The 173,290-nt window shown below is 62.3% G+C and carries 153 protein-coding genes and 2 pseudogenes (1 of these 155 cut by a window edge); 82 read left to right on the plus strand and 73 right to left on the minus strand.

All coding sequences use genetic code 11. The annotated features are described in order from the left end of the window. Nucleotides 1–393 carry the 5' portion of a hypothetical protein gene (locus C9I57_RS13920; protein WP_181321842.1) on the minus strand. Its footprint begins 81 nt before the window's first position, so 393 of the gene's 474 nt are visible here — the first part of the coding sequence; it begins with the start codon at nt 391–393; its stop codon lies off the left edge, out of view. A 487-nt stretch (nt 394–880) separates the two neighbouring features. Here C9I57_RS13920 and C9I57_RS13925 point away from each other — a divergent pair, with 487 nt between their 5' ends. Beyond that, nucleotides 881–2,128: a LysR family transcriptional regulator gene (locus C9I57_RS13925; protein ID WP_107151259.1), complete on the plus strand. Its 1,248-nt coding sequence runs from the start codon at nt 881–883 to the stop codon at nt 2,126–2,128. A 50-nt stretch (nt 2,129–2,178) separates the two neighbouring features. On the opposite strand, the gene C9I57_RS13930 is transcribed toward C9I57_RS13925, so the two are convergent. From C9I57_RS13930 to C9I57_RS13955, 6 genes are all read right to left on the minus strand, one after another. Beyond that, a complete protein-coding gene (locus tag C9I57_RS13930) occupies nt 2,179–3,090 on the minus strand; it encodes an NAD(P)-dependent oxidoreductase (protein WP_107151260.1) in 912 nt (303 codons plus the stop codon). Then, nucleotides 3,087–3,800 carry a substrate-binding domain-containing protein gene (locus C9I57_RS13935; RefSeq protein WP_107151261.1) on the minus strand — a complete coding sequence of 238 codons (714 nt, stop codon included), beginning with the start codon at nt 3,798–3,800 and terminating at the stop codon, nt 3,087–3,089. The genes C9I57_RS13930 and C9I57_RS13935 overlap by 4 nt, the downstream gene beginning before the upstream one ends. A 20-nt stretch (nt 3,801–3,820) precedes the next feature. Beyond that, nucleotides 3,821–4,504, minus strand: a complete 684-nt coding sequence (gene ligK / locus C9I57_RS13940) for a 4-carboxy-4-hydroxy-2-oxoadipate aldolase/oxaloacetate decarboxylase (RefSeq protein WP_107151262.1) — start codon at nt 4,502–4,504, stop codon at nt 3,821–3,823. Nucleotides 4,505–4,506: 2 nt separating this feature from the next. Then, complete coding sequence (locus C9I57_RS13945) at nt 4,507–5,532, minus strand: amidohydrolase family protein (RefSeq protein WP_107151263.1); 1,026 nt, start codon at nt 5,530–5,532, stop codon at nt 4,507–4,509. A 112-nt stretch (nt 5,533–5,644) separates the two neighbouring features. Next, nucleotides 5,645–6,994: an MFS transporter gene (locus C9I57_RS13950; protein WP_107151264.1), complete on the minus strand. Its 1,350-nt coding sequence runs from the start codon at nt 6,992–6,994 to the stop codon at nt 5,645–5,647. A gap of 131 nt (nt 6,995–7,125) precedes the next feature. After that, nucleotides 7,126–8,421, minus strand: coding sequence for a gallate dioxygenase (locus C9I57_RS13955; protein WP_107151265.1), 1,296 nt, complete (start codon nt 8,419–8,421; stop codon nt 7,126–7,128). Nucleotides 8,422–8,828: 407 nt separating this feature from the next. Here C9I57_RS13955 and C9I57_RS13960 point away from each other — a divergent pair, with 407 nt between their 5' ends. The 4 genes from C9I57_RS13960 (at nt 8,829) to otnC (ending at nt 10,840) form a co-directional block, all read left to right on the plus strand. Continuing rightward, nucleotides 8,829–9,071: an antitoxin gene (locus tag C9I57_RS13960; RefSeq protein WP_107151402.1), complete on the plus strand. Its 243-nt coding sequence runs from the start codon at nt 8,829–8,831 to the stop codon at nt 9,069–9,071. After that, a complete protein-coding gene (locus C9I57_RS13965) occupies nt 9,068–9,469 on the plus strand; it encodes a type II toxin-antitoxin system VapC family toxin (RefSeq protein ID WP_107151266.1) in 402 nt (133 codons plus the stop codon). The genes C9I57_RS13960 and C9I57_RS13965 overlap by 4 nt, the downstream gene beginning before the upstream one ends. A gap of 27 nt (nt 9,470–9,496) precedes the next feature. Next, nucleotides 9,497–10,027 (plus strand): GNAT family N-acetyltransferase, encoded by a 531-nt coding sequence (locus C9I57_RS13970; protein ID WP_107151267.1) that lies wholly within the window; start codon nt 9,497–9,499, stop codon nt 10,025–10,027. Between the two features lie 123 nt (nt 10,028–10,150). Further along, nucleotides 10,151–10,840 carry a 3-oxo-tetronate 4-phosphate decarboxylase gene (otnC, locus tag C9I57_RS13975; RefSeq protein WP_181321830.1) on the plus strand — a complete coding sequence of 230 codons (690 nt, stop codon included), beginning with the start codon at nt 10,151–10,153 and terminating at the stop codon, nt 10,838–10,840. Between the two features lie 32 nt (nt 10,841–10,872). Here the strand turns inward: otnC and otnK are convergent, their stop codons facing one another. Then, the gene (gene otnK / locus C9I57_RS13980; RefSeq protein WP_107151268.1) at nt 10,873–12,153 is read right to left on the minus strand and encodes a 3-oxo-tetronate kinase; all 1,281 of its coding nucleotides are present in this window, start codon (nt 12,151–12,153) and stop codon (nt 10,873–10,875) included. Between the two features lie 172 nt (nt 12,154–12,325). Between otnK and C9I57_RS13985 the strand changes: the two genes are divergently transcribed. Beyond that, nucleotides 12,326–13,060, plus strand: coding sequence for an ABC transporter substrate-binding protein (locus C9I57_RS13985; RefSeq protein ID WP_107151269.1), 735 nt, complete (start codon nt 12,326–12,328; stop codon nt 13,058–13,060). Nucleotides 13,061–13,182: 122 nt separating this feature from the next. Here C9I57_RS13985 and C9I57_RS13990 read toward each other — a convergent pair whose 3' ends face one another. The 5 genes from C9I57_RS13990 to C9I57_RS14010 all read right to left on the minus strand — a co-directional run bounded on the left by C9I57_RS13990 (nt 13,183) and on the right by C9I57_RS14010 (nt 17,066). Next, nucleotides 13,183–14,076 carry a carbohydrate ABC transporter permease gene (locus C9I57_RS13990; protein WP_107151270.1) on the minus strand — a complete coding sequence of 298 codons (894 nt, stop codon included), beginning with the start codon at nt 14,074–14,076 and terminating at the stop codon, nt 13,183–13,185. Then, complete coding sequence (locus C9I57_RS13995) at nt 14,046–14,915, minus strand: carbohydrate ABC transporter permease (protein ID WP_107151271.1); 870 nt, start codon at nt 14,913–14,915, stop codon at nt 14,046–14,048. Before C9I57_RS13995 ends, C9I57_RS13990 begins: the two co-directional genes overlap by 31 nt. A 31-nt stretch (nt 14,916–14,946) precedes the next feature. Continuing rightward, nucleotides 14,947–16,185, minus strand: a complete 1,239-nt coding sequence (locus tag C9I57_RS14000; protein WP_107151272.1) for an ABC transporter substrate-binding protein — start codon at nt 16,183–16,185, stop codon at nt 14,947–14,949. A 189-nt stretch (nt 16,186–16,374) separates the two neighbouring features. Then, on the minus strand, nt 16,375–16,785 hold the full coding sequence (locus tag C9I57_RS14005; protein WP_107151273.1) for an ester cyclase: 411 nt from the start codon (nt 16,783–16,785) through the stop codon (nt 16,375–16,377). An 86-nt stretch (nt 16,786–16,871) separates the two neighbouring features. Continuing rightward, complete coding sequence (locus tag C9I57_RS14010; RefSeq protein WP_107151274.1) at nt 16,872–17,066, minus strand: hypothetical protein; 195 nt, start codon at nt 17,064–17,066, stop codon at nt 16,872–16,874. A gap of 358 nt (nt 17,067–17,424) precedes the next feature. Between C9I57_RS14010 and C9I57_RS14015 the strand changes: the two genes are divergently transcribed. The 4 genes from C9I57_RS14015 to C9I57_RS14030 all read left to right on the plus strand — a co-directional run bounded on the left by C9I57_RS14015 (nt 17,425) and on the right by C9I57_RS14030 (nt 22,575). Further along, nucleotides 17,425–18,186, plus strand: a complete 762-nt coding sequence (locus C9I57_RS14015; RefSeq protein WP_258187636.1) for an MFS transporter — start codon at nt 17,425–17,427, stop codon at nt 18,184–18,186. A gap of 251 nt (nt 18,187–18,437) precedes the next feature. After that, a complete protein-coding gene (locus C9I57_RS14020; RefSeq protein WP_219909871.1) occupies nt 18,438–18,659 on the plus strand; it encodes a CopG family transcriptional regulator in 222 nt (73 codons plus the stop codon). A gap of 14 nt (nt 18,660–18,673) precedes the next feature. Then, complete coding sequence (locus C9I57_RS14025; protein ID WP_107151405.1) at nt 18,674–21,328, plus strand: TrlF family AAA-like ATPase; 2,655 nt, start codon at nt 18,674–18,676, stop codon at nt 21,326–21,328. An 8-nt stretch (nt 21,329–21,336) separates the two neighbouring features. Next, entirely contained in the window at nt 21,337–22,575 is a 1,239-nt protein-coding gene (locus tag C9I57_RS14030; protein ID WP_107151275.1) for an RNA-binding domain-containing protein, read from the plus strand. 57 nt (nt 22,576–22,632) lie between these two features. Here the strand turns inward: C9I57_RS14030 and C9I57_RS14035 are convergent, their stop codons facing one another. Both C9I57_RS14035 and ribA read right to left on the minus strand, forming a co-directional pair. Further along, on the minus strand, nt 22,633–22,926 hold the full coding sequence (locus C9I57_RS14035) for a transposase (protein WP_146166219.1): 294 nt from the start codon (nt 22,924–22,926) through the stop codon (nt 22,633–22,635). Nucleotides 22,927–23,535: 609 nt separating this feature from the next. Further along, nucleotides 23,536–24,183 (minus strand): GTP cyclohydrolase II, encoded by a 648-nt coding sequence (gene ribA / locus C9I57_RS14040; RefSeq protein ID WP_107151277.1) that lies wholly within the window; start codon nt 24,181–24,183, stop codon nt 23,536–23,538. A gap of 305 nt (nt 24,184–24,488) precedes the next feature. On the opposite strand from ribA, the gene C9I57_RS14045 reads away from it, so the two are divergent. Beyond that, complete coding sequence (locus tag C9I57_RS14045) at nt 24,489–24,953, plus strand: CBS domain-containing protein (protein ID WP_107151278.1); 465 nt, start codon at nt 24,489–24,491, stop codon at nt 24,951–24,953. Nucleotides 24,954–25,422: 469 nt separating this feature from the next. Further along, nucleotides 25,423–26,127, plus strand: coding sequence for a helix-turn-helix transcriptional regulator (locus C9I57_RS14050; RefSeq protein WP_107151279.1), 705 nt, complete (start codon nt 25,423–25,425; stop codon nt 26,125–26,127). On the opposite strand, the gene C9I57_RS32760 is transcribed toward C9I57_RS14050, so the two are convergent. Next, a complete protein-coding gene (locus tag C9I57_RS32760) occupies nt 26,090–26,425 on the minus strand; it encodes a helix-turn-helix domain-containing protein (RefSeq protein WP_181321831.1) in 336 nt (111 codons plus the stop codon). The genes C9I57_RS14050 and C9I57_RS32760 overlap by 38 nt on opposite strands. Nucleotides 26,426–26,572: 147 nt before the next feature. On the opposite strand from C9I57_RS32760, the gene C9I57_RS14060 reads away from it, so the two are divergent. Continuing rightward, the gene (locus C9I57_RS14060; protein WP_107151280.1) at nt 26,573–27,163 is read left to right on the plus strand and encodes an acyl-homoserine-lactone synthase; all 591 of its coding nucleotides are present in this window, start codon (nt 26,573–26,575) and stop codon (nt 27,161–27,163) included. A 21-nt stretch (nt 27,164–27,184) separates the two neighbouring features. On the opposite strand, the gene C9I57_RS14065 is transcribed toward C9I57_RS14060, so the two are convergent. Then, on the minus strand, nt 27,185–27,835 hold the full coding sequence (locus C9I57_RS14065) for a DNA-3-methyladenine glycosylase (protein WP_440130206.1): 651 nt from the start codon (nt 27,833–27,835) through the stop codon (nt 27,185–27,187). Nucleotides 27,836–27,962: 127 nt separating this feature from the next. Here C9I57_RS14065 and C9I57_RS14070 point away from each other — a divergent pair, with 127 nt between their 5' ends. Then, a complete protein-coding gene (locus C9I57_RS14070; protein ID WP_107151282.1) occupies nt 27,963–29,051 on the plus strand; it encodes a calcium:proton antiporter in 1,089 nt (362 codons plus the stop codon). Between the two features lie 231 nt (nt 29,052–29,282). Next, nucleotides 29,283–30,137: a helix-turn-helix domain-containing protein gene (locus C9I57_RS14075; RefSeq protein ID WP_107151283.1), complete on the plus strand. Its 855-nt coding sequence runs from the start codon at nt 29,283–29,285 to the stop codon at nt 30,135–30,137. A 4-nt stretch (nt 30,138–30,141) separates the two neighbouring features. Here the strand turns inward: C9I57_RS14075 and C9I57_RS14080 are convergent, their stop codons facing one another. The 5 genes and pseudogenes from C9I57_RS14080 to C9I57_RS14100 all read right to left on the minus strand — a co-directional run bounded on the left by C9I57_RS14080 (nt 30,142) and on the right by C9I57_RS14100 (nt 35,270). Continuing rightward, complete coding sequence (locus C9I57_RS14080; RefSeq protein WP_107151284.1) at nt 30,142–31,014, minus strand: LysR family transcriptional regulator; 873 nt, start codon at nt 31,012–31,014, stop codon at nt 30,142–30,144. A 255-nt stretch (nt 31,015–31,269) separates the two neighbouring features. Further along, nucleotides 31,270–32,421 (minus strand): hypothetical protein, encoded by a 1,152-nt coding sequence (locus tag C9I57_RS14085; RefSeq protein ID WP_181321832.1) that lies wholly within the window; start codon nt 32,419–32,421, stop codon nt 31,270–31,272. A 648-nt stretch (nt 32,422–33,069) separates the two neighbouring features. Continuing rightward, nucleotides 33,070–33,837 (minus strand): AraC family transcriptional regulator, encoded by a 768-nt coding sequence (locus C9I57_RS14090; protein WP_107151406.1) that lies wholly within the window; start codon nt 33,835–33,837, stop codon nt 33,070–33,072. 156 nt (nt 33,838–33,993) lie between these two features. Continuing rightward, nucleotides 33,994–34,251, minus strand: a pseudogene (locus C9I57_RS14095) (FAD-dependent oxidoreductase); the annotation flags it as partial. Between the two features lie 5 nt (nt 34,252–34,256). Then, entirely contained in the window at nt 34,257–35,270 is a 1,014-nt protein-coding gene (locus C9I57_RS14100; protein WP_107151286.1) for a proline racemase family protein, read from the minus strand. Between the two features lie 271 nt (nt 35,271–35,541). On the opposite strand from C9I57_RS14100, the gene C9I57_RS14105 reads away from it, so the two are divergent. Then, nucleotides 35,542–36,447, plus strand: a complete 906-nt coding sequence (locus C9I57_RS14105) for a dihydrodipicolinate synthase family protein (RefSeq protein ID WP_107151407.1) — start codon at nt 35,542–35,544, stop codon at nt 36,445–36,447. 30 nt (nt 36,448–36,477) lie between these two features. Here C9I57_RS14105 and C9I57_RS14110 read toward each other — a convergent pair whose 3' ends face one another. Together C9I57_RS14110 and C9I57_RS33235 are read right to left on the minus strand one after the other, a co-directional pair. Continuing rightward, complete coding sequence (locus tag C9I57_RS14110; protein WP_107151408.1) at nt 36,478–37,686, minus strand: DUF1972 domain-containing protein; 1,209 nt, start codon at nt 37,684–37,686, stop codon at nt 36,478–36,480. Nucleotides 37,687–38,409: 723 nt separating this feature from the next. Further along, a complete protein-coding gene (locus tag C9I57_RS33235; RefSeq protein WP_258187650.1) occupies nt 38,410–38,754 on the minus strand; it encodes a hypothetical protein in 345 nt (114 codons plus the stop codon). Nucleotides 38,755–38,862: 108 nt separating this feature from the next. On the opposite strand from C9I57_RS33235, the gene C9I57_RS14115 reads away from it, so the two are divergent. After that, nucleotides 38,863–39,645, plus strand: a complete 783-nt coding sequence (locus tag C9I57_RS14115; RefSeq protein ID WP_308836355.1) for a carboxylate--amine ligase — start codon at nt 38,863–38,865, stop codon at nt 39,643–39,645. A gap of 10 nt (nt 39,646–39,655) precedes the next feature. Here C9I57_RS14115 and C9I57_RS14120 read toward each other — a convergent pair whose 3' ends face one another. From C9I57_RS14120 to C9I57_RS14140, 5 genes are all read right to left on the minus strand, one after another. Beyond that, nucleotides 39,656–41,020 carry an O-antigen ligase family protein gene (locus C9I57_RS14120; RefSeq protein WP_107151287.1) on the minus strand — a complete coding sequence of 455 codons (1,365 nt, stop codon included), beginning with the start codon at nt 41,018–41,020 and terminating at the stop codon, nt 39,656–39,658. Between the two features lie 33 nt (nt 41,021–41,053). Continuing rightward, on the minus strand, nt 41,054–43,303 hold the full coding sequence (locus tag C9I57_RS14125) for a hypothetical protein (RefSeq protein ID WP_146166220.1): 2,250 nt from the start codon (nt 43,301–43,303) through the stop codon (nt 41,054–41,056). Then, nucleotides 43,300–44,814 (minus strand): flippase, encoded by a 1,515-nt coding sequence (locus C9I57_RS14130; protein ID WP_107151289.1) that lies wholly within the window; start codon nt 44,812–44,814, stop codon nt 43,300–43,302. The genes C9I57_RS14125 and C9I57_RS14130 overlap by 4 nt, the downstream gene beginning before the upstream one ends. 46 nt (nt 44,815–44,860) lie before the next feature. Further along, nucleotides 44,861–45,781: a glycosyltransferase family 2 protein gene (locus C9I57_RS14135; protein WP_107151290.1), complete on the minus strand. Its 921-nt coding sequence runs from the start codon at nt 45,779–45,781 to the stop codon at nt 44,861–44,863. 63 nt (nt 45,782–45,844) lie between these two features. Continuing rightward, nucleotides 45,845–47,083, minus strand: coding sequence for a glycosyltransferase family 4 protein (locus tag C9I57_RS14140; RefSeq protein WP_219909873.1), 1,239 nt, complete (start codon nt 47,081–47,083; stop codon nt 45,845–45,847). Nucleotides 47,084–47,661: 578 nt separating this feature from the next. Between C9I57_RS14140 and C9I57_RS14145 the strand changes: the two genes are divergently transcribed. Both C9I57_RS14145 and C9I57_RS32445 read left to right on the plus strand, forming a co-directional pair. Beyond that, entirely contained in the window at nt 47,662–49,905 is a 2,244-nt protein-coding gene (locus tag C9I57_RS14145) for a polysaccharide biosynthesis tyrosine autokinase (protein WP_107151292.1), read from the plus strand. A 219-nt stretch (nt 49,906–50,124) separates the two neighbouring features. Further along, nucleotides 50,125–50,442, plus strand: a complete 318-nt coding sequence (locus C9I57_RS32445; RefSeq protein ID WP_146166221.1) for a hypothetical protein — start codon at nt 50,125–50,127, stop codon at nt 50,440–50,442. Between the two features lie 88 nt (nt 50,443–50,530). Here C9I57_RS32445 and C9I57_RS14155 read toward each other — a convergent pair whose 3' ends face one another. Together C9I57_RS14155 and C9I57_RS14160 are read right to left on the minus strand one after the other, a co-directional pair. Further along, on the minus strand, nt 50,531–51,412 hold the full coding sequence (locus tag C9I57_RS14155; RefSeq protein WP_107151294.1) for a polysaccharide deacetylase family protein: 882 nt from the start codon (nt 51,410–51,412) through the stop codon (nt 50,531–50,533). Between the two features lie 93 nt (nt 51,413–51,505). Next, nucleotides 51,506–52,780: an FAD-dependent oxidoreductase gene (locus tag C9I57_RS14160; RefSeq protein WP_107151295.1), complete on the minus strand. Its 1,275-nt coding sequence runs from the start codon at nt 52,778–52,780 to the stop codon at nt 51,506–51,508. Between the two features lie 209 nt (nt 52,781–52,989). On the opposite strand from C9I57_RS14160, the gene C9I57_RS14165 reads away from it, so the two are divergent. Next, the gene (locus C9I57_RS14165) at nt 52,990–54,453 is read left to right on the plus strand and encodes an MFS transporter (RefSeq protein ID WP_107151296.1); all 1,464 of its coding nucleotides are present in this window, start codon (nt 52,990–52,992) and stop codon (nt 54,451–54,453) included. Nucleotides 54,454–54,525: 72 nt separating this feature from the next. Here the strand turns inward: C9I57_RS14165 and C9I57_RS14170 are convergent, their stop codons facing one another. From C9I57_RS14170 to C9I57_RS14180, 3 genes are all read right to left on the minus strand, one after another. Continuing rightward, the gene (locus C9I57_RS14170; protein WP_107151297.1) at nt 54,526–54,798 is read right to left on the minus strand and encodes a hypothetical protein; all 273 of its coding nucleotides are present in this window, start codon (nt 54,796–54,798) and stop codon (nt 54,526–54,528) included. 110 nt (nt 54,799–54,908) lie between these two features. Continuing rightward, complete coding sequence (locus tag C9I57_RS14175; RefSeq protein ID WP_107151410.1) at nt 54,909–55,337, minus strand: DoxX family protein; 429 nt, start codon at nt 55,335–55,337, stop codon at nt 54,909–54,911. A 239-nt stretch (nt 55,338–55,576) separates the two neighbouring features. Further along, complete coding sequence (locus tag C9I57_RS14180) at nt 55,577–57,025, minus strand: sigma-54 dependent transcriptional regulator (protein WP_107151298.1); 1,449 nt, start codon at nt 57,023–57,025, stop codon at nt 55,577–55,579. 1,313 nt (nt 57,026–58,338) lie between these two features. Here C9I57_RS14180 and C9I57_RS33240 point away from each other — a divergent pair. From C9I57_RS33240 to C9I57_RS14210, 7 genes and pseudogenes are all read left to right on the plus strand, one after another. Next, nucleotides 58,339–58,899 (plus strand): annotated as a pseudogene (locus C9I57_RS33240) (glycosyltransferase family 2 protein); the annotation flags it as partial. Nucleotides 58,900–58,902: 3 nt separating this feature from the next. Beyond that, a complete protein-coding gene (locus C9I57_RS33245; protein ID WP_258187651.1) occupies nt 58,903–59,376 on the plus strand; it encodes a hypothetical protein in 474 nt (157 codons plus the stop codon). Between the two features lie 135 nt (nt 59,377–59,511). After that, nucleotides 59,512–61,095, plus strand: coding sequence for a hypothetical protein (locus tag C9I57_RS14190; RefSeq protein ID WP_107151300.1), 1,584 nt, complete (start codon nt 59,512–59,514; stop codon nt 61,093–61,095). Between the two features lie 138 nt (nt 61,096–61,233). Further along, nucleotides 61,234–62,022, plus strand: a complete 789-nt coding sequence (locus C9I57_RS14195; RefSeq protein ID WP_107151301.1) for a methyltransferase domain-containing protein — start codon at nt 61,234–61,236, stop codon at nt 62,020–62,022. Between the two features lie 35 nt (nt 62,023–62,057). Further along, nucleotides 62,058–62,357: an SMR family transporter gene (locus C9I57_RS14200; protein ID WP_258187640.1), complete on the plus strand. Its 300-nt coding sequence runs from the start codon at nt 62,058–62,060 to the stop codon at nt 62,355–62,357. Between the two features lie 36 nt (nt 62,358–62,393). Continuing rightward, a complete protein-coding gene (locus C9I57_RS14205) occupies nt 62,394–63,611 on the plus strand; it encodes a glycosyltransferase family 87 protein (protein WP_107151303.1) in 1,218 nt (405 codons plus the stop codon). A gap of 282 nt (nt 63,612–63,893) precedes the next feature. After that, complete coding sequence (locus C9I57_RS14210) at nt 63,894–65,114, plus strand: hypothetical protein (RefSeq protein WP_146166222.1); 1,221 nt, start codon at nt 63,894–63,896, stop codon at nt 65,112–65,114. Nucleotide 65,115: 1 nt separating this feature from the next. On the opposite strand, the gene C9I57_RS14215 is transcribed toward C9I57_RS14210, so the two are convergent. From C9I57_RS14215 to C9I57_RS14225, 3 genes are read right to left on the minus strand one after another with little or no spacing between them, the layout of a single operon-like run. After that, nucleotides 65,116–66,177 carry a glycosyltransferase family 2 protein gene (locus tag C9I57_RS14215; RefSeq protein ID WP_107151411.1) on the minus strand — a complete coding sequence of 354 codons (1,062 nt, stop codon included), beginning with the start codon at nt 66,175–66,177 and terminating at the stop codon, nt 65,116–65,118. An 18-nt stretch (nt 66,178–66,195) separates the two neighbouring features. Further along, on the minus strand, nt 66,196–67,437 hold the full coding sequence (locus C9I57_RS14220; RefSeq protein ID WP_107151305.1) for a glycosyltransferase family 87 protein: 1,242 nt from the start codon (nt 67,435–67,437) through the stop codon (nt 66,196–66,198). Further along, nucleotides 67,434–68,678: a glycosyltransferase family 87 protein gene (locus C9I57_RS14225; RefSeq protein WP_107151306.1), complete on the minus strand. Its 1,245-nt coding sequence runs from the start codon at nt 68,676–68,678 to the stop codon at nt 67,434–67,436. The genes C9I57_RS14220 and C9I57_RS14225 overlap by 4 nt, the downstream gene beginning before the upstream one ends. A gap of 1,025 nt (nt 68,679–69,703) precedes the next feature. Here C9I57_RS14225 and C9I57_RS33615 point away from each other — a divergent pair. From C9I57_RS33615 to C9I57_RS14305, 16 genes are all read left to right on the plus strand, one after another. After that, nucleotides 69,704–69,799, plus strand: a complete 96-nt coding sequence (locus C9I57_RS33615; protein WP_308836357.1) for a hypothetical protein — start codon at nt 69,704–69,706, stop codon at nt 69,797–69,799. 94 nt (nt 69,800–69,893) lie between these two features. Then, nucleotides 69,894–70,112, plus strand: a complete 219-nt coding sequence (locus tag C9I57_RS14235) for a Flp family type IVb pilin (RefSeq protein ID WP_107151308.1) — start codon at nt 69,894–69,896, stop codon at nt 70,110–70,112. A gap of 110 nt (nt 70,113–70,222) precedes the next feature. After that, nucleotides 70,223–70,408, plus strand: coding sequence for a Flp family type IVb pilin (locus C9I57_RS14240; protein ID WP_107151309.1), 186 nt, complete (start codon nt 70,223–70,225; stop codon nt 70,406–70,408). 28 nt (nt 70,409–70,436) lie between these two features. Further along, nucleotides 70,437–70,985 carry an A24 family peptidase gene (locus tag C9I57_RS14245; protein ID WP_107151310.1) on the plus strand — a complete coding sequence of 183 codons (549 nt, stop codon included), beginning with the start codon at nt 70,437–70,439 and terminating at the stop codon, nt 70,983–70,985. Between the two features lie 100 nt (nt 70,986–71,085). After that, nucleotides 71,086–72,540 (plus strand): ATP-binding protein, encoded by a 1,455-nt coding sequence (locus C9I57_RS14250; protein ID WP_181321835.1) that lies wholly within the window; start codon nt 71,086–71,088, stop codon nt 72,538–72,540. Between the two features lie 33 nt (nt 72,541–72,573). Next, entirely contained in the window at nt 72,574–73,398 is an 825-nt protein-coding gene (cpaB, locus tag C9I57_RS14255; protein ID WP_107151311.1) for a Flp pilus assembly protein CpaB, read from the plus strand. Nucleotides 73,399–73,510: 112 nt separating this feature from the next. Further along, nucleotides 73,511–75,496 carry a type II and III secretion system protein family protein gene (locus C9I57_RS14260; RefSeq protein WP_107151312.1) on the plus strand — a complete coding sequence of 662 codons (1,986 nt, stop codon included), beginning with the start codon at nt 73,511–73,513 and terminating at the stop codon, nt 75,494–75,496. Between the two features lie 18 nt (nt 75,497–75,514). Next, complete coding sequence (locus C9I57_RS14265) at nt 75,515–75,823, plus strand: hypothetical protein (RefSeq protein ID WP_107151313.1); 309 nt, start codon at nt 75,515–75,517, stop codon at nt 75,821–75,823. A 32-nt stretch (nt 75,824–75,855) separates the two neighbouring features. Next, nucleotides 75,856–77,151 carry a TadE/TadG family type IV pilus assembly protein gene (locus C9I57_RS14270; protein WP_181321836.1) on the plus strand — a complete coding sequence of 432 codons (1,296 nt, stop codon included), beginning with the start codon at nt 75,856–75,858 and terminating at the stop codon, nt 77,149–77,151. An 11-nt stretch (nt 77,152–77,162) separates the two neighbouring features. Then, entirely contained in the window at nt 77,163–77,729 is a 567-nt protein-coding gene (locus C9I57_RS14275) for a TadE/TadG family type IV pilus assembly protein (RefSeq protein WP_107151314.1), read from the plus strand. Beyond that, nucleotides 77,726–78,190 carry a TadE/TadG family type IV pilus assembly protein gene (locus C9I57_RS14280; RefSeq protein WP_107151315.1) on the plus strand — a complete coding sequence of 155 codons (465 nt, stop codon included), beginning with the start codon at nt 77,726–77,728 and terminating at the stop codon, nt 78,188–78,190. Before C9I57_RS14275 ends, C9I57_RS14280 begins: the two co-directional genes overlap by 4 nt. A gap of 24 nt (nt 78,191–78,214) precedes the next feature. Continuing rightward, the gene (locus C9I57_RS14285) at nt 78,215–79,423 is read left to right on the plus strand and encodes an AAA family ATPase (protein ID WP_107151316.1); all 1,209 of its coding nucleotides are present in this window, start codon (nt 78,215–78,217) and stop codon (nt 79,421–79,423) included. A gap of 30 nt (nt 79,424–79,453) precedes the next feature. Further along, nucleotides 79,454–80,821 carry a CpaF family protein gene (locus C9I57_RS14290; protein ID WP_107151317.1) on the plus strand — a complete coding sequence of 456 codons (1,368 nt, stop codon included), beginning with the start codon at nt 79,454–79,456 and terminating at the stop codon, nt 80,819–80,821. 77 nt (nt 80,822–80,898) lie between these two features. Beyond that, a complete protein-coding gene (locus tag C9I57_RS14295; RefSeq protein ID WP_107151318.1) occupies nt 80,899–81,876 on the plus strand; it encodes a type II secretion system F family protein in 978 nt (325 codons plus the stop codon). A gap of 19 nt (nt 81,877–81,895) precedes the next feature. Then, nucleotides 81,896–82,867: a type II secretion system F family protein gene (locus tag C9I57_RS14300; protein WP_107151319.1), complete on the plus strand. Its 972-nt coding sequence runs from the start codon at nt 81,896–81,898 to the stop codon at nt 82,865–82,867. A gap of 156 nt (nt 82,868–83,023) precedes the next feature. Further along, complete coding sequence (locus C9I57_RS14305; RefSeq protein ID WP_107151413.1) at nt 83,024–83,302, plus strand: hypothetical protein; 279 nt, start codon at nt 83,024–83,026, stop codon at nt 83,300–83,302. A gap of 12 nt (nt 83,303–83,314) precedes the next feature. Here the strand turns inward: C9I57_RS14305 and C9I57_RS14310 are convergent, their stop codons facing one another. Continuing rightward, on the minus strand, nt 83,315–84,394 hold the full coding sequence (locus C9I57_RS14310; protein WP_107151320.1) for a hypothetical protein: 1,080 nt from the start codon (nt 84,392–84,394) through the stop codon (nt 83,315–83,317). A 219-nt stretch (nt 84,395–84,613) separates the two neighbouring features. Between C9I57_RS14310 and C9I57_RS14315 the strand changes: the two genes are divergently transcribed. Together C9I57_RS14315 and C9I57_RS14320 are read left to right on the plus strand one after the other, a co-directional pair. Beyond that, nucleotides 84,614–85,570, plus strand: a complete 957-nt coding sequence (locus C9I57_RS14315; RefSeq protein WP_107151321.1) for an ATP adenylyltransferase family protein — start codon at nt 84,614–84,616, stop codon at nt 85,568–85,570. Between the two features lie 34 nt (nt 85,571–85,604). Further along, nucleotides 85,605–87,137, plus strand: coding sequence for a C40 family peptidase (locus tag C9I57_RS14320; protein ID WP_107151414.1), 1,533 nt, complete (start codon nt 85,605–85,607; stop codon nt 87,135–87,137). A gap of 22 nt (nt 87,138–87,159) precedes the next feature. On the opposite strand, the gene C9I57_RS14325 is transcribed toward C9I57_RS14320, so the two are convergent. Next, nucleotides 87,160–88,494, minus strand: a complete 1,335-nt coding sequence (locus tag C9I57_RS14325; RefSeq protein WP_258187641.1) for an MFS transporter — start codon at nt 88,492–88,494, stop codon at nt 87,160–87,162. A 155-nt stretch (nt 88,495–88,649) separates the two neighbouring features. On the opposite strand from C9I57_RS14325, the gene C9I57_RS14330 reads away from it, so the two are divergent. Genes C9I57_RS14330 through C9I57_RS14365 form a run of 8 tightly spaced genes read left to right on the plus strand, consistent with a single transcriptional unit; the run spans nt 88,650 to nt 95,749 of the window. Then, nucleotides 88,650–89,447, plus strand: coding sequence for a GntR family transcriptional regulator (locus C9I57_RS14330; RefSeq protein ID WP_107151322.1), 798 nt, complete (start codon nt 88,650–88,652; stop codon nt 89,445–89,447). Nucleotides 89,448–89,504: 57 nt separating this feature from the next. Beyond that, nucleotides 89,505–91,184: a malonate decarboxylase subunit alpha gene (gene mdcA, locus C9I57_RS14335; RefSeq protein WP_107151323.1), complete on the plus strand. Its 1,680-nt coding sequence runs from the start codon at nt 89,505–89,507 to the stop codon at nt 91,182–91,184. Between the two features lie 3 nt (nt 91,185–91,187). After that, nucleotides 91,188–92,099, plus strand: coding sequence for a triphosphoribosyl-dephospho-CoA synthase (locus tag C9I57_RS14340; RefSeq protein WP_440130207.1), 912 nt, complete (start codon nt 91,188–91,190; stop codon nt 92,097–92,099). After that, nucleotides 92,087–92,419, plus strand: coding sequence for a malonate decarboxylase subunit delta (locus tag C9I57_RS14345; protein WP_107151324.1), 333 nt, complete (start codon nt 92,087–92,089; stop codon nt 92,417–92,419). Before C9I57_RS14340 ends, C9I57_RS14345 begins: the two co-directional genes overlap by 13 nt. After that, nucleotides 92,416–93,321: a biotin-independent malonate decarboxylase subunit beta gene (locus tag C9I57_RS14350; protein ID WP_107151325.1), complete on the plus strand. Its 906-nt coding sequence runs from the start codon at nt 92,416–92,418 to the stop codon at nt 93,319–93,321. The genes C9I57_RS14345 and C9I57_RS14350 overlap by 4 nt, the downstream gene beginning before the upstream one ends. 12 nt (nt 93,322–93,333) lie before the next feature. Next, on the plus strand, nt 93,334–94,161 hold the full coding sequence (mdcE, locus tag C9I57_RS14355; RefSeq protein WP_107151326.1) for a biotin-independent malonate decarboxylase subunit gamma: 828 nt from the start codon (nt 93,334–93,336) through the stop codon (nt 94,159–94,161). After that, nucleotides 94,146–94,817, plus strand: a complete 672-nt coding sequence (locus C9I57_RS14360) for a malonate decarboxylase holo-ACP synthase (protein WP_107151327.1) — start codon at nt 94,146–94,148, stop codon at nt 94,815–94,817. The genes mdcE and C9I57_RS14360 overlap by 16 nt, the downstream gene beginning before the upstream one ends. Then, nucleotides 94,817–95,749, plus strand: a complete 933-nt coding sequence (locus C9I57_RS14365; protein WP_107151328.1) for an ACP S-malonyltransferase — start codon at nt 94,817–94,819, stop codon at nt 95,747–95,749. The genes C9I57_RS14360 and C9I57_RS14365 overlap by 1 nt, the downstream gene beginning before the upstream one ends. Before the next feature lie 70 nt (nt 95,750–95,819). Here C9I57_RS14365 and C9I57_RS14370 read toward each other — a convergent pair whose 3' ends face one another. From C9I57_RS14370 to C9I57_RS14380, 3 genes are all read right to left on the minus strand, one after another. Beyond that, complete coding sequence (locus C9I57_RS14370) at nt 95,820–96,572, minus strand: fumarylacetoacetate hydrolase family protein (protein WP_107151329.1); 753 nt, start codon at nt 96,570–96,572, stop codon at nt 95,820–95,822. A gap of 196 nt (nt 96,573–96,768) precedes the next feature. Then, a complete protein-coding gene (locus C9I57_RS14375) occupies nt 96,769–97,947 on the minus strand; it encodes a porin (protein ID WP_107151330.1) in 1,179 nt (392 codons plus the stop codon). Nucleotides 97,948–98,221: 274 nt separating this feature from the next. Continuing rightward, the gene (locus C9I57_RS14380; RefSeq protein WP_107151331.1) at nt 98,222–98,662 is read right to left on the minus strand and encodes a hypothetical protein; all 441 of its coding nucleotides are present in this window, start codon (nt 98,660–98,662) and stop codon (nt 98,222–98,224) included. A 339-nt stretch (nt 98,663–99,001) separates the two neighbouring features. Here C9I57_RS14380 and ltaE point away from each other — a divergent pair, with 339 nt between their 5' ends. Beyond that, nucleotides 99,002–100,036 (plus strand): low-specificity L-threonine aldolase, encoded by a 1,035-nt coding sequence (gene ltaE / locus C9I57_RS14385; RefSeq protein ID WP_107151417.1) that lies wholly within the window; start codon nt 99,002–99,004, stop codon nt 100,034–100,036. 46 nt (nt 100,037–100,082) lie between these two features. Here ltaE and C9I57_RS14390 read toward each other — a convergent pair whose 3' ends face one another. Then, nucleotides 100,083–101,162 (minus strand): AI-2E family transporter, encoded by a 1,080-nt coding sequence (locus C9I57_RS14390; RefSeq protein ID WP_107151332.1) that lies wholly within the window; start codon nt 101,160–101,162, stop codon nt 100,083–100,085. A gap of 167 nt (nt 101,163–101,329) precedes the next feature. Here C9I57_RS14390 and C9I57_RS14395 point away from each other — a divergent pair, with 167 nt between their 5' ends. From C9I57_RS14395 to C9I57_RS14410, 4 genes are all read left to right on the plus strand, one after another. Beyond that, entirely contained in the window at nt 101,330–103,015 is a 1,686-nt protein-coding gene (locus C9I57_RS14395; RefSeq protein ID WP_107151333.1) for a S10 family peptidase, read from the plus strand. A 250-nt stretch (nt 103,016–103,265) separates the two neighbouring features. Continuing rightward, the gene (locus C9I57_RS14400; RefSeq protein ID WP_258187642.1) at nt 103,266–105,038 is read left to right on the plus strand and encodes a S53 family peptidase; all 1,773 of its coding nucleotides are present in this window, start codon (nt 103,266–103,268) and stop codon (nt 105,036–105,038) included. A 208-nt stretch (nt 105,039–105,246) separates the two neighbouring features. Beyond that, nucleotides 105,247–106,641: an MFS transporter gene (locus C9I57_RS14405; RefSeq protein ID WP_107151335.1), complete on the plus strand. Its 1,395-nt coding sequence runs from the start codon at nt 105,247–105,249 to the stop codon at nt 106,639–106,641. 311 nt (nt 106,642–106,952) lie between these two features. Next, complete coding sequence (locus C9I57_RS14410; RefSeq protein WP_018439342.1) at nt 106,953–107,165, plus strand: DUF1059 domain-containing protein; 213 nt, start codon at nt 106,953–106,955, stop codon at nt 107,163–107,165. Nucleotides 107,166–107,178: 13 nt separating this feature from the next. On the opposite strand, the gene C9I57_RS14415 is transcribed toward C9I57_RS14410, so the two are convergent. Continuing rightward, complete coding sequence (locus C9I57_RS14415; protein WP_107151336.1) at nt 107,179–108,096, minus strand: LysR substrate-binding domain-containing protein; 918 nt, start codon at nt 108,094–108,096, stop codon at nt 107,179–107,181. Between the two features lie 116 nt (nt 108,097–108,212). Here C9I57_RS14415 and C9I57_RS14420 point away from each other — a divergent pair, with 116 nt between their 5' ends. Next, nucleotides 108,213–109,484, plus strand: a complete 1,272-nt coding sequence (locus tag C9I57_RS14420) for an MFS transporter (protein WP_107151337.1) — start codon at nt 108,213–108,215, stop codon at nt 109,482–109,484. A gap of 57 nt (nt 109,485–109,541) precedes the next feature. Here C9I57_RS14420 and C9I57_RS14425 read toward each other — a convergent pair whose 3' ends face one another. From C9I57_RS14425 to C9I57_RS14435, 3 genes are all read right to left on the minus strand, one after another. Continuing rightward, nucleotides 109,542–111,779, minus strand: a complete 2,238-nt coding sequence (locus tag C9I57_RS14425; protein ID WP_107151338.1) for a hypothetical protein — start codon at nt 111,777–111,779, stop codon at nt 109,542–109,544. Between the two features lie 258 nt (nt 111,780–112,037). Next, the gene (locus C9I57_RS14430) at nt 112,038–112,616 is read right to left on the minus strand and encodes an NnrU family protein (protein ID WP_107151418.1); all 579 of its coding nucleotides are present in this window, start codon (nt 112,614–112,616) and stop codon (nt 112,038–112,040) included. Between the two features lie 165 nt (nt 112,617–112,781). After that, a complete protein-coding gene (locus C9I57_RS14435; protein ID WP_107151339.1) occupies nt 112,782–114,239 on the minus strand; it encodes a M20/M25/M40 family metallo-hydrolase in 1,458 nt (485 codons plus the stop codon). A gap of 127 nt (nt 114,240–114,366) precedes the next feature. Between C9I57_RS14435 and C9I57_RS14440 the strand changes: the two genes are divergently transcribed. Beyond that, on the plus strand, nt 114,367–114,666 hold the full coding sequence (locus C9I57_RS14440) for a superinfection immunity protein (protein ID WP_107151340.1): 300 nt from the start codon (nt 114,367–114,369) through the stop codon (nt 114,664–114,666). A gap of 91 nt (nt 114,667–114,757) precedes the next feature. On the opposite strand, the gene C9I57_RS14445 is transcribed toward C9I57_RS14440, so the two are convergent. Next, nucleotides 114,758–115,030, minus strand: a complete 273-nt coding sequence (locus C9I57_RS14445; protein ID WP_107151341.1) for a YodC family protein — start codon at nt 115,028–115,030, stop codon at nt 114,758–114,760. Between the two features lie 604 nt (nt 115,031–115,634). Next, nucleotides 115,635–117,287, minus strand: a complete 1,653-nt coding sequence (locus C9I57_RS14450) for an ATP-binding domain-containing protein (protein WP_107151342.1) — start codon at nt 117,285–117,287, stop codon at nt 115,635–115,637. Between the two features lie 125 nt (nt 117,288–117,412). Between C9I57_RS14450 and C9I57_RS14455 the strand changes: the two genes are divergently transcribed. Beyond that, nucleotides 117,413–118,039 (plus strand): glutathione S-transferase family protein, encoded by a 627-nt coding sequence (locus C9I57_RS14455; protein ID WP_107151343.1) that lies wholly within the window; start codon nt 117,413–117,415, stop codon nt 118,037–118,039. A gap of 15 nt (nt 118,040–118,054) precedes the next feature. Here C9I57_RS14455 and C9I57_RS14460 read toward each other — a convergent pair whose 3' ends face one another. Next, the gene (locus C9I57_RS14460; RefSeq protein ID WP_107151344.1) at nt 118,055–119,656 is read right to left on the minus strand and encodes a PAS domain-containing hybrid sensor histidine kinase/response regulator; all 1,602 of its coding nucleotides are present in this window, start codon (nt 119,654–119,656) and stop codon (nt 118,055–118,057) included. Nucleotides 119,657–120,040: 384 nt separating this feature from the next. Next, nucleotides 120,041–120,481 (minus strand): response regulator, encoded by a 441-nt coding sequence (locus C9I57_RS14470; protein WP_258187643.1) that lies wholly within the window; start codon nt 120,479–120,481, stop codon nt 120,041–120,043. A 351-nt stretch (nt 120,482–120,832) separates the two neighbouring features. Between C9I57_RS14470 and C9I57_RS14475 the strand changes: the two genes are divergently transcribed. Continuing rightward, nucleotides 120,833–121,324, plus strand: coding sequence for a hypothetical protein (locus tag C9I57_RS14475; RefSeq protein ID WP_107151347.1), 492 nt, complete (start codon nt 120,833–120,835; stop codon nt 121,322–121,324). 96 nt (nt 121,325–121,420) lie between these two features. On the opposite strand, the gene C9I57_RS14480 is transcribed toward C9I57_RS14475, so the two are convergent. The 3 genes from C9I57_RS14480 to C9I57_RS14490 all read right to left on the minus strand — a co-directional run bounded on the left by C9I57_RS14480 (nt 121,421) and on the right by C9I57_RS14490 (nt 123,304). Next, the gene (locus C9I57_RS14480) at nt 121,421–121,831 is read right to left on the minus strand and encodes an Hsp20/alpha crystallin family protein (protein WP_107151348.1); all 411 of its coding nucleotides are present in this window, start codon (nt 121,829–121,831) and stop codon (nt 121,421–121,423) included. 16 nt (nt 121,832–121,847) lie between these two features. Further along, complete coding sequence (locus tag C9I57_RS14485; RefSeq protein ID WP_026229416.1) at nt 121,848–122,288, minus strand: Hsp20/alpha crystallin family protein; 441 nt, start codon at nt 122,286–122,288, stop codon at nt 121,848–121,850. 182 nt (nt 122,289–122,470) lie between these two features. Continuing rightward, nucleotides 122,471–123,304, minus strand: a complete 834-nt coding sequence (locus C9I57_RS14490; protein ID WP_107151349.1) for an IclR family transcriptional regulator domain-containing protein — start codon at nt 123,302–123,304, stop codon at nt 122,471–122,473. A 233-nt stretch (nt 123,305–123,537) separates the two neighbouring features. On the opposite strand from C9I57_RS14490, the gene C9I57_RS14495 reads away from it, so the two are divergent. Genes C9I57_RS14495 through pcaD form a run of 4 tightly spaced genes read left to right on the plus strand, consistent with a single transcriptional unit; the run spans nt 123,538 to nt 126,913 of the window. After that, entirely contained in the window at nt 123,538–124,221 is a 684-nt protein-coding gene (locus C9I57_RS14495) for a 3-oxoacid CoA-transferase subunit A (RefSeq protein ID WP_107151419.1), read from the plus strand. 10 nt (nt 124,222–124,231) lie between these two features. After that, a complete protein-coding gene (locus C9I57_RS14500; protein WP_107151350.1) occupies nt 124,232–124,888 on the plus strand; it encodes a 3-oxoacid CoA-transferase subunit B in 657 nt (218 codons plus the stop codon). 16 nt (nt 124,889–124,904) lie between these two features. Next, nucleotides 124,905–126,107 (plus strand): 3-oxoadipyl-CoA thiolase, encoded by a 1,203-nt coding sequence (pcaF, locus tag C9I57_RS14505; protein ID WP_107151351.1) that lies wholly within the window; start codon nt 124,905–124,907, stop codon nt 126,105–126,107. Between the two features lie 47 nt (nt 126,108–126,154). Then, entirely contained in the window at nt 126,155–126,913 is a 759-nt protein-coding gene (gene pcaD / locus C9I57_RS14510; RefSeq protein ID WP_107151352.1) for a 3-oxoadipate enol-lactonase, read from the plus strand. A gap of 72 nt (nt 126,914–126,985) precedes the next feature. On the opposite strand, the gene C9I57_RS14515 is transcribed toward pcaD, so the two are convergent. Further along, nucleotides 126,986–128,149 carry a winged helix-turn-helix domain-containing protein gene (locus C9I57_RS14515; RefSeq protein ID WP_107151420.1) on the minus strand — a complete coding sequence of 388 codons (1,164 nt, stop codon included), beginning with the start codon at nt 128,147–128,149 and terminating at the stop codon, nt 126,986–126,988. A 292-nt stretch (nt 128,150–128,441) separates the two neighbouring features. Here C9I57_RS14515 and C9I57_RS14520 point away from each other — a divergent pair, with 292 nt between their 5' ends. After that, nucleotides 128,442–129,182, plus strand: a complete 741-nt coding sequence (locus tag C9I57_RS14520) for an acetoacetate decarboxylase (RefSeq protein WP_107151353.1) — start codon at nt 128,442–128,444, stop codon at nt 129,180–129,182. Nucleotides 129,183–129,233: 51 nt separating this feature from the next. After that, the gene (locus tag C9I57_RS14525; protein WP_107151354.1) at nt 129,234–130,586 is read left to right on the plus strand and encodes a DUF3734 domain-containing protein; all 1,353 of its coding nucleotides are present in this window, start codon (nt 129,234–129,236) and stop codon (nt 130,584–130,586) included. A gap of 378 nt (nt 130,587–130,964) precedes the next feature. Here the strand turns inward: C9I57_RS14525 and C9I57_RS14530 are convergent, their stop codons facing one another. Continuing rightward, the gene (locus C9I57_RS14530; RefSeq protein WP_146166223.1) at nt 130,965–131,672 is read right to left on the minus strand and encodes a hypothetical protein; all 708 of its coding nucleotides are present in this window, start codon (nt 131,670–131,672) and stop codon (nt 130,965–130,967) included. A 375-nt stretch (nt 131,673–132,047) separates the two neighbouring features. Here C9I57_RS14530 and C9I57_RS14535 point away from each other — a divergent pair, with 375 nt between their 5' ends. After that, nucleotides 132,048–132,797 (plus strand): CHAP domain-containing protein, encoded by a 750-nt coding sequence (locus C9I57_RS14535; protein WP_181321838.1) that lies wholly within the window; start codon nt 132,048–132,050, stop codon nt 132,795–132,797. A 647-nt stretch (nt 132,798–133,444) separates the two neighbouring features. Here C9I57_RS14535 and C9I57_RS14545 read toward each other — a convergent pair. From C9I57_RS14545 to catA, 6 genes are all read right to left on the minus strand, one after another. Then, a complete protein-coding gene (locus tag C9I57_RS14545) occupies nt 133,445–134,659 on the minus strand; it encodes an MFS transporter (protein ID WP_258187644.1) in 1,215 nt (404 codons plus the stop codon). A 166-nt stretch (nt 134,660–134,825) separates the two neighbouring features. Then, complete coding sequence (locus tag C9I57_RS14550) at nt 134,826–135,620, minus strand: 1,6-dihydroxycyclohexa-2,4-diene-1-carboxylate dehydrogenase (RefSeq protein ID WP_107151359.1); 795 nt, start codon at nt 135,618–135,620, stop codon at nt 134,826–134,828. Next, nucleotides 135,617–136,636 carry a benzoate 1,2-dioxygenase electron transfer component BenC gene (benC, locus tag C9I57_RS14555; protein WP_107151360.1) on the minus strand — a complete coding sequence of 340 codons (1,020 nt, stop codon included), beginning with the start codon at nt 136,634–136,636 and terminating at the stop codon, nt 135,617–135,619. Before benC ends, C9I57_RS14550 begins: the two co-directional genes overlap by 4 nt. A 30-nt stretch (nt 136,637–136,666) precedes the next feature. Beyond that, the gene (gene benB / locus C9I57_RS14560; protein ID WP_107151361.1) at nt 136,667–137,158 is read right to left on the minus strand and encodes a benzoate 1,2-dioxygenase small subunit; all 492 of its coding nucleotides are present in this window, start codon (nt 137,156–137,158) and stop codon (nt 136,667–136,669) included. Then, nucleotides 137,155–138,525, minus strand: a complete 1,371-nt coding sequence (benA, locus tag C9I57_RS14565; protein WP_107151362.1) for a benzoate 1,2-dioxygenase large subunit — start codon at nt 138,523–138,525, stop codon at nt 137,155–137,157. The genes benB and benA overlap by 4 nt, the downstream gene beginning before the upstream one ends. Nucleotides 138,526–138,617: 92 nt before the next feature. Further along, nucleotides 138,618–139,538 carry a catechol 1,2-dioxygenase gene (gene catA / locus C9I57_RS14570; RefSeq protein WP_107151363.1) on the minus strand — a complete coding sequence of 307 codons (921 nt, stop codon included), beginning with the start codon at nt 139,536–139,538 and terminating at the stop codon, nt 138,618–138,620. Nucleotides 139,539–139,728: 190 nt separating this feature from the next. On the opposite strand from catA, the gene C9I57_RS14575 reads away from it, so the two are divergent. The 9 genes from C9I57_RS14575 (at nt 139,729) to C9I57_RS14615 (ending at nt 148,204) form a co-directional block, all read left to right on the plus strand. Then, complete coding sequence (locus C9I57_RS14575) at nt 139,729–140,649, plus strand: LysR family transcriptional regulator (RefSeq protein WP_107151421.1); 921 nt, start codon at nt 139,729–139,731, stop codon at nt 140,647–140,649. A 133-nt stretch (nt 140,650–140,782) separates the two neighbouring features. Beyond that, complete coding sequence (locus tag C9I57_RS14580) at nt 140,783–141,937, plus strand: muconate/chloromuconate family cycloisomerase (protein ID WP_107151364.1); 1,155 nt, start codon at nt 140,783–140,785, stop codon at nt 141,935–141,937. Nucleotides 141,938–141,979: 42 nt separating this feature from the next. Continuing rightward, nucleotides 141,980–142,258, plus strand: coding sequence for a muconolactone Delta-isomerase (gene catC, locus C9I57_RS14585; protein ID WP_018439301.1), 279 nt, complete (start codon nt 141,980–141,982; stop codon nt 142,256–142,258). A 561-nt stretch (nt 142,259–142,819) separates the two neighbouring features. Beyond that, the gene (gene flhD / locus C9I57_RS14590) at nt 142,820–143,140 is read left to right on the plus strand and encodes a flagellar transcriptional regulator FlhD (RefSeq protein WP_107151365.1); all 321 of its coding nucleotides are present in this window, start codon (nt 142,820–142,822) and stop codon (nt 143,138–143,140) included. 10 nt (nt 143,141–143,150) lie between these two features. Further along, on the plus strand, nt 143,151–143,726 hold the full coding sequence (flhC, locus tag C9I57_RS14595) for a flagellar transcriptional regulator FlhC (RefSeq protein WP_107151366.1): 576 nt from the start codon (nt 143,151–143,153) through the stop codon (nt 143,724–143,726). Nucleotides 143,727–144,058: 332 nt separating this feature from the next. After that, on the plus strand, nt 144,059–145,054 hold the full coding sequence (locus C9I57_RS14600; RefSeq protein ID WP_107151367.1) for a sugar ABC transporter substrate-binding protein: 996 nt from the start codon (nt 144,059–144,061) through the stop codon (nt 145,052–145,054). 136 nt (nt 145,055–145,190) lie between these two features. After that, nucleotides 145,191–146,126, plus strand: coding sequence for an ABC transporter permease (locus C9I57_RS14605; RefSeq protein WP_440130209.1), 936 nt, complete (start codon nt 145,191–145,193; stop codon nt 146,124–146,126). Nucleotides 146,127–146,151: 25 nt separating this feature from the next. Beyond that, complete coding sequence (locus C9I57_RS14610) at nt 146,152–146,946, plus strand: ATP-binding cassette domain-containing protein (RefSeq protein ID WP_107151369.1); 795 nt, start codon at nt 146,152–146,154, stop codon at nt 146,944–146,946. 46 nt (nt 146,947–146,992) lie between these two features. Continuing rightward, complete coding sequence (locus tag C9I57_RS14615; RefSeq protein WP_107151422.1) at nt 146,993–148,204, plus strand: ROK family transcriptional regulator; 1,212 nt, start codon at nt 146,993–146,995, stop codon at nt 148,202–148,204. Between the two features lie 105 nt (nt 148,205–148,309). On the opposite strand, the gene C9I57_RS14620 is transcribed toward C9I57_RS14615, so the two are convergent. From C9I57_RS14620 to C9I57_RS14635, 4 genes are read right to left on the minus strand one after another with little or no spacing between them, the layout of a single operon-like run. Continuing rightward, entirely contained in the window at nt 148,310–149,842 is a 1,533-nt protein-coding gene (locus C9I57_RS14620; protein WP_107151370.1) for an efflux transporter outer membrane subunit, read from the minus strand. A 14-nt stretch (nt 149,843–149,856) separates the two neighbouring features. Continuing rightward, on the minus strand, nt 149,857–153,060 hold the full coding sequence (locus tag C9I57_RS14625; RefSeq protein ID WP_107151371.1) for an efflux RND transporter permease subunit: 3,204 nt from the start codon (nt 153,058–153,060) through the stop codon (nt 149,857–149,859). A gap of 33 nt (nt 153,061–153,093) precedes the next feature. Continuing rightward, on the minus strand, nt 153,094–154,305 hold the full coding sequence (locus C9I57_RS14630; protein ID WP_107151372.1) for an efflux RND transporter periplasmic adaptor subunit: 1,212 nt from the start codon (nt 154,303–154,305) through the stop codon (nt 153,094–153,096). Between the two features lie 60 nt (nt 154,306–154,365). Continuing rightward, complete coding sequence (locus C9I57_RS14635) at nt 154,366–155,211, minus strand: alpha/beta hydrolase (protein ID WP_258187646.1); 846 nt, start codon at nt 155,209–155,211, stop codon at nt 154,366–154,368. Between the two features lie 175 nt (nt 155,212–155,386). Between C9I57_RS14635 and C9I57_RS14640 the strand changes: the two genes are divergently transcribed. Further along, nucleotides 155,387–156,391, plus strand: a complete 1,005-nt coding sequence (locus C9I57_RS14640; protein WP_107151423.1) for a LysR family transcriptional regulator — start codon at nt 155,387–155,389, stop codon at nt 156,389–156,391. A 128-nt stretch (nt 156,392–156,519) separates the two neighbouring features. After that, nucleotides 156,520–156,816, plus strand: a complete 297-nt coding sequence (locus C9I57_RS14645; RefSeq protein ID WP_107151374.1) for a DUF4148 domain-containing protein — start codon at nt 156,520–156,522, stop codon at nt 156,814–156,816. 113 nt (nt 156,817–156,929) lie between these two features. Here the strand turns inward: C9I57_RS14645 and C9I57_RS14650 are convergent, their stop codons facing one another. The 5 genes from C9I57_RS14650 to C9I57_RS14670 form a co-directional block, all read right to left on the minus strand. Then, entirely contained in the window at nt 156,930–157,991 is a 1,062-nt protein-coding gene (locus tag C9I57_RS14650) for a purine-nucleoside phosphorylase (RefSeq protein ID WP_107151375.1), read from the minus strand. Between the two features lie 182 nt (nt 157,992–158,173). Then, a complete protein-coding gene (locus C9I57_RS14655; protein WP_107151424.1) occupies nt 158,174–160,771 on the minus strand; it encodes a mechanosensitive ion channel domain-containing protein in 2,598 nt (865 codons plus the stop codon). 111 nt (nt 160,772–160,882) lie between these two features. After that, nucleotides 160,883–165,745 carry an NAD-glutamate dehydrogenase gene (locus tag C9I57_RS14660; protein ID WP_107151425.1) on the minus strand — a complete coding sequence of 1,621 codons (4,863 nt, stop codon included), beginning with the start codon at nt 165,743–165,745 and terminating at the stop codon, nt 160,883–160,885. Nucleotides 165,746–165,875: 130 nt separating this feature from the next. Continuing rightward, on the minus strand, nt 165,876–166,655 hold the full coding sequence (locus C9I57_RS14665; RefSeq protein ID WP_107151376.1) for an alpha/beta fold hydrolase: 780 nt from the start codon (nt 166,653–166,655) through the stop codon (nt 165,876–165,878). Then, nucleotides 166,652–167,692, minus strand: a complete 1,041-nt coding sequence (locus C9I57_RS14670) for a M14 family zinc carboxypeptidase (RefSeq protein WP_107151377.1) — start codon at nt 167,690–167,692, stop codon at nt 166,652–166,654. Before C9I57_RS14670 ends, C9I57_RS14665 begins: the two co-directional genes overlap by 4 nt. Nucleotides 167,693–167,954: 262 nt before the next feature. Between C9I57_RS14670 and C9I57_RS14675 the strand changes: the two genes are divergently transcribed. Beyond that, a complete protein-coding gene (locus tag C9I57_RS14675; RefSeq protein ID WP_107151378.1) occupies nt 167,955–169,478 on the plus strand; it encodes a tetratricopeptide repeat protein in 1,524 nt (507 codons plus the stop codon). 369 nt (nt 169,479–169,847) lie between these two features. Next, the gene (locus C9I57_RS14680; RefSeq protein WP_146166224.1) at nt 169,848–171,302 is read left to right on the plus strand and encodes a hypothetical protein; all 1,455 of its coding nucleotides are present in this window, start codon (nt 169,848–169,850) and stop codon (nt 171,300–171,302) included. Between the two features lie 451 nt (nt 171,303–171,753). Here the strand turns inward: C9I57_RS14680 and C9I57_RS14685 are convergent, their stop codons facing one another. Both C9I57_RS14685 and C9I57_RS14690 read right to left on the minus strand, forming a co-directional pair. Then, nucleotides 171,754–172,035: a hypothetical protein gene (locus tag C9I57_RS14685; RefSeq protein WP_107151380.1), complete on the minus strand. Its 282-nt coding sequence runs from the start codon at nt 172,033–172,035 to the stop codon at nt 171,754–171,756. Nucleotides 172,036–172,043: 8 nt separating this feature from the next. After that, the coding region (locus tag C9I57_RS14690; protein ID WP_219909874.1) for a hypothetical protein at nt 172,044–173,290 on the minus strand (1,247 nt) is incomplete at its 5' end.

Below are 173,290 nucleotides of genomic sequence, written 5' to 3' on the forward strand. Positions count from 1 at the left end.
GACGTTCGGATCGAAATAGTTCGGGTGGTTGCTGGATGCAATACTGATCAGCGTATGCATGACGATCCAAGCGAAGATCGCGTAGAACAACGCGACAAACGTCGCTTCATACCCGCGCCGGCGGAAGTACGGCCAAATGACGGCAAAGAGCACGCCCCACGCGAGCGCGAAGACGAAGTGAATTGCGGTACCCAGCAGATAAGCCCAGACGCCGAGCGCCTCTTGTACGTCCTTGCCGAACACGAGTCCCGTCGCATTGCGTGGAATGCCGCCGAGCGGCATCAGATGCTGCACCCCCACCCAGACGAGCGCCTCGTAGACCCAAATCAAAATTGCCCCGGTCAGTCCGCCGGCCAGCCCTGCACGAACCGTCTGCCGCATACTCGATTGCATCGGCGCGCCGGAGCGCCTCTCATTGCCCACGTTGCTCGCGCCATAGTTGCCACCCATCGTCGTTCTCCTCTCATGTTTGATTTCCAGTCGCCGGTCGCACAAGCCTGCGGTCCTGGCGCATCGAAACAATAGAAAAGAGAGGTGATCGGAGGACAGCGAGGGTAAACGTGAGCGGATCGGCGATGCCTTGCACAGCGGGCTACCAAATGGCGAGTGCGCACGATCCGTCGATCGCGCAAAGACCTGTCGCGCAAAGCTCCGCGCGAGGCGCGCGATCGGCGAAAAGACATCGGCTGCCTCTCTATCCACGACTGCCCGATAAACGAAACAGATAGGCCGAAAATCAAGTCGCAAGCATACGCGTCCGGTCGATCTGCAGCCTCCATGTGGCTATACTCCCCTCACGTAGGCGGATGGTTGAAACACTGCGCGCACGCGACAGGCCGCCCGGTACAGCACCGACGATCGCACCGACTCCCCGTCACCGATGAACGAAAACGATGCTTTGAACCTCTCCCACCTGCACGCGGTGCATGTGATTGCTGAAACCGGCAGTGTCAGCCGGGCGGCGGTTGCGCTGTTTCGCGCGCAATCGGCCGTCACGAGGGCCGTACAGGAAACGGAAGCGGCGCTCGGCGAGCGCTTGTTCGACCGCAAGCCTACCGGCATGTTGCCGACAGGCGTATGCCGAGCCGTGCTTCAGCGCAGTGCGCGCGTGTTCGGGGAATTGGAGGAAGTCGCGCGATGGACGCGCGCACGCCGGGGGAGCCGGCATACGGCGGCCGAGGGAACCTTGCCGGCGTATTTGCTCAACACTCGGCGGCTGCAGCTATTCGTTACACTCGCTCGGCACAAGCACATGCCTAGCGCGGCACGCGCCCTCGGCATCACGCAACCGGCCGTCAGCAGCGCCATCAAGATTCTCGAAAGCGGCGCGGGCATGCCTCTCTTTCATCGCAATCCGCGCGGGCTGCTGTTGACGAGCGAGGGCGAGACGTTCCTGTTGCACGTGCGTCGCGCATTGAACGAGTTGCGTCACCTTTCGGATGACGTCGCCGCTTTGCGTGGTCACATTCAAGGCAGCGTAACCGTGGGCGCATTGCCGCTCGGGCGTACGGTCATCCTGCCTGAGGCCATTGCCCGCGTCATCGAACGATATCCGGGCGTGCGCGTGGTGACGGACGAAAGCGCTTACGAGTCACTCGTGGGCGGCCTTCGAGCGGGCGACGTCGACTTTATTCTTGGCGCGCTGAGGCCATACGATGCCGAAAGCGGGCTCCAGAACGAAAAACTGATGACGGAGGAGCTCGTCGTCTTGGCGCGTCGCGACCACCCGCTGGCGGCACAGCGCGAGCTGACGGTCAAACAATTGGCCGACGTGCAATGGATCTTGCCGCGCAGGCAGTCGCCCGCGCGCGGCCTGTTCGAATCGATCTTCAAGCGCGCCAAGATCAGGCCGCCGACCCCAACAGTCGAAACGGCCGACCTGGCCGTAATTCGCGGCCTGCTGCTTCGCACCGATATGCTCGCCGTGACCTCGGCACAACAGTTGCACTATGAGCGGCAATCCGGCGAGATCGTGGCGCTCGATGCGCCGAGCCGTCAGACGAGCCGCGACATCGGGCTGACGCTTCGCGCGGGCGGCGCTCCGTCCCCGGCGGCTCGTGCGCTCATCGACGCGATACGGCTGTCGATCGGGGATGTCGCGCGCACGACGCGCGTAGTGCGTCGCTAGCGCCCCGTCCCGCATAGCGCATCGAACGCCGCTGTCATTTGCCGACTGGCTTATTCGTCGTCGTCGTCCCGGTCAGGCAAAAGCCGGTCGATCACGTCCCGCCAAACAAAAGGCAACAATGCCGGATAGTGCATGTGGCGCGCGTCCATATCATCGACGAACCTATCCTGAAGCTGCGCGCACGCCTCGCTCATCCAGGGCTTGATGCCTGTGTCGCTGAGCGTTTTGCCGACTTCGCGCATTTCCTCCGCGCGCCGCCGGCCGTGCTCTGCGACGCGGCTGATCAGATACCCGGGCAAATCCGGCGTCTCGCGCATCTTGTCGAAGGTCTCGCGTAGCGAAGCGAGCACGATCTCCTCGGCGCCATAGGCTCGCGCAGCGCTCAAGCACTCGACCGTCAGCGCTTCGATGCCCTTGATCATCACGCTGCGGCACATTTTGGCGGCCGATGCCACGCCGACCTTATCCGACACCACGCGAGCGTTGAGACCAAGCGCCGACAACTGCGCGGCGACCTCTGCGGCGCGCCGGCCACCGAGCAGCATCGGCACCGACAAGCCGTACGGAGGAACAGGCGCCATCACGGCCGATTCAATGTAATCGCCGCCGGCACCCTCGATCAGCCGTTGCGCGCGCCGCTTCATCGCGGGCGAGACAGAGTTGATGTCGACATAGACTTGGCCGGCCGTCATGCATATGGCGACCGCCTGTGCAACTTGCTCGTCCGAGGCGGCCGTGACGGCCGAGATGATCAGTCGCGCGCCCGAGATTGCATCGGCCACTGTCATGGCAGGCCGCACGCCGAGGTGTTCGGCTTTCGCCCGCATGGCCGGCGCGGCGGCCGGATCGTCGAGCAAGCGGTCGAACATCGCGACCGCGGCGCCCTTCAAGCTGAGCGCGGCGCCGAGAATACTGCCGGCTTCCCCAAAACCGATGAACGCAATCCGCTCGATCGAACTCATGAATTGATGGGCTCCATACCGTGATGCCGGATCACCGGCGCGGCCGCGGGCGATGCCAAAAAAGCGAGCAGTCCTTTCGCGTCTACTTTTCGCGTCGATGCCGAGCACACCGCAGCCGAAAAAATCGTCATATGCTGCGCGCCCGAAGGAAGCGGCCCGACGACAGTGATGCCGGGCAGACGAATCAGTTCGCTCAGTTGTTGAAAGCCCACTTCGACTTCCCCGCGCGCGATGAGCGTGCCCACGGGTACGCCGGGCGGCGCCTGCACGAGACGGGCAGACATCGCTTGGGCGACGCCGAGCCGTTCGAACAAGGCAAGGACATGCCTACCGCTCGGCCCCGTCGAATAGCCGACGCGGGGCGCAGCCAGCAGCGTCTCGCGAAGTGCCGCCGTGGTCCCGATCTCGGGGCACGGCTGCCCCGCACGCACCGCCATCGCGATTCCTGAACGCGCCACGTCGATGCGCCCGTCCGGTTCGATGCGCCCATTGGCCGATAGACGATCGATCGCATCGGCCGCGAGTACGACGACGTCGAATGGCTCGCCATCGTTCGCACGTCGCGCCGCATCCACGCCCCCGACCGATTCGATCCGCACGCGCAGGCCTGAACGCCGCTCGTATTCGCTCGCTAGTTCGGCCAGCAACTGACTCGTCGCCATCGACGAAATGCCGCTGATCGGCGCCGTTGCGATTGCATCAATACTCATATGCCCTGCCGCCTTCGTTTTCAATCGACGTAGCGCAGGCCGGCCTGGCGCAACGGCTCCCGCATGCCGTACATGTCGAGGCCGAGCACGCCGGAGGCGAGCTTCGCGCGTTTCGCCGCCTCATTGGCTTCGCGGGCAGCGGCCTTTTCCAAAATCTGTCCTGCCATGCGCGAGGGCACTACTGCCACGCCGTCGTCGTCCGCAACGACGACGTCGCCTGGATTGACGAGCGCCCCCGCGCAGATGACCGGAACGTTGACCGAACCGAGCGTCGCCTTGATCGTCCCTTTCGCCGAGATTGCTTTGCTCCAGACGGGGAATTTCATTTCTTCGAGCACGCGAACGTCCCGCACACCCGCGTCGATGACGAGCGCTCTTGCACCCCGTGCTTGAAAGCTGGTCGCCAGCAGATCGCCAAAATAGCCATCCGTGCACTCGGCCGTGACTGCCGCAACAACGACATCGCCCGGCTGAATCTGCTCCGCGGCGACGTGCATCATCCAATTATCGCCAGGCTGCAACAGCACGGTGACGGCCGTCCCGCACGCGTGTGCGTGCCGATAAGTCGGCCGCATATAGGGTTTGAGCAGCCCGGTGCGCCCCATGGCTTCGTGCACCGTCGCCGATCCGAACGCGCCCAGTTGCTCGGCGATATTTTTGTCAGCCCGCGCGATATTGCGGTAGACCACGCCCAATTCGTACATCATCAACGTTCTCTCCGATTAAGGGCTGCGTCGAGGCGCGGATAGACGCGTCGCGCGTTGCCCTCGTAAATCTTGTGGCGATCCTGCGCATCGATGTGCGCCGCCTCGATATAGCGTTTCGTATCGTCGAAATAGTGCCCCGTCCGCGGATCGATCCCCCGCACCGCGCCGATCATCTCGCTCGCAAACAGGATGTTGTCGACCGGAATGACGCGCGTGAGTAAATCAATTCCGGGCTGGTGATAGACGCACGTGTCGAAAAAGACGTTGCGTAGGAGGTGTTCCTCGAGCAGCGGCTTTTTCAGTTCCTGCGCGAGCCCGCGGAACCGTCCCCAGTGATAAGGCACCGCGCCGCCGCCGTGCGGTATGACAAAGCGCAACGTCGGAAAATCGCGGAACAAATCCGAGGTCAGGCACTGCATGAATGCCGTGGTATCCGCGTTCAAATAGTGTGCGCCCGTCGTATGGAAGCACGCGTTACAGCTCGTGCTGACATGGATCATCGCCGGTACGTCGTACTCGACCATCTTCTCGTAGATCGGATACCAGTAGTGGTCCGACAACGGCGGGCTCGTCCAATGTCCACCGGATGGGTCGGGATTCAAGTTCACGGCCACGCTGCCGTACTGCTCGACGCACTTGACGAGCTCGGGGATGCAGGTGGCGATGTCCACGCCCGGGCTTTGCGGCAGCATGGCCGCGGGCACGAATTGCTCGGGGAACAGCTGGCTCACGCGATAACAGAGCTCGTTGCAGATCGCCGCCCAAGTGCTCGAAATTTGAAAATCCCCAATGTGATGCGCCATGAAACTGGCCCGAGGGCTGAAGACCGTCAGATCGATGCCGCGCTCTCGCATTAGCCGCAGTTGATTGGATTCGATCGATTCGCGCAGCGCATCGTCGTCGATCTTCAGGTCGGACACCTTGGGCGCCTCGGACGGGTCCGCGATGCCCGCGATCTGCCGGTTGCGCCATGCCTCCAACGCTTTCGGCGCGGTCGTGTAGTGGCCATGGATATCGATGATCATTGCTTCCCCTAACAGAAAATCATTTGCCGTTCGTCACTCCGCGGCGCGCGGCTCATACATACCGCACGGAATGAATCGAAAGGCATGAACCTAGGCATCCTGCCGGGCTCGCTCAATGCGCGGCATTGGGCTCGACCGTCGCCGCATCTTCGCTCGAACGTTGCGCCATCAGGATCGCGGTGGCGGCGAGGACCGCAGGCACAGCCAGCATCGAGAGGATGCCGACGAACTCCCATCCGAGCCCGAGCAGCGCCCCGCCGATCGCGGATCCGAAAATGCTGCCGAAGCGCCCCATCCCAAGCATCCAGCTCACACCCGTCGCCCGCGCCGCCGTGGGATAGCGGCCCGGCGCGTAGGCGTTGAGGCCGGTCTGCGCGCCACTCATGCAAAAGCCTGCGGCGAACACAAGGAGCGCCAGGGACGACGAAAGCGCGCCGATCCACGCCAAGCCGAGGACACAGACGCCTCCGCCCAAATACGCCGCGCTGATGACGGGCGCTGGTCGCACCTTGTCCATCAGCCAACCCACGGCGATTGCGCCGATCGTGCCGCCGATCTGGAACATCGCCGTCACATTCGCCGCCGTCGTAACCGAGAGCCCCGCGTCCTTGATGAGCGTCGGCAGCCAACCGGTCAGCAGATAGATGACGAGCAGACCCATGAAATACGTTACCCACAGCGCGATGGTCGTAAAGCCATAGCCGTGCGAAAAAAGAACGCCGATCGGCTTGCGCGTAGGCAACGGAGGTTCCGTCGAGACAAACACGTCATCGACCGAAAAGCGCGCGCCGCACACCTTGCCCAAAAGCGCGCCGATGCGCTCGCGCGATGCACCGCGCACCGCCAGTAGACGCGCCGACTCCGGCAGGAGCCACCACTGCAGCGGAATCAGCGCCAGCGGAAGCGCACCGCCGAACAGCAATACCGAGCGCCAGCCATGCAAGGGAATCAGCCAGCCCGCGACGAATCCGATCAGTGCCGAGCCCAGGTTGAAGCCGGTAAACATCAGCGTGATCATGAGCGAACGCTTACGCTGCGGGGCGTACTCCGACAACAGCGTCGTCGTATTCGGCATCGCCGCGCCGAGACCGATACCGGTCAGCAAGCGCAACGCGGCCATTGCCGCCGGGGAGTGCACCTGCGCCGTCGCGATCGTGAACACGCCGAATAAGAACACCGATGCGATCAGTACATTCTTGCGGCCGAAGCGATCGGCGCTCGGCCCCGCAACGAGCGAACCGATCACCAGTCCAATGGGTGCCGCGCTCATCACCAAACCGAACTCGGGCCGCGAAATAGCCCATTCGCGGATGATCGACGGCGCGATGAAACCCATAATGGCGACGTCCATGCCGTCGGCAATCACTACGAGGCAACAGAGCACCACGAGCAGCCATTGGTACGGCGATATGGGCCGCTCGTCGATAAAGGATTTGATGTCGATTGCTTTCCCACTGGTCATCGTCTGTCTCCTGTCTCTCTCGTGGTATGTCGGCGCACCGGTTGGCCCTTATCGTTTTTCAAGGGCGAACTCTTCCCCGCCGCGTCGAAACGCGGCCGAAAGCCGGTGCGGTGAAATGCCTCTCGGCGCTGCTAATGCGAGTCGCTTCGATCCCAATCGAGATCGCCGGTGGCCTTGCCCGCCACTGAGTACAGAGCGCCCGGCGCATTGCGTGTCTGTTGGAACGCTTCCAACGTCTCCCCGCGCATAGCCGCGTAGATATGAAGGTTCGAAACGCCGGTTACGGCGCCGAGTTTTTCGAGCACGAAGAAAATGGCACCGTAGTGCAGCAGCCCACGCCAATCGCGTCGGCGAATCAAGTCGCGCTCTCGCTGAGTCAATCCAGCGGCTTCGAAGCTGGCCTCCGGATCGCGCAGGAACGCTTCCCGATGACTGGGCTCCACCATTCGATGCAAGTAGCTGTTGATCCGAAATGCGTTGACCGCCACATCGATGGAGAACGGATAGGTGCCATCGAGCTTGTCGATGCCTTCCAGTTGCTGCGCGATGCGGTCGCGATGACGCCCGACGGCAGCCGGCCAGGCCTCGTCTTCCGCCCCTTCGTAAATCGCGGTGGCGATACCCGTCATCGACGGCAAGTAATAGCTGCGGTGTTTGCAGACGACGCTGGCCGGCAACGCACCGCGCATCGTGAGCCACATGACGACTTCGGCCCCTTCGAAGCCGCCGAGCGTCGCGTATTCGGCGATCGTCATCTCAGCGAGCTGCTCCGGGTCACGTTCGAAGAGGTCGAGAAAGCGATGGTCCCACTCGCTGTTGTTGAAGCCGGCGCGCTCGCCGTGCACCTGGTGCGACAAGCCGCCCGTCGCGACGATGGCGACGCGTAGATCTTCGGGATAGCTTTCGATTGCGCGTCGCAGCGCCTGCCCGAGCTTATGGAAACGCCGCGCCGTCGGAATCGGAAGCTGCAGGACACCCATCTGCAGCGGGATCAGTTTTGTCGGCCACGCGTGTTCGTGCGGACACAGCATCGACAGCGGCGAAAAGCAACCATGATCCAGCGCCTTGTTCTGGAAGAACGACATGTCGAATTCGTCCGCCATCAGTGACCTGCCGATGTGCGCCGCCAGCGCAGGATGGCCTTCGATCGGCGGCAGCTCGCGCGCCCCGCCGCCTTCGTCGGCCACCTTCCACTGCGCCCCGACGCCTAGCGCGAAGGCCGAATAATGATCGAAGAAGAACGAGGTCACGTGATCGTTGTAGATCAGCAGCAAGACGTCCGGCTGTTTCTCGGCGAGCCACGCGGCTACGGGTGCGAAGCTCGCAAAAATCGGCGCCCAGACGGGATCGTCGTGCTTGTTCTTGTCCAACGCAAATCCGATCGTGGGCGTATGCGACGCCGCGATGCCTCCGACAATTCGTGCCATTTCAGTGATCCTTGGTTACCCGCCCATGTCGGCGAGTCATGGGTCCCGAGATTACACGCGCCGCCGGCCTGTTTGAACGTACGGGTTAACTAGATTCGATCGGGCCGAGCCGTTGCGGAGCCTGCTTTTCGTCACTGAGGCAAGACTCCCAATCGCCCGACGATCCGCGCCGCAAGGGCATTGGGAGCATTCTTCGGCACGCGCATCGTCCTCGCCGGGCGGCGACTCGGCCCGATAAGCTTTTTCGATAGCGACGAAATAAAGTCGCAAAGTCCTCTGTGCGTTTAGGTAGAGGCTACCCACTTTTTGTCGAGGCGGATTTCATCGCTTAGGACAGGCACTATGCGAGCGCTGGGCATTTCCATTAGAATAGATACATTATGTAGATACTCGAAATGGAGGGTCAGATGCACATCGCCAAAATCTTCCGACACGGCGGATCACAGGCCGTGCGTCTGCCCAAGGACTTCCGGTTCGAGACGACGGAGGTGCGGATCCGTCGGCACGGGGCCGCAGTGATCTTGGAACCTGTGCCGCAGGGCTGGGAGTGGCTGATGCCGCTCATTGGCCCTGTCGACGCCGACTTCGAGGCCGCAGCCATTACGCAGCCCGCCGATCAGGACCGGCCGGGGTTGGACTTCTTCAAATGAAGTACCTGCTGGACACCAACGCCGTGATTGCGACGCTCAAGGGCGAGCCGTCCGTGCTCGCGCGGCTGCGCACACACCTGCCGTCGGACTTCGGACTACCGTCGATCGTCGCGCATGAGTTGTTTTACGGCGCCTACAAAAGTCAGCGTGCCGCCGCGAACCTCGCGCGCATTGAGGCGTTGCAGTTTGAGGTGGTTGAGTTCGACGCCGAGGATGCGCAACACGCCGGTGAAATCCGCGCGCAATTGGCCGCCGCCGGTACGCCGATCGGCCCCTATGATGTGCTGATCGCGGGACAAGCGCGTGCGCGCCAATTGGTGCTTGTCACGCACAACTTGCGAGAGTTCTCGCGAGTAGCAGGCTTGACGGTCGAAGATTGGCACGCCGACCTACCATGACGGGTTCGATCCTGCAAGGAAAACGTAATGAGCGAATACTCCATCGTGCGCTGCACTTTCGATCGGCATGCCGATGTGATCCTCGAGATCTTCAACGATGCCATCCTGAATTCAACCGCGCTCTACGAGTACAAGCCTCGGACCATGCAGACCATGGTCAGCTGGTTCGGCGCCAAAGAAGCCGGCGACTTTCCGGTGATTGGGGTTGAGGACAGTGATGGAACACTGTTGGCCTTCGGCAGTTACGGCCCCTTTCGGCCATTCCCGGCCAACAAGTACACGGTGGAACATTCCGTCTACGTGCACAAGGACCATCGTGGTCGAGGATTGGGGCGCGTGGTGATGGAAGAAATTATCGCCGCGGCTCGACGCAAGGACTTGCACGCGTTGATGGGCGGAATCGATTCGACGAATGCCGGAAGCATCGCGCTGCATGAACGACTTGGCTTCAAGCACGTAGGCACCCTACCCCAGATCGGCTTCAAGTTCGGCCGCTGGCTCGACATGGCGCTCTATCAGCTGCTGTTGGATACGCCCGCTCATCCAATCGACGGCTAGACGAACAACCCGGCGGCGTTTGTCACATCCGCGCGTTGGATGGCACTCCGAGCGACGATGTATGTCATTGCAAAGTGGTGCAATTCATCGATCGGCACCGGGCTACCGACGGCGAAGGGCCGAATGCGCGATGCGCGCGATCTTGGCTACGAATTCTCTGCTGGAGGAACTGTGGGAGTTACTGAATCCAAAATCCGCGAGGAGATCTGCACGGTAGGCGCAAGTCTTTACTCCCGCCGATACACAGTGGGGAGCGCCGGCAACATCAGCGCGCGCCTTGACGATGGCGGGCTGATCACACCAACCGACGCATGCCTTGGCCGACTCGATCCGAACGATATCGCCAAAGTGGGCTGCGACGGGCAGCACGTATCAGGCGGGCGTCCGTCCAAAACGCTCGCGCTTCACCGCAGGATCTACGAGAATTCACCGGAAACGCGCGGGGTCGTACACACGCACTCGACGAATCTTGTCGCGCTCACATTGTCTGGCGTCTGGAGCATCGACGACATCATCCCGCCGATCACGCCGTACTACGTGATGAAGGTCGGCCACGTGCCGCTCATCAAATATCATCGGCCAGGTGCACCGGAAGTTGCAGATCAGATCGCCGTACTCGCGCCGAAAGTGCGCGCGGTATTGCTCGAGCGACTGGGTCCGGTGGTTTGGGAAAAGACCGTCTCGGCAGCATCATTCGCTTTGGAAGAGCTCGAGGAAACGGCGTTGCTGTGGATGTCGCTCGCGCGCTCTGCCACACCGCTGTCAACGGACGCCATCGACGAGCTGCGCAATACATTTGGCGCTCGTTGGTAACGCGGCATAGCGCCGCTTCGGCGGCCATTGCATCAAGGTGCTGTCGACAGCGCCTTCTCGAAGAAGTCGGCAGTGCCGAAATTGCCGGACTTCAGCGCGAGCGCTAGCGGCTCACTGCCGCTGCTTGTCGTCCAGGGCACACCGGGGTCGATGGGCGCGCCGATGCGCAAGGCGGAAACGCCGAGCGCCTTGACGACCGCACCCGAGGTCTCTCCACCGGCAACCACCAGCTTGCGCACGCCATGTTGTCGAACGAGCTCGCTCGCGAGCGAGGCCAATGCGCGTTCCATCAGCGCGCCGGCACGATCCGCACCGAGCTTCTGCTGTGCGGCTCTTACTACGTCGGGCGCCGCGCTTCCGTAGATGAGCACAGGCCCGCCGGAAAGCCGCTCGGTACACCAGGCAATAGCGTCTTCGATCTGCCCGTCGCCCTCGGCAAGCTGCAGCGCGTCGAGCCGAAATGCCGGGCGTGAACGCTTCCAGTGTTCCACCTGGGCGTTCGTCGCCACTGAGCAGCTTCCCGAGAGAATCACGCTCGCCCCCATGACGTTCGGAAGATCCGACGCCGCCGATACGGCCGCCGTCAATTTGCCGGCTCGTCGGAAATTCTCCGGCAGGCCCATGGCGATGCCCGATCCTCCCGTCACGAGTCGATGGCCCGACAACGCGGCGCCAATGCTAATCAGATCGCGATCGGCTACCGCATCGACGATGGCATATCGCACGCCTTCGCTGCGCAGCGAATCGAACGCCGCGGCGATCGCATCAGGGCCACGAGAAACGGCATCGAGCTTGACCGCCCCCACTTTGCGCCTCGTTTGCGATTGCAATACACGCACCAAGTTGGAATCCCTCATCGGGGTGAGCGGATGGTCCCGCATGCCGGAATCGCTGAGCAACACATCGCCGACGAAGAGGTGGCTTCTGTAAATCGTCCTGCCATTCTCCGGAAACGCCGGACAGGCAACTGCGAGGTCGACGCCGAGTGCATCGGCCAGCGCATCGGCGACCGGACCGATATTGCCCTTTGGCGTCGAATCGAAGGTGGAGCAATACTTGAAGAAGAACTGCTCGCAGCCGGTTTTTTTGAGCCAGTCCAGCGCCGCGAGCGACTCGCGTACAGCTTCCTCCGGCTCGACCGTTCGCGTTTTCAATGCGATGACGATCGCGTCCGCATCGGGTACCTCGGCCTGCGCGGGGACACCGATCGTCTGCACCGTGCGCATGCCGCCGCGCACCAGCGTGCTGGCCAGGTCCGTGCCGCCCGTGAAATCATCGGCAATACAGCCGAGTAGTGGTCTGCTCAATGCCATACTCCCAATGGAATCACACCGCGCCGTCGACAACGCCAAACAGGCAACTGGCGTTATCAGCGTAGCATGAATGCGAGAACACTTGCTGCATACGCTCGATGCGCTTTCGCGAATCAGAGAGCTCCTTGAACCTTAGGACTGCTAGCCGACCGCAGTCGAACCATCAATGCCTATGAAAATCGATCAATCAGTCATCTCCGCCTTCACGCCGACGGGCAAACTGCGCGCCTCGATCAACCTCGGCAATCCGATTCTTGCAAACAAGAATGCTGAGACCGGCGAGCCGTTTGGCATTTCGATCGACCTTGCACGCGAGTTCGCGAGACGGCTGGGCGTCGAGCTGGAATTGGTCGTGTTCGACGCGGCGGGCAAATCGGTGCAAGCCGTGAGCGAGGAGCGCGCCGATTTCGGATTCTTCGCGGTCGATCCGCTGCGCGCTGAAAAGATTGCGTTCACGGCACCCTACGTGTTGATCGAAGGCTTCTATCTCGTCCGTGACAGTTCCCCCATCAAAAGCAATCAGGATGTCGATCAACCGGACATCAGCGTCGCCGTCGGCAAGGGAAGCGCTTATGACCTCTTCCTGACGCGCGAACTGAAGGCGGCCCAAATCGTTCGGGCGCCTACGTCGCCAGCGGTCGTACAAACGTTCCTGGAGCAAGGCTTGGACGTGGCCGCGGGCGTCAAGCAGCAGCTCGAAGCCGATGCACGGGAGACCGGCGGGCTTCGTCTACTCGACGAGCGGTTCATGGTCATTCGACAAGCGATGGGTACACCCAAGAGCCGCGGGGAGGCGGCGGCGGGCGTGCTCTCTCAGTTCGTCGAGGAAATGAAAACATCGGGCTTCGTCGCCGACGCATTGCGACGGCATGGGATCGTCGGCGCCACCGTAGCCAGCTTCACCTAAATTTTTGCCTTCGAGCGATCCGGATGCGGACACCCGCCGGCGCATCGCTCACGCGCCTCGTGCCAGTCAAAAGCGTGTTGCGTCACAGTTGCGGCTGAAGTCCGGTGGCAGGCTCGCGTGCGTCATTTGAGCCCGCCCGCGAAGCCGCGCAGCAGATAGCGCTGCACGTACCCGGCCACCGCCAGCGTTGGCAGCGACGCGATCAAGCCCGCGCTCATCAGGTCGCCCCAGTCGATGCCGTTCTCGGTCACGTAACCCGCGATCGCGAGCGGCAGCGTGAAGCGACTCGGCGTCGAGACGAACAAAAGCGCCAAGAGGAACTCGTTCCACGCGGCGATGAACACGAAGACGGCGGTCGCGATCAACCCCGGCCCGCAGAGCGGCAGCACGATCTGAACCAGGCGCCGGGCCAGCCCCGCGCCGTCGATGCATGCGGCTTCCTCGTATTCGAGGGGCACCTCGCGCACGAACGCGAGCAGCATCCAGATCGCCATCGGCAACGCGTAGATCTGGTACCCGAGCATCAGGCCGACCAACGAATCGAGCAGATGCAGACGCTTCGCGAGCGTGAACAGCGGCACAGCGATCGTAATCGGAGGCATCAACTTCAACGCAAGCACGAACATGAGAAAGAGCATGTCCAGACGCGCGGGGAAACGCAACCGCACGAGCGCGTAGGCGGCCGGAAACGCGAGCGACAGCGCGAGCAGCGTCGTGCCGGCGCCAACCAGCAGCGAGTTGAACACCTGCGCGCCGATGCCGCTGCCCCACACCGAGGCAAAATGTTCGAATGTCGGCGCGGCTGGCCACATTCGCAGCGGATGATCGAGACGCTCCAGCGTCGGCATGAACGCGGCGCCTGCCATCCAAACGCACGGCAGCAACAGCAACGCCAGCGCCGCACTGCGGAGCAACCAGGTCGTCGCCCGACCGAGCACGGCACGGCCGGCCCGCGCGCGATGCCGGGCCGCCACGCCGTTGCGCGTCAGTTGCGCCGCTTTCGGACTGTTTGCCATACGTATCCGGAGACCAGCGCCGCGCACGCCGCAAGCATCAGCACTGACGCGGCGCTCGCCGGCCCGACGTTGAAGAAGCGGAATCCGGTGTCATAGATGTAGGTCGACAGCGTCTGCGTCGCGTTGCCGGGGCCGCCGCCCGTCAACGCATAGACCTTGTCGAAAAGCTTGAACGTATCGATCGAGCGCAGCAGCAGCGCGAGCCCGATCTGCGGCGCGGCGAGTGGCAGCGTGATATCGCGCAGGCACTGCCATTCGCTTGCGCCATCCGTCCGCGCGGCTTCGTGAAGCTCCTCCGGAATCGACTGCAAACCGGCGAGTACGATCAGGAATGCCATCGGCGTCCATTGCCAGATGTCGACGAGCATCAGCGACCACAGTGCCAGATGAGGGTCCGACAGCCATCGCACACCGCTCACGCCAGCTATCGCGAGGAGTGCGTTAAGGAATCCGCTGGAGTTGAGCCAATTGCGCCAGATCGCCGAGCATACGAGCGTCGACAGCATCATCGGCAGGATGGCGAGCGGCAGCGCGAGCTTACGCCCCGGGAAAGCGCGCACGAACAGTAGCGCGAGGCAGGAGCCGAGCGCAACCTCGGCGAGCGACGCCACGATGCTGAAGCGCAGCGTGTTGCCGAAGCCAATCGTGAACGCATCGTCGGCGAGCACGGCGCGGTAGTTCGAAAGGCCGACGAAGACGCGCCGGCCCGCCGCGTAGTCGACGCGGCAGAATGAGTCGATCAGGACCTGCGCGACCGGATAGAGCGCGAGCACGGCGAGCAGGACGATCGATGGCCCAAGCAGTGCGACGAACGGCAGGCCGCGACCGAAGGCCTTCATCCGTGCTGTCTCGTCGAGCGTGCGGCGGCGGTCACTTGCCCGCCGCGGCCACCGCTTGCGTAATCTTTTGCTGCGCCTGCCGCAGTGCGTCGTCCGGTGCGGCTTGGCCGGTCAGCGCGAGCTGCAATTGATCGCCAAGGATGCTCTCGATCTGCTGCCAGTCCTTCACGCGCGGCCGCGCACGGCCCGCTTCGAGCGCCTTCAACTGATCGGGATACCAGCGATACTGGCGCACGAGCGCGGCATCCTCGTACACACTCTTGCGAGTCGGCGGAATGCCGATCGCGGCCAGGCGCGTCTGCGTCTCGCGCGTGCTCAGGTACGCGAGGAAATCCTGTGCGAGCTTTGCGTGCGGCGCGTCCTTCGGAATCGCCATTTGCCAGATGCCGAGCATCGGCGCGGGGCCGGCCGTCTGCCCCGGTGGCGCTTGCAGCGCGATCTGACCGGCCACGCGCGATTGCTTCGGATCGTCGAGCGCGGGAATCCACGCCGGCCACACTTCGATTGCTTGCGCGGCGGCGCCGCGCTGTAATGCGTCCCGAACCTCGGCCGCGCCGTAGACGTCGACATCCTGCGGCGCGGACGCCTTCAGCGCGAGGAACGTCTTGAGCGCCGCCTGCGCTTCGCGCGAATCGATCGTCACGTTGCCCGAGCGGTCGAGCACGTCGCCACCGTACGCCCAGAGAATCGGCAAAAAGCCCGTCACGATTGGATTGCCCTTCGTGCCGCGGAAGACCACGCCCGACACGCTCTTATCCGCACCACCTACGGTTCTCGCGATCTTGACCACATCGTCCCAGTTACGCGGCGGCTGCAGGTTGTATTTGGCCAGCAGGTCCTTCCGGTACGCGAACATCTCGACGTTGCCGACGATCGGCAGCGCGAACAGTTCGCCCGATGCGTTGCGTCCGAGCGCGACCGTGGACGGGATCAGATCCGCGTCCGCGAGCGACGCCGGGAGCGGTTTCAGCCAGCCGTTGCCGATGAATTCGGGCGACCAGATGTCGTCCATCATCACGAGATCGTATGCGCCAGTGCCCTCGCGCATCGACAGCTTGAGCTTCTGGTAGAGATTCGCGTTCGGCAGCTTCAGCACCTCGATCTCGGTGCTCGGATGCAGCTTCGTGAAGCCGGCGACGGCTTCGGCAAGGCCCTTGCCGTAGATGTCGTCGCGCCCTGCGATGACGAGATCCGCGGCAAAGGCATGCGATGCGGCGATAGAAACAGCAACGGCGGCGGACAGCGCGCGCAGGCGGTTAAGCAGAGTCATGGTCTCTCTCACGATAGGCGCGACGTTGCATACGTGTGCAACGCGGATTGTAGCCTTGGCGGCCAAAAACGACCGTCATTGTTAACGCCGATCGTTAAGGATTTATGGCACGCGGCGGTGCGGCAGGCGGCGCTGCCTGCCCGGTGAGAATTGAACGGCGAGCAGCGCGAACCGATGGCTTCCGGGCGCTCAGGAACGACCGGGTGACTCGGATTGCAATTGCGCTTCGATCGCACCCTTGTCGATGACCGACCATACGTTGACGATTTTGTCGCCACGAAACGCGTAGAACACGTTTTCCGTGAAGGCGATCCGCTTGCCGCCGATGTTCAATCCGAGGAAGGTGTGCCTAGGTGTGCAATCGAACCGCAGACGGCTGGCGACGACAGGTGGCTCGATCACCAGCAGTTCGATGTCGAAATGCAAGTCGGGTATATCGCGGACATCCTGTTCCAGCATTTTGCAGTAGCCCGAGAGGCCGATCGGTCGACCGTTGTGACTGACGTCGGCGTCGACGAACAGGCCGAGTGAGGCCCAATCCCGCTTGTTCAGGCAATCGACGTAGTTCCGGTAGATGGTGCGCAAGTCCAGCCGGCTCACGGCGGCCCCCTATCGCTTCTTCCGAAAACGAATCTTACTAGGTTCTGCTTGGGCCCCGACTTGGCGACCTGCCGGAATTTCAGCGTTCAATCGAACTGCACTTCCGCTACGAATGGGAACATGATCGGCGTATAGGTCACATTGAAATAGCCATGCCGCGCGCAAACCTCGACTTGTGCAAGGCGTTCAGCGCTAGCCCCACGGTTGATGTTTGCGTATTCGGACACGCGCGCTTGGCCCTTGAACAATCGCTGTAGCAGCGAAATCGTCGCATTCGACATGGAGAATACCTCGCAGCAGGGGTGGGTATTTCACTCTAGCGTCCAGAACTGGCCCGACCAAACAAGCATTTCTGGAATGCTTAGATGTCAGTCAGCTTGTATTTCTGCTGCAACGCGCTGACCGCGTCTGGCGACGGTTTCCCGGGTGCCGAATTGGCCACGACGGCGGGCAAAGCGATGACGCATCCACCTTGGTCGCTGCCGCTTTGTGAATGGAGTTCATTGGTCCGTCAACCCAGCGCCGGCTAACCAAATCTGAACCATTACGCTAAATTCGACGCCAAGTAGAGCGCACGATGCGCCGAGACGATGCTGGACCGATCGATGCTGACGAGCTCACCGCTCGATGGAAATACCCGTGACGCCATCGCAATACCGTTCGGCGGCGGCCAACCGCCCTCTGCTCTCGCTGATGATTTGCGTCTTCACCGTGTTTCTGGTCACGGGTGCGGCGCTGCCCGCTTTGCCGCTGCACATCCATCACAATCTCGGCTTCGGAACATTCACTGTCGGCTTGGTCTCCGGCGCCCAATTCGCTTCGTCGCTCGTCTCCCGACTGTGGTCAGGCGCGATTGCAGACCGGCGGGGACCAAAGTTCGCCGTCTCCACAGGCCTTGGATGGGCCGCGCTGGCCGGACTTCTGTACCTGTTGTCCCTGATGTTCTCCGGCAACCCGTCGCTGTCTGTCGTGATTCTGTTTGTGGGTCGCGCGCTGCTCGGTGGCGCCGAGAGTTTCATCATGACTGGCTCGCAAAGCTGGTGCCTCGCACTCGCCGGTCCGGGCAAGGTCGGGAAAATGATCGCGTGGATCGGAACATCGATGTTCGTGGCACTGGCCACTGGCGCACCGCTCGGCAGTTTTCTGTTCGACAAATTTGGCTTTGCTTCGATCGGGCTCGGTGAACCAAGGGTTGGTATGGTGTCTCGATGCGAGGCATCTTGTTTTTTCATCTCGCCGCCGTGCTCGATGTTGTACTGCTCCAATAGCAAAAGCCATCGAGCGCGTTCGTTTGAACCGATACGCGCCGAGCCCGCAAAAATCAATTGCCTCCACCGCCTCGCCTCGCGAAATCGAAGCGCTGTTTTGAAGTCTCCCCAAGATAACGACGCCTGTTTTTGAACGCAAACGAAACCATCTGACGCAGCACTTCAATTTTTTAACTACGACGACAAGAGCCGGCTCCAACAGGGCTCGATGCTCAATCTGCGCGTTATCGGTTGTGACCAGCCTCGGCATCGGGACTTTTGCCCGCCGCGTCAACGCATCGCATCCACAGTTTTGCTCCGGTCCCGCCCCGGCCGGATGCACCCGTATCCTCCTGCGACTCCAGCGCCCGGTCCAGCACATTTGCAGTAAAATTATGCGACCTGATGCAAGTTGCAGCAATCAAAATGACCCGTCCAGTCGACCCGGAAGTCAAACGCGTGACCGTCACGCTGTCCAAACACCAACTCGATGCTCTGCAGGCGATTGCGCAGCAGGAGGATGTTAGCGTTGCATGGCTCGTGCGCAAGGCCGTGGATAAACTTCTGCGTCAGGGTCAGGCAGCCCCCTTGACCAACTACCGCTCGGAAGGCAAGGCGCGCCCATGAAAAACGAGGTTCTCATGCCTGCCCAGTACACGATGGCGCAATTCTGGCGCTGCGCCCTGCAGGTCAATCCGTCGGGCTACCAGGCACGATATCGCGGCGGCGACCACGGGCTGAGCGAAGCTGACTACAACCAGCAGTTGCTTGACCAGTGTTTCGCCCGGGGGATAAGGGTTGTCGGTCTCGCCGACCATGGCAACGTGGATGCTCTCGATGGTCTGCGAAACTTTCTCGAGCCGCACGGCATCGTCGTCTTTCCCGGGTTCGAGATCGCCTCGAGCGAGAAGATCCACATGGTGTGCCTGTTCCCGGAGGGTACCACCCGGGATCAGCTTAACCGCTATCTTGGCAAGCTCGATCTCACCCAGGTGCAGGACACCGTGGCACCATCGCGCAAGACCTGCCTAGATCTTGCCCAAACTATTTTTGATCTCGGCGGGTTCTGGTATGCCGCACATATGACAGGGAGTAACGGCCTGCTGCGGCTTAATCAGGACGGCGGAGGCCTGTCGCATGTTTGGAAAGACGAAATGCTGGTCAAGGCCGGACAAATACCGGGGCCGACCTCTGACCTGCCTGCCAACTACCGCGACATCATCCTGAACCGGAACCCGGATTATCGCCGCGTACATCCCATCGCCGTTCTTAACGCGAAGGATGTCGCCAAACCGGAAGATCTCGCCGCCCCGGGCGCGACCTGCTGGATCAAGATGACGCGACCGGGCTTCGAAGGCTTCGTGACAGCATTCAAGGACCCCGAGTCACGCATCCGGCTTGGTCAGTTGCCCGAAGCCCACTACTCGCGAATTGAGCAGATCAGTTTTCATGGGGGATACCTCGACGGCATCGCAATAGCCCTATCTGCGCACCTGAATACCGTGATCGGCGGTCGCGGAACCGGCAAGTCCACGCTGATCGAATGTCTGCGGTACGCGCTCGATCTGCCACCGCGTGCCGCCACGGCACGCCGGCAGCATGAGGACATTGTCAAGGCCAATCTCGGCGCAGGTGGTCGCATCGAACTGTCGATATGCTCTCACGCACAGAACGGTCGCGGATATCTCATCTCCCGCCGCTATGGAGAACCGCCCGCCGTCAAGGATGACGATGGGCAGGTGTCGACCCTGCAGCCGCATGACCTACTGCCCCGCATCGAGATCTACGGCCAGAATGAGATTTTCGAGCTCGCACGCGACCCTGCCAGCCAGACGGCGATTCTCAACCGCTTTATGCCCGGCGGCACTGCATTGACGGGCGAGCTTCACGCGGTCGGCAGGCGACTGGCAGAGAACCGGGAAAAACTGCTGGCAGCCGCTCGGCAGAAGGATGATCTGCAGGCTCAGGTCGCACGTCTGCCCAAACTCACGGAGCAGGTTCAGCAATTCCAGTCACTCGGACTCGAAGTCAAGCTCGCGCTGGTGCCAAAACTTGAGCGCGAGCGGCAGCTTTCCCTGCGGGCAAGTGAAGAAATGGATCGCGTCGCAGAAGGTCTATCCGTTCTCGAAGGTAACCTTCCGGACACTGCCTTCCTTAGCGAAAAGGCTCTGGAAGGAATGCCGCATGCGGACATACTCGGCCGGATTCGCCATGTACTTGATACCGTGCGCACGCAGATCGCACAACAACTGGTGAATTTGCGCACACTGCATGGTGAAAGCAGCGCAGCCGTCAGGGCGCAGCAGACGGAACTCAATGCGCGGCTCGCCGAAGAGTCGGCGACCCTCGAAAAGGTTTTCGCCAGCCTGCCCGCCTTTGCTGGCAAACCAGGTCGCGATGTCGGGCGTGCCTATCAGGAACTGCTACGCGAAATTGAAACCATCCGCCCGGGTGAAACCCGCATGGCGACAATCGACAGACTGCTGGCAGAACTCGAAGCCCAGCGACGTAACCTGCTGGACGAATTCGCCCAAGTGCGCGACAGACGTAGCGACGAACTACGCACGGCCGTCAAGAAGCTCAATCGCAAGCTTGATGGCAAACTACGGCTGAATCTCAAGATTGGTGGTCAGCGGCGGGCGCTGAAAGAACTGCTGCTGCAGCTACCTGGCCTCGGTGAAAAGAAGCTCGCGTGGATCGACCAATCCGGTGATGAGCTGACCATCCCTGCCCTCGTAAAGGCCATCCGGGAAGGGGAATCCGCGCTCAAGACGTTGACCTACGACTGGGGCATGCAGAACTCAGTCGTCGAGGCCCTCGTGCGACTCGATCGTGGCCGCATACTGGAACTCGAAGAGATCGACCTACAGGACCGAATCCTGATCGAACTGAATGTCGCCCATCAGGGCGAAATATTCAAGCCGCTGGATCAGCTATCCACGGGACAGCAATGCACGGCAATCCTGCACCTGCTGCTGCTCGAAAACGATGATCCGCTCGTCATGGACCAGCCCGAGGACAACCTGGACAATGCATTCATCGCCGAGCGAATCGTGACTCAGTTGAGGGAAGCCAAGACTGAGCGCCAGTTCCTCTTTGCCACCCACAATGCGAACATCCCCGTCTTCGGCGACGCAGAGTGGATCGGGATATTTTCGGCATCCGAGGCGCAGGCACAGATGCCCCCTGATGCACAGGGTTCCATTGACGTTCAGCAGATCCGCGAGCGCGTGGCCGACATTCTGGAAGGCGGTCGCGAGGCATTCTCCCAGCGCAAAGAGAAATACGGATTTTAGGAACGACCATGCTCAAGACGGAATTGCTGGAGATTGTCGCCAACGGAGAGAATTCCGGCGTCGAATTTAAGCGCGACGACCTGCGCCCCGAAGCGCTTGCCCGTGAAATTGTCGCGATGGCAAATCTGCGCGGCGGCATGATCCTGCTGGGTGTAGATGATGACGGAACGATCTCCGGCATCCAGCGCGAGGACCTCGAAACGTGGGTCATGAATGCGGTGTTTGCACACGTGCATCCGATGCTGCTGCCCTTCTATGAAGTGGTGACCATGGACGACGGTCTTCGTGTCGGTGTCGTGTCCTTCACGATGGGCGCAAGCAAACCCTACGTGCTTCGCCACAATAACCGGGAAGATATCTACATTCGCGTCGGCAGCACGTCCCGGCTCGCGGATCGTGAGACCCAAGCCCGCCTCTTTGCAACGGGCGGCCTCTTTCACAGCGAAACCTTGCCGGTATCCGGCGCCGCACTCGACGCACTCGATCGTGCGCGGCTCGAAGATTACCTCCTGACTTTTGCCGGTGACCGTGAGTTACCGCAGACCGATGACGCGTGGCTGCAGCGCCTGGTAGGGCTCGGTTTCATGACCGACGTCGAGGGCCGGACACCGGTCTGCAGCATCGCCGGACTGGTGCTGTTCGGACGGTCACCGCGCCGTTTTCTGCGCCAGGCTGGCATCCGCTGGATGGTGTTCAATGGCATCGACAAGGGCTACCAGGCACTCGACGATACGCTGCTGGATGGTGCACTCGTCGGGCGGTTTGCACGCCGCGAAGGTGGCGGACTCGGCGAAGTCGTCGAAAACGGTCTGATAGAAGATCTGCTGGACCGTATGCAGGGTCAACCTCTCGTCAGTACCGAAGGCGAAGACCTTGGAGACGGGCTGCGGCGCGAGCGCATCTGGCACTACCCACCTGATGCGCTTCGCGAGGCGATTGTCAATGCACTCGCGCATCGCGACTGGACTCGCAATCTCGAAGTAGAGATCGTTGCCTACACCGATCGCCTGGAAGTACTCAGCCCGGGCGCCTTACAAAATTCGATGACCGTGGAGAAGATGCTTGCCGGACAACGCTCGCCAAGGAACACCACAATCGTCGGCGTACTGCGCGACTACGGCTACGTGGACGCGAGAGGTATGGGCGTGCGCAACAAGATCGTCCCGCTGGTGCGGGCCGCAGCCGGCATCGAACCCGCCTTCGAAGCAACGGAAGACCATGTGCGGGTGGTCTTGCCGCGTGCCTGAACATCCCGCGCCGCTTTTATCGGTGCGACGATCGCCGCACGCTCATCGGCTCGGGGTTCATGCGCACACCGGCGCCACCTCGTTGATCGCGACGACCGACACGAATGCCGATGGCAACGCCTCGACGCTTACCGCCGCAGCAGCGGCATTCACGGGTTCGCGCAAATGAATCCAATTATGCAGTTGGTTCCCCTTCACGCCAACCTTCAACGCGAGTCCGGCAATTGACTCGCCCGGCTGCGGGCATGCTTCAATCGGCTTGCGCTTACCCTCGGCGTCAAACTTCCGCCTGCCCGCCGCAGTCGCACCGGTAACCCGCAGCGGAAGGAAATCAACTTCGTTCTGTGTCATCAGTTGCGTCCGCAAGTCGTAGTTGCGGACGCAAGCCTGCGCTCGTTCAGCTTCCGATTCTAGCTGCGCTTACTATCCACCGACGAACGGCCTCGGGCATGTTTTCGTTATTTCGCGCAGACAGTTCGAATCGCAAGCGACGCCGCATGCCGCATGAACGGCTTCGTTACGGTTGTCTCAGCCAGCAACGTCGCCAGGAGTTCCGGCCCAAGGGTGACCAGGGCGTTAACATCGATCGGATTCTCATCGCCTGACATTGCGCCTCCTGCCAGGCACTTAACACAGTAAGAGAACTAGTTTCCGGGGCACGGTCTCGTAAGATGAGACATGGCGTAGGTTTTTTCAAACCCACAAAAAAACCTACGCCAGCATAGCTGACCCAGAAATAGCAAGGCGGCCGAATTTCATCAACGGAGCACTCCGAGCCGATCGGCACTCTTTTAGAATCAAGAGGTTACGAGCATCCACCCGAATCTGCCTCTCATTTATTCATTATTTCGCGCGTCCGGAGAAAATCTGCGCTAGCACTGGAGCCCCGCGGGATCAAATCCCTTCTAGATCAAGCATTTGAGGCAGGCCCGACAGTCAGTCACAAACCCCAACCACAACCTATTCGTTCTCTTCGAAGTAGTGCCCGAACTTCACCTGCTTCGTACGAATATAGCGCTCGTTCTCGTCGCGCACGGGAATCGCTAGAGCCACGCGTTCGCAAACGGGGATTCCATGCTTCGCGAGCGTGTCGAATTTCTTCGGGTTGTTACTAATCAGTTTGACGGACGTGACCTTTAGTATTCGCAGAATCGCCGCGGCGGAATCATACTCGCGCGCATCGTCCGGCAGGCCGAGCTCGAGGTTCGCTTCGACGGTATCGAGCCCTTGCTCCTGCAACGCATAGGCTCGAATCTTGTTCGAAAGGCCGATGCCGCGCCCTTCGTGTCCGCGCAGATAGAGCAGCACGCCGCGCCCCTCTGCCGCGATGTAGCGCAGCGCGAGATCGAGCTGTTCCCCACAATCGCAGCGGTAGGATCCCAGCACATCGCCGGTCAGGCATTCCGAATGCAGTCGGGTCAGCACCGAATCCTGGTGGCTCACATCGCCCATGACGAGCGCAAGGTGCTCGGCATCGCCGGAGTTCACGCGAAACGCGTACGACTTGAAGGTGCCGTACCGGGTAGGAAGGGTCGCCGTAGCGACGAGCGTGACGCATTCTTCTGCGCGGTCGCCGTCCGTCGACGACGATGGGGAAAACGTGGGCATGACTCTCGCAAGTTGAAAGGTCGATCTCCGCGCGCCAAGTACCGGCGCTAGTCGGGAGTGTACCCGTATTCCTTGGCGCCTGCCCCGAGCGGAGGTCCACCGAGAATAGCCCTCCCCACCAGGAGCCGCCGCAAAAGGGCTCCTCGCGGCGGGCGCCTTCGTTTTAAGCGTCTGTTGGCGCCGGTTGCGCGACTCCACCTCGCGGCTCGACCACCTATACTGCAACGAACGGATCGGCGCCGCGCCCCTTCGCTCGCGCCGCAGGCTTTCCGGGCCGTCGTCAGATGACAAAAAGGAGACGAAACATGCCGAGCGTTGCACAAATCCTCACGACGAAGTCTGAACCGCGGATGCACCATGGCCATCCCGTCGTCACCATCGACGCGGACGATTCAGTGTTCGAAGCCGTCAAGCTGATGGCCGAGCATCAAATCGGCGCGCTCATCGTCACCGAAGGCCCCGACAACAAGATCGCCGGCATCATTACCGAGCGCGATTACGCCCGCAAGATCGTGCTCATGGAACGCTCGTCCAAAACGACGCCCGTGCGGGACATCATGACCGCCCATGTTCGCTACGTGCGGCCGACCGATACGGTCGAAGAATGCATGGCTCTGATGACAGCCCATCGGATGCGCCACTTGCCCGTCATCGACGAGGACCGGCTCGTCGGCATGGTATCGATCGGCGATCTCGTGAAGACAATCATCTCCGAGCAGCAATTCACGATTCAGCAACTCGAGCATTACATCATGGGGGCGCATACCTGACCTCGTTAGGGGCGGCCGACGCTCCCAAAGCCGCTCCTCTCGGGGTACGCCCTCAGCCCTGAAGGGAATCCCCCTTCAGGGACTTCTTGCATTGCACCCCGCAGCGGTCGGTCGGTGACCTCGAATGGTATCGGTTCGACTTATAAAAATCCGGATGACTTATTTTTTATCCGATAAAACAATTATCGTAGCGCGAATCTGTAATCGATTCCGCGGGTCGCAATTTCGAATGCCTACTCGAATTAGGCAGTTTTGATATGCAATTGACAGCCCTCGACTACAGACGACATCAAACATAGATGGCATCATTGGAACGCGTAGCCGAGGCATCGTTCGCGCCCATTTCCGAACGATAAAAGTCCAACAACATACCTTGCGGAAAACAACCATGAAAAAAATATCGTCCGGGTCCTCCCGCGCGGGCAATCCCGACTTGCGAGGACTTATGCCGCGTAATTTCATCGAACCGATGTCGGCACTTTGGCGTGCAGCCGACGAGAGGTCCTGGTTTCGCGCGCTATGCCTGACGGCGCGCCGATGCGGCTTCGACCATACGCTATTCGCCGTCATCCCTCGTCCGGGCATGCGCTATGCGGACGTCTACCTGCACAGCAACCACGCTTCCTCCTGGCGAGAGACCTATGAGGAGCGAGCGTTCATGCGTATCGACCCGACCGTGATGCATTGCCTGAGGCAAACGGCACCGCTCATTTGGTCCTCGACGGCTTTTGCCGAAATCCAGCAAAAGGAAATGTACGAAGAAGCGCGCCGGCACGGCCTCGCGACCGGCGTTTCTCTGCCGATCCATGGGCCGAAACAGGAAGTCGGCATGCTTTCTTTCGCGTGCGGCGATCAATCGCGCCGCGAGCTCGAGGCCAACGTGCGGCGCCATTTGCCTTTTTTGACTCTGCTTCGGGACGTGGCTTTCGACACCGGCCAGCGCTTCCTCTCCCGCCACGCCGAAACGTTGATACCGAAACTGACGCCGCGCGAGTACGAGTGCCTGAAGTGGACGGCACAAGGCAAATCGACTTGGGAGATCGCGAAGATCTTCGGTTGCTCCGAAGCCACCGTGAACTTCCATATGGCCAATATCCGCACCAAGTTCGGCGTCAGCTCGAGAAGCGCCGCGGCCGTCAAAGCGACCCGAATGGGTTTAATAGATCCCTGCTGAACGATGCCGGCCGATGAGCCGGCGGGCGCTTTCCCGAGACGATGGATATATCGTCATCAGTGATTCGGTGCGAGAAATACAGCTTGAGCAGCAGCATCACGGGCTTCGGAATGTTGGCCCCGAGCTCGAAACGGCTACCGCGAGATTGCGTGACGCCGAAACGCGCCCAGAACACTTTTTGGCTTTCTCTTATCTTCCGTCGATAAGCCTGAACGAATGCATTGTCGATATTTCCTTCGCGCGGCTCGGGGAGGTCGTTAGTGGAAGTTTGGATAGAGCGGGCATCGATGATTGACATTTGTTTTCACCTCGTTCCGTACTCGGTACGCGAATCATCCCAAGTATCGCCGGCCATTTGAACCTATCTTGCTTGCCAGTTTCGCATCGCAAGCAGGCTGCATATGGTTTATGCGCATCGGCTAGCCCAACCACGATGGAGGACGAGATGAAAGCGAAAATCGCGATCGGCAATCAAAAAGATTTCGATGTCGACGTACTGGCCTGCATGTACCGCTTGCGAGCCCGCGTTTTCGGCGAGCGAATGGGATGGGAGGTAGCCATCCTCTCTGGCATGGAAATCGATGGTTACGACGCGCTCTCGCCGTACTACATGCTGGTCCACGATGAGCGCGACGCGCTGTGCGGGTGCTGGCGCCTCATGCCTACCACTGGGCCTTACATGCTGCGCGATACATTTGCCGATCTGCTGCATGGCCGGCAGGCACCTCGATCGCCGCATGTCTGGGAGCTGAGCCGGTTTGCGATCGAATCACCGGAAAAACGCGGTTTCGGCTTCGCGGCGCTCGCATTGGAGGCGATGCGCGAAGTCGTCAGGTTCGCGGACCGGATGGGGATCACAAGCTATGTGACGGTCACGACGACCGCCATCGAACGCATGCTCAGAAAAGCGGGCATCGAGACGCACCGCTTCGGTCCCCCGATGCGGGTCGGCGTCGAACATGCGGTGGCTCTCACGATCGTGCTCGGGGCGCAAACGCGCCGCGCCCTGTTCGAATCGGTGGCCGTCGCCGCGTGAGCGTTGAATCGGCACGTGCGCTCATTCCGCGACGAGAGCAGTCAGCAATCGCTTAGGACCACTGACGAACGGACTGCCGGGCTCATAAAAGCGCAGTAGCGCATGCATTTCCCGCGAGAGCCCGATTCGCTTCGTCGCGGCGACCGGTTGTCGCTCCGCAGCACAGGGCCCGTCCGAACGATCGTTCACGCGACCGATCCATAGGCCGGCGCCGCAGCATAGATCGGCACCGTCCCACTGTGGGCCGATATCGAGCGCCGCGCAAAGACGGCCCGGCCCGCGGGCAAGGTCGAAGACGCGGGCGCCGGGACGCCGCGCCTGCATCAAGGCGAGGCCGTCGAGCGGCTCGACGGCGCGAAACAGGACGGCTGCGCCGACGCCCTCTTCTTCGCTCGACATATTGATCGTGTACGAGACCCCGTACACTAACCGCACGTATGCATGCCCACGTGCCCGAAAGAGCGGCTCATTGTAGGGGCGCAGCCCGCGGAAGGCATAGCTCGTGGAATCGCCGACGGGATACGCTTCGGTTTCGACGATTCTGCCGCTCATGCGTCCGCTAGGCGAATCGTGCACGAGACACTTGCCGATCATGAAGCGAGCGAGGTCGACGGTGTCCACGGGCAGTTCGTCGCGCACGAGCGGAACGATAGGGTAAGGTTCGGCATTCATGTTCATCGCGAAGAATGTTTGCCTCGATGCACGGGCGTCTGGCATCTTACGTCACGCGTGAAAGCCTTTCGCTCGCCGCCGCCCCGGCGAGCGGCGCCCCGGACCCGCCGAAAGAAGGACAAGAACGATGCAAGAACCGCCTCACCCGCTGCCCCGTTGGACGCTCGCCACGCCGATCGTCGCCTGGCTCGTGCTTGCCGCGTCGCCGTATGCGGGCGAGCATGGCCTATTCCTCGTCTTGGTCGCGCTAGCGCTCGCCGCGGCCGTCTTTGCGTCCGTGCACCACGCCGAGGTCGTTGCCCACCGCGTCGGGGAGCCGCTCGGGACGCTCGTGCTGGCGGTCGCCGTGACCATCATCGAGGTCGCGCTGATCGTCTCGGTGATGCTGTCCGCCGGCCCAGAAAAGTCGGGGCTTGCACGCGATACGGTCTTCGCGGCGGTCATGATCGTCTGCAACGGCATCGTCGGGCTATGTCTGCTGCTGGGTGGCCTACGCCACGGCGAGCAGGATTTCCGCGTGCGCGGCGCGAACGCCGCGCTTTCCGTGCTCGCGGCGCTCTCGGTGCTGACGCTCGTCATGCCCAACTATCTGAGCGCCGTGCCGGGCCCCGTCCTGTCACCATCGCAACTGGCCTTCGCCGGCGTATCGTCGCTCGTGCTTTACGGCGTCTTCGTGTTCATCCAGACCGTGAGGCATCGCGATTACTTTCTCGCCGGCGACGCCAACGGCGACGAGTCGGCGCATGCGGCGCCCCCTGGCCTCACCACGACGCTCGTCAGCAGCATCGCCCTACCAGTTTGCCTCATCGCCGTCGTCCTGCTGGCCAAGAAGCTTTCGCCCGCCGTCGAGCGCATGGTCGTCGGCGCCGGCGCGCCGGAGGCGGTCGTCGGCATCGTCATCGCGGCGCTGGTTCTCTTGCCCGAAGGCATGGCCGCCGCACGCGCGGCCCACGCCAATCGGCTGCAAACGGCCCTCAACCTGGCACTCGGCTCGGCGCTCGCCAGCATCGGGCTCACGATCCCGACCGTCGCCGCGGTATTCGTCTCGGCGGGCCGCCCGCTCACGCTCGGCATCGGCGGCATGGAAACCGTTCTGCTCGCGCTCACGCTGCTCGTCAGCACGCTCACGCTCGCGACGGGCCGCACGACCATTCTGCAAGGGGCCGTGCATCTGTCGGTGTTCGCCGCTTACCTCTTTCTCTCGGTGACGCACTGACGCGAGAGAGCAACGCGCGGCGTCCGAGTGGCGTTGATCCGTTGCAGCGATCACCGTCGTCGATAGTTGCAAACTTAACGGGTAGATACACAATTGAAAAACGGCGCGGCTGGGTTGCGCGGTTAAAATACGCCGCGCTCCTTCGTATGTTTCGCCGGCCGCTCCGCCCTCCCGCGGCGCGGCGGGGGTTATTCCATAATCGCTCTCGGACGACGAAACGTCCCCAGCAGCATGACAAACGATGCAACCTCAATGGACTCACTGGCCGTCGCCGAACGCGTCCGCGCGCTGATGACAAAGCGCGGCATCGCCAAGCGACAACAGACGACCGAGCTGTGCCGGATCCTGGAGCTGAGCTTCTCCCAGGGGCACCGCAAACTGCGCGGCAGCAGCCCGTGGACGCTCGCGCAGATCCGCAAGGTCGCCGAAGCGTTCAACGAGCCGGCGGCGCAACTCGTCGGGATGGCGCAGGACGAACCCGGCGTCGCCGAAGCAAGCGCGCGCGAGGCGTTGCTGTGCATCGGTCCCGTGGAATGGCCCTGCATCGCTTGGATCGGCAATCCGGTCAACGCCCACCGGTATGCGGAGTACGTTGCCTATCCGCGCGGCGACCAGTGGCGGGTCGTGCGTGCCGAAGGCGCGCTTGCGGCCGATGCGTGCGAAGTCGTCAAGATCGAAATCCACCCGCAGCGCGCACAGGATCGCCGGCCCGTGGTCGCCGTGGTGGACCGCGATCGCACCGCCGCCGAAGCGCTGCGCGCGTATTTGGAGCAAAGCGGCTTCAGCCCGGTCGTGCACGAAAGTCTTTCGGCTTTCGAAGACGCGCTGCGCACGCAAACGTTTGATGCCGTGGTCACGGATTGGCTGTTCGGCGACGAAACGGCGGCAGCGGCGATCGAAGCCGTCCGCCGCTCGCGTCAATCGGCCGCCCCTGTCTTTCTGCTGACGGGCGAGTTGCTCACAGGCAAGGCGAGCGAATCGGAAATCAGCGATGTCATTCGCCGGCTCGATGTCTCCTGTTACGAGAAGCCCGCCCGGCTGGCCATTCTCGTTGCGGATTTGTCAAAGCGCCTCGGTTTCGCCTGAGCGATCAACCCAGGGGCTGTGCCTGGGCGACGATCCAGCTCATGAACGATTGCATCGCGGCCGTTACGCGCTTGGACTTGAGCCACGTGAGCCAGTAGCTGCCCGTATCGACCTCGATGTCGAACGCGCAGACAAGGCGCCCCGAGCGCAGCTCGCGCTCGAACATCCGCACCGGCGCGAGCGCCACACCGGCCCCTTGCATGGCCGCTTCCACCATCAGGCGGGACGAGTCGAAGACGGGCCCCCGGATCGCTCGCGGCTCGACGCCGGCCGCTTCGAACCAACGAACCCATTCGTCGGCGCGATAAGAGCGCAGTAACGTCTCATCGGCAAGGTCGCGAGGCGTGGACAGCCGCGCCGCGACGTCGGGTGCGCACAGCACGCCGAGCGGCGCCTCGATGAGGCGCTCGGCCTGCATGCCGGGCCATTTGCCGTCGCCGAAACGGATCGCGCAATCGAACCCTTCGGCGGCGACGTCGACGAGGTTGTTATGGGTCAGCAGCCGCAACTCGACGAACGGATGGTCGGCCCGGAATCGATTGAGCCGCGGCATCAGCCATCCGACGGCGAACGTACCGACGACGCCGACAGTCAGCACTTCATGGAAGTGACCGCCCTCGAATTGTCTCAGTACCGCGTCGATGCGGTCGAACGCGTCGGTCAGCACGGGCAGCAGTGCCAGGCCCTCGTCGGTCATGCCGAGCCCGCGCGGCAGCCGCTTGAAGAGCACGGCGCCGAGGCGCTCCTCGAGCACGCGCACCTGCTGACTGACCGCGGCCTGAGTGACGCTGAGCTCGCGTGCCGCACGTGTGAAGCTAAGGTGCCTCGCCGAGGCTTCGAACGCGCGCAGTGCGTTCAAAGGCAGATTACGACCCATCGCTCACGATCCGTACTATTTTTATAAACGAGCCATTATCTTCGATTGCCGGGAAGCGGAGAACGGGGACACGAGGCGGAAAGGATGGAGCATCACTCGCCACGGCGATCGACAAGGCGAGCGCGAGCAGACAGATCTGTTCTTCAGGACTGCTAATAAAACGAAGATCGCCGCTCGCCGCGCGACGGCGGGCGGGTGAGCCGGCAATGCGCTGCAAGCTCGCACCGCCGGCACCGGCACGATAAAGGCCTCCGACTATTGCGTCAGCATCGGCACATCCGGCTGATTCGACGCCGGGGTCGCGGGTCGTGTCTGCGTGGGCGCGATCGGACCGGCTGTCGTGGGCGCTGCCGACGATCGGTCCAGTATGGGCGGCATCTGCGCGGTCGTCGCAGGCGCGGCAGGCCTTGTCTGCGTGGACTGAACCGGCCCGCCCGCCGCCGGCGCGGGCGATCGCCCAGGCTCGACCAACATCGGCACGGCCGGCTGCGAGGCTTCAGGCCGTCCCGCCGCATTCGATTCGATCATGGCGCGATTCACGAGCGCGCGCGCTTCGCCGCTGCTCGCATCGATCGACAACGCGTTCCCTGCGTTGTGCCACGCGCACGTCCATCGTTGCTCGACGAGGCACGTGCGTGCGGCAACCAGTGCCGCATCGCGCGCTTGTTCACGCGAAACCAAATCGCGCTGCAACATGAACGCATCGCTGTTGTCGGGCTGCGCGGCCTGCGCAGCGGCAATCGCGCGACGCGCGGCCGAAAGGTTGTTCTTCGCGAGATTCTGCTGAGCGACGGCGATGGAGTGGGCAACTGATGCCTGGCGCCGTTCGCTGTGCGCTTCGTCCTTCGCCGACGGCGAGGCGGCCGACGGCGCGCGCGCCGCGGCCAGTGTCTGGCGGCTTTGCCGCGGCGCCGCATTCTTCGACTGTCCCGCCGACTGAGCCGGCGGCGCCACGACGACTGGCGCAACGTCCGCCGACGAGTGCGAGGACCGCTGCTCGGAGGACGGACCTGGTTGCGTCACGGAAAAGCCCGTTAGATCCGATGCGCTCGGCTCGATCGAAGCGACCGACGGAGCGGGCGCGGCAGGCTTCGCGGGCGCCTGTGCCGCGACCTGGGGCGAAGAGGGAGCGGGGGTAGCGGGAGTAGCAGGCGTAGCGGCGGCGACGGCCGGGCCCGCCTGGGCACGGCGAGCTTCCGCATCGCGACGGTCCGCCGCTTCCGCGGGGGCCCCGCTCTTGCCCGCTTGCACGCTGCCTTCCGACATCCGTTGAGTGGTCTGCTGCGTTTGCGTCGACGCATTGTCATGACGATGGAGCAACACAGCGCCACCATAGAGAACGACGAATGCGAGAAGCGTAAGCGCGGTGCCGCTCTTCAATCCCCAGTGCCGGCCACCTCCGGACATGGGCGGATGCATGTCACGGTAAGACGAATCAAAATCGGCCGCGAAAAGCGGTCTCGGGCGCGAAGCCCAGAGTGCCTCGCCGAGTGGCAAATCGGCGCCTGCGTTCTTCGAAGACTCCTCGCGCGAAGCGGGCTGCTCGCCACCGAGCGCCAGCCGCGCATGCGTGCCGCAATGTGGGCAAAAAGAAACGGGTTCGTCGATCCGGCCGCCGCAATGTGCGCACGTTGCCGGAAATCGCGGGCCCTCACGAGGTTCGTTGCGCATCGTCGTCCCCTTACCACGCAACCGACGGCGGTCCTACGCCCCGTCTCAGCGAGGCGGGCGTCGGCGCCAATGCAGCGCGTCGCTCAGACCGCACGGTAAATTTTGCAAATGTGGACATTCCTACCGATACTCGAAATTGGATCACGCGGCCCAATATCGGCCACCGGTCGAGACGCGTCAAGGCGGCTTGCAAAGTAGCATCAGCGCCGATCCGCCAGAAGCTAGAAAACCGCTGTCAGTCGATCGCCGCCCATTTCGCGCGAAGGTTGCCCGTGGCCAAGCGCCGCTATTCGTGAGATGAGACGGTGCGCGCGCCGTTCCCGCTCGATACATTGCGTTACTCGCGCTTACGCGCGGTCACATTGCGACGTTCCTCGCCCCCGCTCAACGAGGCCGACCGAGCAGCAACGTCCGGTATTCGCTGGGCGTGATGCCGACTGTCGCCTTGAACTGCCGCGTGAACGCGCTGTGATCGGTATAGCCGCAGAGCGCGGCCACGTCGGTCACTTTATCGCTCGAGACGAGCAGCGCCGTCGCCGCGTCGAGGCGAGTCTTGAGCAGTACCTGGCGCGGCGTCAGATGAAAGACCTTGTGAAAGTATCGCTCCAGTTGCGCCACCGACATGCCGGCCTTCTGCGCCAACTGCGCCATGTTCAACGGCTCTCTGTAGTTCTCCTGAATATGTTGAACGATCGCCGCCAGGCGCGAATAGGCGGGATGCGTCTTCTCGCTGGCCTTCAGGTCGCGCGAAATGCCGGCCACGCCGACGATCCCGCCCGCGGCACTGCGCAGCGGCACCTTCGTCGTGAGGCACCAGCCGGGCTGGCGTCCCGGATACAGGTGTAGTTCGAGCTGATCCAGTATCGCGGCGCCGCCATCGATGATGGCCTTGTCCTGCGCCATATAGACGCTGCCGAAGCGGCTTGGAAAGACCTCCTCCGTCGTCTTGCCGATGAGCGCGCCCTTTTCCTTGCAGCCGCAGCGCGAAGCGAGCGTGCGATTGACGAGCGCGTAGCGTGTTTGCTCGTCCTTGACGAAGAACACGACGTCCGGCAGCGCGTCGAAGACAGGCTCGAGCTGTTCGAAGAGCGGCAACATGTCAGAGAGGGTCGTGCCCGCGGGCACATCGGGCACATCGGGCAAGGAAAGCATCGGCAGCATCGTCCGGGTCGCGCGAGCTCGCGCGTCGCACGCGAAAATCGAAATGTGCCTCGATTATAGGGGCGCGGCGACCTGCGTCAGCCAGCGGACACGGCTGCGCTAAAGCGGGCCGGCAGATACGGTGTGACGTCGATGGGTGAATCGGTCGAGAAGAGTTGCGCCGCAGCGGTGAAACGCATCGTCGCGCCGCAGTCGCGGAGCGAGTTCCAGCCAAAGATCGTGCGAATGGCGCGCGAGCGCGAACTCGGCCGGCGTGTCGTTCATGACGACGATGTGGCCCATCCCCGCCGCGGTCGCGCCGCAGCCGATGCCGCCGGCCTCGAACAGCTCCACCTTCATGCCCCGCGCGGCGAGCTCGGCGGCACCGACGATGCCCGCCCCTACGACGAGTGCGTCAGCCTTCATTCGGTTCAGGCAACGGGAATCCCCGATGCGAATGGATCGTCGTGCTCGAAGCAGAGTTTGCCCTCGGCCATGATGTGTGCGCGGCCTGTGATGGTAGGCACGATGGCTCGGGTATCGCCCGATCCGGCGTCGATCGCGCGGACCGCATGGGACCGATCGTCCGTCTCGCTCGGGCCCGCATCGTCGAGCAAGACATAGCGCCCTTCGAAGACGCTGCCGATGATGCTCTCTTGCCGCCAGGTCTCGCCCTGGGCGAGCTTCCCGTCCGCCGCAAGGCACGCGAGCTTCGCGCTCGTGCCCGTGCCGCACGGCGAACGGTCGTAGGCGTTGCCGGGGCACAGCACGAAATTTCGACTGTCGATACCGGCGCGCGGGCTTTGCGCGAATAGCTCGATGTGATCGATGAGCGCACCGCCCGCTCCCGTCACGCCTTGAGCCTCGAGCGCATCACGGATCGCATGCGTGAACATTGTCAGTTCGCCGATGTGGGCGAGCTCGAGCGTGCGCCCGTGCTCCGACACGAGGAAGAACCAGTTGCCGCCCCATGCGACATCGCCCGTGACCGCGCCGTACGCGGGCACGTCCACGGTAAGCGCGCGACGATAGCGATACGCAGCCACATTGCGTACGGATACGCTGCCGTCTTCGTTCAGCGTCGCTTCGACGATGCCGACGGGCGTCTCGATCCGGTGGCGCCCCGGCTCGATGCGACGCATATAGGCGAGCGATGCGACGAGCCCGATCGTTCCGTGGCCGCACATGCCGAGATAGCCGACATTGTTGAAAAAGATGACGCCCGCGGAGCAGCTCGAATCATGCGGCTCGCAAAGCAGTGCGCCGACGATCACCTCCGAGCCCCTCGGCTCGGTGACGACGCCGGCGCGCCAGTCGTCGTAATGCTCGCGCAGCCGCTCGCGTCGTTCGGAAAGCGGGCCGCGGCCGAGGTCCGGGCCGCCGGCCACCACGAGGCGAGTGGGTTCGCCGCCGGTATGGGAGTCGATAATATGGATGGTCTTCATCGTAAAACTAGCCTCGGTTTGAAACCCCGGCCCCAAGGCCGGTGAGCCGGGACCCCGGCCTGAACGTTTGCTGCGCCCATGGTAGGAATGCGCGAGGCTTGCCGTCTTGGCGTCGATGCGCGCCGCCGATGACGATTTCGGCACATCGATGCGACTTCCCGGTTATGCCGAAATCGTCATCGCCGATGCGCGTAGGCCGCAAGACGCCGCAGTGCCTCGGGCATACACTGCCGCACATCCCGTCTATCGGATTCGCTCAAGGAGAGGAGCAATGGCCACTGCATGGAAGGGTGTACTGCCCGCGGTCACCACGGAGTTTCACGAGGATTTCAGCATAGATCGTGTCTGGACGCAGAAGAACATCGAGGCGCAGATCGAGGCGGGCGTCGACGGCATCATCGTCTGCGGCTCGCTCGGCGAAGCCTCGACACTCTCGCTCGACGAAAAGCTCGAGGTACTCGACATCGCCGTCGAAGCCGCGCGCGGCCGCGTCCCCGTACTGTTGACGATCGCGGAGAACAGCACGCTCGACGGCTGCCGTCAGGCCGAACGCGGCGCCGCGCATGGCGCGGCCGGCTACATGGTGCTGCCGGGACTTCGCTATTTATCGGATCGCCGCGAGACGCTCAATCATTTCCGCATGGTCGCGAAGGCGAGCTCGCTGCCGCTCATGATTTACAACAATCCCCTCGCCTACGGCGTCGACATGACGCCCGAGATGTTCGCCGAGATCGCCGACGAGCCAAAGATCGTCGCGATCAAGGAATCGTGCGGCGACGTGCGGCGCGTGACCGATCTGATCAACGCGGTAGGCGAACGCTATTCGATTCTCTGCGGCGTCGACAATCTGGCCATGGAGGCGATGCTGATGGGCGCGCATGGCTGGGTTGCCGGGCTCGTCTGCGCGTTTCCGCGGGAGACGGTGGCGATCTATCGCCTACTTCAGCAAGGCCGCGTCGCGGAGGCACTGAAAATTTATCGATGGTTTGCGCCGTTGCTCGCACTCGATGTGTCGCACAAGCTCGTGCAGAACATCAAGCTCGCCGAAGCCATCGTCGGCCTGGGCACCGAACACGTGCGCCCGCCACGGCTGCCGCTCGCGGGCGACGAGCGCAACGCAGTCGAATCGTTGATTCGCAAGGCGATCGAAACGCGGCCTGCCTTGCCGGCTGTTTGACGGACGGCGAACATCGAGCACGATAGGCTGTCATGACCGAGAGATAATGCGAGTCGACTTGCCGCTCAACGGCTTCTGAGGTGTCGCGGGCTGAGCCTGCGCCACCGGTTCTCTCGCCTTTTCCAGCTCGCAGTACCGCTCCAGCAGCGTCTCATACTGGCCGAGGATTTCGCTCCATTGAAAGGCGGTCTCAAACCGCTCGATGCTGCTTGCACGCATCTTCGCCACGACATCGTCGTCGCCTAGGACCGCATCGATATGGTCCTCGCACTGCGACTGCGACGAAAAATAGCGGCTGGCTGCACCGGCCACCCATCGGTTGAACACATTGTCGTGCGCGATCACGGGACTACCCGCGCCGAGCGCTTCGACCAGCGACGGATTCGTTCCTCCCACTTTGTGTCCGTGCAGGTAAAAGCGCGCATGGTATCTCAGCGCTCGCACGATCGCGGCGTCGTAAATTGCACCCGGAAAGACGACCTCGTCGCTCGCCGACTCCACGACGCGCCGATGATATCCGCGCTTTTCGGGCTGGAAGTTTCCCAGCACGATGAGCTTCGCGCGACGCTTGGTCCGCGAATAGGCACGCACGATTTCGAGTAAGGAATTTTCGGGCTCAGGCCGCCCGACGACGATGCCGTATTGATTCGGAACCAGGTGAAAGCCGGCCAATGGCCCCTCGTCGGCGCCCGTGATCTCGTCCGCGCCGTAGGCGATAGTCGATATCTTTGTGCGCGAGACGCGCGTAGCCAGGTGCTCGGCAATGGCCGGATGATCGGCAATCAAATGCTCGCCAACCCAGCAACCGATCCGCTCGTTGGCCCATAACCATGCGCGCTCATGCATCCGCCACTTGTCGCGCCGCCATTCGAGGCCGTCCATATTGATAATGTTCGGCACGCCCGCGAGCCTCATCCACGCGCAGAAGATCGCCGTGTTGTAACCGAGTGTCAAGGCGACCCCTGGCTTAATCTTGACGACATCGCGGACGCAGGCCCAATCGAACTCCAAAGTGCCGGGAGCACCGTCGCGTTTCACCGGCAGTGTGATGCGATCGATTCCATGCCACGTATCGTCGATGCGCTGTCGGACACTTTTGTCGCCCTGGCAATATACGACGACCTTCCAGGCCCGCTGCGTAAGGTATAACGCCAATCGCTCCGCGAACGTCTCGAAACCGCCATGCCGAGCGGGAATACCGCGAGTACCAAGAATCGCGAGAAACTTGTTCTTATTCACCGTCACCACCTTTCTTCATTAGAAATTATGATACAAAGAGGTATAATTAGGACCCCTAAGTACGGTGCAGCGGCCGATCTAGCAAATGAAATCGACAATCAAACCGGAAGTCGTTGCGATGCGATTTCCTTTCGGCACATAGAACTGGAGTTTTTCTAGAAGAGCCCCGGCTTCTGAGCAATAGCCCCCGCGGTTCGCGACGTGACGCTGAACCGGCTTGCTGCCGCCTGTACGGCGACATAACGCATAATATGGTTTACTCGTCACGCACCATGTTCGCTAGAGAACATTTCTCGCTTACGCTCGTCTGATTATTCGGTAAGTATTTTTAAGAATTAAATCAGCTTACCAATTGTCACCGCACTTCTCTGTACCAATGCGATAGACGGTCATCTCGCCCGCCGACAGCAACACATCCAGCACACTCTTTAGCTTGACGAATATGCCGTTACCGGCATAAACAACGTCCTTGTGTTTTTAGATCGAATCGATTAGCCAGCACCACCGAGAAAGTCGAAGTCGCAACGCTTCGATCATTACATACACCCGGCTTTCACCGCGGGAGCCGATTTGCGGCAAAACCTGAGCAATGCATGCGACGCATGCGTTCGATCGGTCACACCGGCGTTCAGAAGTTCCGCGTTGCGGAAGCATTGTGGGGCGACGTACAGATGGTCCGTATGCCGAAGCCTAGACTCGCCTGTTGAAAATGGTGCGGTGCATTCAGTTCAATGACAATGATCCGCTGTTCGGATTGCCGATAGGCAGAACCAAACTCTGGGTACTCAACTTATGGCGAGCACGTACGATTCCCGCGCAACCGCGGCCGCGATCGTGGTCGGTGGCGAGCTCAACGGGCTTGGTGTCGTGAGGTCCATCGCTCGGCAACGGATTCCGGTCATAGCGGTCGATACTCAGCGCAACCGAGCCGCGCTTTGGTCTCAGCATGCTCGCCGCCGCTTGATCAGGAGTTTCACTGGGCCGGAGTTCGTCGAAGACATGGTTCGGCTCGGCCAAGAATTCTCGACCCCGCCCGTTCTCTTGTTGACGGCGGAAGAAGCGGTTCATTCCGTTTCCGAAAATCGCGACGTGCTTTCGAAGTGGTTTCGCTTCCGCCTTCCCGAAGATGAAAGCGTCAAACTTCTAAGCAGTAAAGCGAAGTTTCACGAGTTCGCCTTGCAGCACCGCTTTCCGGTGCCGCGCACCGCCACGCTCGAGAGTGAGTCGGACATCGAGCTGCTCGAGCAGTTGACCTTTCCGTGCGTACTCAAGCCCGACGACAAACGCAGCGTGCTGAATGGCGACAAGGATCGTGCCGTGCGCGTGAACTCCCTTGCCGACGCTCGCCAGCGCGCTCGCCAAATGCTTCGCACGCCCGGCGGAATCATCGCTCAAGAGTGGGTCGAAGGGCCGGACAGCAATATCTACTTCACGCTCTTTTACCGCGGCTTGGGTGGATATGTCGCCGGCATTTTCACAGGGCAAAAGATCGCCTGCTATCCGCGCGATGTCGGCAGCACCGCGGTCTGTATCGCCGCCCCGCATTTGCGTGACACGCTCGAACCCCTGACGTTGGCCTTTGCCGAGCGTGCCGGCTTTGACGGAATGGGCAGCATGGAATTCAAGTGGGACGACAACCGCAAGGCGTTCTTCATGATCGAACCCACGGTCGGTCGGACCGATTGGCAGGAAGAGATCGCCACGCTATGCGGAGTCAATCTGCCCGCGGCGGCATATCTTCATGAATTGGGGCTCCCCGTCCGGCACGAGCAGAGGCCTACCGCTGCCGCGTGGCGCGCGACGTTCGTCGATAGGCCGCCCCCCGGCTTCCTGAAGGCGGGAACGAAGCTTGTCGACGGTTACTTTCGATGGGACGACCCGCTCCCCGCGCTGAAATTCTATTGTCTGGACCATCCGCTGCGACGCATCCTTCGCCGCTGGAACAGAAGCCGGTCTTGAATCCCGCGAGCTAACGCTGAAGGAAGCCCCGCGGCTCGGCAGGGCCGCGCATTACCGTGCCCGAGCGGCGCGGCGAAATACCGCTCATGGGCAAGACAGCTCCCATGATCAGGAATAGATAGGGGAAGGTGTCCTGATAGAGCGAGAGAATCCCCATATAAAGACTGAACGCGCCGATACCGATCGCGGCAGACCAGTACAACGCCGCCGCGCGAATGTCTGTACGGCGCGCACGGGCGAGCTGGGCACATCGCCATATGACGCTCGCGATAGAGCCGATAAAGCTCAGCAGGGCAATGATGCCCGACTCCACCGCAACGGTCAGGTACCAGTTGTCGACGGTCGGCGGACTGCTATCGTCTCCGTCGTATATCCCCACATAAGGTCCGGCCATTCGCGGCCCCACCCCAAGGATCGGGTGCTCGACGACGGCACGTCCTCCTTTCTCGAGCTGGATCAGGCGCCCGGCGGAGCTCGATCGCTCATCCTGACTCTTGCCCGCAATCAGTTGCTGCGCGGCAGGAACCGCTACCGCCAATGCGATGCAAACCAACCCGAGATTGGCGATGCCGATTGCATGTTTGGCGTATCGGCGGTCTTTCATCAACCCGATGCCGTATCGGGTCCAATAAAGCAGCACGATCCCGATGGACAAAATCTCCGCGGCGCGTGACTTCGTCAGGAAGATGTTGGCCACTATCAGCGCGGATATGCCAAGATAGAGCATCCTGGCCGGCGCTGCTTTCGCCATGCTCACGCGAAAAATCGCGAGCGGCAGCATCATGACAAGGAACGATGCAAACGCGAGCGGGTGAATGAACGTCGATTGGACACGGTAGGTGCCGCGAATCTTGTCGCTGAGCGCAAACTGGAGATACGCGTCGTTCGATACCTCCAGCCCCGGAAACGCCGACACGATCAGGTTGCGTTGAAGCACAGCCTCCACTACGCCGATCAGACATAAGACGACGGCCGAAGCAACGAGGACCATTGCGAGTTTTTCGAGTCCGCGCTTCTCCCTCGCAACAAAGATCCCAATATAGAGAAACGCCGACATGGACAAAACGTCGGATAGGGCGGTATTGAGCGATGTCGCGACGTCTTCGCTATCGAGAGAGCTTGCGAACCGGAAGATTGCGTAGATCGCGACGCACAGGATCGTGACTCGTGCCCTGCAGGCGGAATTCAAGAGGTGGGGTATCGATCGCCGATTGACCGCTGCTTCGACGACCAGCACCAGCAGCAGAGCGATCAACATTACACGCTGGGAATTGATCAGCACGCCGCCAATGCGCGCGCCCAGATACGACGGGAATATCGCATAAGCGAAGACGAACGCCAACACGAATGCCTCGATCGGTCGAACTTTAAGCATGGCGTTCCTCCGCTAACGTCGCCGCGAGCGGCGTCAGTCGAAAACCAATTCGTACCATGGCGTCAGCTCCTGCCCGTCGGCCTGTAGGTGAACCGTCAACACACCGTCGCGCAACTGAGCGTCGCGCAATGGCAGAGCCGCAAGGCGCCGGCCTCGCCCGTCGAGCGGGTAAGCTGTGACGTGCGAAAACGCGTGGCGCAACGTGATCGTGCATTCGACGCGCTCCATCCAGACCGGCGCGTACGCCGCGAGTGCGCCGAAGCCGGCCGTGCGCGGCGTGCTCGGCAAGCGCAGGCGGCGCGGCGAGCCGTCCGATTTCACCAAATCCTTCGCCCGTTGCACGATGCCCTGGCTCACGGCAGCGAGGCGTTCCGGCTCGGGCGGCGACGTGCCGGGCTTCGAGCCCAACGTATAGCCGGGTAGCACCCAGAGCATGCGCCGGGATCGCTCGATAGGCTCACCATCTCTTGCCATCGCGATGAACGTAACGACCCCCCTCGCTCGGTCCGACAACTTCAGTTGGAATGAACCGAAGGCATGTTCGACACCCGGCGCGACCCTGCCCACCACGCCGATCGCGGATCGAGCATCGAGGACCATACGTTGCCGGCCGTCGCCGAAGCTCACCTGCGCGCCGACCGTTTGCGGACGTTCGTCGTTCGCCCGTACCGAATATGATTCGTCAGTCGAGAGCGACACTCCCAAGCGCAGGGAGAGGCCGGTGCGTGTTGCCCCCTGGCGCAATGCATCGATGAATCGGGCACTGTCGTCCGTCACGCCGTCCCTGCTTGCAGTGAGCCGTGCGCCGGAGGAAAGCGCGACATCGACGGCAGCCGCCGCCGGCGCGATTTGGAATGTGCGATACAACCACGCCATGGGGCCGACGGTGGGCAATTTCGTGAAGTCGGTGTCGAGTACGAACTCACGCGGCGTTGTTGCGTCGAAGTCGGCACGCGTGCTCGAATAATCGTAAAAGACGATCGCACTCCAGTCTTGCAAGGAAGCAATCGTGGCCATCAGCGGAATGATTTCAGCCGCTTGCCGGTTCGGCCAAGGTTGGTTGTACTCGCTGACGATGTACGGCTTGCCGGACTCTCGATAGAGCGCCACGTTCCTGAACGACTCCAATCCATCGTCGAACGCGGAGACATCGTGGATATACCACGTGCCCCAATCGAAAAACTTGCCGGTAAAGCCGTAGTGGTCGACATAGACGTGGGAATCCATCAAGTCCATGTTGCCGTTCGAAATCAGATTTTGGTATCCGCCGTAGGCCATCTGAGTTCCGACGACGAGAACGCCGGGAAGCTCCGACTTGATGGTCTCGCGCATGCCGTCGAGGTAAGACTGGTCGAGTTCCGTCAAGAACGCCACGAATCGATTCTTGAGCGCGGACGGCTCCGGCCCGTCGCGCTCGGGCAAATGTCTCGTCGGGTTCGCCGCTTCTCCCGCCCTGCTTTGAAACGCCAGCCATTTCCCGACAAGCTCGTCGCGGTAGTAGCCTTTGACGTCGTCTCCGAGCCTCCCTATCGACCATTCGTAGACGAGCGAACTCTCATTGCTGATTTCGACGATCGCCACGGCGTTACGGGAAACCGGAGCGAGTGCCCTTAGCAGACGCCGGGCGTACTCCTTTTGCAGCCCGATCATCCGCTCGTCGAATAGATGGACAGGCTTCGAGTCTTCCGGCATGAAGTCGTCGCCGGGAAACGCGAACGGAACCTTATCGATCGCGGGCCTGAACGTGTAAGCCACGTGCAGGTTCAAGTCCACGTATATTCCACCTTGCGCCAGTTTCGCGATAAACCGCCTGAGTCTTCGCAGCGATTCCGGATTGAAGCTGGGAAACGGGCCGTCGAGCAGAATGCTCTCAGCAGTCGTCAGCCTCGAGCTTGGCACCGTGTCGAAGCTGTGCAATCTGACCAGGTTGATGCCGAGACGGTGAAAGCGAGCAATGAGCCTGTCAGCTTGATCGTCGGAGGGGAACACCGAATCGAATGCCAGCGTCACGCCGAAAAGCCGCACCGGCTTCGGTTCCGCGCCCCGCTCGCCTGCCCTGCACAAGCGTGCGCCGCAAGCGATCAGCCGATCGCTGTCGCGAAGCGGGCCGCGAGCAAGATCGCTGAAATCGACGATACCTGCCAGATGATCCTGGTCGATCGAAATCTTGTAAAAATCGGCCGAGAACACGCCACGCGGACCGCAAGCCAGGCAACAAACTAGCGCAAACCAGCAGAGCCTAAGCGCGTGCGCCGTGCCGCGGATGAACGCTTTCCGTGTCACGGTGCCATCCCCCGGCTCGTCAACACAGCAATGACCCGCCGTGCCGAGTGTCGTAACAACAGCCGTTCAGCTTCGATCAGCACATAGCGATAGAACACATTGGCGGATATCAGCAAGATGCCGGCCCCATACGCGCATAACCAGATCGGCCCTCGCACGAAGATCGCCGCGCCGAGAACACCGAGTTGCACGAAGGCGAGCATCGATACGCTAAAGACGACGCGCGGGGGAACGGAGGCGACCTTGGACGACATCCCTAGCAAGAGCACGAGATCGAGGAGCATGCGAAAAGCCCACACCGCCGCGGCGCCGTCGATGCCCGCGTGCCTCAGCATCCAGAACAGGCACGCGATATAGACCGGCAACTCCAGCAGATGCAGCTTTGCCGTAATGTCCGACCGGCCATTGGCCTGGATCAGATTCGACGGAACTTTCGCGAGGTTGTTGGCGAGCAAGCCGACAGCCAGCAGCTGCAGCACCAGCGAACTCTTCTGTTCGAACACGGGCCCGACCCATAGACGCAACAGAATATGTGCGCCCAACAAGCACACCAAGACGATCGGGAACACGGACGCGCTAATCAGTTTCGTACCCAGGCTCAACATCTCTCCAGCCGTCGTCCGAGTTTTGTCGCCCGCGACGCGATGAGCCATCATGGGAAACAGCACGCCGAGGATCCCTTCCGACACGATATTCAGTCGATAGACCAGCTCGTAAGGCGTCGTATAGAACGCTACGACTGCTGTTCCGAGCATCGATCCGATAAAGAACCGGTCCATGTAATCCATCACCGGCGACAAGACGTTGGAGAGCGTCGTCCAGCCACCGTAGGACAACATGTCCCGCTGAAACGACATCTTGGGCGCGGGCATGCCGTCCGGCTTGGGCAGCACCCGGCGCAGTGCAAGGTAGTACGCGATGGTCGTCACCAGCCGGCCAACGACGAGAACGGTCACCATCGCGTCGAGACGGTTGGACACGGGCAAGATGCAGACGGGCCCCGCGAACGTCCACACTCCCTGGATCACCCGGATGCCGTTCGTGATGTCGAATCGCTGCAGCGCCTCGAGCACGCCGCGCAAGCCGCTGGTGAGTACGACCAACGGGATGGAAACGCCGAGAAGGACGAACGCGTTTCGCGTCTCGATCAAGAACTGCGGCGGCACCCGCAACAATCGAATCAATTCTCCGGCGGCCAGCGCGACGATTGCCGATCCGATGATGCTCAGGCAGCCCATCAGTATCAGCGCGCCGCGCACGAGATGCGGGATTTCGCCGGCGCGCCGCTCGCCCAAGCGACGCGATACCTGCCACGTGAGCGAACGTCCGAGCCCGAAATCGAACAGGCTGAAATACCCGATGACCGTCCATGCGATCGTCAGTAATCCGAACCGGTCGGTGCCTATGCCTCGGATCAGGATCGGAATGCACACGCCAGCCATGAGGAACGGCAGCACGGGTCCGCTGACGTTCAGCGCGATGTTCCTTGATACTGAGGAGGCACGAGACATGTCGAATGGATCCGTTCGGTTTTCTTACCTGCTCGAGCTGCGGTGATCAAAATTTGTTGATCAAAATCCCCACGCGAGCAAAAAAGTTGTCAACCGGCGATTGCATTCGTATATGGTTCGACGATGCAAGAATGACTCGCTTGAGCAGGCTGCGCTTGGCCGCGAGCGTCATCTCGGCGAAACGCCGCTCCGTTTCCGGCAAGTCTTCGCCGTAGATCTTTAAAAAGAGATCGTTCTGCTCGGACGGGAAGTGCCCGTAGAGACCGTGCAGCGTGCGCTTGTAACGCCACCGGATACGTTCGCTCCAGCGTACTCGCGCGCCGACCTGATTGTGGTCGTGCTGGCGATACTTGATTCCGGCGCGCTCGTCATAGAGGATACGGCCGAAGGCCGAGATGGCAAGGTAACACCACCAGTCGTGCATCAAGATGTTGTGCGCGACGCCGCCGCGCAAGACCAATTCTCGGGCGCGAGCGTTCATGACCATCGTGCAGCCGGCCAAAACGTTCTGAAACAAGGCGTTTCTGAAGCTGATGTCGCGAAGCGGCCGGGTCACCGCGAGGTGCCTGAGCCGCTCGTCGACCAATTCCAGCCTCGAGCAATAGAGAAGCGGAAGATCCGGATCGGGGGCGCTGCGCAGTGCTTCGACTGCATTGGCCAGCTTGCGCGGATACCATACATCGTCCTGGTCGGCAAACGCATAGTAGTCGAGGCTGTCGTCGGCCGCTTCGAGAACTGTCATAAAACTGCCTGTCACTCCCTTGTTCTCACCGGCGGTGCAACGAACGTTAGGGTGTGCGGCGGCGAACTCGCGCAACAGTGCGAGCGTCGAGTCCGACGATCCATCGTCTCGTATCAGGAGCTCAACGTCCACGTCTTCCTGCGACACGATGCTGTCCAGTTGCTCGGCAAGGTACTTTTCGCCGTTATAGGTCGAAAGGATGACGGCTATTCGACTTTTGGTCATGACATCCTCATTTCCTTTTCGGACACAACGCGATACGAATCGCGGTCGAACATCGGTTCCGCGTCAGCACAAAAGCGAGTCGTAGATCGAACGAATTCGACGGTAGTGAACCTCGGCGGAGAACTGCTGCTCGACTTTGCTTCGTGCGGCTTTCCCCATGCCGTTGCTCGCGCGCTGGCTCCAAATCGTCTTGACGTAGGCGCAAAGCTCGTCGACGTTTCCTCGCTCGAACACGAATCCGTCTTCGCCATGCTCGATCAGCTCGGGGATGCCGCCGATGCGGGCACCAATAGCGGGGCGAGCCGCGGCGAAACTCTCGAGAATCGACACCGGGCAATTCTCGTAGGCTTCCGACGGCAGGATCGAAGCGACGGCGCCGCCGACGAGGTCGTATAGTTCCTTCCCCCTCTTGAAGCCGACGAATTCAATGTTCGAGCTATCGGCCGCCAATGCGCGTGCGTGCTGAAGGAATTCCCCTTCACCGGCGACGACGAGCGGCACTTCCGGCATCCTCGCGAACGCCTCGATCAGCGTGGGGATCCCCTTCGAGCGCTCGATGCGGCCGAAATAGATGAAGTAGCGGCCCTGCTCCCGACGTGGCTCGAACCGCTTGACATCGACGAAATTCGGAACCACGACGATCTTGAGCGGGTCGATGCCGCTCTCCTTCATCTTCCCCGCGAAGAACCGACTGACCGCGACGAAGCGATCTATGCCGGCAACGCTTCCGAGCCAGCGGGAAACGTACGATTCCGACATCGATACGGCGCTCCTCAACAGTGACCCACGATTGCATCGGTAGATCAGTGCGCGCCAATATTCTTTGCCATGGCAAGCCTCGCAAGGGTTCCCGTCTCGATTGCAGGTATAGACGGGGCAAATCAGCTTGTAGTCGTGAACGGTCTGGACCGTCGGAATCCGGGCATCTCTCAGCACGCCGAGAATCGACGAGGTCAGCTTTCCGTAATAGATATGCAGGTGCGCGATATCGAATCTTTGCCCGGCAACCAATTCGGCGAGGTTTTTCTTTGCCGCCGTCGAGTAATGATATCGAACGACGTCGATCACCGAGGGCGATTCGAAATTGGCGCCAACGGGGAAAAACCGCGCCCAATCCGAAGGCAAGTCATGTTCGCTCCTCGCGCAGAACGGCACGACAAGGTTCCCCTTCTCGGCGAGCAGATCCCCGAGCGTCAGGAAGTACCTGTCCGACCCACCCCTTACAAAGTAATTCTGCGAGACATTCAGGACGTTGAGTCCGCTGTTCATCAGTGAGCCCTCGACCCGTCGTAGCGTTGTCATGGTTCACTGCGATCGCCCGGTGACGTCGATTGCCAGGGAGCGCAGAGATTTCAATCCGTCGTTCGCATGCCGGGGCCAAGCCTCGACGTCCCCGGCGCCGTCGCCGCGCACGTTTGTGCGCAATTCATTTGTAAAACCTATTATTAATATTGCGTCTGACTTCCAATCGCCGGCGAATTGTATGTTGCGTCGCTCGAGACAAAAGTTCGCTTCCACACCTACATCGAACAGTTGAGCGCGCGTTCGACTGAATGCAATGGCTCAATTTCGCGGTGAAATCCGAAGAAAATCGGCACCGTTCCGACGACGCCTTGCACGAAGGCCGCGCCATGGCCCGATCACACGGCGGGCGTTTCTTAGCACACACACGGGATGCCTAGGAGTCGCTATATATAGCGCCTCGGTGCGTTCAATTACGGGCGTTTTTTAGCGCACCGCCGCTGCAAGGGCTTAACGAATCAACAGACAATTTGACAGATCGACGCGCTCATCGCAGCCACCGCGAAGCTTGCGGCCGCAACCATCCGCGGGGCTCGAGGTAAGCCGATCGACTCTTTGACGATACCCGAGGCACAGCCATGGTTTCGATGATAAACAAGCCTGATCAGACCGACCTCATTCTGCAAGACCGAGAGTTGGCGGAATTACGCCTTGCCTATCTCTGGTACAACCTCTGCGACCACTGGAAGTCTTTTCTCTCAATCGTATTTGCCGTATTGGCCATCGTCGGGCTTTACGCGATCTTGACTACCCCCGTCTATCACGCAACGGTTTTGCTCCAGGTGGACAAGAAGCACGGCACCGTTCTGGGCGCGCTCGCCGATGTGACGAATCCTGCGGTCGATACGAACGGCGCGATCGACGGCGAACTCGACGTGATCACCTCGCGAAAGATCGTCGACGAAGCGATCCGAGAGACGCATCTCGATACTCGGGTCTCTGTCGTCAACTACGTGCCCTTGTTGGGACGGCTTTATGCACGGTGGCACCGCCCTCCGCGCGACACGCTGGCGCAGCCGGTGCTCGGCCTGTCCGATTTCGCATGGGGCGGAGAGCGGCTCGCCATCCAGCAATTCGACGTTCCGGAAGAGCTGTATGGAAAGGGTTTTTATCTGACGGTCGGTCAAGCCGATCACTGGGTCTTGCGAGATCAAAAAGAGCGCGTAGTTGCGGACGGGAAGACGGGAGAGCTCAAGCACTTCCCGATCGCGACAGACTATGGAATGAAAGAGATTGAAATTCTGGTGACAGGCTATCTCGCCCGGCCCGGCACGGTCTTTCGAATTGTGAAGCAATCGCCGAACGACGCTTACGCGGCAGTGCTGAAAAGCATGAAGGTAGGCGAGACGAACAAAGGCTCTTCGATGATTCGCGTCACGTTTTCGAACGCCGATCCGTCGGTTGCGGCCGCGTTCCTCAATGATGTCGCCAACGGCTATGTCGCCTTGGACATTAAGCATCTCGCGAGACAGGCCACGGCCAGTCTCAAGTATTTGCAGGACAAGCTCCCGTCGCTCAAGCAAGCCCTCTATGCCTCCGAAGAGCGTCTGAACGAGTTCAGGATTCGCTCGAGGTCGGTTGATTTCCAACAGCAAACCGAATCGCTTCTTACCCGCGAAGTGGATCTCAAGCGGCAACGCACGACTGTCGAAATGAACCTTCAAGCCAATAGCAAGATATTCCAGCCCGATCACCCCGTCATCGTCGCGCTGGAGAATCAACTGCGGGGGATCGACAAGGAACTGCAATCAATCGACGTCCAAGTGAAGGAACTCCCGCCTACTCAACAAGCCTATGTTCGCCTCTCGCGGGACGTGTCCGTCAATACGCAGCTCTATACTTCGCTTCTCGCGAACGCGCAGCAACTCGAAGTCGCCGCGGCCGGAACGACAGGTAACGTCGTCGTGCTCGATCCGGCTTCGGTCCCGACCAAAATTGCCTCGCCCAACCTGCCGCTGCTCGCGATTGCCGGACTCGTAGCCGGCCTGTTCATCGCGTTCGTCGCCGTTCAGTTTATGGCGACACAGCGCAATGTATTGAAAGATGTAGACCAACTCGAAAGCGTCTCGCACGTGCCGCTATTCGGCGTCATACCTTACAGCAAAGCACAGCAGAGAATCATTCGAGCGCACGATGCCGCACCGGCGATGTTGAGCCAAAGTCTCGGAAACGACCCGAGCGTCGAGGCGCTCCGCTCCTTGCGAAGCACGCTCAAGTTCACGGCGGAGGGCAAGCAACACAGCGTCGTCCTATTCACCAGCCCGACGCCCGGTGCAGGCAAAACTTTTATTTCCACTAATTTCGCGTATCTGCTTGCGCTGAGCGGACGAAGAGTCCTTGTCATCGACGCGGACATGCGCCGTCCGAGCCTGAAGAAATATATGCCTTCGAGCGACGTCGACGGCCTTGCGGAAGTCCTCGTCGGCGCGCTGCCCCTTGAAAGCGCCATCCAGCGAGGCACGCTCGAGAACCTCGATTACTTGGCCGCCGCCAGACGTCTGCCGATGAACCCCGCGGAGCTGCTTGACCGCCCCGAGTTCGAACTGCTCGTGCACAAACTCAAGGCGCAATACGACCATATCGTCATCGATTCACCGCCCGTGCTGCCGGTAACCGACTCGCTCTTGATTGCGGCCCATTCCGATCTCGTGTTTCTCATTTCGCGAACCGATGTGACGACCGAACGGCAGCTTCGCGAAGCCGTCGGGCGGTTCAATACCGTGGGCATACCGGTGACAGGACATGTCTTCAATGGCTTCAAGGTGGCGAGATACGGCTACGGATATGAACATGCCTATCAGCAGTACAGCAAGTTCGCCTGACTTGCACACCGCATGACGCCGAGGTCGACGATGCACGGACTGAAGAGCGCCGCCCGTCGCCTTTTGCTGGCGACATCCATCGTGTACGGAGCGCTGGTCTCCCCAGCGCATTCGCAGCTATTCGACAGGAGCCCGTCAGGAACGGTCCGGGATCCCGAAACGGCCAACGATTTCCAGAGAAAGCTCTGGCGCGAGCATCGCGCGGACGAAGACGAGTATATGAAGCTACTGCAAGCCGTCGATCCGTATCGGTTCGATGCGGACCGCGCGGCGCCCACCTATGCACCCGCTAGCCCGGCCATGGCGGCCTCCGACGCCGAGAACCCGCCCCTCGCCCTTCCGCGCCCGCCAATCAGCGAGGAGCTGGATGCGCTGGACGCCCGCGGGAGGGCGGCCCAGGCGACCGCCGAGCCGCCGTCGTCGCGAGCCGGAGAGCCCGGCACTCTGTTCAATCAGCCGTTCGGCAACAAGAGCGATTGCCGGTCCTATTTTGCCCTCATCGGCGTGGCGAACGCGCCGACGGTGTGCGCTCAATGAGGCGCCCGCTCCCCCGGCTACCGATTCAGGTATGAACCCGTAGAACACTTGACGGCGCAGTGAACGTTCGCCGTCACGCCGCATATCCTCAAAACTGCGGGAAGCGCCCTCCCCACCCGCCGTGCCGCAAATAGCGAAACGAGAGCGGGATGCCGGTCAATTGCGCGGCGAACCATCTCACCGACGCGTGATCGTCGATGATGATCGTGCGCAGCCGAAACGGGTCGGTCGAACCGTCGTTCCAGCCGACGTCGCATGTTCGAGCGCTCTTGTAGCCTGCCGCTTTCACCAACTCGACTTCGCGCTTCCCATAGTTGCCGTTCGGATAGGCAAAGTGTAAGCATGCGTTCCCGACCAGTTGCTCGATCTCGCGCTTGCAAGCGACGATCTCGTTCTCGCACTCGGCATCGTTGCAACGCGTCAGCACAGGATGGAATTGCGTGTGCGCCTGAAAGTCCACATACGGACGCATCGCTTCGATTTGCTCGGCGGTGAGGCCCGTCGCACGATCGTCGCCGTCCTGGCGATAACCGTATGCCTCGAGTTCGGCAAGGCGCTCCGTGTTCGTCATATGCTTGAGGCGCTCGATGCCCGCTTCCTTCGCTCCCGGATGCAACCACCAGTGCGTGCGCGCGCGACCGACCACTCCGCTGCAGAGAAAGATCGTTGGGCGCACACGATGCTTGATGAACACCGGCAGCAGATCCGCGTTGCCGATGTGGCCGTCGTCCAGCGTGATCACGGCGCGTGGACGCCCCTGCCCCGGCGTGCGCGCCTCTTCGAGCGGTACGAAATCGCACATTTCGCGCAGATAGCCGAGATGCGCGTCCAGCGTTGCCGGGTCAGGATCGTGATAAAGGAGGATCGCCACGCGGTCCCGCCAAAGCAACGCGCGAGCCGCCCTCGCGACGCCTGTCAGAACGAACAGCATCGCGACGAACTCTTTGAATGCCGCCCCGCCCGAGGCCATGTTCCCTCCCCCGACAGACGCCCGAAAAGGCAAACGTGCCGTCACGACTGTTTCCTCCTGCTCGATTCGAACGACGTCAACGATGGGGGGTTGCTACAAGGTCCCGCTTTGCTCGTTCGTTGCCTCCGCAAGAGGCGCCTCGACGGCAAAAGGCGGGGCCTCGACGCTACCGACGGAGCGCCGCGCGTTGAGGATATGCCGCGCCACGCGCGGGGCCGCATGCTTTGCCCCGAAGACAAAGCGCATCACTGGACCAAAACGATGCGCCGTAGCGGGGCCGATCACGTAGAGTCCCGGCACGCTGGTCTCGAAGTTGTTCGAGAGTCTAGGCAAGCCATCATCGAGAGTGATCGAGGCGACGAGTTCCTTCGAGATGAAACCGTGCCGCCGGAGATCGGTCTTGAAGCCCGTCGCTACGATCAGGTGTTGTGCCGTGATACGTGACTCGCCGTTCGCGGTCATCACGCGCATGACGACCTGATCGTTCTCGATCGCGGCATGGCGGATCTCGGCGCCAAACGACAGCTTGACCTTGTCGACGACGCGATCGCGGAGCCACCAGGCGCCCGCCGGACCGAACGATTTGTCCATGATCCGCTTGCGGCGTGCTTCGTTCAGGAACGAAAAAAGCAGTGGAAACTCCGAGAGAGCATGGCAGACCCATCCGCGGCCGAGGCCTGCATCGGGGCTCGTCAGCTTCGCTATCAGACTGCGCTGAGTGTCGGGCTTGCTCAGCCAGCGGACGGAGGGATCGCGGACCAATACATGAACGCGCGCCGCCCCCTGCTCGTTGAAGAGCGCAGCGAGACCAAGCGCCGATTGGCCTCCGCCGACGATCGCGATATCCATGCCTCGCGCCCAAGCCAAGCTACCGTATTCGGCCGAATGAGACACGTAACGCATCGGCAGGCCCCGCAGCAGCGGCGGCGTCTGCGCAAAGCCTTTGAGTCCCTGCGCAATCACGACCCTTCGTGCCGCAAGCGACTTGCCGTCGCTCATCGTCAAATGGAAGATGCCGTTCTCGCGTTGCAAATCCACGACATTGACTGTGCGAACGTCCGCAACCAGGTTCGACTGGAACCATAGTCCATAATCGACGAACGTTTCGAGCGGCAATTCCATCCCCACGGGCTGATACGCCATGCCTTTCAGGCGGTAGTAATCGCCGACTGTATAGCCCGAATGCGGAGCGGCGATGCTGGATGCAAACGCCTCGGATTTCAATAGCATTCCCGGCGGCATGAACTTGCGCCACGCCTCCATGGGTTCCCCGAGGATTTGGAAAGGTACGCCCGATGCTTTCAGAAACGTTGCGAGCGACAAGCCATAAGGGCCGGCGCCAATGATCGCGGTGTCGGTCTGGGACATTGGTTTTCTCCGTTCGAGGACGACGCGCAGCCACAACGAAGTCTAGGGAGAGGCCCCCTCGTCATCGGTACGCAGCCGCACAATGCCGACGAGGACGAACTTCGGCTTGGACTAGTCGGGATTCGACGAGCCGCGGCGACGCTGACGATCCATCGACGTTTCACTCGATGATGAACCATCCCGTACGCCGCCTCACTAACATAGGTCTCATGAATACGCTCACACCTCCTCAAGCAACCGCGCGGTTCACGCCCGCGATCGCGCGCATCCTCGCCACGGTCAGCATTGCATTCGTCGTCACGCAACTGGATGTGACGATCGTCAACATCGCCTTGCCGAGCATCGGCAACCAGTTGCGTGCGCCGGTGGCAAGCCTTCAATGGATCGTCGACGCCTATACGCTCGCATTCGCCGTGCTGATGCTTTCGGCCGGCGTGCTCGGCGATCGCTACGGCGCAAGGCGACTCTTCTCGGCGGGCCTTGCGTTGTTCGCATTGGCGTCGCTCGCATGCGGTCTCGCCCCGAACGCGCCGGCGCTCGTCGCTGCTCGCGCCGTACAAGGCGCGGCCGCGGCCGCGATGCTGCCGAACTCGCTCGCGCTGCTGAACCGGTCATGCGGCCACCACCCTCACTTGCGCGCTCGCGCAGTCGGACTATGGACCGCGTCGGGCGCGGTCTCGATTGCCGCGGGGCCTGTCCTCGGCGGGCTCTTGATCGCCGCGTTCGGCTGGCGCAGCATTTTCCTCGTCAACCTGCCGATCTGCGCGCTCGGTCTGCTGGCCACGTTTGCCTGGGTGCCGCACGAGCGCGAAGAAACGTTGCGCCGTCGAACGAGTGGGACTATCGGGATCGACTTTCCGGGTCAATGCGTCGCGATCGTCGCATTGACCGCTTTCACGGGCGCCGTGATCGAGTCACGGCCTCTAGGCGCGGGAAGTCCGTGGATCGTGGGTGCGTTGGCCGCCGCGATGCTCGCCTGCATCGCATTCATCGTCATCGAAATGCGTAGCAAAGCGCCGATGGTGCCGCTATCGCTGCTGCACGACGCAACGTTCTGCGCGGCCGTCATATTCGGCGTTTGCGTGAACCTGGCCTACTACGGGACCGTGTTCGTCTTGAGCCTCTACCTGCAGCGTGTGCATGGCGAGACGCCCCTCACGGCAGGCCTCGCATTCCTTCCGCTGACGGGAGGCTTCCTGGTCTCGAACGTCGTGAGCGGCTGGGTGGTCGCGCGCCGCGGGCCGCGCTTCCCTATGATGTTGGGCGCCGCGATCGGCGCGCTGGGCTACGGCTTGTTGCATACAGCGCAAGCCGACACTTCGTACGCGGCGCTCGTCGTGCCGTTTCTGTTGATTCCGGCTGGCATGGGGCTCGCCGTACCCGCGATGACGACGGCCATCCTCGCTTCGGTGGAACCGCATCGCGCCGGCACGGCTTCGGCCGTCCTCAATACCGCGCGTCAGGCGGGCGGCGCCGTGGGCGTTGCCGCGTTCGGCGCCCTCGCGAGCGGCACCGGCACGCAAGCGGTGGTGACCGGGCTACAGGCCTCGGCCGCGATGTCCGCCGCGTTGCTCATTGCAGGCATGTTGGCGAGCATTCTCGTCCACCCGGAAGGGTACGCACGGCAGGCGCTTGCAGGCGCGGCGGCGCGCGCCAGCCGCAACAAAGCGTGAGCGTTACATGAAAAAAAGCGGGCGGCGTTCGAGAAAACGCACACCGCCTGCACGCGAGGAAAGCGTCGGCCGTCAAAGCGTGGCGTTTTGTATCGTGCCCGTGTCGAGCGCGCGCTCGATGAGCCCTTCTTCGCACGCCTTGCGGATTGCATTGGCGATGAGCTTGTCGGGCGGTTCCATGTCCGCCTTCAGTGCGCCAATCAATCCGCTCGAATCGAATACGACGAGCGTCTCAGCCGAATCGTCGCGGCTGATGATGACGCGATGCGCCAACTCGCCTTCGCCGAGCGTCGCGCAAAACCGCATCGGACGGCCGTTAATGGTCTGCTCGAAATTCTCGATCATCGCTGCGCCCTCCGTGATGAAGCCGAAGCGTTCGTAGCGCTAGGAGAAGCAAGCTTCGTGCGCGGACGATGATTCATACCGACGAATGTTCGATTTCTCGGGCGCGGTTTCTATAGCAGACGCCGCTTCGGCGTACGCGCCGCGTCGATGCTGAGCGCGCCGGCGCCCGTCACGAAGAGCAGAAGGAAACCGCCTGCTATGCCGATGTTTTTCCAGAAATGAATCACCATGTCGCGCTGAACGGCCGCGTCGACGACGTTCCAGAAATCATGCCCGAGCACGGCCGTGACGACGGTATAGGCTGCCAGGATGATGCCCAGCGGACGGATCAAGAAGCCGACGACGAGGAAAATGCCGCCGATCAACTCGATTGCGGTCGCGATCGGCGCGCCGATCTCGGGGAACGGCACGCCTTTTGAATGCAGATACCCCACGAAACCGGAATAAGCCAGCAGCTTCATGACACCGCTCCAGAGAAAGAGCACAGAAAGCGCAAGGCGTGCAAAGAAGATGATGCCGGAATCGATGGGACGCGCCATGAATGCTTTCCTCCTTTTTTCGTCGATCATGACAGGCAGTGACGATCGCCGCGAGCCGGCGCGTCGATGCTCAGGATATGCGCTGCGCCGGGGATTTCCAAGCGCGGCGCGCATCCTCGTCCCTCAATCGAACGAACGACTCTGGAAGAAAGGCGAACCGCTCGAGCGCAAACGCAGCGAAAATCGAGCTGGCTCGGAGGCGGTTCGCGCCGATATTATTCTTTCGGCTCGGCTCGCGCCTATGCGACCTGCTGCGGCCTCGACTCGCCCGGATCGTCCGAGTCGTGATGGTCGCTTCCGCCCACCACGCCGAGCTGACGCATCATCGGCGCCTCCGAGCGCAGCCCGATCGCATTGAGCAGTCGGTACAACGTCGCCCGCGAAACGCCCAGCTCCGCCGCCGCGCTCGAAAGACTGTACGCGTGACGCGCGAGCGCCTCGCGTACCGCCGCGCGCTCCGCTTCGCAACGAACTTCGGCGAGCGTGCGCCCCGGCTTCGGCCCGGCATCGGGCAGACCGAGATCGTCGGCCGTGATGAAGCGTCCTTCCGCCATCACAACGGCACGCCTTACGCAATTGATGAGCTCGCGCACATTGCCGGGCCACGCGTAGTTGAACATCGCGGTAATCGCATCGCTCGAAAAGCCGCGAATCTTGCGCCGGCCGTCGCGCTTATGCAGCGTGAGCGCATGGTAGGCGAGCAGCTTGATATCGTGGCCGCGCTGGCGCAACGGCGGCTCGTCGAGGCGCAGCACGCACAGCCGATGATAGAGGTCGGCGCGGAAGCGCCCCGCCTCGATGGCCTGCTGCAAATCGACGTGCGTCGCCGAGATGATGCGCGCGTCGACCTTGGTCGAGGCGTTGCCGCCGAGGCGCTCGATCGTCCCCTCCTGCAAAAAGCGCAACAGGACGGCCTGGCACTCGTGCGGCATATCGCCGATCTCGTCGAGAAAGAGTGTTCCCCCGGCGGCGGCCTCGATGCGCCCGATCTTTCTTTGCAAGGCGCCGGTAAACGCGCCCCGCTCGTGACCGAACAGTTCCGACTGGAGCAACGATGGCGGAATCGCCGCGCAATTGATCGCGACGAAGGGCTGGGACGCGCGCGGCGAGCGATCGTGAATCGCGCGCGCGGTCAATTCCTTGCCTGTGCCCGATTCGCCGGCGATGAAGACGGGCGCATTGTTACGGGCGCATTTCTCCACCCCGCGATAGAGCCGCTGCATCGGTTCGCTGTTGCCGATCATCGTGCAGCACCCCGGCATCGGCGGACCCGAGTCGACGCTGTCACGCAGGACCGAGAGGCCATGCGCATGGCCGAGCACGATCGCGAGCCGCTGATCGTCGCACGGCATCGTGACGAAATCGAAACAATAGTCGAGGATGAAGCGCCGAATCGCGGGCTGCTCGGCTTGTCCATGACGAACTTGTGCAACCCATGTTGCGTCCGTATGGGACACACTCGCTTCCAACTCGGCCAACTGCTGCTCCGTGCAGTCCAGCGGCATCGCGACGACGCCGACGCGAATGACGCCGCGTTCGAGCATGCGGTCGACCTGTTGAGGTGTTCTAGCGTGAACGACATGCCAGCCGGCCGAGACGAGTCCGTCCTCGCCGACGACATCGGGCTTCAGCGAAAGAAAAAGAACGGTCCGCTCGGCGCGCAGCGGATTCGACGCTTTGTTGTTCATGTTGCCCCCGTATCGATGCGTAACCGTTGTTCCTCAGACGTATTAAAACGGCATGCATCGGTCCAAACTTTGATTTCGATCAATGGCGGTATAAGACACTGCACTATTACTTACCCGCATCGATCGAAACCCAATCCGAGGCCGGCCGTCTCGAGCGGCTCAAGCCCCATTTTTCATCCCGCCTCGCATAGGTCAGGATGTCCCGGTTCACGACAATTGAACTGCCGGCATCGATGCGATGCCGGACCAGAACGACGGTCGTGCCTGCTTCTTACCTCGGAATGATTTTTATTTGCGCGCTTTCGTCCCGCACACCGCCCGGTGGAGGTGTTGGGACGATCGCACATTGAAGCCCCTTGCATTGCAACATAGACGACAATGTGACGAAATGCCATAGAAAAATAAACGCATTAGGCCAAATCCTGATACGGGCGCAGTTTGAAACGGTGGGGGTGCGGTGGTCAACATACTTATTTGCGTCCCCCGTCACAAAGTTGCAAACTTCGCAAGGTAGAGCTGGCTTGGCCCAGCGAGTGGCCGGCGGCTGGCTGCGACGCCTATGCAAAGGCACACATTAAGAGGCAACAAACATTGCATAAAGGGCAATGTCTTACCGTCCCGACCGCTGGGAGATAAGGTGTCACCCGTAAGGCGTTTCCCGATGTTTGACAGGGCAATCAATGCGCGCATGGCGTTATTTCATTAAAGCTATAACGTCATCGAAATCGGACTGGCGTGACGGAATCCCGGTAATAGCTTTGGGGAAAAATGCAGAGTTCTCCGCAGCTGCAAAACGCCAACGTATCAACATTGAAACGTCTAATCTTAGGTAGACGCCAGAACCTCCCGGTTTCTGATTCAATTCCGCGACATCGCCGGCAGCGAAACTGTCGCTTGCTGCTGGGGCGGATGCGCCGCCCCTACTAAAAAGGGGTGCTCGACGACCGTCCGACCGCCGCTCGGTTTTGTCGCAAACTTGCGACAACTTGGGCGGCCGGAGGCTCGGGGCCCGCCTTGTCGCCACGCCCCTCCCTTGAAACCGAGGGCTTCCACAGCGATTGGCATAGGGTTTGCAAAGCTTGCCCGGCGGAAGTCGGCGACCGTTACACATACAACAGCCATTAGAAGAGCCCATCGAGGCCAAGATGAAATGGCGGACTGCATGACCTACGGGGAGGGTCCTTCGCGTTCGCTGCCGCTCGCATGAAGCGACGGCAGCGAACCGCTGAGGGCGCTAAAACAACTATCGGCCGACCGATTGCGCTCGTGAACAGCTCAGCCTGTCGAAAAGGAAAACGGATCCGGGGTGAAATATGGAGATCAGTGCGGCGATCGCCACGCAGCGCGCAACGGACCATGCGTTACAGCGGCAAATCGATCAGCTCAAACGCTTGCACGAACAACCCATTCGGGACGAGGTCACGCTGAACCTCGTGATTCCATGCTTCAACGAAGAAGCTGTATTGCCGGAAACTACTCGGCGGCTTCTTGCGCTGCTCGACGGTCTCATCCTTCAGGGGAAGGTGGGGGAATCGAGCAGCATCACTTATGTTGACGACGGGTCGCAGGACCGCACGTGGGAATTGATCGAAGCGCTCCATACGGCCGAACCGCGCGTGCACGGCGTCAAACTCTCTCGCAATCACGGGCATCAGAACGCATTGCTCGCCGGATTGCTTAACGTCGAAGGCGACGTTCTCATTAGCCTTGACGCTGACTTGCAAGATGATCTTGCGGCTATCCCCCGGATGATCGAGGAATACCGTAAAGGCGCCGAAATTGTATTCGGCGTGCGGCGGCGGCGCGACACAGATAGCTTCTTCAAGCGATTCAGCGCGCGCAGTTATTATCGGCTCCTGCGCCGCTTTGGCGTCAACGTGCTGCAAGATCATGCTGACTTCCGGCTGATGAGCCGGCGCGCGATAGAGGAATTGCGAGGCTTTCGGGAAGTCAACTTGTTCCTGCGGGGAATCGTGCCGCTCCTGGGATTCCGCGCAGCGACCGTCGAGTACGACCGCGGCGCGCGCTTCGCGGGAGAAAGCAAATATCCGCTCACCAAGATGTTCATGCTGGCGTTCGACGGAATTTCATCGTTTTCGACGAAGCCGCTTCAGTGGAGCGCCTATGTGGGCGGCGTGCTCGCACTCGCTTCGCTCGGGTGCGGCTCCTGGGCGTTGTCCATTCGCCTCTTTACGGACAGGAGCCTGCCCGGGTGGGCATCGACCGTGATTCCCATGTACTTCCTCGGCGGCCTTCAGTTGCTGTTTCTCGGCGTGATCGGCGGGTACATCGCGAAGATCTACACAGAAACGAAGCAGCGTCCCCGGTTCATCGTCGAGAGGACGCTGTAGCGCCGGTTGGACACACGAGCCGCGCGGACGTCGGGTGAATGTCTAGTGCCACATGCCATCGCCGTCGGATTACCGCCTGACCGTAAAAGACTGCACTAGGGCAATCGCTGCCGCCGGAGGCCCGGGAGGAACCTGATGCAAAGTATCAATGCAAGTCAGCCACGAACAACAGCGACGGCGCTTACATTCAGCGGGTTCCGCACGCTTTTCTTCGCAGTGACGATTTCGGGTGGTCTCATCTTCTGGCTCGCCCCGCACCCGCCAATGTCCGACCTCGCGCAACATGCCGGACAGGTCGCGCTGCTGCACGACTTGCTCCTAGACCAGTCGCCGTGGACCCACCTGCTTCGGATCAATCTGTTCACGCCGTACGTGCTCGCGTACGGACTGTCCACCGCCCTATCGTTTTTGACATCGGTCGAGACCGCGCTAAAGCTCGTGCTGACGCTGGCCTTCTATGGGTTCGTCGCGAGCTACGTCATGCTGAGAAAACGTCTTGTCGCCGACGAACGTTTGGACTGGCTATGCATTCCAGGATTTTTTGGCTTCGCATACGAGTATGGGTTCTTTTCCTACCTGGTTGCTACACCGATCGCCATGCTTTTTCTCCGGGCCGCGCTCGATTACGCCGAAGGGCCTTCGCTCAGGCGCGGCATCACCGTACTCCTCGTGGATATCGCGGTCTTCTTCTCGCACGGACTACTGTTCCTATTCGTCAGCGCCATTGGAGGCGCGTTTTTGCTGGCCCGCTACCGCAACGATTGGCGGAAGATGGCGCGTGTCGGTTGGCCGTACGCGCCTCCTCTCGCGTTGTGCGTCGCATACACGTTCTTGCATCGAAGTGTCGACCTGGCGCCGATGTATCCGTTCAGAGTGATATGGAGCTTTCAATCATCATGGATGATGGAGCTGCTGGTTCGGCTTGGTTGCGCCACCGTCTATCCGTGGGCGATCATTCCGGACAATTGGACGGTCCCGGTCACACTGCTGATGTTCGCGGCCCCTTTTTTCATGGGTTCGCGGTGGTGCCGAAATGGCATGGCATATATGCCGCTCGCGGTTCTTGGAATCCTGTGGTTCTCCGTGCCAATTTTCGCGATGAACACCGCCTATCTCTTTCATCGGTTCGCGCTCTTTATTTTCCCTTTCTATGCCTTGAACTTCCGCTCCGCCACGGATGGCGACGCAATGCGGGAAGGCTTTGACCGTCGCGCGCTGCTGACACAACTGGCGGTTGCCGCTGTCTGCATCGCCTTTTTGGGCATGCAGGGCGTGCGCGCGTTGCGCTTCGCTAAGGAAAGCGCCGATTTCGAGGCGATTGCGGCAGAAGTCGCTCCCGGTCAACGCGTCTTGAACATCGTGTTCAGCAAGGACAGTCCGGCGGCAGAGAACCCGGTCGTCTACGAGAACTTTGCACTCTGGTACCAGGCGGATCGCCGTGGGCTAGTTGATTTCAACGCAGCGTGGTTCCCGCCGCAAGTCGTTCGCTACCGGCTCGATCGACTTCCGGCCGTCGGGCCTGCCCAAGTTGCGCCAAAACCGCTATCCGAGACTTTCGACTGGCACCGGCACGAGGCTTGGTTGTATCGCTACTTCTTCGTGCGGCATACCTCTCCAATACCAGACAGGTTCTTCGCCAATCAGGACTGTCGTGTCGTTCTGGTGAGGACGGTTGGAAATTGGTCGGTATATGAGAAGCAATCGTGTCACCGTCAATGAGCCATGCCATACACCCAGCGGTGGTGCAAATTGCGCACAGATGTCCGTAAAAACTGAACGGCTGCTAGTCGACGCGCCTGAACACACCGTTGCGTCCGCGAGGGCAGCTTCAAGTAAAGATCCAGCGGGAGGGGTGCAATGCTATCCAAGCTGACTGAGAAGAACATCGCCCGAGAATACGACGAGGTTTTCTATCGCTATCAGCGCGAGGGATCGGTTCTCTCCGCGCGCAACGTGCTGCCGAAAGTGAATGGCGAGTTGAAGCCAGCGAGCGTCCTGGATGTCGGCTGTGGCGCAGGCGCGTGGCTTAGCGTGCATCGTGAAATTGGGGTGAAGGAGATCGTCGGCATCGATGGCAATTACGTCGACCGATCGATCCTGATGTTCCCTGAGAAATGCTTTTTCCCGCTGGACATCTCAAAGCCCTTCGATCTTGGTCGGACTTTCGATCTCGTTCAGTGCCTGGAAGTGGCCGAACACATTCCGAAGCATTGCAGTGACGTTCTCATCGATAATCTCGTCCGGCATGGGAGCTGCATTTTGTTCTCCGCAGCGGCAAAGGGCCAGGGCGGCGAGAATCATGTCAACGAGCAACAGTACGGCTACTGGCGCGATTCGTTTGCAAAACGCGGTTACTCGCTGTTCGATTTCGTTCGTCCATTAATCGCTCACGATGAGCACATTGAGGTCTGGTACAAGTATAACGTCCTGTTTTTTGCACGCGCCGACGAACTCGCACGCCTCTCGACATTGGTCACTTCAGCGTTCGTCGATCCCGATGCTCGGGTCAGGGACGTCTCGCCGCCCGCCTATCGGCTGCGAAAGGTCCTACTGCGGTGGCTGCCGGTCAGTCTGAAGACGGAGATTGCTGTCATCAAAAGCCGGCTCGCGGTGCGCAAACTCAGGGCCAAAGAGGTAGCGTTGTGAGGACTTCTATCTATGTCCCTCTATTGTTAGGGGTAATGTTTGCGGCGATCGGGCAAGTCGCCCTCAAAGTGGGAGCCGACGGCAAACAGGCGCTTCTCGAGTTTTTCAATGTCTGGGTAATCTGCGGGTTGGTTTCCTATGGCATCGGGACGCTGTTCTGGATCTTCTCGCTGAGCCGGGCAGGGCTTACCGTCGTCTATCCGTTTACCGCGTTGACGTTTGTGCTTGTCTATCTCGCGGGGATTGTGCTGTTCGGCGAGCGCGTCGGGTACATGCAGTGGCTGGGAATCGCGCTCATTTTAGGTGGGCTGTATGTTGTTTCCGCCGTTCAGTAAGGTTTGCGCGCACCGTCCCTTTACGAGACAACAACCATGGGTTTGCAAAAAACGGGGGCGGCCGTAGTAGCCGCCTCGAGAAAAGAGATCGGCACTAACCGGATCACGCTCTATGCGATCACATCCTTGACTATTCAATGGGTTGTCATTGCTGTCTGGGGTGGACGTTACTACCTCTTTAATCAAACAGACGCGCCAATGCTGGGATGGGATTTCGTCGTTTTTTGGTCTGCCGCGCGCGTTGCACTCGAGCATGGTGCCGCGCTGGTTTTTTCCCCGGAGTTAATGGCCGCGATGGAAACCAGCATTCCGGGCGTCAAGGGTCTGGCCGCGTGGCCGTATCCGCCCACGTTCTTGCTGGCCATCCTCCCGGCCGGCTTGCTCTCCTTCACCGGAGCCTTCGCGGTTTTTTCCGCCGCTGGGCTCACCGTCTATGCTCTAGCGTTGAAGGGGGCGGCCCAAGGGCTCGACCGGCTGCATTTCCTGTTTGCGGCCGGATTTACTGGCGTCGGTGTTGCTCTCGCGGCCGGTCAAAACACCCTATTTACGGCGGCCGCGGCAGCCGGCGCGCTCGGCTTTCTTGCATCCAGTCCGATACTCGCAGGAGCGTGCGTTGCCACGCTCGCGATCAAACCGCAACTTGCTGTCCTTTTCCCGCTCATGCTTGCATCCGGCCGACAATGGAAGGCGCTCGCCGCGTCGGCGATATGGGCACTCGCGTTCGCTGCGACCGCGACGGCGGCGTTCGGTACCGAGGCGTGGACCGCTTTTGCCGCTTATCTGCCCACATTCAATCAAATATTCGTCGAGCACGGCGATTCTCACTGGATGGCAATGCCTACAGTTTTTGCGGCTGCACGCCAATCTCGATTATCGGTTGCATCGGCGTATGTCGCTCAAGCGCTCATCGCGGTTCCCGCAGTCATTTCGACCGCCTATCTTTGGCTGCGTGAAGCAAGGTTCGAGCTGCGCGCATCGGCGCTCATCGTATGCACGCTGCTGGTCCAGCCCTATCTGATGTACTACGACCTCGCTTGGCTCGCGCTTTCCATCACCTTCTTGATGCGCGACATGAAAGTAGCGGAGCTGAAACGCATCGAGTGGGTGGTCCTCGTCGCAGCTTGGCTCTTGCCGATACAGGCATTCCTTTCAGTCGTGTTCGACTTTCCGTGCCAGCTGGCGCCGATCGTGATGATCGCCCTGCTGGCTGTCGTCGTGCGCCGGCAGTTCGCCATTCGGCAACGACCGTGCTAATCGAGCCAAGCATCGCGAGGAACTCAATTGAATACGACGTTTTCAGCAAAAGGCCTAAATGCCGCATCGCGGTATGTCATACCGTTTCCGGCGCTCTCGCTTTGCATCGGTTACGCCGTCGTTCTTTTCGCGCGGCGTGCGTTCAATGACGGCGACACGTATTGGCACATTGCCACCGGCCTTTGGATCCTTGCACATCATTCGATCCCTCACGTGGATCCTTTCTCGTACGCGCTTGCCGGCGCGCCATGGACAGCTCACGAATGGCTATCCGAGGTCCTCATGGCACTTGCGTACCGAGCCGGCGCATGGGACGGAGTGCTCGTTCTGTTCGCCACCGCAGCAGCGGCGACCTGCGGCTCGCTGGCGCGCTATCTGGGGCGCTGGATGGATCAGCCGGAAGCAGCGATCGTCTTCTTGCTCGGCATCGCGTGCGCCGGCGGCAGCTTGCTTGCGCGCCCGCATCTACTGGCGTTGACGGCGCTAACACTTTGGACTATCGGTCTCATGAACGCGAAAGACCAGGGCTCTTCGCCCGCCCTTTGGCTACTGCCCCTCATGAGCATATGGGCAAATCTGCACGGAAGCTTCGTATTCGGCTTCGCGCTGGCGTTGCCCATCGCCCTCGAAGCCGTGGTCGAGTCAGAGCCGTCTCGACGGTTGGTGACCGCACGGCGTTGGGCGCTATTCCTCGCGGCCGCTATCGCAGCTTCTCTTGTGACACCTCACGGCTGGCACGGCCTGCTGTTCCCGTTTCTCTTGATGCGCATGTCGATCAATTCGAATATCGCCGAGTGGGCACCGACGAGCTTTCATACGTTCCAACCTCTGGAAGGTGCGCTAGTTGCACTGCTTTACGTCGCTTTCACGCGCAGCGTACGCGTGCCGGTCGGCAGACTCGCTATTCTGATCGGCCTGCTTTGCCTTTCGCTCTCGCATGCGAGACACCAGATGGTCGCGGGCGTGGTCGGGGCGATCGTCTTGGCGAAGCCCCTTGGCCACGCGTTTGGCCAGGCCGATGGTGCGGCCGAAGAGATCGCGATTCCTATCGGCAAGCGTTGGATGACTGTCGTCATCGCTTGCTTAGCAGTGCTAACCATCGTGCGGTTCACTGATCCGCTCGAGCGCTCAGACGATCCGGTATCGCCGATTACGGCTATCGGACACGTCCCGCAAGCGGTTCTGGATATGCATGTGCTCAACAGTTATGAGTTTGGCGGCTATCTGATATTCAGACACATAAAGCCGTTCATCGACGGCCGCGCTGACCTCTATGGGGACGCGTTCATCACGGAATACATCGCGGGAGTTGCGCAGAGCCGCGCCACACTGCAGCACATCATCGACAAATATGACATTCGCTGGGCCCTTCTCGCTGCCGGCACCCCTACTGTCGACACTATTTCATCGCTTCCTCATTGGCGGCGCCTTTACGCCGACGATGTCGCCGCCGTCTTGATACGCGACGAGCCGACGCACCAAGTCGATCGTGGAACACCCTGATTCAACGGTCCGCGGCACGGACACCCGTGACTGAGCGCCTGCGCGCCGCGTCGTACCGCGATGCATTGCGCGCGCGCAACTCTGTGCGCGCCGTGGGCAATGCGCTCACCTTGCTCGTCGTCTGATAACGACGACGTACGAGATAGATAGGGCGTTCCTTCGTCTCGTGATAAATGCGCCCGATATATTCTCCGATGACGCCAATTCCGACGAGCTCGATCCCGCCCATGAAAAGCAAAATCGAGATGATTGAGGCATAACCGGGCACCGGATTGCCGAATAGCAACGTACGCCCGACAATGGCGCCGCCGTAACAAAACGCGAGTGTCGCGATCGCAAGCCCGATGTATGTCCAGCTTCGCAATGGTACCGTGCTGAAGCTCGTGATTCCTTCGAGCGCGAAGTTCCAGAGGCGCCACCCAGAGAACTTCGATCGACCTGCGCTGCGCGGCTCCCGCTCGTACTCGACGATGACCGTCCGATAGCCGACCCACGCGAACAACCCCTTCATGAAGCGATGCCGCTCGGGCAAGCTCCGTATTGCGCTGACGACCGTGCGATCCATCAAGCGAAAGTCTCCGACGTTCTCCGGCAGCTTAACGTCCGAGAGCGCGTTATGGATGCGGTAATAGAGCGCGGCTGTCTTGCGCTTCAAGAACGAATCGCAGGCGCGGTTGGTCCGTTTTGCCGCGACCACCTCTGCCCCGTCGAGCCAGTGCTCGATCATTACAGGGATCAAGCTCGGGGGATCCTGCAGATCGGCGTCGATCGGAATGACGGCGTCGCCGGACGCTTCATCGAGGCCGGCCGTCAGCGCCGCTTCTTTGCCGAAGTTGCGCGTGAGATCGATGACGCGCACGCGCGCATCGCGAGCGCTCGCCTGCACTAGCTTATCCAGGGTTCCGTCACTGCTGCCGTCGTTGACGCAGACGATTTCGAATCGGATCGATTCGATCGCCTCGAGCACCGGAACGATCGTCCGTAAAAACGTCTCCACCGCATCGATTTCGTTGTAGAACGGTACGACCATCGAAACCAAAGGCTTGCCGATCGACTGAGCCATCATGTCCCCCGTGAAGTTCTAGTTTAATGATCGCCGCTCGAGTGCGATTCGCTTCAGCAACAGCGCGAGAGTCGCGGCTGAAATCAGCGGCAGAAACTGAAAGTGAATTCGCATGACCACGAGAATGCCGGCCAACGGCATCAACCATAGGAGACCCAGCCATTCGCGCTCTCCTCTCCTCCAACCGTTGGTCATCGCGTGCTTGACGTACCAGGCCACGATCAGGCCATACCAGGCGAGGTCGTAGTCAAAGAGATAAGGGCTCACCATGAGGCTCGCGCATGCAAGCGTAGCGGCGCGCAGCGGATACGGCGCCTCACGATGCCAGGCCAGCCAGACCGCCACGACGGCGAAGATCGCCGACACTTCCTGAGCGGCGAAGGCAACGGCAGTCGGTCCATGAGCTAGCTTTACCAGCGAAAAGGCGCTCGGCACCCGCGCCAGCGACGCCCGCCCGTCTTCGACGAATCCGGCCGCCATTCCCATGTTGTGCAGGAAAGCCGCGAGGGTCTCCGTTCCGAACGCAGCAAGCGAGAGCGCGAGCATTGTCAGCGCCGTCACGGAAAGCGACGCTAAAGCTCTCCACGAACGGGAGCAGAGCAACGCAAGCGGAAACAGCACGGCGAGCTGCGGCTTCACACAGAGGATCCCGAAAGCGATGCCGGCGACGATTGGGCGCCGAGGCAGCACAGCAAGTCCGAATGCGGCAAGTGATGCGGTAAAAAGCCCATTCTGGCCCGACGCCAGGGCGAGGGCTGCGCCGGGGAAGGCCAGCGAGACACATATCGCTCCGCGCCGAGGAACGATCGAATGGATCGCCTTGACGAACAATAGATAGGTGCCGACTAGGAATGTCACGGCCGCTATCTTCCAAGGCAACAGAGCGAACGGATAGACGATCAACAGAAACGTTGGCGGATAGAGCCACGGCAGAATGCCGACCGAATGCGCAATCGCTCCGCTTTCGATCTTTTCGAGTACCGTGAGGTTATACGCATCTACAGCGTGACCATGCAGCGCGAGGGACGATGAGCTCCAGAACGGCAGGAAATCGATGGCAAGCGGGCTGACGTACTCATGCGGATGCCAGACCGCCTTGTAAAAGTAGATGGCCAGCCATGCCGCGTAGCAAATCAGGACTGTAATCGAGTAGAGCCGCAAGCGCTCAGTATTGAGCCAGTGCTTCTCGGCATCTTCATGCTCCACGGTCTGCGCCGCTCGCGATGCGGGCGTTGCGCCTTCGAGTGACGTCGAGCTCATGTATATTCTCCGGGTGCTGAACGAGCACGTCGCAATAAGATGAGCACCATCAGCAGCAAAACGATGGCACCGATTTGCGGCAGCTGCGCCAAGCGATTGAAGTGCTCGTAGAGAGGCAAAAGCCAAGCGAGCGCCAAAACTGCTTGCTCGCCGAAAAGCCACTTGCCGTTCAATCCGAACGCCGCGATGCACGCAAGTGCGATCCCGAGCCAGGCAAGCTCGTAATGCCACACGTACGGGCTGACGATCAAAGCCGATACTGCGAGAATCGCGGCACGGAGTCGAGTGTCGTCGGTGCTTCTCCAAACGGCGCACGCCGCGCAGATGGATAGCACCGCCACCGCCGCATGCAGCGTGTACGCAGGAAGCATTGCGATGCCCGCACCGCGCAGCGCCGCATACGTCGTGGGCGATGCGGCCCAGAAATGCTGCCCCCCGTGGTCGATGAGCGAACTGCGCAGCAGGTTCGCATTCAAGACGAACTGATCGAACGCCTGGAAGCCGCAGAATAAGACCCCTGTCGCGGTGACAGCGAGCGCTGTCGCCGCAGCAACCACGAGCGTCTTCCACGCCCGAGCCGCGACCAGAACGAATGGAAATACGAGCGCCATCTGCGGCTTGACTGCCAGCAAGCCGATGCAGACACCAGCGCGCGCCGGGTTCGTTGCGACCCAGCGCGTCGCGAATGCGGCGAGCGCCGCCGTCAATAGAGAGTTCTGACCAACGATAACGGCGATAAATGCCGACGGCAATGCAGCGACCGGTAGCACCGCGCGCCAAAAACCACCGACACTCTTCTCCAATCGCGAAACCGAAAGCGTTGCGGTCACGAAGAGATACATGCCCAATGCCGCGAACAACAAATAGGCCACGCCGAATGGCAGCAACGAAAGAGGCATCAGCAAGAGTAGGAACGCCGGCGGATAGGCCCAGGGCAACGCATAGCTCTCCGCGAAGCCGCCGAACAGCGCCAACTGCGCTGCAATGAAAGTTCGGTGGTCGTAGACCTGCAGCGGCGAACCCTGTAGCGACAGATGCGATGCCGCCCAAAAAATCGCGAAATCGGCGCCCGGACGGCCCGTGCTCTCGAGCGAGAAGCCGTGCGCGACCCACGCCCAAGTTCCGAGGAAGGCTGCATAGATGCTAAGGAGTGACCAGCTGGAGAACAGCAGGCGCGACGTCGTTAGCCATCTGAGCGGCAGGCTTGCGCCGCCGCTCTCCCCCCGACTCAAGACACACATGTTTGCTGCCTTCCCTGCCGGTCTTTGTACGGTCCGCCCGGCTATGTCGTTCGTCAATTCTTCTTATTCGCGCAACGCCTGCACATAAAGTGAGTCGCTCAATCAATACGGCTCATTGTTGGCCTAAAACAATTGCGCTTTCAATCAGTTTCGACGCTCGAATGACGGGCGATATGCTCGGATAAGTGCGTCATCGAACACAGTCCGGACTCCGAACGCAAGCACCAAATTGGACGCGTCTCAGATCTGAAACGATCAGTGCCGCACGTGATTCGGTAGTCACCCGCGGGTTATTGCGCAGCGCCTGTCCTCCGAGGCGTACGCCGGTTATTGCGTCGGCACTCAAATCCAAACTATCGAGCCCGCACGTGATAACTCCAGGGGATGCAAATTCGATCGCGCACGCCCCCTTCGTCGCAACTTTGCGACAACGTTTGCCACGAAAGACGGTCCGCACGCTCGAGCATCTCGGCTTAGCCATTGAATTGCCAAGGTTTCGCGGCCATTGGCATGTGGCTTGCGATTCAGTGCCGCACGGAAGCTGGCGACGGTAACGATCGTCCCGCCACTCGGACGGGCCCCGAAGAGGGCTCCAGGCGAGGTAGCGGACAACGTTGCCCGATTGGGGGGCCTCGCGTCGCTGCCGCCGCAAGCGGTGGCAGCGTAACGCGGGGAATACGAACACCGCTGGCTGACCGATTGGCGCCGGTCTCGACCGGACGTCCTTGGGGGTATGCAAGATGAGCCGGGGGGCTTAGGCATGTTCAACAATGCTTCGAGACGACATTTCGCCAGCCATATGATGCGGCGATCGCCGTGCCCACGGTCGACCATCGATCTTCGCGATCGAGCCTTAACTGCGCAAGCCTCCATTGTTTTGCAGTCGAAGTTCCATCCCGAAGCCATCTCGGCCAGGGTCATTTAGTTCGCTCTACTTAGGAGATCTCAACATGCAAAGCATCATTGCTCAAGCCAAGCGCTTCATGCGCGAAGAAGAGGGTGCGACGATGGTCGAGTACGGCCTCATGGTCGCCCTCATCGCCATCGTTTGTATCGCCGCGGTCACCAGCATTGGCAATCATTTGAATCTGATTTTCAGCGACATCGCGGGCAGCCTTTAACATTGCCCTGGCCGGGCGAACGGTTTCGACCGGTTCGCCCGCGTTCGCTTCCCAACGTTCAGCAACTTCAAGTGCGTTTAAAAAGGAGTCCATCGTGATCGAAGACATCTTTCAGCATCTACGAAGCGCTGTTTCTGTACAAGGGTCACACGTCGTAAAACAAGCAGTTGCCTTTGTCCGCGAGGATGAAGGCGCAACGATGGTGGAGTACGGGCTGATGGTCGCGCTCATCGCGATAGTCTGCATCGCAGCGGTCAGCAGCATTGGCAACAACCTGAATCTCATATTCAGCGATATCGCGTCGAGCCTCTAAGCCCCGGCTGGGCGAAGCGTTCTTGCCGGGAAGTTCGCAGGGCGGTTTTGCATGTGAAACGCCGCGCCATGCACGGCTTTTCAAGTGGTTGCTTCCGGGGGGGAGCTGAAATGCACGCGTTACTGATGATTTTGCGCAGGCTCCGCGACGAGGAGAAGGGCGCAACGATGGTCGAATACGGCTTGATGCTCTCGCTGATCGTGCTTGCCGCGTTGGCAGGTCTGACCTACTTCAGCGGCGCCATTCAACAGCTCTATCAGGGCATCGCGAACGACATCGTAGCCGCGATTCATTGACGACCTATAACCAAAGCGAGGCCCTATCATGCTCTTCCCCCAACTTCCCCCGCACCCCATTCCTCTTTGCGTGGCGGCGCTAACGATCGTGACGGCCAGCACGGACATCACGTGCCGCCGGATTCCGAATCGAATTCTTTTATTGAGCCTGATCGTCTCGCTTGCGGTGCAAACCTGGCTGCACGGCGCCGTGCTCGGCGCCGGGAGCTGGCTCGCAGGTGCGATGACGGGCTTCGCGTTGCTGATCCCGCTTTACCTCGCGCGCGGCACGTCCGCTGGCGACGTGAAGCTGCTGCTGACTATCGGCGCGTGGGTCGGCCCCACGATGGTCGTCTATATCGTGCTGGCGACGTTCTTGATCGGCGGCGTCTGGTCAATGGCATTCGTTCTGTATCGACGTCGCACGACGCAGTTGATCGCGAATTTGCAGTGCCTCGCGATGGGCGGTCGGCGCCTGGGTCGGGGCATGGATGCCGCCGCACAGCCGGGCAGGCGGATCACATCGGTCGGGTCTCTTCCCTATGGCGTGGCGATAGCGGCCGGAACGTTGGGGGTGTTGTTTGCGTCGGCGGCATGACTGCTTCGCCTGCCGCATATAGCGAGCTTCGTAGGCCGCAGATTCGGCAGAAAACTATCCCCGCCGCCTCAGAGGTCGAGCGACGGCATGGAGGCGAAAGATGAACCATCAGGATCTCGAGACAGGCAAGAGCGCGCAGGTAACACAGTTACCGCAGACAGCCGCGGCGCGCGAACGCCTCGCCGAAGCAACACGCGCGTTGATGCGCGCGCCGCGTAAGCTCGCGGATACGGGCTTGCCGGCCGTGTTCGTCAGCCGCCTCGTGCTGAAGTCGACTTTCATCAACGGCAAATCGAGCTTTGCCGATCTTTCCCAACGGCACTGCCTTCCGATCGCAGTGCTCGACGATCTGCTCATGTTTCTCGTTCGTGAACATTTAGCGGAGATCACCCATCGCGGCGCAACCGACATAGACGTTCATTTCCGGCTCACCGAAGCCGGCCGAACCGCAGCGGCCGAGGAACTCGCGCGATGCAGCTACTGCGGCCCGGTGCCTGTCGCTTATGACACCTATCTCCAGGTTGTAGCCGAGCATTCAGTGCGCAAGCAGCGCATCACGCAGACGGACGTGCGTGCGGCATTTCGCGGCATCTGCGTCGAGCCGGCACTGCTCGATGCGGCCGCGGCGTCGCTCAACGCCGGCCGACCGCTCCTGCTATACGGTCCCGCCGGCAGCGGCAAGACCTACCTTGCGGAGCGCCTGGGTCTGCTGCTGCAGGGCGACGTGCCGATTCCATACGCAATCTATGTCGGCGGGGAAATCGTTCAGATGTATGACCCGTTGCTCCACCACGACGCCTCATCGCCGATCGCGTCTGCCATCGGCGACAAGCGCTGGCGAGTCTGCCGCCGCCCTGTCGTCCTCTCGGGCGGCGAATTGACGCTCGAGGGCCTCGATCTGCGCTACGACGCTGCAGCCGGCTTCTACCAAGCGCCGCCGCACATGAAGGCCAATATGGGGCTTTACATCGTCGACGACCTCGGCCGCCAGCGCGTTGCCGCTCAGGATCTGCTCAACCGATGGATCATGCCGCTCGATCGCGGCCTCGACCTGTTCACGTTGCAATCGGGCACGCGCTTTACCGCGCCGTTCGATGTATGGCCGGTGTTTTCAAGCAATCTCGATCCGGCGGCAATCGGCGACGAGGCCTTCCTGCGGCGCCTGGGATCCAAATTGCAGATCGGTCCGCTATCGCTCGACAGCTATCGAGACGTCTTCGAGGCATGCTGCGTATCGCTGGAACTCATCGCCACGCCGGAAGCTTTCGACTATCTGCTTCATAGCCTGCACATGCCGCACGCAAAGCCGTTTCTCGCTTGCTATCCGCGTGACCTGCTGAGGCTCGTCCGCGCATCGACCGACTATCGCGATGCACCGCGAGATGTCACGGCGGAAGGGCTGCGCGAGGCGTGGCAAAGCTACTTCGGCAGCGCCGAGCAAATGAGCCGCTATCCGCCTTCGTCTCCCGCTGGCGTTCCGGCAGAAAGTTCGCCATACGCTGAACGAACGGCTCATGGTCGATTGATCACCGGGGCAACAAGGTCCCTGCCGTGACCCCATGTCAAAGGATTTGCTAGGAGTGCTGAAATGAAAAACAGTCGAGCTCTCGTCATGCTCGCGATGGCCATGCTAGCGGGCCTCGCCGCGGTCGTATTCGCGTCGAGATGGCTTATTCATACCTCGTCGAGCGCCCTGACGCCCGTCGCTGTCGCCATCGACGACATCAATCTAGGGCAGCCGCTCAACACGAACCTCATTCGTATCGTCAATTGGCCGTCAGGCAGCGTGCCGCCCGGAGCGTTCACCGATGCGAAGTCGCTCGAAGGGCGAGTAGTCAAAACGAGCCTCGCGCGTGGTGAACCCGTACTTGAATCGAAGCTCGCGCCGGAAGGCACGAAGGGTGGATTGTCTGCCGTCATCGACAAAGGCGACCGCGCGATCACCGTCCGCGTGAACGACGTCATCGGCGTGGCGGGCTTTGCATTGCCGGGCAACTACGTTGATGTCATCGTCAACACCCAACAGACGGGCACGAGCAGCGATCAGCAAAACATTTCGAAGATCGTGCTCGAGCGAATACTCGTGCTCGCCGTCGCGCAGCAAGTGAGCCGCGACGACACTCAGCCGAAGGTCGTCAACGCGGTCACGCTCGAGGTGACGCCCGAGCAAGCCGAAAAGCTCGACGTCGCGCGCAGCGTAGGCACGCTCTCGCTCGTCCTGCGCAATCAAGTCGACGACGACAAGCTCAAGACGACGGGCGCGACGAAGCTCACGCTGCTCGGCGCGTCAGCGCCTGTGGCCGCACCGCCGAAACCTGCGCGCGTCCACTATGCCGCACGCGCGAAACCCGAGGTGAAGCGCGATTGTGTGGGCGTGCTTTCGGGCGTCGCGGGCAGTGTCGAATGTTTCTAGTGTTTGCAGCGTTGGGGGCGGCGCGCCAGGACCGAAGCGCGCTTTGAAAAGACTACCCAGCCTCGAATCAGGATTGACGCGGTAAAGGCATCACAACCGGGGGCATCACCAAATGAATACGAAACTGAAGCACTCGCAGCAGGTCGCTCCGCGACGCTGCAAGATGAGCCGGGCGATATCGGCCGCCCTGCTCGGCGCGAGCCTCGCGGCCGCTCAGCCAGGTGTCGCGCAGGAAATGGTCGAAGGCGGCGCGTTGCTGCACCCGACCAAGGCCGCCAGGCAGATGCCAATGAAGACCGCCATGGCGTCTGTTCCCGCGGCAGCCCCGGGTGCCGCCGCAGCAGCGGCCGCCGCGGCTCAGCCGTTGCGCGGCCCGAACTGCCGGGGCGATATCAGCGAGGAAAAGAACGTCGTTGTGCCCGTCGGCAAGTCCACGCTCGTGCAGCTCGCGGAGCCCGCGCGCAATCGCTCGCTCGGCAACCCCGTCGTTGCCATGGCGACGCTCGTCTCTCCGCGTACGCTCTACGTCGTCGGCATGTCGGTCGGCACGACGAACATGATTGTACAGGGGGCGAGCGGCGCATGTCAGATGCTCGAAGTAGTCGTAGGAGTCGATGCGAGCGGCCTCCAGCAATCGCTCACGCAGTTGATGCCCGAGGAGCGCGGGATCCGCGTATCGAGCGCGGCGGGCAATCTCGTGCTCGGCGGACGTGTTTCGAGCGCTTCGGCCGCTCAGCAGGCGATGGAAATCGCGAGGGCTTACGCCAACGCACAACCCACCCAACAGGCGCAGTCCAGCTCATCGAGCGGCGGCGGCGCATCGACGAGCCAGCAAATGTCGAGCACGAGCGCGCCGGCGGGTGTAATCAACATGATGACAGTCGATTCGCCGCAGCAAGTGATGCTTGAAGTCAAGGTGGCCGAAGTTGCGAAGACGCTCGTCGATCAGCTCGGCTCACAGCTCAATCTTCAGGGCGGATTCGGCACATGGACTGGTGCGCTCGTGAGTAGCCTGCTGACCGGAGCGAACACGATCATCGCCGGCAGCAAGGCGAACAAGCTGCCACTTTCGATGGCCCTCGATGCGCAAAAGACCGACGAGCTCACGAAGATTCTTGCCGAACCGAACCTCGTGACGATCAGTGGCCAGGAGGCCTCGTTCCTCGCGGGCGGCCGCGTCTTCATTCCGGTTCCGCAAAGCAATACGAACGGCGTCTTAACGATTGCTCTACAAGAAGAAGAGTTCGGCGTCGGCCTGAAGTTCACGCCGACCGTGCTCGGCAATGGCCGCATCAGCCTGAAGGTTGCTCCTGAAGTTTCGGAGCTCTCTCCGACAGGAGTGGCCGTCAGCGCGACGGGCGTCAGCTCCACCACGATCCTGCCTCTCATCACGACGCGCCGCGCCTCGACGACGGTGCAGATGAACGACGGCGAATCGTTCGCGATCGGGGGTCTCATCAGCAGCAATATCACGGGCAATCTGAAAGCGTTCCCTGGTCTCGGCGAATTGCCGATCATCGGTGCGCTCATGCGAAGCACGAACTTCCAGCAAGACCGGACCGAGCTCGTCTTCGTCGTCACACCGCATCTCGTCAAGCCGCTGCCGAACAGCCACTATCCGTTGCCGACCGACAGCTTCACTCAGCCGAACGAGGCCGATATCTATGCGACGGGCAATATGGAAGGCCGTGGGGCGGCGCGTTTGAAAAAGCAACGAGCGGCGAGCAATGTGCCGGCGAGCCCCTCGACGCTGTCGCCCACTCAAATGGATTCGCGGGCCCTGCCGCCCTTGCCGGCACCCGTACCAGCGCCCGCACCCGCGCCGGCCGCGCCCAACGCTGTCGATGATTCGGCGATGCCGCCGCGCGATCCCGCGCAGACAAGCGAGGTTCCTGCTTCGACGATTTCTTCGCGCGAGCTGCCGCCGCTGCCTAAGGAGACGCCGGCAGACCGCGCCCGAGCACCCGCTTCTTCTTCGAATGATGAGGTGATGGCACGCGTCGCACGCATCGAAGCCGCGGCTGCTCGAATCGCAGCGAACTCCGACAAACACGCGATTACCGTTTCGAGCGCCTCGAGCGGGCCGGCGAAGCGGTGACCCGAAAAGGGGGATTTCATGAAAGTCGATCGTTTTCTCATTGCGCGCCGAGCATTGGCGTTCGCTGCTAGCACGACCCTGCTCGGCGGCTGTATGACGAGCACGCCAATCTGGGACGCTCACTTCGGTGAAGCCGTCAGGGCAATCACGCAGGCTCAGATCATCGATCCGCAGGCCGGTGAGCACAACCCGTCGACGCCGGGCGTCGACGGCAAGGCCGCCGTCTCGGCAATGACCACATACAACAAATCTTTCGATGCGCCTGCCCCGACAGTGAATCAGTTCGTGATCGGTATCGGTGGTGGCGGCGGTGGCGGTGGGCAGTGAATCGAAGTCCAGCCTAGCAGCAGGAGACGGTCATGCATCGCAAACCATTGTCGGTCAAGCTCTTGAGGATGGGGCGCCGAAGGGAACGGGGAGCTATCGCGGTCCTCGTGGCGCTCTCACTCGTGGCGCTCATTGGAGCGGTCGGGCTCGCCCTTGACCTCGGAAAGCTCTATGTCGTCAAAAGCGAGTTGCAAAACAGCGCGGATTCATGCGCGTTGGCCGCGGTCCGCGATCTGACCGGCGCGACGATCGATCTGTCCGTTCCCGAAGCCGCTGGCATCACCGCGGGCCACGCCAATTACAAGTTCTTCCAGAGCTCACCCGTGCAGTTGACCGTCAATAGCAGCGTGACATTCAGTGATTCACTGAGCAACCCGTTTCTGCCTAAGACCTCGGTCACCAATCCGTCGACGATGAAGTATGTGAAATGCACGACGTCGCTCGCGAACGTTCCAAACTGGTTCATCCAGGTGCTCGATATGCTGCCGGGCGTCTCGATCGCGAACGCATCGGTATCGTCATTCGCTGTCGCCCAACTGGGCCCCTCGCAGACGACCTGTGCGATTCCCGTTTTCGTGTGCACGAAAGGAACGTCGCCGACCTATAGCGTGAGTCACACAATTGGCGAATGGGTTGCATCCAAGAGCGGCGCCTCCCCAGCATTCGGGCCGGGCAATTTCGGCTGGGCGGCCCTCGATGGCTCAGACAGCGCCAATTCGATAAAAAATGAACTGACGTCAAACTATTGCAGCATGCCAGCAGTCGGCTCGAGCATCGGCACAACCGGCAACAAGGTCGCCGACGCGAGTGCATACAACACGCGCTTCGGCATCTATAGCGGTTCATACACGCAATCGGGGGCAACACCCGACTTCACCGGGTACGCCTATACAAAAGCCTATACCTGGTCCTCGGGGTCGAACGCTTACAGCGGAGACAACGGCACCGGGAGTACCAGCAACTTCATCAGCGAGCGCGCGAAATTTGCGGCCTACCAGGGAGACAGTGCCGTTTTCGGTAACGGCAACGGCGGCACAGGCAATGGCTCGTCGTCGAGTACCAATTACACCCTCGGCGCCGACCGAAGGCTCGCGCTCGCGCCCGAAGTGGACTGCTCGGTCTTGGGCACTTCCGGCACCCACCAGATGCCGATCCTCTGGTGGGACTGTGTGCTGATGCTCGACCCTATGCAATCGACAGGACAGGCTGGCCCCGTTCATCTCGAGTACGAAGGCAAATCCACCGATGCATCCGTTCCGTGCGCGACGCATGGCACTCCAGGCGACAGCCACTCGGTGGGACCACGCGTTCCCGTCCTGATCCAATAGACGAGGCAAGCATGAACTCGCGCCAATTTCAGCATTCGAGGCATGCCAGGCTGCGCCGGCGCGATCGGGCACGCGGCGCTGCCATGGTCGAGTTTGCCATCTTCCTGGTCCCGCTCATCATGCTGGCGATGGGCGTGGCCGAATTCGGCCGCGCCATTTGGCAATATGAAGCGCTCACCAAATCGACGCGTGATGCGGCGCGCTACCTTTCGACTTATCTGCCGAACGATCCTGCCTACCCTGTCGCCTCCGCGAAGTGTCTCGTCGTCTACGGCAGCACTAGCTGCCCGAGCGGACAAGCCACTCCGCTCGTCAGCGGCCTGACGACCTCGATGGTGGTCATATGCGATGCGGTCAACTCGGCCGGTTGCCAGGATTCGACCGATCCCGCTCAGTTCAGCAACGTACCGACCTACGATACGACCAACGGTGCTTCGGGCGGTACCCAATCGGGGAGCATCAACCTCGTCGAGGTCAAGGTCGAGGGCTTCCCGTACACGCAGATCGAGCCGTTCTTCAAGCTGCCGACGCCGTTCAATTTCAACAATATTCTTACCGTGATGAGGCAAGTGTCATGAACCCTCACGCGCTTCGCATTTCGTCTCGACAACGCAGGCAAGGCGGCGCTGCGATGGTGGAGTTCGCTGTCGTCGCGGCCGTGTTTTGTACGTTGCTGATCGGTGCGTTCGAATTTGCCCGCGTTCTCTACTACTGGAATACGGCCAGCGAAGCATTGCGTCTCGGCACGCGAACCGCCGTTGTCTGCGATGCCGATGCTTCCGTCATCAAGACGAGAGTTTCTGGACTGCTCCCGCTGCTTGCGTCCTCCAACGTCAACGTCAGTTACTCGCCTTCCGGTTGCGATTCGGATCCGAGCACTGCGCGCAGCACCTGCACTTTCGTGACGGTAAGCGTCACGAACGTCAGCGTCCGGACAATGATCCCGTTCCTGCCGCTCACATTGACAATGCCGCCACTCACCACCACCTTACCGCGCGAGAGTCTTGCGACGTCGACGGGTGGCTCCGTATGCCAATAGCTCACTTTGCACTGCGAAACGATCATGATCGACATTCTCTGCATCTCGAAAGACGCCTCGCGGCTCGCACAGGTCGCTCGTCTGATCGGCGAGTGCGGCGGCTACCGGACCACGCGTACGCTCGGCAGTCCCTCGCAGATCGCGCAACGAGGCGACACACTCGAATCGTTCGACGCGCTGATCGTCGACGCCTCGACGCTGGCCGAGGCAGAACTTTCCGTCATCACCGATATCAGCCACCGTCATGATCAGCTCACGTGCATCCTGCTGACCGCGGATGACTCGCCGCAAACGTTGATCGCAGCAATGCGTGCCGGCTTTCGCGATGTTCTCGCGTGGCCGCTCGATCAACGCTCGCTCGGCGAAGCACTGCTGCGCGCCGAAGGCAAGCGTGCAGCGCGCGGTGGTCAAGAGACCAGAATTGTCTCGTTCATGTCGTGCAAGGGCGGCGCGGGCACAACGTTCGTGGCCGCCAACGTCGCGCACGCGATCTCGGCGCATGCAAAAAAACGCGTCCTGCTGATCGATCTCAACCCGCTATATGGCGACGCTGCCTTCCTGCTCACGAGCGAAACGCCCGCCTCCACGCTCCCGCAGATATGCGCAAGCGTCGAACGAATGGACTCGGCATTTATCGATGCAAGCCTCGTTCATGTCAGTGACACCTTCCATGTTTTAGCCGGCGCGGGCGATCCCGTAAAGGCCGCCGAGGTCAGCGCTGACAAGCTCGAATGGCTGCTCGGCATCGCGATCCCTCGCTACGAATTCGTGATCTTCGACCTCGGTCAGTCGATCAATCAACTTTCGATTCTCGCCCTCGATCGCAGCAACGAGATCCACCTCGTGGTACAGCCAAGCATGCCTCACGCGCGCGCGGGGCGGCGCCTGCAGGACATACTCGCATCGCTGAGCTACGGGTCCGATCGCATGCGGCTCGTGTTGAACCGTTACCACCGCCACGCGGACAGAGCACGCACCGCGCTGGAGGAAATTCTCGGCATGACTCCGTATCAAGTGATTCCCGAAGAAACTGAGGTCGTCTCCGACGCGCTGAACGAGGGCCTGCCTATATCAGAGGTGAAGCGCAGCTCCGGCGTGGCGCGTGCACTGCAGCAACTCGCCGAAAACATCGTCGGCCGGGTGCCGGCGCCCGGGCATGGCCGCGTGCACGCCGAATCTCGACCATCGCGCTTCTTCGGCCGCGGTGCGACGCCAAAACTTAAGACCATGTAATCACAAGATTGCGCCCGCAAGGAGATCATCATGTCACTGCGTGAACAAATAAGCGGCCAATTCGTTCAGTCGTTTGGAGACCGCGATGGCGGCCCCGGGGGAGCGAACGGGATGGCGCAAGCGGCCTACCAGAACCTCAAGCGCGAGATCCATCATGCGGTACTGGAGCGCGTCGAGCTCGAACGCCTTGCGAGGCTTCCAGCGGATCAGGTGCGGCAGGAAATCGCCGCGCTGATCGCACGCATTCTCGAAGAAGAGAGAGCGCCCGCGAACGACGTAGAGCGTAAGCAGCTCGTCATCGACGTCTATGACGAAATGTTCGGATTTGGCCCGCTGGAGGTCCTGCTGCGCGATCCGACCGTCTCCGACATTCTCGTCAACACCTCAAAGCAAACCTACGTCGAGCGCAAAGGCAAACTCGAGCTGACGGACGTCACGTTCTACGACGATGCGCACCTGATGAAGGTCATCGAGAAAATCGTCTCGCGCGTCGGACGCCGCATCGACGAATCGAGCCCGATGGTCGACGCACGCCTGCCGGACGGGTCGCGCGTCAACGCGATCATTCCCCCCTCCGCCATCGACGGGCCGCTTGTCTCGATCCGACGCTTCGCCGTCAACCCGCTGCAGGTCTCCGATCTGGTCCAGCTCCGTACGCTCACGCCGCCGATGGCCGATCTGCTCGATGCGCTCGCGCGCGCGAAGATTAACATTCTCATCTCGGGCGGCACAGGCAGCGGCAAGACGACGCTGCTCAACATCCTGTCGGGCTACATTCCCGGCGATGAGCGCATCGTTACCATCGAAGATGCCGCCGAGCTGCAACTGCGGCAACCCCATGTGCTGCGCCTGGAGACACGCCCACCGAACATCGAAGGACGCGGCGAAATCACGCAGCGCACACTCGTGCGCAATGCGTTGCGGATGCGCCCCGATCGCATCATTCTCGGCGAGGTGCGCGGCGCCGAAGCGCTCGATATGCTCGCCGCGATGAACACCGGCCACGAGGGATCGCTCGCGACGATCCACGCCAATACGCCCCGCGATGCGCTGACGCGGCTCGAAAACATGATCAACCTCGCCGGGATGTCGCTGCCGCCGAAGACGATGCGCCAGCAAATCGCATCGGCGATCTCCGTCGTCATTCAAGCCTCGCGGCTCAATGACGGCCGCCGCAAGATAGTCAGCATCCAGGAGCTCACGGGAATGGAGGGCGAGATCATCAACATGCAGGAGGTGTTCGCGTTCAAGCGAACAGGCGTCGATTCGACAGGCGGCGTGCGCGGCTACTTCTGCGCAACGGGTGTTCGGCCGAAGTTCGTCGAACGCCTCCAGTCGTTCGGCATCAATCTGCCCGACGAGATCTTCGATCCCTCGCGCCGCTTCGAAGCGGCTTAACGTCCAAGCCGATTACATCTATGGGCCTGCTCCACGAACCCGCCAGCGATCCGGTCAAGATCTGAAGGAGACCACGCATGGATCCGATCTTCTACGCATTCGTCATCCTGATGTTCGTAGCTATCGTGCTCGCGATCGAGGGCGCCTATCTTTGGTGGAATAGCAGTCATGGCGCCTCGGCACGCCGCATCGAATCGCGCATTCGCGCCCTGTCCGCCGGCGGTCAGCTCCAGAAAGAGCGTCTTACGATTTTGAAGGACCGCATGCTACGTGACTCGAGCTACCTCGAGAAGCTGGTGATGAGCGTGCCCCGCTTCAAGTCGCTGGATCTCTTCATTCAGCAATCGGGGCTCAACTGGTCCGTCACGCGTCTCGTGGTAACGAGTCTCGCAATACCGTTCGTCGTCTTTGCCGCCGCACTCGTGGCTCCCGTGCCGATCAAGTTGGGCGCGGCGATCGCTTTCGCAACCAGCGGCCTTCCCTACTTTTACGTGAATCGCAAGCGCAGCAAGCGGCTAGCGAAGCTCGAGCGGCAACTGCCCGATGCCGCGGACACCATCAGCCGCGCATTGCGCGCCGGCCATTCCTTCCCGAGCGCAGTTGGAATGATCAGTACGGAGTTTGCGGAGCCGATGTCGGGCGAATTCCGCATTACTTTCGACGAGATCAATTATGGGGTGCCGCTCAACGACGCATTGATGAACCTCGCGAAGCGAGTGCCGATTCGCGATCTGCGCTACTTCGTGATCGCTGTATTGATCCAACGCGAAACGGGGGGAAACCTCGCCGAAGTGCTCGACAGCATTTCGTCACTGATTCGCGAGCGCTTCAAGCTGTTCGACAAAGTTCGCGTGCTCGCGGCCGAGGGCAAGATGTCCGCCTGGGTGCTCGGGCTTCTCCCGTTCGCGACGGCGGGCGCAATGCTTGTCCTGAACCGCGAGTTCCTCGCGGTACTGTGGGAAGACCCGATCGGTCTCAAAGTGATCTACGCGATGCTCTCGATGATGGTGTCCGGCGCATTCTGGATGCGGCGCATCATCAAGATTCGCGTGTAGTGCGGACGGAGATATCATCATGCAATCGCTCAATGGCATGAACCTGCTGTTGCTGGCCGGCCTCTTCGCGTTTGTCTTCGCGGGAGCGTTCGGGGCCATGCTCTTGTTCTCGCCGAAGGACATGCGGCGGCGCATCGAGCAAGCCGGCGGTCTTGCGCGCGCGGCCATGTCGCCGGAGCCGATTTCGGCTGCTTCCGCATTTCTGGAAAAGATCGCCGACATGTCGGAGCCGATCGCGAAGCTCTCCATCCCCAAGGAGGGTTGGGAGAACTCGGCACTCCGGATCCAGATGATGAACGCTGGCTGGCGCTCGCCGAATGCAGCGCCCCTCTATTTCGCCGCCAAGACCGTGCTCGCGCTGATCATCCCGCTCGCCGAGCTGCCGTGGCTTCTGCGCACCTCGCTCGCGGAGAATCCATTCGTGCTATCGGCGACGCTGATCGGCTTCGCCGGGATCGGTTACTACTTGCCGAACAAAGTATTGAGCCGCCGCGTGAAATTGCGCAAGCGCACGATCTTCGAGGACTTCCCCGATGCGCTTGATTTGCTCACTGTTTGCATCGAAGCAGGCCTCAGCCTCGATGCCGGCATGATGAGGGTGGCCGAGGAAATCAAGATTCGCAGTGCTGTCGTGGCCAGCGAGCTCGAACTGTTCCTGCTCGAACTCCGTTCCGGATTCACCAGGGAAAAGGCATTGCGCAACCTCTCACTGCGCACTGGCGTCGAGGACATCGATTCATTCTGCACCATGCTGATCCAGGCCGAACGGTTCGGAACGAGCATTGCCGACTCGCTGCGCGTGCTTTCCGAGACGCTGCGTACCCGGCGGCGTATGCGCGCGGAGGAACAGGCGGCAAAGATTGCACTGAAACTGCTGTTGCCACTCGCCTTCTGTATCTTTCCCGCATTGCTGACTGTTTTGCTCGGACCTGCGATGATTCACGTCTATCGGATCCTCCTGCCGACCATGAGCGGAGGCGCGGGGGGCTGAGCCGTTCACCGATCGCTCGCCCTTCTCGCGGATCTCGTCCGCGGCGGCGCCCGGCAGTAGAGGGAAATGGTGAATCAGGAGCCGTATGCGCTGCTCTGCGCGTGGTATGTTGTTCTCATTGAGCACAGAGCCAGTACGCCACCGGAGGGCCATCTCGTGATCCGCAAAACCCTCAACGCCTCCCGACTGCAAGAGGAAGTCAGCCGCCGCATCCACCGCGTTCATGAAATCGTCGAAGACGGCGTGAAGATCCGTGTGCCACGCCCTCAAAAGCAGGAGCCCGATGCGACGGGCTGCAATTGGACGATGAAGCATTTCGGCAATGCGATCGGCTACGAACGCGTCGTCGAAGAAGTACTTCGAGCAGCCCGCGCCGAATACAACCTTTCCGACTCCGACGACGCAAAGGACATCCACAGCCTCTTCGGCGAGTAACGCGGGGTACCCTCACGCATTACCCGATGCGTCTCGTTCCGCGGCCTCCAGCCCCTCATCCACTTTCTGTCGACGAAAGCGCGAGAAAATCGCGCGCACGCGCCGCTTCAACTTATCGTCGAACAGGATCTTGAGGGCCCAACGCAACTGCCCCTTTCGATGCTGCGCCGCGACGACGCGCCACACGCGCGGCGGGCAGAAATCCCGGTGCCGTGCCTCTCGTTCGATGACGGACTTGCTACCCGGCAAATGCAGAAACGAACATCGGCTGAACCAGTAGAGATTTCGATGCGTATTGCCGGGCCAATGGCGGCCCACCGCCTGATAGGCGCCGACGTCGACGATCGTCTGTCCTTCCTGCTCGAGCAGCGAAAGCGCAGCCGAGATGAACGCTTCATCGCCGTGGTGATGGAGATGGCGAATCTCCGCGAGGTAGCGCGTGAAGCACGGCATCGCCCGCTCGATGAGTCGGGTAAGAAATTCAGTCGTACATAGCAAAAATTCCCCGCCGTACCATCGCGGATTGCTGAGCGGACGGCCGGCCACCCGCTCGAGGTCGGCAATGACACGCTCGCTGCCATATGCTGGAAAGACTTGATCGGAAATATCGAACGCGCCGACGCCGCTCCGTGCACAGCGCGCGGCGAGTCCCGCGTCGAGTGGGTGCATGGCGACCATGTCCGTATCGAGCAGAAGAAAGAGCGCGTCTTTCGGCAGGCTCTTGGCCGCCTGCATCATCAAATCGAACTTGAAATGGGCGGCATAGAACGGAGTGCTCTTCGGCAGATCACGGTGCGCGATTTCGAGCGCCTGCACGACGGGGCGCGCGTCCTCGTCGGCTATATCGACAAGCATGCGGCGAACGGCATCGACTTCGTTCGTATAGACGTTCAAGCGCGGCAGCCCCGCGTGCAGCAGCGACTTGTTCAGGCCCACGGCCTGGCGCACGTACGCGGACGGATCCTTGCTTCGGCTGTTCGGGCTCGAGCCGGCACCGGGATCGAGGTAAACAAGCGCGCATGGATAAAGCGACTGGAACGTCGCACGGCGACGCCCGATGACATGCAACGGTTCATTGAGTTCGATTGTCATCTGCTCGGTCACCCGTCGATTCGCCCCGCATACGCGAAGACGCCCCGTCCCCCATTAGACTCGGACGTAATTGGCGCAAAGCTCATGCCCGCGCGCTTCAAAAACAAATCCGGGCTGCTCGGCCCGGATCAACGTGTTCATGAACCGATGATATGAAGTACCGCCCGGCCTTCTGCGCCACAATATCGGCGTTGCAAGACACCGCGGAACGATTCGATCATGTCCTCGCTGCTGACGCCCAATACGCTTTTGCCGGCGATCATGCGCCGAACCGCGCACGCGCTCGCATGCGGCGCGCTTCGGCCGATCGAAACGGCGTCGATCGCACTCGACGATGGCGGGGTGCGCTTCGTCGTACGCCAAGTATCGAGCCTCGCCCGAAAAACGCGCGAGCGTGGCGCCCATGCGACAAATTCGTCCTCGCCACCGGCCGATCCATTTCTGCCGTACGACCCGGACCTCTTCGTCGCTGACATTACGCCGACGCACGTCGCTTTGCTCAATAAGTTCAACGTCATCGATCACCATCTGCTGATCGTCACGCGCGCTTTTGAGGAACAGGAAGCTTTGCTCGATATCGACGACTTCACCGCCTGGTTGGCTTGCCTCACGCAGTTCGAGCCGCCCGGCGCAGGGCCGCGCGGCTCAGCGGCACCCAGCTCAGGGGCGCTCGGGTTCTACAACGGCGGGGAGGCGGCCGGCGCCAGTCAACGACACAAGCATATGCAGCTCGTGCCGTTGCCGCTGGCAGCCGATACCCAGGGCCTGTCGCTGCCGATCGAACCGCTCATATCGGCTGCGCTCGCCAAGGAGGCCGATGTCGCCGCTCTCGACGGCCTGCCGTTCGCGCATGCGTTCGCGCCACTCCCACCCGCGCCCGCGCCGGTTGCCGCCTTAGATCGGTATTTGCGGCTCATGGAAGCCCTCGGGCTCATCGATAAGTCCGGCCCTGGCGCGCCCGCGCGCCAGGCCAGCCCTTACAATCTGCTGCTGACGCCACGATGGATGCTGCTCGTGCCGCGCCGGGCCGAATGCGCCGACGGCGTGTCGATCAATGCGCTCGGCTTCGCAGGCTCGTTGTTCGTCCGCGATGCCGGGCAAATGGAAACTGTGCGCCGGCTGGGACCGATGACGCTGCTCGAGCGCGTATCGATGCCGCGCGACGCAAATGCATGACTACGGCTTTGATAATTTCTCGGATTGCTCTTCGATGCTCCGCAAATTCCGCGCTTTGAATCCTCGCTTGGCAATTGCCGCGCTTTGCCTGGCACTCGCCGCTTGCGCGTCGAATCCGCCCGCCTCGCAGCACGCCTATGTCGATCCGATCGGCGTCTTTCCGATGGCGGCCTACGATCAGAACGTCGATCGCTGGATCGATCCCGCGGCGCCCGGATACGACACACCGTTCCTAAGCGCGCAAACCCAACGCGAGCAACTCGACGCACTCTATGCACGCTATTTCGGCATGCGAGCCGACGACCCTTCGCCCTGGAACCCGGCTTTCATCAGTGCGATCGTCTATGGCCAGAACGGCCAGAACATCGTCGATCTCCAGCTTCGCCGCATCGGCCGATACGACAATGCGGGCAAGCCCGAGAACCTGATCGGCTATGGGCAAAACTATCGCGCGCACACGGAGCAGTGGATCGATGCGATCGAGCAAAACATGGATGTCGCGCAGTTCGGACGAGCGCCGCACTACCGGCCCTCCGCGCGTGCCATCGCAACGGCCAATCTGCTCGTGCGCGAACTGCCGACGACGGATCCCTCGTTCTATTCCCACGAGCTCGCCGGCGAAGGCTACCCATTCGACAATCTGCAGATTTCGGCCATTCGCCCCGGCACGCCGCTCTACCTACTGGGCGCCACGTCGGACGGCGCATGGGATTACGTGCAAACGCCCGACGTACAGGGCTGGGTGCAGGCGCAAGGCGTCGGCATGGTCGACGATGCCTTCATCGACACGTGGACCCAAAGCGCCCGCGCTTCGTGGGGCGCCGTCATCGCGGCATCGGCGCCCGTTCGCGACGAAGCGGGAACGTTCCGATTCGCCGCACCGGCCGGAACGCTGCTGCCTCTCGCCCCTCGCCCGCCCCTGACCGGGACCGGCGCCCAGGCCGACGCACGAACGGTCCTCGTACCTGTCCATGATATCGACGGCCGCGCCACAATCCGCCGTGTGCGGCTGGCCGACTCGCAAATCACGCCGATGCCGCTCGCCGCGACGCCGCGACATCTGGCCATGCTGATGAAGGCACTGATCGGACGGCCCTATGGATGGGGCAACACGGACTTCTACAACGATTGCTCTTCGGAACTGCAAAGCATCTTCGCCGCATTCGGCGTGTGGCTGCCGCGGCACTCGTCGACGCAGATGAGCGCGGGCCTCTTCACCGATCTCTCCGATGCGAAGCCGGCCGACCGGCTCGACTACCTGATGCGGCACGGCGAGCCGATGCGCACGATCATCTACATCGGCGGGCATGTCATGCTTTATCTGGGCCCGACCGAGCGCGACGGCCACGCAGTGCCGCTCGTCTACCAGGATATCTGGGGCTTGCGGCCCGCCGACAACAGCCGCCGCTCGGTCATCGGCGGCTCGGTCATCTTCCCGCTGTTGCTGAGGATTCCTGAAGATCCCTCGCTGCAGTCGCTGGCCGGCACGCCGATCTTTCAGATCAGCGTGATCGGCGCGCCGAGCGGCACGAAACCGCCGCCCGATCAGGAAAATCCCGCGAGCTAAGCGGCGTCAGGTCGCCGCCGCGCTACTGCGGCAGCACCTCGCCGCGCGTCTCGGGCGCGAGCGGCACGATGAAAAGTCCGATCACGAACGCGATCGCCGTCAAGGCGACGGGCACCCCCAGCGTGTGCATCTGCAGAACGGCCGCACCGAGTAAGAAGTTGACGCCGGCCCCGATGAAGCGGCCGAACGACGTGCAAAACGCGAACGCCGTCGCGCGCACGCGCGTTTCGAACTGTTCCGGCAACCACAGGCTGAAGAGCGCGAAGTTGCCGCCGAAAAAGCCGAGCGCGAAGAGCCAGGCGATGAACGGCACGAGTCCGTTGGGCAGGTAGAACGCCCATCCGAAGCTGCCCGCGATCGAGACGGCCATGCCGGCGAAATAGAAGGCGAGCGTTTTCTTGCGCCCTATGCGCTCCGCCATCGGCGGCAATGCGAGGCAGCCGAGGATCGTGCCGATCGAAAGTAGACCCGTGGCGAGCGATGCCGTCTTGATCGCGGCGTTCTTGTCCATGCCCGCCTTCAATGAAAGCTGAATGACAGCTGACGGCTCGTACACTGCGCCGGCCCACAGGCCGACGATGGCGATCGTCAACAACGCGCACGCCACCCACGTGCGGCGCCGATAGTGCGGACCGAGAATATCGCGCAGCGGACGCGCGCGCACGACTTTCGCCTCGGCCTTCTGCCATTTCTCGGGTTCCTTCACTCGCAGCAAAACGAGAATGGCGACGACGACGGGAACGGCGCCCGTCAGGAACATGGCCCGCCAGCCGAAATGAACGCCGACGGTGTAATTGAGCGCCGCCGCCAGAAAGAAGCCCGCGTAGTAACCCGTCTGCAGGTAGCCCGCGCCCATTTTGCGGCGATCCTCGGGCCACGCCTCGGCCACGTAGGTGCCCGCGAGCGCCCACTCGCCGCCAATGCCGACTCCGGCAATGAACCGGTAGATGCCGAGTTCCCAAACGTTGCTCGCCGTGGCCGCGAGCCCCGTGAAGATCGCGAACGTGAAGATCGTGCCGGCGAGCACCTTCGTCCGGCCAAAGCGGTCCGCAAGCGGCCCCCAGATGAACGACAGGCCCCAGCCGACGAGAAACAATGCGAACAGGATCGAACCGGCCAGGCCGATGTTGGCGGGTGTCGCCGCATAGCCCGAGCGCGGCAGCAACTCGGTCAACGCGGGCGTCAGGACGAGCGCGTAGATGAACGAATCCATCCCGTCGAGCGTCCATCCCGACCAAGCCCCCCAAAAGCCCGCAATTTGGGAACGATTGAGCGGTGTTCGGCGTCGTGCCGCTCGTGCGCCCAAGGCGCCTTGCGCCTCTTGTGCTTCTTGCGCATTGTCTGTGCTTGAACTCATCTGACTCCTCCGGAGATACGGTTGGACACGACCCCACTTCTCTCGACTGAGCGGGCGCGATGGTGCCGCGCCTCTGCCGGTCGGGCTTCGCACCTGGAAGACACCAGGGTTTGCCCGATTACTGATCGAATATTTTATATATAATATCGAGCATCATGACTGACGCAACGAATCGTTTTCCCTTAGGCGAATCTTCGAACGGTGCTGCGAGTGCGGGCCTGCCGCTTGCGGCCGTGTCGGCGCCGCCGCGCGTGAGCGCCTCGAAGATGGTCGCGGACGCCTTGCGCGAGGCGATCGTCAAGGGCACGCTGGCTCCCGGCGCACCGCTGAGGCAAGACGCGGTCGCGCGTCACTTCGCGGTCAGTGCCATTCCCGTGCGAGAGGCGTTACGGCAGCTCGAGAGCGAAGGCTGGGCCAAGGTGGAGATGAACAAGGGCGCGACCGTCGCCCCGCTCTTGCCTGATGAGGCGCGAGAGATCTACGAGATCCGGGCCGCACTCGAAAGCCTCGCCATTGCGTGCGCGATCCCCGCTCACGACGAAGCGACGCTGCGCGAGGCGCAGGAGCTCTGCGAGGCCGCGCGCCTGGAATCCGATTCCGCGCTTTACGTCTCGCGCAACGAGGCGTTTCATATGAGTCTCTATGCGCCCGCGAAGCGGCCGCAGTTGCTGGAGCTCATCGAGACCCTGCATCGGCGCGGCGAGCGGTACCTGCGCGTCAAGCTTGGATTGCCTGAGCACAAGGTGGTCTCGGACCGGGAACACGCGGCGTTGATGCGGGCCGTTCGTCGGCGCGACGTCGCCACGGCCCAGAAGCTGGTCGCGGAACATCTGCTCAGCACCGGCGAATTGCTCTATAAACTGCTGAGCGAGAACAGCGCCGATGCGCCCGCCGGCGCCAAGCAAGACGGCGGCAAGCGTGCGGCGAAGAAACCGCCGCGCCACAGCACATGAATGCGGTGAAGGACGAGGCCGCGCCCCACTGAACCCGATACGAGAACCGATCGATCGATGAATGCTCCAGCCGATACTTCCTTCTCGCGCAGCTGGACGACGCTGCGCGACGAAAAAGCGCGGCGTCTCGCCGTCGTGGCACCATGGATCGAAGACGGCGTGCTGCCCCGAGCGAGAATCGTCGACGCGCTCGAGGCGCTGATCCGTCCCGGCGATCGCGTGGCGCTCGAAGGCGATAACCAGAAGCAGGCCGACTTTCTGTCGCGCTCGCTCGCGCAGGTGGACCCGGCGAAGGTCAGCGGCATCCATTTGCTGATCTCGAGCATCAGCCGCCCGGAACATCTGACGCTTTTCGAGCGCGGCATCGCGCACAAGGTCGATTTCGCGTTCGCGGGACCGCAAAGCCTGCGCGTTGCGCAGCTGCTCGAAGACGGCCAGCTCGAAGTCGGCGCGATCCATACCTATGTCGAGCTCTACGCGCGGATGTTCGTCGATCTGGCGCCGCGCGTCGCGCTGCTCTGCGCCGAGCAGGCTGACCGCCACGGCAATCTCTACACGGGTCCCAATACGGAAGACACCCCCACGATCGCCGAAGCGGCCGCCTTTCGGCATGGCATCGTCATCGTTCAGGTGAACGAAATAGTCGATGAGCTGCCGCGCGTCGACATTCCCGGCTCATGGGTCGATGTCGTCGTCGAGGCCGATCGGCCGTTTGCGATCGAGCCGCTTTTCACGCGCGATCCGCGCCATATCGGCGATTTGCAGGTCCTGACGGCGATGCTGGCGATCCGCGGCATCTATGAAGCGTATGGCGTGACGTCGCTCAATCACGGCATCGGATTCGATACCGCGGCGATCGAGCTGATACTGCCGACCTACGGCGCCGAGCTCGGCCTGAAAGGCAAGATCTGCCGCAACTGGACGCTCAATCCTCATCCCACACTGATCCCCGCGATCGAATCGGGGTGGGTCGAAAGCGTTCACTGCTTCGGCAGCGAGGTCGGCATGGAAGCGTATATCGCGGCCCGCCCCGACGTCTTCTTCACGGGCCGCGACGGCAGCCTGCGCTCGAATCGCGTGCTTTGCCAGCTCGCGGGGCAATACGGCGTCGATCTTTTCATCGGATCGACGCTGCAGATCGACGCCGACGCGAACTCGTCCACGGTGACGCGCGGGCGTCTCGCCGGGTTCGGCGGCGCGCCGAACATGGGCCACGATCCGCGTGGCCGCCGCCATGCGAGCGAGGCCTGGCTCAAGCTGCTGAAGGCCGAGGGCGGGCCCGCCGCCGCGGGCTCGGGCGTGGCGCGCGGACGCAAGCTCGTTGTCCAGCTCGCCGAGACTTACAAGAAAGGCGGCGAGCCGACGTTCGTCGACGAGCTCGATGCCGTCAGCGTGGGCGCGAAAAGCGGGATGCCGATTGCGCCCGTCATGATCTACGGCGATGACGTCAGCCACGTCGTCACCGAGGAAGGCATTGCGTATCTTCACAAGGCGCAAGGTGTCGAGGAGCGCCGCGCGGCGCTCGCAGCCGTGGCGGGCGTCACCCCGATCGGCCTGCGCGCCGAGCCGGCGCGGACCGCCGAGCTGCGCAGGCGCGGCATCGTCGCTTACCCCGAAGACCTGGGCATTCGGCGCGGGCAAGCCAAGCGCACGCTGCTCGCGGCACGCAGCATCGACGATCTCGTGGAGTGGTCGGGCGGACTCTACTCGCCGCCCGCGCGTTTCAGGAGCTGGTGAGCGATGTCACCCTTGACGATCCATGCCGCGTGCGCGGCGGCACCGGAACAAGCCGACGGCATGGCCGCGCGGCTTGCGCGCTTCGCTGTCGACGCGCTCGTCGAAGAGGCCCATCTGACGCCGAAGCCCGCGCTTGTCGATCGTCGCGGAAGTGGCGCGCATCGCGATCTGAATCTCGCCGTCATGATGCGTTCGGCCCATGCGCTCGAGCCGACATTCGCGGCGCTCGCGCGTGCGGCGCGTGGCCACGCACCCTCGGCGATGCTGCGCACGGAGCTCGCGGCAATCGGACGAGCCGGCGAGATCGCCATGATGCGCGCGACGGGCGGCAGCAACGCCCATCGGGGCGCGATCTGGATCATCGGACTGCTGGTTGCGGGCGCAACGATCTGTCACGATGTCGGTGAGACGTGGCATCCGCGCACGATCTGTGAACTCGGAGCGCAAATTGCCTGCTTCCCCGACTTTGCGGCTGCCCCGACCGACAGCAATGGCGCGCGTGCACGCGCACGCTACGGGGCGGGCGGCGCCCGTCGCGAAGCGCAGCATGGCTTTCCGCATGTGCTGCGCGCGGGCTTGCCCACGCTGCAAGCGACGCGCCGGCGCGGCGACGGCGAAAACGCCGCGCGTATCGACGCGCTGCTGTCGATCATGACGACGCTCGACGATACATGCCTGCTGCATCGAGCCGGCCCCCCCGCGCTCGATGCGGCACGGCAGGGCGCGCGCGAGGTGCTTGCTAAAGGCGGCAGCGCGAGTCTGCCGGGCCGGGCCGCGCTCTATCGTCTCGACAGGACGCTCGTCGCACTGAACGCCTCCCCGGGCGGCGCGGCCGACCTGCTCGCCGCAACCCTTTTCATCGACAAGCTGGTGCGATACGGCGCCGGCGGGAGCCAGAACGCATGGAACATCTGACGTTCGATTATTCGGCGCAACGCGCCGTCAACGCTCGCGCGCATGTCGGCGTGGTCGGCTCGGGCGATCTCGAAGTACTTTTGACGCCGAACGACAAGATGGCCGCACACGTCGTCGTGCACACGAGCGTCGACGGTTACGGACATATCTGGAAAAGCGTGCTCGACCGCTTCTTCACGCGATACGACGGCGCCGTGCAGATCGAGATCAACGATTTCGGTGCGACGCCCGGCGTAGTCGCATTGCGGCTCGCCGAGGCAGTCGAAGCGCAACAAGCCGCGCAAGCGGATGGCGCGACGAACAATGGAGGGGATCAATGACGTCCGCGTCTTTTGTCGCCGGCCCCGCTCCTTTCGCCGCGCGCGAAAGCTTCATCGAGATGACGGCGCGCGAGCGAGCGCGGGCCCTCCTCGACGCAGGCTCGTTTCGCGAGCTCGTCGGTCCGTTCGATCGCCTCACGTCACCATGGCTGCCGCTGCAGGGCATCGTTTGCCAAGCCGACGACGGTGTCGTCATCGCGCGCGGCACGATCGATCATGAGCCGGCCGTCGTCGCCGCGATCGAGCCGGCCTTTCAAGGCGGCAGCATCGGGGAGGTATCGGGCAGCAAGATCGCGGCCGCGCTCGAGCTCGCGCTGTCCGATTGCGAAAGCGGGAAGCGCGTGCGCCCGCTCATCGTCTTTGAAACGGGCGGCGTACGACTGCAGGAAGCGAATCTCGGTCTCGCCGTGATCGCGGAGATCCAATCGGCGATCGTCGCGTTGAGGAAACATGTGCCGGTGGTGGGCGTGATCTCGGGCATGGTGGGGTGTTTCGGCGGGATGTCGCTCACGGCGGCGCTTTGCTCATGCCTCGTCGTGACACGTCAGGCACGCCTCGGCATGAACGGCCCCGAGGTCATCGAGCAGGAAGCCGGCATCGAGGAGCTCGATTCGAGCGATCGCCGCCGCGTCTGGCAGCTCATCGGCGGCGCGCAGCGCGTCGCCACCGGATTCGCCGATATGCTCGTCGAAGACGACGCGAGCGCCATTGCGACCGCCGTCCATGTCGCATTCGCGCGCGGCACGCCCGCCGAGCATCGCAGCGAGCAGGCCGAGGCTTATCTCACGCGCCTTGCCGAGGTCGACGCGCAAGCCGTGACGCCCGAATCCATGCGTGCGGCCTTCAGCCCCGCTCCCGGCGGTAACGGCGCCGACAACGGAAGCAATCGTGAGGACTCCTGAGGAACTCGATCGATGAACGATACAACGTCTACACGAGGCCAGCGCTGGCTGCGCGCGCTCGCGGGCGACGCGCTGAAGCCCGCAAGCGCCAGCGCGCCTGTCCGCTACGCCGATGCGCCGCTCGGCGCGGACACCGCGAGGTTCATCGCAGTCGTGCCCGATCCCGCGAATCGCTTCCCGCGCGCGCGCGACAACGTCGTCGGCCTCGAGCAAGGCTGGCTGCTGGCGAAGACAGTCCGTGAAGCGATCGAAAACGACGCAGGCGCGCGAGAGCGGCGCCCGATCATCGCGATCGTCGATGTAAAGAGCCAGGCATACGGCTATCGCGAGGAAATGCTCGGCATTCATCTCGCCTGCGCGGCGGCGGTGGATGCCTATGCGAGCGCGCGCCAGGCCGGGCATCCTGTCGTCGCGCTGATCGTCGGCCCCGCGATGTCGGGGGCTTTCCTTGCGCACGGCTATCAAGCGAACCGGATCCTCGCGCTCGACGCGCCGGGCACGATGGTGCATGCGATGGGCAAGGAGGCGGCGGCACGCGTGACGCGGCGCTCCGTCGAGTCGCTCGATGCGCTCGGCGAGACGATCACGCCGATGTCGTACTCGCTCACCGCGTTCGCGCAGCTCGGGCTGCTCGATCGACTCATCGAAGGGGTCGATGCCGATTCGCCGACCGACGAACAGGTCGCGCTCGTGCGCCGCGAGTTGATCGAGGCCGTGGCAAGCGCCCGCCAGGGCAGGCGCGATCTCTCTCACCGGCTCGACTCGGAGAGCGCGAAGAGAACGCGTGCGGCGTCGATCGAAGTCCGCCGCAGGCTAGCCGAGCAATGGAACGCCGATTGAGCGAAGTGCGGTATCGCCCGCACGATCTGCTTCGTCTGCGGCGGTTGCCTACAGACGCAAGCGGCGCCGCACCGGCGTGGGTCGTCGATGCGTTCAAGCATGCGCCGTTCGCCGTCGTGCGCAGAGCGCATGCCGATCCGGGCATCGTTGCGGTGGGTCTGCGCGGGACCACGCGCGCGCAGCGCTACGCGGCCTTTGCCGACGAACGCGATATCGAAGCGACGTTTACACCCGACTGCCTCGTGCGAACGAACCCGCCGCCGGCGCGCGCGTCACTCCCGCCGTTCGTCCTGCTCCGCGCGCTGGTCGACAGCGCATGTCTGGCGGCCTTCGAATGGGGGCCGGCCGGCAGCGCGGCCTTCGAATTGGCGACAGGTGTTCCCACGATCACGCCATCGAGCGATCTCGACCTGCTGATCCGCGCCCCTACCCCGCTCTCGCATGACGACGCGCAACGCTTGTCGACGGAATTGCACGCCCATGCGGCGCGCGCAGGCCTACGCATCGACGTTCAGCTCGACGCCCCGGCAGGCGGCGTCGCGCTCGCCGAGTGGGCCCTGCGCAAACCGCGCACGATGGTGAGGAGTACTGACGGACCGCGCCTCGTTGCCGATCCGTGGTCCATCGAGTCGGCGGCTCCGGCAGAGGTGACCTGATGCTCGCGTGCCTCTTCCCTGGCCAAGGCGCGCAATCCGCCGGCTTCCTGCATCGATTGCCGCCGCATCCGGTCGTCCGGACCACGATTGCCGAAGCATCGGATGCCCTTTCGTTGGACGTTTTGACGATCGATACGCCGGACGCCTTGCGCTCGAGCGTGGCCGTGCAAGTCGGCCTCGTGGTGGCAGGCGTGGCGACGGCCCGCCGGATCGCGGCCGATGGCTTCGATATCGCGTTGACATCGGGCCTGTCCGTGGGCGCCTATGCCGCTGCCGTCACTTCCGGCGCGATCGCCTTCGCCGACGCGGTGCGTCTCGTCGCCAAGCGCGCGGAATTGATGGAGCGTGCCTATCCGTCCGGCTACGGTCTTTCCGCGATCGACGGCCTCACCGAGCATGAAGTGGAACGGCTCGCCGGCGGCGCGGCAGCCGACGCCGCATCGCGCGTCTATGTCGCCAACGTGAACGCCCCTCGCCAAATCGTCGTGACCGGATCGAACGTGGCACTCGACGTTTTCAACGCACGTGCGCTCGCCGCCGGCGCGCACCGGGCGAAACGTCTCGACGTCAGCGTGCCGTCCCATTGCGAGTTGCTCGCCGATGCTTCGGATGAGTTGCTCGCCTATGCAGCCGATATTCCATTGCAAGCACCGCGTGCCGTCTACGTCGGCAACCGTACCGCCCGCCCGTTGCGCACGGCCGAAGCGATCCGCGACGATCTGGCGACGAACATGCGCCATACGGTGCGCTGGTTCGACGCGCTCACCGTCATCATCGAGCTCGGTGCAACGGTGCTCGTCGAAGCGCCGCCGGGCCAGGTCCTGACTTCCATTGCGCGAATCGCCTATCCCGACGTCACGGCGCTGTCGGCCTGCGCGACACCCGATGAGCGGCTGATTCCGCTGCTGGAAAGACGGCTCGGCTCGCGCTGAAAACGGCGCAAGCCGTCCGCCGCGAAAGAAGCGCGCGAAAGCCGCCGAGGGTCGCGGCTCATCCTACGCGTCACGCGATCGTGAACTCGATCCCTCCGAAGCCCTCGATCGTCCCGCGCACGCACCCGGGCTCTTTCGCGAGATAGAGCGGCGTATAAGAACCGGTCGTCAGAATCGTGCGAGCGGGAATCGAATGCCCGGTTTGGAGCGTGCGTGCGACGAGCCACGCGACGAGCCGGCGCGGGTCGCCGGCGGGATGTCGCGCACGGCCGCTGAAAATTTCATGCTCGCCGAACTTGAAGCTCACGTGTGGGGCGCTGAAATCGAAGTTGCGATCGTAGGGCCGCGTATCGCCGATCACGAGCGCACCGTTGTTCTGCAAATCGGCGAGCTGCAATAACGGGTCGACTTTCGGCCATGCTTCGAATCGGCTGTCGACAACTTCCACGACAACGGACATCGTATCGATCGCATCGAGCGCGTCCTCGGCGCGGTCCGCAAACGTACGATCGATATCGTCGGCAAAGCTGAACGCGATCTCGAGCTCGAGGCCGATGCGGCTATAGTCGTCGCGGCGAATCCCCGCCGCGGCGCCGACCACCTTCTTGGCCGGGATCGGCGCGCACTGCGGCTCCGCCTCGGGCGTTCCCGCGCCGATCTTGTAACCGCCCGCGCCGCCGAGCTCGGCCAGCACGATCTGCTGGACGACGTAGGCTTCGTCGATGCTCGCAGGCCTGAGGTCGTTCACCTGAAGATCGCCGATCGACCGATGCGATCGATGGGCTTCGATAAGGCGAGTGGCAAGCACTTGCGTGGGTGTCATGGTCTCGTTCTCCTCTGGACGAGTGGCCGGCACGGGACGCCGAGGGCGCCCGTGTCCGATTTCGGCTTAGGCCGTTGCAAACTATAGGCCACATCGCAGCTTCGTATCGTCGACGCGAGCGAAATCTTCAAGACAGCGCCGCATCGCGCCCGTCGGCGGATGCGGCAACGACGGCCGCTCGAGCGGCAAACGCTGGTCAGAACTTATGCCGAATGCCGACGCGCCCCATCACCTGCTTTGAATTGCCCGACAGGTCCGCCGCGCCCGGCACGTAGGCCTGATCGAGACTCGATCCCGTCGAGTCGCCGGTAATCCTCTGCAGCGCGCCCTGGATATAGATGTCGGTTCGCTTGGAAAGGTTGTAGTCGAGCATGAGACCGAAAGAGTGGATCGTCGGCTTCACGCCGCCGAACGTCGTGTTGTAGCTCTCGAGCGTGTAGACATACTGCGCGCCGATAAAGAGCGCCGGCGTGAGCTGATATTTGCCGTTGACCTCGAAGTTCTGGAAGCGAATCGAGCCGACCGTCGCGCCGGCGAGCGGCCCCGAGATCGGCGCGATGGTCTCCGTCGTCACCGTCTGGTTCAGATAACCGTTGGCGACCGGGTCGGCGATGAACGTATTCGTATAGACGAGCCCCGCCGTCGCGGGCCCGAACGTGTAATTGACGCCGCCGCCGAAAATGCGCAGCCGGCTCGCAACGAAGTTCGTATCGCCGCCGTTGTTGATCGCTCCGCCCGCCGTGGTCGAAGGATCGGTCGCCTCGAGGAAGGCCGCCGCGACGAGCAGCCCACCGGTCGCATACTGGCCGCCTACGCTGTATTGACGATTGTTGGCAAAGCTGGTGCTGTTGCTGAAGCTGTAAGTGCCGCCGAATTGGAGGCCCGCCCAATCGGGACTCATGTATTTGACGGTGTTGTTGACGCGAAACGTGTTATCGGTGTTGTCGTTGTCGAAAGGATGCGAAAACATCAAGCCGGCCCAATTTCCGTTGGCTGTGGTCTGTGCGAGGAAATCGACGACGGAATCGTATTGCCGGCCGACCGTCAGCGTGCCGAAGCGATTGCTCGAAAGTCCGACATACGCCTGCCGGCCGAACATCAGCCCGCCTTGCGCGAGCCGGCCGTTGCTGACGTTGAAGCCGTTTTCCAATTGGAACACCGCCTTCAGGCCGCCGCCCAGTTCCTCGGCACCCTTGAGCCCCCACCGGCTGCCCTGTGCGAAGCCGCTTTGCAATTCGTAGTTATGGCTTCCCCGCACGTTATTCGTGTAATCGAAGCCCTCGTCGATGACACCGTAGAGCGCGACGCTGTTCTGAGCGAACGCCGGCGCGGCGAATACGGTCGACAGCACCAGAGAAACAGCCGTTTTTTTCATTTTGCCTTCCCCTCGATCCCGATGAGGTGGATTTCCTTTTTTCTTGCTCGCTCGAGTCTCGCTAACGGCGAAAGGCGAGCGGCGGATACGATCACGGTTGCGCCAAGCCGTGTCGAAGATGGTTACATGAGGGAATCGACGCGTCTATCGTGGTTCGTCATGAAACGTTTCCGGCCGTTGCCGATTGCCAACTAGCCCGGGCCCCGAAACGCATGAAGAGCGACCGGTCTGCCTGCCGTGATCAGGCAAAAGCGCCAACAATAGGGGAAAACCCTCAGGACTCGCGGTCGCAGAAGATCGCCGTGATGAACGGTCCGGCGTGGTGCACGATGGCCGAGCTGTGCGCCGCGGAAACGGCGGCCTGAACCTTTTCGGTCGAGCCCCAGACCACGGCCCCGTAGGCAGAGCTGGAGACGCGCTTGCCGCTTCCCTTGCGGAAAAGCGGATCGCCTTCCTCGTAGGCGACGAGCGCGAAGACATGGAAGCCGAACGCGCGCAAGTCGGCGCCGTGCACGGGGTTGAACGCGTTGATCGAATTGCTTTCCACGCGGAAGGGCTGCGGCTCGACATCGCCCTGATTGATGAGTCCGCCGATGAAGACGTGCGGCGACACGTTGCATTGAAGCGGATCGTCGAGCGGTATCGGCGTGCACGACCCGATGGCCGGCCACGCAACGGCGGCAATCGACAGGGCGGCGGCAAAAAGGGGCTTCATGGGCAGGCGGATTCAAACCATATGTTCTCGATACATCCAGGAGTGCGGGCAGCCTCGCAGCAGCCGGGGCAAGGCGGATGCCCGGTCGCGCGCGGCGTGCTCGGCGCCCGTCGCATGCCGGCACTTTATCGTCTTTGTAGCGCACGTGCCCGGCGGCCAGCGACGCGAATGAACTGATCGACGCAAATAAACGCGGTGCGTGTCGGATCGAGAAGATTCTCAAAATGAATGGGTGACACGCGCGCTTCGGCGGCAAGCGGCGCCGAAACCGGCTACAGTTGCCTCTTTGCGCAGTCCGCGCCGGCCAGCGCGGCTGCTGATCCATGCGGAGAGAACTCGATGATTGCGGCACTGAAACACGACTTTCGCAGCGATACCGTCACGCGCCCGAGCTCCGCGATGCGCGCGGCCATGGCGGCGGCTGAAGTCGGCGACGATGTCTTCGGCGACGACCCGACCGTCAAGCGGCTCGAAACGCAGCTCGCGGAGACGCTCGGCAAGCAAGCGGCGCTTTTCGTTCCGTCCGGCACGCAATCGAACCTGATCGGGCTGATGGCGCACTGCGGCCGCGGCGACGAGTATATCGTCGGCCAGCAGGCCCATTGCTACCGCTGGGAGGGCGGAGGCGCGGCCGTGCTCGGCAGCATTCAGCCGCAACCGCTCGACAACCTGCCCGATGGCACCCTGCCGCTCGAGCAGATCGAGGCGGCCATCAAGCCCGACGATCCGCATTTCGCGCGCACGCGGCTCCTCGCACTCGAAAACACGATCGGCGGCAAAGTGTTGCCGACCGATTATGTCGAAGCGGCAACGGCGCTTGCGCGGCGACACGGGCTCGCATGCCATCTCGACGGTGCGCGCGTTTTCAACGCGGCGGCCGCGCTCGGCGTGCCCGTCGAGAGGCTGGCGCGTCCGTTCGATACCGTCTCCGTCTGTCTGTCGAAGGGTCTCGGCGCGCCGATCGGATCGGTCCTCGTCGGATCGGCCGAGCTGATCGCCAAGGGGCGCCGGCTGCGCAAGATGCTGGGCGGCGGCCTGCGGCAAGTCGGCGTCCTCGCGGCGGCCGGCCTCTATGCGCTCGAGCACAACGTCGAGCGGCTGGCCGACGACCATGCGAACGCGAAAGCGCTGGCACAGGGCCTCGCCAGGTTTCCCGGCGTAAGCGTCGTCACGCCCGATACGAACATCGTCTTCGTCGATGTCGCGCCGCAATACGCGAGCGCGTTCGCCGAGCATCTCGCGCGGCACGGAATCGGCGTCACGTCGGCCTACGGCGCGACGCGGCAGCGCTGGGTGACGCATCTCGACGTCGACAGGCAAGCCGTCGATACGGCGCTCGCCGTCGCGGCCGAGTTCTTTACCCGGCACGCCTGACGCTCGGCGCCCGCGATCAGGCGCCTTCGAAGCCTGACGGCTTGCGCTACAACGGTTGCTGCGTCGACTCGCGCCAGAGCACGACGAGCACCGTCATCAGCGCGGGCCCGATGAAAAGCCCGACGAGGCCGAATGTCTCGGCGCCGCCGAGGATGCCGAACAAGACGAGAAGAAACGGCAATCGTGTAGTACTGCCGATCAATATTGGGCGGACGAAATGCTCGGCGATGAACACGACGATGGAACCCGTGGCGAGGACGGCGATGGCGCCGACCATCGAGTCGTGTGCAAACAGCCAAAGTGCGGCGCCGCAAAACACAACGGGCGCGCAAAACGGCAACATGGCCGCGATGGCCGTCAGAAGACCGATGGCTCCAGCGTGCGGCAGCCCCGTCAAGGCGTAGGAGACGCCGATCAGCAGGCCTTCGCCGAGGCCGACGACAACGAGCCCCGTTACCGTTCCTCGCACGGCTTCGGCCATTGCCCTCGCCAGTTGCGCCCCCTCCGCACCGAAGAAGCGCCGCACGACTTTCAGCGATTGATCGGCGAGGCGGGGACCGGTCTGCAGCAGCACGAACAGCGTCAACAGCATGAAGCCGAAGTGCACGATGCCGCGGACGGCGAGTACGCCGAAATGTCGGCCCACCGTGGCCACGGTTTCGCCGTGCAGCTCCTTCATGGCGGGCGATTGCCCGAACGGGCGCGCGAGATTGGCCTGCCACCAGTCGGCGATTTGCTTGCCGAACGGCAGTTGATCGACGAAGTGAGGCAAAGGGATGCCGTTCGCCTCGGTGTTCTTGATCCAGGCAATGAGGTCGTGCGCCTCGAGGGCCGTCTGCGTGAAGACGAGAACGAACGGCAGCGCGACGAAAAAACCGACCGCGATCGTCACGGCAAGCGCGAGCGCCGTCGTGCCGCCCTGGGCGTGACGGGGGCTCGCCAACTTGAGGAGCAGCGGCCACAGCGCGATCGTGATGACGCCTGCCCAGACCATCGGCGCGATGAATTCCCGCAGCACCCATGCCGCCAGCGCGATCAACGCCACGTTCAGCGCCGTCCAGGCAACGCGCTGCGCTTTCCTCTTAGTGTCTTCTTGGGGAGGCTCGACGGAAGGATGGGATGGCATCGGAAATCGCTCGGTCAGAAAGGCAATCGTAGTGTTCGATCGCCGACATCTTATCGGATCACCCCGCTGACGGCTCGACGCGCCCTGCAACGTTGGCGTTGACTTGGTGCGCCGCATTACGAAGAATCGATGCCGTTCTTGGACGGCATCGACCCATTGGAGCGCCCATGCGCCTTCGCCTCGCTGACATGCTGTGCAATGACCGGGCCACCCGCGCGGCGCGCACCCTATCGAGCCGTTCCTTGCCGTCTTGCCTGGCCCTTGTGTTCGCGCTCTCGTGCGTTGCCTCCTCATCGGCATGGGCTGACGACGCGGACGAGACCGAAGCCGCCGCCCCGGCATCGGCCGTCGCGCATGCCGCGGCCGCCCCGTCGCCGACGGCATCGGCTGCATCGGCGGTCAAGGCTGAGCCCGCGCCGCGCGAAACATCGAGCGTCACCGAGCACACGATTCGCATCGACGGGCGCCGCATCGATTACCGCGCCACCGCCGGCACGCTCGTCATCGAGAACGCCAAAGGCGAGCCCGATGCGAGCATGTTCTACGTCGCCTACACGGCGCACGCGAAAGACACCGCGCGGCGGCCGATCACGTTCCTTTTCAACGGCGGCCCTGGCGCCGGCAGCATCTTTCTCCTGATGGGATCGGTCGGCCCCGTGCGCGTGCGCACGAAAACGCCGGCCCCCACGCTGCCCGCCCCCTATGTCCTTGGCGACAACCGCGACAGCCTCCTCGACAAGACGGATCTTGTCTTCATCGATGCCGTCGGAACCGGCTTCTCGAGGCCACTTGGCCCCGCGACGGCGGCAAAGCGCTTCTACAGCGTGGACGGCGATCTCGACGCGTTCTCGCGCTTCATCGAGCGGTATCTGTCCGTCAACGATCGCTGGAACTCTCCGAAGTACCTGATCGGCGAATCGTACGGCACGGCGCGCGCCGCCATGCTTGCGTACCGGCTGGGTCAGCAGAACATCGCGCTCAACGGCGTGGTGCTGCTATCGTCGGTGTTGAACGCGAACAGCCGGATGCCCGGCTACGATCTCATGAGCATCCGCTACCTACCCTCGTTCGCGGCCGCCGCCTGGTACCACGACAAGCTTCCGAGCCCCAAGCCGTCCGATCTCCCCGCGTTTCTCGACGAAGTGCGGGCGTTCGCAATCGGCCCTTACGCCGCCGCCCTCGCGAAGGGCGACGCGCTGCCCGACGGCGAGCGCGATGCGATCGCGGCGCAGGTGGCGCGCTATACCGGGCTCGACGAGCGCTATGTGATCGCTTCGCATCTGCGCATCCGGCCCTCCCGATTTCGCAAGCAACTGCTGCGCGGCGAACCGCGCGGCGTGGGGCGCTACGACGCGCGCGTCATTGGCATCGAAGCGGACGACGTCTCCGAGACCCCCGATTTCGATGCTTCCGAGAGGTACATCGTGAGCGCGTTCGACGCGGCGTTTCACGACCACCTCGCGCGCGATTTGCACTATGTCGCGCCGACGCCCTATCGGGTCTTCAGCGACACCGTGCTCGAAGCATGGCAATGGAAGCATCGCCAATCGTGGGGCGAGACGCTCGAGTTGCCGTACGCGGCCGGCGATCTCGCCGAAGCCATGCGACAAAACCCGAGCCTTCGCGTGCTGTCGTGCAACGGCTACTACGATCTCGCGACACCGTTCTTCGGCACCGAATACGATCTCGCGCACATGGGACTCGAGCCGTCGCTGCGTGCACATATCCAAGTCAAGCACTACGCGAGCGGTCACATGGTCTATCTCGACGACGACGCTTTGCACGCCTGGAAGCGCGACCTCGCGAATTTCTACGATGCCGGCGCGAATTCGGGCGAAGCATTGGCCAAGTGACGCACCCTTGAATCGAGCGCGCCGGGCTCTCTGTACAGACCGCCACTCTCCCCCGCAGATCGAATAGCTACCCGAAGCCATTCTTGTCCTCTAGGTTGAAAGCGCTCGGCGATCGATCGCGAGCACTTGCCACTCCCCCACGGCGACAATGGCTCGAGACGGGAACCCTGCTCACATCCGTTGACGGACCGCGATGCCCGCGGTCGACAGCCACGGCGTCTCCTCCGGCGTTGCAAACCAAGGAGGTCAAATGGATTCGACTGCAAAGCCGAAACAATCGATGTCGAAATGGCGCGGTCGCGCCGCAATGGCGCTGCCGCTTTTTCTCGCCACCGTCTCCGCGCACGCGGCCGGCGCCTCGACGAACTGGGTCGACACCGCCACCAAAGGTTTCCTGACGCCCGCTCAGCTACGGACTTTCAGCGCCGCCCCGCAAACAGAAACGAGGGCGGGCGAACCGATCCGCGTCGTCGTCAGCATGAAGGCTCACGATTTCGGCAAGTTGCGCGATCTTGCCGACGCCGTCACGCGTCGAGCGAACCCGAGCTACCACCAATTCCTGACGCCGCAAGCCTTTCTCGAGCGATACGCGCCGACTCCGCGGCAAGTCGAACGTGTCGTTGCCTACCTGCGCGAAAACGGCCTCGTCAATATCGCGGTCTCTCGCAACCGCATGCTGATCTCCGCGGACGGCACCTCCGGCACCGTCAAGCGCGCGTTCCATACGCCGATCGTCCACTTCATGAAAGGTGGGCGGCTCGTGCACGCGAATACGAGAACCGCGCAGGTGCCCGAGGGCCTCGCCGACTCCGTGCTCGCGGTGCTCGGGCTGCAAAACGTGACGCGCGCGCATACGATGGCGGTCCGCGGCCCGCGCGCACAGGCGGATACACGCGCCGCCGCCGGCACGGCGAAAGGCCACGCTCCGAAGGAGTTCTCCGCGATCTATCAAGCGGACAGCCTGCCCAGCGCATCGAATACGACCATCGGCATCGTCACGATCGGCGGCGCGAGCCAGGCGACGAGCGACCTCGCGCAATTCACGAGCGCGAACAACCTCTCGCCCGTCAACGTCTCGACTGTGAACACCGGCGCTTCGAACGGCAACTATGACGACGATCCGAACGGGCAAGTCGAGTGGGATCTCGATAGCCAGGACATCGTCGGCGCGGCGGGCGGCGCGGTGCGACAATTGATCTTTTACGCAGCGGACCTGAACGCGCCCGGCAACACGGGGCTGACTCAGGCATTCAACCAGGCCGTCACCGACGGTGTGGCCAAGGTCATCAACGTCTCGCTCGGCTGGTGCGAGGCCGATGCGTACACCGATGGCACCATGGCCGCCGAGGATCAAATCTTCACGGCAGCCGTGGCGCAAGGGCAAACGTTCTCGGTCTCCTCGGGCGATGAAGGCGCCTACGAGTGCAACAACCGCGGATTTCCGGACGGCGGCACTTATTCGCTGTCGTGGCCCGCTTCGTCGCCGAACGTCATTTCAGTGGGCGGCACGACCCTTTACACGCAGGCCGACGGCTCCTTCGCCAACGAAACCGTATGGAACGAAGGCCTCGACGGCGACGGGAAGCTATGGGCATCGACGGGCGGATTCAGTGCGTTCGAGCCGACGCCCGTCTGGCAACGAGCGCTGAACGTGAGCCCGAGGCCGGCCGGCCGCGCCGTGCCCGACATCTCGTTCGATGCCGCGCAAAGCACGGGCGCGCTCATCTACACGTCGAACGGCGTCGAGCAAGTCGGGGGCACGAGCCTTTCGTCGCCGCTCTTCGTCGGATTCTGGGCGCGCCTCGAATCCGCTCATTCGAACTCGCTCGGGTTCCCCGCATCGAGCCTCTACAGCGCGGTGGCCGCCACGCCGTCGCTCGCGTTCGACGTGACCTCGGGCAATAACGGTTATGGCGGGTACGGCTACAACGCGGGACCGCGCTGGGACTACCCCACCGGCTGGGGCAGCCTGCGGATGAAGGATCTCGCCGTCTACGTCGAGCGCTATCCGTTCGCCCGCTGACCGGCAGGCCACGAATTGCAAGTGGCGAGTTCAAGCCGCGGGCTGCGGGGAGACCACGAGAACGAAACTGCAACGACTGCAAAAACTGCAACGGTAGTCGTTGCACACGCAACAAACTGTACATAATCGTCCCATCGGCGGAAAAGTCGGCGCATAATTCGGGCTTTGCGTTCGTGCCCTGCACGCGTGGCCGCAGCGCCGCTTGTCCATGCCGGTTGCCATCGCCTTAATCTCTCCGCTCATCGTCGCGTGCGCGCTTTTCATGGAAAGCGCCGACGCAAACATCATCGTCACCGCGCTTCCCTCGATGGCGCGCGATTTCGGCAGCGATCCCGTCTCCTTGAAGATCGCGATCATCAGCTATGTGGTGAGTCTCGGCGTTTTCATTCCGATTTGCGGCTGGCTCGCCGATCGTTTCGGCTCGCGCACGGTCTTTCGGACGGCCATCGGGATCTTCATCGCGGGCTCGCTGATGTGCGCGGCCTCGCGTTCGATGCACTTCTTCACGCTCGCGCGCTTTCTGCAAGGCATCGGCGGCGCGATGATGGTGCCGGTCGGGCGCATCATCATTTTTCGCTCGGTGCCGAAGAGCGAATTCGTGCGCGCGATGAACTACCTGAGCATGCCCGCGATGTTCGCGCCAGCCGCGGCGCCGCTGCTCGGCGGGTTCCTCACCACCTATCTTCACTGGCGGCTGATCTTCTTCATCAACGTGCCGATCGGCCTGCTCGGCATCTACCTGACGAACCGCTACATCGCCAATACGCACGAGCCGCACCCGGGTCCGCTCGACTGGACCGGCTTCGTTCTTTCCGCGCTCGGCGCCTCGCTTGCGCTGCTCGGGCTGTCGCTGATCGGCACCGACATCGTCGCCGATCGGACCGCCTACGAAATGTGCCTCGTGGGCGCGTTCCTCATTGCGCTTTACGTGCTCTACGCGCAGCGTGCCGAACGGCCCGTGCTCGAGCTGCGTTTCCTCAGGATTCCTACTTATCGCGCGAGCGTCCTCGGTGGATCGATGTTTCGCATCGGGCTCGGCGCCGTGCCTTTCCTGTTGCCGCTCGCGTTGCAGGAAGGACTCGGCATGACAGCGTTCGAATCGGGCCTCATCACCTGCGCTTCCGCGTTCGGGAGCATGTTCATGCGCTCGCTCACGTCCCTAACGCTGCGCAAATTCGGGTTTCGCACGGTGCTCATCTACAACGCGGCGTTTTCGGGCGTCGCGATCGCCGCCTACGGCACCTTCTTTCCCGGCACGTCCCTCTGGTACATCTGGCTCGTCGTGCTTTTGGGCGGCTTCTTCCCCGCCTTGCAGTTCACGAGCCTCAATTCGATGATTTACGCCGATATCGCGAGCCGCGACGTCGGCCGCGCCACGAGCCTCGGCAGCGTCGTCCAGCAGATGTCGCTCGGCCTCGGCGTCGTGGTCGGCGGCATCGTGCTGCAAATCGCCCGGGCAGTGCACGGTCACGCGCACGTGACGTGGTCCGACTTCTGGCCGGCGTTTCTCGTCGTCGGCCTTTTCTCGTTCGGTTCGATTCCGATTACGCGCCGCCTCTCGCCCGACGCGGGCGATGAGATCGCGCGCGGCTCTCGAGGATAGCCGCGCTCGCCGCGCTGCCACGCGCGCAGTCGCTCCCCCCTTCCTGCTCAGCGCCGATGGCGTCCGCCCTCGAACGGCGACGTGCGTGGTCTGGCGGAAACGGCAAGATCAAGAGCACGATGTATGCGATTTGGTCGCACGCCTTGCACGCTCTATTATTCAGGCACCTGCGTTCTTTCATATTGCCTTCTTTCTTATGAAGAATGCTTAATGAAGGACTAACCGCCACAATCAGAACATCAAGCCTTGGGCTTCATCGTTCGGTCGTGGCTTCGTCAGTGTGCGGTAGCCGATCGAGGAGGATAGACGCCATGACCCGCAAATACATCGATTGCCGGGAGTACCCGAGCGAAATGAACTGCTCGGTCGCGCTATCGGCGGATTCCGACGACGAGCTGATCGAAGCGGCCGTCCAGCATGCGGTGGCCGTTCACCATCATGCCGACACGCCGGAATTCCGTTCTCAATTGCGCGCGCTCTTTCACGAAGGCACGCCGCCGGTAGAAGCGCCGCGCGCGGCTTGAGGCGGTTCAACCTTTACGCCGCCCGTTCCGTGGGACTTGTCTGGCTCAAGACCGCGTCGAGCACGATCGAGGCCAGCTGGTCGACGGGCGGCGCCGATGCATTCGACGCGCGCAAGAGCATGAGCGGCAGCGTCGGCAGTGTCGGCAACCCATAGGCATTCGCATCGAGCGTGCGCACGCTCGACGGCAATCCATAGGATGCGCGTACCGTCACGCCGAGTCCCGCCGCGGCCGCGGCCCAGAGACCCGCGAGGCTCGGACTCGTGACCGCCACGCGCCATGCAACGCCGGCACGATCGAGCGCGGCCGTGGCGGCACTGCAAACGACGCAGGGTCCATCGAACAACACGAGCGGCAGGGGCTCCCCCGCTTCGCGATCCCATCGCAACGCATCCGAGCCGATCCAATGAAGGCGCGGCGCCGCCACTTGCATGCTCGCCCCAGCCGCGCGCCGCGCGCGCAGCGATGAGTCCACGTCGTCCCAGGTCAGCGCGAGATCGAGCTCGCCCGCGTCGAGGCGTGCGAAGAGGTCGGTGTTGCGCGCGACGCGCGCCTCAATTCGCACTTTGGGATGAGCGCGGGCGAACCGGCCGAGCACGCCCGGAAGCAACGATTCGCCGAAATCCTCCTGCAACCCGAGCCGCACCCAACCTTCGAGATTGACGCCGCGCGCGGCGGAAATTGCCTCGTCGTTGAGCTCGACGAGCCTGCGCGCGTAGCGGAGCATGACCTCGCCCGCCTCGGTCAACGCGAGGCCGCGGCCCGACTTGCGAAAGAGCGGCGTACCCGCTTGTTCCTCGAGCTTGCGGATCTGCGCGCTCACGGCCGAAGTCGATCGGCCCACGCGATCGGCCGCCTTCGCGAAGCTGCCGAGATCGATGCCCATCACGAAGCTGCGCAATGCCGCGATATCGACGTTCGTCTGGCTCATGCCGTCACCCCATCATCCGGTTTTACTGGACGATCCGTTGAAAAATATCTGATTTTCAGCACGATCATAGAGTGCGAGACTGCACCCGTCAAACACCACCGCGCACGGGGATTTCGATGGAAACGCAATGTCTCGCCAAAGGCGCCGAACGCAGCGGGCAGCCACTCGGCGCTTCGCATCGCTGGAAAGTGCTCGGGGCCGGTGTTGCCGCGAATGCGAGCTTCTCGGCCGCGGCGGCAGGCATCCCGACGACGGCCGTCTGGATGCGCGCGGATTATCACCTCGGCAATGCGGAGCTGGGTCTCGTGCTCGGGTCGATGGGGCTCGGTCTCGCCCTCTCGGAGTTGCCCTGGGGCGTGGCCACCGATCGGTTCGGCGATCGGCGCGTGCTCGTCACGGGGCTCGTCGGCACCGCCCTCGTGCTCTTCTTCATGATGCTCGCCGTCGTGCCGTCGCCAGGCTCGGCACCCACCGCGACGTTTCTCGCGGCGGCCATGTGCGTCGCCGGTTTGCTCGGCGGCAGCGTCAACGGATCGAGCGGACGAGCGATCATGGGCTGGTTCAAGGAGGGCGAGCGCGGATTGGCGATGAGCATCCGGCAGACCGCCGTACCGATGGGTGGCGGGATCGGCGCCTCGTTGCTGCCGTGGCTCGCCTCGAGCAAGGGCTTCGGTTGCGTCTTTGGCGTGCTGGCCTCGATGTGCCTCGTTTCAGCCGCATTCGCGTTGCGCTGGTTACATCGGCCGCCGCACGCCGAGCATGCCGAGCGCCCCGTCGCTCGCGCATCGGGCCGATCGCAACGCGGACCGCTCACCGATGCCGGCGTCTGGCGCGTGGCGCTCGGCATCGGCATTCTCTGCGTGCCCCAGTTCGCCGTGCTGACCTTCGCCACCGTTTTCCTGCACGACTTCGCTCGCGTAGGCACGGCTGGGATCAGCCTCACCATGGCGGCGGTGCAGATCGGCGCAATGGCGATGCGTATCTGGAGCGGCCGCTACACGGATCGGCGCGGCAACCGGCGCGCCTATCTGCGCGGATCGACGCTCGTCGCGGCGGCATCATTCGCGGTGCTGGCATCGGCCGTCATGCTCGGTCGCGGCGTGCCGATCGCCGTCGTCGTGGCGATGGTCGTCGTCGCGGGCATCTGCATTTCCGCGTGGCACGGTGTAGCGTATGCCGAGCTCGCCACGCTGGCCGGCCCATCCCGCGCCGGCACCGCGCTCGGCATGGGGAACACCGTCGTCTATGCGGGTCTCTTTCTCGCGCCGCTCGCAATCCCGCATCTGCTCGCCGCCAGTTCGTGGGCGGGCGTCTGGTGGGTGGCCGGGCTGCTGGCACTCGGCGTCTATCCGCTTTTCCCTCGGCCGGCAAACTCCGCAAACCGGTAGGAGATGGAAACGACGATCGTCGTTGCCGCGACGACGTCGGCCCATCATGTCATCGTGTCACGGCGTCCAGCGATACATCAGGACCTTGGCCCGCGCATCCTCCTCGGCAAGCACGACATACTGGCCGTTCGGCAGGATCGCGGCGCTGATCGCCATCTCCGCGTCGATCCAGCCACTCGTGCTGCCGACCGTCGATTGCGGCGCCAGCGCCCCCACCTGCTGGCCCGTGCGCGCGTCGTAGACATCGAGTCGCGCCGTGGTGCTCTCGGCAACGAACAGATAGTTTCCGGCCGCCGCGAGCGAGACGGGGATCAGCGCCGGATTTTGCGTCGGGCCGTAGACGAGCGGAATCACGTACTGAAGCCTCGGCGCACCGGAGCTCCAGTTGTCGTAGCGCGCAACGACGCGGCCGATCGATTTCCAGTTCGACGCCTCGTACGGCGCCGTATTCGTATAGCCCGAGATATACATGGTATCCGTCGATGCCACATAGACGATCCGCGCGATCCTCGTGAACGGTTGCGGCGTCGCGAACGTCTTCGCCGAGTTGTACTGATAGATGGGATTGCCGAACGAATCGACGCCCTGCAGCGGCATCTCGCGAATTCCGCTGCCGCCCGTCGCGAGCCAAATGTTGGCCGCATCGTCGACCCACCAGTAGCCGTTGTACACGCTGTTGCCCGTCGCGCCGTTCGATTGGATTTCGCTCGGCGCGAGCCGGCCATCGCCGTTTGTGTCGCGCCACATCCATTCGCCGTAGGCAGGTTGGCCGGCGGGCCAGTTGCCGGGAATCGGATTTTGCGAGAGCAGACCCGAAGGAATCGCGACTTCTCCATCCGTCGTCGGCGCGAAGCGATAGATGCTCAGGTAGTGGGCGTACATGTCCTGCGTGAACAGGTACCGTGCGCCATTGATCCGGCGCACGAGCGGCTCCCCTCGTACGCCGCGCGTGAGATGGAGCGCCGGGTCGTCGGCGTAGCGAAAGCGGTTCATCGTGAAACCCTTGTAGCTCCATTCCTGGCCTGGACCGGCCGCGTAATTCAACGTGAAATGCTTCGAGCCGCTGAAGACGTCGCTCGGCGATGCTGGATCGAGCGCCGCCCCGTCGACGAACAGCAATCCGTGCAGCCGCCAGTTGAGCGCCTTCGACCACCAGTTGTAACTCTCGAGCACCGTGCCCTGCCCCGTCGACAACGAACCGAAATCGCGCGGGCCTGCGCTGTTTTGCGCGACATAGAGATTGCCGCCGCCATCGAAGCCGATGCCCGTCATGCCGTTGAAGCGCCAGTCACCCGGCACGCCGGGCGTCGGAGCGAAAATCCCGCCCTGCGCGCCGATTCCGGTGATGGGCTGCACGAGCCCCGATGCCGTCTTGCCGAAAACGAGAATCTGCTGCGAAGGACCGCCGTCGGCGATGAGCAGTTGACCGGACGGGGCAACGGCCAGATCGACGGGCACCGCATTGCTCGGCAGCGTGACCGTGCCCGGCAGGACGGCGCCCTTCGCCGAGTAATGTGCGACGGTGCGGCCGGACGTCGACTGCAACCCCTGAATGACCCAGAGCGAGCCGTCGGTATCGATCGCGATGCGCCCCGGCGACGGAGCGCCCCATGAGATGACGGGCGCCATCGTGTTCGCATCGAAGACCTGAATCTGGTTCGCATACGTGTTCGCGACGTAAAGGGCCGTGCTCGTAGCGGCGAGCCCGCGAATGGAGGCGTCGGTTCCGTCGGGAACGACATCGAGAACGAGGAAACTCGCCGCCGTCGCGTTGCTCTGATTGCCGACGCCGCCTTTGAACGGCGCACCTTGCGTGATATCGGCGAGCGGGCGGCGCGTGATCCCATACCACGTCGAACCGTTGGAGGGATATCCGCTGCCGACGAGCTTGCCCCCTTCATTGCCGATCGACATGCCGGCGTACAAATAGGTGCCGTTCACGGCGATCGCGTCGCCACCGGCATTGCCCCACCCGTGCGTCTGGCCGGCGTAGCCGACCTTCGTGCCGCCCTTGTACGCGCCGATCTCGCTACCGCTTTCGTCCCAGGGCGCATTGGTGTAGACGGTGCCGTCCTGGCCGACCGCCAGCGCTTCGACATCGAGCTGCACCCATTTCCCGTCGCCGAAGCCGAACGTGTTGCCGATCCATGACGTCGTGTAGTTCAGCGACGCTTGCGCGAACGCCAATGTGTGCAACAGCGCCGAACTCACGAGCGCGAACGCGAAGGCGCGTCGCGCAAAACGGACAAAAGCTTCCCCGCGCCACAGGGTCGTGTGGCGAACACCTTCACTCATCGGACTTCCCTCGGAACCGCGCCCAGCGATGTACTAGTTAGGACTACCAAACGTTTCGGACATGTGCCCGGGCTTCTCGCCCGTGTTGTCCCGCTAGTATTGCTGGTCCGCGGTTACGCGGAAATCAGCGGCGCGCGCGATTTCGCGTCGGTTTTATCGGTGGTCGGTAGGAATTGACTGACACGCGAATCGAATCGGTCGTCTTTGCCGATTCGATGCGCCACTACGCTCGGTCACGCGCCATCGGCGTGCGAAGCGTCAGCCGAACGGCCTTACCCCGATGAGCCAGCCGTGAAGAAGGAATGCGAAGACGGCCCAGGCGACGAGGCCGCCAACGACGGCTTTGAGGTCGCCCGCCGTCGTGCCGGCCGGATACGCGACCCCCGTGCGGCTGTCGCGGCCACGCCAGATCAGGAATCCGGCGGCGGCCCAGACGAAGAATGCGCCGAATAGAACGACGGCATTGATCGTGCCGTTTGCGAGCAGGTGACCGATCGCCCATATCGCGACGCCCGCGTACATCGGGTGGCCGACCGCGCGCTTGATGTGATTGCCAGGAACATACGCCGCCGCGATGAGTATGAATGCGATGGCCACGAGAAGCGCCGTCAGATGACGTGCGCCGACCGGCGGGGCCCATAGCAGGACGGGCGAGCGCCGCGCGATTCCGTAGCCCCAGACGATCAGCACGAAACCGATCAGCGAGACGAGCGAATAGAGACCTTTCCAACGCTGCTCGCCGAGACGCGCGAACTGCGCGGCGCGCCACGGCTCGGCGACGAGGCGCACCGAATGCACGCCGAGAAACGCGATTAAACCGAGAATCAGCACCGCCATATCGAGCTCCTTTGGCATTTTCGTTATCCGTCGAGGCGAACGGGCGAGCAAAAGGTAGCCTATGCCGATCCTTCAGGCAAGTTGACCGACGAGCCGCGCTTGGGTGCGACGGCTCACGTCAGGGTGCGCGGTGCGCCGCGCGCCGGGAGTCGGCCGCCTGAGGACTCACGGCGCCGCGGCGATGACTTCGGCCATCGCGGCCGTCAGCTTCCTCGCGTAAGGCACGTGCAGGAACTCGTTCGGGCCATGCGCATTCGACTTGGGGCCGAGCACGCCGCAGACGACGAATTGCGACTTCGGGAACCCGGCTTGCAGGATGTTCATGAGCGGGATCGTGCCGCCTTGGCCGATGAACGCGCACGGCGCACCGAAATGCGTCTGCGACGCGCGCTGCAGCGCCTCGCCGAGCCACGGCGCGAGCTCGGGTGCGCTCCAGCCGTTCGCGGCACTCGCTTCGGGCTTGAACGTGACTTTCGCGTTGTAGGGGGGATCGAGCTCGAGCAGCGTCTTGAGCTCGGCCACGGCGCGCGCCGCGTCGATGAGCGGCGGCAATCTCAGCGACAACTTGAACGCCGTGCGCGGGCGCAGCACGTTGCCCGCGCTCGCGAGCGGCGGCAGGCCCTGCGCGCCCGTCACGGCCAGCGACGGGCGCCAGGCCGAGTTCAGAAGCGCCTCGCGCGGATCGGCCGTGACGGGAAGCACCGGCTTGCCGTCCTGGCCGCAGGCCCACGGCGCGGGCTTCCAGACTTCGTCGCCGAGAATGCCGGCGGTCGCCTCCGCTTCGCGCAAGCGATTCGCGGGGATCTCGCAGTGAAACGCGCCCGGCAGTAGATTCCCGGTGGCCGCGTCTTCGAGCCGATCGAAGAGCTGCCGCATAACGCGAAAACTCGACGGCACGATGCCCCCGTACGATCCCGAATGCACGCCTTCCTCGAGCACTTCGACTTCGAGCGATCCGGCCGCGAGCCCACGCAGCGAAGTCGTGAGCCAAAGCTGATCGTAATTGCCGGCGCCCGAGTCAAGACATACGACGAGCCCGACGGTGCCGAGCCTGTCGCGCAGCGCGTCCACGTACGGAAGCAGATCGTAACTGCCCGATTCCTCGCAGGTTTCGATGAGTCCGACACAGCGGGGACGCTCGATACCCTGTTCGTCGAGCGCCGCGAGCGCGCACAGGCTCGCGTAGATTGCGTATCCGTCGTCCGCCCCGCCGCGGCCGTAAAGCTTGCCGTCTTCATACTTGGGAAGCCACGGGCCGAGATCGCTGCGCCAGCCTTCGAATTCGGGCTGCTTGTCGAGATGGCCGTACAGGACGATCGAATCGGTGCTGCCGGCACGCGTGGCCGGCGTTTCGAAGAAAATCACAGGCGTGCGGCCCGGCAGTCTGACGATCTCGAGCTTCAGACCGCGCACGCGCTGCGCCTCTGCCCAACGCGCCGCATCGGCGACCACACGCTCGAGATAGCCATGCTTTGCCCAGTCGGAGTCGAAGGCGGGGCTTTTCGCGGGTATCGCAATGTAATCGGTCAAGGCCGGAACGATCTCGTCATTCCATTTGCGGTCGACGAATTCGCGCAGCGCGTCGTGATCGAGCGGCTTTTGTGCCGTGTCGGCTACGGTCATGGCGGGTGCCCTCTGGCTCAAAGCGCTCATGATAGAGCCTCGGGCGCGCTCGTGCAGACATTAGCGAACAAGCCGGGAACGCGCGACAATGGTCCACGGACCCTGGAGCGTCTTCATGTTGGATGGAATGCTGGATGAGATTGCGGTGCAGGTCGTGGAGGTCGTGCTGGCGCTCGCGCTCTACTTCCTGCCGGCGATCATCGCCGACCGCCGCAAGCGCCACGACCTGCTGCTCATCGCGCTCTTCACCGCGTGCGTCGGCTGGACCGGAATCGGCTGGCTGATCGCGATGCGCTGGGCCTTTCTGCCGAATCCGCCGGTGGACTTGGCAAGCGACGTCGTCCGCAAGCGTCGAGTTCTGAGCATGCGGGCGTTTTCACAAGCGCTCACTGATCGCATCGCACGAAGGGCCGATCGACGCGGTTAGCCGTTCGGCGCCTGCCGATTGGCAAGGACGCGCAACCCCGCGCCCGACCGGCTCGACCTGCCCCGGTTCTCCAGGGCCTGTTCACACTGAGTTAAGTGCGCGAGGCGCGCGGGACCGATGGCGGCGCGGACCGGCGCACATGCACGAGGCCCGGGGAGATCGAACGAGGCTCGCGGGCGAGTGCATCCCGCATGAACTTCTCTTGTCGCAGCTCGCCGTGCTCGTCGAACCATTGGCACAACAACCAATCGCCGCCTTCGTCGGCTCCCGCATACGTCACCGTCATGCGAGCGCCCCCAGTTTTCAGCGTGACGACATCGCCTGCGCAAAATTGTTCCTGCCTGTCCATCGTATCCGTCAGCATGTGCGCCCCGTCAATAGCAACCCAGTCGATTTCTCACCGCCGCGTATGTGCGCCGGCGAACCGAAAAACGAATTGCGAAACGTCTAGTAACGACCCCCGCGAGAATTAGCGAAGGCAGGTAGAGACTAACAATAGAATTTTTATTCTACAAGCAGTTTCAGGGAAAACGATGCCCCGCGTTTGCCATGAGACGCGCCGCGTCAAATATTCGGCGCAATCTCACAAGAACGGCCTGAGAGGCTCACAAGGCACACCACAAAATAAGGGACGGAAAATCACACGAAGGAAATAATAGTACTTTACGGTCGCTGATATGCAGGTAATCGGATAATCGGAGTTGCCTCTCATTTGCGCGATCCAATACTCCTCCGGACCGTGGGGAAATTACGGATTTAGGCCGGCGCTTCACATTTGCTTTGATGTAGATCAAATGATCGGCCCGGGCCGCCTTTCATTGATGAATGCGTAATTCATTCATGCGCATCGCCTGTCGCGCCGCCGAAATTACGCGTTGTTTTTACCTTCGAGCCGCTGACGAACCCGTCTTCGGCGGCACGAATTGCCGGTGCGAGCCCGGCAATTCGTCAGACCAGACGCGCGCGGGTCAAGCGTCCGGGCGTAGTTGTCGCATCGCCCGCCGCGAAGCTACAACGATCAATTTCATCGTCGCCCGCGTCGCGCCGACGAAAAGCTTGCGCGCCGCCCGCTCGTCGAACTCCTCGAAATCGACCTCGGTCAGGATCACGCAGGGCGCCGATTGGCCCTTGAAGCGGTAGATCGACTCCAGCACCACGTCGCCCTCCCGATATTGAGGACTGCCAAACAAGTCGTATTTGCCGGTGAAGCTCTTGAGCCGGTGCGGGCCGAGCTGCTCGAGGGGCGTCAGCACCGACCCTTCCCGGCCTCGAAACGAGAGCACGGCGATATCCTGCTTGCGAAAGCCGAACGAGAGCGCCTGCGTGATCGCGCGCTTGGTCGCTTCGACGACGGCGTCGCCGGCGTTTTCGTCGAACGAGCTGAACGCGATCTCGGAGCCGCCGAAGGGGCTGCCGGCGGCGAGATCGGAGGCCCGGGGCACCGCCGCGCCGACTTTCTCACGCACGAAGTCGAGGATGTCGCGCGGGCTGCGGTAATTCGTCGTCTCGGTGAGCACCGTCCACCCCGGCAAGGCGAGCGGCTCGCGCATATAGAGATTTTGCAGCGGATCTTCGAGCCACCACCATGCGCCATCGGGCCGCACGAGCCGGGCGAGCGCCTCGACCCACGACTCCTGGAAATCCTGGCCCTCGTCGACGATGAGGACGTCGAAACGCCAGTTCTCGCCGATCGGAGCGTCGGCAAACGCGCTTTCGAGCCGCGCGAATACATCGGTCCCCTGGAAATCCGGTACCCACCCGGCGTCGCGCGCAACCGCATCGCAGAGCTGGTGGTAGTTCGCGACCTTGGCGCCGGCCGGGGCGACGCGTGCGATGTGATCGGCAAGCGGGCGATTGAAACAGACGTAAAGCGCGCGCTTGCCGCTCGCTGCCGCGTCTTTCATGACCTGTACCGCCAGCTGCGTCTTGCCGGAGCCCGCGGTTCCGATCACGCGCAGCCGGAACGGCGTGAACTCGAGGCGTCTGGCCCATGTCGCGAGCCCGCCCGACAAGCGTGTGACGATCGTGCCCGCCTGGCCCACGAGCGCGCTGGCGTCGGGTGTGAGCGCAAGCTCGTCGGCCAGATAGTGATGGACCTTCGGTGCGCAGGGCAGCCGCGGCTCGTCGGCGGGCAGCGCTTCGAGAATGACGGCGACGAGCCGATCCTTGCGCGTGAAATCGACAATCCGCTCGGGAGCGATGCCGGCGATGGCGGCGTCTTTCACGATGTAATCGGGGCAGAAGAGCAGCGCCTCGATACCGTAGGTGCCCGCACCGAACGCGGCCGTGAAGCGGCGATGCATGCGCTCGACCGTGCGGGCGAGCTCGATCGAAACGTTGCGCTCGGTCTGAAGGTAGACCTTCACGAGCCCTTTAGCCGTTTCACGCAGGAAGCCGGCCTTTTGCTCGATGAGCATGACGCGCCCGGCGGGGCTTACGACGACGAAATCGGCTTCGCCGAAAACGGAGAAACTTCCGCTGAGACGCGTCCAGTGCACGCCGTGGTAGACCGTGTAGCCTGCCGGCAACGCGGCTTCGAGCAGCGCGAGTGTTTCACGCTCGCGTTCCGCCGCGCCTGTCGCGGCCAGATTTTTCCAATCGTCGGGGATGAGGCGGGCCATGACGGTCGAGGTTCCTCGCGGTAAGTTTCTTGCGGATGCCGCGTATTTTACTAATCGTGTTGCGCGAACCGCGTATCATGGCCGGCTCGATGTGACGACGCCGTTTTTCTTGGAGGACGCTGAAGATGCTGAAGATTTGGGGACGGGCAAACTCGGTCAACGTGCAAAAGGTGCTCTGGTGTTGCGACGAACTGGGCCTTCCGTTCGAGCGCATCGACGCCGGCATGCAATTCGGCCGCGTGAACGATCCCGAGTACCTCGAGCTCAATCCGAACGGGCAGATCCCGACCCTCGTCGACGGCACGTTCGTGCTGTGGGAATCGAACTCCATCCTGCGCTACCTGGCCATGCAATATGGCGCATCGAGCTCGCTTTACCCGGCCGAGCCGAAAATTCGCGCGAGTGTCGACCGTTGGCTCGACTGGTCCCTATCGACGTTGCAGCCCGCCGAACGCCCGGTTTTCATCAGCCTCGTGCGGACAGCGCCCGACCAACGCGACGCGGCCGCGCTCGAGGCTAATCTGCAAACGCTGATCAAGCGCTGGAAGCTGCTCGACGGTCATTTGCAAGGCCGTTTTCACGTGGAAAGCGAGAAGTTCACGATCGCGGACATCGTGCTCGGCGCGTTTGCGAAGCGCTGGTTCGGGCTCGACGGGATCGAGCGGCCGCCGATGCCGAACCTCGAGCGCTGGTATCAGCGGCTCGCTCAACGCGCGCCGTTCAAGAAGCATATCGACCACCCGTTGACCTGAGCCTCTTGCAGGCGTTTATCGTGCGGTGCGCCGCTCCGTGGCGCGTTCGAGCAGTGCGTCGATGAGCGGCAATTGCACGGGTTTCGTCAGATGGACATCGAAGCCGCGCGATAGCGAGCGCTCGATATCGCTGTCCTGACCGAAACCCGTCATCGCGGCGAACAGCGAGCCGCGCAGCGCCGATACCTGCTTCAACCGTTGCAAAACGGTGAAACCGTCCGCCCCGGGCATCGCGATATCGACGAGCGCCACGTCGATATCGTTGGTCTTGCCCGCCAGCGCGAGCGCCTGCGCCCCGCTGTAAGCGACGTGAACGCGATGCCCCTTCATGCGCAGCAGCATCGCCATGCTGTCGGCAGAATCCACGTTGTCGTCGACGATCAATATCGCAAGCGCTTCGCCGCGACCGTTCTCGCTCGCCCCCGCCTGCCCGAGTCCATCGTGACCATTGTTGGCAGCCAAAGAGGCCGCGAGCAACGGCAGCCGCACCGTGAAACTCGCACCGCGCCCGAGCCCGCCGCTCGTGGCGGAAACGGAGCCGCCATGCATTTCGACGAGCCAACGGGTGAGCGTCAGGCCGATGCCGAGCCCGCTTTCCTTGCGTTCCAGCCGAGTGTCGGCCTGCACGAACAGATCGAAGATTGAATCGATGACTGCTGGGTCGATCCCGCAACCGTCGTCGGTGACGCGTATGACCGCAAAAGCACGGTTTTCCTGTGCGATATCGACGCTGATATGGCCGCCCTGCTCGGAAAATTTCGAAGCATTGCTGAAGAGACTCTGTGCAATCTGCACCAGACGAGCCATGTCGCCGTTCACGATGACGCCGGTATCGGGCCCGTTCACTTCCGCAACCTGCTGACGCAATGCGAGGTGCGGGCGGATCATCTCCATCCCACGCGAGACGACGTCGCGCAAATCAACCGGGGCCAGGCGCAACGCAACCTTCCCCGTCGTAATTCGGCCGGCGTCGAGCAAGTCGTCGACAAGACGTGTCAGGTGCGAAATCTGGCGATCGATCACGTCGCGGCATTGTCTGAGCGTCGGACTCACCAGCGGCTCGAGCATCATGACGCTCAGTGCGTTGCTGACCGGAGCGAGCGGATTGCGCAGCTCGTGCGCGAGCGTCGCGAGAAACTCGTTCATGTGATGGCTCGCGGCCTCGAGATCGCGCAAGCGCTTGCGCTCCGTCATGTCGCGCGTCACTTTCGCGAAGCCGCATAGCGTCCGTTCGCCGTCTTCTTCCGTGCGGTAGACGGCCGCGATGACCACGTTCGCCCAGAACATCGTGCCGTCCTTGCGCACGCGCCATCCCTCGTCCTCGACGCGGCCGACGCTCGCCGCGGTGGCGAGCTCCGTTTCACACTTGCCCCTCGCGACGTCCTCGGGAGGATAAAAGATCGAAAAGTGCCGGCCGATGACTTCCTCGGCCGTGTAGCCCTTGATCTTTCGGGCGCCGCCATTCCAACTCACGATGTAGCCGTTGGTGTCGAGCATGAAGATCGCGTAGTCCTGGACGGATTCGACCAGGATCCGGAAGGGTTCCTCGGGCGGGGCGATGGGTGCCGGTGCGGGCGGGACCGGCTGAACGTCCCAGGCGGAGGAGTCCGGATGCATAGACGACGGCGGCGACTTGTTGGAAGGAGACGGCGTCGAAGCGACTGCCGCAACAGGTGCAAGCTCGAAGCACGATGTGTGCCGCGGGAGCACTGGCGGTCGCGCGGCCTCGCCGGCCGCCGCGCGGCAACGTCGCGCGGGACAATGTCGTTATGCGCTTGGCATCGCTCGGCGAGCGCATCGCGACCGCGCCGCAAAGGGATCGCGCGCGCCGCGGGCCTTCATTGGCAATGCGTGCGGAACGCCAGTTTTAACCGGAAAGATTTGCAAAAACTACTCTCGGTCGGGGAGGCGGCTTCCTGCCCGGCGCGCCCGGCCCGCTCGGCCGAAAAACACTCGAATCGAAACTTCGATAGCCGAGTTCGTTTCCGACCCTGCCGAGGCTCAGCTCGCGGCACGCTCGGCGACGGCTTCGGCGATGAGCGTAATGAGACGATCGGGTTCGGCCGGCTTCGTCATGAAATGCTGAAAGCCCTCGCCGATGCTGCGCAGCCGATAAGCTTCGTCGGTATGGCCGGTAATGGCGACCGAAACCGCCGGCGAGCGATTGTGGCGAATCTCATCGTCGCGCAACCGCTGGATCAGATAAAAGCCGTCCATCGCCGGCAAATCGAGGTCGCAGACCACTGCGTCGGGGGTCATGCTCAACACGGCTTCGACACCTTCTTCGGCATCATGGGCCGCGACGACGCGCGCCCCTTCCGCTTCGAACATCTCCGTCAACGATTCTCTGCTGGAGGGATCGTCATCGACGACGACGATCGTCATCTGCTCCAGCCTCTGTACTCCATTCATATGAATTCTTTGACACCGCCGATGCGGCATTCTTGAGCTTGGGACTTCGCTCGAGCCTCCGAGTTGCATGTTGTCTGCGCCATAGCCTAAGCGGCAGCGGACACACGCGAGCGAAACTGTAGCTCGTTACGCAACTCGCCTCTCGACTCGAGTCGCGGCGGACGATACCACGTACCGGCGTCGCGACGATGAATGACGTTGCCGGCAGTGTTGGCTTTCACACGCAATGGCAAAAATGACCGGCAGCGTGACTTCAACTGCATGACAGGAGACGAATCAGTGCCTGAAGACAATCCCTTCGAGTGGATGCCGCGCAGCCACTCCTCGGGGATACAATCCCCCGCGCATGCCGGAGTCTCGGCTTCCAACAAGGAGCATGAAATGGGCAAGCTCGGCGCGGGATTGGCAGGTGGCGTGACGCTCAACGTGGCGATGCTGCTCACGTTTCGTCTGCTTGGATTCGGATGGACGGGCGGCGGCGTTTTGCTCGCCTCGCCGGTGCAAAGCGGCAAATTTGTCGCTGTCTGGACGCAACTGGAGCCACTACCGAAAATCGTCGCGGCGCCGGCTCCGATGCTGATCGGGCTCCTCCTGTTCGGACTCGTTCATGCCGCGATCTACGATTGGCTCGCGCCCCATTGGCCGGCGGGCATAACGGCAAGAGCCATTCGTTTCGCCGGCCTCAATTTCGTGCTCGCCTACCTGTTCTTCGAATTCTTCGCGCCGTTCAATCTGTTCGGCGAGCCGCTCGTTCTCGTCGCCCTCGAACTAGTTTTCTGGCTGATCGTCGCCACAGCCGAGGCCTTCGTCATTGCGTCGATCGCGGAGCGCGCAAGGCGACGCAGCGTGCCGGGCCTGCAAACACCTGTTTGAGGCGCCGTCGGCACCGTTCGCACCGTTGCGTTCGCCCCCCGGCGACCGGGGGGCTTTTCCCTTGTCGATTGCTCCAACAGCGCGCGGCTGATCTCCTCAGCTCGTTTTGACTTCGATGCGCCGCGGCTGCGCTTCTTCACGACGCGGGATCGTCAGCTTCAGCACACCGTCGCGCAACTCCGCCTCGACCTTCGACGTATCGAGGTCGGGACTCAGCGTGAACGTGCGCGCGAACCGCGGTTCCCGCATCTCCACATGCTGCACGCGCAGCGCGGCCGGCGTCGCCACGACAGCCTCCGCTTCGATCGAGAGCCTGCCGTCGTGCACGTTGATTTCGAGCTTGTCTTTACTCACGCCGGGTAAATCGGCCCACAGCGTGATGCCTTGCTTGTTCTCATAGACGTCAACGGCAGGCGTAACCTTGACGGGGCGGACGGCCTCGCCGTCGCGACGCGCGACCGCCTGCTGCTGGTCGTCCTGCTGAGCCAATTGGTTCGTATCGCTCATGATCGGCCTCCTTCGATTAGTGAATTTCCACGACGCGCGGCTTCGACGACTCACGCTTGCCGACGCTGATCATCAGGCAGCCGTTTTCGTAACGCGCCTCGACCTTGTCGGGATCGGCGGACTGCGGCAACTCGATGACGCGGCGGAACTTGCCCGCGAAGCGCTCCTGCGCATAAATCCGCGTTTCGTCGCCCGGCCCGGGCAGCAAAGAATCGCGCTCGCCGCTGATCGTCAGCAGCCCCTTGTCGATCGACACTTCGATCTTCGACGGATCGAGGCCCGGCGCGAAAGCGACGATTTCGACCGAATCGTCGGTCGAACCGATGTTCACGTTCGGAAAAGCGGAAAGCTGCATCGCCCGGATGCTGGACGGGAAACCGCCGAACAAGCTCGCCATCTGCCGCTGCAAACGGTCGAATTCGCCGAAAAGGTCAGTTCCGAAAAAGAGATCGCTCATGGTCATTTCCTCCTGGCGCCAAAGAAAGGCGAAAGGGCGACGCGCTCCCATCCGCCCGCCGGAGCACCGGCAAACAAATCGAAACACGAGGCAGCAACGATCGTGCGTCACTGCCCGAGCGAAACAGGAGATAGGAACCGCGCGGCAAATTTCAAGACCCGCGATGCACGCGCGGACGCCTCTCAAGCCAGCAGCAACCCAAGCTCGCGCGCGCCGTCCTTCAAGACCGGCAGGAAGCGACTCAGCATTTCGGCGACCGACACCCGGGCCGCTTGCGCGCCGACGTTCAATGCGGCCACGACGCGGCCGTCCGGCGCCTCGATCGGCACCGCTATCGATCGCAGGCCGATCTCGAGTTCCTGATCGTTGACGGCGTAGCCGTCGCGGCGCACGGATTCGAGGGCTTCGCGCAGGCCTTCGCGTGAAACGATCGTATTCGTCGTGTGCTGGATCAGCTTCGCGCGTTCGAGGTAGGCGTCGAGGTCCGCGCCCGGCAGATGGGAAAGCAGCACCCGTCCCATCGACGTGCAATACGCCGGCAAGCGGCTGCCGACGTGCAGGTCGATCGTCATGATTCGCGAAGTGAACGCTCGCGCGATATAAAGAATCTCATCGCCGTCGAGAATCGCCACCGAGCTCGATTCGTTCAACGTGTTGCTGATGTGGCGCAACACGGGCTGGGCGGCGTTCGCGAGCGGCGTCGATGCGAGGTAAGCATGGCCGAGCGCGAGGATGCGCGGACGCAGAGAAAAATTTCGGCCGTCTTCGGCACTGACGAAGCCGAGCTTGCCGAGCGTATGCAGGCAGCGCCTGACGGCGGCGCGCGGAATGCCGGTGCGTTGGCTGATTTGGGAAATCGTCAGCACACGGCGCTGCGGCGAAAACGCCTGGATCACGGCGAGCCCACGCGCAAGCGAAGTCATGAAGTCGGGATCGGACTCGCTCGGTGCGTCGATGGGCGTGTCTGGTACGGGGGGCGCAGTCGCGGCCTCGGGCGGATGAAGCGGCTCGTTCATAGTGAATTTCCCACGGGTAGCTCGCGAGCATTTTAATCGGTTTGTTCGGTTATCGAACAATTGCCCTGAATTGGTGCTTTTTCGGCATGCCAGCCCTGCAGACCCGTTGGCGTCGTTGTTCGATCACCGAACGGTCTTTCGATAATCGCCCTTGACCGTCGCTGCCGCTCGCCCTTACATTGAGCAGCATCACGACAGCGACCCTGCGCTCGCTCGAGCGCTACAGCTCAACCATGATCGATAAGACCGTTTCTTCGCCGCAAGAGGCCGTGGCCGGCATCTTCGACGGCGCCACCGTGATGATCGGCGGCTTCGGCACGGCCGGACAGCCGGCCGAGCTCATCGACGCCTTGATCGAACAAGGCGCCAAAGACCTCACGATCGTCAACAACAACGCGGGCAACGGCGAGCTCGGGCTTGCCGCGTTGTTGAAAGCCCGACGCGTGCGCAAGATCGTCTGCTCGTTTCCGCGCCAGGCGGACTCGCAGGTGTTCGATGCGCTCTACCGCGCGGGCGAGATCGAGCTCGAGCTCGTGCCGCAGGGCAATCTCGCCGTCCGCATTCAGGCGGCGGGCGCCGGGCTCGGCGCCGTCTTCACGCCGACGGGTTACGGCACACTGCTGGCCGAGGGCAAGGAAACGCGCGAGATCGACGGCAAGCATTACGTGCTCGAGTACCCGATCAAGGCCGACTTCGCCCTCATCAAGGCCTATCGCGGCGATCGCTGGGGCAACCTCGTCTATCGCAAGACGGCGCGCAACTTCGGTCCGATCATGGCCATGGCCGCGTCGGTCACGATCGCTCAGGTGAGCGAGATCGTGTCGCTCGGCTCGCTCGATCCCGAAGCCGTCGTCACACCGGGCATCTTCGTCAAACGCGTCGTGGCCGTGCCCGGTCAGGCCGCGCTGGCCGCCTGAGGAGCAAAACATGCATAAGTGGACCCGAGATGACATGGCGCGCCGCGTCGCGCAAGACATTCCCGAAGGCGCCTACGTGAATCTCGGCATCGGTCTGCCGACGAAGGTGGCCAATTACCTGCCGAAAGAGCGCGAAATTTTCCTGCAGAGCGAGAACGGTTTGCTCGGCATGGGCCCCGCGCCCGCGCCCGGTCAGGAGGACCCCGAGCTGATTAACGCGGGCAAAGAGCCCGTCACGCTCATCGAAGGCGGCTGCTTTTTCCATCATGGCGATTCCTTCGCGATGATGCGCGGCGGCCACCTCGATATCTGCGTGCTCGGCGCGTTTCAGGTTTCGGCGCGCGGTGATCTCGCGAACTGGCACACGGGCGCGCCCGACGCGATTCCCGCTGTCGGCGGCGCGATGGATCTCGCGATCGGCGCGAAGAAAGTGTTCGTCATGACCGATCATCTGACCAAGCAGGGTGAATGCAAGATCGTCGAGCGCTGCACCTATCCGCTCACGGGCATTGCCTGCGTCGATCGAATTTATACGGACCTTGCCGTGATCGACATCACGGCACGCGGACTTGAAGTGATCGACATCGTCGAAGGCCTGAGCTTCGACGAGCTGCAAAAGGTCACCCCTGTCCCGCTGATCCTTGCGACCTCGGCGGCGCACGCCTGACGAACAGGAAGACATCATGGAACAAGCCTATATCTGCGACGCGATACGGACGCCGTTCGGCCGCTACGGCGGCGCGTTGTCCACCGTGCGCGCCGACGATCTCGCCGCGCTGCCGATCAAAGCGCTCATCGAGCGCAATCCCAAGGTCGATTGGAGCGCGATCGACGACGTCATCTACGGCTGTGCGAATCAGGCCGGCGAGGACAACCGCAACGTCGCGCGCATGGCGGCGCTGCTCGCGGGGCTGCCCGTCGACGTGCCGGGCAGCACGGTCAACCGCCTCTGCGGCTCGGGGCTCGATGCGCTCGGCACGGCCGCGCGCGCGATCAAGACGGGCGAGACGAGCCTCATGATCGCGGGCGGCGTGGAAAGCATGAGCCGCGCACCGTTCGTCATGGGCAAAGCCGAGACGGCCTTCAGCCGCTCGGCCAAGATTGAGGACACGACCATCGGCTGGCGCTTCGTCAACCCTGCGATGAAGGCGATGTACGGCGTCGATTCGATGCCGGAAACCGGCGAGAACGTCGCGGCCGAATTTGCGATCAGCCGTGAGGATCAGGACAACTTCGCGCTGCGCAGCCAGATGCGCGCCGCGGCCGCGCAAGAGGCGCGGCGCTTCGACGACGAACTGATTCCGGTCAGCGTCCCACAGAAAAAAGGCGAGCCTGTCATCGTCGGCAAGGACGAGCATCCTCGTGCCACTTCGCTCGAAGCGCTCGCGAAGCTGAAGGGCGTCGTGCGTCCCGACGGGACAGTCACGGCCGGCAACTCGTCGGGCGTCAACGACGGCTCGTGCGCCCTCCTGCTCGCCAACGAGCGCGACGCGGCACGCTTTGGGCTGACGCCGCGCGCACGCGTCGTTGCCATGGCGACGGCGGGCATCGCGCCGCGCATCATGGGCTTCGGTCCCGCGCAAGCCGTGCGTAAGGTGCTCGAACGTGCGAGACTCACGCTCGATCAGATGGACGTCATCGAATTGAACGAAGCGTTCGCCTCGCAGGCGCTCGCCGTCACGCGCAGCCTCGGCCTTGCCGACGACGACGCGCGCGTGAATCCGAACGGCGGGGCGATTGCGCTCGGCCATCCGCTCGGCGCCTCGGGTGCGCGACTCGCCACGACGGCGACGTACCAGCTCGCGCGCACGGGCGGACGCAATGCGCTCTGCACGATGTGCATCGGCGTCGGGCAGGGCATCGCCGTCGTCATCGAGCGTGTCTGATCCGTTCCATCTCGATCGCTTGCGACAACACGGGAACCGCGACATTCATGACGACTCTTCATCACGAGCTTTCCGGGCCGGCCGGCGCGCCGGTCATCGTCCTCTCCAACTCGCTCGGCACGACGTTCGAGATGTGGGATCCGCAGATCGACGCGTTGCGGGCGAAGTTCCGTGTGTTGCGCTACGACACGCGGGGTCATGGACGCTCTGCCGCGCCGCCGGGTTCGTACACGATCGATGAGCTCGGCCGCGACGTCATCGGCCTGCTCGATTCGCTCGACATCGAGCGTGCGCATTTCGTCGGGATTTCGATGGGCGGGCTCACGGGCCAATGGCTCGGCGTTCACGCCGGAGCGCGGATCGACAAGCTCGTCGTGTCGAACACGGCCGCGCGCATCGGCACCACGGAAGGATGGCGCGCCCGGGCGGACCTCGTTCGCAAGCAAGGCATCGCAGACGTAGCCGACGGTGCGGCCGCGCGCTGGTTTACGCCGCGCTTCATCGCAGCGCAACCCGCGACGGTCGGAGCGTTGACGACACGGCTTCGATCGCTTTCGCCTGAAGGGTATGCAGCCTGTTGCGATGCGCTCGGCGATGCCGACCTGCGCGAAGACATCGCGCGCATTTCATGTCCCATGCTCGTCATCGCCGGTGTGCACGATCCGGTGACGACCGTCGATGATGCGCGGTTCATCGCTGCGCGGGTGCCCGGCGCTCGTCTCGTCGAACTTGATGCATCGCATCTGTCGAACATCGAGGCGGCGGATGCGTTCACCGAGGCCGTCTTGCGCTTTTTCGGTGACTGACTTGACGACAGCGTGGCAAGCTGGGAACGTCAGCCGCCAGCCAGCTCTTTAGCTCCTCAGCCCTTCAGCCCTTCAGCCCGCGAACTGAAACGCATCGAAGCGATGCAACGCCTCCTCGATGCGTTTCTTGTGCGCTCGCGCGTTGCCGATGCCGACCCACGTCCATTGCTGCACGAGCAGCTTCTTGCGTTCGCGGTCGGCCTTCAAGTCGAGCACGGCGACGATTTCGTCGTCGACCAATACCGGTAGACCGAAGTATCCGAACACGCGCTTTTCCTTCGGCAGGTAGGCCTCGAATTTGTGCTCGTAGCCGAACAGCAGCGACAGGCGCTTGCGCTGGATGATGAGCGGATCGAACGGCGACAGGATATGGACAGCGCATGCCGAATTGCCGGCGTCGCTTTCGAGGTGGTCCGGCTCGATCCAATGCTCGTTCTTTCGAATACCCTCACCGGCAATTTCGACGGGCACTAGCTGCCCTTTCTTGACGCGCGACTCGATCGCCTGCCGCACAGCGGATTTGCGACCGGCATCGAGGTGACAGATCGAATCGAGGCTGACGAGCCCTTGCGAGCGCAAAGCGCGATCGACCAGATAGTCGACGACCTCGCGCTCCGTCGCGCCCTTCGGGCGCTTCTCCCAGCCGAAGTGCCGTTGCATCAGCTCGTAAGTCTTCACCATTCCCGCGCGCGCGCTGATCGTGAGCAAGCCGTTGTAGAACGCGAGCTGCAGCGCTCGCTTCGATGGCTTTCTGCTGGCCCATGGGTGGTCTTTCTCTTGCAGCTCGTCGTCTTCGATGTCCCTGATCGAAAGCGGCCCCTCCGTCTCGATCCTTTTGACGATCCTGCGCACCTCGGCGGGCGTCACCGCGCTGAACCAGCGGCCCGGCTCGCTACTGTGCCGCCGCATTGCCGGCAGAAAATATGGCAAGTCCCGCACCGGCACGTAGGAAAGCGCATGGGTCCAATATTCGAATACCGTCTTATCGATAGCCTGTGCAACATGCAAATCATTGCGCCGGTATCGCGGGATACGGCTCCATAGGATGTGGTGGTGGCAACGCTCGATCACGTTGATCGTGTCGATTTGCACGTAACCGAGATGCTCGACGGCCGCTTGCGTCGCTTGGACCCCGTCCCCGAACGGTTCGGGCGTATCGAGTCTTTGCGCCTTGAGCCAGATCTGGCGGGCCTGCCGGGGACTCAACGAGGCCGGGGCAACTGAGTGCTTGGACATACGAACGAGAAATCGCAAGCTAAACCGGCAGTGTACTTCGGCCATTTTCGATGCGCACGTTGACAGTCGCGCGCCGATAGCCGAAATCGGTGCTTGCCTGAAGATACAGAACAACGTTAGTCTTTCGCCGGTGCCGACAAAGCCGTGTTGCAGGACGCGAAAGAACCGGCCGATTAGGTGCGCGCAAGGCAACGTTCTGTTTCAGCGCGGCATATTGCCGTTGCAACAAAGCATTCGTATTCTGTGCGTGCCGCTGACGCACCCCGTGTCGGCTTTTTCTTTGCGAGCGCCCATGAGCCCTGACCGCGTAAGAAAAAACGCCTTTGCGATGCCGCTGACGAGCCCGGCGTTTCCCATCGGCCCCTACCGCTTCTTCGATCGCGAATTCCTGATCATCACCTACCGCACCGATCCCGATCGCCTGCGCGAAGTCGTGCCCGAACCGCTGCAAATCGATGAACCGCTCGTCCATTACGAGTTCATCCGCATGCGTGATTCCACGGGCTTCGGCGATTACACCGAAAGCGGCCAGGTCATTCCCGTGACGTTCGAAGGCAAGCCGGGCGGCTATACGCTGGCGATGTATCTCGACGACCATCCGCCGATTGCGGGCGGACGCGAGCTGTGGGGATTTCCGAAGAAGCTGGCGTTTCCGAAGCTCGAGACGCACCTCGATACGTTGATGGGCACGCTCGATTATGGCTCCATGCGCGTGGCGACGGGCACGATGGGCTACAAGCACAAGGACCTCGATATCGTCGAGCAGAGCAACCGGCTCGCCGCTCCGAACTACTTGCTGAAGATCATTCCGCATGTGGACGGCTCACCGCGCATTTGCGAGCTCGTGCGCTACTACTTGACGGATATCGTCATGAAGGGTGCGTGGACCGGCCCCGCCGCTCTGCAACTGACACCGCATGCGCTGGCGCCGGTCGCCGATCTGCCCGTGCTCGAAATCGTCGAAGCTCGGCATCTCATCGCCGATCTGACGCTTGGTCTCGGTGAGGTCGTCCACGATTACCTCGCGCGTTAAGATCCGCTTGATCGTCGAGCGCCTTCCATACAGACTGGTTAGTACCCCAAAATGAAACCACACGCCCCTGCTGAAAAGCGCGCCGATGACGATGCTGGCATTGGTGTCGAAGTCGACTCGGCCCGGCATCCCGCGCATATTCATCTGCCGCCTTACGAAACGATTGCACTCGTACTGCAGGGGGGCGGCGCGCTCGGCGCTTATCAGGCCGGCGTGTATGAAGGGCTCGACGAAGCCGGCATCGCGCCGAACTGGATCTCCGGCATCTCGATCGGGGCGCTCAACACCGCGATCATCGCGGGCAATGCGCCGGCGAAGCGCGTCGAACGATTGCGCGAGTTCTGGGAGACGATTTGCCGGCCTGCCTATTGGCCGTCAGTTGCCGCGCCGCTTGAGCAAATGCTGTTCGATATGAACGAGATGGTGCGCAAGGGCTTTACCGCGCTGCAGGCGGCCGGCGCGCTGATGCAGGGCCAACACGGCTTCTTCACGCCGCGGATGCCGACGCCGCTGCCATGGGTATCGGGCGATCCGGCCGCGGCGAGCTGGTACGACACGTCACATCTCAAGACCACGCTCGAGCGGCTTTGCGATTTCGATCGAATCAATGCGCGTGAGGTCCGCGTCTCGGTTGGCGCCGTCAATGTCGGGACCGGCAATTTCGCCTATTTCGACAACACGCGCATGAAGTTGCGCCCCGAGCATTTCATCGCGTCCGGGGCGTTGCCGCCGGGGTTTGCCGCCGTGGAGATCGATGGCGAGCACTACTGGGACGGCGGCGTTGTGTCGAACACGCCGCTTTACGAAGTGATGCGCTCGACGCCGCGCAAGGATACGCTCGCGTTCCAGGTCGATCTTTGGAGCGCCCGCGGGCCTGTGCCGGACAACATCGCCGAAGTCGCCTCGCGCGTGAAGGACATTCAGTATTCGAGCCGTACCCGCCTCGTGACCGACATGATGCAGCGCTCGCAGCGATTCCGGAACGTGCTGCGCGAAGTGCTCGAAAAGGTGCCGGCGGACGTGCGTGAGAACGATCCCTGGTGCCAAGTGGCGGAAGAGCTCGCGTGCGGGCGTCGGTATAACGTGTTGCATCTCATCTATCAGCAGCAGAAGTACGAAGCCCACTACAAGGACTATCAGTTCGGCGTTTCGACGATGCGCGAACACTGGGCCGCTGGGCTCAAGGATATCCGCGAGACGCTGGCGCATCGGGACTGGCTCGACATGCCGGATAACGATGCGGGGTTCGTGACGCACGATATTCATCGTGCGCGCAGAAACGCCGAGACGATGAAGGCGTCTTCGGGGCTGTTGCAAAGTGAATCAGTGGCTCAGGAGCCTTATGGCGCGGCGGCCCTCGAGGCGGTGGAACCGAGCAGCGCAAAGAGGAACCGCCGGCGCTGATCGGTTGGCGGCCGGGGGCATTTTCATCAACAGCCGCACTTCCAGTTCGGCTCATTCAGCGTCAACCCATGCTGCCCCTTGTATGCCGCGACGGGCGGCTGTGACCAACCGTCGAGCAATGACGGTGCAAGCCGATAGATCTCAACGCCGAGCGGCCGGCAGACTTCGAGCGGATCGCGTGACTAGGTCGCACGACCCGCGGAGTCAAACTTCTTGCCTTTGTGCAGGTCCCTTACAGGGTGTCGACGTCCGAGTGCGCCGATGAGTCCGATGCCGACTGCCGTCCAACTTTCCCGGTGTCATCCCAAGCCGCGCACCTGCATCATCCGTCACGGTTCGACCCGAGGGTGACATTTTGGTGAGGGAAACTGCCCCATCCTATTTGCCGACCGATATTGTTGGCGGAGATGCGGTCGGTGCCGATATTGGAGCGAATGCACATTCCGCCCACATATGATCCAAAATGCCGGCTTCAGACACCGCGTTCTGTGGGAAGTTTGCTAGTCCAGTCTGAAAGTCGTGGGCGTCCGCTACGAGGATCTTCCGCAATTCTTCGCGCGCGGCATACTGACTCTCGGCATCGTAGCCAACCGCTTTGACGGAATTTTGTAAGGTATTCGCCGTGCCAGCTACACCACCGCTAAGCGCTATCAGAGAAGCTGCTGCATGCTTTGCTGCAAGCGCGGGTACAGCCACCGCACCGGCCAGAGCCCCAACAACTTCTATTGCGAGCGCCCAATTCCGGCCCGTATCGACCTTTTTTTCGTCCCCTACCAGGATACCGTTGCAGTAGTTGACCGTCTTATGCAATTTTTTTTCTAGCGCTGCTTGTAACTGGTCAACGTCGACCTTGAGAGCGGGGTTCGAAGTTTCGGCGTCGCTCAGCTGGCTCTGGTATGTCGAGAGTGGTTCGGACTCGTGCGAGCGAACATAGGCCTCTACGGTGGGATGCTGCTTTAAAAGACTCGAAGCCGAAGACGCCGACAACAGCTCCAGTCGTGCGCGCGCAGAACTTAACTGACGGTCGAGACTCGCGCAGCCGCTGCACGCTACGATAATCGTGGTCGCCAGAAAAATGCGGTTCACGTTGCTGTTCCCCCGTGAGCTAATAGACACGCTGGGCGCGCCGTTTGGTAGCGTATGTGGTTTGTGAAACGGCTACTTAAGACGGACGGTGCAGTTGACCTGACTCCGTGATCGGCCACCCGAGAAGTTGGCCCCGCCACTCTACGTTGAATCGATGTGTTTAACATATCGCCAACTAGCGACGCGAGTTCTCCCTGTATATTTCTACGGACATATTATGAAAACCCTATCTTGCCAAAATCGATCAGGCGATGCCACATTCCTGATTACCTTGGGGCGCACTGTTCATCGCCGATAGGACAAATGGCTGCGGTTCGGGTCCCCGCTCAACAGCTGGGAGTCCAGTTCGGCCCGGTTCACCGTTGGGAGAAGGCTATGACGTCACGTCGAAAGTTCGTCTGCAGCGCAGGCACCGCGGTCGCCGCTATTCTCTTGCGCAAATTGTCATTGGCGACGAAGCCTCAGGACGAGATGTTGTCTCCGCTTATCTATCCAATATTTGAGGCCGTCTACTCGCCTCGTGTCCAGGGATTTCTTCCGCCCACAGGTGATGAAAAGGAAAAGGTGACCAAAATTGTTAACGCGACGCCCACCGGGCCTCGCCCCATTGACGTCGCTCAGTATTTCGTCGATAGGTTTTTCGTGCACGATCCGATGGTTATATCGCAATGGCCCGCACCGCAACCATGGAATCCATTGATCGTACAGTTTTTTAGCGCCACCAGCAGTCCCGCGAATAACGATACGGTGCCATGGTGCGCAGCGTTTGCTAACTGGTGTCTAAAGCGTAGCAATCGACCATTCACAAATAGTGCGTCGTCGCAGACCTTCTTGGCGACAACTATGTTCGAAACCATAGATGCACCATCGGAGGGCGATCTTGTTGTCTTTACTTGCTATAGAAAGGATAACGGGGAGTCATTGAATTTAGGTCATGTCGCGTTTTTCAAGAAAAAAAACGACGATCTTACGTTTGATGTGGTGGGAGGAAATCAGAGTGGAACGTCGCCAAGTATGATCTGCCTAAAGACGTATCCCTATGCGCCGTTCGAGAGTAGGCGGATGGTTGGGAAGAAGTATGTTCCGGTACTTTACAAAATCAATAAGTATCTGAAAGTAACCTAGAGCGGGAATAAAAGCAGTGCTGAACTCAACGACCGCACTGCATCGTAGAATGCGATTGCATCGTCAAGTAGCCGGCGTCCGAAGTGGCTGATCACCGTCGTGCACCATCGCCAGCGGCTGCGCAATCGCACACGCTGCTGCTGACGGCCCAACAACTGATGCGGGTACTTGTTCGCATGCGCTGCCACGCCGACCTCCGCGAGATAGACGCATCTTCGTCAAGCACTGCCTGAAAGACGCGCGCCCACGGACGCTACCCAAAATTTCTAAGAACCCCACAAAATCCCTCCAAGCACGGTTAGAACGTCACAAGCATTCCTCGCGAAGCAAAAAACCTGTCGAATTCATCGATCGACAATGTGGCATTGTCCATGTACGGCGGAATCCCGGATGGATTATGAAAGCGAACTGATCTATAGTCGTCAAATCCGTGAACTAACACAAGATGTCCGCCGCGCCGCAAATTGGTTTAGGTCCGATTTCTGATCTCTGCGCTAACCGACGCAATCACCATTGCATTGTCTCTTACCCTCCCGACCAAGCATTCAAACGAGCTGCGAGTAAATGCTGTCACGCCAAGTTCGAATCGACGCTCGACCCAGTTTTGCAGGCGTCGTCCCGGCATCGACTATCAGGCCGTTTTCTCTCTACGTCCGCCTGACCGCAGCGAGACTGACTGCCGCGGTCCCGATCGCGCCGATAAAGGCCGTGATGATCAGCGTATCGGAGTAGCCGACGGACTCACCGACGATGCCGCCAGCAAGATAAATGAACGGATGTACCCCGCTCGTAACAAGCGTATCGACCGCGACGACTTTGCCGAGGCGCTCTTCTGGGGATTGGGTTTGCATGGCAGTTGCCCAGCCCGTGAGCCACGATGCTTCGACAACGCCGATAAAAGCCGCTCCCAAGACCGCCATCCACGCGGAACTGCCCATACCCAGCAGACCCATCGCGGCACACAAAAGTAGGCCGCAAGCGGGTGCCAGTACCTTCAGGTGACGATGGCCGGCTACGAGTACCGTGATCACAGATCCGATGCACGCGCCAACGCCTGAGGCAGCCAGGCAAACGCCCCACATTGTGTCGCTGAACCGGTCACTGACTGCATACGGAGCTACCACGAGAAAGACGGGAAAGCAGAGGACATTCACGATCACCGTAGCGACGAAACCCAACGACAGCTCAGGATTGCCCGCGATTACCGTTAGACCGCGCAACGCCTCGCGAATCGAAAGCTCGTCGCCTGATTGAAGCTTTCCGTCGTCGGAGGGCAACAATGCAGTGAAAAGCGCAGCACCGAAAAATGTAATGCCGTCGATCACCACACCCCACACCGGATCCCACAGGATGACCAAGACGCCCAGCGTCGCCGGGAAGACGATGGCTACCAGATTGTCGAGGAAATTAAGCGCCCCGTTTCCCGCGACCAGGGCGTGCTTGGGCAACAGACTGACCAGCAGAACTTGGGTACATGGGCGAGAAACGCCGATTCCAATCCCAAATGCCAGATAAACGAGTACTAAGCTCCACGATGGTGCGCCAAATACCATGAGCATAGCCGCAGCGATTTGTGCCGCCCCTCTCGCGGCGTCTGTCGCGATGAGAATATGCTTCGCCGATCCACGATCCGCCAGCATTCCCCCCGCCAATGCACCGATGACTGAACCAAGTCCAACCGCGGCCATCACGAGCCCGAAGATCCATCCGCTGAAGCCGGAATGAAGCATGGCAACAGGAAGCGCTGCCAGGCACACTGCATCGCCTGCCATTGACAGGCCTTGGCCGATCAACAATTTTTGGAACGACGGGAAACGCAACGCCTCGCGATAAAGCGATGCATGGCCAATTAATGATGTCATTCGGGCTCTCCGCAACTGTGGACACGTCCGTCTCAGCTGCGTTAGCCGCAAACCTGTTCAAACCACCCCAAAGCAGCGGTGCGCCGGCGTCACACAGTCGGACGCGTGCAGATATACCCGCGACTGTTCGTGATCAGGGTGTTGCAGAGCAGGAAATAGGACCAAGTCACCCTTGATCGCCACCCCCAACAGGCAGCACCGTGCCCGTAATATAAGAGGCCTCATCCGAAGCAAGAAACAAAATCGCCCCGACCTGCTCCTCGATCGTGCCGTACCGATGCATGAGGCTCGTCGCGATCGTCTGCTCGACGATGGCCTCATACCAGCGCGTCTCCTCCGCGCTCGGCTCTTCGGTATTACGCGGCACGCGCCGGGGCGGCGCGTTCGTTCCTCCGGTCGCCACCGCGTTGACGCGTATGCCGCTGCCGGCATGCTCGAAGGCGAGGCTCGCCGTCAGCGCGTTGACGCCGCCCTTCGACGCCGCATAGGGCACGCGATGGATGCTGCGCGTCGCAATCGACGACACGTTGACAATCGCTCCGCGCTTCGCCCGCAGCATCTCGGGCAAGACGGCGCGACAGCACCAGAGCGTCGGAAACAGCGACCGCCGCACCTCCGCCTCGATCTGCGCCTCTTCGTACGCCTCGTACGGCTTCGCCCAGATGGTCCCGCCGACATTGTTGATCAATACGTCAATGCGCCCGCACGTCTCCATGGCGAAACGCGTCATCACACATGCACCGGCATACGTTTCTAGATCAGCGATGCACGCGTGCGCCACGCCGCCCTCTTTGACGATACTGTCCGCGACCTCGTGAACAAAGTCCGATCGATCGACGAGCACGACCTCCGCACCCTCGCGCGCGGCGCGAACGGCAACACCGCTTCCGATCCCCTGCGCCGCGCCGGTCACGATCATCGTCTTGCCCTCGAAACGGCCCGCGAAAATCATCGGCTTCATGACGCGCTGCTCGCCGAAAATTTTTCGTGGTAGAAGTTCGCCGGCGTGACGTTCCGTTCGTTCATCCAGCCGCGCACCGCATCGACCATCGGCACCGGACCGCACAGATAAACGTCCACGTCGCCGCCGTGAAGCCAATCGTCATCGACGTGCGCGGTCACGTACCCCTTTCGCGCATGCGCACTCGCCTCATCGGCGACGCACGTTCGATAAGCGAAGTCGGAGAGTTTTGCCGCCGCCTCTTCGATCTCCTTGATCGCGACGAGATCGATGTCGCGCGTCACACCGTACACGAGCCGGACCGGCTGCGACGCTCTCTTCTCTGCGAGCATGCCGAGCATCGAGAGAAACGGAGCGATCCCCGTTCCCCCCGCAAGAAAGAGCAGCGGGCGCTGAGGCTCCCGCAAATAGAAGCTGCCATACGGGCCCGAAAACGAAATGCGCTCGCCGGGCTTCGCGACTTCGCTCAAATAGCGGCTCATTCGGCCGTCCGGCACGTTGCGGACGACGAATGCCGCTTGCTCCGCGCCCGGCATCGAGCTGAACGAATACGAACGCGCGAGGCCGGTTCCCGGTATTTCGACCTTGACATACTGGCCGGGCAAGAAGCCCAATTGCGCCGGATCATCGAGCGCGATCGTAAAGTGCAGTGTCGATTCCGAGAGCTTGCCGACCTGCGCGATCAGGCCCTCATGCCGCCCTCCGCCGGTCTTGCAAACCGCCGACGACGCTGGCACCTGAATGACGCAATCCGAACGCGGCCGTGTCTGGCACGCGAGGATGTGGCCTTGTTCGGCTTCCTCGGCTGTCAGCGCATCCTCGATGTAGCTCGACTCCGGAAGGTCGTAGCGCCCCGACTCGCATCGGTTGCGGCAGGTGCCGCATGCGCCGTCGCGACAATCGAGCGGAATGTTGATTCCCTGGCGATAGGCAGCATCGGCAAGCGTCTCGCCGTCGCGGCAGAAGATGAATCGAGTCACCCCGTCTTCGAAGTGAAGTGCAATGCGGTGTTCCATAGTCGAACTGCTCCCGAGCACGAAGCGCGCTCAGACGTGATAGATGTCGATCAATTGATTGATGTAGTCGTTCTTCAGGACTACATACTTGTTGCGAACGAGCGGTCGTTCGCCTGTAAAGTCGATGACGTAGCGCGACATGCCGAAATGGCTGAACGTCGTCTTGTAGCGATGGCTCAGCGTGTGCCAGTTGAAGCGCACCGTGCAGACGCCGCCGGCCTCGTTCTCGAGCTCGATGTTGCTGAGGTTGTGCGACGTGCGCGTATCGGGCATCGTCGCGCTCGAGCGCTCCGTCTTGATGCGGAAGACACGGTCTTCGAGGCCCTGGCGATTCGGGTAATAGATGAGCGAAACCTCGCACTGCGGATCCGCGATGAGATTGTCGTCATCGTCCCATGAGGGCATCCAGAAGACGGCATCGCGGTGATAGCACTCGAGCCACTCGTCCCAGAGCTTGTCATCGAGAAGACGGCATTCGCGATGGAGAAACGCCTGAATGTCGTTCATCGTCACAGTGGTCATGCTCCACTCCCCTGCGCCGCCACGGCCTTCTTCATCGTCTCGACCCAATAGCGGTGCTGAATCGTATAAAGCCCCTCGTCTTCGGTTTTCACGCCGCTCAAAAGCGGCTTCAATCCGATCTTGCGCGCCGCTTCGTCGGGCCCTTCGAGCCAATGCGTCGAGCCACGACACATGTCGTTCCATTCGACCGCGATACCCGCGTAGCCCTGCTGGCACGAGCGGAACTCCTCCAGATCGTCGGGCGTCGCCATTCCGCTGACGTTGAAGAAGTCCTCGTACTGCCGAATACGATGGGCGCGCTCTTCGGCAGGCTCGCCCTTCGGGGCGATGCAATAGATCGTGACCTCGGTCTTGTCCACGGAAAGCGGCCGCAGCACGCGGATCTGCGAGCTGAATTGGTCCATCAGGTAGACGTTCGGATAGAGGCAGAGATTGCGCGAGTTGCGAATCATCCAGTCCGCCTTCTCGGCGCCGCAACGTCCTGCCAATTCCTCGCGCCGGCCGTAGTTGGGCCTGTCCTCGGGATTGGCCCAGCGTGACCACAAGAGCATGTGGCCACGGTCGAACGCATAGAAGCCTCCGCCCTGGCGCCCCCAGCTCCCGGCGTCCATCGCGCGGACGTCGTCGATGCGGCCGGCCTCCTGCTTGCGGCGATTCGTCGTGGCCGCGTAATTCCAATGCACCGACGAGACGTGATATCCGTCGGCACCGTTCTCGGCGGTCAGCTTCCAGTTGCCGTCATAGGTATAAGTCGACGAGCCGCGCAGCACTTCGAGGCCGTGTTCGGATTGATCGACGATCATGTCGATGATGTGCGCCGCCTCGCCAAGGTGCTCGGCAAGCGTCGGCACGTCGGCATTCAGGCTGCCGAAAAGAAATCCGCGGTAGTTCTCGAAACGGGGCACGCGCTTGAGGTCATGCGAGCCCTCCCGGTTGAAACATTCAGGATAGCCGGCCTCTTCGGGATCCTTCACCTTCAGCAGCTTGCCGCTGTTGTTGAACGTCCAGCCGTGAAACGGACACGTGTACGTCGCCTTGTTGCCGTGCTTGCGGCGGCACAGCATCGCGCCACGATGCGTGCAGGCATTGATGAACGCACCAAGCTCGCCCTGCCGGTTGCGCGCTATAAAGATCGGTTGCCGGCCGATGTACGTCGAGTAGTAGTCGTTCTTCTCTGCGATCTGGCTTTCATGGGCAAGATAGATCCAGTTGCCTTCGAAGATGGTTCGCATCTCGAGTTCGAAGAGCGCCGGATCCGTGAATGCGCTTCGATGCAACCTGTAATCGCCGCGCTCGCGGTCTTCGACGAGATATTCGTCGATGCTTCGGGCAAGCCGGGGGCTGCGATCCGGATGGATCGGGATCATGAGTGATATCTCCGGGTGAGTCTGGAACGGACGGCGGCTGGTGCGCCGTCCTTGGGGCACAGTCGCGCCGCGCGTGCGCGCGCGCCGACCTCCTACGCCGCCGCCCGCTTGCGCTCGACTTCGACGGCAGGGGCCGCAGCGTTGTCGACGTTCAGACGGAAGTCGAAATCGATCGAGGCGAACGGCTTGTCGACGCCATGCCGCGCAAGCTGCTCGGCGGACGAAATGCGCTCGATTGGCGGCACGAGCCCTTCGCGGCTGGCGAATGCGAAGTCGTCCCAAAGATAGGCGTCACCGTCGATGTTGATCTGCGTTGTCAGCTTGCGATGCCCTGGCGCCGAGACGAAGAAGTGGATATGCGCGGGCCGGCGGCCATGGCGGCCGAGTTTGTCGAGCAGGCGCTGCGTCGTGCCGCCGGGAGGACAGGCGTAGCCGACGGGAACGATGCTGCGAAACTGGTATCGCCCATCCGCATCGGTCACGATCGTGCGGCGCAGATTGAAGTCCGGCTGCGTCTTGTCGAAGAACGAATAGTTGCCGAGCAGATTGGCATGCCAGACTTCGACTCGCGCACCGGGCAGCGGCTTGCCGTTCGCGCCGAACACGGTGCCTTGCATGAATAGAACATCGCCCTCGTCGGCCTGCGAACCATCGTCGAGCCGCGCGAAGCCGACGCTTTCCGGCGCGCCCGCGACGTAGAGCGGGCCCTCGATCGTGCGAGGCGTGCCGCCTTTGATCCCAGCCTTCGCCTCGGCTTCGTCCATGCGGATGTCGAGAAAGCGTTCGAGGCCGAGACCGGCCGCAAGCAGCCCGAGCTCTTGCTTCGCACCCGCCTCCGAGAAATATTCGATGCCCTTCCACACTTCGGTCGGGCTCAAGTCGAGATCCTCGATGGCCTTGAAAAGGTCGGTCGCAAGGCGCAGCACCACCTGCTGAACGCGCGGGTCGGCTTCGCCCTTGGCCGTATCGACGATGAACCCTTTTACGAGGGCCTCGATTTCTGCATGCTTCATTGTCTGCTCCTGATCTGTCTCCGTTATCGGCCGTCCCCACGACGGCAAGCCGCCTGCGCCATCCACGGCCCCTTCGATGCTCGAAAGGTATGAGTCGATAGGCGGCAATCCGTAACTGAAGGATAATTAGCGCCAATCGGCGGCGTCCAACACCGTTTTAGTATCCATTCGATATCGCAGAGGTATGCTCATGGAGCTGCGCCATCTCCGTTATTTCGTCGCCGTGGCGGAGGAACGCAACTTCACGCGCGCCGCGGCACGGCTTCATATTGCGCAGCCGCCGCTCAGCCGGCAGATTCAGCAGCTCGAAGAAAGTCTCGGCGTGCAGCTCTTCGAGCGCGATGCGCGCCCCTTGAAGCTCACGGACGCCGGCCGTTTCTTCTACTCCCATGCGATGCAGCTGCTCGCGCAGATGTCGGAACTCGAGGCAATGACGAAGCGCGTCGGCAAGATCGAGCGCAGCCTCTCGATCGGCTTCGTCGGCTCGACGCTCTACGGCATGCTGCCGAAAGTGATTCGCCGTTTTCGCGCCGAGAACGCCGCCGTTGAATTAAGCTTTCACGAAATGTCGACGATGGATCAGATGAAGGCGCTGAAGGAAGGCCGCATCGACGTGGGGTTCGGGCGCATCCGGCTCGAGGATCCGAGCGTGCGCCGCGTCGTGCTGCGCGAGGAGCGTCTGATCGCGGCGTTGCCGCTCGGCCACCCGCTCTCGGCGGGCAAGCCGCAACTCGCGCTGCACGATCTCGCCGACGATACGCTGATCGTCTACCCGAAGGCACCGCGGCCGAGCTATGCGGACCAGGTGCTCGCCGCTTTCCACGATCGCGGGCTCGAGCCCGCGCATACCTACGAAGCGCGCGAGCTGCAAGTCGCGCTCGGTCTCGTGGCCGCGGGCGTTGGCGTCACCGTCGTGCCGCAAAGCGTGCACGGGCTCAAGCGCGACGACGTGAGCTATCACGAGCTCGACGATCCGAAGCTCGTCTCGCCGATCATCATGAGCATGCGCATGCTCGACGAATCCGAAGACATTCGCTCGATGCTCGATCTGATCTACGACCTCTACGCCGAAGAAGGGATCGACTATCTGCCGCCGCACGAGCGTCAATAGCCAACGTCCATCCTCGCCGCTTCGCGACGGCTCGATACCGGACGGGTATCGAACCAGACGATAACGGTCTTGGACATCGCGCAATGCCGCATCGCATACTGCAGCCGAACGAATCGACCTTATCGGCCACAGCATGAATGCAACCGTCCATTCCATCGAGGCAGTCCTCGTCGATCTGCCGACCATCCGCGCCCATCAGCTCGCGATGGCGACCATGCGGCAACAGACCCTCGTCATCGTGCGCGTGCGCTGCAGCGACGATGTCGAAGGCATCGGCGAAGCGACGACGATCGGCGGGCTGTCTTACGGCGACGAAAGTCCTGAAGGCATCAAGCTCACTATCGATACTTATCTGGCGCCGGCCTTGATTGGCGTCGACGCGACGAACGTCAAAGCGGCGATGGCGCGCTTGAACAAAGTGGCGCGCGGCAATCGCTTCGCGAAAAGCGCGCTCGAAACCGCATTGCTCGATGCCGAAGCCAAGCGCCTCGGCGTGTCGCTCTCGACGTTGCTCGGCGGCGCGGTGCGCACGGCGCTGCCGGTGCTGTGGACGCTCGCGAGCGGCGAAACGAAGCGCGACATCGACGAAGCCGAGCAACTGCTGGCCGAGCGGCGGCACGATACGTTCAAGCTCAAGATCGGCCGGCGCGCGCTGCGCGACGACGTCGCCCATGCGGCCGCGATCAAGCGCGCGCTGGGCGAGCGCGCGCGTGTCACTGTCGACGTCAATCAGGCCTGGAACGAGGCCGAGGCGGCGAACGGCATTGCCATGCTCGAAGCCGCGGGCATTGATCTGATCGAGCAGCCTACTCCACGCGAGCAGCGCGCGGCGCTTTCCCGTCTTGCGGCACGCTTCGTCGTTCCGATCATGGCCGACGAAGCGCTCACGGGACCGGCGGATGCGATCGAGCTCGTGCGCGGCGCGTCGGTCGACGTGTTCGCGCTCAAGATCTCGAAGGCGGGCGGCATCTATGAGACGTTCCGCACGGCGGCGATCGGCGATGCCGCGGGCGTTGCGCTTTACGGCGGAACGATGCTCGAAGGCAGCATCGGCACGACTGCCGCGGCGCATTGCTTCGCCGCGCTACCGCAGCTCGCCTGGGGAACCGAGCTTTTCGGACCCTTGCTGCTGACGGACGACATCGTGCAGCAGCGCCCCGTCTACCGTGACTTCACGCTTCAGCTTCCCGAGGGGCCGGGCCTCGGTGTGGCAATCGACGAAGACAAGCTCGCCCACTACCGGCGCGACGCGAAACGTATGACGGTGCCCGGCGCTGTCTCTGCTTGAGCCCTGGCCCCGTTCGTTCAACCACTCCATCAAAGGAACGTCATGCTCTATCTCGTCAGAATGGACGTGCATTTGCCGTCCGATATGCCCGCCGATCAGGCGGAGGAAATCAAGGCGCGCGAGAAGGCCTACTCGCAGAGGCTGCAACGCGAGGGCAAATGGCCGCAGCTCTACCGGATCGTCGGCGAGTACGCGAACTACAGCATCTTCGATGTCGAATCGAACGACGAACTCCATACGCTGCTTTCGAATCTGCCGCTCTTCCCCTACCTCGAGATCGCCGTCACGCCGCTCGCGCGCCATCCTTCGTCGATTCATTAACGTAGCGCGACGTCTCTCGACCGAAAAGAAGAACAACGAATCGGTCATCCACCGCATCTCAATCGAGCCGCCTGAGCGCCCCACGTCCAGCGGATCGCCGCAGCGCCCCAGCCACCCACGCGCCGCTCACGGGCTGCCTCCGCGCAGCCCTCGCTCCCCCGACCTCCAGCCCGCCCGCCATTCAGCTGACGCGGCGCGCCGGCTCGCCGCCACGATGCAAATTTTTCCGCTGCCAGCGTCGGAAAACGGTTTCAATTTATAGACGAAACTTACATTCACCTTTCTAACGAGCATATCTTACGAATGCCGGTCAGAATTTCCTGTTACATCTTTATGAAAAAATTGCCGCAAAGCAACAGGTATCTTTTTTCCTACATTTTTGGGAAGGGATTGATTTCGCGCAAACGTATTCGTACAATGCACCTCACCGGTTGTTACAAGATGTAACGCCTTGTATCAAACTGGGAAATCGGTTCCGCCCTGACCAAGCGGGCCAGAGGAGAAAAAAGTACAAGGTATAAATTACCTGGGATAACCAACGGGGCTTTGGAAGCGTGAGAAATGGACCACAGCAGTGAGACGCTGGACTCTATCCGCGAAATCAATCTTTCGTACATCATGCTTGCGCAACGGATGCTGCGCGAGGACAAAGCCATCGGAATGTTCCGCTTGGGGTTGTCGTCGGAGCTCGCCGATCTGCTCGCCGGGCTGTCGCTTGCTCAATGCGTCAAGCTTTCGTCGGCGCATCAGCTCTTGTGCAGCTTCCGGTTCAACGATCACGCGATGCTGAGCGCGCTGACGCAGACGGCGAAGAACGTCGAGGTTGCGTCCACGCACACGGCGATCCTGCTCGCGGGGCAACCGGCCGAGCAGTTTGCGTAAGGAGCGGGTCATGGCTCAAAAGAAGAGTCTCACCGAAGATGCCCAAGAGGTGTTTCGCGCGATTGCACTCATCGAGCTCGGTGCCCGTATGCAGGTGCTCGAGAGCGAGTTGTCTCTCTCGCGCGACCGTATGATCCGGCTCTACCGTGAAATCAAGGGCGTATCGCCGCCCAAGGGCATGCTGCCGTTCTCGGCGGACTGGTACATGACTTGGCTCGCGAACATTCATGCGTCGCTCTTCTATAACACGTACCTCTTCCTGAAGAACGAGGCCGGCTGCTCGCATCTCGATGCATTGACGAAGGGCTATCGGCTCTACCTCGAGCACTGCAAGCATGGCGAATGCGAGCCCGTGCTCGATCTCACGCGCGCATGGACACTCGTGCGCTTCTTCGACGCCGACATGCTGCAATTGACGGCGTGCTGTCGCTGCAGCGGCAAGTTCATCGCGCATAAGCACGAGTTGCAGCACAACGTCGTCTGTGGCGCCTGCCAGCCGCCGTCTCGAGCGGGCAAGACGAAAAAAGCCGCGCACAAGGAAACGATGGCCGCGGCCCGCGCTGCGGCACCCGCGCACGCAGCCTGAGAGAAGCCGATCGTCTCGAGCGGTGCCATTTCGCGCGCCGCATCCTCCCTCGATCGAGACCCATGCGGTAAGCAGCTACCGCAAACCGCCCCCTCCTGATTTACCCCTAGATCGACGCTTGTTTGTCGCGCCGCAGCATTCCGTGCGGCGCCTCGCCCAGCAAGCCGGTGAGGCGCTCCGACGAGCGCTGAGTTTGCGCGCCGCGTCTGACCGCCTTCCTTGACTCGCGAAGCGCCTCCTGCTGTACTAAATCACACGACTTGATTTAGTCGCCCCAGTCGTTCGATCGACCAACAACAACCGATTTTTATCCATCGGAGGAGGAGCATTCGATGAAAACCCGTCCCCACCCGGCCGTCAAACGGATCGCGGTGCTTTGCACCGCAGTTTCGGCCATCATCGGCATCGGCAACGCGCTCGCTGCCGATCAACCGACAGTCGGCCTCATCACGAAGACCGATACCAATCCGTTTTTCGTGAAGATGAAGCAAGGCGCCGAGTCCGCCGCCCAGAAAGATGGCGCGAAGCTACTCACCGCCGCGGGCAAGTTCGATGGCGACAACGCCGCGCAAGTGACGGCGCTCGAAAACATGACGACTGCCGGCGCCAAGGCGATTCTGATCACGCCGAGCGATACGAAAGCGATCGTGCCGTCGATCGAGAAAGCGCGCAAAGCCGGCGTCATGGTGATCGCGCTCGATACGCCGACCGATCCGCAAAGCGCAACCGATGCCCTCTTCGCCACCGACAACTTCAAGGCCGGCGAGCTGATCGGCGCCTATGCGAAGGCCGCGCTGGGCAACAAGCCCGCCAAGATCGCGACGCTCGATCTCGCGCCCGGCATCTCCGTCGGCGTGCTTCGGCACAACGGCTTCCTGAAGGGCTTCGGCATCAAGGAAGGGGATCCCAGCATCGTCTGCAGCCAGGACACGCGCGGCGACCGGGCCAAGGGCCAAACAGCAATGGAGAACTGCCTGCAAAAAGCGCCCGGCATTAACGTCGTCTACACGATCAACGAGCCCGCCGCGGCCGGCGCCTATCGCGCACTGAAAGCAGCCGGCAAGGAGAAGGACGTAATGATCGTCTCGATCGATGGCGGCTGCGAAGGCGTGCGCAACGTCAAAGCCGGCGCGATCGCCGCGACCGCACAGCAATATCCGCTCAAGATGGCGTCGCTCGGCGTCGACGCCGGGGTCGACTACGCGAAGACCGGCAAGAAGGTCTCGGGTTACACCGACACGGGCGTCACGCTCATCACCGACAAGCCGATGTCGGGCATCGACAGCAAAGACACGAAGTTCGGCCTCGAGAATTGCTGGGGCCAGTAATCCTCAATGGAAGCGCCGCCGAGGTCGAGCCCAGGCCCCGGCGGTCATCGGAAGCCTCTACGAGAGACGCATCATGACGACTCGATCCGTTCGGCCGGTTGGACCGGCCCCCGTCCCGCAAAGCCATCAGCACCGCATGCCGACGCTTGCCGAAGCCGGCCCGCTGATCGCGCTCATCGCCGCGTGCGCATTCTTCGTCTCGCAAAGCCATCGCTTTCTGTCGTTCCAGAATTTCTCGCTGATTCTGCAGCAGACGATGGTCGTCGCCGTGATCGCAATCGGCCAGACGCTCATCGTGCTCACGGCCGGCATCGACCTCTCGTGCGGCATGCTGATGGCATTCGGCTCCATCGTCATGACGAAGTTCGCCGTCAATCTCGGCGTGCCGCCTGTCATCGCCATTCTGTGCGGCATCGGCGCGAGCACTTTGTTCGGACTCCTCAACGGTGTCCTCGTCACGCGCATCAAGCTGCCGTCGTTCATCGTCACGCTCGGCACGTTGAACATCGCCTTTGCGCTGACGCAGATCTATTCGAATGCCGAAACGGTTTCGAGCCTGCCCGACGCCATGATGTTCCTCGGCAATACGTTCCGTGTCGGGCCGGCCGAAGTGACATACGGCACCGTCCTTGCGCTGCTGATGTACCTCGTCACTTGGTTCGTGCTTCGCAACACCGTGCCGGGCCGTCATCTCTACGCGCTCGGCAATAACCCGGAAGCCGCGCGACTGATGGGTCTTTCCTCACAGCGCATTCTGATCGCCGTCTACTCGATTGCCGGCCTCATCTATGGAATCGCCGCGCTGCTGCTCGTTTCGAGAACCGGAGTGGGCGATCCGCAAGCCGGGCAGACGGAAAACCTCGACAGCATCACAGCGGTGGTGCTCGGCGGCACGAGTCTCTTCGGCGGACGCGGTTCAATCGTCGGCACGCTGCTCGGCGCACTGATCGTCGGCGTGTTTCGCAACGGCCTCACGCTGATGGGCGTCTCGTCGGTCTACCAGGTGCTGATCACCGGCATCCTCGTGATCCTCGCCGTCGCCGCCGATAAGCTTTCGCATCGTCGCGCCTAAGCCCCTCTTCATCACAGGTAACGCCATGTCGACATCCTCTACCCGTCCCGCCACTCCCGTGCTCGAGGCCCGGGGCCTCGTCAAGCGCTACGGCCAGGTGACCGCGCTCGACGGTTGCGATTTCGAAGTGATGCCCGGTGAAATTCTCGCCGTCATCGGCGATAACGGTGCGGGCAAATCCTCGCTGATCAAGGCGCTCTCGGGCGCGGCCGTGCCGGATGAGGGCGAAATCCTCCTCGACGGCAAGCCGGTGCGCTTCCGCAGCCCGCTCGACGCGCGCGAGAACGGCATCGAAACGGTTTATCAAGAGCTCGCCGTCGCGCCGGCGATGACGATCGCCGAAAACCTCTTCCTCGGCCGCGAGCGCCGCATGCCCGGCTGGCGCGGCTCGCTGCTGAAAATGATCGACAAGCGGCGCATGCTCGATGAAGCGACGGCCCATATGAAGGACTTGCAGATCGGCATCCGTTCGATGCGGCAGCCCGTCGAAACGCTTTCCGGCGGCCAGCGCCAGGGCGTCGCGGTCGCGCGCAGCGCCGCGTTCGCGCGGCACGTCGTGATCATGGACGAGCCGACGGCCGCGCTCGGGGTCAAAGAAGGCAACATGGTGCTCGAGCTCATCCGGCGCGTGCGCGATCGCGGCTTGCCCGTGATCCTGATCAGCCACAACATGCCGCACGTCTTCGAAGTTGCCGATCGGATCCATATTCAGCGCCTCGGTCGTCGTGCCGCGCTCGTCAAGACGAAGGACATTCACATGTCGGAGGCCGTTGCGATCATGACCGGCGCCAAGGAAGCGGACGTCAAGGCGATCGCATGAAGCGTTGCCCGAATCCGATCGTAGCGGCACGCGCATGGACCTGACCATGAACGAGCGCTCGCAGCCGCACGGCACGCGCCCCGTCGGATCGAACCAGGTCGGCATGCGGCAGTTCAACGAGCGCATCGTGCTGCAGGCGATCCGGCTGCACGGCCCGTTGCCTAAAGCCGATGTTGCGCGGCTCACGCGGCTCAGCATGCAGACGGCGTCGATGATTGTCGAACGGCTCATCGACGATGGGCTGCTCGAAAAGCAGGCGCGCCTGCGCGGGCGGATCGGGCAGCCGTCCGTGCCGATCGCGTTGCGGGCCGACGGCGCTTATACAGTCGGCATCAAGGTCGGCCGGCGCAGCCTCGATGTGCTGACGATGGACTTCGTCGGCCGCGTTCGCAGTCGAGACGTGCTCGAATACGACTATCCGGACCCGCATGTGCTGTTTCCGGCGCTCGAGCAGAAACTGGCGCGCGTGCGGGCAACGCTCGGGGACGAGGCCGCAAAGATCGTCGGCGTCGGTGTTGCCGCGCCGCTGTGGCTCGGCGGATGGCGCGAATTTCTCGGTGCGCCGCCCAACGCGCTCGAAAGCTGGAACGCGATCGACATCCGCGCTCGCATCGAAGCGATGACGGGACTGCCCGTCGAGTTCGCGAAGGATACGACGGCCGCCTGCGCCGCCGAACTCGTCATGGGCCAGGGCCGCAATATCCGCAGCTTCCTTTATCTGTTCGTCGGCACGTTCATCGGCGGCGGGCTTGTCATCGATGGGCGACTGCACGGCGGGCCGCACGGCAACGCGGGTGCCGTCGGCTCGATCCCGCTTCCAGCAAACAATGGCAGGACGCCAAAACAACTGCTGCACGCGGCATCGGGTTTCGTGCTGGAGCAGCGCATGAGCGCGGCCGGCGCGCCCGCCGCCGCTGCGCACGATCATCGTGCCTTCGACGCACAACTATGGGCGGTGACGGAGCAATGGCTCGACGAAGCATGTGCGGCCATCGCCTCGACGGTGGCCACGTCGACGGCACTGCTCGATCTCGAGGCCGTCATCATCGATGGCGAAATCGACCGGCAACTCGCGCGTGAAATCATTCGCCGCACGCAGCGCGAGCTCGATCGCATCGAGTGGGAAGGGATGGTCAGACCGCAACTGCTCGAAGGGACGATCGGCGCGGACGCGCGCGCGATGGGCGGCGCGATCCTGCCGCTTTACGCGCACTTCGCGCCGATGCACGAGCTGTTTTTGAAGCCCGAAGGCGAATGACTGAGTGCCCGGTACGCGCCGCCCGCAACTCGCGGTCACGGGCAGCGCGCTCGAGGTTCCGATAGGCACCGACAGAGACAGGTTCCGATCGCCAGGCTACCGTGGCTACTGCTTGGCGACTTGCTGCGTGGTCGTCGTGTTCGCGGCCGCTGCGCTCACGTCCCCCCAGCCACCGCCCAATGCGCGAATGAGCGTCACCGTCGAGACCGCCTGCGCCCCCGCGAGCTGGCTCGCCTGCCGCTGCGCCGTCAGCACGGACCGCTCGCTGTCGAGCACATCGAGATAGTTGACCTGCCCTTCTCGGTACTGCGTCTGCGACAAATGCTCGGCACGCTGAGCCGCGGCTACCGCATCGTTCTGCGCGCGGATCTGATCGTCGAGCAAACGCAAATCGGACAGACTGTCCTCGACCTCGCGGAACGCCGTGAGCACCTGCGAGCGGTAGTTCGCGACGTCCTCGTCGTACTGCGCGCGCGCCTGCGCGAGCTGCGCCTTGCGGCGGCCGCCGTCGAACAGCGGCAGCGTCAGCGCTGTGCCGGCGAACGGCCCGAGCAGGAACGAGCGGCTCGACCACATGAAGAGATCGCCGAGCGTCGCCGATTCATAACCGAACGCACCTGTGATGTCGAGCTTCGGGAAGAAGGCCGACTTCGCCAATCCGACGCGCGCATTCGCCGCGGCCATCGCACGCTCGGCGGCCGCGATGTCGGGACGCCGTTCGAGCAGTGCCGAAGGCAGACCCGGCGGCACGCGCGCGGTGACGGGCACGAGCGGCTGCTGCGCGAAGCTGAACGCAGCCGGCGTCTTCCCGAGCAGAATGGCAAGACTATGCTCGGCGGCGGCGCGCTGCCGCTCCACCCCGACCGCTTCAGCGCGCGTCGTCGCCAGCTCGTTCTTCGCCTGCGAGAGATCGAGCTCGCTCACTTCGCCCTCGTCGAAACGGTGCTGAGTGAGCTTCACTCCCTCCTCGCGCAGCCCAATGGTCTTGCTGTAGAGATCACGCTCCGTGTCGAGCTCGCGCAGTTGGAAGTAAGTCGACGCGACGTCGGCCTGCAACGCAAGCTGGACCGAACGATAAAGCGCCTCGCTTTGCTGCGAGTCCGCGCGCGCCGCCGATACGTTCGAGCCCACGCGGCCGAACAAATCGGCCTCGTATGAGACCGTCGTTTGCGCACGCCATAGCGTCGCCGTCGGCATGTTGGTGTTCTGCGGAAGGAACTGCGAGGCGGGCGAGGGATGCTCGCGCGTCGGCCCGAAACCCGCATCGATCTCCGGGAACCAGGCCGAGCGCGCCGCGGCGAGCGCGGCACGCGATTGGCGCACGCGAGCCGCGGCCGCCTTCAGATCCTGATTCGCGGCGAGCGCTTCGTCTTCGAGCTGATTCAGCGTCGCGTCGCCGAAGATCGTCCACCATTGGCCACGCGGCTCCGCGTCGGAAGGCTGCGCCGGTTTCCACGTGCCCGGGGCGGCCGCCGGCCCCGCTTCCTTGAACGCGGTCGGCACGTCGACCTGCGGTCGCTGATAAGTCGGCTCGACCGAGCAGGCGGTCATGAGCAGCGCGAGCAGGAGACCGCCCGCCACGGCGCGCAAACCGAGCCCCTTGTTCGCGCCGCCGACCGTTGCATATCGATTATTCATTTGTTCTCCCAACCTTATGCGTCCGAGACGGACATGGCGCGGACTTCCTCATCGGAATCGGCCTTCGAGTCCTTGCCCGCGACGTGGATCTTGCCGCCCGCAAGCGTACGCAGCACCACATAGAAGACGGGCGTCAACATGAGCCCGAACAATGTGACGCCGAGCATCCCGAAGAACACGGCGATACCCATCGCATGGCGCATTTCCGAGCCCGCCCCCGTCGACAGCACGAGTGGCACGACACCCATGATGAATGCGATCGACGTCATGAGAATCGGACGCAGACGCAGGCGGCTCGCTTCGATGGCCGCCGCGATCGGCGTGCGGCCGTCATGCTCGAGCTCGCGCGCGAACTCGACGATCAGGATCGCGTTCTTCGAGGCAAGTCCCACGAGCACCATCAAGCCGATCTGCGTGAAGATGTTGTTGTCGCCGCGCAGCAGCCAGACCCCCGTGAGCGCCGAAAGCACGCTCATCGGCACGATCAGGATGACGGCGAGCGGCAGCGTGAGGCTCTCGTAGAGCGCCGCCAGCACGAGGAACACGAGCAGCACGCTGATCGGGAAGACCCAGATCGCCGAGTTGCCGGCCAACACCTGCTGATACGTCAGATCGGTCCACTCGAATTTCACGCCGCGCGGCAGCGTCTCGGCGGCGATGCGCTCGATCGCGGCTTGCGCCTGTCCCGACGAATAGCCGGGCGCCGGGCCGCCGTTGATGTCCGCGGCCGTGAAGCCGTTATAGCGGACGACCATCTCGGGGCCAAACGTCGGCGTCACCGTGACGAGCGACGAGAGCGGCACCATTTCGCCTGTGGCCGTGCGCGTCTTCAACTGCAAGATGTCGTCGGGCCGCGCACGGAACGGTGCATCGGCTTGCACGCGCACCTGATAGACGCGGCCGAAGCGGTTGAAGTCGTTGACGTAGAACGAGCCGAGATAGACCTGCATGGTGTCGAACACATCCGTCACCGGAATGCCGAGTTGCTTGGCCTTCACGCGATCGAGATCGACGTTGAGCTGCGGCACGTTGATCTGATAGTTCGTGAAGAGCGGACCGAGCTCGGGAGCGCTGCGGGCGCGCTGCTCGAACGCCTGAGTGACCTTGTCGAGCTCCGTATAGCCGAGCGCGCCGCGGTCCTCGATCTGCAGCTTGAAGCCGCCGAGCGTGCCGAGCCCGAGAACCGGGGGCGGCGGGAACACGGCGACGAACGCTTCCTTGATACCCGCATACTTCTGGTTCAGCGCACCCGCGATCGCGCCGGCCGAAAGGGCGCGCGAGCCGCGCTCCTTGAACGGCTTCAGCGCCACGAATACGATGCCCGCGCTCGAGCTGTTGGTGAAGCCGTTCACGGACAAGCCCGGAAACGCCACGGCGTGCTCGACGCCCGGCTGCTTCATCGCGATGTCGTTCATTTCGCGAATCACCTGCTCCGTGCGATCGAGCGTCGCGCCGTTGGGCAGCTGAGCGAACGCGACGAGATACTCCTTGTCCTGCGCGGGCACGAACCCGCCCGGCACGGCGCGCGTCACGAGCACGGTCGCGCCGACGAGCACCGCATAGACGACGAGCATCACGGTCTTGCGGCCGAGCACGCCCTTCACGCCGCGCCCATAAGCAACCGAGCCGTTCTTGAAGACCTTGTTGAACGCCCGGAAGAACCCGCCGAAGATGCGGTTCATGACGCGCGTGAGCCAATCTTCGGGGGCGTCGTGGCCGCGCAGCAGGACCGCGCAGAGCGCCGGCGAAAGCGTGAGCGAATTGAACGCGGAAATGACCGTCGAAATCGCGATCGTCATCGCGAACTGCTTGTAGAACTGCCCGGTGAGACCGCTCATGAATGCGAGCGGCACGAACACGGCGACGAGCGTCAACGCGATGGCGATGATCGGTCCGCTCACCTCGCGCATCGCCCGATAGGTCGCGGCGCGCGCGGAAAGGCCTTCCGCGATGTTGCGCTCGACGTTTTCGACGACGACGATCGCATCGTCGACCACGATCCCGATCGCCAGCACCATGCCGAACAGCGACAAGGCGTTGATCGAGAATCCGAACGCAAGCAGCAGCGAGAACGTACCGATGATCGACACCGGCACGGCGACGAGCGGAATGATCGAGGCGCGCCAAGTCTGCAGAAAGACGATCACGACGATGACGACGAGCGCGATCGCTTCGAGCAGCGTATGAATGACGGCTTCGATACTGGCGCGCACGAACTGCGTCGGGTCATAGACGATCGAATAGTCGACGCCGGCCGGGAAGTCCTTCTTCAGCTCGGCCATATCGCGCCGAACCTGATCCGAGATCGCAAGCGAGTTGGCACCGGGCTGCTGATTGATGGCGAGCGCGACGGCCTGCTGGTTGTCGAGCAGCGAGCGCAAGCCATACTCAGAGGCCGCGAGCTCGATGCGCGCGACGTCGCGCAAATACGTCACGCCGCCCGTCGGCGAGGTCTTCAGGACGATCGCGCCGAATTGCCCTTCCGTCTGCAGACGCCCACGTGCGTTGACCGACAATTGCAACGGAACGCCGGGCAACGACGGCGACTCGCCGATCACGCCGGCCGCAACTTGGACGTTCTGCTCGCGGATCGCATTGATGACGTCGTTCGCGGTGAGACCGCGTTCGGCCACCTTCTGCGGATCGAGCCAGATCCGCATGGCGTAATCGCCAGCGCCCCAGAGCTGCACTTCGCCGACGCCCTGAATCCGCTCGAGCCGATCCTTGACGTTGAGCACCGCATAGTTGCGCAGGTACGTCATGTCATAGCGGTTGTTCGGCGAGATGAGGTGGACCACCATCGTCAACGTCGGCGAGCTCTTGATCGTCGTGACGCCGAGACGCTGCACGTCTTCGGGCAGGCGCGGCAACGCCTGGTTCACGCGGTTTTGCACGAGCTGCGTCGCGAGATCAGGATTCGTGCCGAGCTTGAACGTCACCGTGAGCGTCATGTTGCCGTCGCTGTTGGCCTGCGACTGCATGTAAAGCATGTTCTCGACGCCGTTGATCTGCTCTTCGAGCGGCGACGCCACGGTTTCGGCGATCACCTTCGGGTTCGCGCCCGGATACTGCGCGTGCACGACGACCGATGGCGGGACGACTTCGGGGTACTCCGAAATCGGCAGCTGAAAGAGCGCGATGACGCCTCCCAGCAGGATCAGGACCGATAGCACCCCTGCGAAGATCGGCCGATCGATAAAAAATTTGGAGATGTTCATGTCACGTTCTGGTAAAGGGCCGTCTTACGAGACTCACGAATTCGACGAATCGGCCGAAGCCGTCTTCGCGTCGGCCTGATCGCCGCTCGCGGCGCCGCCGTCCATCGCGATCATGTGAGGACGCACGCTGTCGCCGGGCCGCACGCGCTGGATGCCGTGCACGATGATCCGCTCGCCCGCGTTCAGGCCCGCGGTGATCACGCGCAGATTGCCGTGCAGCTGGCCCAGCGAGACGTTCCGGTAACCTACGCGCCCTTGGGCGTCGACCACCAACACGAATTTCTTGTCCTGGTCGGTACCGATCGCGGCTTCGTCGATGAGCAGCGCCCGATGCGGCGCCCCGCCGCCCACCTTGATCCGCGCGTACAGGCCCGGTACCAGCGTGCCGTCCGGGTTGTCGAAGCGCGCGCGCACCCGAATCGTGCTCGACGAAACGTCGAGCCGGTTGTCGACCGACGCGATCGTGCCCGAGCGCGAATAGCCCGATTCATCCGCGAGCCCGAGCTCGACGGGCACACTGGTGCCCGTGCGCGCGCGGCCGATGTATTTCAGGTAGGTCTGTTCGTCGACGTCGAACGAAGCGTAGATCGGCGACACGGAAACGAGCGTCGTGAGCGGCACCGAGCTGGCTCCGGCGGACACGACGTTGCCGAGCGTCACCTCGGCGCGCGATACGCGGCCCGACACCGGCGCGACGATCTTCGTATAGCCGAGGTTGATGCGTGCCGTTTCGAGCGCGGCTTCAGCCGCCTTCACGTTCGCCGCCGCTGAAGCCGCGGCGTTCTTCTTCTCGTCGAAATCGCGCTTCGCGATCGCGTTGTCCTCGATGAGGCGCTGCGCGCGCTGCCAGTCGGCCGCCGCGTAGCCCTCCTGCGCCTTGGCGGCGGCGAGCTGCGCCTCGGCACGATCGACCTCGGCGGCATAAGGGCGCGGATCGATGACGAACAAGACGTCGCCCTTCTTCACGAGCGAGCCATCCTTGAAGTTGACCGAGACGATCGTGCCCGACACTTGCGGACGTATGTCGACTTTGTCGATCGCTTCAAGGCGGCCCGAATACTCCTGCCAATCGGTCACCGTCTTGTCGAGCACCGTCGCGACATCGACTTCGGGCAACATCGGCGCGGACGCCGGCGGCGAATTGCTGGCGTCGACGCGCACGGCGGTCACGACGCCGACGCCGGCCAGCACGATAACGGCGGCAATCGCGTAGGCAATGCGTGTACGAAAGAATGGCTTGGACATACGAGGCTCCGGTTGGTGATTGTCGATTGTTGGTTGTTGGTTGTTGTATGACGTTTCGGATCAGCGGCCTGTGACGGCCGGCTGGTCGAGGCGGCTTCGAAAGAAGCAAACCGCGTCGTGCAAGGCCTGCCGTTCCCGCGCGACATGCTCGTGCGAAACGCTCGCATAGCGGACGACTTGCGTTGGCACGCCGGCGCTGATGAGCCGCGCCGCGTATTTCTCCGCCTCGAGATGCAGCAGGTCGTTCTCGGCCGTGGCGATGAAAGTCGGCGGCAAGCCGGCAAGCCTTGCCGATTCGAGCGGCGCCGCATACGGATGCATGCGCTGCAAGGCTTGCGGCAGATAGGCTCGATAGCTTGCCGCGCATTGGCTCGCCGAGATGTCCGACGCAACGCGGCTTTCATCGGCAAGACAGGTCATGCTCGGATCGAGCATCGGGCTGAAGAGCGCCTGTGCATCGATGCGCACCTCGCCGCGATCGCGCGCGACGAACGACAGCCCGTTCGCAATGTGACCGCCGGCGCAATGGCCGACCACGAACAGCTTCTTGCCGCCCGCGCCGAAGACACGGCCAACGGCATCGACCCAGCGCGCGGCACGGTAGGCGTCCTCGAGCGCCGCGGGAAACGGATGTTTCGGCGCGAGCGAGTAATCCACCGATATGACCAGTGCGGACAAATGTTCCGCGAAATGGCGCGCCGCCGCGTCGGCATCGTCGAGACAGCCGCGCACGAATCCGCCGCCATGCAGGTATAGCACCACGGGCAAGCCGCGCGTGCCGGCGCGGCGATAGAGCCGCAAGCCGATCGTGGACTGATAGCCGGCAATCTGGATCTCGTTGACGTCGAGCGCCGGCTCGCCTGACGAGGAGCCCGCAACCATTCCGCGGGAAGGGGTGGAACGCATGATTGGACGCGCAAAGCGCGATAGTTTCACAATGACCCGAATTGTGGGTTCAGCAAAACTCCGGATAAATGCCTATAATCCGGCAACACAATTCACCACCTCTGAACAATTCACCGCATTCGTGCAGGCACGCGCGCACGGACGCGGCAATTGCTATTTCTTCGGAGAAACCAAGATGGATCGGCTTCAGGCCATGCAGGTGTTCACGCGTGTGGTCGACACGAACAGCTTCACGAAAGCCGCGGAAACGCTCGATCTGCCGCGCGCTTCGGTGACGACCATCATCCAGAATCTGGAGGCTCACCTCGGCGTGAGGCTCATGCACCGGACGACGCGCCGCCTGAGCCTCACGCCGGACGGCGCGGCGTATTACGAACGGTGCGTCCGCATTCTCGCGGACATCGACGAAACGGAGAGCAGTCTGCAAAACGGCAACAAGAAGCCGAACGGCAAGCTGCGGGTCGACATGCCGGGATCGATAGGACGAACGATCGTGATTCCGTCGCTGTGCGAATTCCACAAACAATATCCGGATATCGATCTGCAGCTCGGCTTTTCCGATCGCCCCGTCGATTTATTGCAAGAAGGCGTCGATTGCGTGATTCGCGTCGGCGCGCTGCAGGATTCCTCGCTCGTCGCGCGCCGTATCGGCCTCTTCGAAGGCGTGACCTGCGCATCGCCCGATTATCTGGCGCGCGCGGGCGTGCCGCAGACGCTCGAGGACTTGAGCCGGTTCAAGGCGGTCAACTATTTCTCGAGCCGAACGGGGCGCATCCTCGACTGGGCGTTCCTCGTCGACGGCAAGGAAGTCGAGGTGAAGATGGCGGGCGCCGTCTCGGTCAACGACGCGGACGCCTACGTCACCTGTGCACTCGAAGGATTCGGCCTGATCCAGATGGCGCGCTTCATGGTGCTGCCGCACTTGCGCTCGGGTGCGCTCAAAGAGGTGCTGCCCGAGTGGAAGCCGCTGCCGATGCCGATTTCGGCCGTCTACCCGCACAGTCGGCACCTTTCGCCGAAGGTGCGCGTTTTCGTCGACTGGATAGCGGAAGTATTCGACCGCTGCCCGCTGTTGAGCGGCCGCCAAAGCCTCGAGGCGACCTGCAGCAAGCGGACTATCGAAGAACTCGAAAGCGCGCCGCGCCTCGATACGCCGGTCGTGAATGAATGGATGGCCTGAGATTGTTCTTGTGGGAGAACAATTCATTTCGGAATACTCGTATTTATCCTGATTGCCGAGGCGCCTAAATTTGCACCTGTCGCGGTACCGATCGTCGGTGCCGCCCCTAGATCGACAGGAGCATTACCATGAAGCGCATCGTCACCACCGCCCTTTTCGCCTCCCTGCTTGCCAGCACGGCTGCTTTCGCCGACGGCGGCATCGGTCACAACGGCACGTACAACGATCAATCGTGGATCGGCGCCGGTACGAAGACGCGTGCGGAAGTCGTCGCTGAACGCGACGCCGCCTGGCGCGACGGCACGCTGGCCTCGCTCAACAAGACGACGTACCCGAACCTGAGCCTGCAAGGCCAAACGCAAGCTGAGCGCCTTGCCCTGCAAGAAGGCAACAACGGCGTCGCCGTGGCGCGTGCCGGTGAATAAGCCGGAGGCGAACATGTTCGACGCCGATTCGTCACTGCTCGACCATTGGAACAGCGACGCGCCGGTTTGGACGCCGTTTCCGCCGCGGCAACGCGCCGCGGCGGCCGGAGCGATCAGCGCTGTGGAACGCCGTGGCGCCATTCGCTCCAATGCGTCGCGATATCCTGAACGAGCGGATTCCCCGCTAGAAAGAGGTTCGCGACAGCGGGTTGGAAGCCGCCCTGAGCGGCATAGTTGAGCAAGTTGTCGGCACTGCTTTGGCCCGGGTACGGCCGATCGAAGTCCGATCCCGAGCGAAGCACGGCCACGCGGCTCAAGTCCACACGATGCGCGTTGGCGGCACGCGAAAGCGCTTCATACGTGGCGTTGTCTTCCTGCTGCGTCGTGCAATACACGCCCTTGCCGTCGGTGAGAATTTTCGTCCACTGGCGTGCGCGTTCGCCGAGCAGCGTGCCCGACCACCACGTATCGCCCGCGAGCGTATCGCATTGAATGACGGTAGGCGGAAGATCCGCCGGCGCATAACCATATTTGGCGCGCGCCGCCTTTGCCTCATCACTGTCGGAAAGCTGAACGTTGCGCGATAGCGCGAATGCCGCGTCGGCCAGCGCCGTATTCAACTGGAAGACTTCCGTGCGATAGTCGAGCGGCGGCTTTTGCGTCGGATCCTTCGTGTTGATGCCGAGATAGCCGGTATTCCATCCGGGCGGAATCTCACGGCCGTCCAGTTCCCATTGGATGCCGAAGTCGACGAGATATTTCGCCCATGCCGCGGAGCCGAGCGTGCCTTGCTGTGGATCGATGCCCGCGATGCCTGCCACGAGGAAGTAGGTATGGCGCAAATCGAACCGCGGTGAGAACGTGAGCGCCATCGTCGAGGCCGCGGCGTTGGCGTGACCCATGCCCGTCGTCATCACGCAGATGTCCTGCTTGTTGCAGTGGACGTCCGGATAGTCGGGAGACAGTCCGGCGACGGGTATCGATTCCCAGGGCCCGAGATGATCGAGCCAGACCTGCCCTTCCGGCGCGAACATCGAAATGATCATGACTTTGACCGGGCGGCCGTGCGATGCGGACTCGGCGAAACTATCGCCGTTGTCTTGTGCGTTCGAGGCCGTCGCGGCACAGGCGGCCAACGTGATGGCCGCGATCGATGAAAGGGTACGGGTGAGCATAGGCGTTCCTTTTTGTTAATGATTTCTTTAACGAGAACTGCTCGCTGCTGTCAGCCGAATGAGTATAGAGAAGCGGCCCGCGAAAGGCATCCCTAGCAAAAAAAACCGGATTTGCTCGCCCGCCCGCTTCGCGCATCAGCCTGCGCACTCACCCTCTCACCCGGGCAAGTGCGCACTCATCGTCACCTCACGCCTTTTCGTCTCTCGATTCTCCCCGTGCGTGCCTCAGGCGGTGTGTTGGATTGCGCTTCTGATTCCGTTTTCGAATCCTTCGTATCCGCATTAGGTTCCGCATTGCCTTCCGCATTGCGTCCCTCTTTGGGTTCCGCTTCGGGTACGGCGCCCGATGCGGCGCTTTCAGGCCCTGCAGCCGAGGGTCCTCTAGGCGACACCATGGTGGTGCGCAGAGGATTCGCTATCTCGATGCCGCGCTCGCGGAAAACTTCGAGAATACGCTTGTTGAATTCGCGCTGAACGGGCCAGCGCGCCGAATCGCGGCATTGTATCTGGCCCACCAGCGTGACCATCGCACCGTCGACTTGATCGACGCCCCAGAAGCTGAAATCGGACACGATGCCATCCTTGAATTGCGGATCTTCACGCAACGATGCGCCGATTTCCTGCAGTGTCTTGGCGGCCAGTTCGACGTCCTGCCCATATGCGATGTTGACGCGCACCGCCGCGTTGCCGAGGCCGCGATTCGTATTGTTGACCGTCGTCACCGAGCTGAACGGTACCGTATAGAGCGAACCATCGCCTCCGCGCAATCGAACGGTCCGTATCGACAAATACTCGACCGTGCCGGACACGCCGGCGACCGTCACCCAGTCTCCGACCTGCATCGCATTCTCCATCAGCAGGAACATCCCCGTGATGAAATCCTGCACGAGCTTTTGCGAGCCGAAGCCGAGCGCGACACCGAATATGCTCGCGCCGGCGAGCAACGGAGCGACGTTGACGCCGATCTCGGAGAGCCCTGTCAACCCGATCACGAGTGCGATGCAGACGAAGAGCGTCGTGCGGAACATCGGCAGCAGCGTGCGCAACCGCGCGGCCCGCAGGAGATCGCCCCTCGCCATCCACCGCTTGAGCCGCCGCTCGATGGCGCCGTTGATCGTCTCCCAGACGACGATCGCAAGAAATGCGGCCACCGCCACAGTGATGAAGGCCGAGAGCAGCCGTCTGCCGATGTCCGAAGCAAAAAGAGACTGCCACGGATGGATGTCCCATGCCGACAAGACGAACGTGAGCGCGACGACCAGAATCACGAACGACGCGAGCCGACGCAGCAACGCGTAGTAACGGTGCGCCCGCTGCAGCGCGATCGACCCTGATTCGCCGTTCGACGACCTGAAGATTCGGCCGAGCACGCCCGATGTGACGATCGCGACGATCCGCGCGCCGACCAGGATCGCCACCGATATGCCGCCGCGATCGAGCAGCACACGGTAGCCGTTTTGCACATCGAGCGCCCAGACGAACCAGAGGGCCATCACCGCGAAGGCGGCAATATAGGCCCATACGTCCGCGAGCCAATGCCCGAGGAATGCGAACGCGTGCGCACGCTCGCTCCACGCCCGGATCCACTGCGCCACGGGCTTGCGCAACTGGAGGATCAGCAGCGCGAGCATGATGTGGCCGATCAGCGTCACGGCCTTCACGATACCCTCGTGCGCATCGGGGGTGAGGCCGAGCGGAACGGGCGCCTCCGCGCAGGCAATGCCGATCGCGAGAACGGCGGTCAGCCGCACGAGCCAATGTTCGACGAAAGTCGCCGTGGTGTCGGACATCCGCAGCAATCGAAGCTTCGGCGCGTCGGCCGCGAACAGCAGCTCGCAACCGAGCGCGATGAGGCGGGCAATAGCGAAAATCTGGATCAGCGTATCGATGACGCGCTCTTCGGCCGTGCCGTCATCCGTCAATATCGATGCCGCGAAAACCGCGATCAACACGGAGATGACGAGCGGCAACGCTTTCAGCAGCGTTTGCAGCAGTGCGAAAGGCAGGCGTTGGAGCAACGACCACTGGCGCGTGGCATGGGCGGTGTTGCGTTGCGTACGGGCTGCCCGTTCCGCATCCTCATCCGTCCCATACGTGCTGGGTTGCTTCGACACGTCGTCCAGCGCGGCGGCGGCTTCGCCGGCTGAATCGACCCCTCCGGTCGACGCCGCATCGCTGGGTTCGACGTTTCCGCCGAGCGCGTTGATACGCCTTCTCAGCGCGCGAGCCACGAGCGCGCCGATGAGCCAGGCCGGCAATAGCGCGGCGCATAGCGTGCTTGCGAGCTCGCGCAGTTGCGTGCGCCCTTGCGGGCTGGCGATTTCATAGCGCCACCACGAGCCGACCGAGTGCACGTCGAGCAAAGCCGCTGCCGAACGCCGCACGGCATCGCCCGCGCTGCGCAGGCTGATCGCCGCCTGCCTCGACAACTGCGAAATGAGGCCGTTTTTCACCGCGATGGCCGCCAACACAGCCGATGCTGCACTCGCCGGCGACGCGGCAGGCGCGGCGGGCGCGCTCGCCGCCGCGGGTGGAGCGCTCAACGCCCCGGCCGCTGCGATGGCCCGCAACGTATCGGCGAGCTTCGCGCGCGCCTTCGGATCGTCGAGCACCTCGAGCGCGTGCTTTGCCTGGTCGGGCGTCAGGACTACCGGAGAAGGGTTCGAAGCGGCGGCCGCCGCCGATGCGGGCGCGGACGCGGTTGCCGGCGCCGGCGCCGCCGCGCAGGCGATCGAGCAAATGAACGAAAAGAGCAACGCAATAAAAAAGGATTTGCGCATAGAAGAACGAAAGTTCACGAATGACGGCGCACTGGCGCACGCTTCTCGCCCGCGCATCGCCCGCAGATTGTTTGTCGATTGGCGTTACGACCGTCCGTGCCGGCGGACAGTTCACGCCCGTTCGAGCGCGGCCATCTCGCGCACGAGCACGAGCAGCATCGATAAGCTCGCACCTGCCGAGCCGCGCTGCTCCGCGATCAGCCGTTCATAGCGCTCGAGCGGCGCCGCGCGCTTGTCGCGCCAGTCTTGCGCGATGGCGTCGGCCGTGGCGCGGCTGCCTGCCTCGGCGAGCGCGCTGGCCGTCAGCGCGCGCTTGAGCCGCGCGAACTCCGCGAGCGCCGCGGCGCGTGCGAGCACATCCCAATGCGTATGCGTCGGCAGCGCGTTCGCGCGCTCGGCAATGAACCCGTGGTTGAGGACGGTGCCCAGCGCGAAATAAACGCCCGCGACGAGTTCGAGCGGCTGCCCGGTCGTCGATGCGATATCGGCAATGTCCAGCATCGCCGCCGAGATCTCGCCGCTCGCCACGCGCGTCGCGAGCTCGCCATCGACACCGGCCTCTTCGAGCGAACGACGCTGCTCGGCAAGCCGCTCGAGATCGCCGGCCGGCAGCAACTGATCGAGCTGAGGCGCAAGCCGATGCACAGCTTCACGGCAGCGATCGATCACGGCCGCCACGCTCGCCGCATCGGCACGCGCAAGACCCGGCGCCTGAAAATGCCTCAAGAACCAAAGCGCCGCATTCTCCATCAGGCGCACGACTTCGACGAACATGCGCGCCTGAATATCGTCGGCGACGCGATTGTCGAGTGAATCGATGCGACCCCAAAGACGGCCGATGTCGAACACGTCACGCGCAATGATACAGGCGCGAACAATCTCGCTCGCGTTAGCATCTGTTTCCTCCTGTAACCGATGGACGAATGCGCAGCCGACGCGGTTGACGAGTGCGTTCGTCAAATGCGTTGCAAGAATCTCGCGTCTCAACGGATGGCGCTCGCTCGCATCGGCGAAGCGCGCCTGCAACGGCTTCGGGAAATAATCGCGCAACATGTCGGCGACGAGCGGATCTTCGGGAAGATTCGATTCGAGCAGTTCGTCGTAGAGCCACATCTTGCTGTAGGCGAGCAGCACGGCGCGTTCCGGCGACGTGAGTCCGCCCTTCGCCGCCTGCCGTTCGGCGATGTCCTCGTCCGTCGGCAGGAATTCGATCACGCGGTTCAAGCGCCCCAACCGCTCGAGGGCGCGCATGAACCGTACCTCGGCCTCGAATGAATCGGCCGAATACCGCCTCGCGATCGAGAGCGCCTGCGTTTGCTGATAGTTGTCGCGCAAGACGAGATCGGCTACTTCACCCGTCATTTCGGCGAGCAGCGCGTTGCGCTGTTTCTCGGTCATCTCGCCGTCCGCCACGACGAGCCCGAGCAGGATCTTGATGTTGACCTCGTGATCCGAACAATCGACGCCGGCTGAATTGTCGATCGCATCGGTGTTGATGCGGCCGCCTTTCAAGGCATATTCGATGCGCCCGAGCTGCGTGAGGCCGAGGTTGCCGCCTTCCGCGACGACCTTGGCGTGCAGCTCCGCGGCATTGACGCGCACACCGTCGTTGGTTCGATCGCCGACCTGCGCATGCGTTTCGTGAGTCGCCTTCACATAGGTGCCGATGCCGCCGTTGTAGAGCAGGTCGACGGGTGCGAGCAGGATCGCGCGGATGAGCTCGTTCGGCGGCAGCGCGTGCGCGCGCACACCGAGCGAGGCCTGAACGGCAGGCGAAAGCACGATCGTCTTCGCCGTGCGCGGATAGACTCCGCCGCCGGCCGAGATACGGGCCGTATCGTAGTCGGCCCAGCTCGACCGTTCGAGCGCGAAAAGCCGTTCCCGCTCGGCGAAGCTCGCCTCCGGGTCCGGATCGGGATCGAGGAAGATGTGCCGATGATCGAAGGCTGCGACGAGCCGGATATGGCGCGACAGCAGCATGCCGTTACCGAATACGTCGCCCGACATATCGCCGATGCCGACGGCCGTGAAGTCCGTTGTCTGCGTATCGACGCCCATTTCGCGGAAATGGCGTTTGACCGACTCCCAGGCGCCGCGCGCCGTGATGGCCATCTTCTTGTGGTCGTAGCCGACGGAGCCGCCCGACGCGAACGCATCGTCGAGCCAGAAACCGTACTCGCGGGCAATCGCGTTCGCGTAGTCCGAGAACGTCGCCGTGCCCTTGTCGGCCGCGACGACGAGATAGGGATCGTCGCTGTCGTGGCGCGTGACATCGGGAGGCGGCACGATGGCCCCGCCGACGCGGTTGTCGGTGACGTCGAGCAGCCCGCGCAGAAAAGTCTGGTAGCAGGCGATTCCTTCGCGCAGGACGGCTTCACGATCGATGGCGGACGGCGGATTCTTGACGACGAACCCGCCTTTTGAGCCCACCGGTACGATCACCGTGTTCTTTACCATCTGCGCCTTCATGAGGCCCAGCACTTCCGTGCGGAAATCCTCGCGCCGATCGGACCAGCGCAACCCTCCGCGCGCCACGCGCCCGCCGCGCAGATGCACACCCTCGACGCGCGGCGAGTAGACCCATATTTCGAACATCGGCTTCGGCTCCGGCAAACCCGGGACCTGTTTCGGATCGAGCTTGAACGACAGATAAGGCAGCGGCCGGCCATTCGCATCGCGCCGGAAGTAATTCGTGCGTAGCGTCGCCGTCATGATGCCGAGGAGCTGACGCAAAATGCGATCCTCGTCGAGATTGGGGACTTGATCGAGCGCGCTTTCGATTTCGTGCAGCAGCTCCTCGGTCCGTGCCGCCCGTGCCGGCCCGACCGTCGGCGCGAAACGGGCGACGAAGAGCTCGACGAGCTTGCGCGCGATGGCCGGATTCCCGGTCACCGCCCGCTCGACGTACGCATCGCTGAACGTGGAGCCCACCTGCCGCAGATACTTCGCGTACGCACGCAGAATCGACACCTCGCGTGCCCCCAGTTCCGCCAGCAGCACGAGCCGATTGAAGTTGTCGTTCTCGATCTCGCCGTTCCAGACGCCGGCGAACGCCTCTTCGAAGAGCGCCTTCACGCGCTCGATGTCGAATTCGGCCTCATGGGCAAGCTCGAGGCCGAAATCGTGCACCCATGCGGGCGTCGAGCCTCGAGGCTCGATCAGATACGGACGCTCCTCTTCCACGCGCACGCCGAGGTGCTCGAGCATCGGCAAGCTGCGCGAGAGCGCGATCGATTGGCCGACGCGATAGACCTTGAATCGAAATGCGCGCGCGGCGGCTTCGATTGGCCGATAGAGGTTCATTGAGAGCACGTTGTGCTCACGCGCCGCTTCGACGAGCTCGATGTCGCGTACGGCGGTGCGCGCCGCATAGTCCTCGCGATAGCCGGCGGGAAACGATTCGCCGTAGCGCTGCAACAGCAGATTGCCCTCTTCCTCGCCGAATCTTTCGAGCAGTGCGGCCGCCAGATCGTCCTGCCAGCGCCGCGTCACGTGGACGAGCCGGGACTCGAGCTCGTGCGTGTCGACTTGCGGCAGCGCGCCCGCCGCCGTCCGCACGACGATATGGATGCGCGCGAGCGGCGATTCGGACAGCAACGGCGTGAATTCGACGCTCGTCCCGTTGAATGCCTCAGCGAGCAGCTTGGCGATTCGGCGGCGCAGGTCGGTGTTGTACTTTTCCCGTGCGACGAAGACAAGACACGAAACGAAACGCTCGAAGCGATCGCGCCTCACGAACAGGCGCGTGCGCTGATGCTCCTGCAGCCGCAGAATGCCCAGCGCGATATCGTAGAGCTCGTCCTCGTTGGCTTGAAAAAGCTCGTCGCGCGGATACTGCTCCAACACCGTCACGAGCGACTTGTAAAGGTGGCCCTTCGCGAGAAAGCCTGCCTTTTGCACGATGTTCGCGCACTTGCGGCGCACGATCGGGATATCGGCGATCGGCAGCGTATAAGCCGTCGACGTATAGAGCCCGAGAAAACGCCGCTCGCCGAGCAGCTTGCCCGACTCGTCGAAGCGTTTCACGCCGACGTAGTCGAGGTAGCCGGGACGATGGACCGTCGCGCGCGAGTTCGCCTTGGTCAGAAAAACCGGCGACGTTTCGTCGACGAGACTCAACGCGGCCTGAGGCAGCGGCGTGGTATCGGAAGCGCCGGGCGCACGCAGGCTTTCTCGCAAAATGCCGGCCCCCGTTCCCTCGATGCCGCGCAAAGCGAGACCATCGCCGTGCGAAACGAGCTCATAGTCGCGCACGCCGAGGAACGTGAAATGGTCGGCCACCATCCATTCGAGGAACGCGCGCGCTTCCGCGGTTTCCATGCCCGCGTCTTGCGTGGAGAGGCGCTTGATGGTCTGCTTCGCGCCGTCCATCATGCGCGGCCAATCCTCCACGGCGGCGCGCACGTCGCCGAGCACCCGCGCGATATCGGCGCGCAGTTGAGCGAGCCGCGCCGCATCGCCGCATCGGTCGACCTCGAAGTGAATGAACGACTCGAGATGCGACGGCGCGGCCGTCGCATCGTCGGCGCGCGCGGCACCGCCGGGCTCGATCCGCTCGATGGCGCCGTTCGCGCGGCGCCAGACGCGAAAGACCGGATGCATGCCCGAATGGAGCGTCAGCCCCGACCGATTGACTTCCATCGTCACCGAGTCGACGAGAAACGGCATGTCGTCGTTGACGATTTCGATGATCGTATGATCGGAATGCCAGCCGTGCTCGTCGACGACCGGGTTGTAGACACGCAGCACCTGGGCGCCCGAGACGAACTTCTGCGCGAGCTGCCAGTGTGCCATCGCCGCGCCGTAGAGATCGGCAAGCGAGCGGCTTTGCATGTCTTGAGAGTCGACGAGCTCGTAATAGGAGCGCAGGAACGATTCGATCGGTCCGAAAGCCTCTCGGGGCCATCTTCCTCTAGCATGCTCGACGACATCGTCCAGCAGATGCGTAACCGCTTCCTCGTTCTTCGTCAGCATGATGTCCTCCGCGGCGGGCGACAATGCGTTCGAGGGGCAGGTTTCGGGCCTGCTCTTGCTCGCAACCGCGATTATGCGCCGGTCGCCCTACCGCAGCTACCGGCAAATGCCGGCGCCTCCGCCTGCCTGGTCAGCCGCGGCTGGCCGTATTCTCTCCGGTTAGCGCGGCGGCCCAGCCCGCGATCGAACTCGCAAGCCATACCGGGTCGTCATGAGGCAGGTCGTGCCCTGCCCACGGGTGCTGCCGGTGCTGCGCATGCCAGACGTCCGCGATTGCCGAAGAGCATCCCGGATGCACGAGCGCGTCGCGCTGCGACGACAGCACGAGGACCGGGCATTGCGGCGGTGCGGCATTCGCCTTGAAGCGCGCCGCCGACCAAAGCTGACGTAATGCATTTGGGCGGCTGACGGGCGCGCTTCGATAGATGGCGATCCACTTGGCCAGATCGGTATCGCGCATGTCGCGCCGATTGCAAGTGAGATGGTGGATCGCCGTTTCGGCATCCCGCCGGCTGCGCCAGTTCAGCGCCGCGCACAACAGCTCCGGAAGCGCGCGCGGCTGCAGGCGCATGAAAGGCCGATTGAACGGCCGCATGCTCGTATTGATTAGGACGAGGCGCTCGATCTCGCTCGGCTCGCGTTGCGCCCATGCCAGCGCGACCATCGCACCGAGCGAAAGCGCGACCACGCGAAACGGCGGCGCATAGCCGCGCGAATGCAGATCGGCACGAACGAAGTCCACGAGCGCCGGCACATTCGCGGGCGAGCGAACCCGCCAATGCACGCCGGTCCCGGGCAGATCCGCGGAAACGATGTCCCCTTCGAGACCGCTTGCGCGCAGTTGCTCGGCCATGTCGGCCCAATGCCGCGCCTCGCGAGTCAAACCGCGCAGCAAGACCCATGTCGTCACTGCCTGTGCCTCCGGTACCAGTGCTCGATCGCTCGCGTCATCAACTGCTGCCGGCCGATACCTTGCGGTAACCAGCGCTCGCCCGCATACGCCGCGCGCGCAAGGAAATCGAACAGCGTCGCATGCCGCCGCAAGACTCGCTCGGTGCGGTGCGCCTTGATCGGATTGAAGATGCCCTCGCGCTTCAAGATTTGCAGCGGGTTCTCCTTGATCCAGAGCCACGAGCCGAGCTCGAGCGTCAGCGGCAAGAAAACCGACGGGGCGCGAACACGGTCATAAGCGTAGTCCCAAAGGTCGCCATGAGCGAGGTATTGCAGACTCTGCGGCTCGAAAAGATAGCCGTGGTGGGGGTAAGCGCCTTCGAGCATCGCCTTCAGCGCGTACATCTCGGGCAGATGCGCGATATGCCTCGTCGACTTCGCATAGGGAAACCAGATGCTGTCGCGAAAGCCGTAACCGGAGTGGCAGTCGAGCGCGAAGCTGAGCGGCCGCGACATCAACTCCTCTTCGACGACGCGTATCATCAATGCCGCCTCCACTTCCATCGGTGCGCCGCGCCTGCCGCGATACCAGGGAAGCCAGGGGCCGATGCGTTGCCCGCCTGCGAGAAACGGAACGCGGCCTTCCGCGCTTTGCGGCGCGTTTCGCATCAAATCAACCCCGTTCGGATTCGAACGTGTCATAGCCCACATACCGCCCGGATTGACGATCGGCATGAAGACGAGCCGGACCGACTGAAGCTGTTGCTGCAGCAGCTGGTCCCATTCGAGACGACACAACAGCACACGCATATAGTCCAGCAGTAACTGCGTGCCGATTCGCTCGAGGCCATGAATGCCGGCGAAAAAACCGATGGCGGGCGCGCCCGGATCGGACGCGCCGAGCGTGGCCACGTAGACGGCGAACGAGCGCTCGCCGGCTTTCACTTCACCGACGACATTGATGGTCATGCGCGGGCTTGCCGCTTCGAGGATCGCCTTGAGGTTTTCGTATTCGACGAAGGAGGCTTCGGGCAGAGGCGTGAGGATGGCGGTCATCTTCGAAGACCCGCGAGAAAGAGCGAAATGCGGCTGGCACCGCGGATGATGCAATCAATATAGGTGCTATTTATAGTGGGAAGACGCCGATTTTTCGATTTTTGCGCGGCTTCCCGTATCGCATGTGAGCCAGCCCGGCGTCGCGCCGCTGCGCTTTTGTATGAGTTTTATGGATACCGCCTCCGAACCGGCTTGACACGCTCGTTCTCGTCGGCCACGCTTCGTGTCGCCATGTGAACCCGCCGGTTAAAAACGAAAATCGATGAGCATTGGACCGCAGCCTGCCTTGACCCGCGCCGACCGATATCAGGCGGCGCTTGCGTTGTATTCGAACGGCAGATTCCTCGACGCATTGACCATACTGCTGCCGCTCCTCGAACCTGGTGAGCCGGACAAAGCGACAGTGGCGGAGACGCTCAACCTCGCGGCGGCCTGCTCGCTCAGTCTCGACAGGAAGACCGACGCGGAAATGTATTGGCGGCAGGCCATACGACTGAAGCCGGATTACGACCAGGCCCACTACAACCTCGGGGTGTTGCTCCATGGAATCGGGCGCTGGGACGAAGCCGAGTCTTCCTACCGGCAGGCGTTGGCAATCCGCCCCGATTACCTCGATGCCCGCCATAACCTTTGCGCGCTGCTGAAGACACGCGATCGCCTATTGGACGCGGAAGCGGTGTGCCGCGAGGCGCTCGTTCTTCTACCTGATAGCGCCGTCATTCACCACGATCTCGGTACGGTACTGATGGACCTTGGTCGTCTGCACGAGGCCGAAGCTGCTTATCGCAAGGCATTAGCGACGCAGCCGGGGTACGCGGACGCGAAAGCCAAGTTGGGCGCGTTGATGCTGGCCACCGGCCGCTTTGCCGAGGGTTGGCCGCTCTACGAAGCTCGTTACGATAAGACGCTGACCGATCGCACGTCATTCGCTCCGGAGTTCACCTATCCGCAGTGGCGAGGCGAATCGCTCGAGGGTAAGGCAGTGCTCGTCTGGCAGGAGCAAGGTTTCGGCGACATGATCCAATTTGGCCGCTATCTCGCGTTGCTGAAAGCGCGGGGGGCGGCGTGGATCACGCTCGCATGTGCTCCCGTGCTTCACGGACTATTCGGCACGCTTGCGTATCTCGACGCGGTTGTCGACGGCCAATCAGAGCTTGCGCGTGCGGAATATGACTTCTGGACGCTGCCGCTCAGTATTCCGTTTCGATTGGGCACGACGGTGGAGTCGATTCCCTCCGCTGTTTATCTGAAGCCGTCCGCCGAGCTCGTTGCAAAGTGGCGGGAGCGGCTCGCGCCGCTGACAGGTTTGCGCGTGGGTCTGGTGTGGAAGGGTCACCCTGGACATGGCAACGACGCCCACCGCTCTTTGCCGTCGCTCGAAACGCTTGCGCCGCTGTTGAGCCTGCCCGGCGTCAGCTTTGTGAGTCTGCAGAAAGAGCAAGGCGAAAATGAGCTGCAGTCGCTGGGTGCGTATCGGCGCGTTCTCGATCTCGCTGGCGATATTCACGACTTCGCCGATAGTGCGGCGGTGATCGCGCAACTCGACCTGGTCGTCTGCGTCGACACAGCGGTCGCGCATCTCGCGGGCGGACTCGGCAAGCCGTGCTGGGTGCTGTTGCCGGCTAGCGGGACCGATTGGCGCTGGATGCGCGAGCGCACGGATTCGCCCTGGTATCCGGGGACAACACGATTATTCAGGCAATCGCGTGCGGGGGATTGGGTTTCCGTGGTTGAAGAAGTTGCGAAGGCTTGCGCGGACGATGCTGCGGCAATGGAGTGTCGGTAGGTCGCGGCGGGCGACACTTTTAGTGAGGCCAGCGGCTTTTTGAACAACGTTGTGCGCCGGGCCAGCGCGGCCACGCCGATAGCTCTTGATGCATCGATCGCAGGCAAGACCTAGCGAACCCTCAAGTTACAGACGAATTTGCCGACAGTATCGTTGATGTCGACCGTAGGTGGGTGGGAGTGGTCACATCGAGAGCCACCTGGTATCTAGACATTTAGCGAACGTTGTTCGGAGCCCGATTGAACGTTCGTGGAACGGTCAGCAAATGGCTCTAAAGGCGATTCCGAAACCCTTCGACACTCATTCAATTGAAAATGATCACCGCGCCGTCTATGACGGTCGGTAAGTCGCTTGACCGAGACGAAGAATATGTATTCAAAGAAGATCACCACACTAAGTATTGCCATAACCCTGGCTTCGATTCTTGGCCTTGCGGGCTGCGCGCACCGACATCCGCCGACGGATAGCACCGTCAGCCAAAAACGCAAGGCGCACAGATCAAAGGCGGTAGCAACGAGCCCTGACCATGCTGCTGACGACGCCAAGCTAGTATTCAAATCGAGCGGAATGCCGATGCAGGTGATGTACTGGACGAGCACTGCAGAGCAGGCTTGTCAAGGGTTCCAACCTGTCGGCCGGGTTTTCGACAGCGGCAGAGGTACCCTCCTGCCCTCGATCGCCCGCTGGACGGAAGGCGCCAACAAGGCTTTCTATAAAGCTGAGACCTCGCGCCTGCGGTATATCAAGCCTGGCGTGACGATCCAGGTAAAAGGCCTGTCCGGATCAGAGAGCCACGACCCCCGTTACTTCTCATGCGGCCCGATCGTGACGACGTTCACGCCCGAAAAGGGACGGAGCTACGAAGTTGACTTCGCCTTTCAGGGCACGAAGAGTTGTTCACAACGCGTCGCCGATGTCACGGACCCGGACCACCCAGCGCCGATCGGGCAAGTAGTCACGTGCGGCCGTCTGTCGCAAATCGCCGATTTGGGAAACGTCAAAGAGAATTACTTGAAGACCTTCCATGAGCAAGTGCTCGAAGAGTCGCGAAAAAAAGAGGCAGGGGCGGCATCGAATTCGGAAAAGGCCTTTGCCATGCAGCACGAAGCTTCGGCACTGGATTCTCTCGGCCGATCCGATGAGGCACTCGCGATCATCGACCAAGCCCTGAAACTCATCGATCCCTCCAAAAACAAGGATCTGGTTGCGACCAAGGCGGGCATCCTTTTCTCACTTAACGATCCGCAGTCGGCATTGACGCTGTTGGCCCCGGAAATTGAAGAGACGCGCAAGCTTGCCGATGGCAAGCCTCAATCCGAGCGGATGGCCGCGTTGGGCACATACACAGAGGGGTTCATTACGGCCACGTTTGCTCATATCCAACTGGAGCAGTGGCAAGCTGCCATCGGTACGCTCGCCGATGCTGAGTCTCCGCTCGAGGGGCCGAGGTTCTACGCCTATAGAAGCCTAATGTATCGCTACATCATGTCGAGGGCTCAAAACCCATCATTGGCGAACGCGCGGCTCGAGCAGGACGCGACGTATTACACGGAGCATGACAAGAGTCATTACGGCGCATTGCTTCGTATGTGGCAGGGAACGGACTCGACCCTGGAGGCCATCCAGGAAGCCGATGCCGTTATCGCCGGAATGTCCGGGACCGACAGGCAAGAAGCGCTCGGCGAGGAGTTGTTCTACTTGGGAGCGCATGCGAAGTTCGTGAACGGCAAGCCGGCCGGCGGACACAATCTCCTGGAGGACCTCAACAAGCTCGCTCCCTATGGAAGCATCGAATGGATCTACGGCAAGCGAGTGCTCGAATAAGTTGCCAAGGAAAAGCACCCGGGGCAAGCGCGATGCGGTAACTCATCGCGCCTTAACGTATTCGGCGGCCACGCGAGCGCGGACATGGTCGGCAGTGACAGCGCGAGAAGCTCTGCCTTCAACGCATCGTAAGCCGAACCGACCGCTACATTTTCTACAGCAAGGCTCCATAGTCCCGATCGTCCCGATTTTGCTCGCCTGCCGCTGCGTGCTGTGCTCATCAACCCTCTGGCTCACTATGCATCGATTGAATTGAATCCAATCGATGCAATAAGATCCGAAAAGCAAACTTCACCAGTACCGTCGCTGCAGTGGAGAGTAAGGAATCTGAAGTAAAAGTGGTTCCGCCGCGACTCATTCTAATTTCAGCGTCCGAGTAGGTCACTTGAGAGCCAGCAGGAAGACCTAAAAATGGGATTACCCGCGAATCATGTAGAGTCGGGACTTATCATTATCGCAACATTTTGAAATCCCACGCCTCCAACGCTTCAGCGTATTCAGCTTCAGCTTGCGATAGATCATCGTACTTCATAAACAACGGAGACTCAGTATTGAAAAAGTACCATCTAAATTCATCATGTTTCGGAGGGCAAATCCTTCCCTCCTCAATTTCATCGAGAATCTTTGACATAAGGACCAGTAGATTTTCAACATCAGTATCGCTTGTTGCATAATAGCTCAGCAGCGACCGCAAGACGCGAGCCTTTTCCTGCAATTTCTTGATCTGATCCATATCTCGCCTCAATGCAATGCGAACGGGTTAACTTTGGTCGGTGCGGTCCACTGCCCTCGGTTAGGTACTATAACTTGCTGCGCACCGCCCGGCATCGTTGCCGATCCCTGTGCCGTCCCCGCAACGTTCGATACGAATACATTTGGCGTACTTCCTGCTTTCGGGGTGATGGCATAAAAATCCATGCCATTCCTCAGGATATTGGCTGCCTGCGCCGCTGGCAAACCCAATATCTGACCGACCTGTTCGGGCGTCATAGTCGCAATTGCCTGGGCCTGTTGAGGGCTCATCCAGTAGCCAGAAACCGGATTTACACCATCACCTTTAGGGACGACCTTGATCAGGATCGTACCCGGTGCAGCCTGGCCCATGCTGGGCAAAGTGGATCCGGATTCAATATACCCGGCAACAAGACCCTTGAGTTGTTGGTCCGTCAGGTTCGGACTCCCCGCTAGAATTTCGCGCGCCAACGCCTGTGCTTGCGGCGACTGCATAATTTCCGGCGTCGCCTCGATGCCGCTGGTTACGAACTGTTGATAGCTAGCGGCGCCGAGCTTGTTTAGCGCCGCAACTTGATCAGTAATGACATTTATGGCACCTCCCGCCGTTGCCGCACTGCCAATACCGAGAGCCGCCTCCAGCAGCCCAGCGGCGCCCGAAGACATTCCCAGACCGATCAGCGCCTGGTTCAGATACGTCGATTCTGGTTGGCCGGATATCACCTGCTTTGAACCGGCAATTAGCGCGTCTGCACTTGTATCAGCCACCAATGCATTCGCGACACAGCCAACGCCAGTCGCGCACGACACCGGTGCGCTCGTGAAGGCGCCGGCAATCCCCAGCGCGCCAAGCGCGGCCTCGGCAGCACCGGCTCCGCGCGTCGTCAGTTGATAGGTGTTGTTCAATAGTTTCGCCGCGTCCATATTCGCATCGCTGAATATGCCGCTCGTCGTGTAGCCGAACATGCCCGTCTGCTGTGACAACAGGTCACGCTCACCCGCCAACGCATCGCTTGCACCAAAATCAGCGATCTGCTTCAACTGCTGATAGGTCACGCTTCCCTCAGGGTATTCGGCATAGCAATGAGTCATTGCACACGCGGCGGCTGTCAACCTTGCCTCCTCGACCGAGTCATTCCCCGCAAGTTTGTGAATGCGCTGCTTTTCGTCCTCGTGAAACTGCCGATTGTACAGATCCGCTGACAACGCGCCCTTGGCCCCGCTCATCGCTCCGGAGGAGCCACCCGCCACCCCAC

Origin of the sequence: Trinickia symbiotica (assembly GCF_003028655.1) — a bacterium.
GTDB classification, from domain to species: Bacteria; Pseudomonadota; Gammaproteobacteria; order Burkholderiales; family Burkholderiaceae; genus Trinickia; species Trinickia symbiotica_A.

What these genes read in the sequence shown, in the direction of transcription:
- C9I57_RS14010 (WP_107151274.1), bottom strand. Translation starts at nt 17,066, where the DNA reads ATGTCGAATGCGACGATTTCGCTGCTACAGCGATTGTTCAAGGGCCAA.
- C9I57_RS14165 (WP_107151296.1), top strand. Translation starts at nt 52,990, where the DNA reads ATGAATACGCTCACACCTCCTCAAGCAACCGCGCGGTTCACGCCCGCG.
- C9I57_RS14330 (WP_107151322.1), top strand. Translation starts at nt 88,650, where the DNA reads ATGACTGACGCAACGAATCGTTTTCCCTTAGGCGAATCTTCGAACGGT.
- C9I57_RS14170 (WP_107151297.1), bottom strand. Translation starts at nt 54,798, where the DNA reads ATGATCGAGAATTTCGAGCAGACCATTAACGGCCGTCCGATGCGGTTT.
- C9I57_RS14050 (WP_107151279.1), top strand. Translation starts at nt 25,423, where the DNA reads ATGTCGGCACTTTGGCGTGCAGCCGACGAGAGGTCCTGGTTTCGCGCG.
- C9I57_RS14175 (WP_107151410.1), bottom strand. Translation starts at nt 55,337, where the DNA reads ATGGCGCGTCCCATCGATTCCGGCATCATCTTCTTTGCACGCCTTGCG.
- C9I57_RS14350 (WP_107151325.1), top strand. Translation starts at nt 92,416, where the DNA reads ATGACGTCCGCGTCTTTTGTCGCCGGCCCCGCTCCTTTCGCCGCGCGC.
- C9I57_RS14545 (WP_258187644.1), bottom strand. Translation starts at nt 134,659, where the DNA reads ATGACATCATTAATTGGCCATGCATCGCTTTATCGCGAGGCGTTGCGT.
- C9I57_RS14245 (WP_107151310.1), top strand. Translation starts at nt 70,437, where the DNA reads ATGCTCTTCCCCCAACTTCCCCCGCACCCCATTCCTCTTTGCGTGGCG.
- C9I57_RS14645 (WP_107151374.1), top strand. Translation starts at nt 156,520, where the DNA reads ATGAAGCGCATCGTCACCACCGCCCTTTTCGCCTCCCTGCTTGCCAGC.
- C9I57_RS14035 (WP_146166219.1), bottom strand. Translation starts at nt 22,926, where the DNA reads ATGACACAGAACGAAGTTGATTTCCTTCCGCTGCGGGTTACCGGTGCG.
- C9I57_RS14440 (WP_107151340.1), top strand. Translation starts at nt 114,367, where the DNA reads ATGCTGGATGAGATTGCGGTGCAGGTCGTGGAGGTCGTGCTGGCGCTC.
- C9I57_RS14080 (WP_107151284.1), bottom strand. Translation starts at nt 31,014, where the DNA reads ATGGGTCGTAATCTGCCTTTGAACGCACTGCGCGCGTTCGAAGCCTCG.
- C9I57_RS14200 (WP_258187640.1), top strand. Translation starts at nt 62,058, where the DNA reads ATGTTTGCGGCGATCGGGCAAGTCGCCCTCAAAGTGGGAGCCGACGGC.
- C9I57_RS14610 (WP_107151369.1), top strand. Translation starts at nt 146,152, where the DNA reads ATGTCGACATCCTCTACCCGTCCCGCCACTCCCGTGCTCGAGGCCCGG.
- benC (WP_107151360.1), bottom strand. Translation starts at nt 136,636, where the DNA reads ATGGAACACCGCATTGCACTTCACTTCGAAGACGGGGTGACTCGATTC.
- C9I57_RS14405 (WP_107151335.1), top strand. Translation starts at nt 105,247, where the DNA reads ATGCCGGTTGCCATCGCCTTAATCTCTCCGCTCATCGTCGCGTGCGCG.
- C9I57_RS14195 (WP_107151301.1), top strand. Translation starts at nt 61,234, where the DNA reads ATGCTATCCAAGCTGACTGAGAAGAACATCGCCCGAGAATACGACGAG.
- C9I57_RS14670 (WP_107151377.1), bottom strand. Translation starts at nt 167,692, where the DNA reads ATGACCGCCATCCTCACGCCTCTGCCCGAAGCCTCCTTCGTCGAATAC.
- C9I57_RS14435 (WP_107151339.1), bottom strand. Translation starts at nt 114,239, where the DNA reads ATGACCGTAGCCGACACGGCACAAAAGCCGCTCGATCACGACGCGCTG.
- C9I57_RS14450 (WP_107151342.1), bottom strand. Translation starts at nt 117,287, where the DNA reads ATGGCCCGCCTCATCCCCGACGATTGGAAAAATCTGGCCGCGACAGGC.
- C9I57_RS14410 (WP_018439342.1), top strand. Translation starts at nt 106,953, where the DNA reads ATGACCCGCAAATACATCGATTGCCGGGAGTACCCGAGCGAAATGAAC.
- C9I57_RS13955 (WP_107151265.1), bottom strand. Translation starts at nt 8,421, where the DNA reads ATGGCACGAATTGTCGGAGGCATCGCGGCGTCGCATACGCCCACGATC.
- C9I57_RS13990 (WP_107151270.1), bottom strand. Translation starts at nt 14,076, where the DNA reads ATGGCAAACAGTCCGAAAGCGGCGCAACTGACGCGCAACGGCGTGGCG.
- C9I57_RS13950 (WP_107151264.1), bottom strand. Translation starts at nt 6,994, where the DNA reads ATGACCAGTGGGAAAGCAATCGACATCAAATCCTTTATCGACGAGCGG.
- C9I57_RS14490 (WP_107151349.1), bottom strand. Translation starts at nt 123,304, where the DNA reads ATGAACGAGCCGCTTCATCCGCCCGAGGCCGCGACTGCGCCCCCCGTA.
- C9I57_RS14060 (WP_107151280.1), top strand. Translation starts at nt 26,573, where the DNA reads ATGAAAGCGAAAATCGCGATCGGCAATCAAAAAGATTTCGATGTCGAC.
- C9I57_RS14160 (WP_107151295.1), bottom strand. Translation starts at nt 52,780, where the DNA reads ATGTCCCAGACCGACACCGCGATCATTGGCGCCGGCCCTTATGGCTTG.
- C9I57_RS14605 (WP_440130209.1), top strand. Translation starts at nt 145,191, where the DNA reads ATGCCGACGCTTGCCGAAGCCGGCCCGCTGATCGCGCTCATCGCCGCG.
- C9I57_RS32445 (WP_146166221.1), top strand. Translation starts at nt 50,125, where the DNA reads ATGAAGCTACTGCAAGCCGTCGATCCGTATCGGTTCGATGCGGACCGC.
- C9I57_RS14100 (WP_107151286.1), bottom strand. Translation starts at nt 35,270, where the DNA reads ATGAAGACCATCCATATTATCGACTCCCATACCGGCGGCGAACCCACT.
- C9I57_RS14550 (WP_107151359.1), bottom strand. Translation starts at nt 135,620, where the DNA reads ATGAAGCCGATGATTTTCGCGGGCCGTTTCGAGGGCAAGACGATGATC.
- C9I57_RS14420 (WP_107151337.1), top strand. Translation starts at nt 108,213, where the DNA reads ATGGAAACGCAATGTCTCGCCAAAGGCGCCGAACGCAGCGGGCAGCCA.
- C9I57_RS13945 (WP_107151263.1), bottom strand. Translation starts at nt 5,532, where the DNA reads ATGATCATCGATATCCATGGCCACTACACGACCGCGCCGAAAGCGTTG.
- C9I57_RS32760 (WP_181321831.1), bottom strand. Translation starts at nt 26,425, where the DNA reads ATGTCAATCATCGATGCCCGCTCTATCCAAACTTCCACTAACGACCTC.
- C9I57_RS14460 (WP_107151344.1), bottom strand. Translation starts at nt 119,656, where the DNA reads ATGCATCCGGACTCCTCCGCCTGGGACGTTCAGCCGGTCCCGCCCGCA.
- C9I57_RS14580 (WP_107151364.1), top strand. Translation starts at nt 140,783, where the DNA reads ATGAATGCAACCGTCCATTCCATCGAGGCAGTCCTCGTCGATCTGCCG.
- C9I57_RS13925 (WP_107151259.1), top strand. Translation starts at nt 881, where the DNA reads ATGAACGAAAACGATGCTTTGAACCTCTCCCACCTGCACGCGGTGCAT.
- C9I57_RS14520 (WP_107151353.1), top strand. Translation starts at nt 128,442, where the DNA reads ATGAGCCCTGACCGCGTAAGAAAAAACGCCTTTGCGATGCCGCTGACG.
- benB (WP_107151361.1), bottom strand. Translation starts at nt 137,158, where the DNA reads ATGACCACTGTGACGATGAACGACATTCAGGCGTTTCTCCATCGCGAA.
- C9I57_RS14075 (WP_107151283.1), top strand. Translation starts at nt 29,283, where the DNA reads ATGACAAACGATGCAACCTCAATGGACTCACTGGCCGTCGCCGAACGC.
- C9I57_RS14325 (WP_258187641.1), bottom strand. Translation starts at nt 88,494, where the DNA reads ATGAGTTCAAGCACAGACAATGCGCAAGAAGCACAAGAGGCGCAAGGC.
- C9I57_RS14630 (WP_107151372.1), bottom strand. Translation starts at nt 154,305, where the DNA reads ATGTCCAAGCCATTCTTTCGTACACGCATTGCCTACGCGATTGCCGCC.
- C9I57_RS14395 (WP_107151333.1), top strand. Translation starts at nt 101,330, where the DNA reads ATGCGCCTTCGCCTCGCTGACATGCTGTGCAATGACCGGGCCACCCGC.
- C9I57_RS13930 (WP_107151260.1), bottom strand. Translation starts at nt 3,090, where the DNA reads ATGAGTTCGATCGAGCGGATTGCGTTCATCGGTTTTGGGGAAGCCGGC.
- C9I57_RS14575 (WP_107151421.1), top strand. Translation starts at nt 139,729, where the DNA reads ATGGAGCTGCGCCATCTCCGTTATTTCGTCGCCGTGGCGGAGGAACGC.
- C9I57_RS14415 (WP_107151336.1), bottom strand. Translation starts at nt 108,096, where the DNA reads ATGAGCCAGACGAACGTCGATATCGCGGCATTGCGCAGCTTCGTGATG.
- C9I57_RS14290 (WP_107151317.1), top strand. Translation starts at nt 79,454, where the DNA reads ATGTCACTGCGTGAACAAATAAGCGGCCAATTCGTTCAGTCGTTTGGA.
- C9I57_RS14090 (WP_107151406.1), bottom strand. Translation starts at nt 33,837, where the DNA reads ATGCTTTCCTTGCCCGATGTGCCCGATGTGCCCGCGGGCACGACCCTC.
- C9I57_RS14675 (WP_107151378.1), top strand. Translation starts at nt 167,955, where the DNA reads ATGAGCATTGGACCGCAGCCTGCCTTGACCCGCGCCGACCGATATCAG.
- C9I57_RS14345 (WP_107151324.1), top strand. Translation starts at nt 92,087, where the DNA reads ATGGAACATCTGACGTTCGATTATTCGGCGCAACGCGCCGTCAACGCT.
- C9I57_RS14525 (WP_107151354.1), top strand. Translation starts at nt 129,234, where the DNA reads ATGAAACCACACGCCCCTGCTGAAAAGCGCGCCGATGACGATGCTGGC.
- C9I57_RS14215 (WP_107151411.1), bottom strand. Translation starts at nt 66,177, where the DNA reads ATGGCTCAGTCGATCGGCAAGCCTTTGGTTTCGATGGTCGTACCGTTC.
- C9I57_RS14030 (WP_107151275.1), top strand. Translation starts at nt 21,337, where the DNA reads ATGCTCAAGACGGAATTGCTGGAGATTGTCGCCAACGGAGAGAATTCC.
- flhD (WP_107151365.1), top strand. Translation starts at nt 142,820, where the DNA reads ATGGACCACAGCAGTGAGACGCTGGACTCTATCCGCGAAATCAATCTT.
- C9I57_RS14260 (WP_107151312.1), top strand. Translation starts at nt 73,511, where the DNA reads ATGAATACGAAACTGAAGCACTCGCAGCAGGTCGCTCCGCGACGCTGC.
- C9I57_RS14240 (WP_107151309.1), top strand. Translation starts at nt 70,223, where the DNA reads ATGCACGCGTTACTGATGATTTTGCGCAGGCTCCGCGACGAGGAGAAG.
- C9I57_RS14300 (WP_107151319.1), top strand. Translation starts at nt 81,896, where the DNA reads ATGCAATCGCTCAATGGCATGAACCTGCTGTTGCTGGCCGGCCTCTTC.
- C9I57_RS14210 (WP_146166222.1), top strand. Translation starts at nt 63,894, where the DNA reads ATGGCACTTGCGTACCGAGCCGGCGCATGGGACGGAGTGCTCGTTCTG.
- C9I57_RS14225 (WP_107151306.1), bottom strand. Translation starts at nt 68,678, where the DNA reads ATGTGTGTCTTGAGTCGGGGGGAGAGCGGCGGCGCAAGCCTGCCGCTC.
- C9I57_RS14445 (WP_107151341.1), bottom strand. Translation starts at nt 115,030, where the DNA reads ATGCTGACGGATACGATGGACAGGCAGGAACAATTTTGCGCAGGCGAT.
- C9I57_RS14045 (WP_107151278.1), top strand. Translation starts at nt 24,489, where the DNA reads ATGCCGAGCGTTGCACAAATCCTCACGACGAAGTCTGAACCGCGGATG.
- C9I57_RS14640 (WP_107151423.1), top strand. Translation starts at nt 155,387, where the DNA reads ATGGATCGGCTTCAGGCCATGCAGGTGTTCACGCGTGTGGTCGACACG.
- C9I57_RS14220 (WP_107151305.1), bottom strand. Translation starts at nt 67,437, where the DNA reads ATGAGCTCGACGTCACTCGAAGGCGCAACGCCCGCATCGCGAGCGGCG.
- benA (WP_107151362.1), bottom strand. Translation starts at nt 138,525, where the DNA reads ATGATCCCGATCCATCCGGATCGCAGCCCCCGGCTTGCCCGAAGCATC.
- mdcA (WP_107151323.1), top strand. Translation starts at nt 89,505, where the DNA reads ATGAATGCTCCAGCCGATACTTCCTTCTCGCGCAGCTGGACGACGCTG.
- C9I57_RS14680 (WP_146166224.1), top strand. Translation starts at nt 169,848, where the DNA reads ATGTATTCAAAGAAGATCACCACACTAAGTATTGCCATAACCCTGGCT.
- C9I57_RS14000 (WP_107151272.1), bottom strand. Translation starts at nt 16,185, where the DNA reads ATGACTCTGCTTAACCGCCTGCGCGCGCTGTCCGCCGCCGTTGCTGTT.
- C9I57_RS14140 (WP_219909873.1), bottom strand. Translation starts at nt 47,083, where the DNA reads ATGACAACGCTACGACGGGTCGAGGGCTCACTGATGAACAGCGGACTC.
- C9I57_RS14430 (WP_107151418.1), bottom strand. Translation starts at nt 112,616, where the DNA reads ATGGCGGTGCTGATTCTCGGTTTAATCGCGTTTCTCGGCGTGCATTCG.
- otnK (WP_107151268.1), bottom strand. Translation starts at nt 12,153, where the DNA reads ATGGCATTGAGCAGACCACTACTCGGCTGTATTGCCGATGATTTCACG.
- C9I57_RS14515 (WP_107151420.1), bottom strand. Translation starts at nt 128,149, where the DNA reads ATGTCCAAGCACTCAGTTGCCCCGGCCTCGTTGAGTCCCCGGCAGGCC.
- C9I57_RS14340 (WP_440130207.1), top strand. Translation starts at nt 91,188, where the DNA reads ATGTCACCCTTGACGATCCATGCCGCGTGCGCGGCGGCACCGGAACAA.
- C9I57_RS14250 (WP_181321835.1), top strand. Translation starts at nt 71,086, where the DNA reads ATGAACCATCAGGATCTCGAGACAGGCAAGAGCGCGCAGGTAACACAG.
- C9I57_RS14615 (WP_107151422.1), top strand. Translation starts at nt 146,993, where the DNA reads ATGAACGAGCGCTCGCAGCCGCACGGCACGCGCCCCGTCGGATCGAAC.
- C9I57_RS14190 (WP_107151300.1), top strand. Translation starts at nt 59,512, where the DNA reads ATGCAAAGTATCAATGCAAGTCAGCCACGAACAACAGCGACGGCGCTT.
- C9I57_RS14470 (WP_258187643.1), bottom strand. Translation starts at nt 120,481, where the DNA reads ATGCCGCATCGGCGGTGTCAAAGAATTCATATGAATGGAGTACAGAGG.
- C9I57_RS14660 (WP_107151425.1), bottom strand. Translation starts at nt 165,745, where the DNA reads ATGCTGACGAAGAACGAGGAAGCGGTTACGCATCTGCTGGACGATGTC.
- C9I57_RS14025 (WP_107151405.1), top strand. Translation starts at nt 18,674, where the DNA reads ATGCCTGCCCAGTACACGATGGCGCAATTCTGGCGCTGCGCCCTGCAG.
- C9I57_RS14400 (WP_258187642.1), top strand. Translation starts at nt 103,266, where the DNA reads ATGGATTCGACTGCAAAGCCGAAACAATCGATGTCGAAATGGCGCGGT.
- C9I57_RS14625 (WP_107151371.1), bottom strand. Translation starts at nt 153,060, where the DNA reads ATGAACATCTCCAAATTTTTTATCGATCGGCCGATCTTCGCAGGGGTG.
- C9I57_RS14500 (WP_107151350.1), top strand. Translation starts at nt 124,232, where the DNA reads ATGCATAAGTGGACCCGAGATGACATGGCGCGCCGCGTCGCGCAAGAC.
- C9I57_RS14600 (WP_107151367.1), top strand. Translation starts at nt 144,059, where the DNA reads ATGAAAACCCGTCCCCACCCGGCCGTCAAACGGATCGCGGTGCTTTGC.
- C9I57_RS14070 (WP_107151282.1), top strand. Translation starts at nt 27,963, where the DNA reads ATGCAAGAACCGCCTCACCCGCTGCCCCGTTGGACGCTCGCCACGCCG.
- C9I57_RS14620 (WP_107151370.1), bottom strand. Translation starts at nt 149,842, where the DNA reads ATGAATAATCGATATGCAACGGTCGGCGGCGCGAACAAGGGGCTCGGT.
- C9I57_RS14130 (WP_107151289.1), bottom strand. Translation starts at nt 44,814, where the DNA reads ATGTCTCGTGCCTCCTCAGTATCAAGGAACATCGCGCTGAACGTCAGC.
- C9I57_RS14315 (WP_107151321.1), top strand. Translation starts at nt 84,614, where the DNA reads ATGTCCTCGCTGCTGACGCCCAATACGCTTTTGCCGGCGATCATGCGC.
- C9I57_RS14145 (WP_107151292.1), top strand. Translation starts at nt 47,662, where the DNA reads ATGGTTTCGATGATAAACAAGCCTGATCAGACCGACCTCATTCTGCAA.
- C9I57_RS14425 (WP_107151338.1), bottom strand. Translation starts at nt 111,779, where the DNA reads ATGAGTGAAGGTGTTCGCCACACGACCCTGTGGCGCGGGGAAGCTTTT.
- C9I57_RS33615 (WP_308836357.1), top strand. Translation starts at nt 69,704, where the DNA reads ATGGTCGCCCTCATCGCCATCGTTTGTATCGCCGCGGTCACCAGCATT.
- C9I57_RS14360 (WP_107151327.1), top strand. Translation starts at nt 94,146, where the DNA reads ATGGAACGCCGATTGAGCGAAGTGCGGTATCGCCCGCACGATCTGCTT.
- catA (WP_107151363.1), bottom strand. Translation starts at nt 139,538, where the DNA reads ATGAAGCATGCAGAAATCGAGGCCCTCGTAAAAGGGTTCATCGTCGAT.
- pcaF (WP_107151351.1), top strand. Translation starts at nt 124,905, where the DNA reads ATGGAACAAGCCTATATCTGCGACGCGATACGGACGCCGTTCGGCCGC.
- C9I57_RS14085 (WP_181321832.1), bottom strand. Translation starts at nt 32,421, where the DNA reads ATGTCCGGAGGTGGCCGGCACTGGGGATTGAAGAGCGGCACCGCGCTT.
- ligK (WP_107151262.1), bottom strand. Translation starts at nt 4,504, where the DNA reads ATGTACGAATTGGGCGTGGTCTACCGCAATATCGCGCGGGCTGACAAA.
- C9I57_RS14105 (WP_107151407.1), top strand. Translation starts at nt 35,542, where the DNA reads ATGGCCACTGCATGGAAGGGTGTACTGCCCGCGGTCACCACGGAGTTT.
- C9I57_RS14480 (WP_107151348.1), bottom strand. Translation starts at nt 121,831, where the DNA reads ATGAGCGATACGAACCAATTGGCTCAGCAGGACGACCAGCAGCAGGCG.
- C9I57_RS14275 (WP_107151314.1), top strand. Translation starts at nt 77,163, where the DNA reads ATGAACTCGCGCCAATTTCAGCATTCGAGGCATGCCAGGCTGCGCCGG.
- C9I57_RS13995 (WP_107151271.1), bottom strand. Translation starts at nt 14,915, where the DNA reads ATGAAGGCCTTCGGTCGCGGCCTGCCGTTCGTCGCACTGCTTGGGCCA.
- ltaE (WP_107151417.1), top strand. Translation starts at nt 99,002, where the DNA reads ATGATTGCGGCACTGAAACACGACTTTCGCAGCGATACCGTCACGCGC.
- C9I57_RS14685 (WP_107151380.1), bottom strand. Translation starts at nt 172,035, where the DNA reads ATGGATCAGATCAAGAAATTGCAGGAAAAGGCTCGCGTCTTGCGGTCG.
- C9I57_RS14155 (WP_107151294.1), bottom strand. Translation starts at nt 51,412, where the DNA reads ATGGCCTCGGGCGGGGCGGCATTCAAAGAGTTCGTCGCGATGCTGTTC.
- cpaB (WP_107151311.1), top strand. Translation starts at nt 72,574, where the DNA reads ATGAAAAACAGTCGAGCTCTCGTCATGCTCGCGATGGCCATGCTAGCG.
- C9I57_RS13935 (WP_107151261.1), bottom strand. Translation starts at nt 3,800, where the DNA reads ATGAGTATTGATGCAATCGCAACGGCGCCGATCAGCGGCATTTCGTCG.
- C9I57_RS13965 (WP_107151266.1), top strand. Translation starts at nt 9,068, where the DNA reads ATGAAGTACCTGCTGGACACCAACGCCGTGATTGCGACGCTCAAGGGC.
- C9I57_RS14485 (WP_026229416.1), bottom strand. Translation starts at nt 122,288, where the DNA reads ATGAGCGATCTCTTTTTCGGAACTGACCTTTTCGGCGAATTCGACCGT.
- C9I57_RS13970 (WP_107151267.1), top strand. Translation starts at nt 9,497, where the DNA reads ATGAGCGAATACTCCATCGTGCGCTGCACTTTCGATCGGCATGCCGAT.
- C9I57_RS14370 (WP_107151329.1), bottom strand. Translation starts at nt 96,572, where the DNA reads ATGACACCCACGCAAGTGCTTGCCACTCGCCTTATCGAAGCCCATCGA.
- C9I57_RS33235 (WP_258187650.1), bottom strand. Translation starts at nt 38,754, where the DNA reads ATGAACCGCTTCTTCCGCCGTCAACAAGAGAACGGGCGGGGTCGAGAA.
- C9I57_RS14120 (WP_107151287.1), bottom strand. Translation starts at nt 41,020, where the DNA reads ATGCTTAAAGTTCGACCGATCGAGGCATTCGTGTTGGCGTTCGTCTTC.
- C9I57_RS14390 (WP_107151332.1), bottom strand. Translation starts at nt 101,162, where the DNA reads ATGCCATCCCATCCTTCCGTCGAGCCTCCCCAAGAAGACACTAAGAGG.
- C9I57_RS14285 (WP_107151316.1), top strand. Translation starts at nt 78,215, where the DNA reads ATGATCGACATTCTCTGCATCTCGAAAGACGCCTCGCGGCTCGCACAG.
- catC (WP_018439301.1), top strand. Translation starts at nt 141,980, where the DNA reads ATGCTCTATCTCGTCAGAATGGACGTGCATTTGCCGTCCGATATGCCC.
- C9I57_RS14475 (WP_107151347.1), top strand. Translation starts at nt 120,833, where the DNA reads ATGGGCAAGCTCGGCGCGGGATTGGCAGGTGGCGTGACGCTCAACGTG.
- C9I57_RS14135 (WP_107151290.1), bottom strand. Translation starts at nt 45,781, where the DNA reads ATGACCAAAAGTCGAATAGCCGTCATCCTTTCGACCTATAACGGCGAA.
- C9I57_RS14535 (WP_181321838.1), top strand. Translation starts at nt 132,048, where the DNA reads ATGACGTCACGTCGAAAGTTCGTCTGCAGCGCAGGCACCGCGGTCGCC.
- C9I57_RS13960 (WP_107151402.1), top strand. Translation starts at nt 8,829, where the DNA reads ATGCACATCGCCAAAATCTTCCGACACGGCGGATCACAGGCCGTGCGT.
- C9I57_RS14375 (WP_107151330.1), bottom strand. Translation starts at nt 97,947, where the DNA reads ATGAAAAAAACGGCTGTTTCTCTGGTGCTGTCGACCGTATTCGCCGCG.
- C9I57_RS14180 (WP_107151298.1), bottom strand. Translation starts at nt 57,025, where the DNA reads ATGAACAACAAAGCGTCGAATCCGCTGCGCGCCGAGCGGACCGTTCTT.
- pcaD (WP_107151352.1), top strand. Translation starts at nt 126,155, where the DNA reads ATGACGACTCTTCATCACGAGCTTTCCGGGCCGGCCGGCGCGCCGGTC.
- C9I57_RS14020 (WP_219909871.1), top strand. Translation starts at nt 18,438, where the DNA reads ATGCAAGTTGCAGCAATCAAAATGACCCGTCCAGTCGACCCGGAAGTC.
- C9I57_RS14365 (WP_107151328.1), top strand. Translation starts at nt 94,817, where the DNA reads ATGCTCGCGTGCCTCTTCCCTGGCCAAGGCGCGCAATCCGCCGGCTTC.
- C9I57_RS14320 (WP_107151414.1), top strand. Translation starts at nt 85,605, where the DNA reads ATGCTCCGCAAATTCCGCGCTTTGAATCCTCGCTTGGCAATTGCCGCG.
- ribA (WP_107151277.1), bottom strand. Translation starts at nt 24,183, where the DNA reads ATGCCCACGTTTTCCCCATCGTCGTCGACGGACGGCGACCGCGCAGAA.
- C9I57_RS14635 (WP_258187646.1), bottom strand. Translation starts at nt 155,211, where the DNA reads ATGCGTTCCACCCCTTCCCGCGGAATGGTTGCGGGCTCCTCGTCAGGC.
- otnC (WP_181321830.1), top strand. Translation starts at nt 10,151, where the DNA reads ATGCGCGATGCGCGCGATCTTGGCTACGAATTCTCTGCTGGAGGAACT.
- C9I57_RS14065 (WP_440130206.1), bottom strand. Translation starts at nt 27,835, where the DNA reads ATGAATGCCGAACCTTACCCTATCGTTCCGCTCGTGCGCGACGAACTG.
- mdcE (WP_107151326.1), top strand. Translation starts at nt 93,334, where the DNA reads ATGAACGATACAACGTCTACACGAGGCCAGCGCTGGCTGCGCGCGCTC.
- C9I57_RS14280 (WP_107151315.1), top strand. Translation starts at nt 77,726, where the DNA reads ATGAACCCTCACGCGCTTCGCATTTCGTCTCGACAACGCAGGCAAGGC.
- C9I57_RS14495 (WP_107151419.1), top strand. Translation starts at nt 123,538, where the DNA reads ATGATCGATAAGACCGTTTCTTCGCCGCAAGAGGCCGTGGCCGGCATC.
- C9I57_RS14295 (WP_107151318.1), top strand. Translation starts at nt 80,899, where the DNA reads ATGGATCCGATCTTCTACGCATTCGTCATCCTGATGTTCGTAGCTATC.
- C9I57_RS14310 (WP_107151320.1), bottom strand. Translation starts at nt 84,394, where the DNA reads ATGACAATCGAACTCAATGAACCGTTGCATGTCATCGGGCGTCGCCGT.
- C9I57_RS14265 (WP_107151313.1), top strand. Translation starts at nt 75,515, where the DNA reads ATGAAAGTCGATCGTTTTCTCATTGCGCGCCGAGCATTGGCGTTCGCT.
- C9I57_RS14205 (WP_107151303.1), top strand. Translation starts at nt 62,394, where the DNA reads ATGGGTTTGCAAAAAACGGGGGCGGCCGTAGTAGCCGCCTCGAGAAAA.
- C9I57_RS14650 (WP_107151375.1), bottom strand. Translation starts at nt 157,991, where the DNA reads ATGCTCACCCGTACCCTTTCATCGATCGCGGCCATCACGTTGGCCGCC.
- C9I57_RS14455 (WP_107151343.1), top strand. Translation starts at nt 117,413, where the DNA reads ATGCTGAAGATTTGGGGACGGGCAAACTCGGTCAACGTGCAAAAGGTG.
- C9I57_RS14270 (WP_181321836.1), top strand. Translation starts at nt 75,856, where the DNA reads ATGCATCGCAAACCATTGTCGGTCAAGCTCTTGAGGATGGGGCGCCGA.
- flhC (WP_107151366.1), top strand. Translation starts at nt 143,151, where the DNA reads ATGGCTCAAAAGAAGAGTCTCACCGAAGATGCCCAAGAGGTGTTTCGC.
- C9I57_RS14380 (WP_107151331.1), bottom strand. Translation starts at nt 98,662, where the DNA reads ATGAAGCCCCTTTTTGCCGCCGCCCTGTCGATTGCCGCCGTTGCGTGG.
- C9I57_RS13985 (WP_107151269.1), top strand. Translation starts at nt 12,326, where the DNA reads ATGAAAATCGATCAATCAGTCATCTCCGCCTTCACGCCGACGGGCAAA.
- C9I57_RS14655 (WP_107151424.1), bottom strand. Translation starts at nt 160,771, where the DNA reads ATGCGCAAATCCTTTTTTATTGCGTTGCTCTTTTCGTTCATTTGCTCG.